A 230,686-nucleotide genomic window follows, 5' to 3' on the forward strand; every position below is an offset into this window, starting at 1 on the left:
CCAATAAAGTTAGTTTGTCTAGCATCTAAAAATAAAAATTGACGTTTCACGTTGTTTGTTTCGTTTAGTTTTCAAAGTTCAACATCGCGTTTCAGCGACTTTCATAATATATCATAGTATATTATTTTCGTCAACAAGTTTTTTTCGATAACTTGTATCTCTCATTTGCTGACTTTTCCTATTATATACACTTTCCTATTGCTATGCAAGTATTATTATAAAAAAATAAGAGGGGGAGAAATCCCCACTCTTACTCTTCAGAAGAATCCTCTTCATTAGATTCTTCTTCTTCATCTTTTTGCGCTTTTGCTACTGTCGCTACCTCTTGCTCATCTTCTAATCGAATTAGACGAACACCTTGTGTATTACGTCCCATTTGAGAGATTTGATCAACCGGCATACGAATAATAACGCCTGCTGCTGTAATTAACATAATGTCTTCTTCGCCTGTTACAGACTTAACCGCTACTAACTTACCGTTTTTATCTGTAATATTACAAGTCTTCAGACCTTTACCACCACGACTTTGCAGGCGGTATTCATCAATCGGTGTACGCTTTCCATAACCATTTTTCGTTACAATTAGAACATTTACATCCTCTTCGACAATTTCCATACCTACAACTTGATCTTCATCACCTAATGTAATTGCTTTTACACCAGCCGCATTACGTCCCATTGAACGCACATCTTGCTCATTGAAACGAATTAACATACCGTTACTTGTCCCAACGATAATATCCTTATCACCAGATGTTAAGCGTACAGAGATTAATTCATCCTCTTCACGAAGAGAAATTGCAATTAAACCATTTGTACGTATATTGGCAAATGATGAAAGTGGTGTTCTCTTAGAGATACCTTGTTTCGTTGTAAAGAATAAGAACTGGTCGTCACCAAATTCACGAATTGGAATAATAGCGTTGATCCACTCACCCTTATCTACCCCTAATAGATTAATAATCGGTATACCTTTTGCTGTACGACTATACTCTGGAATTTCATATCCTTTTGTACGGTATACTTTACCCTTGTTTGTGAAGAATAAAATATGATCATGAGTAGACGTTGTTAATAAATGTTCAACAAAGTCATCATCATTCGTACCCATTCCTTGTACACCACGTCCCCCACGGTTCTGTGTTTTGTACGTAGAAGCCGGTAACCTCTTAATATAACCATTATGAGTAAGTGTAATTGCGATATTTTGTTCTGGGATTAAATCTTCATCCTCTATAGCTTCCATACCGCCAATTGTAATTTCTGTTCTTCTCTTATCATTAAAACGCTCTTTTACTTCAGCTAATTCCTCGCGAATAATTTCAAGAACTTTTTCTTCGTCTGCTAAAATTGCTTTTAACTCTGCAATTATCTTCATTAAATCTTGATATTCTTGTTCGATTTTTTCGCGTTCTAATCCAGTTAAACGTTGCAAACGCATATCTAAAATCGCTTGCGCTTGTTTCTCACTTAAGCCGAAACGTTCCATTAAACCTTGTTTTGCAATATCAGCTGTTTTTGAACTACGGATTAAAGTAATAACTTCATCAAGATGATCTAAAGCAATTCGTAAACCTTCTAAAATATGAGCACGCGCTTCTGCTTTCTCTAATTCATAAGCAGTACGTCTACGAATCACTACCTTTTGATGCTCTAAATAATAATATAGATTTTGTTTTAAATTTAAGACTTGTGGCTCTCCATTTACAAGAGACAACATATTAATACCGAAGCTTGTTTGGAGTGCTGTATGTTTATATAGATTATTTAATAGTACATTGGCATTGGCATCACGACGTACTTCCATAACAATACGCATACCATTTCGATCTGATTCATCACGTAAATCTGTAATACCTTCAATTTTCTTATCACGAACTAGTTCTGCGATCTTTTCAATTAATCGCGCCTTATTAACTTGATAAGGTAGTTCTGTTACGATAATAGTTTGTTTACCATTTGCTTTCTCTTCAATTTCAACTTTAGCACGAAGTATAATAGAACCGCGACCTGTTTCGTAAGCTCTTCGAATTCCACTTCGCCCTAAGATTAAACCTGAAGTTGGGAAGTCTGGCCCAGGAATATATTCCATTAATTCCGCGATAGTGATATCAGGGTTATGACTTAATGCCAACACACCATCAATTACTTCTCCAAGTTGATGCGGTGGAATGTTTGTTGCCATACCAACCGCAATACCCGTCGTACCATTGACTAATAAGTTAGGGAAACGCGCTGGTAATACAACTGGCTCTCTTTCAGAACCATCGTAGTTATCTTGATAATCAATTGTATTCTTTGTAATATCGCGTATTAATTCCATAGAAATCTTAGACATTCTTGCTTCTGTATAACGCATTGCTGCCGCTGAATCTCCATCAACAGAACCGAAATTACCATGTCCATCAACAAGCATGTAACGTTGACTAAAATCTTGTGCCATACGTACCATTGTTTCATAAACAGCTGAATCACCGTGCGGGTGATACTTACCAATTACTTCGCCGACAATACGCGCCGACTTCTTATATGCTTTATCAGCTGTAATTCCTAAATCATTCATCGCATATAAAACCCTACGATGAACTGGCTTTAATCCATCACGAACATCTGGTAATGCACGAGACACGATAACACTCATTGCGTAATCTAAAAATGAGGTACGCATTTCATGACTAATATTAATTTCTCGAATTCGTGCTTGTTGTTGATTGTCTGACATCAACGAGCACCTCCTCTTACATTTCCGTTACACATACATTGATTTATATGTAGAAGACAGGAATACTTAGATTCCTGTCATTACTTACTTAAATATCAAGGTTTTTCACGTATTTTGCATTTTCTTGGATAAAGTTACGACGCGGCTCTACTTTATCACCCATCAAAATTTCAAATGTTTCATCCGCTTCAATTGCATCTTGAAGGGAAACTTGAAGTAATGAACGTACTTCTGGGTCCATTGTCGTCTCCCACAGCTGCGTTGGATTCATTTCCCCTAGACCTTTATAACGCTGAATCCCGGGCTTAGGTTGAGCTGGTAATTCAGCTAGTATTTTTTCAAGTTCTTTATTGTTATAAGCATATTGAATTTTTTTACCTTGTTGTACTTTAAACAACGGTGGCTGTGCGATATATATATATCCACACTCAATGATTTGACGCATATAACGATAGAAGAACGTTAATAATAGGGTACGAATATGTGCACCATCAACATCGGCATCTGTCATAATAATAACTTTATGATAGCGAGCTTTTTCAATAGCAAAATCCCCACCAATATTTGTACCGATTGCTGTAATAATTGTACGAACTTCATCATTTGATAAAATCTTATCTAAACGTGCCTTTTCAACGTTAATAATTTTACCCTTCAGTGGTAAAATCGCTTGAAAATGACGATCGCGTCCTTGTTTTGCAGATCCGCCCGCAGAGTCACCCTCCACGATATAAATTTCGCTAATTGCTGGATCTTTAGAAGAACAATCAGCTAGCTTCCCTGGTAAACTTGAAACTTCTAGAGCACTCTTTCGGCGCGTTAGTTCACGAGCCTTTTTAGCCGCTACACGTGCACGTGCTGCCATAGTCCCTTTATCTATAATTTTACGTGCAACATTGGGATTTTCTAGTAAGAACTTTTCAAACGCCTCTGAGAATACAGACTCTGTAATCGTTCTCGCTTCACTATTTCCAAGTTTCGTCTTTGTTTGTCCTTCAAATTGTGGATTTGGATGCTTAATTGACACGATTGCTGTTAAGCCTTCACGAACATCTTCACCAGTTAAATTACTATCCGCATCTTTTAAAATATTATTTTTACGACCATAATCGTTAATTACACGTGTTAGAGCAGTCTTAAAACCTACCTCATGTGTACCGCCTTCATACGTATGAATATTATTTGTAAATGAATAAATATGATTTGTGTAGCCTTCGTTATATTGAAGAGCAACCTCAACCTGAATCCCATCTTTTGAACCGTCAACATATACAGGTTCTTCATGAATCGGTTGTTTTGAACGATTTAAATGTTCAACATATGATTTAATTCCACCTTCATAATGGAATTCTTTCTTTTGCTTATGTTCACGCTTATCTTCAATTGTTAATTTAATATTACGATTTAAAAACGCCAACTCACGCATACGAGTCGCTAATGTATCAAATTCGTATTCTGTCGTCTCTGTAAAAATTTCTGAATCTGGCTTAAAGCGTGTGATCGTTCCTGTACGATCAGTTTCACCTATTACTTTTAAATCTGCAGCCGGGACCCCACGTTCATATTTTTGATAGTGTATTTTTCCATCTCGATGTACAAATACCTCTAATTCTGTTGATAAAGCATTTACAACAGATGCACCTACACCATGCAAACCACCAGAAACTTTATAACCACCACCGCCAAATTTACCACCGGCATGGAGTACCGTCATAATAACTTCTACAGCGGGACGTCCCATTTTTTCTTGTATACCAACAGGGATACCACGGCCATCATCTGTTACAACAATACTATTATCTTCTTCAATACTGACATTAATTTCATCACAATATCCTGCTAAAGCTTCATCAATACTGTTATCAACAATTTCCCATACGAGGTGATGAAGACCTTTTCCACTTGTAGAACCGATATACATACCAGGACGCTTTCGAACTGCCTCCAGTCCTTCTAACACCTGAATCTGACTTTCATCATATGCATTTTCCTGCATTTGCTTTTGTTCCATTGACACAAAGATCACCTACTTTTCCATTTAAACAGAAATTATTTTCTGTCTATTTCACAATCTACCGTGCCGTTCGTTACATGAATTGTTTTCGCTTCTTTCAATGTTTCGTGTTCAATTCCCTCGACACTCGTCGTTGTCACAAAGGTTTGTACTTTTCCTTGAATTGTATTTAGCAGATGCGATTGACGATAATCATCTAATTCTGATAACACATCATCTAGTAAAAGAATTGGATATTCCTTAACCTCTGAGTATATCAATTCAATTTCAGCCAATTTTAGGGATAGTGCGGTTGTTCGTTGTTGTCCTTGTGAACCAAAGACTTGAACATTTTTACTATTAACGAAGAATTGTAAATCATCACGATGAGGACCAAGTAAAGTTGTACCACGAAAAATTTCACGTTGTTTCACAGATTGAAAACTTTCATAGTATACTTCTTTTATTTTCGACAAATCCATTGATTCTGATACATCTACACTTGGTTTATAAACGATTTCTAACTCCTCTAATCCCCTGCTAATTCCGCGATGAATTGGAGCAGCCCATTCTTGTAGTAAATGCAAAAACTCAAAACGTTTTCGCAAAATTTTTGCACCATGCTCAATAAGTTGAAGTGTAAATACATCCAACATCGTTTCCTCGTTTTTACTATTCCCTTGCATCTTCTTAAGTAAATGATTTCGTTGCGTGAGTACCTTTTGATATTGACTTAATTCATACAAATAGACCGGAGCTATTTGTCCAAGTTCCATATCCAAAAAGCGTCTTCGTACTTGAGGGCTTCCTTTTACAAGATTTAAATCTTCTGGGGCAAACATAACAACATTCATTTCACCAATATACTGGCTCAATTTTTGTTGTTCTAACTGATTTAACTTTGCCTTTTTACCTTTTTTTGAAATATTTAATTCTAAGGATACTGAACTATTTCGCCTTTGTAATCTACCTTTTATATTACCATAATCCTCATCCCAACGAATGAGTTCACGATCGTTCGAAGTTCTATGAGATTTCGCCATCGCCAATACATAAATAGCTTCCATCAGATTCGTTTTCCCTTGCGCATTTTCACCAATAATTACATTGACTTTATCCTCAAAGGAAAGCTCTAAATGCTCATAATTGCGATAGTTTTTTAATTGTATTTCTGTAATAAACAAAGGGATCCCCCTTTATGCCTGAACTTGGAAAGTTCCGCTTCCCGGAATTTCAACAATATCATTTGCATATAACTTTCGGCCTCTTCTATTTTCAAGTTCTTGATTCACGTATACTTCATATTCTTGTAAGAACCATTTCACAGCGCCACCTGTATCAATTACATCAGCTAACTTTAAAAATTGTCCTAGTGTAATGTATTCTGTTGAAATCTTAATAAGTTTCATAAAATCGCTCACTTTCTGAAAGTGTTCATTCTTTCATTGTACTAAATAAACTAGCATTAGGAAAGTAATACCCCACAAATCAAATAAGGGTCACTAGTACCTTTACACTAGCAACCCTTAATCCTTACTTAGTAAGTACGGACTGGTAAAATTAATTGGATAATGGAATCATCATTTACTGTGCGAATTAAAAACGGTCTCATCGCTCCAGTAAAACTAACTTTAATTTCTGTACTATCTAAGGCCTTTAATGCGTCCATCATATATTTTGCACTAAAAGATATTTTTAATTCTTCTCCATCTACATTTTCACATTGAACCTCTTCTACTACTTTTCCGATTTCTGGTGCATTCGAAGAAATCTCTAACATCTGTTGTTCTAATGTCGATAATTTAACAACGTTGTTACGACCATCTCTTGCTAACAACGACGCACGATCAATCGCTTGTAAAAATTCTTTTGTATTTACAAATATATCAGTTTTACTTTCAGCTGGAATTAAACGCGTTGTATCTGGATAATTTCCTTCTAATAATCTTGAGAAGAATAATAAATGTTTTGTACGGAATAATACTTGATACTCCGTAATAACGATATCTACCATTTCTTCAGATTCATCTAGAATTTTACTTAATTCACTTAAGCTCTTACCAGGAATAACGACATTCGCTTGAAATTCATCGGCAATATTATACCCTTCGATTTTTGCTTTACGAAGTGCTAGTCTGTGACTATCTGTTGCAATACAAGTTAGCTCGCTGTTATATACCTTCCAGTTTACACCTGTCAAGATCGGTCTTGTTTCAGAACTTGAAACTGCAAATACTGTTTGACGAATCATGTGCTTTAGTAAATCTGTTGGAATCTTAAATACATGATGTTCTTCGATTTGTGGTAATAACGGATATTCAGCAGCATCTAAACCATTTAAGTTGAACTCTGATTTTCCAGATTTTATTTTTGTCATAAAATGATTTTCCACAGAAATTTCGACAGTTTCTTTAGGTAATTTTTTTACGATCTCACTAAAATATTTTGCTTGTAAAATAATACTTCCTGATTGTTCAATTTCCACAATTTCTTTTCCAGCATCTTCGACTGGGATAAATGATTCGATAGAGATGTCTGCATCACTACCTGTTAAAGTAACTCCTTCTTCAGTTGCTACAACTTTAATCCCTGTAAGAATTGGAATTGTTGTACGAGAAGAAACTGCCTTCATTACATCTTGTACACTTCTTACAAGATAGTCTTTTTGTATTGTAAAACGCATAACGAAAAACCTCCGGTAAGTATAAGATTTTATTTATTTAATAAAGATAAAAAAGTAGTAGTAATAGTAATAGGGCTTGTGGATATGTGGATAACCCTGTTTAAAGATGTAAAAACAGTCTATCTACATGTGGATAGACTGTGCGTAAAATAAGCTAAGTTATTCACACTATTCAGCTACTACTATTTTAAAATATCCTTAACTTCTTCAACGTGTTTTTGTAATTGAGTATCCGTTTTTAATAGCTTCGAAATTTTTTCGTGAGCATGGATTACTGTTGTATGATCGCGGCCACCAAATTCTTCACCTATTTTTGGCAAAGATGAGTCCGTAAGTTCACGTGATAAATACATCGCAATTTGGCGAGGGAATGCAACGGATTTTGTCCGTTTTTTTGCTTTGAAATCTTCTAATTTTACTTGATAGACGCCCCCAACAGCTTTTTGAATATCAGAAATAGAAATAATTCTAGGTATAGAGTTTGGAATAATATTTTTAAGCGCTTCAGCCGCTAAATCAGCATTCATATCTTTATTAATTAAAGATGAATAAGCTACAACTCGAATAAGTGCACCCTCTAGTTCACGAATATTTGAATCGATTTGATTTGCGATATAAAGCATAACTTCATTTGGTATATCAAGACCTTCTGCTTTTGCTTTTTTACGTAAAATTGCGATTCTAGTTTCTAAATCTGGTGGCGTAATGTCCGTAATTAACCCCCATTCAAAGCGAGAACGAAGGCGATCTTCTAAAGTTGGGATTTCTTTTGGTGGTCTATCGCTTGAAATCACAATTTGTTTACTTTCTTCATGTAACGCATTAAATGTATGGAAAAACTCTTCCTGTGTTTGTTCTTTTCCCGCAAGAAATTGAATATCATCTATCAATAAGACATCTACATTACGATATTTATTACGAAAATCGACAGCTTTATTATCACGAATTGAATTAATAAATTCATTTGTAAATTTTTCAGATGATAAATATACAACTTTTGCATTTGGGTTGTGTTCAATTACATAATGCCCAATTGCGTGCATTAAATGTGTTTTTCCAAGTCCAACGCCCCCGTAAATAAAGAGCGGATTATAGGCTTTAGCTGGTGCTTCAGCTACAGCTAAAGAAGCAGCATGTGCAAAACGATTACCAGAGCCAATAACAAATGTATCAAATGTATATTTTGGGTTTAACATACTCTGTGGTAAGTGATTAGACTCATCATGTGCGTGTTTTTGCTTAACAGAAGGGAGATCTATATCCTCTTCTGCCTGACTTTGGGGAATGATAAAACGAATAGCTAGTTTTGCCCCTGTTAAATCATAAAGTGTTTCGGAGATTAGTTCCGAATAGTGAGATTCTAGCCAGTCACGAGCGAATTCATTTGGAGCTGTAATAGTTAATACATCTTTTTTTAAGTTATGAGCAGTCGTTGATTTTAACCATGTTTCATAACTTGGCTTGCTTACCTTTTTTTCTAATTCTTTTAAGGCACTATTCCATAAATCAGAGATATTTTCCAAAGGTGTCCCTCCTTTACAAAGATGGTAAAAGAATAAGGTTGCGCAACAATTGTACAACCTGTAAATATTTCTAATGCATATTTATACGAAACGTATTTTAAAATATAAAAACGTCGTTAGTATCCGAGATAGAGTTTTCGACAAAATAACAAATGTGGACAACTATTTACCCACATGTGATTTAAACTATCCACATGTTATACACAAATTGTGGATAAAATAAAGATGTGGAAAACTTATTCAAAGTGAAAACACAACTATAATATCAAAAAAAAGCAGCTATAGCAATGAATTTAAGAAAGTTATCCACAAAATCAATACCTTGTGGAATAAACTTGTCCACAACACGATATACTGTGTAAAAACAAAAAAAGGGTTTGTGGATATAAAAAAGAGAAAAAATATTTATCCACAAGGAAATATAGGGACTGTGAAAAAGTATGTGAATAGGTTGAAAATGAATATTTGATGAAAATTTCGAGAACCATTGACATTTTCCTATTTGATTTACTATAATTTATTAGACTGTCTTTAACAGATATTCCTCAGGGAGGTGTCATATAATGAAAAGAACTTACCAACCAAATAAACGTAAGCGCAGCAAAGTACATGGTTTCCGCAGCCGTATGAGCACAGCAAACGGACGTAGAGTGCTTGCAGCTCGTCGTCGTAAAGGAAGAAAAGTATTATCTGCGTAGACCACTGAACGTTCAGTGGTCTTTTTTTCTAATAATAATGAGTTTCCGCTGATGAAATACAGGAGTGTCAAATGATATGAAGAAAAAAAATCGTATAAAAAAGAATGATGAATTCCAGGCTGTTTTCCAAAAAGGACAATCAAATGCCAATCGCCAGTTTGTTGTATACAAATTAGATAAAGAAAAACAGCCGCATTTTCGCATTGGTCTTTCTGTTAGTAAGAAAATAGGAAATGCAGTAGTGCGTAATCGAATTAAGCGTATGATTCGCCAATCGATTATAGAATTAAAAGATGAGATAGATTCTGGAAAAGATTTTGTTATAATAGCAAGGAAGCCTTGTGCAGAGATGACATATGAAGAGTTAAAGAAAAGCTTAATTCATGTCTTTAAACGCTCTGGTATGAAAAGAATAAAAAAGTAGCGTAAGGAAATGAATTACACTATATACATACCGAAACAAGGAGGAGCAGGCTTTGAAAAAGAAAATAGGTTTATTAGCCATGGTTATTATGTTAATGGCAATCGCTACCGGTTGTAGTGAAACAAATCAGCCGATTACACCGAAAAGCACTGGGATTTGGAATGAATATTTCGTATACCCGCTTTCTCAGTTAATCACGTATTTTGCAGAATTATTTGGTAGTAATTACGGTTTAGCAATCGTTGTTACAACTCTTATCATTCGTTTTGCATTATTACCATTAATGATTAAACAAACGAAGAGTACGAAAGCAATGCAGGCGTTACAACCAGAAATGGTGAAATTAAAAGAGAAATATAGTTCTAAAGATCAAGCAACACAGCAAAAACTACAACAAGAAATGATGCAGTTATATCAAAAGAATGGTGTAAACCCATTAGCAGGATGTTTACCAATATTTGTTCAGATGCCTATTTTATTCGCGTTTTATCATGCGATTATGAGAACAACAGCAATTAGTGAACATACATTTTTATGGTTCGATTTAGGACAGGCGGATCCGTTCTATATCCTTCCAATTGTTGCAGCTATTACGACGTTTATTCAGCAAAAGCTTGCAATGGCAGGAACGGCTGGACAAAATCCGCAAATGGCAATGATGATTTGGCTTATGCCAATTATGATTTTAGTCTTTGCAATTAACTTCCCAGCAGCACTATCATTGTACTGGGTAGTTGGTAATATCTTTGGTATCGCTCAAATGTATATGATCAAAGGGCCTGATATTAAGGCTAGTAAGGCAGGAGGATCAAGCAAGTGAGTATGATTACTGCTAAAGGACAAACAGTCGAGCTGGCAGTACAAGATGCTTTAAGACAATTAAATGCTTCGAAAGATCGAGTAGATATAAATATTATCGATGAGGGTAAGAGGGGGTTCCTAGGTTTATTTGGGAATCGCCCCGCTGTTGTAGAAGTTGTATTGAAAAAAGATCCAATCCAAGAATGTGAAGAATATTTAAAAAATGTTATTCAAAATATGGGTGTGGAAGTTGAGATTAGAAAAATTGTAAAAGGACGCGAAGTTGAATTTACAATTTCTGGTGAAAATATTGGTGTTTTAATTGGTAAAAGAGGGAATACATTGAATTCTTTACAGTATTTAACAAAACTTGTTGCGAACCGTAATACAAAGCAATATATTGGTATTACACTGGATGCTGAAAACTATCGTAGTAAAAGAAAAAATACGTTAGAATCTCTTTCCTATCGATTAGCAAAACAAGTAGTGAGTACGAAAAAAAGAGTTGTTCTAGAACCAATGCCTTCTTTCGAACGAAAAATTATTCACCAAGCATTATCTAATCATCAAAATATCATTACAACTTCTGAAGGAAAAGAACCACATCGGTATGTTGTAATATCTTCCAAGTGACCGGTTACTCAATTGAGTGCCGGTTTTTTTGAGGAGAAAATAAATGTGGATAACTAAAAAACACTAAACTTATCCACTGTGAATAAGTTTAGTGTTTTTTACATAAGGACATAATAAAATGAGTTATTATTCTTTTGTAGATAGGTTCGTTATGGTATCCTAATAATTTAGTGACGGAAAAAATTCATGTTGAAATAGAGATAAATAAGCAAGTGAGGTGAAAGGACATGGAATTTGATACAATTGCCGCAATTTCCACAGCACTTGGGGAAGGTGCAATTGCCATTGTTCGAGTAAGTGGGGATGATGCGATTGAGAAAGTCGATCGTATTTTTAAAGGGAAGGATTTAACACAGGTTTCTTCTCATACAATTCATTATGGTCATATTGTCGATTTAGATACAAATCAAGTTATTGAAGAAGTTATGGTGTCCATTATGCGTGCACCAAGGACTTTTACGCGTGAAAATATAGTAGAAATTAACTGTCATGGTGGACTTGTTTCGGTAAATAAAGTATTACAGCTTATTTTAGCGCAAGGAGTACGACTGGCAGAGCCTGGTGAATTTACAAAACGTGCTTTTTTAAATGGACGTATTGATTTGTCACAAGCAGAAGCTGTTATGGACTTAATCCGTGCGAAAACAGATCGTGCTATGAATGTAGCGATTAACCAAATGGAAGGACGATTATCTAAATTAATCGGCCACCTGCGTCAAGAAATATTAGAAACATTAGCTCATATTGAAGTGAATATAGATTACCCAGAATATGATGATGTAGAAGAGATGACGCATAATATTTTAATTGAGAAAGCTACACATGTCCGTGCTGAAATTGCAAAGATATTAGAAACATCGAAGCAAGGAAAGATTTTACGTGAAGGCATTTCTACCGCGATTATCGGTAGACCTAACGTTGGGAAATCATCGCTATTAAATAGTCTTGTTCAAGAGAAAAAGGCAATTGTAACTGATATTGCAGGAACAACTCGTGATGTTATTGAAGAGTACGTTAATGTGCGTGGTGTACCACTTAAACTTATAGATACAGCCGGAATTCGTGAAACGGAAGATATTGTTGAACGAATTGGTGTAGAGCGTTCGAAGGAAATGATGAGCCAAGCAGACTTAGTGTTAATTGTAGTGAACTATAGCGAGGCTTTAACAAATGAAGATGAGGATCTATTCCGTGCCGTACAAGGAAAAGATTTCATTGTCATTGTAAATAAGACAGATTTACCGCAAGGAATTGATATGGAACGTGTTACAGATTTAGCGGTAGGCAATCGTGTTATTACAACATCTTTAATTGAGGAGCAAGGAATAGATGAGCTTGAAAAGGCAATAGCTGATTTATTCTTTGAAGGAACAATTGATTCTGCGGATATGACATACGTGTCTAATGCGAGACATATCGGATTATTAACACAAGCAGGAAGAACAATTAACGATGCAATTGAAGCGATAGAAAATGGTGTTCCGATTGATATGGTTCAAATTGATTTAACAAGAGCTTGGGAAATACTTGGTGAAATTACTGGTGATACTGTCCATGAAAGTTTAATTGACCAATTGTTCTCTCAATTTTGTTTAGGAAAATAAAGTAAAACTTTAATCAGAGATGATTTAGTAAGATAGAGGTTATTAGGAGGAATAAACAATGGGATACAATGCCGGTTCATATGATGTCATAGTAATCGGTGCAGGTCATGCAGGATGTGAAGCTGGTCTTGCGGCAGCACGAATGGGCTCAAAAACATTAATGTTAACAATTAACCTAGATATGGTAGCGTTCATGCCATGTAACCCTTCTGTTGGTGGACCAGCAAAAGGGATTGTTGTTCGTGAAATTGATGCATTAGGCGGAGAAATGGGACGCAATATTGATAAAACACATATTCAAATGCGTATGTTAAATACGGGTAAAGGACCAGCTGTACGCGCGCTTCGTGCACAAGCTGATAAATTCTCTTACCAGCATGAATTAAAGAAAACAATTGAAGAAACACAAAACTTAACGTTGTTTCAAGGTCTGGTAGAGCGTTTAATAATTGAAGATGGTGTATGTAAAGGGGTAATTACGCAAGCTGGTGCTGAATATACAGCGAAAACAGTTGTAATTACAACGGGAACATTTTTACGCGGTGAGATTATTATGGGAGATTTAAAATATTCAAGTGGTCCGAATAATCAGCAACCATCTATTACATTATCTGAACACTTAGAGGAACTTGGTTTTGATCTTGTTAGATTTAAAACAGGTACACCTCCGCGTGTAAACAGTAATACGATTGATTATAGTAAAACAGAAATTCAACCAGGTGATGATAAGCCACGTGCTTTCTCTTTTGAAACGACAAAATTTATTATGGATCAAATTCCATGTTGGTTAACGTATACAAGTACAGAAACCCATCGTTTAATAGATGAAAACTTACATCGCTCAGCTATGTATTCTGGTATGATTAAAGGAACAGGGCCTAGATATTGCCCTTCAATTGAAGACAAGGTAGTAAGATTTAATGATAAACCACGTCATCAAATTTTCTTAGAGCCAGAAGGACGTAATACACAAGAAGTATATGTACAAGGCTTATCGACGAGCTTACCAGAAGATGTACAGCGTGCAATGCTTAGAACAATTCCTGGCCTGGAAAATGTTGAAATGATGCGTACGGGTTATGCAATTGAATATGATGCGATCGTACCAACTCAACTATGGCCAACACTTGAAACGAAAAAAATTAAAAATTTATATACAGCAGGACAAATTAACGGGACTTCTGGTTACGAAGAAGCAGCAGGACAAGGGCTTATGGCTGGGATTAATGCAGCGTGTCGTTCTTTAGGTAAAAAAGAAGTTATTTTAGGTCGTGCTGATGCTTATATTGGTGTCTTAATTGATGACCTTGTAACGAAAGGTACAAATGAACCATATCGTTTATTAACGTCTCGTGCAGAATATCGCCTATTATTACGCCATGATAATGCTGACCTTCGTTTAACTGAAGTTGGTCGTGAAATTGGCTTAATTAAAGAAGATCGCTATGAGCGATTTACAAATAAAAAGTTACAAATTGAACAGGAGAAGGAACGGTTAGAGAGTATTTTTATTAAACCGCGCCCTGAAGTTCAAGAATTAATTCGTAGTATTGGCGGAAGTGAATTGAAAGATGGAATACGTGCAAGTGACTTATTACGTCGTCCAGAGGTGACATATGAGCATATTCATCTTTTAGTACCAAGTGAAGTAGCATTAAGCGATGAAATTACGGAACAAGTTGAAATTCAGACCAAGTACGAAGGATACATTGAAAAATCTTTACAGCAAGTAGACCGTATGAAGAAAATGGAAAACAAAAAAATTCCTGTGGATATTGATTATGATGCGATTTCTAGCCTTGCCTCAGAAGCGAGACAGAAATTGAAAGATGTTCGTCCGCTTTCAATGGGGCAAGCTTCACGTATTTCTGGCGTAAATCCAGCTGATGTTTCCATTTTGCTTATTTACATTGAACAAGGAAAAATTGCACGAGTATCGAACCAATAACATAGTAAGGAGATATTGCTAGATGAACATAGAACAATTTCAATCTATGCTAGAAGAGAAGGGTATTTCCCTCTCTTCTAGACAGTTAGAGCAGTTCGGAATCTATTTTGAAACATTAGTAGAGTGGAATGAAAAAATGAACTTAACGGCTATTACGGAGAAAGAAGAAGTATACTTAAAACACTTTTTTGATTCTGTTACAGCGGCTTTTTATTATGATTTTTCGAAACCATTTTCTATTTGTGATGTTGGAGCAGGAGCTGGATTCCCAAGTATCCCTTTAAAAATCTGTTTCCCGCACTTAAAAGTAACAATTGTAGATTCATTACAAAAACGTATTAATTTCTTAAATCACTTAGCGCAAAAGTTAGAATTAAGTGATGTTGCATTTTGTCATGATCGTGCTGAAACATTTGGAAAAAAAGAAGGTGTACGTGAAGCATACGATATTGTAATGGCACGTGCAGTTGCACGTCTTTCTGTATTAAGTGAGCTATGTTTACCACTTGTAAAAGTAGGGGGAACATTCATTGCAATGAAAGGTGCAGCGGCGAACGAAGAAATCGAAAATGGCAAATATGCTTTAGAGGTACTTGGCGGAGAATTGAAAGAAATGTCTACGTTCCAATTACCGTTTGAAGAAAGCGAGCGTAATATTTTATTAATCGAGAAAAAGCGCAAGACACCAAAGAAATATCCACGCAAACCGGGAACGCCCAATAAATTACCTATTGAAAAATAAATCTTATTAGACGTAAGATTAAATTATATAAATGAAAACGTAAATGTTTCATAGGAAACATTTTATGTAGAACAGTCAATAGGCCTAAAAGGTGGTGGAATATGTATGAAAAATACGTTTTCTCGTTTATTTGGCTTTGGAGATAAAGAGAGCGAATTCGAATTACAAGACGAAAGCCATGAAGAAATAGCTAAAAAGGTATATGAAGAAATACAGGAAATTCCGATAGTAAACATTACCCCTAACCGTTATCAACCACGAACAGTTTTTGACGATGCACGTATTGAGGAGCTAGCATTAACGATTCGTACACATGGGCTTATCCAGCCGATTGTTGTGAGACAGTATGAGGATGATAAGTACGAGATTATTGCCGGGGAAAGGCGTTTCCGCGCAGCAACAAAGTTAGGGTGGGAAAAAGTTCCTGCAATAATAAAAAATTTAAATGATACTGAGACAGCTTCTGTAGCGTTAATTGAAAATTTGCAGCGTGAGGAATTAACAGCAATTGAGGAAGCTGTGGCATATCAAAAGCTGATTGAGTTACATAATTTAACACAAGAAGCATTGGCACAACGACTTGGAAAAGGACAATCGACAGTCGCAAATAAATTGCGATTATTAAAATTGCCTGAAGAAATCAAAAGTGCATTATTAGAAAAAAGTATTACAGAACGGCATGCTCGCGCCCTTATTCCTTTGAAAAATGAGGAATTACAACTGAAGGTTTTACAAGAGATTGTGGAGAAGCAATTGAATGTAAAGCAAACAGAAGAACGAATTGCAAAGTTACTAGAAGAAGTAAAACCAAAGCGCAAAGCGAAGCAAAAAGCAGTAAGTCGAGATGCGAGAATTGCTATGAACACAATTAGACAATCATTACAAATGGTTGCTAATAGTGGTTTGAATGTTAATTCTGCGGAAGAAGAGTTTGATGAATACTATCAAATTACGATTAAAATTCCGAAGAAAAAATAATTACGTGCTAGAGACCTTATCCTATTGGAGAGGTCTCTTTTACTATATTTTCTTGTTAAAGCAAGAAGGAGTTTAGAAATAAATTTTGAAGTTTAATAAGGACGTAAAAGAAAAACTTTTATTTCATGTTACAATAAACGTAATTGTTTCTAGAATAAGAAAGAAAGGTTGAAAGTAGGTGACATCATGGGAAAAATCATTGCTATTGCTAATCAAAAAGGCGGTGTTGGAAAAACAACAACATCCGTTAATTTAGGGGCTGGATTGGCACAAGTAGGAAAAAAAGTCCTTCTCGTAGATATTGATGCTCAAGGAAATGCAACGACTGGTGTAGGGATTGAAAAGTCTGAATTAGATCAATGTATTTATAATGTTCTTGTAGAAGATGCAGATGTTCAAGGTGCCATACGGAAAACCGCAACTGAAAACTTAGATGTTCTACCCGCTACAATTCAATTGGCTGGTGCTGAAATTGAATTGGTACCAACCATTTCCCGGGAAGTACGCTTGCAAAGAGCGTTACAGCCGATTCGTGATGAATATGAGTATATTATTATTGACTGTCCCCCATCCTTAGGGTTATTAACGATTAATGCATTAACAGCAGCAGATTCTGTTATTATTCCTGTACAGTGTGAATATTACGCGCTGGAAGGGTTAAGTCAGCTATTAAATACAGTTCGACTTGTGCAAAAGCATTTAAATAAAAATTTAGCAATTCAAGGTGTATTGTTAACGATGTTGGATGCTCGTACAAATTTAGGAATTCAAGTTATAGATGAAGTGAAAAAATACTTTAGAGATAAAGTATATCGTTCGATTATTCCTCGTAATGTTCGTTTAAGTGAGGCACCAAGTCATGGAAAACCAATTATGCAGTATGACGCTAAATCAAGAGGAGCAGAAGTATATTTAGATTTAGCAGAGGAAGTGATTGCAGGTGGCTAAGGGATTAGGAAGAGGAATCAACGTGTTTTTTCCAGATTTAGATGTGAAAGAAGAAGAAACGATTCAGGAGATTATAGTAACTGAATTAAGGCCGAATCCATATCAACCACGTAAACATTTCAATAAAGAAGCGATTCAGGAATTAGCGGCTTCTATTAAAGAGCACGGTATATTGCAACCGTTAATTGCTCGAAAGAGTATTAAAGGATATGAAATAGTTGCAGGTGAAAGAAGATATCGTGCTGCTAAAGAGGCCGGACTTGAGAAAGTGCCTGCTGTCGTAAGGCAATTAAATGAGCAGCAAATGATGGAATTTGCTTTGCTTGAAAACTTACAACGAGAAGATTTAAATCCTATGGAAGAGGCAATGGCATATCAGATGTTAATGAACGAGCTAAATGTAACACAAGAACAATTAGCAAAACGTCTTGGTAAAAGCAGGCCTTATATCGCAAATTATACTCGTTTGTTAAGCCTCCCTTCATTCGTTCAAGATATGATTGCAAACGGTCAACTTTCAATGGCTCATGGAAGAACCTTACTTACAATAAAAGATGAAGAACAGTTGAAATCTTTATTGAAGCGAATTGAAAAAGAAGGACTGAATGTTCGCCAATTGGAACAAATTGTCCAGGAAGTTAATCAACGTGTTTCACGTGAAACACAACAAGTGAAAAAAGAAAGAAATATATTTTTTGTAGAGCGTGAAACGTTTTTAAGAGAAAAGTTTGGTACGGATGTAAAAATTAAAGAAACGAAAAAAGAAAAAGGTAAAATCGAAATTGAATTTTTTAATAAAGAAGATTTAAATCGAATTTTAGAATTATTATCAAAGGGAAATTAAAAAGCAAACCATCTTATTGTTTATAGATGGTTTGCTTTTTTTAATGCAGATAATTTTTGATCGGTTTCTTTTATACTTTGTGCAATTACATCGGCCATCTTCATAACTAAACTTAGTCTTGTATTTTGAAGTACGAAAAACTCCATGAAACCATTTAAATTTACGATGCCATGAATATGCAAATCACCAATTTCAGGTAATTTCTTATTCATTGCAGCTCCAGGTTTACTGGGACCCTTTCCGGTAGTTATAGAACCGATACTTTGAGATTTTCCTAAACATGCATCAACAGCAATAATAAATGAAGTAGGGTTTTCTTTCTGTATATTCTGAATTTTTTCCTCTAGATTTAGTGCATGTATTGGTTCGTCTAGTGTGCCGAATACTTGAAGGTTTTTGATTTCAATTTGTTCTAGTTTAGTACCAACTAATGGACCAAGTGCATCACCGGTGGAACGGTCTGTTCCGATACAAACGAGAATGAGTGGCATATTAGTCTTAATGGGAATATGGGAAAGTAAGAAATTACTGATTGTCTCAGAGGCTTCTAAGTCATGATGCATAACATTTTGAGTTTCTTTTTCCAAAAAAGGTAAGCGAAAACTTCTAATATTCATGAAGCACCCATCCTTTTAATAAATTTTCACAATATGTTATATGGTGTGTGAAATGGAAAATTATAAGTGCATACTTTCTACAAACTGTGAATGAAAATGGAAATAATAGTACTAGTATATATATATTCGTTTCATTTTATACCTGAATGGAAGTTAACAAATGGAATTAAAGTCATAAATTTTTTTCAGAAATCAGAGAGAGTTCTGATACAATAATAAGGATAACTAAAAAGAAATTTTAGCTAGAGAGGTAGAGGGACATGGATTTAGCGTTGAAATGGTTTGAGTCCATTGATTGGACGAATATAGGTGTGAAGTCACTAAAAATAATCGTTATTTTAATACTTGGTGCAATCGTTGTGCGAGTTGCAAGGGCAATTGTACGAAATGCGTTTCGTATGGGAAGCCGTTCGCCGATTCAAATTTCAGAACGTCGTACAGTTACGGTAGCGAAGTTGCTTGAAAATATTGTGGCATACGTTGTTATGTTCATTATGTTAATTGCGATTTTAGGTGTGTTTGATATTAATGCGTCAGGTCTATTAGCCGGTGCTGGGGTAATTGGTTTAGCAGTCGGTTTTGGTGCACAAAGTTTAGTTAAAGATGTTATTACAGGATTATTTATTTTGTTAGAGGATCAATTTTCAGTAGGTGATTATGTAAGAATAGGTCAATTTGAAGGAACTGTTTTGGAAATTGGACTACGTACAACGAAGATGAAAAGCTGGACAGGTGAAATTCATATAATACCAAATGGTAGTATTGTACAAGTAACGAACTTTTCCGTTAGTAATAGTGTAGCATTTGTTGATGTATCTATTTCTTATGAAAGTGATATAGTACGAGCGGAGCAAGTTATTGAAGATTTATTAGTGGAACTACCAGAAAAATATGAGAAAATGGTAACAACACCTCAATTGCTAGGTGTTCAAACATTGGCAGCGTCTGAAGTTGTATTACGTGTTATTGCTGAAGTTGAGCCGATGCAGCATGCAGTTATTGCGAGGGCTCTTCGCAAAGAGATTAAAAATCGTCTTGATTTACATGGTATTGAAATTCCATACCCACGTATGGTTTTATATAGTCGCGAAGAATTAGTTAGTGAAAAAGCAATTTAATAGTGGGAGGGATTTAGAGAATGGAGCAAAAGCAATATAACTTGTACGATGTTGTGGAAATGAAGAAAGCCCATCCATGTGGTGAAAATCGCTGGAAGATTATTCGTATGGGAATGGATATCCGCGTTAAGTGCGAGGGGTGTGACCATTCGGTAATGATTCCTCGAAGAGAGTTTGATCGCAAGGTGAAAAAAATACTTGTGAAGCACGAAGAATAGTGAAAAAGCAACAGCTGCAGTAGACAGCCGTTGCTTTTTTTCATTTGGTGGAAACTTGTCATTTTTTTCGTTACTATCTATAATGATGAAAGATTGAGACATAGGAGTGAAAAATATGGGATTAACGGCTGGGATTGTTGGATTACCTAACGTAGGTAAGTCCACTTTATTTAATGCAATTACACAAGCAGGAGCAGAATCTGCGAACTATCCATTCTGTACAATCGATCCAAACGTAGGGATTGTAGAAGTACCAGATGAGCGTCTAAATAAATTAACGGAATTAGTAGAACCGAAAAAAACTGTTCCGACTGTATTTGAATTTACTGATATTGCAGGTATCGTAAAAGGTGCGAGTAAAGGTGAAGGGTTAGGAAATAAATTCTTATCTCACATTCGTCAAGTAGATGCAATTTGCCAAGTTGTTCGTTGTTTTGAAGATGAAAATATTACGCACGTTTCAGGAAAAGTAGATCCAATTGATGACATTGAAACAATTAACTTAGAACTAATCTTAGCGGATTTGGAATCTGTTGATAAGCGTATCGAACGAGTTGCGAAGTTAGCAAGACAAAAAGATAAAGAAGCTGTATATGAGCATGAAATTTTAGTTCGTTTAAAAGAAGCTTTTGAAGAGGGAAAACCAGCTCGTACTGTTGAATTTACAGAAGAGCAAATGAAGATTGTTAAAGGCCTTCATTTACTTACAACGAAAGAAATGCTATATGTAGCAAACGTAAGTGAAGATGATATTATGGATCCTTCTGACAATAAATATGTACAAATGGTAAAAGAATTTGCAGCAAATGAAAATTCTCAAGTAATCGTTGTATGTGCAAAAATCGAAGAAGAAATCGCTGAGCTAGACGAGGAAGAGAAAAAAGTATTCCTTGAAGAACTAGGCATTGAAGAATCTGGTTTAGATCAATTAATTCGTGCTGCATATGATTTATTAGGACTTGCTACTTACTTCACAGCTGGTGTGCAAGAAGTACGTGCATGGACGTTTAAACAAGGTATGAAAGCACCACAATGTGCTGGTGTAATTCATACAGACTTTGAGCGTGGATTTATTCGTGCGGAAACAGTTTCTTATGATGATTTAATGACAAACGGTTCTATGACAGCTGCAAAAGAAGCTGGAAAAGTACGTTTAGAAGGAAAAGAGTATATCGTAAAAGACGGAGATGTTATGCACTTCCGCTTTAACGTTTAATTTAATATTTCCTAGGAAAAATAAAGATATGAACTTGGCAAATATATTATATGTTTGCCAAGTTTTTTACGTATTGGTGAGTTGATTCATATAACTTACTATGATATAATCTAAACTCGTGAGTAATTACTATAAATTAATTGCTCCTTGCCCATTATGGGCCGTTTAGACCAAAAGGAGGTGAAAGTGTAATGAGAAAGTACGAAATTATGTACATCATTCGTCCTGGCGTTGAAGAAGAAGCTCAAAAAGCTTTAGTTGAACGTTTTGCAGGTGTTTTAACAAACAATGGTGCAGAAATCATTAACACGAAAGAGTGGGGTAAGCGTCGTTTAGCTTACGAAATCAACGACTTACGTGAAGGTTTCTACATGATCTTAAACGTGAACTCTAACTCAGAGGCGATTAACGAATTCGACCGTTTAGCTAAGATCAACGAAGATATCCTTCGTCATATCGTTGTTAAAGAAGAAGAAAAATAATTGATATATAAGGGAGAGTGGTTCGATTGATGAATCGTGTTATCCTCGTTGGTCGTTTAACTAAGGACCCTGACTTACGTTACACGCCCAATGGTGTTGCAGTAGCTACTTTTACGTTAGCTGTGAATCGCGCATTTGCGAATCAACAAGGTGAGCGTGAAGCTGACTTTATTAATTGTGTAATATGGCGTAAACAAGCAGAAAACGTGGCAAATTATTTGAAAAAAGGTAGCTTAGCAGGCGTAGACGGACGTCTTCAAACTCGTAATTACGATGGACAAGATGGTAAACGTGTATATGTAACAGAAGTTCTTGCGGAGAGCGTACAATTTTTAGAGCCGCGTAATGGCGGTGGGGAGCAACGTGGTTCATTCAATCAGCAACCATCAGGAGCTGGTTTCGGTAACCAAAGCTCTAACCCATTTGGTCAATCTAGTAATTCAGGTAACCAAGGTAATCAAGGTAATCAAGGTAATCAAGGTAATCAAGGTAACTCTGGATTTACGAAGAATGACGATCCATTTTCGAATGTTGGTCAACCGATTGACATTTCGGACGACGATTTACCATTTTAATGGTGTGAATCGGCTATTTTTAACAAAGAATGGAGGGAATAGACATGGCAGGACGCAAAGGTGGACGTGCGAAGCGTCGTAAGGTGTGTTTCTTCACATCTAACGGCATCACTCGCATTGACTATAAAGATGTTGATTTATTAAAACGTTTCGTTTCTGAGCGCGGTAAAATTTTACCTCGTCGTGTAACAGGAACAAGCGCGAAATACCAACGCAAACTTACAGTTGCAATTAAACGTGCTCGTCAAATGGCACTTTTACCATATGTTGGTGAATAATAGCGTATGAAATGCACAGTAGAGTCGGACTCTACTGTGCATTTTGCTATGCTTTTCTTTTTGAAAGAGAGGTTAAAATGTGAAACAAGCAAGGTTTATTACCGAAGGCGCAGCGTTATTGGCTGTATATGCAATGTTATTGCTCATATCTATGTATGTTCCGATTTTGGGTACAGTTGTAACATTTGTATTGCCGTTACCATTTATATTGTTAACGATAAAATATGGCGTACCTAATGCCTTTGTGATTTTTACAGCAGCATTTTTCATTGCTGTTATTGTGGGTCAACCGATAGGTCTAGTAAAGACAATTATTTTTGGGTGTACGGGTATTGTTTTAGGATACATGTATAAAAAACAAAGAAAGCCGTTGGAAATTTTGATAGCAGGGACACTTGCATACTTAATCGGTATTATGCTCATTTATGTTGTGAGTATAAAATTTTTCAACATAGATTTAATACAGAAAATGCAAAATATGTTTAGTGAAAGTGTAGTACAAAGTGAAAAGATAGCAAATGCTGCTGGTATGCAGGTTAGTAAGAAACAAAAAGATTTATTCGCACAAATGAATGATATATTACAAACGATACTCCCGAGTATACTTGTAATGGTTTCTGTGTGTCTTTCTTGGATTACGGTTATGATATCAGGTAGTGTTTTGAGAAAGTTAAAGCACGACGTTACACCTTGGCCTAAATTTAAAGACATACAATTGCCAAAGAGTATTGTCTGGTATTACGTCATATTTATTTTGTTAGCAACTTTTATCAAGGTAGAACCAACATCATATTTACATATGGTATTTTCTAACCTATATGTAATCTTTGCTTTGCTGCTCGTATTGCAAGGATTAACGTTTATCACCTTTTTAGCACACAGAAAAGGTTTTACGAGAGGTGTTCCTATTATTAGTTTTATTGTCTGCATGTTTATTCCGATGATGTTTCCTCTTGTGACAATCTTAGGTATAATTGATTTAGGGATTTCATTGCGTTCTAAAATAGGGGAATAAAATAATATTCCTTACACTATTTTAATTTGTTTAACTAACTGGAAAGTGAGTTAGTTTTACTTTATAGGAGTTGTATACATGCCTGAATTTTATAAGAAACAGTGGTTTTTATATCCTGTTTACGTATTGGCATTTTTTGTGTTGGTGCTAATTTCGATTCTCTGTTATTTTCACTTAATTATGGGGATAGCTGCCTTTTTTATTTTTAGCATCGTTTTCTTTTTAGTTATACGATTTGAACTTAACTTTCAAAGGAATTTTGAAAAGTATACGACAGATATGATTACTAGGGTAAAAAAAGTGAGTAACGAAGCATTCAACCAGATGCCAATCGGTATATTGTTATACAATAAGGAGTATGGGATTGATTGGGCAAATCCTTACTTGTCTTCATGTTTGGGGCAACACGCATTAGCTGGGTGGCATCTGTACGATGTATCAGAAACATTACTCCTTTTTATTAAAGGAGAGACTTCTGACGATATAGTATCTTTAAATAGTCGAAAGTTCCGTGTGTTTGTAAGGAAAGAAGAAAAACTAATTTATTTTTTTGATGTAACTGAGCAAACAGAGATTGAAAAAATGTATGAGGATCAGCGCACGGTTTTAGCTGTTATTTATTTAGATAATTATGATGAAGTTACACAAGGGTTAGATGATCAATTACGCACGAATATAACAAGTCTTGTGACGTCACGTCTAAATGAATGGGCCGTTAAGTATGGTGCATATTTGAAACGTGCATCTTCAGAAAGATTCTTCGTTGTACTAAATGAAAGTATTTTAGCACAAATGGAGAAAGGGAAATTTAGTATTTTGGATCAAGTGCGTGAAGAAACATCAAAAAGGAATATACCACTTACGCTAAGTGTTGGTGTTGGCTCGGGTGATTTACCTTTATCGGAGCTTGGAGCGATGGCTCAATCTGGTTTAGACCTTGCATTAGGACGAGGAGGAGACCAAGTAGCTATTAAACAAGCAACGGGTAAAGTTAAGTTTTACGGAGGTAAGACGAATCCGGTTGAAAAGCGTACTCGTGTACGTGCTAGGGTTATTTCGCATGCATTAAAGGATTTAGTATTAGAAAGCAGTAATGTCATTATAATGGGGCATAGAGCTCCTGATATGGATGCGATTGGTGCAGCGATTGGTATTTTAAAGGTAGCTCAATTAAATGAGCGCAAAGGATATATTGTATTAGATGAAAATGATTCTGATAAAGGAATCAAACGTTTGATGGATAAAGTGAAACAAAATGAAGAGTTATGGTCACATTTTATTACACCAGGGCAAGCGATGGAATTTGCAAACGATGATTCATTACTTGTTGTTGTTGACACGCATAAACCTTCAATGGTGATGGAGGAAAAACTGTTACACAAGATTGAAAATGTAGTAGTTATTGACCATCATCGCCGCGGGGAAGATTTCATTGAAGATCCATTACTTGTTTATATGGAGCCATACGCTTCTTCAACGGCAGAGCTTGTTACAGAATTACTTGAGTATCAACCGAAAAATTTAAAGATGACAATGTTAGAAGCAACGGCATTGTTAGCTGGTATTATTGTTGATACGAAAAGTTTTACATTCCGTACAGGCGCTCGTACATTTGATGCCGCTTCTTATTTACGCTCGCATGGCGCAGACACTGTACTTGTACAAGAACTTTTAAAAGAAGATATGGGTCAGTATTTACGAGTTGCAAAAGCCATTAAAAATGCGTACATTTATAAAAATGGAATTGCGATTGCTAAAGTTGATAGTGATGAATATTATGACCAAGTACTTATTGCACAATCAGCAGACACATTATTGACAATGACAGGTATCATTGCATCGTTTGTTATTGCAAAACGTGGAGAAAATTTCATTGGAATTAGTGGTAGATCTTTAGGTGAGTTGAATGTACAGCTAATTATGGAGAATTTAGGAGGTGGCGGGCACTTAACAAATGCAGCCACACAAATGAAAAATGTTACAGTAGATGAAGCGGAGGAGAAGCTTCGATTTGTTATTGATGACTATTTACAGGGAGGCACACAATCATGAAAGTAATTTTTCTAAAAGACGTAAAAGGTAAAGGTAAAAAAGGAGAAATAAAAAACGTACCAGACGGTTATGCAAATAATTTCTTACTAAAACAGGGGTTAGCTGCCGAAGCGACAAATAGCAGTATGAAAACTTTAGATGCTCAAAAGCGCAAAGAGGAAAAAGATGCAGCAGCAGAAGTTGAGAATGCAAAAGAGCTGAAAGAAACATTAGAGAAATTAACTGTAGAAGTAAAGGTGAAATCTGGAGAAGGTGGCCGCTTATTTGGCTCTATTACGAGTAAACAAATTGTAGATGTAATGCAAAAGTCACACAAGATTAAACTTGATAAACGTAAATTTGAAATGGATGATGCAATCCGTGCATTAGGTTATACAAACGTGACTGTGAAATTGCATCCGCAAGTAACAGCAACAGTAAAAGTTCATGTTAGTGAACAATAAAAATAAATTAAGCAAGGAGGATTGCGCATGAGTGATGTAATGGCTGATCGTACCCCTCCGCATAATATAGAAGCTGAGCAGGCAGTCTTAGGTGCCATATTAATTGATCAGGATGCGTTAACGTCAGCATCGGAACTACTGGTACCTGACTCATTTTATCGAACGAAACATCAAAAGATTTTTGAAGTCATGCTTGGGTTGTCTGATAAGGGAGAACCAATCGACTTAGTAATAATGACATCAGCGATGGCTGATCAAGGATTACTAGAAGAAGTTGGTGGGGTTTCTTATCTAGCAGAGTTGGCAGAAGTTGTTCCAACAGCTGCTAACGTAGAATATTATGCACGCATCATCGCTGAAAAGGCACTTTTACGTCGTTTAATTCGAACGGCGACTCATATTGTATCGGATGGATACGAGCGAGAAGATGATGTGGATGGCCTGTTAAATGAGGCTGAGAAAAAAATATTAGAAGTATCTCACCAAACAAATGCAAAAGCATTCCAAAACATTAAAGATGTTCTTGTAGATGCTTATGATAAAATTGAACTTTTGCATAATCAAAAGGGTGAAGTTACTGGGATACCAACTGGATTTACTGAATTAGATAAGATGACCGCAGGTTTTCAGCGAAATGATTTAATCATCGTGGCGGCGCGTCCATCGGTAGGGAAAACTGCATTTTCATTAAATATCGCACAAAACGTAGCGACGAAAACTGATGAAAATGTAGCGATTTTTAGTTTGGAGATGGGCTCTGATCAGCTTGTTATGCGTATGCTTTGCGCAGAAGGAAATATTGATGCGCAAAGACTTCGTACCGGTTCATTAACTTCTGATGATTGGGCGAAATTAACAATGGCGATGGGTAGCCTTTCTAATGCTGGTATATATATTGATGATACACCAGGGATTAAAGTAAATGAGATTAGAGCAAAATGTCGTAGATTAAAGCAAGAACAAGGTCTAGGGATGGTTTTGATTGACTATTTACAGCTTATTCAGGGAAGTGGGAAATCAGGAGAAAACCGTCAGCAGGAAGTATCTGAGATTTCTCGTACATTAAAAGGGATTGCACGTGAATTGCAAGTACCTGTTATCGCCTTGTCGCAGTTATCTCGTGGTGTAGAATCTCGTCAAGATAAACGTCCGATGATGTCTGACATTCGTGAATCAGGAAGTATCGAGCAGGATGCTGACATTGTAGCCTTCCTATATCGTGAAGATTACTATGATCGTGAAACAGAAAATAAAAATACAATTGAAATTATCATTGCAAAACAACGTAATGGTCCGGTAGGTTCAGTAGAGCTTGCGTTTGTTAAGGAATTTAATAAATTCGTCAACTTAGAACGCCGCTTTGAGGATGGACATGCACCGCACGCATAAAGGCAGTATAAAAAAGAAACGCATTTCTTATAATAAGATGTGTTTCTTTTTTTTTATATGAAAGATAGGGCTTTCATAAGGTGAATATGTAATTCTTACGAACGAAAACGTTTTTCCATAAAAAAATGTTCGCTTTTTGGTTGACTTCTCTTTCTGTTTTGGTACAATTATATTGTTTGAATAGATCGTTTGAAAATTGCGGAGGTGCTTTAATAATGTCTTCAGTAGTAGTTGTAGGAACACAATGGGGCGACGAAGGAAAAGGTAAAATCACTGATTTTCTTTCTGAGCATGCGGAAGTAGTTGCAAGATATCAAGGTGGAAATAACGCGGGACATACAATTGTTTTCGGCGGAGTTAAATATAAATTACACTTAATTCCATCTGGTATTTTCTATAAAGAGAAAATTTGTGTAATCGGAAACGGCTTAGTAGTAGATCCGAAAGCATTACTTGAAGAGTTAAAATACTTACACGATCGTGGTGTAAGTACTGATAATTTACGTGTAAGTAACCGTGCGCACGTTATTTTACCTTATCACTTAAAACAAGATGAGTTAGAAGAAGCGAGTAAAGGTGATAACAAGATCGGTACAACGAAAAAAGGTATCGGTCCTGCATATATGGATAAAGCTGCTCGTATTGGTATCCGTATGGCTGATCTTTTAGACCGTGAAGCATTTAAAGAGAAGCTTGAGCGCAATTTAGTGGAAAAAAATCGTTTATTTGAAAAAATGTACGATACAGAAGGTTTCAGCGTAGAAGAAATCTTTGAAGAGTACTTCGAATACGGACAACAAATCGCACAGTATGTATGCGATACATCTGTCGTATTAAATGATGCACTAGATAACAATCATCGTGTATTATTTGAAGGTGCACAAGGTGTTATGCTTGATATCGACCACGGTACGTATCCATTCGTTACATCTTCTAACCCAATTGCTGGTGGTGTAACAGTTGGAACTGGAGTTGGTCCTGCGAAAGTTACTCGCGTTGTAGGTGTATGTAAAGCATATACAAGCCGTGTAGGTGATGGTCCATTCCCTACGGAACTTAATGATGAAATCGGTCATCAAATTCGTGAAGTTGGTCGTGAATACGGAACAACAACTGGTCGTCCACGCCGTGTAGGTTGGTTCGATAGCGTTGTTGTAAGACATGCACGTCGTGTTAGTGGTTTAACAGACTTATCATTAAACTCTATCGATGTATTAACAGGTATCCCAACTCTTAAAATTTGTGTTGCTTACAAATACAATGGCGAAGTTATCGATGAAGTTCCAGCTAACTTAAACATTTTAGCGAAATGTGAGCCTGTATATGAAGAGCTTCCAGGTTGGACAGAAGATGTTACTGCTATGAAATCATTGGATGAACTTCCTGAAAATGCAAGAAAATACGTAGAGCGTGTTTCTGAATTAACAGGAATCCAATTATCTATGTTCTCGGTTGGACCAGATCGTAATCAAACAAATATCGTTCGTAATGTATACGAAGCTTAATTGATATAAAAAATTGATTTTTTTAAGAAAAAACTCATATTTTTATGAGTTTTTTCTTATTTTTTATAAAAAATAAGAAAAGGTATTGCAAAAATGAAAGATAACATGTTATGATATGTCTTGTCGTCACGAAAATATGACGTTGGTGAGTATGAGCCATTAGCTCAGTTGGTAGAGCATCTGACTTTTAATCAGAGGGTCGAAGGTTCGAATCCTTCATGGCTCACCATTTTATTTTTCGTGGCCCGTTGGTCAAGTGGTTAAGACACCGCCCTTTCACGGCGGTAACACGGGTTCGAATCCCGTACGGGTCATGTTTTTTTTATGTTCATTTTTGGTCCCGTGGTGTAGTGGTTAACATGCCTGCCTGTCACGCAGGAGATCGCCGGTTCGACCCCGGTCGGGACCGCCACTTTTGTTTATACCACCATTAGTGGTTTTATATATAGTTTTGGCTCGGTAGCTCAGTCGGTAGAGCAGAGGACTGAAAATCCTCGTGTCGGCGGTTCGATTCCGTCCCGAGCCACTCTCAGGATATTAAGTGGGCCCACTTAATATCCTTTTTATTTTGTCCAGTTTTACAAATGTGGGTAGTTATTTTACAATAGAATGAGGAGCCTCTAGCAGTTGAAGCTAGAGGTTTTTCTATAGATCGTATAGGATTCCGTGTAAAAGTGGATGATACATGAGTCTATGAGAATAGAGGAGAAATACTTAGACTAAGATTGCTGTCATATAGGAACATACTATAGAAACACCAATATGTTTGAGGATTATTGATCATATTTTTATAAGGAGGAAATAGACGATGATGGGAAAGAAAATTTTAGTAGTTGATGATGAAAAGCCAATTGCGGATATTTTGAAGTTCAACCTAGAAAAAGAAGGTTTTGAAATTGTAATGGCGCATGATGGTGATGAGGCAATTGAAAAAGCAAATGAAGAACAGCCAGATATGGTTTTATTAGATATTATGTTACCGGGAAAAGACGGTTTAGAGGTATGTCGTGAAATACGTAAAAACTCAGAAATGCCAATTATTATGCTTACAGCAAAAGACTCTGAAATTGATAAAGTATTAGGGCTTGAGCTTGGGGCAGATGATTATGTAACGAAGCCATTTAGTACGAGGGAGTTACTTGCTCGTGTGAAAGCGAATTTACGTCGCCATCAGCAGGGTGGTGCTGCAGAGAAAGAAGAAAATACCGAAATGGTTATTGGACCAATCGTTATCAATTCGAACGCTTATAGTGTAACAAAGCGTGAAGAAAGCATTGAGCTTACACATCGTGAATTTGAATTACTACATTATTTAGCGAAGCATTTAGGTCAAGTTATGACTCGTGAACATTTATTACAAACAGTTTGGGGTTATGATTATTTTGGAGATGTACGTACAGTAGATGTAACAGTACGTCGTTTACGCGAAAAAATTGAAGATAATCCAAGTCATCCTACTTTAATTGTAACTAGACGTGGGGTAGGGTATTACTTGCGTGACCCAGAACAGGAATAGTATATGAAGAAAGTTGGTTTTTTTCAATCTATTCATTTAAAATTTGTGCTCATATATATGCTGTTAATATTAATAGCAATGCAAGTAATTGGTGTATATTTCGTCAGGGAATTAGAAAAAAGCCTTGTAAAAGGCTTTCAAGATTCCTTAACGCAGCAAACAAATCTACTTTCTTATAACCTGAAGCAAGAGTTTGTAAAAGAACGTCCTAAAACAGAATCAGTAGATAAAGCTATTAATGATTCGATTCAAAAATTCGCATCAGATCGTAAGAAAGATATTCAAGAAGTAAGTGTAATTGATTCTACTAAAAAATTAATGGCAATTTCAGACGGGTCTAAGCAAAATAAGGTAGGAAGAACGTCAGCAGATACAGCTGTACAACGTGTAATGGTACAAAAGAAACCAGAGTCAAAGATTGAGAAAGATGGAAATACAGGTCATCGAGTTCAAGTTATGATTACCCCTATTCTAAAAGAGCCAGGCGGAGAGGTACTTGGTGTCATTCATATCGTTGCATCTATGGAAGATGTGTACAAACAAATGAAGGACATCAACCAAATTTTCGCAACGGGGACAGTAATTGCTTTATTAGTAACAGCTGTACTTGGAATTTTATTGGCTCAAACAATTACGAGACCAATTTCAGATATGCGAAGACAAGCAATTGAAATGGCGAAAGGAAATTATTCGCGAAAAGTAAAGGTGCATAGTCACGATGAGATTGGACAATTAGCATTATCTTTTAACAATTTATCTAAAAAATTACAACAAGCTCGTTCCTCCACAGAAAGTGAAAGACGAAAATTATCATCCGTTTTATCACATATGACAGATGGAGTAATTGCTACTGATCGAAAAGGGGATATCATTTTATTAAATGATCCTGCGGAAAAGATGTTAAATGTTTCGCGCGAAACGGCGCTAGATCAATCAGTGTTAGAAGTGCTAGGAATACAAGAAGAATTTACACTGGATCATTTATATGAAGAGCCTGATTCAGTTTTATTAGATTTTAGTACGAGAAATGAACCATATATTTTACGTGCTAGTTTCTCTGTTATTCAAAAAGAAACAGGGAAGGCAAATGGTTTAATTGCTGTATTATATGATGTAACAGAGCAGGAGCGGATAGAACAAGAGCGCCGTGAGTTTGTTGCGAACGTATCTCATGAGTTAAGAACGCCGTTAACAACGATGCGCAGTTACTTAGAAGCACTTACTGATGGAGCGTGGCAAGATCCCAATATTGCACCGCAATTTTTAACGGTTACACAAGAGGAAACGGAAAGAATGATCAGGCTTGTAAATGCATTGTTACAACTATCTAAACTAGATAGTACAGAACATCGCTTAATGAAGGAATGGGTCGACTTTACTGATTTCTTTAATAACGTTATCGATCGTTTTGAAATGTCTAAAGAGCAAAATGTAAGCTTCAAACGATCTTTCTCTAAAAAATCTCGATTTATTGATATGGATACAGACAAAATTACACAAGTTTTATATAACATTATTTCCAATGCACTAAAATATTCGCCAGAAGGTGGTACAGTAACATATCGCCTACGTGACCGCGGGGAGTTATTAGAGATTAGTGTGAGTGATCAAGGAATGGGAATTCCGAAAGAAAATGTAGATAAAATATTTGAACGTTTTTATCGTGTAGATAAAGCGCGTTCGAGACAAATGGGTGGTACAGGTCTTGGGTTAGCTATTGCGAAAGAAATGATTGAGGCACATGGCGGCTCGGTTTGGGCGAAAAGTGAGGAAGGAAAAGGGACAACTATTTATTTCACATTGCCAATGGCGACAGATGAAGAGGACGATTGGGAATGAGTATGGAAAACTTTAAAACGATAGTTCTAATTAATTTGGTTGTCATTAGTCTATTTCTTACTTTTAACTTGTGGACATATGTTCCTGATTCTACTTCTATGCAAAATACAAAGTTCGTTCAAGGTAACGAAGAGATAAATACGATAAAGATTTCGGAGGTTGTTCGCCCATCCTCTGTAGTTATTCATAAAGAGAAAAATCATTATGTAAGCGAAAAGAAGGAAAATGTGGATTCGATCTATAAAATTCTTGAAAACGGAGAATTACATAATTTCGAGGAAATAACGGGGACAGTCCCTAAAGGTGATTTTCTGTCTTATGTACACGGAGAAGAAAAAATTGAATTTGTTTTTCCTACAAATATCCCGTTAGATACGATTAAAAATATGTTTAATATTAAAAATAAAAACATAGAGAGTAACAGAAGTTTTAATCGTATTATAATTGATCCTTCTAGAAGTAAGGACCAAGAAATTAAAGTTAGCTTTGTTTCCTATGATACTCCTCATAAAATATATCAAGCAACATTGAGTGGTGCTTATATAAAGGATATTATAAATGCTCAAAATCAACTTATAACAGTAGCAAGACCATATTTTGAGTATCAAATAAATGATACAAAAAAACTTTTTTTACCAGAGGGGATTACGGAATTAAGTAAGGCAGAGTATATTACAGCTAAACTAGAAGTGGATCCATTTAAAAATGCTTTATTTAGTGATCCACGTTATTTAAGTCCTATTTCTGAGAAAACAAAGCAAACATTTACAGATGGTATCCGCTCTATGGAAATTGATAAATCGGATGCAATGTTGAAATATAAAAATTCCGCTGTACATGGTGATAAATCTACGGATAATGCGGTAATTTTACAAAAAAGTTTTGACTTTGTAAGTGGGCATAGTGGATCCTTGAAGTCCTATCGTTTTGATTATATTAATGGGAGGAAAACTTCATTCCGTTTATATGAGGATGGTTTGCCTGTATTTAGTGCAAATGGAATAGCGGAATTAAAACAAGTATGGGGTTCAGGTGAAATTATGCAGTATGAAAGACCCTTTTTTGAGTTCAGTATTACTTTGCCTAGTAAACAACAAACAACTTCTCTCGCATCAGGTCGTACAGTGATGACATCACTAGAGAATAATCCAGAAATTGATAAAAAATCAATTCAGGATGTTGGTATTGGTTATAAAATGTCATTGGAACCGTCCATCAGTGATGTGAGAATCGCTGTCTTACAGCCGATATGGTATGTAAAATGTGAAGAAGATGGTAAGCAACAAATATATGAATGGAGTGAGGGGGGACTAAATGGATTGGGATCGAATTAAAACCATATTTATTGTGACCTTTTTTGTTTTAGACCTCTTTCTTATCTTTCAGTTCATTCAAAAGCAAGATAGTAATCAATTAGAACTTGTGACGGAAACGAAAATCGATCAACAATTAAAAGCTGAAAAAATTACTATGGGAAATTTTCCTAAAGAGCCGAAAAAAGAGTCATTTATAATGGCGAAAAATAAGGGTTTCAAAGAAGAAGATGTGCAATCTTTAAAAAATCAGACAGCGCATGTGCAAGACGAATATCAAATAGAGGGTAAATTAAAAGAGCCTTTTTTAAATACAAAATCATTGTCAAAAGATAAGTATAATGAGTTTTTGAAAAATTATGTGCTGGATGGACAAAAATATGAGTTTGGCGCAATAAAGGACTCAAAAATTTACTTCTTTCAAAAGTATAAAGATAAACCAATCTTCTACAATAATCGTGCGATGATTGTTGTAGATTTAAATGAAAAAAATGAGCTTATTTCGTATACACAAACAATGTTAACGGATTTGAAGGAAATGGGCGAAAGCGAAAAGACGAAAGAACAAGAAATTATTACTGCTCAAACAGCTTTAGAAAATATATATTTGAAAAATAAAATTGCAGAAAATACGCACGTGAAAGAGGCGCAGATTGGATATGCGACTCTTGCTGAGTCTTCTTCTAATATACAAGTGCTTGCTCCAACATGGAACTTAAAGACAGAACAAAAAAAGGATTTTTTTGTGAATGCAATTGAAGGACAAGTTATGGAATTAGGGGAAACTCAAGTGCCGGAAGAACATAATGGAGTGAGAAAGAATGAGCATGCATTTTAGTGTACTTGCAAGTGGAAGTACAGGGAATATGCTATATGTAGGAACAGATGAAAAAAAACTGCTTGTCGATGCAGGTTTAAGTGGTAAAGCTACAGAGGCGTTATTTAAACAGGCTGAACTGAATATAAATGACATATCAGGTATTCTTGTAACACATGAGCATAGTGATCACATTAAAGGATTAGGTGTATTGGCGCGTAAATATGATTTACCTGTTTATGCGAACGAGAAAACATGGAATGCAATGGAACATTTAGTAGGCAATATCCCAACTGATCAAAAATTCATTTTCTCAGTAGGAGACGTGAAAACATTTGGGGATATTGAAGTTGAATCATTTGGTGTTTCTCATGATGCGGCGGAACCGATGTTTTACGCTTTTCATAACAATAATAGAAAGTTAGCTCTTATTACAGATACGGGCTACGTAAGTGATCGTATGAAAGGTGTTATTAAGGGAGCAAATGCTTTCGTGTTTGAAAGCAATCATGATGTGGAAATGCTTCGTATGGGACGCTATCCATGGAGTATTAAGCGACGTATTTTAAGCGACGTTGGCCACGTTTGTAATGAGGACGCTGCATTAGCGATGGCTGATGTTATTACAGATGAGACAAAACACATTTATTTAGCGCATTTAAGCCTAGATAATAACATGAAAGAATTAGCGCGTATGTCTGTATCACAAGTATTAGAAGAAAAAGGTTTTGGGGTTGGAGAATCCTTTGAAATACATGATACGGATCAAAAAATGCCTACGAAAATTCAATACGTATAATTCTTCATTTTAGTAAACAATAAAGGTGAATATAGTTGTTTTCAGGAAGATAGGTGAACAAATATGTCCTTTATTGATGAAGAAAAATATCGTATTAAACGTGCAGGGAAAAAGAAACATAAAGGTATTGTCATTTCTAGCATAGCAGGGACAATTGTAGGGGCTTCATTATTTGCATTTGGAGCTCCTTTATTTTCAAATCATGCAGGTAAGCTTCCGCAAGCTGAAGCAAGTGAAAAAAATATGGCTGAAGCTCAAAGTGGAAATGTTCCTGTTAAACAGATTAGCTTTGTAGACGCTGTTGATCGTGCTTCAGAGGCTGTTGTTGGTGTTATTAATATTCAACGAGACGATTTTTCAGAGGCTGATTCGGAAGCTGGTACAGGATCTGGTGTGATTTATAAGAAAACAGATGGAAATGCGTATATTGTAACGAATAACCACGTTGTTGCTGGGGCGAATCGTATTGAAGTGAGCTTAAGTGACGGTAAGAAAATTCCAGGTAAAGTATTAGGAACCGATGTAGTCACTGATTTAGCGGTACTTGAAATAGATGCGAAGTATGTGAAGAAAGTGATTGAAATTGGCGACTCTAATACCGTTCGTAGAGGAGAACCAGTTATTGCGATTGGAAATCCACTTGGGCTACAATTTTCCGGAACTGTCACACAAGGTATTATTTCGGCTAATGAGCGTATTGTTCCTGTAGATTTAAATCAAGATGGACATTACGATTGGCAAGTAGAAGTATTGCAAACAGATGCGGCAATTAATCCAGGTAATAGTGGTGGAGCGCTTGTAAATGTAGCGGGACAATTAATAGGTATTAACTCAATGAAAATTGCAGCAAAAGAAGTAGAAGGAATTGGACTAGCTATTCCAGTTACGAGAGCTGTTCCTATTATGAATGAACTAGAAAAGTACGGTAAAGTAAAAAGACCCTATGTTGGGATTGAACTAAGGTCATTAAACGAGATTCCGAGTTACTATTGGTCAAAAACGTTACGATTACCAGATAACGTAAAAGAAGGAGTCTGCATTTTAGATGTGAAAAGTCCTTCGCCAGGTACGGATGCGGGTCTTAGAGAACATGATGTTATTGTGGCGGTAGATGGAAAAGCGGTGCACGATATTATTGGGTTCCGCACGGCCTTATATAATAAAAAAATTAATGATAAAATGACTCTTACGTTTTATCGTGGTACAAAACGAGCGACAACAACGGTGAAATTAGGCATTCAAAAGTATTAAAAACAGGAGGGCCTACCTCCTGTTTTCTATTGTAGAAAAGTGAGGTGAAGAATATGAATTTACCTTGTTGTTTAGAACATGTTGAATTAGCATTAGATATCATTGTGGATGAGTGTGAAGTCGCACCGGTTATTAACAATGTGGATAACTCTAAAGAAGAGAAAAAAACATGTGAATTTTGTCAAAATGAGGCGACATATGTTGTATCGAACACAGATTCTCACACAATATGTGGGTAACATTTGTGGATATGTGGATAAGTCCTGTGGATAACGTGTTTGTAAGGTGGGGAATAAATGTGAATATCTCGATTATTTCAATTGGGAAATTAAAAGAAAAGTACTTAAAACAAGGTATAGCAGAATACTTAAAACGATTATCTTCGTACGCAAAAGTAGAAGTAATTGAATTGCCAGATGAAAAGGCACCAGAAAATTTAAGTGCAGCAGAAATGTTAATTGTAAAAGAAAAAGAAGGCATACGTATACTGGATAAAATTTCTGATGATACGCACGTCATTGCGTTAGCAATAGAAGGAAAGCAAAAATCATCAGAAGAATTTGCGGTAAGTATAGATCGCCTTGCTACATATGGAAAGAGCAAGATCACATTTGTAATTGGCGGATCACTGGGGCTTAGTTCTGAAGTAATGAAGCGTTCAAACGAATCTCTTTCTTTCTCAAAGATGACATTACCACATCAATTAATGCGATTAGTATTGCTTGAGCAAGTGTATAGAGCGTTTCGGATTAATCGTGGTGAACCTTATCATAAATAGTAATAGTACATTCAAACGGCTACATATGTGGCCGTTTTCTATATTTCACAATATGTAATAGGGTGAACCGTATGAAGTCAAAACAACTATTAAGTTTATATATAGAAAATTTTTTAGTGGATGAATTACAAAAATTAGGTTTCCGTTATGCAAAGAGTGTACCTAAATTTTCTCGTACACAAGGTGATTTTGAGCTAACTTTTAGTTTTTCACTCAGCAAATGGAACTCTGAAGATTATTGCGAGTTTTGGACTATGTGGGGTGTTACGTCAAAAAAGTATTCAAAATGGTATAAGGAGCAATGGGGTGATAAACCAGTCAATGATGCAATAGCCGGAGATGCAGAGTGGAATATTCCAGGATGGAAAGGAAAGGCACAGCACTGGAACCTCACGAATTCGGAATGTGATAGTGCGGAATTTAGTGTGTTTATAGGGAATGTAATGAATATTGGGATCCCCTATTATTCGCAAATTGATGATTGGAATACTGCGGCAGAGTATGCTACAAGAAGTCCGATTATTTTTTATGAAAAAGTATGTGATTTTTATATGATGTCAGGGCAAGAAGAGAAAGCGAAAGAAATCCTTGAGAGAGGTATTCAAGAGATTAAAGATAGGAAACATGATAGTTATATGCAACTTCCAGAAATTGAAAAGAGATTGAAGAAGTATTTTATACAGTAAACTCCTATTTCCTAAAATAAGTATGTTTCTATTTCTAAAAAAATATGCTGTAATATGAAGAGGAAAAAGTATAAGTAGTCAGAGAAGTGAGGAATTAAAGGTGAAGAAGTTTAAGAAGTTTTACTTGGAGATTACAAGCGTATGTAATCTTGCGTGCAGCTTTTGTCCGCCGACGGAAAGGCAGAAGCAATTCATTTCTGTGGAGGATTTTGCTAAAAGATTAGACCAAATTAAACCTCACACAGACTACATCTATTTGCACGTGAAGGGTGAGCCGTTGCTCCATCCGAAAATAGATCAACTATTAGATTTAAGCCATGAAAAAGGGTTTAAAGTTAATATTACAACGAACGGAACGTTAATTAATAAGAGAAGGCATAGACTGTTAAATAAGCCAGCTCTAAGACAAATGAATTTTTCACTGCACAGTTTTGATGGACATCCAGGTTCGCAAGATAAAGAGGGCTATGTAAGGAGTATACTTTCTTTCATTAGAGAGGCAACAAGTCAATCGGACTTAATCGTTTCACTAAGATTATGGAATTTAACTCAGGATAATAAAACAAATGCTGAAATCCAAAAAAATAGGGATTTATTATCTATAATTGAAAATGAGTTTGATCTATCTTATCAAATTGAAGAGAAGCTTACACCGGGAAAAGGTATAAAAATTGCGGAACGTGTCTTTATTAATCAAGACTATGAATTCCAGTGGCCGGCATTGCATGAAGAAGAGGATGATGGAAAAGGATTCTGTCATGGTCTTCGAAATCAGGCTGGAATCTTAGCGAACGGAACGGTTATTCCTTGTTGTCTAGATGGTGAGGGAATTATTAATCTTGGAAATATTAATAATGATTCATTCTCTAATATTATTGAAGGCGAAAGAGCGAACAATATTGTAGATGGATTTTCAAAAAGGGTTGCAGTAGAAGAACTGTGTAGAAAGTGCGGATACCGCAAAAGATTTGGAAAGTAAATATAGAATAAGCCCTCATAAAACGAGGGCTTATTTTTATTCTTGATAAGAACGCTCTAATTCATCAATTAAGGAACCGACGTAAGATACAGCTTTACGGATTGCATCTGGTTTTGACATGTCTACTCCAGCGTGTTTCATTAATTCGAGTGGTTTCATTGTACCGCCTGCACGGAGTACATCAAGCCATCGATCAACAGCAGGTTGTCCTTCTTCTTTAATCATTTGAGCTACAGCGGTAGAAGCAGTTAGTCCTGCAGAATATGTGTAAGAATATAAGCCCATATAATAGTGAGGTTGACGCATCCATGTTAAACCGGCGCCTTCATCAATTTCTACGGAATCTCCCCAGAATGTCGAAAGGACCTTCGTTTTTATTTCAGTTAAAGTTGTAGTTGTAGCTGTGAGTGCTTGCCCTTCTTCTGCTAGAGCGTATACTCTTCTTTGATATTCTCCCTCAAGTAGATGGGTAACGAAGTTGTGGTAATATGTGCCGAGTAGTTGCAGAATAACCCATCTGCGCATTCTCTTATCTTCAGTAGTCGCAAGTAAATGCTGGGCTAATAGTAATTCATTCATCGTTGATGGAGCTTCAACGAAGTACATAGATGGACGCACATTCATAATACGCTGATTTTTATTTGCTAAATAAAAATGACCAGCATGTCCAAATTCATGAGCTAATGTGAAACACCCGCGCATCGTACCCTGCCATGTAATTAAAATATAAGGGTGAGAACCGTATGGGCTAGAGCAGAAGGCACCTGTTGATTTTCCTACGTTATCTGCAAGGTCTACCCATCTTTCTTTGAAGCCCTTTTCGATAATGGAACTATATTCATTTCCTAATACTTTTAAAGAATCTTGAATGAGTTTGCCAGCTTCTTCGTAAGTGATTGTTGGATTAAATTCAGGATCTAACGGTGCATGTAAGTCACAGAAAAGCATTTGATCAAGCCCTAATACATTCTTTTTTAAATCTGCAAAACGGCGCATATGAGGCGCTAATTCGTTATAAATAATATCTAGTTGGTTGTTATACATTTCAAGTGGAACTTTTTGAGGCTCTAAAAGCATATGGGTAACGGACTCGTACTTGCGCAAACGAGAAAGCGCCACTTGTTTTTTTACCTCAGTAGCATATGTTGTTGCAACTGTATTTTTATATCGTTTCAATGTGGAAACAAATGATGAATATGCTTTTTTACGTATATATGCGCTTGGAGAAAATTCATATTTGCTTTCGAATAATGCAAACGATACAGGCAAATCATTTCCCTGTTCATCTTGTATAGAAGGGAAATCCATATCGGCTAATTTAGTCATGCCGTAAATTTTGTAGGGTGAACTATGAACTTCGCCGAGTGCAGCAAGAGCTTCTTCTGTTTCAGGAGAGAGTGTGTGCTGCCTCTTTTTGAGTATCTCTAGTAATGATTTACGGAAAGGTTCAAGTTTTATTTCCTCAGTTAAATATTTTTCAATTATTCCCTCCTCAAATGAGAGAATTTCGTTATGAATAAAGGATAGTGCGGTATGTACATTCGTTCCTAGAGCGGAAATTTTGGAAGAGTTCGCTTGAATAACTGAATCTGTACGATCAGCGGATTCTTTTAAATTTGCATATGCGCCGAGTTTTGTTAACTTCATTAAAAGCTCTTCTTCTAAAAGTAGGCAATTTAATAAGGTAGCGGGGCTAGTGTGTAATTGTCCTTTAAATGCATCAAGTTTTTTTATGTCGTCTGTTAATACACGTAATGCATTTCCCCACTCTTTGTCAGATTCATATAAATCAGAAAGATCCCATGTCAATTCAGTAGAGATTTCTGCGCGAATAAGGCGTTGCTCAATTACGTTTTTCATTTGTTATATCCCCCTTATTATAAGTATCTAAAAATATGATACTAGAAAATTCAGTAAAATGAAAATATTTTACATTTTTATACATGAAAAAGAAGGACAAGCATAAAAATGCTTGTCCTTCTAGTTAGATTTAAAAATTAATATACTTTATCACCGTTGAAAATAGAGTTTTTCACGACTACATAATCTACAGTACGTATTGAGTCTAACTTTGTTCCACCAGCGTAAGAGATAGAAGATTGAAGATCTTGTTCCATTTCGATTAAAGTGTCTTCTAAAGAACCTTTATGCTCAACGAACATTTTCTTACCTTCAACGTTTTTCTTCTCGCCTTTTTGGAATTCAGAAGCTGAACCGAAGTACTCTTTATAAAGTTTGCCATCTTTTTCGATTGTTTCCCCTGGAGACTCTTCATGACCAGCGAATAGAGAACCGACCATAACCATAGTTGCTCCAAATCGAATTGATTTAGCTACATCACCATGCGTACGAATACCACCGTCAGCGATAATTGGCTTACTTGCAGCTTTTGCACACCAACGAAGTGCAGCTAACTGCCAACCACCAGTTCCAAATCCTGTTTTAATTTTAGTAATACAAACTTTACCAGGCCCAATACCAACTTTTGTTGCATCAGCACCAGCGTTTTCTAATTCTCTTACCGCTTCTGGAGTTCCAACGTTTCCAGCGATAACGAAGCTTTCTGGTAAATGTTTTTTAATATGTTGAATCATGTTGATCACAGCATTAGAGTGACCATGTGCGATATCGATTGTAATGTATTCAGGTGAAAGTTGCTCAGCAGCTAATTGTTGTACGAATTCGTATTCGTCTTCGTCTTCTTTAACACCAACGCTGATTGAAGCAATTAATCCACGTGATTGCATATCTCTAATGAATGAGATTCGTTTCTCTGGTTGGAAACGATGCATGATATAGAAGTAATTATTTTCAGCTAAATAAGTTGCGATTCTTTCATCTATAATCGTTTGCATATTTGCAGGTACGACAGGTAATTTAAATTTATGTTTTCCTAAAGTGACAGTTGTATCACATTCAGATCGGCTGTTTACAATACATTTTGCAGGAATTAATTGAATGTCTTCATAGTCAAATACGTTTTCCATCATTTACACCCCTAAAATACGAATATTTTATTTTTATTGATTAAAAATGTTCGTCCATAGGATAATTTACATCATTTTTATTAAGAAGTCAAAGATTTTCTTAACATTTTTTTTGAAAGAAGCTAATATCTTTTAAAAATGATGTTAAAAACGAATTTAAATAGTTTTTATATGCATAACGTTCGTTTATAAAAAAGTAAGGAAAGTTTCGATAATTGCATAAAATTGTATGTGTGCTTCTTATTTTGGGTGAGGGGGCTGGGGAAATACTATGAAAAAGTTAATACTAATAATAGGAATAACTTTGTTGGTTGTTGCTGGATGCAGCAATAATGATGCATTTGATAAGGCGAAGAAGCAAGGAGATTTAGCACTGGAAAATAAAGAATACGAGAGAGCAGTCGCATCTTTTGAATTAGCATTAAAAGAAAATAAGGATGACCGAGAAGTAAGGCTGAAGATGAATCAAACGAATAAAATGATTGAAGTATTGCAGGAAAGTAATATAGACCGGGCAATTTCGTTATTAAGAGAAATTGAAAATGATTCTGCTAGTTCAGTTATATTAGCCAAACAAGCAAAAGAAAAACGAGAAGCTTTATCTAATCAAAAAGATGAGGAAGAAAAATATAAGCAAATGCTTGCTAAAGTAGAAGAGTTGAAAAACCAACAGAAGTTTGTGGATGTAAAAGAGCAACTGAACGTAATTATTAGGGAAACGAAAGGGAAAGAACAGTTTAAAATATATTATCAAAATGCGAATGAACAAATTACACAGATTGTGCCGAGGGAAGTAGAGGTAGATAAAACAAAAGATGAGAACAGCAAGGAAGAAAAAGTAATAGAAGAGAAGCCGAAGAAAGTGTTATTACCGGTCAGAAGGCAGAATATATTACTAAACTAAATAGTATTGAGGAGAATTTGAAAAAGCTCGATTACTTATATGAGAACGGAATTACAACTGAAATGAAAGAAGGGGAAGTTAAAAGATACGATGCATGGGATCAGGCTTTAAATGAGATTTATGGCGTTTTGAAAAAGCAACTTTCTACAAGTGAAATGAACACTTTGAGAGAGAAACAGCGTGAATGGATTACGTATCGAGACCGCAAGGCGGAAGAAGCTTGGAATGAATCTGGGCAGGGAACATTATCAGGGATAGCAACTATTTCATCGAATGCAAATAGTACGAGGGAAAGATGTTATCAGTTAGTTGAGCAATATATGGAATAATATTTTTAACAAGTTTTTAAAATAGAAGATCCTTTTGTTTAGTCAGGCGAATCACGAATGATTCGCCTTTTTATGTGAGCTTTCAAGTATAATGAATAAGGTCATAATAAGGTATATGATGATTCATTGATAGGAAAAGCGAAAAAAGAAAATAATACAGAATAAAAAGAGGTTAACATATGAGTAAAAAAAGTTTTGCTGATTATGCATTAAGTAAAGAAATTGTAAGAGCACTTACTGGTTTAGGATATGAACATCCAACGGAAGTGCAAGGAGAGGTTATTCCAGTTGCCTTGCAAAAGAAAGACCTTGTCGTGAAATCACAGACTGGAAGTGGAAAAACCGCTTCATTTGGCATACCACTTTGTGAAATGGTGGAGTGGGAAGAGAATAAGCCACAAGCTTTAGTTTTAACACCGACGAGAGAGCTTGCGGTGCAAGTAAAAGAAGATATTACGAATATAGGTCGTTTCAAAAGAATTAAGGCCGCTGCAGTTTATGGCAAATCTCCATTTGCACGTCAAAAATTAGAGTTAAAGCAAAAAACACATATTGTAGTTGGGACTCCTGGCCGTGTGTTAGATCATATTGAAAAAGGTACCCTTTCTTTAGAGTGTTTGAAGTATTTAGTTATTGATGAAGCGGATGAAATGCTGAATATGGGTTTTATCGATCAAGTAGAGGCAATTATTGACGAATTACCTAAAAAACGAATGACAATGCTATTTTCAGCAACACTTCCAAAAGATGTTGAAAAGTTATCTCGTACGTATATGGATTCGCCAACGCATATTGAAATTAAGGCTACCGGGATTACAACAGATAAGATTGAACATACACTTTTTGAGATGAGAGAAGAGGAGAAGCTTTCACTTCTTAAAGATGTAACAACGATTGAGAATCCAGATAGTTGTATTATTTTTTGCCGTACGCAAGAAAATGTAGATCACGTATTTCAACAGTTAAAGCGGGTTAACTATCCTTGTGACAAAATACATGGTGGTATGGTACAAGAAGATCGTTTTGAAGTTATGGACGATTTTAGAAAAGGAAAGTTCCGTTATTTAGTAGCGACAGACGTAGCTGCTAGAGGAATTGATATTGATAATATTACACATGTTATTAACTATGATATTCCATTAGAAAAAGAAAGTTATGTACATCGTACGGGAAGAACGGGACGAGCTGGTAATAACGGGAAAGCTATTACATTCATGACGCCGTATGAAAATAGATTTTTGGAAGAGATTGAGGAGTACATTGGCTTTGAAATTCCAAAGGCACTTGCACCTTCAAAAGAAGAAGTTATGAAAGGTAAAGCAGTATTTGAGGAAAAGATACATGCTAAACCAATTATAAAGAAAGATAAAAATGCAGGCCTAAACAAAGGAATTATGAAATTGTACTTTAATGGCGGGAAGAAAAAGAAAATTAGGGCGGTAGATTTCGTCGGTACAATTGCTAAAATTAAAGGTGTTACAGCAGAAGATATAGGTATTATTACAATACAAGACAATGTTTCTTACGTTGAAATATTAAATGGAAAAGGACCACTTGTTTTAAAAATTATGAAAAACACAACGATTAAAGGGAAACAATTAAAGGTTCATGAAGCAATTAAGTAAACAAAAAAACTATCCACCTCTAACAGGTGGATAGTTTTTTTGTTTAAGTTTCTTTGAGGTCATCAACTAGTTTCTCTGCTAAACGTCTATACATATTACTCATAGTCACGAAGGATGTTAGTAATAAAAACTTTTCTAGCTTTGGATCTTCTAAGGAAGAAACCTCGTTTACTTCCTTAACACGGTTATTCACGTCTTGCTTAAAGCTTTCCACATTGGTGTCAGTAAGAGAAAGGTAATCTTTATATAGAGTGTTTAATTCGAATGTATCATCGTTTATTAACGGTGCATTTATATTTTCTAAGGAGCTTTTTATATCATTAATGGAAAGAGCTCCTTTTAATTGATAAATTAAGCTGATTAAAATCATATGTTCTTTTGAATACTTTTTATTTTTGATAGGGATGAATAATTTCCCTTTTGCGTAATTGTTAATCATTGTTTTTGTTAATACTTTTTCATCATTAGTTCTCGTTGTATCCGCATAAGTATTCTCAAATAGTTGGACAACTTGGTCTACATATAAGTCGACATTTGGGATATCCTCAAGTTTAATACTTTTTTCTAAATGTAATGATTCAAGTAATTTATTTATATTTTCCACGTAGAACCCCTCACTTTTATAACTTAGTGGAACTTAATGTTTAGTATATCTTTAAATATGGTATTACGAAACAAATGAATTGTAAATGTTGACCCGCACGGAAAATGTGTATATAATTACATGTAGTTATGAAAACTACATGTAATTATATGAGGGGTGTTTATATGAATGTTTATGTAAGAGAACCAGTTAATGCATTTACTCACTTAGGAGGAGCTGTATTATCATTTATTGCATTATTAGCTATGCTTGTGAAAGTTTCTGTTAAGATGCCATCTGTTGCTGCAATTACAGCTGTTATTTTATTCGGTATCGGGATGATGGTCCTTTATATGGCATCAGCTGTGTATCATAGTGTCGTAGCTAGTGAACGTGTTATTTATTTCTTTAGGAAGCTAGATCATTCTATGATTTTCATATTAATTGCAGGTACATATGCACCCTTTTGTTTAATTACATTAAATTCGGCAAATGGTTTACTATTATTCTGTTTAGTTTATGCAACGGCAATTTGTGGTATTGTTTTTAAAATGTTTTGGTTTAATTGTCCAAGATGGTTATCGACAGCAATTTATCTTCTGATGGGTTGGCTAATTGTTCTATTCTTTGCACCGCTAGCTGATAATCTAAGTACGGGAGGTATTATTTTCTTAGTACTTGGAGGCATTTTTTATACAATTGGTGGGTTTATTTACGGTGCGAAGCCAAAATGGTTGGAGTTTAAATATATGGGACACCATGAAATTTTTCATGTTTTTGTATTGTTAGGTAGTCTTGCACATTTTCTAAGTGTATATTGTTACGTAATTTAATAAAAAAACGCCACGCGATGTCTGTTATGTGGCGTTTTTTTATTACCTGATTTGAATCGTGTATTGTACAAAAAATCATGGGATAAAATGTAAGTTTCTGTGTTCGCATAATAAACATATGATAAGAAATATGTGATATACTTTGAGAAGTTTATAATGAATGAAATATGGAGGACTATAATTATGGCAATACTTGTAACAGGTGGAGCAGGATATATTGGTAGTCATACATGCGTAGAATTACTAAAAAACGGTTACGAAATTATAGTAGTAGATAATCTTTCGAATAGCTCAGTAGAGTCTATAAATCGAGTGACAGAGATAACAGGAAAACAGTTTAAATTTTATAAAGAAGATATTTTAAATCGAGAAGCACTTGATACGATTTTTGAAGAAAATACAATTGAAGCTGTTATTCACTTTGCAGGCTTTAAGGCTGTAGGGGAATCAGTAGAAATTCCGTTAACGTATTATCATAACAACATTACAAGCACATTAGTGCTATGTGAAGTGATGCAGAAGCATGATGTGAAGAAGATGATCTTCAGTTCATCTGCAACAGTGTATGGTATCCCAGAAACATCACCAATTACGGAGGAGTTTCCATTAAGTGCAACGAATCCATATGGTCAAACGAAATTAATGATTGAACAAATTATGCGTGACGTAGCATTTGCGGATGCAGGATGGAGTATTGCATTACTTCGTTACTTCAACCCATTTGGTGCACATGAAAGTGGACGTATTGGAGAAGATCCAAACGGAATTCCAAATAACTTAATGCCATATGTAACACAAGTAGCAGTAGGGAAGTTAAAGGAATTAAGTGTATTTGGAAATGACTATCCAACAAAAGATGGCACGGGTGTCCGTGATTATATTCATGTTGTAGACTTAGCAAATGGCCATGTAAAGGCGCTTGAAAAGGTACTTGGCACTACTGGGATAGATGCATACAATCTCGGTACAGGTACTGGTTATAGTGTATTAGAAATGGTTGAAGCATTTGAAAAAGTTTCAGGCAAGGAAGTTCCTTATAAAATTACGGAACGTCGTCCTGGTGATGTGGCAGTATGTTTTGCAGATGCATCGAAAGCGAAGCGTGAATTAGGATGGGAAGCAAAACGCGGATTAGAAGAGATGTGTGCAGACTCTTGGAGATGGCAATCAAATAACAAAAATGGCTATCTAGAAGTTTAATAAACAGATAAAAAAATGACCTTTTGCGGGAGCAAAAGGTCATTTTTATTTATTTATTTCCATTAAGTTTATTAGCAAATTTAGTAAAGAAAGTTCGCCTTTTTATAGGAGTATTTGACTGACAAAACGTATAGTAATCAATATCTTTAATGTAAGTAAAGAGTCTAGAAATAGCATATAAGAATGTAATAGAAGATCCGAGTGCAAAACTAATACCGTAACCATTAAATCCAAATGGAAGTAGAAGAAGACTTAATAACAGGTTTGCAAAAAAGAACAGGGCTGATGTTCGAAATGCTCCTTTACGATCTTCAAAATATAAGAGTAGTAATGTGATAACAAGGACCATCCCGTTTGCATAAGCACCAATTATAGTCAGCTGCAAAATAGAGTATTCAAGTGTTACGTTCCCAGATTGTGAACTAAACATCCATATTATAAAAATAATAAGTAAAGAAAAAATACCTTGATTACGAAGTATTCGTTCCATTTCTTGCTTTAGGACAAAGTTCATTGATTCTTTTAATTGTAAAATTGTATTTAATGTCGCCCCATTGTTAACTGAACCGAAGAACTTCTTATACCGTTCATAAAACCTTGTTTCAATGGATACTACGAAGAAAATATAGGTTGGGATAATGCTTAAATAGGCCCAGAAAACAGATGTATCATAAATTTGATGATAAATAAACGTGTTTTCAATATTTCCTCGCCCTTCTCCGAACCAAATAACAAAGTTACATACCCAAATGCCAATATTGTAAAGTAAGCTTGACCAAAATAGTTCTGGATATTTATCTAAATAAGAAAGAAAGGTAAATTGTTCAGTAGCATCACTATTTGGAAACATTCGTACAATAACTATACTTAACCACACTAATGTAATGAAAGTCCCGATTGTAAAAGAAATTAAAAGTAATAGGGCCAATCCGTGTTCTATTCCAAGTGTTGGATGCCAGTAAGCAATAAGCGCAATTCCAGATAAGAAGAAAATGGAACCAATTAAAAATGCAAGAGCGATGGATTGATAATCTTTAGCTGCTGTTAAATAAATGGATTGAATCCAAATGATGTTTAAAGCTAAAAATAAAAATAGCATCACGATTTTATAATACAAGGCTAATGGTGTAAAAATTGCAAACAAAATCCATAAGATAATAGCTAAAAAAAGTGTGATTTTCGTCATTCCTAAAAAGGAAGAAAATACTTTATCAGCTTTTTGCTCGTATAAAAGGTCGGCCACATATCTAGTTACGATGAGCTGTAAGGCACCATATATGATTTGAGAAAAAATGAAGCAGTATGAAATTGAAATTGTAAAAAGGCGCTGTTCCTCAATTGAAATAGAATGGAACAAACTTAAAATGTATCGAATAGCTGTTACTGCTAAAATAACGACTAACCAAGGACCAGCTGTAACAAATAATGAAAATCCGTACGCTTTTATTCTGGAAGAATAGTAGTCTTCTTGGAATAATTTTTGTAAACGAAATCCTATCCCTGCCATGTTTTTTTACCTCTTTCTAAGTAAAGCTTACGATAACTATCAACGACACCTGATAATTGATAGTGCGCTTCAATACGATTGCGCCCGTTATCCCCAAATTTTTGAATGGATTCAGGGTGACGATAATACCACTCTAAATGAATGGCAACTTGTTCAGGAGATACAGGTGGTACAACAAATCCACATTGTCCGTAAGGATCTTCATCTTGTCCGTAAATTAATTCCTTACAAGAGCCGACATCTGTAACAACCCATGGTAATCCTGCTGCCATTCCTTCTAACATAGCTAATGGTTGCCCTTCAGATATACTTGTTAATACGAGAATATCTGTTTGTTTTAAGTAATCTTTAATATTTACTTTGCCGGTCATTATTACATGCTCTTCTAATCCTAATTGTTGAATTAAATCACGACATTCCTGAGCATATTCTGCTTCTTCTGTATCAGGACCTAGTAAGTAAAATATAAATGGAATATCTTTTTCTAATAATAATTTAGCTGCATAAATCATTGTTTTTACATCTTTAATTGGCACAACTCGTATAATAGCGGAAATGATGAGTTTATCCGAATTGTATTTTGGCTTACGTAACCCTTTATAGTCAGATAAAGTAACGCCATTTGGAACGATTTTTAGTTTATGGGCCGGAGCACCTAATTCTTTTTGATATGCACTATTTCGGCCGAACAACGTAATTACATCAGCGGCTTGTTCATATGCTTGATGAGACAAGTGATGAAAGAAAGAAACCCATCTTTTTTTATATTCAATTGGTATCCAAGTAGATTGTAGTATTTCTTCTTCACGCTCCCGAGAATAAATACCGTGTTCAGTTAGAATAAATGGTATATCGGACTTGGCACTAATTGCAGCACCAAGCAATCCACCATACCCTGTCGATACAGAATGAATAAGATCTAATTCAGGAAAATCAATTTGTAAAATTTGAATGATTGGTGTGAACATAGATCTCCACATCCAAAAGTAATTTAAGAAGGATCCACTACTTTCTTCATATAAATAGCTTTCTTTAACAATTGCATAAAACTCACGGCTTTCGAAGAAGGAATGGAGTGTTCCTAGCTTTTGTTTATTCCCTAATATTTGTAATGCTGTTGTATCGTTGGCTTGAAATGTAAACCATTTTTGAAGTGTCTGTACTTCTTGTTTAGTTAAATTAGTTTTTATATGTTTTGCTTCATTTTCTGATTGCAAAGGAATCAGAATGATGTTTTTTACATTGCTTGGAATTTCATATTGATATTCATCTTCTGTTTTTACTTGAGGGACTATCGCGAAAATCGTAAATTCATGTTCTTTAAACTGCTGGATAATCATTTGAACCCAGCTTGCTACCCCTCCGCTTACAAAGGGATAGCTGCCTTCAACGACCAAACCTATTCTCATCTGTTATGCTCCTTTAATTGGAATCGTAGCGCTGGCTTTCGTTAACGTAACGCTATAAATTTGGGAATCAAGCTTTTTAACTGTACCGTAAGAGAATGAGCCAGGTTGTATCTTCTTACCTTCTTCTACACGTATAATTGTTGAAGTATGGTTTGGCAACCCTTTATATGCAATGTGAACAGCATCATCTTCATAAGAAACATCTAGGTCACCAGTTTGATAAATTTTCATAGAAGCAGTTGCTTCACTTTGGGTCATACTTTTTATATAAGGATATCTTTCTCGTATTTCTTTAATTGTCTTTTTATAAGCTTTAAATAATTCTTCCCATGTTAAATTACCTGAGCGTTTTTCATCAAGGATATCATCTGGATGGACGAAATGTGAGATAACCCCTAAATTTGCGGTAACATCAGTTAAGATAAATTGCTCTTCATCTGTGATAGCATAGCCGCTTGTAATGCGCGGGAAGTGATAAATGTTTTTATTATGTTCATCTGGTCCAAATTCTTGAATTAAACTACCGTTACTTTTACTTCCCACATATAGAGAAGCAACTGTTTCCATAGTTGGAACTGCGTTGTTTAATGCACTTAATCCAGCTGTATTTATAATATTGGATGGTGGTACATAGGTTTTTAATTTTTCGTTTGGAAAGAAGTTATACACGAGTTTTTGCAGAGCATCTAAGGAGCTCTCCATATCCTCTTTTGAATTCCATGGAACATATTCAAGTGCTTTATCTACTGGATCTGGTGGTAATAATAAAGGTTGATGGTTATAGCCATGAATGCCTATTTCCCCGCCGTGACTTAGTAATTCTCTCCCAAATAATAAATAGGTATTTCTATTTTTACCTGTGAAATCTTCAAAGGGTGGCGTTACTTTATTTTGGTACGTCCCAATGGCAACACCCGTATATTTAATATCAAGATCTTCAGAGATATCCTTCATATTTTTCCACCAATGTTTTTTATAAAATTCTTCAACAGAAATTTTTTCTTTCGTTAAGTTTTTTAGTTCTCCACTTGGAATCGGAGATGGGAAGTCATCGATATACATAATCTCCGCTCCAAGTTGTGCTGAAGCGAAAGTCGGGAAAATAGTACCCAGTGATTGAACGAACATACCTCTACCTAATTTATCGTTCAATGCTGTTGTATTCCAATATAAGACTTTTCCTTCACCGTAGTCATTGGTCCAAAGGATGGGAGTATCTTCCGCTGTAATCCAAGTATTAGTTGTATTCCCATCTAGCGTAATATTCATTGAGCTATGAGTAAACAATGGAGAAGAACTTGAGAGATCTGGATAACCAGGGAATAAAACTTCTTCAAAGGTTAATCCTTTCGCATCTTTGAAACCTTCTTTTTGGGTAATACCAAATAATGTGTTCCAGGAAGGATCTGAATCAAGTCGGTTTGCGATAATAATTCTTCCGCCCATTTGTACAAAATTTTGAATATCAGCTTGTGGAAGTTGCTCCATTATTTCACCTGTAATAATAATCCCTGTATAGGGAGAGGGTGTAAGTCCCTTAATTTCATTAGCTGTAATATCTTTATAGTGTAGGTGTGCGTAATCCATTGCCTTCTTCGTATTAAATTCGACTTGTTGCCCTAATGTATTATACGTTTTTAAAACGTATAATTGCATTTTTTGTCCATTTTGAGCTACATCTTTTGCTTTGAGTATTTTAACAGTATCTGTTTCCTTAGTTTTAGGAACAGAAAACTTTTGATAAAAATTTTCTGTTCGATATATAAGGATGGATAAAATTAAGAGAAATAAAATGATACTAATAATCCCGATATATATATTAATCCCCTTTTTCAATGTGTGCGCCTCCAAACTGCCTCACAAATAATTGATATTTACGCGGTAGTATATGAACTCTTTTTGCATCCGTTAGATTATTGATTAAGTTATAGAGCTCGTCCCATAACTGTTGCTCATAATATATTTCAAGTAAACCAACGTAACCGTAATATGATTCAGGATAGAAATGAATAAGCTTTAAAAATTGCTCTTCAGACTTTGCATATTGTTTTGTGTGTAGAAACAGATTTCCAAGATGGAAAGGGTAAAGAGGTTCGTTAGGGAATAGTTCTACACCTTGTGTAATAAAATCCATAAATTTAGCGATTATTTTTTCTTTTTGCTGATTAGAAAGAAGACCACTGTTTATATATCTTAAATAGTTAGAAACCAATTCTTTTGCAATTTCATTTTGTGGATTTTGTAGAAATTGCTTATTTAAGTATTCGATTTGTTTTTCGTACCGTTCATTTAGTAAATTAATAGTAGTTGCTGCGTAATGCACAGTTTCAGGATCTTTATGGTGAATGGCTTCTTTCAATAAGCCTCCTTCATTAGCAATAGAGGAGGAGCTTAACTGTACAATGAGTTGTTTATGTAATTCAGGCTTATCTAGTTCTAATCCAGAAGAAAATGAAATTAAGTCCATATCTTGTTTTGCTGATTCCAAAATATCTTCGTAATTATCAACGTGAAAGGCAACATAATCAGAGTATTGCTGTAACCACTCGGTTTTGGAGCGTCTTATATTAAGTAATAACATGATTGCTGATACAATAAGTCCGATAAGTGGGAAAAGAAGAGATAGAATCAAGCAAAATTCAATAATTCCTTTTTTATCTTTAGTAATCAAACTTTTCGTAAATCGAAATAAAAGAAAAACCGAAATAACATAAATAAAATAAAGAAGGAGTAAAATCATTAGACTATCACTCCTTTAGAAGAAAGAGCGTTTTGTATACGAGTTTGAACTTGTATATAAAACTGTTCTTCAGTGCCAGGTAATAAAATCATGATTTTCTGCTCGGTCGTACTATAACCGAATATATCGATATCTCGCAAGTGGTCTTTTAAAATAGAATTTATCATTCCTAAAGAATCTTGTGGAGCATTGAACTCAAAATAGGAATATGGATAAGATAATGTTTCGTACCGTTTCTTTTCTATTTTTAGTAAATGTTCAAATTCATCTTCATAATAAATGCTTGTTTTAGGGAATGTGCGATCCTCTTGACTGGATAGCCAAAGATTAGAAGCGTTTTGTAAACGATCACCCATCCAGCGTAAATACCATGTGAAAAGTTCGAATTGCTCAGAAGTTACTTTTGAAAACTCGATTTCGTCTAATATAATGACGTATTGTACATCATCTTGGAATAGGACGGGACCAACTAAAAGTGGAGCGTCTTGAAAATCCTCATCTGTACGGAAAAAAGGTCGATTATGCGCTAGCGCATTTTTGATGACTAAGGAAGCGTTTTTAACGAAAATAGATTGGGATAATGTATTTTTACCAGTTTCAGCTCTTAATTTAATACGAAGCGATTGTTTATTGTTATCAACGTGATAGATACCAATTTTTTTTGCTCCAAAATACATTTTTAATACATTCATTCCTTCATCGAGTACAATTTCAGGATGTGTATGATTTAAAGCTTTAAACATATGATACATTTTAGATAAGTGGTTATTTGATTCAAGTACACGAGAACGTAGTGTAATACGTGTTTCATCCAATTGTTTCACGACATATTTTAATTCTTTATTTTCAGCTTTCAACTCATTATTTATCATATGTACATCTTCATAACGTTCTTTTTGTGCAGTGCTCATCAGTCCACAGCATAAACTAATAACAAGTAAGAAAATCCAACTTATCCAGTAATCTAATGAATAAAAGTACAACAATACATCATTTTCTTTATATATACCGCTTACAAAAATATAAATCATTGCTTCCAAAAAGGCGAAAATGGCAATAGATATGCCATATCGGCTAGAGATAATTAATGTAATAAATAAGAGTAAGAAGTATTCATACGTTGGTGTAAGAAAATCAGTTAGTATTGATAGAAAAAATAGTGCAATAAAGAGAATCGTAGGTTCAATCATCTTTTGGAATATATTAGATTGTCTATAGTGCATAAAAAAATCCCTTCTTTCGTTTGCAAATTTAATTTTGAGGAATAGTACACTGAAATAAAATACATAATTTAAAAGAATTATTTTAAGATATATAATATATAAAGCCCAAATCATTTTATCAACAGAGATGTAGTAAATTCAAGTGAAATAAATTCTAATTTTTGTTAATGTATTGCATTTATTGGAATTTTTATAAAAAATCGAGTTTGAAAAAATGTAGAATGTTATGGTATTACTATATTTGTATTAACATTTAAAACAATAGAAAATTACAGTTGTATAGGGGGTAATATTATTATGGAGTGGAAACGTTCCGTATGTTTTTTAGCTATATTTTCTTTTATTTTTTCCTCAAGTACATCCGCACAAGCAAATGTTGTGGAACCAGTTTTAAAAAATGTACGAAGTTATAAAATTTATTATGGTGAAGCAAATGAGCAAGTAATTGAGAGACTTTCAAAGTATGACATGGTTATTATAGAGCCATATGCATTTACGAAAGAACAGGTTCAGCAATTAAAAAAATCAGGAACGGTAGTTCTTGGCTATGTTAGTGTTTTAGAATTAGAATCGTGGCATAAATCGCAAGTAGTTGAATCAGACTATTATTATAGAGATGGTAAGAAAATGAAGATTGAGCAGTGGGATACATATATTATGAATTTAGCTGATGAACACTACCGTGGGATTGTTGTGAATAAGGTGAAACAGCAAGTCATTGGAAAAGGAATAGATGGTGTGTTTTTAGATACAGCTGGTGATATTGATGACTATTTTTATGATCAGCCGTCTACACAAGGGAAGTTTCGAGAAGCATATGTAAATTTATTAAAAGAAATTAAAAGTGTTGATTCCAACCTGCTTCTTATACAGAATTGGGGATTTGACACAATCAAAAATACATCCTTGAATTTTATACATGGTGTATTGTGGGAAGACTTCAATAAACAAGTTATTGCGAAAGATGAATGGAGTCAAAATTGGATGCGTTATTTTAAACAACAAAGCAATAAAATTGTAACGTTTACCGTGACCCCAGATAATGTATCTAAAAAATATAGTTCTACAAATGGATTTGTTCCTACAATAAATCCGAATGATATTTATGATAAATAGCAAGTGTTCAAAATGAGAAACTATCAAGATTGACTATCACGCTTTAGGTCAGTAATACGATTATCTTATAAAGATAAATGTATTACTGACCAGCCCCTTTCACATAATAGGGGAGATTTAATGAATTCGAACGAGTTGTTTATGGTATACTGTATTACCTTCTTGGCTTGTATATGGCGGGATACTTCGCCCAAAACAATTTGCAACAATATTGGAGTGGCCAGGATAAGAAATACGGATTTCATACAAATCAATAGAGTCATCTAAATCAGCATAAAAAACTGCTAAGTGGTTGCCTTGTAAAATATATGGGAATGCTACTTCCGTATTTTCACCAAGTAGTACAGGTAATTTTACAGGATTAGAATAGTTAGACCAATCCCAAACCTCTATAGTTACATGGTGTGTGTAATATGCATCTAAATTTACAATGTTTACTACTGCTGAAACAGTTGCAGGCTCTCTTGTTAATACACCTGTGGAGTGAAAAACAAAATGATTTGGATAATGAAGAGGCATAAATATCAAACCTTTCTAAATTAATATGAGTGTACGATATTCTATGCAAATAATTAATAGAATGAGATAGGGAAAATGTATCATTCTACTAATTTTTTATAGAAATTCAAAACGTAGTATTGAAAAGTATTCCAACACTTGTATCATTGTTAGAGTACGTTTATAATCAAGGAATCCTATTTCATGTTTTGATAGGGTTATTTATTATTGAAAGCGTTTTAAATTTGTTATTTTTTAAGGTAGGAAGTCTGACTTATTCAGATTAAAAATTATGTATGTAGTTTTAAATAGGAAGAAAAATAATAAAGTGAAACTTTAATCAGTGGGGGTTGTTCATCCCCACTGATTATTAGCCTTCACCAATCGGGCTTTTACGGGCAGCCCGACTCCCGCCTAACTTCTTTGCTCCAGCTGAATTTTGAGGTGGGAGTTTTACTGCTCGTTAATGCGGGATAAAGTATCACTTTATATTGTGGGGAGGTTAAAAGTGTGAAAGGGAAAGATTTTCACACGAATATATATGGGTTACGTAGGATTATTACTTTCAGGTGCAGCTTTATTTTTAAATAGTCTTGTCATATTAGGCAAAGTAGAGATGAAAAGTGCAGGTGTCTTTAATTTATTTGTGGGGGCATTACAAATTATCATTCCGTTCTATTTGATCATGATTTCTGATCAAAGTAATTGGACGGTATATTCATATGCGGCTACTTTTTTATTTGGTTTAACTTATTTATATGTAGGCGTTACTTTTATTAAAGGAATGGATAGTAGTGGACTAGGCTGGTTCTGTATTTGGGTAGCAATTATTGCTTTATTCTATATGATTGTTTCATTTGTTCAATTCCACGATGTTGTTAATGCGTTAACATGGTTTATGTGGGCATTACTTTGGTATTTATTCTTTGTATTAAATGCACAAAAAAAGAATATCAATCAATATCTTGGCAGAATTGCCTTTGTACAATCATGGGTAACATTGACGTTGCCTTCACTCTTTTATTTTATGGGAGTATGGGGCGAGGGATTCATATATGAACTATGGGTTTATGTATCAGTAATTTCTATTTTATATTGCTGCTATTGTATTTTTAAATATCGAGTACGTTAATGTATCGTGTGTAGAAAAAACATGGAATCGTTAAACTGATTCCATGTTTTTTTATTTTAGCGTTTATAATAATAGAGGTAGTATTTTACAATTTTTGAAAACGGGGATGATGAAGGTGAAAAAAGTATTGGTGCTAGGGGGAACAAGATTTTTTGGTAAACATTTAGTAGAAGTACTGTTGCAAGCTGGACATGATGTAACGATTGCGACGAGGGGAGTTACTGAAGATTCCTTTGGAGGTGCAGTAAAAAGACTGATTGTAGATAGAGAAGATGAGAGGCTACTAGAAGAGCGTTTTGAAGGTAAAAGTTATGATATCGTATACGATAATTTATGCTATAGCTCGAATGCAGCGAAGATAATATGTGAAGTGCTAAAAGGAAAAACGAAGAAATACATTATGACATCTTCAATGGCTGTCTATGAGCCTGCGCTAGGCCTGTTAGAAGAAAACTTCAATCCGTACGAGTATACAATTACGTATGGAGGTAGGAATGATTTCAATTATAGTGAAGGTAAGCGATTAGCCGAAGCAGTTTTATTTCAACATGCAACATTTCCAGTTGTCGCAGTGCGTTTTCCAGTTGTTATTGGAGAAAACGATTATACGAAAAGATTACAATTTTACGTTGAACATGTTGTGAAACAAGAGTCTATCGTTGTGGATCATGTAGATGGAGAGTTGTCATTTATACATGAAAAGGAAGCAGGACAGTTTTTAGCTTGGTGCGGGATGGAAAACATAGAAGGGCCAATTAATGCTTGTAGTAACGGGGTGGTTTCTACCAGAGAAGTTATTCGTTTCATAGAAGAGAATACCGGGAGAAAAGCGCTCATTCAAGAAGTAGGAGATAATATAGCTCCTTATAATGGAGTGATTAATTGTACGTTACATAATGGAAAGGCTCGTGAATTAGGATTCCCGTTCCGAGAGTTGAAATTAGAGACGGAAAAAGTTTTACGTTATTACATAAATACAATGAAATAATCATAAATCCCCCGGTGGCAATCCGGGGGATTCTGGAGGATTTCGACAATACTAATTTTACATTACCAAATTTACCTTATACGCACGACTAATGTGTTTGTGATTGAATTGCTTGTAAATACTTTTCATTTACCCGGTCCCAGTCCACCGTATGCCACCAGTTGGTAACAAATTCTGGACGCCGATTTTGATACTTTAAATAATAGGCGTGTTCCCATACATCGATGACGAGTAATGGAATTTTACCTTCTTGCAAAGGTGTATCTTGATTGGGTGTACTCATAACGGAAAGTTCCTCACCGTCCAGAACAAGCCATCCATAGCCACTTCCAAAACGACTAATAGCTGCTTTGGAAAGTTGATCTTTTAAGTTGTCAAAGGTATTGAAATAATAATCAATTACTTTTGCAACGTCTCCATTAGGCTCACCGCCACCTCGCGGGCTCATTAATTCCCAAAAAAGACTATGACAATAATGTCCACCACCGTTATTTCTGACAGCTGTAACAATTTCTTTTGGTAAAGTTTCTAAATTACATAGTAACTCTTCTAAAGATTTATTATGTAATTCCGTATAGTTTTCTAAAGTGGCATTCAAGTTATTTACGTATGTCGCATGGTGCTTTCCATGATGAATAGAAAGCGTGTTGCTATCGATATATGGCTCTAGTTCATCATAGTCATATGAAAGCTTTGGCAATTGAAATGAAGACATAACATTCCCTCCTTTCTTATTAAAAAGTTGGTCTAGGTAAAAAAAATTTACCTGAGTCAAAAATACACCTATTTTTTATACAAGTCAATAGTAATCTCTTTAATTTTCTGAAAAATATTACAATAAAAGTAACACTTCGACTTTCATTTGTGACTCTTATTCTTTTTGCTTATACTGTAAAGTAGTAACGTTTTGTTGAAATAGAAGGAGATTGTTTATGAGTAAAACGAAACAATTAATAGAGGAAGCGAGTCATTTTATTACGGTTTGCCATAAAGAGCTTAATAAAGAACAATTCATAGAAGAGAGAATAAAAGAAATTCAAGTTGAGATAGAGAAGACGGGGACGTATGAGCATACATTTGAAGAACTTGTTCATGGATCACGAATGGCATGGCGCAATAGTAATCGATGTATCGGAAGACTATTTTGGAGTAAGATGCACATATTAGATGCACGTGAGGTAAATGATGAGGAAGGTGTATACAATGCATTAATTCATCATATTAAATATGCAACGAACGATGGGAAAGTTAAACCGACAATTACAATTTTTAAGCAATATCAAGGTGAAGAAAATAATATACGAATTTATAATCACCAATTGATTCGGTATGCAGGATATAAAACAGAAATGGGAGTGATTGGTGACTCTCATTCCACTGCGTTTACAGATTTTTGTCAGGAACTTGGCTGGCAAGGAGAAGGTACGAATTTCGATGTATTGCCACTTGTGTTTTCTATAAACGGGAAGGCACCTATATATAAAGAAATTCCGAGAGAAGAAGTAAAAGAAGTGCCAATTGAACACCCAGAATACCCGATTTCGTCACTTGGAGCAAAATGGTATGGGGTTCCAATGATTTCAGATATGTGCTTAGAAATTGGCGGTATTTCTTATACGGCAGCCCCGTTCAATGGATGGTATATGGGAACGGAGATTGGGGCTCGTAACTTAGCGGATCATGATCGCTATAATTTACTTCCGGCTGTTGCGGAGATGATGAAGCTCGATACATCGAGAAATGGTACGTTATGGAAAGACAAGGCGCTAATTGAATTAAACGTGGCTGTTTTACATTCTTTTAAAAAACAAGGAGTTAGTATTGTGGATCACCATACAGCTGCACAACAATTTCAACAATTTGAGAAGCAGGAAGCGGCATGTGGACGGGTTGTAACAGGTAATTGGGTGTGGCTCATTCCACCGTTGTCGCCAGCCGCCACTCATATTTATCATAAACCGTATCCAAATGAAATTTTGAAGCCGAATTTCTTTCATAAATAATAGCTAGTATAGTTTTTTTCTGCAAAATATAATTTTTTTTAATTACTGTTACGTAGCAAATGGAAGCCTTTACTATCGGTTATTTTTGGAAAGGGCTTTTTGAACCAAGGAGTTCCTTATGTTATAATCAAATTTCTGTTTCGAAGACCTTATAGAAATATAAGGTCTTTTATTTTGCTTTTTTATGTAATAGGAATAGAAATTTTCTTTTAAATAAGGGATTTAGCATATTTTTAGGGACAACATAAGTGTGTGGAAAAAATTGATGAATTATTATGCTTATATAATCATTATGTTTTGGGTGTAAACGATAAAACATAATAAAGTTGTTTTTTTAGATTGCTGAGGAAGGAGGAAGTGTAAATGAGGATGAAGAGTCGAAAAACAGATTGGCCTGTATTTCTTATTAGTGGTGGCTCACTTTTATTATTTGTAATTGCAGTTATTTTAAATAAAAGTTACGTAGAGGGAGTCATTAATAGCAGTTTTGCAGCTTCAATTAAATATTTTGGTGCCTTTTGGCAGGTTTTATTAATTGGTACATTTGTTGTTGCAATGTGTATGGCGTTTTCGAAATATGGGAGAGTTAAACTTGGGGGGCTAGAAAAACCTGAGATTAGTACGACAAAATGGCTCGCTATTATTATGTCTACATTACTTGCCGGAGGTGGCGTTTTTTGGGCAGCCGCAGAGCCGATGTACCATTTGATGACGGTGCCACCAATACATGAAGGTATAACTGCTGGAACGAAAGAAGCGGTAATGCCGGCTTTAGCACAAAGTTATATGCACTGGGGTTTCCTGGCTTGGACAATTTTAGGTACAATTAGTGCGGTAGTTATGATGTACGGGCACTATCATAAAGATATGCCTTTAAAACCTCGAACGCTTTTATATCCTATTTTTGGAGAGAAATTGCGAAAGAGTTGGCTTGGAACAATGATCGATGTATTTTCCATTATTGCGGTAGCTGCAGGGACGATTGGTCCAATCGGATTTTTAGGCTTGCAAGCAAGTTATGGGTTACAAGCATTGTTTAACATTCCTGATGTGTTTACTACTCAATTAGCCATTATTGTTTGTGTAGTAGCTGTTTCTACTATATCTGCGGTAACGGGAATTGATAAAGGGATTCAAATTATAAGTAATTTAAATGTTAGGTTAGCAGTTTTATTAATGGTATTCGTATTACTGTTTGGACCAGGTGGATTTATTATTGATTCATTTGTTTCTTCGTTTGGATTTTATATAAATGAATTTATTCCAATGAGCACATATCGTGGTGATACAGGTTGGTTAGGGTCGTGGACAATCTTTTTCTGGGGATGGTTTATTGGATACGGACCGATGATGGCAATTTTAGTGAGCCGAATTTCAAGAGGAAGAACAATCCGAGAAATCATCGTTGCAATTGGAATTATTGCACCTATTATTACAACATTTTGGTTTACTATACTAGGGGGATCAGGTGTGTTTTATGAGTTAATGAATCCTGGTTCTATCTCGACCGCATTAAGTGAATCTGGTATGCCAGCGGCTATGATTGCAATTACGCAGCAGTTGCCACTATCTAATATTATTGGACCTGCATTTCTTTTATTAACAATTTTATTTGTAGTGACAACAGGAGATTCAATGGCTTATTCGATTTCAATGGCAGTGACTGGAGATGGAGATCCTAGAATTAGTTTGCGAGTTTTTTGGTCGCTTATTATGGGGGCAGTTGCGGCGATTCTTTTATATATGGGTGAGGGAAGTATTAACGCCTTACAATCCTTCATTGTAGTGACGGCTGTTCCGGTATCTATTCTGTTATTCCCAATGCTATGGCTAGCGCCTAAAGTCGCAGGGGAATTAGCGTTAAAACAAGGTATTGTAAAAGAAGAAGATAAAACTAGCTTCTTGTTCCAAAAAGCTAGTAAATCAAAATAAATAATTGTATTTATATAAGAAGAGGAAGCATTTCATTTGAGATGCTTCCTCTTTGCCATTTATCCAAATACTTTTCCTGAGGGGACAGTATTTGGATAAACATTTCGTACAGTTTCAATCTATTCTAATACTTTATCTTTCGTCTCTGGGACACATAATAGCATTGTAACTAAACCGATTGGATAGATAATGAAGATGAGAGATAATGCTCCCATTAAATTACCACCTGCAGCAAGTAAGCCGATAATAACAGGTCCAAATCCAGCTAACCCACGTCCTGTACCGAAAATAAAGTTCTCTGCTGTCGAGCGAGCTTCAGCAGGATAGTTTTCAGCTAAAATTGCTCCGAATCCCCCCATCATGCCATTGGCAAAGAATCCAAGCAATGCACTTCCCCATAACAATGATGTTGAGTCTGTGAATAAGAAGAAGTAAATGAGACAGTATATAGTACCACCGACATAATAGATTGTAAAAGTTTTACGGCGACCAATTTTATCGGCTAGAATACCAAAAGTCGCAATTCCAATTAGCATGCCGATCGTAGAGATGAACATCCAGCCGCTCGCTTTTGCTAATGTGTAGTTATATTTATTCGCTAAAATAGTTGGCATCCATGTGAAAATTCCATAATATCCGAAGTTCTGGATGAATGACATAATAATAAGACCAATTGTTGTTATCGTTACTTTTTTATTGGCAAATAACTTTCGAAGTGGGAACTTTTTCATTTGCTTTAGTTGTTCTGCCTCAGTAGTTGTTAAAATACCTTTAGCTTCTTTTTGTAATAATTCTTTTTTGTATCGTTGTTTTTGTTCCCATATTTTCGGTTCACTTAAACTTTTGCGGACGTAAACAGCTAGTAGAGCGGGAATGAGTCCAAATAAGAAAACAGCTCTCCATCCGAAATGCGGGACGATAAATGCCGGAAGAAGTGAAGCTACTAGTACGCCAAATTGCCATCCAAGTGCAACAACGGATGTCGCCTTAGCGCGCATTTCTTTAGACCATATTTCAGTTACGATGGCCATCCCAATCCCGAATTCACCACCAACTCCCATTCCAACTAAAAAGCGAAGAATTAATAATTGCCAATAATCTGTTGCGAAATAAATAAGTGCTGTTGCTAGTGAGAATAGTAAGATTGTGAAGGCCATCGTACGGATACGCCCAAATAAATCAGCAATAAATCCAAATAAATAAGACCCGATTAGCATTCCTATTGTGGTAGCTAATGTTAAGTTTCCACCTTCAACAGGGCTTAAATGAAATTCTTTTAAAATGTAGACGAGTACGAAAGATAAGAGCAACATGTCTAAACCTTCTGCTGCATATCCTAGCGCAGAACCAAACAATGTTTTATATCTTTTCTCTTTCGTCTCCTCTGTTGATGATTGTACATTAGTAGTGACGTTCATCATTACTCCTCCTTATTTTCTTCTACAGTCACTATGGAAGAATAACAAAAGGCCTTCTCACCTGATATGATGAGAAGGCCAAAAAAGCATACGTATCCCTAAAAAAGACCATACGTATAGTATATTCCGACTTCCTTCTCAACCTCACGGGGTTGGGTTAAAGGACTGTATTATATTACTTTATTTTTAGCACTCTTCTGTTAGATTGTCAAATAAAGAGGGGATAGTTATGTGTAAAATATTTCAAAAAACATTTCCTTCTCCTTGACGCACGCTTCATTATTTTCCCATAATAAAACTAACTAATATAAAAAGGAATGAATCACAGATGCTAAATTTAGTACTTATGATGATTGAACGCGTCGGACTTATTGTTATTTTAGGATTTTTACTCTCTCATATTAAAACGTTCCGGCGTCTTCTTCATAAGCAAGACGGATATGTAGACAAGTTTAAGCTTATTTGTATTTTTTCAGTGTTTACAATTGTAAGCAATTACACAGGGATTGAAATAGCAGGAAATACTATTATGAATGAAAATTGGTTACAAGGTGTTTCATCATCCAGCACAATTGCGAATACACGAATCATGGGTGTTGGAATTAGTGGATTGCTTGGCGGTCCTATCGTCGGGATTGGAGTAGGTTCTATTGCGGGTATTCATCGTTATATGCTTGGCGGGACGACGGCAGTAAGTTGTGCAATTTCATCAATTTTGGCTGGGATTATAACAGGTTATATTGGATACATTTTCAAAAAATATAACCGTACTATTACTCCTAAATTTTCTGCGATTTTAAGTGTTTTTATCGTTACTTTAGAAATGCTTATGATTCTATTAATTATAGAAGATGGACTTAGTGTTGTGAAAACAATTGCGCTACCGATGATTCTTGTAAATAGTTTTGGCAGTTTCATTTTACTTTCGATGATACTAGCTATTTTACGACAAGAAGAAAACGCAAAAGCTTTGCAAACGCATAAAGTATTACGAATTGCTGATAAGACGTTACCATATTTCCGCCAAGGGTTAACAGAAGAGTCTTGTAAACATGTGGCACAAATTATTCACCGCTTTACGGGAACAGATGCGGTATCCTTAACAGATACAGAGGAAATCTTAGCTCACGTTGGATTAGCATCAGATCATCATATTCCTTCACACAGTTTAATAACAGGTTTATCAAAAGAAGTATTAAAAACAGGGAAAATAATGAAGGCAAAATCACGTGAGATTATTAATTGTCAACATGAAGGGTGTCCATTACAAGCGGCAGTTGTTATTCCATTAACTTCACATGGAAATACGATAGGAACATTAAAACTTTATTTTAAAAACCCTAATCAATTAAGTCGTGTTGAAGAAGAGTTAGCGGAAGGGCTAGCGAAAATATTCTCCACACAGCTTGAGTTAGGTGAAGCTGAGTTACAAAGTAAGTTATTGCAAGATGCCGAAATAAAAGCGTTGCAAGCACAAATCAATCCGCATTTTTTATTTAATGCAATTAATACAGTATCAGCTTTATGCCGAACAGATGTAGAGAAAGCGAGAAAATTATTATTGCAGCTTAGCGTTTATTTTCGTTGTAATTTGCAAGGGGCACGACAATTACTTATTCCATTAGAACAAGAGTTGAATCATGTACATGCATATTTATCGTTAGAGCAAGCGAGATTTCCGAATAAGTATGAAGTGAAGATGTACATTGAAGAGGCACTAAAGGTGACTTTAGTTCCACCATTTGTGCTTCAGCTATTAGTTGAAAATGCATTGCGCCATGCTTTTCCGAAAAAGCAGCCAGTGTGCCAAGTCGAGGTACATGTGTTTGAAAAAGAAGGGATGGTTCACTTTGAAGTAAAGGATAATGGACAAGGGATTGAGAGTGAACGTCTAGAGCAATTAGGAAAAATGGTAGTTCCATCAAAGAAAGGGACGGGAACAGCCTTATATAATATTAATGAACGACTTATCGGGTTATTTGGGAAAGAGACAATGCTTCAAATTGAAAGTGAATTAGAGCAAGGGACAAAGATCCTCTTTGTGATTCCGAAAAAAGTAGAGGAGGAAAAACGGAGTGTTAAAAGTATTAGTAGTTGATGATGAAATGTTAGCACGGGATGAATTGAAATATTTATTAGAGAAAACAAAAGAAGTAGAGATAATTGGTGAGGCGGATTGTGTAGAGGATGCATTAGAAGAATTAATGAAAAACAAACCAGATATTGTTTTTCTAGATATTCAGTTATCTGATGATAATGGATTTGAAATCGCAAATATATTAAAGAAAATGAAAAACCCACCTTCAATTGTGTTTGCTACTGCCTATGATCAATATGCATTGCAAGCATTTGAAGTAGATGCGTTAGATTACATTTTAAAGCCATTTGATGAAGAACGTATCGTACAGACATTAAAGAAATATAAAAAACAAAAGCAAATAAAGTTAGAAACAAAGCAAGATGTAAAGAGTGTAGATGTAACGGCCGAGATGCATAAATTAGCATTACCAATTGAGGAATCAATTGTACTTGTTAACATTGAAGATATTATTTATGTAGGGCTTGTAGATGGGAAAGTAACTGTAAAAACAATGAAAGAAACATATGTAACACATGATACGCTTGTCATTTTGGAAAAGAAATTACCACAAACAATTTTTATGCGTGTTCATCGTAGTTTCGTTGCTAATATTAATCATATTTCTGAGATACAGCCGTGGTTTAATTCGACTTATAACTTAATTATGAAAGAGGGATCCAAAGTCCCGGTTAGCCGTACATATGCAAAAGAACTTAAAAAGCTGCTTCGTATTTAAGAAGCAGCTTTTTGTATTTCGTCTGCCCACTTTTGTAACTAATTTTGTATATTTGACGTTCTATTATGTAAACGCTTACAGTTTTGTTTTTATCTTATACAATAAAGGTACCAAATCGAAAGAGGTGGCCAAAATGAGTACGAAAAAAGTATATAGTTTCTTATCACAAGCATTCATATTTTCAGCTATTATGTTAGTTTCTAATATTATTGCAACGCATTTACCAATTCCGATGCCTTCATCGGTGATCGGATTAGTTATTTTATTTAGCCTATTATGTTTAAAAGTTATTAAATTGGAACAAGTTGAATCACTCGGAACGGCTTTAACAGGTATTATCGGATTCCTTTTCGTTCCATCAGGTATTTCGGTTATTAATTCTCTCGGTGTAATGGGACAATATTTTGTACAAATTTTAACTGTAATTGTTGTCGCAACGATTATTTTACTCGCTGTAACAGGATTATTTGCACAATTTATTTTAGGAAAAGACGATAAAGAAATAGAAGATACGAAAGAATTGAAAGTAGTAAATAAAGGACGCAAGCACGGAAAAGTTGCGTAACCAATTTAGTATATATTGTTAGGAGGGAATGAACATGGCAAGCACAATGACTCCATATTTCGGAATCGTCGTTTCATTAATCGCATACGGAATCGGAACATTATTATTTAAGCATTCAAAAGGATTCTTCTTATTCACACCATTATTCGTAGCGATGGTATTAGGGATTGTCTTTCTAAAAGTAGGTAACTTTACTTTTGAAGAATATAATACTGGCGGAAAAATGATTAGCTTCTTCTTAGAACCAGCAACAATCGCCTTTGCAATTCCATTATATAAACAAGTTGATAAGTTAAAAAAATATTGGTGGCAAATTTTATCGGCTATCGTGGTTGGATCTATTTGTTCAGTGGTTGTTGTGTTCATTGTCGCAAAAGCAATTGGTCTAGATACAGCTGTAATGAACTCAATGTTACCGCAGGCGGCAACAACAGCAATTGCATTACCAATCTCTGAAAGTATCGGTGGTATTCCAGCAATTACATCATTTGCAGTTATCTTTAATGCTGTTATCGTATACGCATTAGGAGCTTTATTCTTAAAAACATTTAGAGTTAAACATCCGATTGCTAAAGGTTTAGCGCTTGGAACAGCAGGATATGCGTTAGGGGTTGCAGTAGGTATCGAAATGGGTGAAGTAGAAGCAGCTATGGCCAGTATCGCTGTGACAGTGGTTGGTGTCGTAACAGTGGTGGTTATTCCAATGTTCATGCCGTTTATTGGATGATAAAACTTACTAAAAAAAATATAAAAGCAAGTTATTTGTAGGACGGATTTCTACTGATAGCTTGCTTTTTATGTTACAGTAGTGGTAAGACCTATTGAAGGATAAAAGTTTCCTTAAATCTTCATTAATACTACGTATAATGCGTTCTGAAATAGGTCATTGTATTGTAAAATAAGAAATAACATAATATATAGCACAATTAACGGGTGGTTAGGGTTGAATATAAATTGCTCGCAATGGCTTTAATATTAAAGGATAATTATAAGTAGAAAATAGAGAGAGATCTACTTGTTAACGTTTTACTTTATAGGACAGGAGAGAGTACTCGTCGATTATGCAAATAAAAAACCTGTTTCAAAGCAAAGGATTTCAGAGGTTAATCGTATTAGTATTACTTGCTCTCATATTGTATGGGATGCAAAGTATGTTAAATTTAATTTTAATTACGTTTATGTTGACGTATTTAATGGATCGATTCCAAAAGTTTATTTCTCGTAAATTAGATCATTTCATGCCAATTAATCGAAAAATTATTATAGCGCTTTTATATGTAATGTTAGTGGCGGGAATTGCCATTACGCTATTTAAATATTTACCGGTATTAACAATACAAATTTCACAATTGATTTATCAATTTAATGTATTTTTAAGAAATCCACCTGATAGTGAATTAATTAAGTATGCAGTTAATGCTGTTAATCATATGGAGCTTTCTAAATATGTGGGGCAAGGCGTAGACATTTTGTATAAATCTATTACGAATGTTGGGAAATTTGGCCTTCAAGTTTTACTTTCTGTAATTTTAAGTTTATTTTTCTTACTTGAAAAAGCACGTATCGTTGCTTTTACTTCGAAATTTAAAGAAAGCCGACTTGCAATTTTCTATAACGAAATAGAGTATTTCGGAAAGAAATTTGCACGTTCATTTGGAAAAGTAATCGAAGCACAATTTTTAATTGCAATTGTTAACTGTGTTTTATCTGTTATTGCATTATGGATATTAGGATTCCCGCAATTACTAGGTTTAGCGTTAATGATTTTCTTGCTTGGTTTAATTCCAGTGGCGGGTGTTATTATCTCGTTATTCCCACTCTGTATGATTGCTTACAATATTGGCGGTATTATGTATGTCGTTTATATTGTAGTTATCGTAACAGTAATTCATGCACTTGAGAGCTATGTATTAAATCCGAAGTTTATGTCTCAAAAAACAAACTTACCAATCTTCTACACATTTATGGTATTAATTTTCTCTGAGCATTTCTTAGGTGTGTGGGGACTTATTATCGGTATTCCAATCTTCATTTTCTTATTAGATGTCTTAGATGTGACAAGTGATGAAATGGAGAAGGACGTTGAAAAAAATAAATTGAAGTAAAGAAAAAGCATCGATGTTCGATGCTTTTTCTTTTATAACATGACGTTCCTTATGCCATACTGTAAGGAGAAGATAGAATAGGGGTGAAATAATGGCTGTAAATGAAAAGATAGAGTTAGCTACGTTTGCCGGAGGGTGTTTCTGGTGTATGGTTTCGCCATTTGAAGAGATGGAAGGGATTATACAGGTTGTTTCAGGCTATACAGGTGGCCATAAAGAGGATCCAACGTATAAAGAAGTGTGCTCGGAAACAACTGGGCATTATGAAGCAGTACAAATTACATTTGATGCAAATAAAATGCCATATGAAGAGTTATTAAATATATATTGGAGACAAATTGATCCGACTGATATAGGAGGACAATTTCACGATCGTGGACAGTCTTACGAAACGGTAATTTTTTATCATAATGAAGAACAACATAAAAAAGCAGAGGCTTCAAAAGAAGTGCTTGCAAAGAGTGGGCGCTTTTCAAAGCCAATTGCGACAAAACTATTACCAGCTTCTACATTTTATTCAGCTGAAGAATATCATCAAGGGTATCATAAGAAAAATACATTCCGCTACGAGTTATACCGTAAGGGCTCAGGACGAGATGCGTTTATTAAACAACATTGGCCAAAAGATAATACTCATTTAAAAGAAAAACTCAATGAGATGCAGTTTTATGTAACACAGGAAAATGGTACAGAACCACCATTTCGAAATGAGTATTGGAATCATAATGAAGAAGGTCTTTATGTAGATATCGTTTCAGGAGAACCGTTATTTACTTCTTTAGATAAGTTTGATAGTGGGTGTGGATGGCCGAGTTTTACGAAACCAGTTATGTCAGCTAGTGTGAAAGAAAAAATGGATGTTAGCCATAATATGACGCGTACGGAAGTGAGAAGTAAAGAAGGAGATTCACATCTTGGGCATGTATTTCCAGACGGCCCAGGACAAAACGGCCTTCGTTATTGTATTAATTCGGCAGCGCTACGCTTTATTCAAAAAGAAGATTTAGAAAAAGAAGGATATGGTGATTTCCTAATCTTGTTTGGGAATAAAAAATAACCTCGCAGTCAGCGAGGTTATTTTTTATTTTACTTTTTTCTTTTTAAATTTGCTTAATGCTTCATAAACGATTGGAACAATAAGAAGTGTTAATAACGTTGAGCTTGTTAATCCACCAATTACTGTTACGCCAAGTCCTTTAGAAATTAAGCCGCTACCTTCAAATCCTAATGCAAGCGGGATAAGAGCCCCGATTGTTGCAATTGCAGTCATTAAGATAGGACGTAAGCGCGTTGCACCAGCTTCTAATAATGCGTCACGTGTTGATAGGCCGTCGTTTTCTTTATGAATAACGCGGTCAATAAGCACGATTGCATTCGTTACAACGATACCAATTAACATAAGCGCACCAATCATTGCAGATACACTTAATGTTTCGCCAGAGATTAATAAGGCAACGAGTGCACCAATGATTGTGAATGGTAGCGAGAATAAAATTGCGAATGGTGCAAGGGCACCGCCAAATGTAACGACAAGAACGAAGTATACAATGGCAATTGCAGCTAGCATCGCTAAGCCAAGTTGCTTAAATGATTCTTGAATATCTTTTGTAACACCGCCCATAGAAACATCTACACCAGAAGGGAGATCCATTTTATCTACTTCTTTTTGAACAGCGGCAGATGCTTTTGAAACGTCATCAGATGCTAATTTTGCACTAACTTCCGCATAAACGCGGCCATCTCGGTGCGTTACTGTATTAGAAGTTTCACCTTCTTTTACAGTCATAACATCTTTTACAGCAACCTCATTACCAAGTGGTGTTGTAATTTTACGATTTGTTAAATCATCGATTGTTTCATAATTTTGTTTTTCAGCTTCGACATATACATTGATATCTTTACCGTCTTTTTTAATTGTTGTTAGAACAGGGCGATCATGTTGATTAGAAAGGCCCATTCCAATTTGAGCAGCAGTTAGCCCCATTTTACTTAACTTTTCTTGATCTGCGACTAAAGTATATTCTGCATATGTTTTTGCAACACTAGAGTCTATATCTTTTAAATCTTTATTTTTCTTCATGATATTTTGAATATCTTTCACGACAGGCTTAATTTCTTCAGAGCTATCTCCGTAAACGTATAGCTTAATTTCGTTACTACCGCCACTTGCTCCGAAATCTTGGTTTTTCCATTCGCCTTTTCCAGACATTTTTTGTAAATCTTTAACGACTTGTTCTTTCTCTTTTTCAAAGTTTTTCGTATCGTTATCATATTGAACGAAGAACATTGCTTGATTTGTTTGACCAGGGCTCATTGGGTTTTCGCCGCCTAATGAGAATTGGATCGTTTTGACGTCTTTTTTATCTTGGAAATGCTTTTCAGCCTTCGTTGCAATTTTTTCAACGTCTTCTAACGTTTGACCTGGCTCAGGTTTGTACGTTGCAATGATCATTTTTTCTTCTTCAGATGGTAAGAAGCTTACACCGATAATTGGCACAAGTGCAAGACTACCAACTAATAGAAGGACAGCGATACTTGATGTAATAATTTTATGATTTAAAGCCCATTCAAGTATACGTTTATAGCCGTTTGCTAATTTACTTGGCTTTTCTTCATGATGTACCTCTTTTTCTCTCATGCTCTCTTTCTTGAATAAGGAGTGAGCTAGCATTGGTACGATTGTAACAGCCACTAGTAACGATGCTAATAAAGCAAAGACGATAGTTAAGGCGAATGGTAAGAACATTTCACCAATCATACCTTTTACAAGTCCAAGCGGTAAGAATACAGCAATTGTTACAATGGTAGAAGACATGATCGGGATAAACATTTCTTTCGTAGCTTCACGAATTAAATCTTTCCCGCGTAGTTTTTCTTCTGATAACGACATACGTCGGTAAATATTTTCAATAACAACAATGGAGTCATCGACGACACGTCCGATAGCGACTGTCATTGCTCCAAGTGTCATAATGTTAAGCGTAATATCCATTTGTTTTATGACTAAAACTGCAATTAATAGAGAAAGTGGTATAGAAACGACAGAGATTAGCGTTGTTCGAATGTTTCGCAGGAACAACATAATAATAACAATCGCAAAGATAGCACCGAAAATAGCTTTGCTAAGCATTGTCTCAACTGATTTCTCAATCGGTGCACCTTGGTCGAATGTTGAGATGATCTCTAAGTCTTTATATTTTTTCTCAAGGTCTTTTACTTTATCTTTAACTGCATTTACAACATCAACTGTGTTTGCATCAGCAGCCTTCACAACTTGAATTCCGATTGCTTCTTTTCCATTTGTTCGAGAAATAGATTCTGCTTTTCCGACTTCTTTAATATCGGCAATTTCTTCTAATGCAACCGTTGGTATGCCGTTCATAGCGGCTGGATTCATTGGTGGTGTTTGTGTTCCAGCGCCAGCATTTTGATTACCTTGACCATTCGGTGATGAAGGGATAGCTGGAATTTTTAATTCTTTTAATGCTTTAATTGTTGTAATGTTACCATCTACAACCACTGATTTTTCCGTATCTTTAAATGTATATAAACCAAGAGGTAACGATACGTCCGAACCTTTAATCATATTTTTTACAGTATCTTCACTTAAACCTAATTCTTTCATCTTGTCTTTTTTGAAGACGAGCTGTACTTCGTCTACTTGTTGACCTGCGATTTGAACAGATGCGACACCATCAAGTCCTTTTAATCCAGGAACAACATTTTTTTCTACATTTTCTGTTAAGGCAGCTAAAGATTCATTTTTACTCGCTACGCTTAATGAAATAACAGGAAAGGCATTAAAGTTTACTCGTGAGACTTTCGGGTCTTTCACACCTTCGGGCAGTTTCACGTTTGCGAGGGCTTCTTTAATTTCCGTTTCGGCTTTTTCCATATTTTTATCAAAATTATATTCTACTTGAATAGAAGATGCATTTTGAAAAGATGATGAACTAACAACGTTTACACCGCTTAAATTTTGCAGTTGCTCTTCCATCGGTTTTGAAATTTTGTCAGCTACTTCTTCTGGCGTAGCACCAGGATAAACCGTCGTTACCGTTACAATAGGCGTTGTAATATCAGGAATTGTTTCTAATTTCATATTCATCCCAGAATAAATGCCTGCAATGGTAACAATAATCGTTAGTAGCCAAACCGCGAACTTATTTTTTAACGAGAAATTGATGAGTTTGTTCATGTTTGCGCTCCCTTTTTATTGTATTGACCAATCGGTCAGTCTAATACATAATATAACTGACCGATTGGTCAGTCGTCAATGAAAAGAGATGGTATAATAAAATCAAACTGTAAGTAGTCGGTTTCCTATTCTTTTTCTGATCATTGGCTTTTACTAACCGGATTTTATAGATGGAAAGGCTTCTATATAAACCATTTACTCCATTAAATTTTATATGGGGAGTTTTATTTTCAGTTAATGTGGAATAAAATCAAGTTTGAATTTACATAAGATGCGAGATTAAATTTAGGAGAGAGAATATGAAAGAAAAAGAGCGCTTAATTATAGAGATGGCTATGAGGTTATTTGCAACTAAGGGTGTAAATGCAACGTCAGTACAAGAAATCGTAACCGCATGTGGTATATCAAAAGGAGCTTTTTATTTATATTTCAAATCAAAAGATGAGTTATTATTGGCCACACTTCGATATTATTATGACAAGATTCAGAAGAAAATGCTGGATATTGAAAAAGAATCTTTATTACCACGTGAAAAATTTGAAAAACAATTATATTGTCAGTTTACTGATGTGCAAAAACATAAAGAATTTATTATTATGCATGCAAGAGAAAATGCAATTCCGTTTAATAAAGAAGTAGAAGAGTTTATGATGAGGATGAAATTAGAGTCTCATGCATTTTATCGGAATAGCTTACTGTCCATTTATGGTGACAAAGTCAGTCCATATTTATTAGATTTGGTAATTATGGTAGAAGGAATATGCCACGGTTATTTACAATTAATTATTTTAAATGCACCGGAAATTGACTTATCCTATGTTTCGACCTTTATTTTACAGAGGATAGATAATTTAGTAGAGGGGCTTCTAGAATCTTCGGAGGAACCTGTCCTACATGAAGAGAGACTGGGAGAATTTCTTTGTAGTTCCGAACTTATTAAGGAACAGGTGAAGGAACATTTTCTAAGTGAAATTATTGTATTTAAACGAACATTAGCTGATCAATTAGAAAACGATGAGTTACTTGTAACTTTAGATGTTTTAGAAGCAGAAATGAGATTGCAAAATCCAAGAATTCCAGTCATTAGAGGTATGCTTGCTAATTTAGCGGTATATCCTAGTTTAAATGAGTTTCGATTGAGGCTTACGGCATACTATAATATAAAAAATCCTTGCATATAGAACGCAAGGATTTTCTATTATACTTAAGAATTATTTTGTGACCATTCTTCAACATTCCAAGTTTTTGTGATCCAGCCTTCATAAAATTCTGGTTCGTGACATACAAGAAGGATTGTCCCTTTATATGCTTTCAGAGCTTTTTGAAGTTCTTCCTTTGCTGTAACATCAAGATGGTTTGTTGGCTCATCGAATAGGATCCAGTTACTTTCTTCACCCATTAGCTTACATAAACGAACTTTTGCTTGTTCGCCACCACTTAATTGATTTAGCGGACGAGAGATATGCTCATTTTTCAATCCACATTTCGCTAACATTGCACGAACCTGATGTTGGTCCATGCTAGGGAATGTGTTCCAAACGTCATCAATTGGTGTTATATTATCAGCTTTTACTTCTTGCTCGAAGTATGCAGGCTCTAAGAAGTCACCAAGACTTGTTTTACCGCTTAAAGGTTTAATTTTTCCTAAAATCGTTTTTAGTAATGTTGATTTACCAACACCATTACAACCAACGATGGCAATTTTTTCACCACGTTCAATTGTCATTGATAGCTTTGGTAGTAATGGATGTGTATATCCAATTTCTACATCTTCGCCTTCAAAGACGAAACGGCTACTTGCACGACACTCTTTAAATGAGAATTCTGGCTTAATTGCTGTTTCCGGGCGATCAATACGCTCCATGCGATCAAGTTGTTTTTGACGACTTTTTGCACGACCTGTCGTTGAATAACGAGCTTTGTTCTTTGCAATAAAGTCTTCCTGTTTTTTAATAAATTCTTTCTGTTTTTCATAAGCATTTATATGTTGATTTTTATTAATTTCGGCTAACTCTAGGAATTTTTCGTATGTCGCTGTATAGCGCGTCATTTTTGTAAATTCTAGATGGAAAATAACATCAACGCATTTATTCATAAATTCCGTATCATGAGAAATTAATAAGAATGCATGTGGATATTCTTTTAAATAATTCGTTAACCAATGAATATGTTCAACGTCTAAATAGTTAGTAGGCTCATCGAGTAATAACACTTCTGGTTGCTCAAGTAATAGCTTTGCAAGTAATACTTTTGTACGTTGTCCACCACTTAGTGCTGAAACATCACGATCTAAACCGATTGCATCAATTCCAAGACCTCTTGCTGCCTCTTCGATTTTCATATCTAGTAAATAGAAACCACCTGCTTCGAGAGCATCTTGGATTTCTGCCATCTGCTCAAGAAGGTCCTCTAATTCTTCCGGTGTTGCCGTTCCCATTTTTTCTGCAACTTCATTTAAAGCTTTTTCTTTTTCAAATAAAGGTAAAAACGCGTCAGCTAATACATCACGAATTGTGCGACCAGGTGTTAAAATTGTATGCTGGTCTAAGTAACTGTAATTTGTACCAGGTGTCCATTCTACACGGCCTTCATCATGGATAAGTTGACCAGTAATAATATTCATAAATGTTGATTTACCAACACCGTTTGCACCGACTAATCCGACATGTTCTCCTGCTAGTAAACGCATGGATACATCTTTAAATAATGTGCGATCGCCAAATGTATGGCCTAGTTTTTCTACTGTTAATAAGCTCATAGTATCCTCCGTCCAACTTGAAATAGTACCTTGAATCATGATACTAAATTATTGAGTATAATGCTATCCTTTCAAAATGTATCTTTTTTCAAGAATTATTTTGCGTTAATTTTTTTTGGAAATATAATAGTAAAAAAGTTACTTCTATTTACAGAAGTAACTTTTTTACTAAGCTTTTTGTTTTACTTTACTAACTTTTTTTTCTGCTACAATGAAATGTGGTCTACGCTTTGTTTCATAATAAATACGACCGATGTATTCACCGATAACCCCTAGGAAAATGAGTTGAATACCACCGATAAATAATATGGCAGAAATTAATGTAAAGTATCCTGGTACATCGACGCCGCTAACGGTAATTTGAATAAATGTAGTGATTACATATAAAACAGCTAAAAGCGTTGTTAATAATCCAAGGTATATAGATAATCGCAATGGTTTATTGTTAAACGAAATTACACCATCTATCCCGTAATTTAATAACTTAGAGAAAGTCCATTTACTTTCTCCGTCAGAACGTAATACATTTTCGTATTCAATAATTTGTTCTTTGAAACCAATCCAAGAAAATAAACCTTTTGAAAAACGATTGTATTCAGTTAGAGATAGTAGTGAATCGACTGCACTTCTACTTAAAAGTCTAAAATCACCGATGCCATCTACTAGCTCAATATCAACGAATTTATTCATGACTTTATAATATAAGCTAGAAACGAAAGAACGTACTGGTGAATCACCCGTTCTAGTTCGCTTTGCAATTACTTGATCATAGCCGTTATTATAGCCGTCTAACATATCTTTTATTAGTTCGGGTGGATGTTGTAAATCAGCATCCATAATAACCACAGCGTCGCCTGTAGCGTACTTTAGACCGGCAAGCATAGCAGCTTCTTTTCCAAAATTCCTACTAAATGATATATAATGCACACTTGAGTCTGAATCGGCTAGGTCACGTAGAATTTCTAGTGTATTATCTTTACTTCCATCATTGACGAAAACAAATTCATAATCAGTAGTTAGCTTATGAATTTCAAGAGAAGTCTCTGAATAGAAAGCTCTGAGTACCTTCTCCTCATTATAACAAGGTACTACTATTGAAAGGGTCATGTTAGGACCTCCTTAGGTGTAATTTTAAACTGGGCATGAAGTAAAAATTGAAGTAATTATCTTCAACTTTTACTTCAATTTATTTTAATAACTTTTTTTAAAGCGACTTTTAAATTTTTTATATCGATCCTTATCTCCAAGAACTAGAAGCGAGATACAAATGATAAATGAAATGATAGAAATAACGAGACCCATTTTGAAATAAGGTGTGACGTATTTCATTTCAACTACATGCTGCCCTTTTGAAATAGGAACACCAATAAAGGAAGAATTAGCCTTCGTAAACTCAGTTTCTTTACCGTCAACCTGTATTGACCATCCTTTACTATACGGTACAGATAAATATAGTAATCCATCTTTAGTAGAATTAATATTACCTTTTAAGTAGTTACCTTTATAGTAAATATTTTGTAGGCTATTTTCTTTTAAAGTATTCACTTTTTTCGGGACAGTTTTATAGTTGGTACTGTTGACTTGTAAGTCTTTCAACTCATATTGACCAGGAGTAGGGATCGAAATGATTAGCTCAGTTGGCTTCGCATCTTTTCCTAAATTGTAAACAAATCTTTCTAACGGGTAAGCATAAGCGCCATCTTCATTACCTTTTATCATAGATTTGTCATTCACAGTAACCCCAAATGATTCCTTATTTATATTTCTAATTTTAATTTCAACAAGGAGATCACCTAACATATCGGTATTATCAACAGGTACTATTATACGCCCATTTTCATGAACAGTGAGTATATCTTTCTCTTTATCTATATTTTCCCACTTAATTTTATTTGGATTAATCTTAATTTGTTTTGAATCTAGCTGTTTTGTATTAAATTGTTTTAACGGAAGACTTCCAACATTATCTACAACTACAGCATCTAATAAAAGTTGATCTCTCTCAGCAAAATTAAGTTTTGAAAATTCTTCATCACTTATTCCAGCTTCGTATACATAGCCTAATGGCAGTGCAAATTCGTTTTTATAAATGTTGTAAGGACCTACTTGTTGTAAATATTTATAACCATACGGAATATCAGTTTTATTAGCACCTTCACTTAATACATAATATTTTACCCCTAGCATGTTCTCAAGGAATAGTCGTTTATCTAACTGGAAGAACATAGATGGACTATCATATCCTTGGAAAACATTGTACTTATTTTTCATAAAGTCATGAACATCACGATTGACTAAGCTTTGATAAGTACTTGTACCATGATAACCTTGCAGCATCGGTGTATTCTTATAATTATTGTTTGGATTGATAATTCGATAAAAATCTTTATCTTGATTTTGTATATAATGAATTGCGTCAATTTCATCCTTATTATCGAGACCTGGACCATGTAATGATTCTTTTGTTGCGCCTGCTTGATTAAAGTGTTTACTAAGAGCTGTATCTGAATAGATGTAATTAATACATATTACATTGACCAGTACATTCAATATAATGAAAGATTGTAAGACTGCTTTTGATAAATAGCGCCATAGTAATATTGTAATAATAGATAAAACAGTAGTACCGATTAAAATTTTATCAATCGTTTCTAGTGGTTGTCCGTTTATATTTACTTTTCTATAGAATGCGTAAATAAATAGTGCTGTTGCTAGCAAAGGACCTATTAAAGAGTTGACCTTCTTTTTGTTAAGTAGCATCCAATCTAAAATGTAGGCGGCAGTTTGCGCAACTACAAATGCAAATAAGTAAAACCATCTGTATTGCATAGCGGAAAAGCCATTAAATACGGAATACGTATATGGAAGCATATATAGAACTAACATAAACCCAGTAAAGAGTAACTTATTTGTGACAAGTTTATTGCGTATTAGAAGCGCACTTGTAATAAGGAAGAGGATGAAAACTGGGAATGCGAGCTGATAATCCTCTGTATTATTAATGAAAAAGATACTTTCCATTAAGTTTTTATAAAACGTATCTTCAAAAAATAATGGAATAGTAAATTTTGTAGCTAGTCGATCTGAACTAAATACTCCATTTACAGATGGTATAAAGCAAACAGCGGCTAAACCTAGTGATAAAGAATATAGGAAAGCAATTCTAATATAATAAGTTATAAATGTTTTAATTGTTTTATTCTGCTGTGTAGCAAAATATTGGAAAAAGGCATAAATATAGATGAAAATACTAGTAATGAAAGCGAAATAGAAATTTGATGCAAGCATAAGTGCTGTTGCAAACAGGAATAATCCCTTTTTTCGCTCTAAAATATATTTATCTAATCCCCATATTACTAAAGGTAAAAACACTATAGCATCTGCCATGAAATCCCATAATAAAGAATGGCGAATAAAAGTCACACATCCTCCATATATAATGGCAGAAATGAAAGAAGAAAAAATAGTTTTATTATGATAACGTAAAGAACCATACATGAATAACATCGCTAATGTACTTTTTAAAATACTCATATATAGCTTCATCTCAAAGATTTGGTCAAAATTTAGTTTAGGAAGTAGAAGCGTAAGCCAGAAAAATGGTGCTGTACTATAGTAATAACTAAATTCCCCGAATAAATCTCCACCTAAGCCATAATCCCAAGACCAAAATAAATTCCCATCTTTAAATGCATGTTGTAAAAGGAATGTAAAGAAGCTGAATTGTGATAATGCATCTCCCGTACTAGAAAATACATTGTCTGATTTTAAGAAAAAGTAATGAAAAGCAAATGCACATATTATTAATAATGGAATGATAATAAGTGTGCTTTTAGTAAAAAATGTTCTTTTATTTACCTCTGAAGTCATTAAATGAATAAGCCTCCCCAATACAATTATTAAGATTTAATCCATATTCTCCATATTTAGATATTGTCTTATAATGAAGAAAAACTATGGATGAATCGACGATTTTTAACGGTAGTAATAAAGTTTTCTGTTGTGTAATTTATGGTGTAACGAGTTAATGTTTGTATAAAAGATTAACTGCGAATTGCTTTAATACTAGGTGTTGTACATCTAGGGCTGTTCGTTTCCAAGTATAATCATTCCAGAAAGGCAAGTCAATTTAAGATATAGATTGAAAACAGGGCTCATTCTAAGTGAAGAAGATAAAATAAAAACTTCAAATTAAATTTGAAGTTTTTATTTTTATTTATTTTCGAGCCAGCTTTTTATTTATAAATCCTAAAATCAATCCACGTATTTGTGGGTCAATGGCAAGACCGATAATACCGTACAATATACCAGTAAGTGTTAAAGCTATTAGTGGTGGTAAGTTAATTAATGCTGTGCGGTATATTGCGTAACTGATTATAAACGCTAGGCTATTAAATATTATTCCTTTGAATAGTAATGAAAAACCTTTACGAACGAATAAAGTAAATCCGATTAATAATGTAATCTCGGTAATGATCGCAGCTGCCGCAGCTCCCATCATTCCAAATTGGCTGCCTAATGCGATGTAACTTACGATAGCGACAGCTAATCCAATTCCCATCGTTGTCGCACGCTTCCACTGTTGACCAATAGTTGTTAAATTATCAGCAAGTGGATAGTTGATAGATTGTAAAATAACCATAAAGGCTAAGATTGCAAGAGCATCACTAGCTGGTGCGTATTCTCCCCCTAATAAAGTAACAATCCAAAAGCTTGGATCAGCGATAAATGGAATGGAGATCCCCATTCCTAAGAAGGACATCAGTTTTAATTCGAATTCAGACAGTTTTTTATGTTCATCGATATTCTTTTCATTTCCAAACGCAAACAATTTTGGATAGAAGGCTGCTGCAATGACACCAGGTATTTGATAAAGTACGGCAGGTATTTTATAGGCAGTTCCAAAGAATCCAACTTGCTCATGCGTTGAAACTTTTTCTAATATAATAGGACCTAACTGCGGTAAAAGCATAATGATAATGCCATTGATTGTGAAAATAAGCAGTTGATCTAAAATACCTTTGTCCCAACCCTTATGAATTGTTGTATAGCGGATGGTCATTATAAAGGCAATGACTCCTGTTACAAGGCTAGATATTCCGTACATGGCAGCGACCATCATAAGTGACCATTCAAATCCCATTCCTAGTAGAAGCGCAGCTGCTGCTGTTACACCTTGTAGTACAGAAATAATTGCTGTAAATTGCATACGTTCTGTTACTTGGAAATAAGCCATTCCAACCCCTTGTAAAGTTGCTCCAAACATGGTTGGCAGTACAACCCAATATACCATGGCACGTAAGTACGCATCGGTATAGAAGAACTGAGCGAAAATAGCGAAGAGCACAGAAATTACGATAGCTAATACTAAACGAATACGTAAATAACTACTTATTAATACGCTAATGTTAGCGCTGTCTCTTGTTCCTTCACGCATAAACGTATGTGTCAAACCTGCATCTGTGAAATAACAAATAACAGCGGAAACTGCTAATGCAATCGTAAACATCCCATAGTCACTTGGTGAAACATATCTTGCAAAGAGAATCGTTGCGATAGCTAGTACAAATCGAACGGTGATATTTCCTACAAAGAGGTAGGAGGCGTTTTTAAGAATTTTATTATTTTTCATGGAACAAAACCTTTCTATTCCTTAGGACGCACGTTGTCCTATTTGTAAATTTGATTTGTTTACGGAAAGAATGTTTAGAAGCTTATTTTTATTTAAGAAAACAGAAATTTGATTCGTACAAACCAAAGCATTGCGTATAATTTCTTGCTTCGTTTTCCATTTTTCGAATAAATTTTGCGACAATATTTATTTATATCGCTTTTGATTAGTTGAACTTGTGATTTATCTAATTTAGAGTTGCCCTTAATGTATATACAAGCGTTATTAATGACCGTATATGGGAATAGATAAGTTTCAAGAATTTCAAGAAGTTCTGTAGAATCATTCACGATTAAGTCTTTTGACTTATTATGAACCCAATCCTTCATTCGATTAAATACTTCTAATTCTTTTGCTGTCTTTAATTCATAATCTTTATACTTTGAAGAAAGATTTCCTTCTGATAAAATTCGATAATATGTCAAATATTCATCTACATAGCATACGTTTGTTACGCTCATTAATTTAAATAAAAACTCCAAGTCTTCTCCCCAGCTACATCCTGGTGTAAAACGGATATTATGATTCATTGCGATAGAGCGTTTGAAAACCCAAGTACTTGTTTGAGCAACAACTTGGTGTGTTAAGAATGCTTTTGCCATATCACCTTTAATAAAGTTTGTTGTATGATCAACCTTTTCACCTGTTTCTTCGTAGAAATTCATATAACCACAATAGCACGCGTCCATGTTGTTTTTATGCATACTCTCGATTTGTTTCTCAATTTTAGTTGGATGCCATAAGTCGTCACTATCAAGGAAAGCGATGTATTCTCCGCTAGCATTTTCAATCCCTGTATTACGAGCTACTGAAACACCTTGGTTTTTTTGGTGAACGTATTTTACTTGACCCGGATATTTTTCTGCAAGATTTTTTACGATAGAAGGTGATTGATCTTTACTTCCATCATCTACAATTACAATTTCAATGTTTTTATATGTTTGATTCAGTATTGACTGCATCGTTTCTTCAATATATTTTTCTGTGTTATACAGGGGTATGACAACAGAAACAAGTTGTTTTTGTTCCATCATAGAATTTTTATCTCCTCAAATTTTTTATGTCTTGCACCATATATACAAGCCTTTTGAAAGGAAGAAGATTACAAGAACATCTGTATCAGTTTAACGCATATAAACTTTGTAAATCAACTTTCTATTATTGTACTTTGTATAAAAAGTATTTATTATAGAATATATTGTCTTGTAAAAATATAGAAATATAATTTGAAAATTATGTATTTGAAGGGAGAAGATGAGATGTTAAGGCGATTTACTCGCAAATCTAATGTAATTCTTTTAGGGATTATTATGATAGTCGGTTTTGCGCTTCGTTTTGCAACTTTGCAAACACATGGTGCAGATTTGACTATAGCTAGCGATGATATAGGTTATCAAAAAACGGCAACCATTTTATTGGAAACAGGAATGTTAACATATCATGAGCCGGATAAACCAACTATTCATATTATGCCAGGTTTTCCAGCATTTTTAGCTACTGTATTTTACTTTTTTGGAAATGGTAATGAAGGCCTTTTTGTAGCTAAATTAATTATTATCCTATTAGGGGTACTTAGTATTTTACTAACTTATAAGATTGGTACTTATTTATTGAATCCCGCTGCAGGATTAATAGGTGCTTTCTTATTAGCTGTGTATCCTCCAGAGATTGTTATGGAAAATTTAACTTTAACAGAAGGACCGTTTTTATTCTTTTCATTGGGATTATTATATTTTAGCTTAAAATTAGCTGATACTCATAAAACGAAACATTTTCTACTTGTATTAATTTTCTACTTTTTAGCATTGTACTTACGCGTACAAGTTGCTTTATATCCAATACCATTATTTATATATCTCTTAATGAAGCGCTATCCATTCCGCGTTATGATGAAGCAAGCGATTATAAGTATAGGAATAGGACTTATCGTACTTGGACCATGGTGGGCCCGCAATTACATTCAATTTGATAAATTTATTCCACTAACTGCTGGGGCAGGGAATCCGTTATTACTTGGAACGTATCAAGGGAAAGGCTACCCAGAAGGTAAGGATATGGCAACACTTGAAATAGAATTACACGCAAAGTACCCTAACCTGGAAGCACATGAATTTATGGAATTAGAAGAAAAAATAGCGAAAGATAAAATGAAAGAATGGTGGAAAACAGATAAGACCTCCATGATAGAGAGTTATTTAATCTTGAAGCCAGAAATTATGTGGAAAAAACCGTATTATTCTATAGAGCATAATATTGAAGTATTCAATGTTTCTGCAAAGGATATGAATGAAATACATAATTTTATTAAGACGATGTTCTTAATATGTACAATACTTTCATTTATCTTCCTTTTAAAAAGGTGGAGAGAGACTACATTTTTATGGTCAATCCTTTTACTGCAAACAGCCTTAACATGCTTTTATGCTGCATATGAAAGATATGCATTACCATTAATCCCATTCTTATTTATTATAATTGGAGTAGGGACCGTGGCAACGGTTATGAAAATTAGTAAACTATTAATTAGAAACAAATAGTTTGAAATGAAAAGCCCCTTGATTCTTAGAAGAATTAAGGGGTTTTTTGTATATATTAGTATTTAAATAGAAAAAATTATTCGTTATCTGTTTCAGTTTGCGTTACGTTTAACTTTTGCTTTAATAATGCATAATCTTGCGTTAATGTTACAAGTTGATGGTGTAGCTTAGAAATTTTTCTTGTTAGGTCAAAAATTAAGATGAAACAGAATAATAATCCAAATAAGAATAAAATGGATGGTGGATATTCTACTTTTAATAGTTTTCCAATCCAATTTATAATTTTATCAGTAGAACTTAAAATAGCCATTGCAACACAAACAAAAATCCACAAAATAGCATATTTTGTTTCTAAAGTCCCGCGACGAATAGAATTAATAATTAAGAAGAATAATAACAAAATAAAGATGAATGAAAAGGTAATTATATGCATTCACTATCAACCTTTCACGATTTTTTGCATCAATATAGCAAGGCTTACTTTAACCATGTAATATGCAGATTTAAGAGGTGTGATGGAAGATTGTCCACCTTGTCGCTCTTGCATATTTACAGATATCTCATTAATGCGAAGTTTTTTCTTTTTTAAATGAATAAGGACTTCTGGCTCTGGATAATCTTTTGGATAATTGTGTGCAAAAATCTTAATTACTTCTCGATTGATAGCACGATATCCAGAAGTTGGATCCATAAATGTTTGTTTCGTTAACACTTTCAATAGGGCGGTAAAATAAAAAATACCGATTCTTCTTGAAATACTACCTTTATAAGCTGTTTTTTCTGTAAAGCGTGAACCTAGCACCATATCGCATTGGCCTTCAGCAATAGGCTGTATAATTTTGTATAAATCATCCGGATTATGTTGTCCATCAGCATCGAACTGAATTGCAATATCATATCCATTCTCATATGCGTATTTATAGCCAGTTTGTACAGCTGAACCGATGCCCAGATTATATGGTAAATTAATAAGATGAACAGGGAAACTTTTTACGATTTGAGCTGTTTTATCTTGTGAACCATCATTAATAACGCAAATGCTTAATCTTGTAAAATGTTGTTTTAGTTCTAATAATCTTGTTAATGTATCTGCAATTGCTTCTTCCTCATTATATGCTGGAATAATAATTAACGTTTTTGGTATTGAAATTGGTACCTCGATAGACATTATCGCACCACTCCTTACATATTTAACCACATTATGGTTATTTTCAAACAACTTTACTTAATATACCATTAATAGTATAAGGAAATAAAGGAAAAACTAATGGGTGACTTTAGGAGGGGGCCACTGAATATAAAGGCAAGAAATAGTATTTTTTATAATAAAAAATACATGCAAGGAAGAGCCCTTGCATGTATGATGAGAAGATTATGTTAAATATTCCAAGGCTTACTTAAAGTTAAAACTTCAGCCATCTCTTTACTTTTTAAACGTCCCTTTTTTCGATTTTCCGCGCGTTCTAAACCGGTTGTGTGTAACCAATGTTCTTCCTTAGTTTCAGGGAGTACTTGTGGTACGGACGAAGGCTTTCCATCTTTTATTGCCACAAATGTAATGAAGCAAGTAGCAGCAATTCTACGTTCGCCTGCTAATAAATTCTCTGCAATTACTTTTACGAAAACTTCCATTGAAGATTTCCCTGTATAACATACAAATGCTTCATAACAAACAGAATCTGCTTGGTGAATTGGAGTTAAAAAATCAACGGAATCGATAGATGCTGTTACGCAATGTTTGCGGCTATGTCTCGCAGCTGCAATTGAAGCAATACTATCAATTTCTGCTAATAATTTTCCCCCGAAAAGTGTTTGGTGATTATTTAAATCGTTCGGAAAAACACGTGTTGTTTTAATTGCTTTTGATTCTCGCATGAATTTCTTTTCCATATATTCAGCCCCTATAGTCTGTTTTCAATCAGAATGAAATGTGTAAGTGGAATACTCATATTAGATACTTAATGAAGTAAAGTGTATTCTAAAAGATGATTAGTTAAACTTCTGTATTTGTATTCATGTAACTGAAAGAAAATTTATTTTATCTAAAATGTAGTGTAAAAGAGGATTCGCTTACATTGCAAGTGAAAAGTAATGACCATGTATTTGTCATAGAAATTCCCTGTTAACCTTGTGCCTATTCATGATAGAATCGTTTTGTTATGAATGGAAATAGAGGTGCAATGGACATATGAATCATATAAGAACAAATTTTTCTTCTTTCTTTAGTAAAATAATGATTGGTACGATACTCGCATTTTTTGTTTATAGTTGTTGGTCGGCTTTTGAAACAAGTAAGCAATTTTTTGGAGGAAGTACAACAAGTATTACAATCGTATTAGTGATTTTTATTATTCTTATTTTGTTAATAGCATCGATTTTGCAATATCGTTTTACAGATAAGCAATTTCTTATTTTTCTTATAAGCATATCTATAGTTGCAAGACTGATTACAGTTCTATTTGTAGACAGTCCGATGATAGGTGATATGAAAGCTATGTATGAGTCTGCAAAGCAGATTGCAATTGGCAATAATATAGAAAATATAGCACAGTTACCTTTTATTATTTATGAATCGATCATCATTCGTATATTTGGTGATACGGTATTCGCTTTACAATTATTTAATATTTTATTTTGTACAGGAACTGCATTTTTCATTTATCGCATTGCGTCAATGGTCTTTGGAGAAGAGTGTGGTCGTATTGCATCAATGTTTTACGCTTTATATATTCCCAATATATTTATGAGTTCTGTATTAACGGCGGAATCACTCGCAATATTTTTATTTTATTGTGCTTGTTACATATTTTTATATAAGGGATTAGACCATCCTTATATGTGGGTAATTTCAGCCATTTTATTTGCGCTTAGCAATATGATTTTCCCGATGGGGTTATTTTTACCTATTTTTATAGCTGCATATGTGCTGTTAATTGAAGTGTTTCAATCAGGGGCGAAACAAAAATTACTATTAAAAATGATAGGACTCCTTATTGTATTTTATAGTACTCATTTTGGTGTGAGTTATGGTATCAAGATGATGGGAATGTCACAGTATACAATTTCTAATGAGACTTATGTTCAAACTGTTTTAATTGGAAAAAGTCAAAGTGAAGAAAAAATATTCAAAAATCAAAGTGTAAAAGAGCATATTGATCAAGAGTTGAAAGAAATTGAAGAAGAAAGATTTAAACCCTTAAAACCGGTTATTAACAAATTTTCAGATGAGGGAACAAACTCTATTCTATTTAAAAGTGAAAAGCTTATATATATAGTGGTGACATTGTTTATGGCCATAGCTTTATTACATTTTCTAATCAAGAAACAACAAAATGAAGGATATATGTTGTTTGTATTATTAATTACCGGATATGTGTCGTTAAGGCTCTTCCGAGTAGATATGGCATATTATAATATTAGTATGCCAGCTTTGTTTATTTTACAAAGCTTTGGCGTTTATATGAGTTATTTTTATTGCCAAAAAATATTTTTCAGAAAATAAAAGAATCCATTTTGGATTCTTTTTTTGTAGATGGATGATAAGGATGAATGCAAAGTGGAGATTCGTCTTATCGGTTTAGTTCTAGTTGTAAATTATCCGCTGTTAAGGCCATTGTTGAGGAATCGTCTTGAATACTCTTCATTACTTGTGAGATAGTCTCTAATTCATTTTCAATTTTTTTATTTTGTTCTTTAGAGTTAGACATATCTTTTACGATTTCTTGGAAATATTGATCTGTCGCATGCATACTATCTGTCCCTTCAGATACGAGAGAGCTTATTTGTTCCACGGAAGAAGAGACGTGTATAATTTGTTCATTAGTTTTTTCAACGAGTTTTGTAACGTTGGAAATTGATTCTTTCGTTTGCTCTGATAACTTTCGGATTTCTCCCGCTACGACTGAAAAACCTTTACCAAATTCGCCAGCACGTGCAGATTCAATAGCAGCATTTAATGCTAGTAAATTTGTTTGCTCGGCGATTGATTTTACAATATCAATGATTTCGTTAATTTTGTTAGAAATATCAAGAAGCTCATGAGTATCAGTAATGATAGTTTCCATATTCGTTTGGATGCTTTCCATTCGTTTGTTTTGCAGATTTAATTGTTCTTTTCCTTTATTGGCCTTTTCTTCTGATGTCGTAGCTAATGATGTACCTGTTTTTGCAATTCCTACGATACTTTCTGATTTAGATGTTAACTGTTGAATAGAAGAGCTTGTTTTTTCAGATACTGCTGCTAGTTCTGTTGCAATATGTGTAATCGTCATAGCTGTCAGTTCTTTTTCTTTTTCATGTTCCTTTTGGATTCTTTCATATTCGGATTCATAAGCTGCAATAACAAGTTCTTGTTCTAATGTGAATAATTTATTTATTACGTTTATAGAATAAGAAAAATCGTCTATCGTTGAAATTTTCGTTTGCAAAATCTTCATGACGGAGCGGAATAATTCTTGATACGCAGCAGTATACCATTTTCTATGTAAACCAATTTGTACGTGCCTTTTTGCAATTCTAACACGTTGTTCAATAAAATCTTCATTCATATTCCCGCTGAACAATTCTTTAATATGTGTCTTTAAAGTTTGTTTTAATTTTGGAATAGAGCTGTAGCGTTCAATAACAGCAATTAAATTAGGTTGTTTTGTGATGTTGGTGTAGAATTTTTCTGTTATCCAATCTATTTCCTCATAAATAAATGGCTGTAATACTTTAACAATTTGTAAATCTTCCTTTGAAATATGTAGCATATCCATTTGAGTTTTTAGTTCAGAATTAGCAGGCACGTTAAATATGATTTGTTGGCCTTTGCTTAATTCAACTATACTGGTGTTTGTTTTATTTTTTTTAAAAACCCCAAGCATCATTCTTCCCCCTGTTTATAAAACGTTTTCATTTTTTTATTCTAATGTAATTATATATTTTTATATACAATTACTCTATAGTATATGGAATTGTATATAAATTAAGAGAATTCTATGTAGAATTCTCTTAATGGCCTTTATTAATTTTTGCATGTGTTTTAAAGAAAACTGGGAAATGTACATTATATATTACGGTGACTACACGAATAACGAATGTTATTAATAAACAAACATAGAAAGCTAAGACGTGTGCCCCCATTGCATGTGTAATTAGGAAACTAACTGCTCCTAAAATAGAAGCAATTGCATATATTTCTTTTCGGAATACATACGGGATATCTTGAGCGCAAATGTCGCGTAAAATACCGCCCCCAATACCTGTAATAACTCCCATTGAAACGACTAAAAACGAGGCGTCAACGTGATGTGACATTGCTGCATTTGCACCAATAGCTGTAAATACACCTAAACCAACAGCATCAGAAAGCATAATAACGACTTGAAGTTTATTAATGCGCTCAAAAAACATACATGTGAATAATGCTGATAGTACACTTACGAAAAAGTAAATGGGTTTTACAAATGCGACAGGAGGCAGGTTACCAATCATAATATCACGAATAATACCGCCGCCGAGCGCAGTAGCTACAGCTAAACAAAGGACACCAAATAAATCTAGATCTTTTTTCAAACCAACTAATGTACCAGAAATGGCAGCGGCGATAATGCCAAGAAACGTAAATCTATCGATTAATAACATGGCTTTAATTCCTTCCTCTTAAAGATGTTCCAGAGAAAAAATATACACTAAAGTTTTGGAAATAACAATTACTTTTCGCTACATGTAGAAAAATGGATGGAATAGCTAAAGAAAGCGTTTGAAAATGCTTGATAAGTAGCGATAAAGTAAAGTGAAAAAGTGTGGGAAGATTCATTGCATAGTTTTTTTGATGTAGCTTAGTTAGAGGGATGGTACAATAGGAGAAGTCCGTTTTGTACATTTGTATAAAATGATAAAAAAATATTTATGTACGGTCGAAAATAAGTGTATATGTGTTAGATAGTTTTTATAGGGATAGGGAAGGATAGCTAAAAGACAATGTTTTCGGTTACTAATAATGCTGGATTTGACTAGTTTCGGCATGAAAAATAGTTCTCAATTTAAATATGAGTTATGTTATAATTGCTAGGTATGTTTAAACAGTAGAAAACTATGATTAAAAGATAATGTGAAGATTTTGTATGGAGGTCTTGGAATGTTAGCAAATCAAGCTAGGGTTAGATTTGAGCATTTTTTGCTCATTTTTATTATTTTACAGCCTGTTTTAGATTTATTAACGTCTCTTAGCATTGAGTTATTAAAAGTAAATGCGACAGTTGGAATTATGGTAAGATTCCTCATTATGGCAATGGGTGGTATTTATATTTTAATTCAGGCAAAAGAAAGAGAAAATAGGAAGTTTTTGATTTATCTTGTATTACTAGGAGCTATATTAGGAATAGGATTTATTAATAATAAGTTAATCAAGAGTCCTATTGTAATCGCAGAAGAAGTTAAATTCATTGGAAAAGCATTGTATATATATATTATGCTTGTTTCATACATTTTAGCTTTAAAATCACTGAAGAAGACAGTAAATATTAGCGATAAAGTTAGAAATAACATTGTGTATTCAACATTAATTATTAATGCTATTATGGTTATTTCTATTACAACTTCTACAGACTTTGGAAGTTATGAGTGGATGAAGGTTGGTTCCCGAGGATGGTTCTATGCAGGTAATGAACTAGGGTCAATCTTAGCTATTATTTTCCCTATTGTGGTATTATATTCTATTCAAAAAACAAAGAGCGTGAAGCACGTTTTATATTGGATTCCATCGCTTCTAATGATTTACTCTTTAATTCAAGTTGGTACGAAAGTAGGAATGGGCTCAATTGGTGCTACATTAGCGGCAGCAATCGGGATTATTGTACTACAATTATTATTTGATAGAAGAAATCCGAACAAAAAATCTCTTACACTTAATGCATTAATTGCGATTGTCCTATTAGCTGGTGTAGTTGGAACTTTTAAAATGACGCCATTAGCACAAAATATGGGCATTCATAATAACTATTTAGCAGAACAAAATGTAGCACAGCACGGTCAAAAAGAACAAGAAATTAAAGAAAAAGAAGAAAAACAACATAAAGTTGAGAAACCAGAAGAAAAGGCGAAGGTAGAAGCTGAAGTTAAGAAAGAGCTTGAGAAAGAGCAAAAGAAAGAGAATCAAGAGAATCTTATTTTCAGTGGACGTCAAGTATATGAAGAGAGACATAAGCAGTTCTTTAAAGAAGCGCCAACGTCACAAAAGTTATTAGGAATGGGTTATGCAGGTAACTATAAATATAATGAACAAAAGCAGCCAGATCCGAAGCTAATCGAAATGGACTTCCATGATTGGTTTTATGATTTCGGAATTATTGGTTTTGCGTTAATGATGATTCCATTTATTTATTACGGCGTAAGAATCCTACTAGCATTTGTTACAAGATTTAAGGAAATATTTAATGTGAAATATGGAATGATTACAGCAAGCTTAGTATTAGCATTAGGTATTGCATATATTGCAGGACATATTTTGACAGCACCAGGAGTAGGGATTTACTTTGTAGTGGTGTTAGCTTATCTAATCGTAGATTTAGAAATTGAATGATAAAAATAAAAGCTAACTTTTGTTAGCTTTTATTTTTTAGTACAGTAAAATAAAGATAGATGGAAATGTAGCGAGGATTTAAAGGAGGAAAAAATATGAGGATATTGCATATGAATGCAGGAGCAGAAGATGGTGGAGGAAAAACACATATTATTTCACTGCTCGATCAATTTCCGAATGGTGAAGTAGAATTAGCAGTATTTGAAGATGGAATTGTTGCGAAAGAAGCAAGAGAGCTAGGAATAAAAGTTCATGTGTTTTCACAAAAATCTCGCTATGATTTATCCATTTTAAAGAACATAAGTGAATTCATTAATAAAGAAAAATTTGATGTAGTTCATACACACGGTCCTAGGGCGAATTTCTTTGTTTCTCTAATGAAGAAGAAATTCGCGGCAAAATGGGTTACGACAATTCATAGTGATCCATTTCAAGACTTTACTAAACAAGGCTTAAAAGGCTGGATTTTTACTAAATTAAATTTGAAAGCTTTAAAAAATATAGATTTATTTTTTGTTGTAACGAATAGGTTGAAAAAAAGCTTAGCCGCATTAGGTATTTCAAATGAAAAGATGCATGTTATCTATAACGGGATTGAATATGATCAGGAAAAAGCAGATGGCTATAATAAAAAGGAAATGTTTAATATTGATGAAGATGTGTTTACGGCAATCCAAGTAGCGCGTTTGCATCCTGTTAAAGGACATGAAGTTTTATTCGATGCGTTACAACAAACAAAATTGGAGAAAATTAAAGTGTTATTAGTTGGTGACGGGCCGTTAGAAAGAGAACTAAAGGCGTTAGCTACTGAAAAAGGGATTAATGATAAAGTTGAATTTTTAGGGCATCGTCAAGATGTGAAACAATTATTTGCTTCATCACATGTCAATTTGTTAACTTCCCATAGCGAAGGATTTCCATTAGTTTTATTAGAAGCGGCAAATCAACGTGTACCATCAATTGTGACTAGAGCTGGAGAAATCGAACCATTAATTGCAGATGAAACTTATGGGTGGATTGTACCAACTGGTGATGGAAAAGCATTGGCAGCGGCATTAGAAGAGGCGTATGATAAGTGGAAAACTGGAGAGTTATCAGTAATGGGCAAGCACATTTATGAGCATGCTACTATGAACTTCTCACTTCAAAAGTTATATGAAGATACGAAAGAAACATATAAGCAATTAATAGCAAAAAACCTTTAATGATAGAGAGGATAGTTAAATATGGCAGTACAAACGGTTGATATTCTAGGTGTTCCTTTCTCTACAATGACAATGGATGAAACGGTCCAATATTTAAAGGAACAACTAGAATTGGAGCAAACTCATACTTTTCAGGTAGTAACAGCAAACCCTGAAATTGTTATGTGCGCAAAAAAGGATGAAAAATTCCATAAAACATTACTAAATACCGATTTAATTACACCTGATGGTATTGGGGTTGTAAAAGCAAGTGGTATGCTTGGTACACCTGTAAAAGAACGTGTAGCAGGTTTTGATTTAATGTGTAATTTATTTGCGAAGTTATCAGAAGAGAATAAACCAGTATCTGTTTTCTTATTAGGTGCAAAACCACATGTTGTACAAGCCGCGGCTGATCATTTAACGAAGACATATTCGGCTGCATCTATCGTGGGGATACAAGATGGATATTTTAAACAAGAAGAAGAAGAGAATATTGTTTCACGTATTCAAGAGGCAAAACCAGATCTATTACTTGTTGCACTTGGCTTTCCAAGACAAGAAAACTTTATCCAAAACAATAAGCATCGTTTAGAAACGAAAATGGCTGTTGGAGTAGGCGGTAGTTTAGATGTGTGGGCTGGAGAGGTAAAGCGTGCGCCAAAATGGATTCAATCTATTCATTTAGAGTGGTTTTACAGATTATGTAGTAATCCAACACGTTGGCGTCGTCAGTTAGTATTAGCTGAATTTTTAAAAGAAGTAATGCGTTCAAAAAAGTAGCGGAATATCGCTACTTTTTTTTATTTGTTTATTTTTGATAAACATTTTACTTTTGGGAATGATGAAGGAGAATTTTTTATAAGAAATTATTTTACTTATGCAATACACACATGTAAAATGATGTGTAAAGACACCTGTGTAAGGAGGACTTCTTGTGAGCAAGGTAAAAGAAATTTCGAAGCGAAAGCTACTGGGTATAGCAGGGCTTGGCTGGCTATTTGATGCAATGGATGTTGGAATGCTTTCATTTGTAATCGTAGCACTCCAAAAAGATTGGGGATTAAGTACTCAAGAAATGGGTTGGATAGGTAGCGTTAATTCAATTGGTATGGCAGTAGGAGCGCTCCTTTTTGGGATACTATCAGATAAAATAGGACGGAAATCAGTCTTTATTATTACATTATTACTATTTTCTATCGGTAGTGGTTTAACTGCTTTAACGACGACATTCGCGATGTTCCTCGTTTTACGCTTTTTAATTGGTATGGGACTTGGCGGGGAACTTCCAGTTGCATCTACTCTTGTATCAGAAAGTGTTGAAGCGCACGAACGTGGAAAAATAGTTGTACTATTAGAAAGCTTTTGGGCTGGTGGTTGGTTAATCGCAGCTCTTATCTCATATTTTGTTATTCCTAAATACGGTTGGGAAGTTGCTATGGTAATAAGTGCAGTTCCAGCGTTATATGCTTTATATTTAAGATGGAATTTACCCGATTCTCCAAGGTTTCAAAAGGTTGCAAAAAGGCCATCTGTTATTGAAAATATAAAATCGGTTTGGTCTGGAGAATATCGTAAAGCAACAATTATGTTATGGATTCTATGGTTTTGTGTGGTCTTTTCCTATTATGGAATGTTCCTTTGGTTACCTAGTGTAATGGTACTGAAAGGCTTTAGTTTAATAAAAAGTTTTCAGTACGTACTCATTATGACTTTAGCTCAACTTCCAGGATATTTCACAGCTGCATGGTTTATTGAACGTCTTGGTCGTAAATTTGTATTGGTTACGTATTTAATTGGTACAGCATGTAGTGCTTATGTGTTCGGAATTGCGGATTCATTAACAGCATTAATAGTGGCGGGTATGTTACTATCCTTCTTTAATTTAGGTGCTTGGGGTGCATTATACGCTTATACACCGGAACAGTATCCAACAACTATTCGCGGTACAGGTGCAGGAATGGCAGCTGCATTTGGGCGTATTGGTGGTATTCTTGGACCACTATTAGTAGGATATTTAGTTGCTTCACAAGCCTCACTATCGCTAATATTTACGATTTTCTGTGGATCAATTTTAATTGGGGCACTTGCTGTAGTTATACTTGGTCAAGAAACGAAACAGAGGGAATTAGTATAAAGAGAAACCTTAATCAGTGGTGTTTTGTCCATCAACCACTGATTATTAGCCCGCACCAATCGGGATAAAAGAAAAGGGGAACCAAAGTGGTTTCCTTTTTTCTGTTTTTTTAGATAAATAATGGTATAGTAAGAAAAAGGGAATGTTTCTTACTAAAGCGAATGTATACAACAAGACATATGGACAAAGGAATTAGGTGGCTGGATAAATGAAAATCTTACTTATCATGGAAGAAACAGAAGAGCGAAGAAAATTAGTTGAGAACTTTACTGAAAACATTCGAAATGTAGAATGTTTTGAAGCGAAAACTGGAACAGAATCTTTGCTAATAATGAAAAAACATACACCTGATTTTGTTTTTTTAAATTCGCAATTAATGGATGGTACTGGTTTTGAATATTCGAGTTTGTTACGAGAAGTGAATTCTTATACGAAATTTATTTTTATTGGTGAGGATATAGAAGAGGCAATTACAGCTTTTCGTTTCCAAGCGTTTTATTATTTATTACGACCATTTCGTGAAGAAGATTTACAATTCATTTTATATAAAATGGGAAAAGAACAAGGTGAGAAAGCAAAGAGTCATCTGCGTAAACTGCCGATAGAAGGCCATGAGGGGATTAGATATATTCTCCCGGAGGATATTGTATATATTAGTAAAAATAAGGAAAACAAAACAGTTTCAATTTATACAACGAATAATCAGTATATTTCAACATACACACTCCAGGAATTAGAAAATAAACTAAATGCATATGATTTTTTACGTGTACATAAAAGCTATTTAATTAATATGTCATATGTACAAGAACTTAAACCTTATTATAATGGCACGTATAATTTGCATTTAGACAGGTACGATGAGCAACCGATTCCAGTAAGCCGTAATTATGTAAAACGGCTTCGAAATAAAATTGAGCTATGACAAGTAATGAGAGAATTTTAACATAATAGCCTAGAAATCCTTCATGATAAGGAGGATTCAAATTAAATATTCAGAAAATTTAGTACAATCTCCTCTAAGAAGTAGTAATGGGGGGATTGTACGTGAAAACATTGAAATCAATTTTACTTTGGGGAGTTATTGCAGCGGTAGGAGCATCTGCTTTTGGTGTAATAGCTTTATCACAAGGTGAGACAATTAATGCTGTATGGCTATTAGTTGCTGCTGTATCAGTGTATGCGATTGCTTATCGCTTTTATAGTAGATTTATAGCAAGGAAAGTTTTTGGCCTAGATAATAATAGGCAAACGCCTGCTCATACGTTAAATGATGGGAAGGATTATGTTCCAACAAATAAATGGGTTTTATTCGGACATCATTTCGCTGCGATTGCAGGGGCGGGTCCTTTAGTAGGACCAATTTTGGCGGCGCAGATGGGGTATTTACCTGGAACTATTTGGATTATCGTTGGGGTAGTTATTGCCGGAGCTGTACAAGATTTTGTAATTTTATTTGCTTCAATGAGACGTAATGGTAAATCATTAGGAGAAATGATTAAAGATGAAATTGGTCCTGTTACAGGATTAATTGCGATGATTGGTATTTTAGGTATTATGATAATTTTATTAGCAGTATTAGCTTTAGTAGTTGTGAAGGCACTTGTTGGAAGCCCATGGGGAATGTTTACAATCGCAGCAACAATTCCAATTGCCATTTTAATGGGAGTTTACATGCGTTACATTAGACCAGGACGAGTAGGGGAAGGATCAGTAATCGGTATTGTTCTACTAGTCCTATCGCTTATTGGTGGACAGTATGTAGCAGAAAATCCAACGCTTGCAAGTATGTTTACTTTTAGTGGTGAAACAATTGCTATTATGCTTATCGTATATGGATTCATTGCATCGGCATTACCAGTTTGGATGCTCCTTGCACCACGTGATTATTTAAGTACATTTTTAAAAATAGGAACGATACTTGGATTAGCAATTGGTATTTTAATTGTAGCTCCAGATTTGAAGATGCCGGCAGTATCTAAGTTTATTGATGGAACAGGCCCTGTCTTCTCCGGGAATTTATTTCCGTTCTTATTTATTACAATAGCTTGCGGTGCTGTCTCTGGATTCCACGCTCTCGTTTCATCAGGTACGACGCCGAAAATGATTGAGCAAGAAGGTCATGCACAGCCAATTGGTTATGGGGCAATGTTAATGGAATCATTTGTAGCAGCGATGGCTATGATTGCAGCTTGTGTATTAACACCAGGAACTTATTTTGCAATTAATAGTCCAGCAGCACTGATCGGAACAGATGTATCACAAGCGGCCCAAGTTATTTCTTCGTGGGGATTTGCTATTACACCGAATGAATTAAAAGAACTTGCTGTTAACGTTGGAGAACAGACCATTTTATCACGTACAGGTGGCGCACCAACATTAGCAATTGGTATGGCACATATATTTTCACAAGTAATAGGTGGAACGGCGATGATGGCATTTTGGTACCATTTTGCCATTCTTTTTGAAGCACTATTTATTTTAACAACGATTGATGCTGGAACACGTGTAGGACGATTTATGATTCAAGATATTTTAGGGCATGTGTACAAGCCGTTTGCGAAAACAGATTCCACAATAGCGAATGTGGTTGCTACAACGTTATGTGTATTAGGCTGGGGGTACTTCTTATATCAAGGGGTGGTTGACCCTCTCGGTGGAATTAATACGCTATGGCCACTTTTCGGTATTGCAAATCAAATGTTAGCGGGGATTGCACTATTACTTGGAACGACAATTTTATTCAAAATGGGGAAAAAGGCATACGTTTGGGTAACGCTTATTCCGACTATAGGATTACTTATTGTAACGATGACAGCTGGTTATCAAAAGTTATTTCATGAAAATCCTAAAATAGGATTTCTATCACATGCGAAAGTATTTCAGGGAGCATTAGATGATGGTAAGATATTAGCTCCAGCTAAAAATGTTGCGCAAATGAAACAAATTATTTTTAATGACTATATTGATGCGGCACTTTGTGGAATTTTTATGATAGTTGTAATTGCTGTATTAATTTCTGCAATTCGAATTTGGATTCAAGTATTAAGAAATAAGCCAATGCCGTTAAAAGAGGCACCATATATTCCAAAAGATGAAAGTGAGTCGAGGAACTATGCTTAAAAATTTACGGAACGTATGGGGAAAGAGAAAGCAATTTATTAGTTTACTTGTCGGAGTTCCAAGTTATGAAACGTATGTAAATCACATGAAAATAAATCATCCAGAAGAGAAAATTTTATGCCAAAAGCAATTTTTTGCTGAGGCACAAGAAGCTAGATTTAATGCAAAAGGCGGAAAAATATCACGATGTTGTTAATGGAAGGGGCGAAATTTCGTCCCTTTTTATTTTGTTGTTCCACGTGGAACAACAAAATAAAAAAGTTTGGGAATTATAGGGATTTCGTAATACAATAACATATGGAAAGGGATAGATGGAAAAGAAAAAGTAGGGAGATTATTTTATGTTCAGAGATCTATTTGTAAATATGACAATTATTCTTTCCTTTATCTTTGTAGGTGGTCAGCTTTTAAGAGATAAGCCGTTAAAAGAGGGATTCGCTGTTTGGCAAAAATGTGTAGTAGGTATTTTTACTGGGATATTAGGTGTATTATTAATGCATTTTGGTGTACATATTGAAGATAGTCTGTTGGATTTACGTTACTTGGCAGTTATTTTGGCAGTTATAATTGGGGGGCCGATAGCCAGTAGTATAACAGTTGCTATCATTTTAATAACTCGGCTACTTTTTACTGATTACTCTTTAGCCTCTGAGTTGGCTTGCTATACCATCATAGTAACCGGAATTGGTATTGTCTTCATTTGGCGGATGAAAATTTCTATATTTACAAAGTGGATATGGCTTAATGTGTATAGCTTGTCTATTTTAATATTACCACTGTCTATTTTATTTAAGGATGTATCTGTAGTGGTATTATATTTAATTTGTTGTATTGTAGCGGCATACATCACATTTGTAAGTGCAAGTTACGTATTGCAATCCAATGAATTATTTCAAACGATGAAGCATTATGCAACGATAGATGCATTAACGAATCTAGGAAATGTAAGACAGTTTGATTTCGAGATGAATCGTCATATTGGTAGCAAGCATATGAAAAATGATTCACTTTGTTTATTACTTATAGATATTGATCACTTTAAGTATGTAAATGATACGTACGGTCATCCTGCTGGAGATGAAGTGTTAAAACAACTAGGGCGTATTTTGTTAGAAAATGCACCATTCCCAAATTTAGTCTTTCGAAAGGGTGGCGAAGAGTTTGCTCTGTTGTTACCGAAAAAAATGATAGCATTTGGAACCCGTATAGGGGAACAAATTCGACTAGCAGTTGAAAAGCATTCATTTCAACTGCAAAATGGGGAAAAAATTAAAATTACAGTTTCTGTTGGGCTTTCAGAATATAAAAAATCACCTGAGCAATTTATTCAATCAGCGGATGATGCGTTATATTATTCAAAAAGAAATGGTAGAAACAAGGTTAGTTCAGCATCATAGGAATTTGGGGAGTACTTTAAAACATTTCTGTAAAGTAATTAAAACCCACAGAACAATAAATGTTCTGTGGGTTTTAATCCATTTTTAAATTTATTAATAAAAAGCTTTATGTTAGACAAGTTCTTTCGGTGCAACGAATTTGCGGTATGCACCGTGATGTGTTGGTCCTACATATTCGTTAATCTTAAATGAATGACGAATTGCAGCTGTGATGAATTCTTTCGCAGTTTTTACTGCTTCTTTCACCGTTTTTCCTTTTGCAAGTTCTGCTGTAATTGCAGCAGAATATGTACAACCTGCACCGTGTGTATTTGTCGTATCAATCTTTTCTGATTCTAGAAGATCGAATGTTTCGCCGTCATATAACACATCAATAGCAGTTTCTGTACCTAGTTTGCTACCACCTTTAATCAGTACGTATTTAGCGCCTAAAGCATGGGTTTTTTTTGCAGCTTCTTTCATGTCCTCAAGAGAATTAATTTTCACACCACTTAATTGATATGCTTCAAATAAGTTAGGCGTTACGACTAATGCCTTTGGAACAAGAACGTCACGTAAGCAGTCATTTGTTTCAGGATGTAACGCTTCATCCGCTCCTTTACATACCATAACAGGATCAACTACTACATTTTCGAAATTGTGCTTTTCAATTGTTTCCGCAACCATTTCGATAATTTCTACTGATCCAAGCATACCCGTTTTTAAAGCATCTACGCCAACGCCTTCAATTGTCGTTTCTAATTGTGGTTTTAATGTAGAAGCTGGGATTGGGAATACGTTATGTGCCCAGCCGTTATGTGGATCCATCGTTACGATTGTCGTAAGGGATGTCATTCCGTATACACCAAGTTCTTGGAATGTTTTTAAATCTGCTTGTATACCAGCACCGCCACTTGTGTCAGAACCAGCGATAGTAAGTGCCTTATTTAATGTCATTATGAAAGCCCCCTCAAGTGATATAATGAAAACTATGTTTTCACCATTATATCAATGTTACGAATAAGTACAAAGTGAAAAGTAGATGATTTATGTTAAGTACTATTTAAAATCTTGTATGTAGGAGACGAATTATGTTTCAAGAGAATCGTACAAATGAATTAGTTATATTAAAAGAGATTGCAGAAACGTTGAATACCTCAAATGATACATATCACGTACTTCAAGCTGTGCTGGAAAAGCTGTTGAATGTAACTGGTTTAACGACAGGATGGATTTTCCTTGCGGATGAAAATGGTAGATATACAAAATTAATTGATTACCAATTACCAGAGGGATTGAAATTCGAAAATAAACGACCGATGTGTGAGGGGAATTGCTGGTGCTTACACCGCTTTGTGGAAGGAAAACTAGAGCGAGCAGTTAATATTATTGAATGTAAGAGAATTAATAATGCGATTGAATACAACTGGGGAGATACAGAAGGGATTGTACATCATGCGACAGTACCGCTAAAAGCGGGAGAAGATGAATTTGGCGTGTTAAATGTAGCTAGCCCAGGTAAAACGCATTTTTCGGAAGAAGAATTAGTACTATTACAATCAGTTGCCTTTCAAATTGGAACGGCATTAAAGCGTACAAAACTGTATGAAAATGAAAAGAGAAGAGCTCATTATTATGTAAAGTTAGAACGCTTTATTCAAGCTTTAAGGACAATTCATAAATTTAATGCATTACCAGAAGAGATTGTAATGCAAATAGGGAGCTTATTTCTATGGGAGCAAGTTGTATTCTTTATTAGAGAAGAAAATGAACTAGCTGTGAGAGCTTCTTATAAGAAAGGTGAACTACAAGATGATTTGAGGGCAGCAGCACAGGAAGCGTTGGAAAAAGAAGAATCTGTTTTGTTGAAGCGTCAGGTTGGTAATATAGAACATCCCAATAGGGCAGTTATCGCTATTCCGATACATATTCAAGATCATATATTTGGAGTATTAAGTGTAAGTTCTAATAATGGAGAATTTGATATAAATACGATAGATGTAGTACAAGCGTTAGCAAATCATATTTCATTAATGATAGAGAACTTAAGATTAAATGAAAAACGCCGCGAACTTGTACGAATGGAAGAGCGTAATCGTTTAGCTAGAGATTTACATGATTCTGTTTCACAAAAGTTGTTTTCATTAACGTTTATGACGAAAGGCGCTGAAGCTGTCTTAAAGGGTCAAAATGAAAAGGTAGATCAGTCTTTGTATGAGATGCGTGAATTAGCACAAGGTGCCTTAAAAGAAATGAGGACATTAATTTGGCAGCTCCGTCCGGCTGGATTAGAGAAAGGGTTAGTACTAGCTTTAAAGCAATATGGTGAAAGTTTAGGATTGAAAATTCGGGAACAAGTTACAGGTGTACGTGATTTGCCGCGTGTAGTAGAAGAAGCGCTATGGCGAATTGGACAAGAAGCTTTAAATAACGTAAGTAAGCATGCGAATGTAAGAGAAGCGACGATTTATTTCAAAGTGACGGAGAAAAATGTATCATTAGAAATAGTCGATCAAGGAAATGGGTTTGTAGAAAAGGATATAAAAGAGAAGAAATCACTCGGTATGACTACGATGCGTGAAAGAGTAGAATTAGTTGGTGGAACAATTAAAATTGTAAGTAGTAAGAAACGAACGAGTATAAAAGTAAATGTACCATTATGATGTGAAAATGAGGGAAGTTTGTGAAAATAAAAGTATTGTTAGTTGATGATCATACAGTTGTTTTAAAAGGATTAGCATTTTTTCTAAGCACACAGGAAGATTTTGAATTAGTTGGTGAAGCAAATAATGGGAAAGAGGCGCTAGTGAAAGTAGGCGAAACGAGTCCAGATGTCGTATTAATGGATTTATATATGCCTGAGATGGATGGAATTGAGGCAACAGCTTGTATTAAAAAAGAATATCCAAACGTGAAAGTAATTGTATTGACTAGTTTCTCTGATCAAGCTCATGTATTGCCGGCACTAAAAGCTGGGGCGAGCGGTTATATTTTAAAAGATATCGAACCAGATCAGCTTGTTGAAGCTATTCGAAGCGCGTATAAAGGTAATATTCAATTACATCCAGATATAGCAAATGCCCTTCTTTCTCAAACATTACCACAGGAAGAGAAAGAAGAAGAACCTTCCGTTCAAGTGGATGTATTAACAGCGAGAGAAAATGAAGTATTGCAGTTATTGGCGAAAGGGATGAGTAATAAAGAAATTGCTTCTGTTTTAGTTATTACAGAAAAAACGGTAAAAGCTCATATGAGTAGTATTTTGAGTAAGTTACATTTATCCGATCGCACACAAGCAGCATTATATGCAGTGAAAAATGGAATCGTATAAGACAAAAGTCGTAAGACCTAGTTCGCCTTTAGAAGGTGGACTTTTTTTATGGAAAAATACGTCTATGTGAGGACGTAATTGTTTTGATATAAAGATAAAATGTATTTGTAAGCAACAATAATTATAAGGGAGTACCCTTTTTCGTAAGTGATATATAACAACATAAGAGTGAGTAGTAGGAGGAAAAACAATGGCAACAGTTTTATTTGTAAAAGCAAACAACCGCCCAGCGGAACAAGCAGTTAGTGTGAAATTATACGAGGCATTTTTAGCAAACTATAAAGAAGCGCATCCAAATGATACAGTGGTAGAACTTGATTTATATAAAGAAGAATTACCATATGTAGGCGTAGATATGATTAATGGTACATTCAAAGCAGGTAGAGGATTTGATTTAACAGAAGAAGAAGCAAAAGTGGTAGCAGTTGCTGATAAGTATTTAAATCAATTCTTAGAAGCTGATAAAGTAGTTTTCGGTTTCCCATTATGGAACTTAACGATTCCGGCCGTATTACACACGTATATTGATTATTTAAACCGTGCTGGTAAAACGTTTAAATATACACCAGAAGGTCCAGTTGGGCTTATTGGAGATAAGAAGATTGCATTATTAAATGCACGCGGCGGCGTATATTCTGAAGGACCAGCAGCTGAAATGGAAATGGCTGTAAAATATGTAGCGAGCATGATGGGCTTCTTCGGTGCAACAAACATGGAAACGGTAGTTATTGAAGGACATAACCAATTCCCAGATAAAGCAGAAGAGATCATTGCAGCAGGTCTTGAAGAAGCGGCTAAAGTAGCAAGTAAATTTTAATTAAAAATATAATCGTCACTCGAAAAAACAGCATTAACTTTTATGTTAATGCTGTTTTTTATATTTTTAGCTCGTCAGCAAGTTTTTCTAATTGATTTCGATCTTGTATATAATATGTTCGGCCTTCTTTTTTTAAATAGTTTTGCTGGCAAAACTGGTTTAATACATATAAAAGATGGCGGTAACTGACGTTTAAGTATTCTGAGGCCTCAGTATGTTTTTCGGTATAGCAATTATTTTGTTCCGTTAATAGAATGAACGCAGCTAATCGGTTTTCAAATGGATAACTATAGTTTTTGGCGTAATTTTCTGTTCGGGTAATTGTTTTTTCTCCAATAAATTTGCATAGTTTCTGTAGAAAGGTAGCATCTTGCAATAAAAGATGCTGACAATCTTTAAGAGGAAGCGCTAAGCAAATACAATCTTCAATCACCTCAACCGCTTTTGTAACAGATTCTACGCCAATTAATCCTAATTCTCCAATGAATGAAGGTGCTTGAATAAAATTAATTAAAGAGACTTTCCCATTTTTATGGCTCATATATATTTTTGCTTTCCCGGAAATTAAGTAATAGAGATAAGGGAGGTCGACTCCCTCCTTACATATCATCTCTTTCTTTTGAAAAGAATGTAGTTCTACATATGGTAAGACATGAAAGGAAAAAAGAGTATGGAATTGATGAATTTGCATGTGTTGATAAATTTCTTTCTCATTTTTACTGATTTTCATATTTTCACCCCTGTTTGTAGTATGAGATATCTCCTATTATTTTTACAAGGAAGAATGATACGATTTATGTAAATTTGTTTTTGTAGAAAAGAGAGTGTGAGGGGTTTATGAAAAAATATAAAACATTGCTATTTGATGTAGATGATACATTGTTAGATTTTCAGAAGGCAGAGAAAGTGGCGTTACGTATGCTCTTTGAAGAGAAAGGGATTCCTTTAACTAGCGAGGTTGAAGCGCAGTATAAAAAAATTAATAAAAGCCTTTGGGATGCTTTTGAAGAAGGTGAAATAAATCGTGATGAAGTCGTAAATACACGATTTTCGATTTTGTTTAAAGAGTACGAGGAAGAAGTAGATGGGATATTATTCGAAAATAATTATCGCAGCTACTTAGAAGAAGGAAACCAACTAATCCAAGGTGCGTTTGAATTTATAAATCAAATTCAAAGTGAGTATGATTTATATATAGTGACAAACGGTATTTCTAAGACGCAAGATAAACGTTTGCGTAATGCAGGATTACATTCATTGTTTAAAGATATTTTTGTTTCTGAAGATACGGGATTCCAAAAGCCGATGAAAGAGTATTTTGAATATGTTTTTGAACGTATTCCTAACTTCGCTTCTGAAGAAGGACTCATTATTGGGGATTCGTTAAGTGCCGATATTAAAGGTGGATATGTAGCAGGAATTGATACTTGTTGGTTTAATCCAGAAAAGAAATCAAATGATAGCGAGATTGTGCCAACATATGAAGTGCATAGTTTTGAAGAGTTACACGCGCTATTAAAGCAGCACGTATAATAAGAATAGGCAGTGGAACTTTTGTCCCCACTGCCTATTTTTATTAATTTGTAGTTTCGTTATGTTTAGGAAGCGGAAATGCATTCCCAATCGCGGCTGCCCCGAGCATCGGTAATAATAAATTGAGCGGGAAAAACATGAGTAATAGTAATGTTATAGCTATTGGTTTTCTTAATGCATAGCTTGAAATAGCTGTCGTGACGATGGCTACAGAAGCTATTGGATCTATAGGGATAATAGAAGCTATAGCATATCCGATACTTGATCCAGCAAATATAATTGGGAAAATATGTCCGCCGCGCCAACCCGTATTTAAACAAACGGCAGTAATACATAATTTTAAAATTCCTGAAAGAAGTAGTACCCAGAAGGATAAATGGCTCCATTCAACGACTAAATCTTTTAATTGATGTTCCCCTGAGAATAACGTGTAAGGAAGAAAAGTTCCTGTAATTCCTAATAAAATACCGCCTATAATTCCAAGTGATACCTTGTATTCTTTGAAGGGGTGGATTAATTTCTCTAATGTGAATTCTAATTTGAAATAAAAGAAACCAACTATAGCACCAATGCTAGCAAGTGGTAGAAAGGCGATCCATTCATTAAGAGCAAGAGACCCTTCCCCAAAATCAACGATAAAGGATCCGCGATTATCGAGTTTACTAAGCAATAAATAAACGGAAAAACCAGCAAAAGTGGTAGCTAAATATACGATTGCTTTTTTTCCTTTCGAAAATTCATTAATTTGCTCACCCTCATTTTCATTCGGAGCTAAATAACCGAATAATGGTGCATTAAAAATAACACTTAAAGTGGCACCAATTCCAACCTCTGTTAGTTCATTCATTCCCTTTAAAGCAAATTTAAAGCGATCTCCTACCCATGTACAAAGTCCACCGATAATTCCAACAAGTGCAGCTTCTGGTCCTAAACTAGCTCCAAATATTAAAACGATAATCGCAGTTAAAGTAGCTTTATGTACAAAACGGTATTCAATTCTACCTGTTTTTTTATATTCAGCCATCACTTCCGGCATAAGACGTGGATATGTACCGAAGTATTTTTGTGTTAAACCAACGAGGATACCACCGATGATTGTTACACAAATGGTGTAATAAGGGGGAGAAGAGAAAACCGTAGGTAAGTATCCCCAAATAAAATGAATTCCGATATTTATCGTAACTAAAAATAACCAAACTGTAGCTCCTACTATAGAGCCTAGAAGAATGCCATATAGGACTAGTATATAGTTCATGTCCTTTTTATTTGTCATGTTATACCTCCGTTATGTGAGTTTTGATCTAGAGAAGATTAGATATGCTAGTATGAAATGAATTGAATATATATAGTATCTTTTTGAGAGGTGGGCTTATTCAATATATTGAGGTCTCGTGAGAATCTTGAACCTATACGCTTAAACTACTTATTTAATTCTATATATTGATCGAAGTTTTTAAAAGGTCTTTTTCAATTGAATATGGAATATATTTCTTTTATTGTTTGTATTAAATTCCTTACATTTAATTTAGAACATTCAGAAAAACTATTTGACATCAGGAAATTATTGCTATAAAATCAACGGTAATTGCATAGTCTTATCAAGAAAAGGTGGAGGGACAGGCCCGATGAAACCTTGGCAACAGCCGTATAACGGAATTGTGCCAAATCCTGCAGGTAATAATCCTGAGAGATAAGAAAGATCCTTTAGAGCGTGTTTTCAAACTGCTCCTTTCTTGTTTTCAGGAAAGGGGCAGTTTTTTATTTTGCATAAAGTGAAACTTTAATCAGTGGGGGTTTTGTCCCTCCCCCGCGGATTATTAGCCCACACCAATCAGGTAGTTATCTCCCGCCTAACTTCCTCGCATTCGCCGAATTTTGAGGTGGGAGTCTTACTGACCGCAAATAGCGGGATAAAAGAAAGGAGAATGAGAGATGGGAGAATCATGGGGGAAAGGAACGATTTGTGTGCAAGGCGGCTATACGCCAAAAAATGGTGAGCCGCGTGTTTTGCCGCTTTATCAAAGTACAACGTATAAATACGATACTTCAGATGATTTAGCAGCACTATTTAATTTAGAGGCAGAAGGATATATATATACGCGTATTGGAAATCCTACTCTAGCTGCATTTGAGCAGAAGTTATCAGATTTAGAAGGCGGTGTAGGGGCTGTTGCAACAGCTTCTGGGCAGGCAGCCATTATGCTTGCGGTTTTAAATATTTGCAGTAGTGGAGACCATTTACTTTGTTCTTCAACTGTTTACGGAGGAACGTTTAATTTATTTGGAGTGAGTTTGCGAAAGCTGGGCATAGATGTTACGTTCTTTAATCCTAATTTAACGGCAGATGAAATTGCGGCACTTGCTAATGATAAGACAAAACTCGTTTATGCAGAGTCGTTAGGAAATCCAGCAATGAACGTTTTGAATTTCAAAGAACTTTCAGCGGCAGCAAAAGAATTAGAAGTACCTTTTATCGTTGATAATACATTGGCGACGCCTTATTTATGCCAGGCGTTTGAACATGGGGCAAATATCATTGTCCATTCTACAACGAAATATATTGATGGCCATGCAAGTTCTCTAGGTGGGATTGTAATAGACGGAGGGAACTTCGATTGGACAAATGGAAAATACCCTGAGCTTGTCGAACCTGACCCGAGTTATCATGGCGTAAGCTATGTTCAAAATTTTGGAGCAGCAGCGTATATTGTGAAAGCACGCGTTCAGTTATTAAGAGACTACGGAAACTGTATGAGCCCATTCAATGCATATATTAGCAACATTGGCCTTGAAACATTGCATTTACGAATGGAGCGTCATAGTGAAAATGCTCTCGAAGTTGCTAAGTGGCTTGCTAATCATGATCGCATTGAATGGGTGAATTATCCTGGATTAGATAGTAATGAAAATTATTCGTTAGCACAAAAGTATTTGAAAAAAGGTGCTAGTGGAGTTTTAACATTTGGTATTAAGGGCGGATTAGAAGCAGCGAAAGAATTTATCGCAAATGTAAAGCTTGCAACTCTTGTAACGCATGTAGCTGATGCAAGAACTTGTGTAATACATCCTGCTAGTACGACGCACAGACAATTAAGCGCAGAAAATCAGCGTTTAGCTGGCGTTACATCTGATTTAATCCGTTTATCGGTCGGTATAGAAGATGTTTCTGATATTATTGCAGATTTAGAAGCGGCGCTAGTCGGAGGCAAACAACATGCCGATCATAATTGATAAAGATTTACCAGCTCGCAAAGTATTGCAGAAGGAAAATATTTTTGTAATGACGAAGGAGCGAGCAGTAACACAAGATATACGTGCTTTGAAAATTGCTATATTAAATTTAATGCCTACAAAACAAGAAACAGAGGCGCAATTACTTCGTTTAATTGGAAATACGCCGTTGCAATTAGATGTTCATTTACTTCATATGGAATCGCATCTGTCTCGCAATGTAGCGCAGGACCATTTAACGAGCTTCTATAAAACATTTCGTGATATTGAGGATGAAAAATTTGATGGACTCATTATTACAGGAGCACCAGTTGAAACTCTTTCTTTTGAAGAGGTAGATTATTGGGAAGAGCTTGGACGTATTATGGAGTATTCAAAAACGAATGTAACATCTACGCTTCATATTTGCTGGGGGGCACAAGCAGGTTTGTATTATCACTATGGTGTGCCGAAGTATCCTCTTGCGGAAAAAATGTTTGGTGTATTTGAACATGAGGTTCGCGAGCAACATGTGAAATTGTTACAAGGGTTTGATGAAGTGTTTTTTGCTCCGCATTCTCGTCATACAGAAGTAAGAGAGAGTGATATTGAAAAGGTGAAAGAATTAACGTTATTAGCCAATTCTGAAGAAGCAGGTGTTCATCTTGCTATTGGGCAAGATGGAAGGCAAGTTTTCGCACTCGGACATAGTGAATACAGTTGTGATACGTTAAAGCAAGAATACGAACGGGACTGCCAAAAAGGGTTAAATATTGATGTGCCAAAAAATTATTTTAAACATAATAATCCAAATGAGAGGCCACTTGTTAGGTGGAGGAGTCACGGGAATTTATTATTCTCTAATTGGTTGAATTATTACGTGTATCAAGAAACCCCTTATGTATTGTAAATGATTGTGTAACACGTGGTAGCGTTTTCCTTGTAAAGATTAACCTTTATTTTTCCGAATGTTCTAAATTCATTGTTTTTCAGATTTTTCGTCTATATAATTCATCTAAACACAATTTTTGAGGGGTGGACAGTATTATGAAAGAAATTCAAGTGGGGTTATTAGGTCTTGGGACAGTTGGTAGTGGTGTAGTTCGTATTATTACAGATCATCAAGAACGACTTATACACCAAGTAGGTTGTCCAGTGAAAGTAACGAAAGTATTGGTGCAAAACATTGAGAAAGAGAGAGAGGTCGACGTGCCTTCTACTCTATTAACACAAAATGTGAATGAAATTCTAGATAATCCAAATATTGATGTTGTCATCGAAGTGATGGGTGGCATTGATGATGCGAAAGCATATATTTTACAAGCTTTACAAAGTGGGAAGCACGTTGTGACTGCAAATAAAGATTTAATGGCGTTACACGGAGCGGAATTATTAGCGGTAGCAAAGGATAATAAGGCTGATCTATTTTATGAAGCAAGTGTAGCGGGAGGAATTCCGATTTTACGAAGCATCGTAGAAGGACTTTCTTCAGATCTTATTACGAAAGTAATGGGAATTGTAAATGGAACGACAAATTTTATTTTGACGAAAATGTCAGACGAAGGGAGAGCATATAACGACGTGTTAAAAGAAGCTCAGCAGCTTGGATTTGCAGAAGCAGATCCAACATCAGACGTAGAAGGTTTGGATGCAGCAAGAAAAATGACGATTTTGGCTACTCTCGGTTTCTCTACAAATGTAGAGCTTGGAGATGTGAAGGTAAAAGGGATTACTTCTATTACAGCAGAAGATATTGAATATAGTAAGAGCTTAGGCTATACAATTAAATTAATTGGCCTTGCAAAGCGAGATGGCGAGAAATTAGAGGTTACAGTTGAGCCAACTTTACTTCCAAATGCACACCCTCTTGCGGCAGTGCAAAATGAATATAATGCTGTGTATGTGTATGGTGAAGCGGTAGGAGAAACGATGTTTTATGGCCCGGGAGCAGGAAGCTTACCGACAGCGACAGCTGTTGTTTCTGATCTAGTTGCTGTAATGCAAAATATTAGGTTAGGTGTAACAGGAAATAGTGCTGTAGTTCCGCAATATCAAAAGGTACTAAAAGAGCCAGATGAAATTATTGTGAAAAAGTTTTTAAGACTTCATGTGAAAGACGAAATTGGTGTATTTGCAAAAATTACATCATTGTTCTCTGAGCGCGGTGTTAGTTTTGAAAAGATCATTCAAATGCCACTTGAAGAGAAAGGGAAAGCAGAAATAGTAATTGTAACGCATCGTGCTTCTCTTGCGGATTATGAGTACATTCTACATACATTGCAATCGTATGAAGAAATAGATTGTGTGAAAGCAAATTATCGAATTGAAGGAGATGCTAAGTAGTATCTCTTCTAATAAAACGAAAAAACCTATTAAGCGGCTTGCTTAATAGGTTTTTTTCTATTTAAAATCTGCGTACCAACTTGAATAAAAGCTTGAATAATCCAACCTGTTGTAAAGGATAAGATAATTGTTCCAAAATAGATTGGCCCATCTAATAAGAAGCTTAATGTTAAAAATAAAAAAGCTAATGAAATTTCTGTTCTTCTAAATGTCCATTTCTTTTTCTCAGCAACAGTTAAAACGAAAGCCTCTTGAGGTGCTGCGCAAAGGTTAGTAGAGACGTAAAGACCAATTCCGGCTCCGACGAATAGATTTCCGCAAACAAGTGTTATATATTTTGGAAGAGAGCGGATAGCATCCATAATAGTCGTAATAGAACCAACCCAATCAACAAAAAGAGAAATAAGAATCATTGTGACAATTGTGCCGATTGTAATTTGTTTTTTGTCCCAAAAGAGTACGATCAGGGTAAAAACAAAGTTAATCATGAAAATCCAAAAACCAATACTTATCCCAAAATTTTGATATAGTGCAATAAAGAAGGAATCATAAGGGCTAAGTCCAAAGGAAGTAATTGTCGTCATCATATTAATACCGATGGCGAGAATGAGTAAACCGCCAATGAAAAATATATATTCTAGTTTGAATCGAAGCATAGTTGTATATCCTTTCAAAATGTATTTGCTAAGAAAGGATATACTGTGGAAAGCTTACCAGGTCAAGCGAGAATTTTTGAGGGGAAGGGGAGAATGAGATGACTAATATAAGAAAGATTGCTGAACTTGCTGGGGTATCTGTTTCAACTGTTTCACGTGTACTCAATAATCATCCGTATGTGAATGAACAGAAACGAAAAGAGATTTTAGCGATTATTGAAGAATTAAATTATACGCAAAATGTGAATGCGATTCATTTAGTGAAAGGAAAAACGAATGTAATTGGCGTTTTATTGCCGCACGTAAATGATCAATATTACAGTGCCATTATTGGGGGGATATCAAAGGAAACCGCAAAGAACAATTATAATATGATGCTTTGCCAGACAAATTATAGCGAAGAAAAAGAGCTTGAAATTTTACATATGTTAAAAATGAAAAAGCTTGATGGAGTAATTATATGTTCACGGACAAATAGTAAGGAAAAGCTTGAAGAGTATACGAAGTTTGGTCCAATTGTGATGTGTGAAGAAATAGATTCGAAATTCATTTCGAGTGTACATATTGATTACTACAAAGTATTTTTGCGCGGGATGAAAAGCTTAATAGATGCTGGTCATACACGTATCGGATATTGCATTGGAAGAAGTAATAGTATTAATAGCCAGAGGCGAAAAAAAGCGTATGAGGATTCACTTCAACAGATTGTTGTAACACCGTTAGATGCCTGGAAGTTTAAGGGCTGTTTTACGGTGGAAGATGGGCGCAATGTAGTCAGGGAATGGGCTCGTATGTCTGTAAAACCGACGGCTTTTCTTGTATCTTGCAATCATATTGCTGCAGGAATGGTAACGGAGGCGAAAAAACAAGGAATTCGTATCCCAGAGGATATTACGATTATCGGATGTGATGATCAAGAGGTGGCAAATATATTAGGTATTACGACGATTTCGCATTCCAGTAAAAATGTTGGTGTAAAGGCATTTGAATTATTATATGAAAAGATTAATGATGAGGAAATAGATGTGAAACATGTAGAGTTATTACCAAATTTGGTAGATAGGGAAACGACATAATAGAGAAGGTGTGAAAATCGCTTTTCGAAAATTCGTTTGGTATAATTATGGACAATCTATAGGGGCTAAAAGGGGTTTTGATATGAGATCAAAATTAGTAAAAGTAATTCTACTCATTACAATTGCGTCTTTCTGTTTATTTGCATATGGTTTTGTTTCGGGTGTAAATGATGTATTAAATCCGAAAGCTTCAAAATTAATTACGAAGACTGACGTAGTGGAAAAAGAGAAAAAGAAAACAGGAACGTTACAAGTAGTTAGTTTAGGTGATTCGTTAACGCGCGGCGTTGGTGATAAAGAAGGAATTGGCTATATTGGACGAATGAAAGAGAATTTACAAAAAGATTATAAACAAAAAGTTGCACTAAGCAATTTGGCAGTTAGTGGTGCGAAAATGCCCGATTTGTTAAAACAAATTGAAAGCAGCGGAGCTCAATATTCAATTAAGCAAGCAGATGTAATTGTTTTAACAATTGGAGGAAATGATTTGTTCCCAGGATGGGAATCGCTCGGAAAGATAGATTTAGAGACGTATCGTCCTGATACGGAAACGTTTCAAAATGAAGCGAAGAAAATTATAGAAGAAATTCGTAAATTAAACACAGATAGCCCTATTTTTTGGTTAGGATTATACAATCCTTTTGAAGATGTAGAAGATTTGAGAGGTTCATCAAATATTGTTGTTGATTGGAACGCTTCTTTAGAGAAGTTAGCATTAAATGATAAAAACGTATATATTACACCGACATTTGATTTATTCCAAAATCGTGGGAAAGATTTATTATACTCAGATCATTTTCATCCGAATGAAGTAGGTTACACATATATGGCGGAGCGTTTAGTCCAAAATGTTGTAAGTAAATTAAAACTAGAGCAAGGAGGGGTAAAATGACGACGATACTTTCTGTACGAGACTTGAAGAAGGTAATTGGAAAGAAGACTCTTGTAGAGGACATTTCATTTGATGTAAAACAAGGAGAAGTGTTTGGCTTTTTAGGACCGAACGGAGCCGGGAAAACGACAACAATTCGAATGTTAGTCGGACTGATTAAAGCGACAGAAGGTACTATTTCTATCGGTGGTTATTCTATTAAGGAAAATTTCAGAGAAGCGATGCGTCAAATTGGAAGTATCGTTGAAAACCCAGAGCTTTATACATATTTAACGGGATGGGAAAACTTAAAGCAATTTGCGCGCATGCTTGGTGATATATCAGATGAACGTATTGTTGAAATTGCAAAAATGGTTCATTTAGATGAGCGTATTCACGATAAGGTAAAAACATATTCCCTTGGTATGAAGCAGCGCCTTGGAATTGCACAGGCGCTACTTGGAAACCCGAAATTGCTCATATTAGATGAACCGACGAATGGTTTAGATCCAGCTGGGATTAGAGAGCTTAGGGAATTTATACATAAGCTTGTAAAAGAAGAAAATATGAGTGTATTTATTTCGAGTCACTTATTAAGTGAAGTGCAACTGATATGCGACCGTGTTGCTATTATTCATAAAGGAAAAATGATAACAGTTGCACCTATTGAAGAGTTGATCAAAACAGCGAGTGATCGTGTGGAATGGGTCGTTACACCGGTTTCCAAAGCGAAAGACATGTTAGACGCTGCTGAAGAGATAGAGGAAGTTAGTGTAGAAGATGAGCGTTTATTATGTCGTATGGATGTTGCGTCTATTAATGTTTGGAATAAGCACTTTGTAGAAAACGGGATAGATGTACATAGCGTCAAAGAGCTTGTATTTACGCTAGAAGATTTATTTATTGAACTCACAAGGGGTGAGCAACATGCGTGAATTTGCGAATCTAGTTTTAAATGAATCAGAAAAGATTTATCGTAAGAAACGAATTGTTGTTGTCATGCTTATTTTAGCAATCTTGATTCCACTTTTTGTGTATGCTCAGTATCGTGAAATAGAAACGACGCAAAAAAGGCTTGGTACGACCGATTGGAAAGTATCATTACAGCAACAAATTGTTGATTCACAAAACCGCTTGAACAATTCTAGATTGCCAGAAGAATGGCGGGATTGGTTAAAAGTAAGAGTGGAACAACAACAATATTATTTAGATCATAATATTAATCCGACTGCGCCAGGAGCACCGACATTTGTGAGGGCGTTTATTGAACAAGGAATAACGTTATTTATTCCATTGCTCGTTATGATTGTCGCCATTGATATTGTTTCAGGAGAACGAAGCGATGGTACGATGAAAATGCTTCTGACGAGGCCAATTCGGCGCTGGAAAATACTCCTTAGTAAATATGTGACGATGTTATTTTTCATTTCGCTCATATTGCTTCTTGTCGGTTTGTTTGCTTATGCATTATCAGGGCTTGTATTTGGATACTCTGGATGGAATTTACCTGTGTTAACAGGATTCGTCATTGATAAGGAAACGTTAAATACAAACTTTGTACACCTTATTCCGCAGTGGCAATACATTTTAATGGCGTACGGACTAGCTTGGTTTGTTGCTATTGTGGTTGGAACTATATCATTTATGGTTTCTGTTTTAATTCGGAATACACCAGCTGGAATGGGCGTTATGTTAGCTGCGTTAATCGCAGGCGGCATTTTAAGTTCATTCGCAACGTCTTGGGAAGGGGCGAAATACATTTTTAGTGTCAACTTATCGCTAACGGATTATTTATCAGGAAAACTGCCTGCATTACAAGGATTATCGATGGGATTCTCTTTAATGAATTTAACGGTTTGGGCAGTAGTTTCCCTTATCATTTCATTTGTAGTATTTACAAGGCAGGATATGGTGAATTAATTGGATAGGAAGTGAAGGCATGGAAAACATTTTGCAGAATGATTGGGGACCATTACTTGGGCCAGAATTTGAGAAAGAATACTATCAAAATTTAGCTAACTTTTTAAAAGAAGAGTATGAGGAGCATGTGATTTATCCAAAGAAAGAAGATATTTTTAACGCTCTAGAGTATACAAGTTATGAAAATACAAAGGTTGTTATTTTAGGACAAGACCCATATCATGGACCGAATCAAGCACATGGTTTAAGCTTTTCGGTACAACCTGGTATTAAAACGCCGCCATCATTGCTAAATATGTACAAAGAACTTCGAGATGAATACGGTTATGAAATTCCGAATAATGGTTATTTAGTAAAATGGGCGGAGCAAGGGGTTTTACTATTAAATACTGTGTTAACGGTTCGTCAAGGTGAGGCGAATTCTCATAAAGGAAAAGGATGGGAGCATTTCACAGATCGCGTAATTGAGCTATTAAATGAACGTGAAAAGCCAGTTGTTTTCATATTATGGGGACGCCATGCTCAGGCGAAGAAAAAGTTAATTACGAATACGAATCATTATATTGTTGAGTCCGTACATCCAAGTCCATTATCAGCAAGACGTGGTTTCTTTGGAAGTAAGCCGTACTCTAAAGTAAATGAGATTTTATCTAACATGGATGAAAAAGAAATCGATTGGCAAATTCCGAATATATAAACGCAAAAAAGGTAGCTAACGATTGTTAACTACCTTTTTACTATTACTGTTCATTTTTTAGTTTTGCATCTAGTACAAAAGTACCAAATGGGATAACTGATGCAACAAGTGCACCAAGTGCCCATAAAATTGTTTTACGGTGTACGATTGTTACTTGAATTACCGCAAAGATGAATAGAATAAATAAAACGCCATGAGCCATGCCTGTAATTTTAACAGCTGTTGCAAACCCTGCAAAATATTTTAATGGCATTGCTACAAATAATAGTAATAGGAAAGAAATCCCCTCAATTAAGCCGATTGCTCTTAATCTTCCGATTGGTGTAGATAACATGAAGTAGCCTCCTTTAATGTATGCTTGTATATAGTAAATTTGTATTCTTTTTCAAAATGAAATAGTCTATTTTGTTTCATTATATACAAAAAGAAAGTTTACACTACGAGAATAGTGCAAAGTTCAAAATATAGTCACAAAAGCGTTGTAATTTAAATAAAAACCTATTTGAAGTGTTTGACTTCAAATAGGTTTTATGAATGAAAATATTAAACAAGCGCTTTGCTTTTTAGTACAAATTTCTCTACAACTTTAGCAACGCCATCGTTCATATTTGTATCTGTTACATAGTTTGCAATTTCTTTAATATCATCTGGTGCATTGCCCATCGCAACGCCAAGACCAGCAAATTCAATCATCGCTTGATCGTTATAGCTATCGCCCATTGCGATAACTTCTTCGCGCTTAATACCAAGTTTTTGGATTAATTGGTTTAAGCTCGTTCCTTTCGTAACACCATGTTCAGTAAATTCTAAGAAGAATGGTTTAGAGCGCATAACACTTAATTGACCTTCTAGTTGTTTTTGTAGTTTCTTTTCTACTTCAACAAGGCGTTCAGCTTCTTTATTCATTAATACTTTTACTACAGGCTCTTTAACAGCAGTTTTAAAATCATCTACTTCAATAATTGGCATACCAGTAATTTCGCCCTCAATTTTAGTATAAGGATTATTTTCTTCTGTTACGATATCATCGCCAATATAAGTATGAATCCATACGTCTTCAGTTTTACTAATTTCAAATAGGTTGTGAACGATTTCAGGAGATAGCGTACTACTGAAGATTTCTTCATTTGTTTTACAGTTAATAATTTTTGCGCCGTTAAAAGATAGAATGAAGCTACCGTATTCCTCTAAACGAAGTTCTTTTGCAACATTGCGCATACCAAACGTTGGGCGCCCAGAAGCAAGTACAACTTTAACTCCTTGCTCTTGTGCTGTCATTAAAGCCTCTTTCGTACGAGGTGAAATTGTATGGTCGTCGCGTAATAAAGTATCATCTAAATCTAAGACAATCATTTTATAAGTCATATAGAAAATTCCTTTCTTTGTTGAAATAGAAATAAATTTTTATGAAGATAGTGGGGAATATATAGTAAGACATCGAACTTCTTTGCATGAAACTAGGAGAAGTTCTGCATTGTTAGTATAAATTATCATGAGCGTGTTGCCCATGATAATTTATCCCGCTATTTGCGGACAGTAAGACTCCCAACTCAAAATTTAGCTGGAGCAACGAAGTTAGATGGGAGATCCACTGCCCGTAAATGCCCGATTGGTGCGGGCTAATAATCAGTGGGGATGAACAAAAACCCCACTGATTAAAGTTTCACTTTATCATTATCGTAACAACTCTAAAGATAGAGTGCAATAATGGAAGTTTTCCAATTTACGATGGTTGTTTTTCGTGCGAACGAGAAAATAATATTTCCAGCAAGATAGCCATTACAGATCCAAGGACAAGACCGTTACTTAAAAATGATGCTAAAAATGGTGGTAGCGTAGAAAACGCTCCTGCTGGAACGAACATAACGCCGACTCCTGTAAAGATTGAAAGACCTGCTACTTTAAATAATTGTTCTTTATTTTGTACAGTGTCATATTCGCGGAAAGCTAGACCAATCATGCTTGCAAATACAGGATAAATTGCAGCATACCCAACTGCAATGGGGATGGCTGCAAAGAATGAAGTAATCTTTGGGAATATACTAACAAGAATGATAAAGCTTGACCCTAACATAAATGGAAGGCGCTTATAAATATTTGTTGTTGCAATAAACCCTGCGGATCCAGAAATGGCAACAGGGCCAATGGCTGAAAATAGACCGCCTAGCAATTGATTTATTCCTGTTATAATGCCAGCTTGTTTGAAGCGATCTGGAGCATTTTCTTCATACTTAGAAACAACCTTTTGTACAACGCGAATACTTGCTAACATATTTGTTAGAAGTAGTAGTGTGACGAAAACTACCGTAATTGCCATGTTCCATTCAATGCGAGGCATTCCGAAAACAAACAGAGATGGAAGACGAATTATATCTGTCACAGGTGTTACTGGATTAGATAATCCGAAGCACGCAAATAATATCCAGCCGCAGACGATACTGAAAAGAACGGAATATTGTCCAATAATAGATAGCTTCATAATGAAAAAAGATAGTAAAATAACAATGAGTGAAAGAATAAATACCTTTGGCTGTACTTCTGTATGTTGTCCATCAAGGCCAAACATGCCTTTTAAGAAGGAGCCACTAAGTTGTGCGACCAAAAGGAATAAATACGTTCCAATTACTGTCGGTGTAAAGTAGCGAACTAGTTTATCGATAAGTCCAAAAACACTAAGAATAATACAAATAATTCCGCTTAGTAGGAAAGCGTACTGAAGGACCTTAAGTGTTTCATTGCTTGATCCAAATAATACGACGCCTAAACTTGCATATAGGGAGAAAATTCCCCACCAAAGGCCTGCGGGACCTTCTTGAATAGGAAGTTTATGACCGAATATAGCTTGCAGTAGGCCGGCAAAACCGAGAACAAATAATGTTCTTTGTACAAACGCGATAGCTTCAGTGCCATCAAGGCCGTAACTAGTTGCGACACTAATTGGTACAATAAGACTTCCAGCTAAAATAAATAGTGCCCATTGTAAGGCAGAAAGAAATAGCTTCATTATATCAACCTCTTTCATAGATTCCGTTTCTAGTATATACGTATTTCATTTCCTCTGGCAAAGATTGTAGATAGAGAAAAGAGTTGAAACATAATATGAATGCACGTAAGCAATTATGGATAGCAGTTATATGTATGACCTTTGTTGTAATTCTAGGAACGCTAGGATTTATGACAATTGAAGAGATTAGCCTGTTTCAAGCATTTTGGATGACGATGATTACTGTATTAACGGTTGGATATGGTGATGTAGTGCCTGTAACACAGGCAGGGAAATTTTTTGCGCTCCTTATTATACCTGTTGGCGTCGGTATCGTTACGTATGCAATGGGTGTAGTAGCAGCTATGATCATTGAGGGGAATTTATTTCATGCAGTGCGGAGGAAGAAGATGGATAAACAAATAGCACAGTTACAAAATCATATTATAGTATGTGGTTGCGGTAGAGTAGGGCTTCAAGTTGTACATGAATTACAGGAAAAGAAAATTCCATTTGTAGTTGTGGATAAAGATGAAAGTATATTGGAGCAGGAAAAACTTTTATATGTACATGGAGATGCAACTGAAGACCAAGTATTACATAATGCTGGAATTTTGAAGGCAGCGGGTCTAGTGGCTATAGTAGCAAACGATGCTGAAAATGTATTTATTACGTTAACCGCACGAGGACTGAACGATGCAATTAAAATTTTAGCAAGAGCTGAAAAGCCAGAAACAGAAGAGAAATTACGACGCGCTGGTGCAAATAAGGTTGTTAATCCATCTAGTATGGCGGGAATTCATATAGCGAAAGGTATTGCGAATCCGTTGACAGTTCATTATATTGATACAGTGTTGTATGGAATAGAGCAATCATTTGTAATTGAAGAGATTCAAGTTGGAAAAGGTTCTATCTTAGCCAGTAAATCGTTAATAGAGAGTAATGTGAGAAATCAATTTGATGTAACGATTTTGGCGATTTTAAGGGATGGGGATATTATCCATAATCCAACGGGGCAGGAAAAACTGCAAGAACATGATATGATAATAGTATTTGGTTCAGTGGAGAAACTGGGGCAATTTGAGAAAGAACTACAAAGTAAGAGGTGACAAGGAATGCAAGTATCTAGTGATAAGATTTTAAATAAAATGGCGAATGAAATTGCAAAGGCAAAAAGTAGTGAAGGACAACAATCAAAAGAACACTTATTAGTTGTACGTGCTTTATGTGATTTATTATTGGATGAACAAGTGGAGCCTTCTACGTATAGAGAACCACAAGTTCAAACACAAGTAATCGGGTCTCAGCCTATGACGACAGTTCAACCAGTTATGCCGGTTTCTGGAGAAAAAGTATATATAAAAGAAAAGGATGCAAACGGTAAATCTTTATTTGACTTTTAAAAGTAAAATCGTTTGGATTATATGTGAAGATTGCTTATGATAAAAATAAAAAGGGGAATTAAGATGAAAATTTTCTTTTTACTAGGTTGTATTGCAGCGGGGCTATCTGTTGCATTAGGGGCTTTTGGAGCACATGGTTTAGAAAATAAAATTTCTGCAAAAATGTTAGAAGTGTGGAAGACGGGCGTTACATATCAAATGTTTCATGCAGGTGGCTTATTCGTAGTTGCTCTATTAATGGACAAAATGCAATCATCACTTTTAAACACTGCAGGTTGGCTTATGGTAGCTGGGATTATTATGTTCTCAGGCAGTCTTTATGCATTAAGTACAACAGGTATTAAATTCTTTGGCCCAATTACACCCCTTGGTGGTGTAGCGTTTATTGTGGCGTGGATTTTAGTCGGAACTGCAGTTGTAAAAGGGTTATAAAAAACAAAAGCTGGCATTTGCCAGCTTTTTTTTATGGTCTTGGAGCATAAGTTGCTTGTTGACCAGGTAAATACGCAATTTCTCCTGGGAATTCTACATAATCTAAATAAATCATTAGTAGTAAAAAGCGTTTTCCAGATTTCGGCTCACTAATAACGATATGATCACGGCCGGCTGCCTCGATAATCCCTGTATAAGATTGTGTGCCAAGTGAGCTACCACGTTCATAAGTCATTACAACTGTAGCCTGCTTACCTTTGTTTAAACGAAGGATATTTTCAATATAAGATTGCTCTAGTGGTAACATACCTTGAGAAACTGCAAGTTGAGCCTGAGCAGCTTGTTGTTGCATCGCTTGCTGTTGTTGCTGTTGCTGCGCGGTCATTTGTTGCGGTTGCACATAAGTTCCAGATGGTTGATAAAAACCTGTTCCGTAGTACGGGTTTTGTTGCTGTGTCATTCAAAAATCCCTCCTCATTTTCATTCCTTAATATACGCTTGGACAATCCTCCCCGGATGGTTGGAAGAAGCAGTGCTTTTTAAAACGTCCAGAGTTTTGCTGGTTATACCAAGTTGGTGGGCAAGGACCTTCAGGTCTAAAAAACCATAAAGCGAAATTTGCAGGCCAAAAACGTTGCCCTTGAATTGTTCGACGGGCTAAGGCAATATCTTGTTCTCTTGCTCGTTGATAAAAATACCCTTTTTGAGTAGCTTCAAAACCACCAGGATTTTGATAAACCATCTGACGTAAGTTCCGTACTTTTTTAAAATCTAAACAATTTCCGCGGACACGATTTACACCGACATTTCCAACCATTAGCATGCCTTGTTGTCCTTCTCCTTCAGCTTCAGCACGCATGAGTCTAGCTAATAACTTTACATCTTCTTCTGTATGTGCGATAACACCCATTATGTGTCACCTCTCTTTTTGGAATACCCTTTGGAAAGAGGTTTTTCTTAGATGAAGTGTGGAACAATTACTAGTTCATACGTATGAGAAAAAGGACGCAGATATGACAACCAAACGAAGTTTTACATCTAGAGGGGAAAATAAAAAAAGCTAGCGTGAGCTAGCTTTTCATCATTAAAATACTTTAGACCATAAATTTGAGAAGAAATCGCCAATTGAACGCATTGTTAATACGAACCAATTTGCTTTTTCTACTTCTGCAGTCGTTTTTGCAGTAACTTTTATACTTTTATTTCCGTCTAAGAAACCATATTTATCAGATGGTTTCTTAGACGATTGAACCTACCTTTGCATCTTTCTTAATAGGAGCAACTAAATGCCCATCTTCAGCAAGTGATTTATCTGCTTCAGTAGAAATTTTGTAAGGTGATTTGCTACCTTTTGCAGTAACTACTGTCACTTCTTTTTCTGGTGCAACTGTTACGTAGTCTTCTTTTCCTTTTACTACAGAAATTTTGTTGTTTTTATCTATTTTTAATTTCTGTTTTTCGAAGTTATTAAATCCATACTCAATTAATGCGCGAGATTCTGTGAAACGTTCGTCCATTGATTTCGTTTTAATAATAACAGAAATAAGACGTAAATCACCGCGTTTTGCTGTAATGGTAAAACCATACCCAGCGGTATCAGAGCTTCCTGTTTTTAAACCATCTGCTCCTTCATAAGAGAAAGCAGCACCTGGTAACATCCAGTTCCAATTTTCCATACGAATTGGTTTTGGATGATTATCTGGGAAGTTTCTAAATCTTTGTTTTGTATCCTCTAGCATTTCTGGATACTTTGTAATAATTGTTTTTGAAAGAATACCCATATCGCGAGCTGACATGGAGTTTTCTCCATTCGGATCAGTTCCTTCAGGATGTTTTCCTTTTAAATCAGCGTTATTTAACCCCGTAGCGTTTACAAATTTATATTTCTTTAACCCTAGTTTTTTCGCATGTTCATTTGCGAGATTTAAGAAGTTCTTTTCACTGCCTGCAAGTAATTCTGCTAAAGCAATACTAGATCCATTTGCAGAGAAGATAACGATAGAATGGTATAATTCTCTTACAGTATATTGACGTCCTTTTTCGAACGGCACGTTAGAGAATTCATTATTACGTGAAACTTCATAAGCGTAATCAGAAATAGTTACTTTCGTATCCCAAGTGATTTTTCCTTCTTTAATTGCTTCTAATACGGCATAAATAACAATTAATTTTGACATACTAGCGATAGCTAGCAATTCATCTGGATTTTGTTCATGCAGTATTTTTCCTGTATCCGCATCAAATAGAAGTGCAGCAGCTGCCTCTATATGTATTTTTTCTTCCGCATGGGATGTTGTTACTCCTAAGGAAGAAAATGACAATAGAGACATTAGTAAAATAGACAAGATTTTCTTCATATACATTATCACCTTCGCATCGTTATTAGCATAAATTTGGATATAGAAAGGTTACAATTTTGTAAGGAAATCGAAAAGAATTTGTCGATTTTTGTTCAAATTTGCAGAGAAAAGAAGTTTTTTGAGGAGAAATATAGAGGGTAATAAAAAAAGGAACGAAATTCGTTCCTTTTTTACGATTTATATGTGTAAAAATTTCTCTACCTTTTCGTCTGGTAAAATGTTTCCAACGAAAAATGTTCCGAATTCACCATAACGAGCACTTACTTCATCGAAGCGCATTTCATATATAAGTTTCTTAAATTGAAGAACATCGTCAGCAAATAATGTTACGCCCCACTCAAAATCGTCAAATCCAACTGATCCTGAAATAACTTGGCGCACTTTACCTGCGTACTGGCGACCGATTTTGCTATGGCTGTACATAAGTTTCTTACGTTCATCCATAGGAAGCATATACCAGTTATCATTACCTTGGCGACGCTTATCCATTGGATAGAAGCAAATGTGATTTGCTTTCGGTAACTCAGGATATAAGCGAGCTAAGATTTGTGGGTTTTGGTATGGGTCTTCATCAGCTGGAAGATAGTTGCTTAGTTCAACAACAGATACGTAAGAATATGCAGGAACTAAATATTCAGCTAATGTTGTTTTATTTAATTCTGTTTCGATTTCATTTAACTCTTCCATTGTTGGACGTAAGATCATAAGCATAATATCTGCTTTTTGACCAACAACTGTATACATTGCATGACTGCCTTTTTTTGCAGTAGCTACTTCGTTCCATTTTTCAACGACATTTAAAAATTCAGACACTGCTTGTCCGCGTTCGTCACTAGATAATGTTTTCCATGCTGCCCAATCAATAGAACGTAAATCATGTAAACAATACCAGCCATCTAACGTTGTTGTTGCTTCACTCATTCTATTCACCTCAGTTAATGATATTTTACACGTTAACTATAGCATATATAGGATTAAAAACATCTACATAAAGTTTCGGCGCATAAAACTGTCACATTTATATTTACTGGAAAACGGGAGAAAATAAGGCTTAAGTAGGCATTATTTCTAGGCTGAATTTTATGAAAATATAATCATTTTTATTTTATCTATTTTTTGGGAGCTATAAGTTTAAAATATAGAGGAAAAGCAGTATTCTTAAAGATAGAGTTTTTTAACATATGTAGGAGGGTTTATTCGTGAGCAACTTATTTACAACAGTAAAAGAACAAGTTCAAGGAAAAGGCATTTCTATCGTACTTCCTGAAGGAACTGATGAAAGAATTTTAGGCGCTGCAGAGCGTTTAGCAAAAGAAGAGTTAGTAAAACCAATTTTAGTTGGTAATAAAGAAGAAATTAGCGCAAAAGCTGCTAGCATGAATTTAACATTAGCAGGCGTTGATATTTATGACCCAGCTACATACGAAGAAATGGATGCAATGGTAGCATCTTTCGTTGAACGCCGTAAAGGTAAAGCAACAGAAGAAGATGCTCGTAAAATTCTTAAAGATGAAAACTACTTCGGTACAATGCTTGTATACATGGGCAAAGCACAAGGTTTAGTAAGTGGTGCAGCTCACTCTACAGCTGATACAGTTCGTCCAGCACTTCAAATTATTAAAACAAAACCAGGCGTTACAAAAACTTCAGGCGTATTCATCATGGTACGTGAAGAAGAGAAGTATGTATTCGCTGATTGCGCAATTAACATTGCACCAAACAGCCAAGATTTAGCTGAAATTGGTATCGAAAGTGCGAAAACTGCTGAACTATTCGGCATTGACCCACGCGTTGCTATGTTAAGCTTCTCTACAAAAGGTTCTGCGAAATCTCCAGAAACAGAAAAAGTTGTAGAAGCAACTCGCATTGCAAAAGAAATGGCTCCTGAATTAACTTTAGATGGAGAATTCCAATTCGATGCTGCATTCGTACCATCTGTAGCTGAGAAGAAAGCTCCAGGTTCTACAATTAAAGGTGATGCTAACGTATTCGTATTCCCAAGCTTAGAAGCTGGTAATATCGGCTACAAAATCGCTCAACGCTTAGGTAACTTCGAAGCAGTAGGACCAATCTTACAAGGTTTAAATATGCCTGTAAATGATCTATCTCGTGGATGTAACGAAGAAGAAGTGTACAAGTTAGCTTTAATTACAGCAGCTCAAGCACTTTAATTCTATAACGAATTAATATGAAAAAAGACCATCCTATTTCTTTTGAAATGAGGGTGGTCTTTTTGGTTTCTATTTTTCTAAACCAAGTGCCTTATTATTACGGTCAATAATACGTTGTAAATTCGTCTCATATAAAGGAACTTCATCTACTGTCAGCTGAGATGGTGTTAACTTTGGAGTGAATTGTTGCAACGTTTTTAAAAGGCGCATCATTAAATCTCGCACTGTAATTGTTTCGCCAAGTAATTCAGATAGTGAAGCCATCGTACTCGGTACAATTTCAGGATACGTAAATCTTGTTTCTTCGCCTTGAATTGCTACGTTGTAAAAATCACGAACGAGTGCGGCACGCTCAGATCCGCTTCCTGTCGCACATAAGTAAATTTGTACAGCAACGCCTCCGCGAATACGACGCTGAGAAATACCAGCAAATTTTTGATCGCGAATGCTCAAATCGTAGCTACCAGGACAATAAGAACCAACAATTTCTTTTGCCTCGATAGTAACATCGTAATCTTTTAACATTTCCTTAATTAAATGCCACATCGTATCGTATCCAAGGTCGATATCGATACCCTTTTCTGTTTCTTGGAATAAAAGTGATACGTTTAAAACACCTTCATCAAGTACAACAGCAAGTCCACCAGAATTACGAACGATAACATTGAAGTCGTTTTCTTTTAAAAAGGAAATACCTTCTTCTAAATGTGGTAGACGTGAATCTTGAATGCCAAGAACAATTGTATTGTGATGAACCCAAGAACGCATTGTTGCAGCGGATTGGCCTTTTCCGATACTTGTGCATAACGTGTCATCCATTGCGAATGACTGAAGTGCATGAAATGTTGGGCCTAAACTAGACTGATCCACAATACGCCACTCTGGCTGAGATAAAATCGAACGGGAATTGCTCATATAACTAACCCCTTATTTTTAAAATGACAATCTCTATTATAGCAAAAAATGTAGAAAGGGGTTTTCCCATATATAAAGGGAAAGTTTAGAGGTGAAAGAATAAAAAGGATGCATTGCATGCATCCTTCTTATTCTGCAATTTTTTCTAAATTACCGTTTCGATCCATGCGGAAAGATGTTTGCGAGCGTTCCTCATCATCCATTACTGCTAATTTACGAGCACGGTTCATAATATTCATAAGCGTTTCGTAATCCTCTTGTACAGTATGAGATTGTTGTTCTAATTTTTCTAGTTTCTTTTCTAGCTCTTCATTTCGCAGAATTTGCGTTTTAATTTCTTGTTTCAATCTCGTATTCTCGTTTTCAAGAGCTGTTACTTTTATATTTGAAGATCCAACTGTTTGTAAAAAGTAAATAACATCTTGCATTGTTATTGAGCTTTTTGGAGCAGGGACAGTCGGCTCTTGATATGGAGTAGCTTCTGTATATTGAACAGCTGTTTCATACGGTACGTATTCTTCATAATCAGTTATCGCCGCCGCTGAAGCTGGTGGTGTGTAAAGCAAACGTTTTTTTGTCTGTTCACCGCCCGCAGCACGCATTTTATCTTTACGATGTTTTTTTGCTAGTTGAAGAGCTTGTTCATAGCTATAGCGAACAACAGCATTCCAGCGGAAACCACAAGCAGCAGATGTGCGATTTAACTGATCTCCTACTTCTTCAAAAGCATTTAATTGAGTACTTCCTTCTCGAACATGGCGAAGCACCGTTTCGGCAAGTAATAAATCGTCCTCGTCTGTCCAAGCATCTTGTCTTACTTTCATAGATTCAACTCCCTTTCTTTTTATGAACTTCCTATTTTTATAATGGGCAAAAAAATGAGCTTTTATACAAAGCTTTTAAAAATATGGTAGATTTCAATGAAGAGAAGAAATGTGGCTATGAATGATGAAAGCTTTTGAAGGAGAAAATATAAAAAATAGGTAGCTTTATATAGGAATAGAGCTACGCCCGGAGACTTGCAACAAGCTTCAAAGAGCGGTAAAATACCATTTAGTGTTTATTTTTAAATGTACTTGTGAAAAGTTTAAAATAGAGGAAGTGTTATATATAATGGGAAACGAATTTCGTGTGTGTGATGATTGTCAGGCAACGAACGTTAAAACGTTGATTCCGAAGTTAAAAAAAGTAGATTCATGTGCAACGATCGAGGTTGCATGTCAGTCTTACTGTGGCCCTGGTCGTAAAAAATCATTCGCGTTTGTAAATAATCGTCCAGTTGCGGCTCCAACAGAAGACGAATTAATTATAAAAATTGAAGCAAAGTTAAATAAGTAAGAAAAAGAAGAGTGAACAGATTACTCTTCTTTTTTTATGTCCATAAGATAGCGTTTTGTATGAATTCGTATTTCAAAATAATGGTTGACAGTCTTTTGACGTGGTAGGTAGAATAGAAAGTGTCTGATTATGAGAATCATTATCAAGAAAATATCGATTCATCTAATTTTTTTATTACTATTTGAGAATAAATTTCATTTTATTAAATATATGTTGTTGGTTAGGATGGTTGAGGGATGGAAGCGAGCGCAAGGAGTATAGAACAGCAAGATGTGAATGTTAAAGAGATTAAGAGCAGACCGCTCGTTGCCTCTATTATTTTAATAGCAGGCACAATTTTGTTAGCTTTAAGCATGGCAGTTTCTATTTCGTTTGGTGCTGCAGATATTAGTTTAAAGACCGTTTGGCAAGCTGTATTTCAGTTTGATGGGTCTATAACGCATCATAACGTAATTCAAGAACTTCGCATGCCTAGAGCAATAGGGGGCGTAGTTGCAGGTGCCTTTTTAGCAGTGTCAGGAGCAATTATGCAAGGGATGACACGGAATCCACTTGCATCACCATCATTAATGGGGATTACAGATGGTGCTGTATTCGGGATTGCAATTATGTATGCATTCTTCCCTAATTCACCTTATTTAATGTTTGTTATCGCATCTTTTATTGGAGCTGCGTTTGGAGCGAGCATTGTATATGGTATTGGGACTTCTTCACCAGGTGGATTAACGCCTGTGAAATTAGCTTTAGCTGGAGCTGCAATTAGTGCTTTATTAGGAGCAATTTCATCTGGAATCGCATTGTACTTCAATCTTGCCCAAGAGGTGAGTATGTGGAATGCAGGCGGCGTTGCCGGAGTGAAATGGCAAAGTATTAATATGTTAGTACCGATTGGTCTTGTTTGTCTCATTATAGCAATTATGATGTCGAGATATATTACCATTTTAAGCTTTGGTGAAGAGATCGCGATTGGGCTAGGTCAAAATACGACATTAATTAAATTCATTGGAACAGTACTTGTTCTTGTATTAACGGGTTCTGCGGTTTCTATGGCAGGATCAGTTGGATTTGTTGGTCTTGTAATTCCACATATGACTCGTTTCCTTGTAGGCTCAGATTATAGATGGGTTATTCCATGTTCTGCGGTCTTAGGTGGATTGTTAATTGAATGTGCAGATATGTTATCTCGCGTTATTAATCCGCCATTTGAAACGCCAATTGGAGCAATTACAGCGCTAATTGGAGTTCCATTCTTCCTCTACTTAGCACGTAACGAAGGGAGAGGAAAAATGTGAGGACGAGCGTCTTAACAAAAAAGAACGTTTCTATTTTAACGATTTTAGTAGGATTAATCGTTGCTGTATTTTTAGTAAGCTTAAATACAGGAACATTTAAAATACCTCCAATGGATGTATTAAAGTCATTGGTTGGATTAGGTGCAGAAGATCAATCTGTTATTTTATTTGAATTTCGTATGCCACGTATGGTTATTGCTATATTAGTCGGTTCTGCATTAGCTATGTCAGGTGCAATTTTGCAAGGGCTGTCACGAAATCCACTTGCTGATCCAGGTATTATCGGTATTAACGCCGGAGCGGGATTAACAGTTGTAGTATTCGTCTACTTTTTCTTTGGAAAAGTTGGAACTGGTACATTTTTATCTGTATTTATCCTTCCATTCTTCGCGCTAGTTGGTGCGATATTAGCAGCGGTTATTATTTATTTACTAGCATGGAAAGACGGTGTTTCATCCACTCGATTAATTCTTGTTGGTATCGCTGTTGCAGCCGGATTTGGTGCTGTTAGTTTAATTTTTTCTATGAAGATGACATCGAACGACTTCCGTTTTGCAACGATTTGGTTGGCAGGAAGTTTATGGGGAACAGATTGGAAGTTCGTACTAAGTGTACTCCCATGGATGGTTATTTTCTTACCACTGGCCATTAGTAAAGCGCACATATTAAATGTAATGAATTTAGGCGACTCTACAGCAGTTGGTCTTGGTGTAAACGTAGAAAAGGAAAGACGTAAATTATTATTTATTGCAGTTTGTTTAGCTGGTGCATCTGTCGCTGTTGCGGGCGGTATTGGTTTTATCGGTTTAATGGCTCCGCATTTAGCGAGAAGCCTCGTTGGTGGTAAACATCAAATTATGTTACCAACGGCTGCATTAATAGGAACGTTTTTACTTTTATTTGCAGATGTAATTTCAAGAAGTGTGTTACCAACTTCAGAAATACCGGTCGGTCTTGTTATTTCTGTAATTGGCGCACCATATTTCATATATTTACTTATGAGGACAAAATAAAGGGAGGCTTTTTGTATGGCAACTTTAGCAGTTGATGCGGTATCTGTTGGGTATAATGAAGGGTTAATTATAGATGGATTAACGGTTGAAATTCCGGAAGGACAAATTACAACGATTATTGGACCAAATGGTTGTGGGAAATCCACATTATTAAAAACGGCTTCTCGTATTTTGAAAGCAAAACGAGGTACTGTTTATCTTGATGGAAAAGCAATTGAGAAACAGCCAACGAAAGAAATCGCAAAGAAAATGGCGATTTTACCACAAACTGCAGAAGTGCCAACAGGCCTTACTGTGTTTGAACTTGTTTCATATGGACGTTTTCCTCATCAAAAAGGATTTGGAACATTGAAAGAAGAGGATTATCGCTACATTCATTGGGCACTTGAAGTGACGGGGATGACAGAATTTGCAAATCGTCCAGCAGAAGCTTTATCAGGTGGTCAACGTCAACGTGTATGGATTGCGATGGCTCTTGCACAAGGAACAGATTTACTCGTGTTAGATGAACCAACAACATACTTAGATATGGCTCATCAACTTGAGGTATTAAACTTACTGAAGAAGTTAAACAAAGAAGAAGGCAGAACGATTGTTATGGTTATTCACGATTTAAATCATGCTTCTCGTTTCTCTGATCATATGATTGCATTAAAAGCTGGGAAGTTAATGAAACAAGGAACGCCAGATGAAGTTATGACAAGTGAAACGCTTCGTGACGTATTTGAAATCGAAGCTCAAATCGTTCCATGTCCAGTAAACTGTAAACCAATTTGTTTAACATACGATTTAGCGATGATTAATAATCAATTGCGTAAAAAAGCATAATTAATAGAATTTCCCCCTCTTAAAGAGGTGAGAGGGGGAGTTCTAATGGACGTTGAGCTTCTTACCCACGGATGGGAAGTTGAACGCCCGTTAGAACGGGTTATAAACAACAATTAATAAAAATATATTAATTAAATGTTGTTTTCGTTTCTTATAGTTACATGCAAATTATAAGAGAAATACAGCTAGAAGGAGTCGGAATATGAAGAATTTTAAAATGGCACTATTAGCAATGGTACTAGTTGTTACTTCTGTACTATTTGCAGCTTGTTCTAACAAAGAAGAAGAAAAGAAAGCAGATGCGAAGACTGAAGAGCGCACTGTACAACACGCAAAAGGGGAAATTAAAATTCCTGCAAATCCAAAGAAAATTGCTGACCTTAGTGGTTCAACAGAAGAATTATTAATCTTTGGTATGAAACCAATTATTACTGCTAATACATCTCAAGAAAAAATTGATGCACATATTGCAAATAAATTAAAAGACGTTAAACCAGTTGGTTCTGCTTGGGGCGATAAAATTAACATCGAAGCAGTGGCTGCTGCAAAACCAGACTTAATTATTGTAAACAATCGTCAAGAAAAAATTTATGATCAATTATCTAAAATTGCACCAACAGTTATGTTAAAGACTCCATTAGACCAATGGCGTCCAAAATTCGAAGAAGTAGGTCAAATCTTAGGTAAAGAGAAAGAAACAAAAGAATGGTTCAAACAGTATGATGAAAAAGCAAGCAAATTACATGACAAAATCATCGCTAAAACTGGTGATGCAACATTCATGAAAATGGCTGCATATCCAAACGCATTCCGCGTATACGGTGACTACGGTTACGGTAGCGTAATCTTTAATGACTTAAAATTACCAGCAGTTAAAGGTACACCAACTGATAAACCGCTAGTACAAGTACAAAAAGAAGCTTTAATTGATTACAACCCAGATTACTTATTCGTATTTACAACGGGTGATGGTTCTCAGCGCTTAAAAGAATTCCAAGAAGAATCAATTTGGAAAAACATGAACGCTGTTAAAAACAACCACGTATTTACAATTAGCAATGAAGACCTAAATAAAGGATACTTCCCACTAGGTAAAGAAATGATCTTAGACGAAGTTGCTGAGTTTGTTTTAGGAAAATAATATATAAAGAAAAATCACTTTTACTTCGGTAAAAGTGATTTTTCTTTATATACAAGGAATTAATACAGTCTTTCATTTCTTTCTGTTTCCTATATCGTTTATAATATATAGTAAGAATGCAGTAAAGAAAGGGGGATGTCGGAAGGTGGTATATTTAAACGACAAACTCAGCGAAACAAAAGTGTTTAAAGACCCAGTACATAAATATGTGCACGTGCGTGATCGTGTTATTTGGGATTTAATCGGAACGAAAGAATTTCAACGCTTGCGCCGTATTAAGCAGCTTGGAACGACATTTTTTACATTTCACGGTGCAGAGCATAGTCGCTTTACTCATTCGTTAGGTGTATATGAAATTATTCGTCGTATGATTGATGATGTGTTTGATGGCAGACCAAATTGGAATGCTGAAGATAGATTATTATGTTTATGTGCGGCATTACTTCATGATGTCGGTCACGGCCCGTTTTCTCACTCGTTTGAAAAAGTATTTTCGTTAGATCATGAGAAATTTACGCAAAAGATTATCGTTGGCAGTACGGAAATTAACGATGTGTTAAGCCGTGTTGATAAGGAGTTTCCGCAAAAGGTAGCAGATGTAATTGCGAAAACATCTACTAATAAATTAGCGATTAGTATGATTTCAAGCCAAATTGATGCTGATCGTATGGATTATTTATTAAGAGATGCATATTTTACTGGCGTAAAGTATGGGAATTTTGATATGGAACGTATACTGCGTGTCATGCGCCCGTACGGTAATCAAGTTGTCATTAAAAATAGTGGTATGCATGCTGTAGAGCATTATATTATGAGCCGTTATCAAATGTATTGGCAAGTATATTTTCATCCGGTAACACGTAGTGCAGAAGTTATTTTAACGAAGATTTTACACCGAGCTAAATCATTGCATGAGAAGTATTATGCGTTTAAATATCATCCTGTTCATTTCTATTCTTTGTTTGAAGAAGAAGTGACAGTAGAGGATTATTTAAAGTTAGACGAGAACGTAATGTATTATTACTTCCAAGTATGGCAAGAGGAAGAAGATCCAATTTTAAGTGACTTATGCCGTCGTTTTATGAATCGAAATCTATTTAAATATGTAGAGTTTACAGATAAGCACGGTTTAGATAATTGGATGGAATTAAGTAGCTTATTTAAGAAGATTGGACTAGATCCAGAGTATTATTTAGTTGTTGATTCAACATCAGACTTACCGTATGACTTTTACCGTGCAGGAGAAGAAGAAGAGCGTCTTCCAATCTTACTCCTTATGCCGAATGGGGAACTTAGAGAGCTTTCGCGTGAATCGGATATTGTTGAGGCGATTACGGGTAAGAAGAGAACGGATCAAAAATTATTCTATCCGCATGATTTAATCTATGAAGATGGAAGAAAAGGAAAATATAAAGAGAGAATTATCGAGTTGTTAGAAGGAAAGAAATAAGAAGCAGCTAAGAGCTGCTTCTTATGAAAAAACTTGAAATTATTTGTCGCTTAAGCGTTTTCCGCCAACTGCATAATGGTTTTTAGACATTTCTTCGATGAAAACAACGATGTTTTCTTCAGGAGCACCAGTTGTTTCGCTTACTGCTGCGGTTACTTTCTCAGCAAGAGCTTTCTTTTGTTCTTCTGTGCGTCCTTCTAGCATTTTCACTGTTACGTATGGCATGTACAATCGCTCCTTTTATGTAAGTTACACTCTTATTATAGCGGATTATGAAGAAGAACAATCGGAAAAACAAATAATTTCTTTTTTTGACATATTGAAGAGGAGATGAGTTATGGATCAGTTATTTAGATACCCGTTGCAACAAATTCCATTGGTAGCAATGGCGATTATTATTGCGCTATCTGTGCATGAATTTGCACATGCGTATGTTGCATATAAATTTGGAGACGATACAGCGAAAAAACAAGGACGGTTAACGTTATCACCGATGGCTCATTTAGATCCTATCGGGATGATTGCTGTATTAATTCTTGGATTCGGTTGGGCAAGACCCGTGCCTGTTAACCCATATAACTTTAAAAGACCGCGTCTTGCAGGAATATTAGTTTCTATTGCGGGACCGATAAGTAATCTTATTTTAAGTGCAATTGGTTTAATTATTTGGTATAGCTTAATAACATTTGGTGTGTTAGATGCGATGCCACTTGCAGTAGCAGATACGCTGGATCAATTTTTCCAAATTTTTATTATGCTTAATATTGTTTTACTTGTATTTAACTTATTACCAATCCCGCCACTTGATGGGTATCGCGTTGTGGAAGATTTAGCACCAGCAAATATTCGTGCGAAAATGACACAGTATGAAAAGTATGGATCAATTGCGTTATTAATTCTTGTTATTACACCGCTTAGCAATTACACAATTCAACCTATTTTCAATGTTGTTATTCCATATGTATTAGTATTTTTACAAAATATCATTGCGCCTATTTTCAGGCTTTTTTAATCATTAAGTGAGGAGGAGTTTACATATGACAGAGAAAAAGAAAAAAATCGGTTTTAATATCGTGAAAAATGATTCAACAGATGGACATGGTGGTTTTGGCGTTGGGGCATTAAGTTTAGAAAATATTTCTCCTGTATTTGTTGATGTATTAGAGAAAACTGCGTTCGTTGATATCGGTGCGATGCATGCGCGTAGTACAGTAGAAAAAGGAATTAAGTTTTTAACAAATAAAGATGAAGTTCCAAACGGAAAACCGTTTTGGCTCGTTTGGGTAACAATTGAAAGAACACCAAACGGTGCTTATTACGCAGGTGCAACAGCCTGTGAAATGACAGTTGATCGTGAAATTCGCCGCGGATATAAATCACTTCCAGAGCATGTAAACAAAATGGATAAATCACTAAAGCGTCACATCATGATTGATCATATGGATGAATCATCTAAAAAAGTACTTGGTACATTCTTAAAAGAGCATAATGAAGCAATTTGGAACGAATCTAGTGAAGAATTGCGCCACGCATTATTAGGCGAATAAAAATAGCTGACGGATTTCCGTCAGCTATTTTTTTACCACGGGAGATATTTTTTCCACCAACCCGCCTTTTTCTTCTCTTCACTAACCTTTTCGAACTCTTCCTTATCATCAACGTGATCCATACAATACTCTGTTGGCTCTGTACCTTTTGCGAAATACATTTTCACAGAAATGGGACAGTTTTTTGTAGCAATCTTACCGTTTTCAGGATTAACATCGACTGCAACAACATCTGCTGGTTGTTTGAATTCTTGTTTAGGCTGTCCATCTAATCCTTTTTCCATTGTATCGGTCCATATTTTTTTTGCGTATCCTTGTTCTGCTACGTTTGAAATGGATTTAGGTTGATCGTATCCAATCCAAACCCCTGTTACGAGCTGCGGGGTAAATCCAATCATCCAACTATCAGTTTCTGTAGAACCAGACTTTCCAGCATATGTTCTTGATAATTTTGATAACATCGATTGACCGGTCACAGCGGCATAACTGCTTAGTTTTTTATTAAACATACCTGCCATCATTTCTTCCATCACAAAGGCTTTGCTTTTATCTAGAACTTGTTTACTTTCTAAATGAGCGTCGTATAGCATATTTCCTTCGTGATCAACGATGCGCCTTATAAAGATTGGTTTTACTTCTTTCCCGCCGTTTGCAAACATGCTATAAGCATTGACCATTTCAATTGGTTTTACAGGAGATGTGCCGAGAGCAAGAGACGGAACATCTTTTAATGCGCTAGTAATACCGAATTGCTTCGCTGTTTTTGTAAGAATGTCTTCGCCTAAAAATAGATTTGTCTTCACAGCATATACGTTATCAGAAACAGCGAGTGCTTGTGCCATTGTCACAAAGTCGTCTGCATAATAGTTTTTATAATTTTTCGGTTTATATTTGGAAACACCGTCACCTAAAGTGAATACAGTATATTCGCTTTTTAAGCGCGTAGCAGGGGTGAATCCTCGTTCTAAGGCTGCGTAATATAGGAATGGCTTAAATGTAGAGCCGGGCTGACGAGCGGCTTGTGTAGCTCTGTTAAATTGACTCGTATTATAATCAGTTCCACCAACAAGGGCAGCTACTTCACCCGTTTTTGGATTCATAGAGACGAGGGCAGTTTGGATGTTTGTTGTTTCAGGTATATGATTTTTTACAGCTTGCTCTGCTACAGATTGTAATTTAGGGTCTAGCGTTGTATAAATACGTAAGCCACCTCGCTGTAAGGCTTGCTCATCTAATCCGATATCACGAAGAAGAGAAGCTTGTACAGCATCTTGGAAATAAGGCGCGACCTCTGCCACTTTTTTCGTATCTAATGAGGCGAAAGTTAGCGGTTCCTTTTTTGCCGAGGTAGCTTGCTGTTTTGTAATATAACCTTGTTCTACCATTTCATCTAATATGAGAGATTGACGCCCTTTAGCACGCTTTTCTTTTAAAAAGGGAGAGTAGAAGCTAGGTCCTTTCGGAATGCCTGCGAGCATACTAGCTTCTGCTAATGTTAATTCTTTTGCAGTTTTATCGAAATAAAGGCGAGAAGCAGCTTCGATTCCGTAAGCACCATGCCCGTAATAAATTGTATTTAAATATCCTTCTAAAATATGATTTTTATTATAGTTCACTTCAAGGCGAACGGTATACATTGCCTCTAATAGTTTACGCTTCCACGTTTTATCATGATCTAAGTATAGGTTACGAGCATACTGTTGTGTAATAGTACTAGCACCTTGTACTTTTGCCATTGCTTTTAAATCGGCAACAATGGCACCAACAATGCGCTTTATATCAAATCCATGATGTTTGTAGAATCGTTGATCTTCAATAGATAGTGTTGCCTCTTTTACATAAGGAGAAATTTCATCAAGAGATACATTATAGCGCTTTTGTGTTTCGTTACTTTGTCCTATAACAGTGTCATCATTAGCGTAAAAGACACTCGTTTGCGGCACTGCAACAGGGGGAGGCCCCATAATTTTTGCAGCTATAATGATAATAAAAAAGGAAAAAACGAAAAAAAGAACACAAGAAAACATTACGGTGAAGAAAAGACGTTTATATTTTTTAAGTTTTGGATTCATAGTTTGATCCATCTTTTTCAGCCCCTCATTAATACAAGCATTATTGTATTAGTATTGAGGGTTTTCGTTTATTTTAAACAATGAAATTTTGAAAACAAAAAAGCCCCTTCAATTAAGAAAGGAGCTCAAAGGCACGTGCTGGCCAATCGGTAATGATGACATCTACACCATAGTCAATCATAGTTTGTAAATCTTTATATTCATTAATGGTGTAAGGACGAAAAACGTATCCTTGCCCCTGTGCTAATTGGACAAACTCTTTCGTTAATAATTGAAAGTTTGGATGTAATCCAGTCGCCTCGCGCCTTTTTGCTTCAGCAATAGGATCTGCAAGTGGTGTATCGTACAAAATCGCTCTTGGAATTTCTGGAGCAATTTCTGCTAATAATGAAACGGAATCGTGGTTAAATGATGAAAATGCAATTTGATTGGATAGATGATATTCACGAACAAGAGCAACAACTTTTTCTTCAATATTTGGATAATGAAGAACATCTGTTTTTAATTCAATGTTAAGTTGTAAATTTGTTGTAGAGAGCCAAATAAATACTTCTCGTAATGTTGGGATTTTCGCCTCATGGAAAGAAGGATCTTTATGGCTACCAGCATCTAAAGCTTGTAATTCCTCTACAGTTTTTTCAGAAACAAGTCCTATGCCATTTGTTGTACGATCGACGGTTTCGTCGTGAATTACGACAAGTTCACCATCTTTTGATAAATGGACATCAAGTTCAATTCCATGAGCACCAATGCGTTCGGCTTCTTGAAAGGCAATCATCGTATTCTCTGGATGTGTCCCTTTTACCCCGCGGTGAGCGAAAATAAGTGGTTTATTCATGTGAAAATCTCCTTATCATCTCTTTTTCTTCATTATGAAACTGCCTTGGAAAAAATACAATTGAATAGGACAAACATTTACAAAAGTCTAACAGTTGCATAAAAGTTAATGTTAACGTAAAATGTAACAATAAAGTGAAGGGAGGAATAAACATGTATAAAATCGATGAAGTAACAAAGCAAGTTGGTTTAACAAAGCGTACACTTCGTTATTATGAGGAAATTGGTTTAATTCATCCCCCAGAACGAAGTGAGGGGAACATTCGCCTGTATACAGACGAGGACATTGCGAGAATTAAAAGGATTGTGGAAGCGAAAGAAGTACTAGGAATTACGCTTCAAGAAATGCAACATTTCTTATCGTTAAAAGAAAGAATGGAACAAAGAAGAAATAGTGAGAATCCGCGTGACCGTGAAGTGATTCAAGAAATTAAAGAGATGCTTGAAAAACAAGTGCAAACGTTAGACGAAAAAATGGAGCAAATGCAGCGTGTTAAGGCAGAGTTAGAGGATAGTTTAAGCCGTGCAGTTACATTTTTAGAGAATACAAAAGGAGAGTAATCAAAATGGAGAGCAAACAAAAATTAGGGAGATTGATTACAGTGGTGGCTACCTTCCTTGCCTTTTCAGGTATAGGGGTAGTCGACCCAATTTTACCAAGTATTGCTGAACAAATTGGTGCTTCGCATTGGCAAGTCGAGATGTTATTTACAGCTTATATTTTAACGATGGCAATTATGATGTTACCAGCTGGAATATTTGCATCAAGATTTGGTGATAAACGAATGATGACAATCGGTCTTGCGATTGTAACTGTATTTGCATTTATATGTGGTATATCGCAAACGATTGCTCAATTATCTCTTTTCCGCGCGGGGTGGGGATTAGGAAATGCGATGTTCTTCGCAACGGCGATGACATTATTAATTGCATTAAGTAAAGAAGTTCATGAAGCAGTAGGATTATATGAAGCAGCTATCGGTTTAGGGATGGCAGGTGGCCCATTGTTAGGTGGTATATTAGGTGGACATTCTTGGCGTTACCCATTTTTTGCGACGAGTATTTTAATTTCTTTAGCATTTATTTTAGTTTTCTTTTTTGTAAAAGAACCGGAGCGAAAAGTGAAGCGTAAAGCAGCAGGCTTAGGTGAATTACTTAACCTGGTGAAGTATAAACCGTTTATGCAAGGTGCCATTTCTGGGATGTTATATTACTACGGATTTTTCGTCGTGTTAGCATATTCACCACTTATTATGCATTTATCTGCTATTCAATTAGGATTTGTATTTTGCGGATGGGGATTAGCATTAGCTTACGGATCAGCAATTTTAGCGCATAAGCTAGAAGGTAAATATGAACCGAAAACATTGTTAAAAGGTAGTTTACTCGTATTTGCGATTTTCTTAATTGCACTATTCTTCGTTAAAATTATTTGGTTACAAATCGTATTAATCGTTCTATCAGGATTAGCATCAGGCTTAAATAACGCGTTATTTACAAGTTATGTAATGGATATTTCACCTTATGAAAGATCTGTTACATCAGGTGTTTATAACTTCGTTCGTTGGTTAGGTGGCGCGATTGCTCCAATTTTATCAGGAGTCATAGGTCATACAGTTTCACCACAAAGTCCGTTTTTAGTCGGTGGAATTGTTGTGTTAGTTGGTTGCGTAATGATCTTAATTCCGATTCGTAAACCGGTAGAAATAGAGACAGAAGCCCTTTCTTAAGAAAGGGTTTTCTTTCCTATTACAGAGCAAACCCTTTTTACATATATGTTAGAACCCTCTGACTAAAATATATTTTCGGTATTTTTTTACTTTTAACTATACTTTTTGGATGTTTTGTTTTATTTTTGGTAGGGGACATTAATGATGTCCCCATTATAAATTTGCAGCGAAAGGCGTGATTGTACGATGGAACTATGGTTCACTGAAAAACAAACAAAGCATTTTGGAATTACGGCGCGTATTAACCGCACATTACATACGGAGCAAACAGAATTTCAAAAGCTTGATATGGTTGAAACGGAAGAGTTCGGAAACATGCTTATTTTAGACGGCATGGTTATGACGACAGAAAAGGACGAGTTCGTTTATCATGAAATGGTAGCGCACGTACCTTTATTTACACATCCAAACCCTGAGAACGTATTAGTTGTTGGTGGTGGCGATGGTGGTGTTATTCGTGAAGTGTTAAAACACCCAAGCGTGAAGAAAGCAACTCTTGTTGAAATCGATGGAAAAGTAATTGAGTACTCTAAGCAGTACTTACCATCAATTGCAGGTGCATTAGATGATGAGCGTGTAGAAGTAAAAGTAGGAGACGGTTTCCTACACATCGCAGAAAGCGAAAACGAATATGACGTAATTATGGTAGATTCTACTGAGCCAGTAGGTCCAGCAGTAAACTTATTTACAAAAGGCTTCTACGCTGGAATTTCAAAAGCGTTAAAAGAAGATGGTATTTTCGTTGCCCAAACGGACAACCCTTGGTTTACACCAGAACTAATTACAACTGTGTTTAAAGATGTAAAAGAGATTTTCCCAATTACTCGTCTATACACAGCAAACATTCCGACGTATCCAAGTGGACTTTGGACGTTCACAATCGGATCTAAAAAACATGATCCATTAGAAGTAAGTGAAGAGCGTTTCCATGAAATCGAAACGAAATATTACACAAAAGAATTACACAATGCAGCATTCGCATTACCGAAATTTGTTGGCGATTTAATTAAGTAAGAGCGTTAAATTGAAATAAATAAAGTGTAAGTAACTCATTTAAGGTGTTTGTCTAGAAGGCTTGAACATGCTAGTTACTTACACTGCTACAAATGAAGTAGTCTTCTTGTGATAACAAGAAGGCCCAGGTAAATCGAGAAAGAGGAGCAATGCGCTCCAAATTTGAGAAATAGTGAAAGGTTGGGATACCTTAAGTTCCACATAAGGAGGAAAAGAATATGCGTTTTGATGAAGCTTATTCAGGTAAAGTATTTATTAAAAGTCATCCAAGTTTTGAAGAGTCAGAGGCAGTTATTTACGGGATGCCTATGGATTGGACAGTAAGTTTCCGTCCAGGATCTCGCTTTGGCCCTGCACGTATTCGTGAAGTATCAATCGGTCTTGAAGAATATAGTCCGTATTTAGATCGTGAACTAGAAGAGGTAAAATATTTTGATGCGGGTGATATCCCATTACCATTTGGGAATCCACAGCGCAGCATAGACATGATTGAAGAATATGTAACAAAACTATTAGATGCCGGTAAGTTTCCACTAGGTCTCGGCGGAGAGCACTTAGTTTCTTGGCCAATTTTTAAGGCAATGGCAAAAAAATATCCGGATTTAGCAATCATCCATATGGATGCTCATACTGACTTACGTGAGTCATATGAGGGAGAGCCTTTATCTCACTCTACACCAATTCGTAAAGTGTGCGATTTAATTGGTCCGGAAAACGTATATTCTTTCGGTATTCGTTCTGGAATGAAGGAAGAATTCGAATGGGCAAAAGAAGTAGGTATGAATTTATATAAATTTGACGTATTAGAACCGTTAAAGGAAGTATTACCGAAACTTGCAGGACGCCCAGTCTATGTCACAATTGACATCGACGTATTAGACCCAGCTCACGCTCCTGGAACAGGAACATTAGAAGCTGGAGGTATCACATCTAAAGAACTATTAGAGTCCATCGTTGCAATTGCAAATTCAAATATAAAAGTAGTCGGAGCAGACTTAGTAGAAGTAGCTCCAGTCTACGATCATAGTGATCAAACACCAATCGCAGCAAGCAAATTCGTGCGGGAAATGCTGCTCGGTTGGGTGAAGTAAAAGCGGAGGCAGCTTGTTCAGAATTGCAGGTCATTGGAACGCTCGACCGAGAAGCGCTTTTGGCTTCGAACGAGAGTGTGAAATGGCCGGAGATTCTAGCTGCTGTAGCTGGATAAAATAAAAGCGGAAGCGGCTCGCTCAGAATGTGAGGGGGATGGAGCTTCAGACGTAGAGGCGTTTTTTGCCTCGAAGGAAGAAGTGAAGCCACCGAACATTTTAGCCGCTGTAGCTAGATAAAGTAAAAGTGAAGCCGACTCAAAAAGTGTTTTGAGCCGGCTTCTTTTATTAATAGGTAGGTTATTATTGTCTTATTTAGTAGTTAAGTCGATATCCTTTGTCGAAACGTCGATATATGCGGAGTTGTGTTCAATATAATTTCACTTATCGTCATGCGACATAAAAAAGAGCTATTCTCAAACGATGAGAATAGCTCCCTTTCTTTACGCAACTTTCTCTTCCGAAGTAATTCCGCGAATTTCATCAGCAGAACGGATTGGATATTTGCGGAACACAATGGAACCGACGTATCCAACAATAGTGGTAACGATTCCACATAATACGGCAGCAATCGTTACTTTTATTACATCATTAAATCCGAACAGTACGAGAAGTCCTGGAATTGGTGATGCTGTCCCTGGTGCATTATTAACGAGCTGGAATAGCGACGTAATAATACCGGCAAGCGCACCGCCAACAAAGTTTGTCATATAGATAGGAATTGGATTTGCTGAGACAACATCGGCCTGTGTTAACGGCTCGATTGCCACGGCGATTGTATCTTTCTTTGAACAGATTTTTAGTCGTTTAAAGAAAATGAAGTTCATTGGGGCAGAAGCTGCTACGGCAAGACTACCAATTGCCATTGGTAAACCAGTTAATCCAAGCATTGCAGTTAGTGCCATAGAACTTAATGGAGATGTAGAAATAACTGTTATTAATCCACCAAGCATAATACCCATAATGATAGGACTTTCTGTAGTTGCAACTGAAATCATAGAACCGATTTTACCGAGTGTTGCGTTAACGAGTGGATCCATAAGCATGGCCATTCCACGTGAAATTGGTGCGGCAATACATAGGATTGCTAAAAATTCTACACCAGCTGGTAATTTCTTTTCGAGAAATTTCACGACGAAAGCACAAACGTATCCAGCGAAAAATCCTGGTAAAATACCGAATCCGCTAGTAGCGATACCGATTAAAACAGCGTATACGGGTGAGACACCGATTGCCAATGCGACTAAAATTGCCGCTGCGACACCGCTCATACTACCAGAAGCTTCTCCTACTGATTGTAAAAAGTCATTATGAAACATTTCTCCACCAATATAACGGTGAAATGCTTCAATAAGAAAACTTGCGATTGCTGCATTAGCTAAAGCGCCCATTGCTTTCATTCCGTAAGGCGCACGGTAACTGAAAAGTGTAAATAGACAAAGTACAACAAGTAATAGTGCTAAACCTTGCAAGATAGCCATTTGAAAACTGTCTCCTTTGATTTTTGTAATAAAAATTTGTATCATTCAATAATAATATAAAAGTTTGTTAAACGGAAAAAATTTTTATTGGGAAATTGCTGTAAGGTGAAAAACTCTTACAATAATGTAAGGAAAGTGTAAGGCATTTCGATAGAGTATAGTATGCCTTTTTTCGTATAATACAGGTATAGACAGACAGTTAGTGAGAAAGAAGTGCAAACAGGAGGCGCATTTATGAAATTGGTAATTAAAGTTTTAGCTGTGTTCGCCATTATTTTAGGAGGGACAGCATATTATTTAAACACGAAAACAGAAGGTGTGCATGCTTTTGTAGACAACTTCTTTTCAAATAAAGAAATACAAGATTATTATGCTGTTATAGATAAAAGTGAAAAAAAAGACGATGAATATTTGTATACATTTAAAGGGTATACAGAAGATGGAAAGCTACAAGTTATTAAAAGAATGGTGAACCGTGAATTGCATACGGGTGCTTTTATAAAAATTTATGCAAAAGGTATGCAGGGAAAAGGATGGGCTGAAATCTCGAAAGAATCAATCCCGCAAAAAGCGTTGCAAAAAATAGAAAAACCATAAAAGGAGCGAATCGTTCGCTCCTTTTTTAGTGAGTTAAAATGGTGATAGCTGAACTTTCTTTATTAGAAATGATTTTTGCCCTTCCGCCAATTGGGAAAGTAAAAATAGGAGTTGTATGTCCGAAACTTGTATTTGCAATGATAGGTATATGTGTAAGTTCAGGCTTTGAAGCAATCATTTCTTGAATGTCTTCTATCGTACATTCTGCTCCTTTTTGCATTCGTCCTATAACAATGCCTTTTACATGTTCAAAGTCAGGTTGCTGCATAAGAGAATGTAAATATCGATCAAAAGTTTTTAGGGTAGATTTTCCTGTTAAACTATCCTCTTCAAGAAATAAAATTTTGCCCTGTAAGCTTGGCATATATGGTGTACCTTGCAGTAAATTAAATGTGCTCATATTGCCGCCGATAATATCCCCTGTAGCTTCTCCTTCTTGAATCGAAACATATCCTTCATTTTTAATAAATTCTCGATTTTCTTGATCCATATACCAAGAGTCATCGCTCCAAGTTTCAGCTGGTAGTATTTCAATAGGTTCATGAGAAGTTAAGCACTTTAAAAAGTAATCGGTCGTATAATCGAGCCCTTTCTCCATTCCAAATGAAGAGAAGTGAGGACCTGAATATGTAACTAAGCCTGTTTTAGCATAAATCGCGTTAGTTAAAGCGGTAATATCAGAATAACCGCAGAAAATTTTCGGATTTTCTCGAATTAAATCATAATCGAGATGTTTCAATAAACCGTTAGAGTTGTATCCGCCAAGTGTCGTCAAAATGGCTTTTACATTAGGATCTCTAAATGCTTCGTGGAGGTCTTGAACTCGTGAAGAAATAGAAGAGGAAGCGAATCGATCTATCTCATCAGCATATTTTGAGAATGTAACTTGAAAGCCTATGTCGGTTAATCTTTTTATAGCAAGGTCTCTGTTTTCATTTGAGACAATACTTAAACTACAAGATGGTGAAATAACCCTTATTTCATCACCTTTTTTAAATTTTGTTGGTAGCACCAAATTCACCCCTTAAAATGAAAGAATATTTAGATTTAAAAAATATTTTAACATATGAAATAAAGTGAAGGTGAATTATTTTTTGAAAAGGAGTTTTCCTGATTTTTCAGCAGACAGACAGAGTCTTTTTTTGATATGATAGGAAAAGTGATTTATTATAAGTAGTATTTAATATCTATAACATTTGAAGGGTGTGCAAGACGTGAAGAAACAACTTGCAGGCTTGCCGGTACACGTTCATTTCGTAACAGAAATCCGTGAAGGGGCGAGGAAGGAAACCGTTGCTTTTGAAGCAAATGGTCAATACTATGTAAAAGGTCAAGGTACATATATAACATTCCAAGAGCCGAACGAACAAGGCGAAGTGAAAACAATTATTAAAATTCAAGATGAACAAGTTCTCATTATGCGTTCAGGTGCTATTTCTATGCGTCAGACGCATGTGAAAGGTGAATGGACAACTGGTACGTATACGAGTGAACTTGGTACGTTTGCATTGCAAACGAAAACTGATAACGTTCTTTTTAAATGGTCGGATGAAAAGAAAAAAGGACAACTCTTCTTAACGTACGCATTGCTTCTAAGTGAACAAGAAGCTGGCAGATATACAATTACACTTAATTTGAAGGAGGCAAAATAATGAATTCTTTAGAACAAGTAAAAGGATTGATTAAAGAAGAAATTCAAGCTGCTGTATTAAAGGCAGAACTAGCGACAGAAGAACAAATTCCAAACGTTGTATTAGAATCTCCAAAAGATAAAACAAATGGTGACTTCTCTACAAATATGGCAATGCAACTTGCACGCGTTGCGAAAAAAGCACCTCGTATGATTGCAGAAGAATTAGTTGCAAACTTCGATAAAGCAAAAGCTTCTATTGAAAAAATTGAAATCGCTGGTCCTGGTTTCATTAACTTCTACATGGATAATAGCTACTTAACAGACTTAATCCCAACAATCGTCAACGCTGGTGAAGCATACGGTGAAACGAATACTGGTAAAGGTGAAAAAGTACAAATTGAGTTCGTATCTGCGAATCCAACAGGCGATCTTCACTTAGGACATGCACGTGGTGCGGCAGTAGGTGACACTTTATGTAACGTATTAGCAAAAGCAGGATATGATGTATCTCGTGAGTACTACATTAATGATGCTGGTAACCAAATTCATAACTTAGCTCTTTCTGTTGAAGCTCGTTACATGCAAGCTTTAGGTTTAGAGAAAGAAATGCCAGAAGACGGTTACCATGGTGCGGACATCATTGGAATCGGTAAACGTTTAGCTGAAGAGTTTGGCGATCGTTATGCAAAAGCTGATGCAGAAGAAAGCTATGAATTCTATCGTTCATACGGTTTAAAATATGAGTTAGCAAAACTTCAAAAAGACTTAGCAAGCTTCCGTGTTAACTTCGATGTGTGGTTCTCAGAAACATCATTATACAAAAACGGAAAAATTGATCAGGCTCTTGCTGTATTAAAAGAGCGTGACGAAATCTTTGAAGAAGGCGGAGCAACTTGGTTCCGTTCGATGACTTACGGTGACGACAAAAACCGTGTATTAATTAAAAATGACGGTTCTTACACATACTTAACGCCAGATATCGCTTATCACCGTGATAAATTAGAGCGTGGTTTCGATAAGCTAATCAACATTTGGGGTGCTGACCACCACGGTTACATTCCTCGTATGAAAGCTGCTATTCAAGCACTAGGTTACGATAAAGAAACACTTGAAGTAGAAATCATCCAAATGGTACAACTGTACCAAAATGGTGAAAAAATGAAAATGAGTAAGCGTACAGGTAAAGCAGTTACACTTCGTGAGCTTATGGAAGAAGTAGGCGTGGACGCAATGCGTTACTTCTTCGCAATGCGTAGCGGTGATTCTCATTTAGACTTCGATATGGACTTAGCTGTATCAAAATCTAATGAAAACCCAGTATACTATGCACAATATGCACATGCTCGTGTATGCAGTATCCTTCGTCAAGGTGAAGAGTTAGGATTAGCTACAGGCGGAGACGTGAATTACAAACTTGTTACTTCTGAGAAAGAAGTAGAGTTACTGAAAAAACTTGGTGAATTCCCAGCTGTAGTTGCGGATGCAGCGCAAAAGCGTCTGCCACACCGCATTACAAGCTATGCATTTGAATTAGCAGCAGCATTACACAGCTTCTACAATGCAGAAAAAGTATTAAACCAAGATAACTTAGAATTAAGTAAAGCTCGTTACGAATTAATGAAAGCAGTACGCACGACACTTCAAAATGCATTAGCAATCGTAGGAGTATCCGCACCAGAAAAAATGTAATAAAGAAAAGCGGAGCCGACTGTTTAGTCCCGAAGGCTAAGGCTCTTTCCCACAGAAGATGCATTTTATCTTCTCGTGGGGAAGGTTCTTAGACAGAAGGGGCTAGGAGGCAGAGCTGGACATAAAGAAAAGCGGAAGCGGCTCGCTTAGAATAGGAGGTGGATGGAGCTCCTGACAGAGAGGCGTACTTTGCCTCAGAGGAAGGCGCGAAGCCACCGAATATTCTAGCCGCTGGAGCTGGACAATAAAGAAAAGCAGAAGTTTATAAAAAGGCAATCACAATAACATGTGGTTGCCTTTTTTGATCTGTATTAAGCTGCTTTTTGACCTGTTTGAGTAACAGGTTTTTGAAGAGTGTTATAAACACCAGTTCCGATAACTTCTAATGCCATTTTCATACGTTCAGGCGAAATGTTTTCTAATACATTATCTTGAGGCGTGTGATATACCTTTTCGATATGATAGATTAATGGATTCCAACTATCGACGCCCATCCAAATAAATAGTGCAGAAGGAATACCCACTTCAGCAAATGGTACGTGATCACTAGAGCCAAATTTTCCTTGGAGAACGAGATCATTATTTAATTGTTTACCTGCTTGTAAGGCAGCATCTGTTACAAGGTTTGTTGAGCCATCAGGAGTCATTGCATATAAATTTTTTGCTTTATCATAATTTGTTGCAACCATGTCTGCGTTAAAGACACCTAAAATTCGATCACGTTCCTTTTGGGACAGACTATTAACATAATAATCAGAGCCAAGTAAGCCAGTTTCCTCAGAACCAAAAGCAATAAAACGAATTTCTTTATCAGTTTCTACATTTTGAAAAGCACGAGCCAGTTCTAATACTAATCCTGTACCAGAAGCATTATCATTTGCCCCAGGTGCTCCAACGACACTATCGTAGTGTGAACTTACAACGACGGCCTTTTCATTACCTGTACTATTTTTTGGTTTCTTTTTAGCGATGACATTTAAGGATGTCAAATTAGATTCATGTCTCGCTTTTAGGGAAAGAATTGTTGTCTCTTTTTTAGCGATTTCTTCTTTAAATGCATTTCCTTGAGCATAAGCAAGACCGAAGACAGGGATAGCCTGTTTTTTAGTTAAGCGAGGATTGAAAGTTTGTCCATAGTTCCCGCGTCCGCCAATTAAGCTGTATAACAGAACACCTTTTGCCCCTTTACTAACAGCATTTTCAACCTGTTTATTATAATCTGCTACTGTTGCACCTCTTTCGAATAAAACAATTTTTCCGTTTACCTCATTTGGAATATCGTCTAATTTTGTACCACCTTGAACAAAGATAAGCGGAGCTGTAACAGCTTCTGTAGAAATTAGTGCATTTGGAGCAGTACCAGCTTGCCAATTACGCTTTGTCCCTAATGGTGATTCGATAAATCCAACGTATTGATCCGGCACTTGAAAGGGCTGATACTCTACTTCATATCCCATTGATTTAAGCTTCATACCAACATAGCGAGAAGCCCATTCTTCTGATTTTGTACCACCTGGACGGGGACCAATTGTTTCGGATAAGAAACGGATATGCTCGATGGCGCTGTTTGCATCAACTTGTTTTGTAATAGGTGGAGTCTGTGTAATTTCTGACGTGGAATCAGCTTTTGCTTGTCCGATTGGAGCCAAGCTAACGGCGAGTGATACAGCAAGCAAGGAGCTTACTATTTTTTGTTTCAGTGATTTTCTCATTTTTTCCTCTCCCATTCTTCTATTCTCTCTGACTGACAAAAGAAGACGGATAACGACTATATCCCGCTATTTTTGGGCAGTAAAACCCCCATCTCAAAATTCAGCTGTAAAGCAAAGAAGTTAGATGGGAGTCGGGCTGCCCGTAAAAGCCCGATTGGTGTGGGCTAATAATCAATGAGAGATGGACAAAACCCTCACTGATTAAAGTTTCACTTTATCTTACCTTTATATATCTGAATTTTCAATAAATATATGTTGAGAAATAAAAAACGCTATATGCACATTTGCATATTTTCAGCGGATATATGTATGCTATCATTTTAAATGAAGGTTCGCTTTCTGTTCTGAAGGCTCCTACATTGCATGAATCTAGTGTACCCAAACTTTAGATTATGTAGGGAAAAGGGATCCGTTATAGGGTTTCTTTTCTTTTGTTTTGTTTCAATCACGTGATGGTAACTATGTTTCCGCATTTCATAATTGTCATCAGTGATATATGTAAGGCATCCATATGAAAATACGAGGCTGTTCAAGAGTTTTCCGTACTTTTGGACAGCCTCACCCTGTTAAAAAGACGATACTTTGTGTATCGTCTTTTTTGCACAAAAAAAACAGCCAATCAACTAATAAATTGATTGGCTGTAAAACATATTATTTATAATGTTTTTTACGTTTTGTGGCTAAAATACTTAACAATCCAGCTAGTAGAAGAACGATACCTGCTGCTTGTGTATGATCTTCTTTATGACCTGTATTTGGAAGTTTTTTATCTATATTTCGATCATCTTGCTGTTTGTTTGTCTGTGTTTCAGGATTTCCTTTTTCTAGTTCCTCGGAAGTTTCTTTTCCGTGAGTCTCAGGATTTTCCTTTTCTAGTTCTTCGGAAGTTTCTTTTCCATGAGTCTCAGGATTTTCTTTTTCTAGTTCTTCGGAAGTTTCTTTTCCTGGTTTCTCCTCTTTATTTGGAGGAGTAATTGGTTTATCATCTCCACCTGGTGAAGATTCGATCTTCTTATTTGAAACTGTAATTTGTAGTGGTGTAGCTTGAGCTTTTTCAATTGTAAAGCTTATCGGTGAAGCATCTAATTGATAGCCTTCAGGAGCCTTTGTTTCCACTAATTGATAATTACCAGGTTTCAAATCATTTACGATTAATTTACCGTGTTGGTCTGTTTTTAGGCCTTCTCGGATTATTTTTCCATCGTGGTCTAAGATATTGAAAATGGCACCTTCAAGTGTTCCACGGTGATCAATATCAACTTTAGTTAACTCAATTGAACCTGTTGTTAAGCTATTTAAAGCTTTAACAGAGGTAACCCCAGATTGTCCCTTCGTAATTGTGAAAGGAATTGGCTTAGCACTTAAATCATAGCCAGTAGGAGCTTTCGTTTCAACGAACTGATAGTCTCCTGGACGTAAATCAGAAACAGAAATTTTCCCATCTTTATTAGTAGTTAAATCAGTACGAACATCATTGCCGCTTTGATCAACGATTTTAAAGATAGCACCTTCAAGAGTAGAGCTGTCGATGTCGTCAAGCTTAGTTAATTCAACTGATCCCTTCGTTAAGCTATTAGTAGCAGTAACAGAAGCGTTAGCAGTTTGACTCTTTTCAACAGTAAACTTGATAGGGTTTTGATTTAAGTCGTAATGTTTCGGAGCTTTCGTTTCAATAAATTGATAGTCTCCTGGACGTAAATCAGAAACGCTAATTTTCCCATCTTTATTAGTAGTTAAATCAGTACGAACATCATTGCCGCTTTGATCAACGATTTTAAAGATAGCACCTTCAAGAGTAGAGCTGTCGATGTCGTCAAGCTTAGTTAATTCAACTGATCCCTTCGTTAAGCTATTCGTAGCGGTAACAGAAGCTTTAGCCGTTTGACTCTTTTCAACAGTAAACTTGATAGGGTTTTGATTTAAGTCGTAATGAGTAGGAGCCTTTGTTTCAACGAACTGATAGTCCCCAGGACGTAAATCAGAAACAGAAATCTTTCCATCTTTATTAGTAGTTAAATCAGTGCGAACATCATTACCGCTTTGATCAACGATTTTAAAGATAGCACCTTCAAGAGTAGAGCCGTCGATATCATCAAGCTTAGTTAATTCAATCGAACCTTTCGTTAAGCTATTTGTAGCGGTAACAGAAGCTTTAGCCGTTTGACTCTTTTCAACAGTAAACTTGATAGGGTTTTGATTTAAGTCGTAATGCAGAGGAGCTTTCGTTTCAACGAATTGATAGTCTCCTGGACGTAAATCAGAAACAGAGATTTTTCCATCTTTATCAGTAGTTAAATCAGAACGAACATCATTGCCGCTTTGATCAACGACTTTAAAGATAGCACCTTCAAGAGTAGAGCTGTCAACGTCGTCAAGCTTAATTAGTTCGACTGAACCTTTAGTTAAGCTATTAGTAGCAGTAACAGAAGCGTTAGCAGCTTGACTCTTTTCAACAGTAAACCTGATAGGATTTTGATTTAAGTCGTAATGCAGAGGAGCTTTCGTTTCAACGAACTGATAGTCTCCCGGACGTAAATCAGAAACAGAGATTTTTCCATTTTTATCAGTAGTTAAATCAGAACGGACGTCTTTTCCGTTCATATCAACGATTTTAAATACTGCACCTTTAAGAACAGAACCGTCAACGTCATCCACTTTGGAAAGTTCCACAGCGCCTTTTGTTAAGCTATTTGTAGCAGTAACGGAAGCGATTTTTTCTTGTCCTTTTTTAACTGTGAACTTAATAGGTGTTTCGTTTAAGTCATAGTGATTAGGAGCTTTTGTTTCGATAAACTCATAGTCTCCTGGTGGTAATTCATCCACAACTAAACGGCCGTTTTTATCAGTAGTTAAATCAGTACGGACGTCGTGTCCATCCTTATTAACAATTTTAAATACCGCACCTTCAAGTGTTGTGTTTTCTTCAACATCGTCAACTTTAATTAACTCCACACTACCTTTCGTTAAGCTGTTCGTAGCTGTAACGTAGACATGTTTTGTTTGACTTCTTTCAATTGTGAACTTAATCGGTTCTTCATTTAAGTCATAATGTTTCGGAGCTTTCGTTTCAATAAATTGATAGTCTCCAGGTTGTAAGTCTTTAGCGATGATTTTTCCATCTTTATTGGTAACTAAATTCGTACGAATGTCGTTACCGTTCATATCAGTAATTTTAAATACCGCACCTTCCAGCGTTTCTTTCGCATCTAAAGAGTCAACTTTCGTTAATTCCACGCCACCCTTTGTTAAGCCATTTTTAGCAGTAACAGAAACTTGAGTTGATTGGCTTTTCTCGATAGTGAAAGGAATCGGTGTTTTATTTAAATCATAATGTTTAGGAGCTGTCGTTTCTACGAATTGATAATCTCCCGGTCGTAAATTGGAAGCAGAAACTTTCCCGTGTTCATCAGTAGTTAAATTCGTGCGAACAACTTTACCTTTCGCATCAATGATGTTAAATACCGCATCAGAAAGTTTTGTATCTGGATTTATATCATCAACTTTAATTAACTCTACCGCACCTTCAGTTAAGCTGTTAGTAGCAGTAACTTGCAGCTGTTCTTTTTGGCTTTTCTTAACTGTAAATTTAATTGGTGTATCATTTAATTTATAGTGTTCAGGAGCTTTCGTTTCAATAAACTGGTAGTCTCCCGGACGTAAATCAGGAACAGCAACTTTACCATATGCATCTGTCGTAAGATCAGTGCGAACATCATTACCGTTCATATCAACAATTTTAAATACAGCACCTTTAAGGACAGTACCATCAATATCATCCACTTTAGAAAGCTCTACCGCACCTTTCGTTAAACTATTTTTAGCAGTAACAGAAATAGGTTCAGCTTGTCCTTTTTCGATAGTGAAAGGAATCGGTTCTTTATTTAAATCGTAGTGTTTCGGAGCCGTTGTCTCGATGAATTGATAATCACCAGGACGCAGGTCAGAAACACTAATTTTACCTTGTGAATTTGTAGTAAGATTCTCGTGAATTACAGTACCATTCATATCAACAATGTTAAATACTGCGCCTTCAAGAGTAGAGCCATCGATTTCATCCACTTTAGTAAGTTCAACGCCGCCTTTTGTTAAACTATTTTTCATAGTAACAGTAGCAATATCTTTCTGGCTTTTCTCAACTGTAACTACAATAGGCTTTTTGTCTAAATCATAATGTTTAGGAGCCGTTGTTTCGACAAATTGATACGTACCAGGACGTAAGTTTTCAACAACGATTTTTCCTTCACCGTTTGTTTTTAAATCTGTTTTAAGTACTTTGCCATTTTGATCTAGTAAATTAAATACAGCATCGGCAAGTTTTGTTTGATCGTTTAAATCATCAACTTTAATTAATTCGATACTACCTTGTTTTAAACTATTTTTAGCAGTTAAAGAAATAGCTTTTTTCTGTCCTTTTTCAATAGTGAAACCAATAGGCGTTTCATCTAAAACGTAATGCTTAGGAGCTTCTATTTCGATGAATTGGTAATCACCAGGACGTAGGTCGTTAATTTCGATCTTCCCTTTACCATTTGTAACAAGGTCTTTATGAATTACAGTACCATTCATATCAACAATGTTAAATACTGCACCTTCAAGGGTAGTGTCATCGATGTTATCTACTTTAGAAAGTTCCACTGCACCTTTTGTTAGAGCATTTTTAGCTGTAACATGAAGAATTTCAGTTTGGCTTTTCTTAATTGTAAATTCGATAGGTTTTTTATTTAAATCGTAATGTTCAGGAGCTATTGTTTCCACGAATTGATACGTACCAGGACGTAGATTTTCAACAACAATTTTTCCTTCATCATTTGTTTTTAAGCCTTCTTCAACTAGTTCTCCGTCTGCATCTAATAAATTAAATACAGCGTTAGCAAGTTTTGTATCGATATCAATATCGTCAATTTTAGTTAATTCAACGCTACCTTTTGTTAAAGTGTTTTTACCTGTAACAGTAATCTTTTTCGTTTGACTTCTTTCAATTGTAAATGGAATCGGTGTTTCGTCTAATACATAGTGATCAGGAGCCTTTGTTTCAATAAATTGATAGTCTCCTGGACGTAAATCAGAAACAGAAATTTCGCCATTGTCATCTGTAACAAGGTTTGTATGAACTTCCTTACCGTCCATATCAACGATTTTAAAGATTGCGCCTTTCAGCATCGTACGATCGATGTCATCGATTTTTGTTAATGTTACTGCACCTTTCTTTAAGCTGTTAGTAGCAGTAACAGTAATGTTTTCTTGTTGACTTTTTCCAATAGTGAACGGAATAGAATCGTTGCTTAACGTATAGTCTTTTGGAGCTCTTACTTCAATAAATTGATAATCTCCCGGACGTAAATCAGAAGCGGTAACTATACCGTTCTCATCAGTCGTTAAGCCTTTGCGAATTACCTTTTTAGTGTCATGAGCATCAACAATTATAAATTCCGCACCTTCAAGTGTAGTGCCATCAACGTCATCTACTTTTGTTAAAGTGACGCCACCTGTAAGTAAACTATTTTTTACAGTAACAGGGATAGGAAGATCTTCCTTGCTACCCTTTTTAATCGTGAACTTAATAGGTGTTTGATCTAATTTATAATGTGCAGGGGTTTCTGTTTCAATAAATTGATAATCCCCTGGTGCTAAATCAGGAATAACTAGTACTCCATAATCATCTGTTTTTAAATCTTTTGCAATTTCTGTACCGTTTGCGTCTTGTAATTTGAATACCGCACCGGCAAGAGCTATTTTGCTGTCCACATCATCTTCTTTAATTAGTTTAACTTTTCCTTTCGTTAAACTATTTTTAAATGTAAGTGGAAGAAGTTTTTGTTGTCCTTTTTCGATTGTAAATTCAATTGGTTCTACATTTACATCGTAATAAGTTGGAGCCTTTGTTTCGATAAGTTTATAGTTACCAGGACGTAAGTCATCTACAACTAGCATTCCTTTACTATTCGTAACAAGGTCCGCACGAACATCTTCATTAGTATCCATATTCACAATTTTAAATACTGCACCTTCAAGTGTTTCCTTTTCATCTGCAGCATTTACTTTTGTTAATTCAATACCGCCTTTTGTTAAGCTGTTAGTAGCTGTAACGTTAATAGCAGTTGCTTGGCTCTCCTTAATTGTAAATTCAATCGGTGTTTTATTTAAGTCATAATGCTCGGGAGCTTTCGTTTCGATAAATTTATAGTTACCTGGACGTAAACCAGTGGCAATAATTTTACCTTCTTGATTCGTAACTAATTCTGTATGGACATCTTCATTTTTGTCATTCACAATTTTGAATACGGCACCTGTAAGTGCAGTTCCATCAACATCATCGACTTTTGTTAGTTCAACATCACCTGGCAGTAGACCATTTTCAGCTGTAATAACAATCGGTGTTTTTTGGCCTTTCTCAATTGTAAATTCAATTGGTGTTGATCGCAGTTCATAATGTTCAGGAGCTTTCGTTTCAATAAATTTATATTTGCCTGGACGTAAGTCAGAAGCTTTGATAGTTCCTTTTGTATCGGTAGTTAAGTCTGTACGAACATCTTCGTTCTTTTCGTTCACGATTTTGAACATAGCTCCAGCAAGAGGAGTCTTTTTATCAAATTCGTCGACTTTTAATAACTCAACAGTACCTGTTGTTAAACTGTTTTTTGCAGTAATTGGAATAATACTTGTTTGACTTTTCTCGATTGTAAACGGAATTGGTTCTTTATTTAAGTCATAGGATTTAGGTGGTGTTGTTTCAATAAATTGATACTCACCAGGCTCTAAATCTTTAACGGTTAAAGTTCCATCTTTTTCTGTTTTTAAGTTTGTACGCACGTCTTCATTTTTGTTGTTTACAATTTTGAATACCGCACCTTCAAGAGTAGTGCCATCAACATCATCAACTTTTGTTAAAGTAACGTGACCTTTAATTAAAGTGTTTTTTGCTGTAACAGAAGCAGCTGTAGTTTGGCTTTTTTCTATTTCGAATAGGATAGGTGTTTTGTCTAATTCAAAGTGCTCAGGGGCTTTTGTTTCGACAAATTGGTATTTACCAGGACGTAAATCTTTTGCTTCGATTTGTCCATGTTCATTAGTTGTTAATTTCTCATATCCAGGAATATTTTTTCCATTGCGATCCTGAACAGTAAATTCTGCCCCTGCTAAAGTTTTATTATGTTTATCAACTTTTGTTAAAAGAGCAGATCCCTTAGTTAAACAATTTGTCGCAGTTCGGTTTACTACTGTTGTTTGATCTTCAGAGATAGTAAAGCGAATAAGTCTGCTATCTAGTTGATAATGCTCAGGAGCCTTCGTTTCTTGTAAGTAGTAAGTTCCTGGCTTTAGTTTATCTATAATAATTTGTCCGTTATTATTTGTTGTTAATTCTTTGTGTTCTGGAATTATTTTTTTGTCTTTATCAAGTAGTGTGAAAACGGCACCTTGCAGTGTTACGTTTTTATTCAGGTCATCAGACTTTGTTAAAACTACTTTCCCGACAAATTTCTTATTTGCAAGTGTATATGTTGTAGTCTCTTGTGAACCAAGTTCAACAATTTTCCCTTGTTTTAAATCCCAGCTAATTACATAGCCTTCAGGAGCTTTTGTTTCTTTTAATAAATATTTGTCGCGTTTTAAGTTATTAAACTTAGCGATACCGTCTTTGTCTGTTGTTATTTTACGGATAACAGTTTTCCCTGTACGATCGTATAAAGTAAATTCTGCTCCGGCCAATGGTGCGTTCTTATTGTCGTTATCTACCTTTATAATTTCAAGGTTTCCGCGGCCTTTAGTAGCAGACCCTCCGCCCGAACCGGAAGACATTCGTACTTCAATCGTTTCGGTAGTTTCTGTATTCTTTACAGTTAACTTATTGCCTGTGATTTTAGCTTTATTACTTACTTTTTCTCTATCGTCTGCATTAATAAATGAACGATATTCTAAAATATAAGCTCGATCAATTTTTTTCAAGAAGGCAATTTCGAAATGTTGCTTTCCAGTATTATTGTCTGTTGTGATCGTTAACTTATAATCTGTTCCTTGTTTTAATTCATTTGCTGTATCTTTTGTTAAATTTCCATATGGATCAACAGTTGTAGGATATAAGTGGAATGAATCTTCCACAAGTACTTGATTGTCTGTTGGATCGTCTGTTACAACTGCGTCTGCAATGGTTGATTGGCTTTCGTTAATTGCAATACTCCAATTAATATAGTTGTCGTCTTGCACAGCTTTTTTTGTAACGAAGCTGCCACCTTTATTTACTTGAGCATCACCTTTAAGATTGTTAACAATTTTAGAGCCATCTTTTAACTCCGCCTCGTTGTTGTAGGTACCTTGGATAAGCTCACCATCAAGGCTTGTTTTAAAGATAATATAATAAGGTGAATTAATTGATTGTTTGAAATGAACCTTTAGGGTGTTTTTATTTTTATCTGTAGGTTCTTCAAGTTCATATTTCTCAGTTGGTACAGCATTACCAGGTCTTGCATTATCAGGACTTCCATTTAAAATCATATCGCGCACTTCAATGGATCCTGGTACTAACTTTTGTTTATCTTTTATTTCGTCTATAACATAAGGGTCTTTAATCTCAACATTATTATAATTAAAGCCTATTATCCAAGTAATTTCTTTTGTTTGGGCGTTATAAGACCCGTATTTATATCCATTCGCCTTTGTGAAAGTATCAGGATCAAAATTTGCTTCATCTTTATTTGATTGTGGTTTGGAATCTGCATCTATCCAAGATATGTTACCTGTATTTTTAAAGGAAGTTTTACCACTTTCCAATTTTGTATAATCAAAGTCTGTCGTATATTTTACGACTAATGTCTTTGTCATATTAGACTGATATGTGCCTATAAGGGTAATTTTGAAACCTTTATCCGTCACATCTAAAACGTAGTCAGTCTCAGCTTGAAGAGTATAATCTCCGTCTTTAATTTCTAGTTTGTTATCTTTTAATTGCAATCCACCATGATCAAAGGCATCCGTAATGATCGCGTTGTTTAATGGATAGTTGTTATTATTTACTATAATTGTCCAAGTTGTTGTTTTGTCTTTATAGTTTGTTTCAGCTTTATTATTAGATTTAATAATATTTTGCTGCTTGAAGCCAGCTTCATTTTCTTTACTTGAGCCATTATCTGCTGTAACTGTATTTTTGACTTTTCCATCTTTTATGACGTTATCAGTTGGCTTTGTTTTATAAGTAATTACATAAGAACTGTTAATATCTTCATTAAACTGTAGGTCGAATCCATTTTTCTTTTTACTTACAGTGTAGTTAGTAACAGCTTCTCCTGTTACGAGCTTTCCTTTATCATCATAGGAAGCATTTTTCACGACAATAGAATTTTCATCTAGTACATGTGCATCGTCAAAAACATCTTTTAAAATCGCATCTGCTTTTTTGATACCTCTTTGATCACCATTGTAAGTAATTGTCCATTCAATCGTTTGCGTCTTTGGATCATATTTACTTGTTTTGTTTAAATGCGTACCACGAGAAACCGTTACAGTAGCACTTGTGTTTTGTTGCTTTTGATTATCACTCGTTATCGTAACTTTATTTTGGAATTTTGTTACATTTTCATCAGTGATTTTTGTGGCATATTCGATTTGGTATGCTTTACTGATGTTATCTTTAAAAGCAATCTCCAATTTTGAACTATCTGATGAAGTGATTTTATAATCTGCTGGATCAGCTTCTGCACCACGTGTTGCGTTCCCATTAACATCAACTTCTAAATAATAAACTTTAATAGAATCTTTATTTAAGCTTGTACCTTGTGGGATGTTATCTTTAAAAACAGCATTTTTAAGAGTATCTTTCGTTTTATTCATTTCTACTGTCCAATTAATTTCATTTGTATTAATTGGCCTATCAGGTAACCCCTTTTTATTCGTAGCTGTTTGTACATTAGGCTTAAAGTCAACTGTAATAGAAACATCTTTATCTTTAATTGGGAAAGGAATTTCTTGTGTTGTTGTACCTTTAATTTCAGCTTTATTAAATTCTGTCTTTAATTGTAGATTACCAACAACATCTGGATGTTCTTCAATATAATCGTTGAATGTCATCGTGACTTTTCCATCTTTTGTAACAGTAAAATTACCAATTGGATTGTTTTCACTATCGTATAAAGGACTGTTAATTGTATTGTAAATCTTAAAATGTTTAGGAAGATCAAAAATATAGTAATCTCCGTTTTTCACATTCATTGATTTTAAAAGTTCCCATGTAAACTCAATATTGGCAGGGGAATCTGTACTTGGACGGTTATCCTCTGTAAATGGTTTTCCGTCTTTGTCCGTCAACCTTACACCCGTTAAGATGTTTGTTGTTATTTGCTTTGGACCTGAATTTATATTCTCAGCAGGGTTGCTTGTTGCTTTTTGTTCTGGATTGTCAGTGGCTTGTTTTGCTACTGGGTTTTGCTCCGGATTGTCAGTAGCGGTTTTCGCTGCTAGGTTTTGCTCCGGATTGCCAGTAACAGGTTTAGCTGCTGGGTTTTGCTCCGGATTGTCAGTAACAGGTTTAGCTGCTGGATCTTGCTCTGGATTACTAGTAACAGGTTTAGCTGCTGGATCTTGCTCTAGATTACTAGTATCAAGTTTAGCTGCTGGATCTTGCTCTGGATTACTAGTAACAGGTTTAGCTACTGGATCTTGCACTTGTTTATTAGTATCCTGTTTGGCTTCATCTTCTTTAGAATCTTCTACTTGAACAGGAACTGATATAGGATGAACCATTGTTCCTAAAGGAAAAGTAATTTCAACTGATTTTTCTCCAGTTTTTAAAGTTGGATTAAACACAGTATCAAGTTTGATTTTTCCTTTAGCGCCTTTTAAATTTTCTACTTGATCATTAAACATTAGTTTTAATTTATTATCTTTAGCTGTTATAAAATATTGACCAATATTTTTTTGATCTGCTACTAAATCCCCTTGCAAATCTTTAGATACTTTTAATGCAAGTGGTATTTGAAGTACTGCTGTATCGTTTGCATGTACAACTTGTTGATCCTTTATTGACCAAGCGTATTCAACTTGAATGGTTGATCCTAATTGTATTAAGTTTTTAGGATTTAATGCTTCGTCAATAATATGATTCGTTGCATCTTTCATTTCAACAGTGTCAAATAATGAATTTCCCGTTAAGGATTCCGCTCTCACTTGATTGTATGGAAAACTAGCAAGCTGCGAAAATAGTACGAATACAATTAAACATAGATTGAAGAGTTTTTTCATTGTTCCTCCTTTATGAATCCTTTTATTGCATAAAAATGCTTTGTGAAGAGATTGTTCGTCATGGATCAATGTGCTTTACGTGATGCCTCCTTTACTACGTATACTCTTTAGGAAAGTGTCCATATTCGATGCTTTGTAACGTAAAACAAAATGTATATTCTAATAATATAGAGAATGAATATACAAATTTCGACAAAAAATGTCGAGTGAAATACTGATAAGGAATGATGTCAGACCTTTATAGGGTATGACTGTTTGAGTGGATCTTCATAAAATAGGTGTATGCAAAAAATATGCAGTGAGATGCGTACACTATTTTTTGATTCATGCTCTGCAATGTGCAAAGAATCGTTATAAAGGTAAGTTTTACGATATATGCTAACCAAAATAATGTATCCATTGTAAAAAATTCTTTCGTATTGAGGTAGTAATAAAATGTAGCTTGAATTTGGTCAGGATGAAGAAAATATGTACTGTCTAAAAGAGTATACAATTCGTAGATTAAAGCGAAGACAGCGTTTTATGATAAATAGAACGCATTCCTTTAATCGGTGCTATTAAATAAAAAAAAGAAGGTACTCCCTTGATCATCTTTTATGAGAGATAATCATCAATAACCTTCGTTAAAAATTATATACGTAAATGAAAAAGAGTTCAACCGTATTACTTCTTTTCAAAAGAGCATAAAAAAAGAACCGCTTCCTACTAAGAAGCGGTTCTTTTTTATATTTCTGTTAAAATAATCGGTTCACCGCGTGTTACGACAACTGTATGTTCACATTGTGCAACAAGGCTTTTGTCTGGTGTAACGAATGTCCAACCATCATCACCGCGCTCAATAATATGATCAGCTTTCATAGAAATAAATGGTTCTACAGCGATAACAAGGCCGTCTTTTAGAAGCGCATTATCCATTGGATCATAGTAGCTTAAAATGTGGTTTGGAGCTTCGTGTAAGCTAAGACCAATACCGTGACCAGTTAAGTTTTGGATTACATTATATCCATTTTTATGTGCAAAGTTAGAAACAGCACGACCAATTTGATTTTGTTTTGAGCCAGCTTTTACTTTTTTCATTGCTTCCCAAAATGAGTCTACTGCTGCTTGGCAAAGTTTTTCTTTTTCTTCATCGTCGCCAAGAACAAATGAGATACCTGTATCTGCATAATATCCGTCAAGTGCTGCTGATACGTCTACGTTTACTAAATCGCCTTCTTTTAATACGCGATCGCTTGGAATGCCGTGAGCAACTTCTTCGTTTACACTAATGCAAGTTACACCTGGGAATTTATATTCTTTTTCAGGCGCTGAAATAGCACCGTGCTCATCTAATACTTTTTTACCAATTAAATCAAGCTCTTTCGTTGTCATACCTGGCTTCGCTTGCTTTTTCATTTCTTCGCGTGCAAGTGCAACGATGCGGCCGATTTTTCGTAAACCTTCTAAATCTTGTTCATTACGAATAATCATGAAAACCACTGTCCTTCCTCGAATATATGTCTTATCCGATTGTATCATGTTTATTTTTGTACTGCTACTCGCGTGCGGTATGCGGGTTGATTCCTCTCATAAAGAATACATGACAATTGTCATATTGATGTCATGACGCATCATACTGTTTCCTAACTTTTCCAGAGCATACAATGTAAATATAAGAAACGGCGGGGGTGGAGAGATGGAAAAGATTATTGAAGTAAATGGTGTTTCTAAAACATTTAAACATAAAAAAGCAGTAAATAACGTTTCATTTCATGTAAATAAAGGGCAAATAGTAGCATTACTCGGTCCAAATGGTGCGGGGAAAACAACGACAATTTCAATGATGCTCGGATTAAAAGATCCGACAGAGGGGAATGTCTCTATATTTGGAAAGAGTCCGAAGCATAGAGATGTTCGTAATAGCCTTGGTGCGATGCTACAAGAAGTAAGTGTGATTGATAGTATCACGGTAGAAGAGGCAATTGAGTTATTCCGTAGTTATTATACGAATCCTGTAGAGAAAGAAATATTACTGCAGTTGTCAAACTTAGAACCAGAAAGAAAGCAAAGATGTGAGAAATTATCGGGCGGTCAAAAAAGAAGGTTAAATTTTGCGCTGGCACTTGCAGGGAATCCAGACTTGTTATTTTTAGATGAACCAACTGTAGGGATGGACATAACATCTCGAAAAACGTTTTGGGAAACGATTAGAAAATTAGCAAGTGAAGGGAAAACGATTATTTTAACAACACATTATTTAGAAGAAGCGGATGCGCTAGCAGATCGAATTTTATTATTTGCGAACGGAAAGATTATCGCAGATGGCACACCAGATGAGATGAAAGCGACGATTTCCCGAAAAACAATCTCGTTTTATTCGAAAGAGAAAATTCCTAAGAGTTTACTAAAGGAATTACCGCATGTAACAGAAGTACAGTCAAATGAAGGGCGCTTCACTTTAACGACGGAAGATACAGATGCCACTTTACAAGCAATTTATCAGAGGAATCTACCTGTAACAGACGTTTCAGTTGAACGTGGAAGCCTCGATGAAGCATTTGAACAGTTTGTTGCAAATCAGAAGGAGGGAATCGCATGAGAGCATTATGGATGCAATGTAAAATAGAGGTTTTACGTACGTTCCGCAATAAATTATTCATCTTTTTCTCATTATTAATGCCAGTTATGTTTTATTACATCTTTACAAATGTTATTCAAGTCCCGCAAAACGGAGATGCATGGAAAGCACATTATTTAATTTCAATGGCGACTTTCAGTATTGTAGGGACTGCCCTTTTTAGTTTCGGTGTGAGACTTTCTCAGGAAAAAGGGCAAGGATGGACACATTTGTTAAAAATTACACCGCTTCCAGAGGGCGCATATTTAGCAGCTAAAATTATTGCTCAAACAGTAGTGAATGCTTTTTCAATCTTAGTTATTTTTATGGCAGGAATATTAATTAATAATGTTGAGTTAACGATAGGCCAATGGATTGGTGCAGGATTATGGTTATTATTAGGCGTGACACCATTTTTAGCCCTTGGAACAGTAATAGGTTCAATTAAGAAGGCGGATGCAGCAGCTGGATTAGCGAATATTTTAAATATGAGTCTAGCAGTAATTGGCGGGTTATGGATGCCAATTGAAGTATTCCCAAAAGTATTAAGATCTATCGGTGAATGGACACCGACATATCATTTTGGTAGCGGTGCATGGGATATTGTAGCTGGAAAATCAATTGGATGGGAAAATATCGCAGTACTAGGAGGTTATTTCTTTATATTTGTTGTAGTATCAATATATATAAGAAAGAGACAGGAAGCGGTATAAATGATAGAGAAGAAGAGGTTTGAGTTTTTTCCGAAACATATGGGTTTCTTCCCATATATGTGGTTAGTGTATTTATTATTTCCAATTTATAATTTAACACAAGTATCGGGATGGAAGCTTGTAATAGGGATCGGTATGTTGATAGTTTTCATTATCACATACCGTCAACTTTATTTTGTTCAGAGGACGTTCGTGTTGTGGGCGTGTATTCAAATGATACTAACCTGTTTATTTGCCGTATTTTATAATCCTTTCATGATATTCTTTGGCTTTTTTACGGCAAGTGCGATGGGATTTGCGCCAAGTAAGAAGGCATTTCGTGTGTTGTTATGTTTATTAGTTGTAATGCTTGGGGCTTTTATATTTATAAATGTTAATCAACTAACAATCCCGAGTTTAGTGAATATCGTTCCGATGTTTATTTTAATGCTTCTTACGCCATTTGGAATGCGTAATTTTAATCAGAAAAAGATGTTAAAAAATCAACTAAATGAAGCAAACGAACAAATTAAAGACTTAGTAAAACGTGAGGAACGGCAGCGAATTGCAAGAGATCTTCATGACACGTTAGGACACACATTATCTCTTATTACTTTGAAAAGTCAGCTCGTGGAGAAGTTAATTGTGAAAAATCCAGATCGTGCAAGTATGGAAGCGAAGGAAATTACACAAACATCTCGCACCGCTTTAAAACAGCTGAGAGAATTAATTTCTGATATGCGTATGATTACAGTGGAAGAAGAACTTGAGCAAATAAAAGCGATTTTGCAAGCTGCCAATATTGAATTAGAAGTAAAGCAGGAGGCTAATTCTAGCTCGTTATCACCAATTGAACAAAATATTTTAGGTATGTGTTTACGTGAGGCTGTTACGAATGTCGTGAAGCATAGTAAGGCAAAGGCATGTACAGTTTCTATATTAGAATCACAAGGTGAGTTGATTTTGAAAGTAGAAGATAATGGCGTCGGTTTAGAGGAGCAAAATCATGATGGAAACGGTATTCGTGGTATGAAGGAGCGGATTTCCCTTATTGATGGAGTAGTTGAACTGGATACGATCAATCCAGGGACACTGTTAACGGTGAAAGTTCCAATTGTAATTAGAACAGGAAAAGATGAGGTGAGGGCATGATTCGAATTATTATTGCAGAAGATCAACGAATGCTTCGTGGTGCATTAGGAGCCCTGCTTGATCTGGAAGATGATATTGAAGTAGTTGGGCAAGCTGCGAATGGTGAAGAAGCGTTAAAATTAATCGAATCGTTAAAGCCAGATATAAGTATTATGGATATTGAAATGCCGATCCAAAGTGGTTTAGATGTTGCTGAAATTTTAAAGAAAGAACAATCATCTTGTAAAGTAATGATTTTAACAACATTTGCGCGTCCTGGTTATTTTGAAAGGGCAATGAAAACTGGTGTTCACGGGTATTTATTAAAGGATAGCCCGAGTGAAGATTTAGCTTCAGCAATTCGAAATGTTATGAAAGGGAAGCGAGAGATTTCGCAGGAGCTAATGTTTGGCTTATGGCAGGAACAAAATCCGCTATCAGATCGTGAAAAAGAAGTGCTGGTACTTGCGAAAGAAGGAAAGACTACAAATGAAATTGCTAAGATGCTCTATCTTTCGCCTGGTACAGTGCGTAATTATATTTCGGAAGTATTAGCAAAACTGGAAGCGAAAAATAGAATTGAGGCAATTACAATTGCGGAAGAAAAGGGATGGATATGAAAAGAAGTTTACCTACGAGTGGTAAACTTCTTTTTTCTTATAAACAAGTATTTCAATAGAAAGTTTCGTCGCAGTCGCATTGCTCAGAATTTGAAGTATATCGCGTAATTTAGATTTTACTTCATTTTTCGACAAAAAATTTGTTATAGTAAGATTAAGTTGTTGGTCTAAATTTTGGACAACTTTACCACTAACAGTTGTAATTACTCCATTTTTATCTACTTTTACAATAAGATCTTGGCCATATACTTTATAATTTTCGTAAGTTTGTGCAAGGCGAACTTCGGTTTGACTTTCTTTTGTTTCTTTATTTGTAGGTTGGGAATCTACATTCATTTCAGTTGTCACTCACTCTTGTTGAGCTTTAGCCTCATTTATCTCACCCTTTAAATACTTTTTCGCCATATTTTTTTCGTATTATTTTGAGGTTGTGTTAATTTTTTTATCGTTAAACTAGGCTGAGCAATTTCAACTTTTACTTCATTTTTGTCTAATTCTTGGGTGTAAACAGCTTCTGCTGATAAAGGATAAAGAAGACCGAATGTAACGAAAGCACGGGCAAATTTTCTATAATTTATCTATAAAATTACTAGTCTATTATATTATGTGAGATGGATTGTATGAAAAATTTGCCGAATTTTATATATATTATGCATTATTTCATATCAAAAATTGTCGAATTCACATTATTGTAGTGGTATGACAACTTAAAAAATTAGATTGTTATAATGGGATGGTGAGTAAGTATGCACGCAGAAAAATTAGGAAGCGAAATAAAGAAAATTAGGGTGATGAGAGGATTAACACAAAAACGGTTATCCGATAATATATGTCACCAATCGGAAGTGAGCCGAATTGAATCGGGCGCGGTATACCCAAGTATGGATATATTGCAAGGTATTGCGGCGAAATTACAAGTTCCCATTATTCATTTTTATGAGGTACTCATTTATTCTGATATTGAGAGGAATAAGCAGTTAAAAGATCAAATTATTATGCTTTGTAAGCAAAAGAAATATAAAGAAATTTATAATAGGGTATGGAATGAGTTGAAAAAGGAAGAATATCATCCCGAGCTTGAGCAATTTCTTCAATGGCAATACCATGTAGCTGCTTACATATTGAAAAAAATCGATTACGATTATTGTATTTTAGAATTAAAGAAATTGCTCAATCAACAATTGGTAGGAATAGATGTATATCAGAATCTTTATATTGAAAATGCAATTGCAAACATTTATGCTGAAAATGGCTATTTTAAGAAGAGTATTGAGTTATTTGAAAATATATTAAAACAATTAGAGGCATTGCATGATAATAAAGAGTTTGATGTGAAGGTGAGGCATAATCATGCAAAAGCATTATACTTAGATAATCAATATGAAGAAGCGCTTTGTCACGTAAATAAAGCCATTGAACTATCGTGCCAAATTAATAGTATGACATTGATTGGACAGTTATACTATCAAAAAGGTGAATGCCTAGAAAAGCTAGAGTGTGATAGAGCAGAAATTGAAGATGCTTATGAAAAAGCGTGCTTCTTTTTCGATATATTAGGAATCCATGCACTAAAAGAATCACTTATAAAAAAAATGAAGAAATAAAAAAGACCTAAAAAACAAATATGCATAATTGCATACGATATGGATAAATTTTCATGATATATTTAAAGAAAAAATGTGGGTGATGGAATATGAAAAAACTACTTATTGGTAGTCTATTAACGTTAGCGATGGCATGGGGTATTTCACTAGGAGATACAGCTTTAGAGAAAAGTCAAGTGATTTCTCATAATGATCAAGAGATACAATTAGCTTCAGATGTACCTTTTGAGTACTAAAAAACAACCGTCTTACTTAGACGGTTGTTTTTTTGTGGAGTAACATCCAAACATCTTTACTAGAAACAGGTTTGCTAAAGAGGAATCCTTGAATATGGTCACAGTTTTGTTCATGTAAAAACTTCCATTGTTCTTCTGTTTCTACACCTTCCGCAATAACCTCTAAATTTAATTCTTTTGATAGCGTAATAATGGAAGCGATAATCGCTTCTTCTAAAGGGCTATTTGTAATTCCACAAATAAATTCTCGAGCAATTTTTAATGTATTGATTGGATATTTCGTTAAATAAGCTAAAGAACTATAACCAGTTCCAAAGTCATCAATTGAAATTTGAATACCGAGATTTTGAAGTTCTTCTAGTTTAGCAACTACAGAATGATTTTGATTAATTGCGATACTTTCTGTAATCTCAATATCTAGCGCTTCCGGCTTTAGTTCTGTTTCTTCCAAGACTTTTGAAATAGTTGATATTAAATCTGCGTGATTAAATTGAACAACAGATAAATTTACACCAACCTTTAAGTGAGAAAATCCTTGGTTATGCCACTTCTTTGCTTCTAAGCAGGCGGTACGTAAAATCCAATTGCCAAGTTCAATAATAAATCCTGTTTCCTCTGCTAGAGGAATGAATTGGGCAGGCGATACAATTCCGAGTTTTGGATGTTTCCAGCGAATTAATGCCTCAAAACCGATAATTTGTTTTGTTTTTGTATTTACTTGTGGTTGATATTCAAGGAAAAATTCATTTTGTTGTAGAGCTTTTGAAAGTTCACCTTCTAGGAAGTGTATTTCATTTTGCGCAATACTCATTTCTTTTGAGAAGAAAATAAATCTGTTTTTCCCATTAGCCTTTGCTCGATACATAGCCATATCTGCATTTTTCATTAATTCTGTTACATCGGTTCCGTAGTCAGGGTACATCGCAATTCCGATACTCGGTGTAACAGAAAGTTCTTCACCTTTAATAAAGTAAGGCTTATTTAAAATAGTTAAAATTTGTTCAGCGATAAAAGAAGCACTTTTTTCAGAGTACATATCGGGTAATAGAATCGTAAATTCATCTCCGCCTTGGCGGGCAACGATATCTTTTGAACGTAAACATCCACGTAATCTTTTTGCTACTTCAATTAATAATAAATCTCCGACATCATGGCCGAGTCTATCATTAATTTTTTTAAATCGATCTAAGTCGAGGAACATAACCGCAACGTCATTAGTGTTGTTTTGAGCTAGATTTAAAATCGTTTTTAAATCTTTTTCGAATTTCCGTCGATTCGGTAGTCCTGTAAGTGCATCATGGAAAGCCATATGCTCTACTTGCTTTTGTTTTTCATATAAAGTTGTAATATCACGTGCTATACCAAACATCCCAACAACTTCTCTATTTATAAAAATAGGGATGAATGTAATGTGAAGGTGATAATAATATCCTTCTTTTTCTTTTGTACGAATTTCTAGAGTTTGTGGTCTACCTTCTTTTGTAATTTGTAAAGATTTCTTCAATAATTCATGATCTTGTGGATCAATGAAGTGTTGAAGAGAATAGCTTGTTACTTCACAATAATAGGCTGTAAATAAACTTTCACAAGCCTTATTAGATTGTTGGAAAATCCCATTCATATTTAAAGAAAAAACAGCATCAGGATGATCTTCGAATAAAGATTTATAACGTTGTTCACTTTTTGATAGGGCAGATACGCCTTCTTCAACTTCACCTTCTAGTTGTGTAGTCAACTGTTCATACGTATCGATTAATACTTGATTATCTTTCCACATGAAAAGTTGTCGTAGGAATAATAAGACTAGTGATAATACTAGACCGATTAGCATGAACTTATCATCCCAAGGCTGAATAACAGCAAAGGAAAAAGTAATGATTATACTAAAATAAGGTAATATAAAGCGTACATAATCGAATCGATAATATTTCGTTTTCGTTTCATGTTGCATTGGTTTATCCAAAATGTACAGTATGGACGATAAACCGATTAGTAAAATCGAAGCAGTATGTATTAAATAAGAGACTTCAGAAGAAGTTCCCATTCCCGCGTTTAATTGGAATAGATGTATATATCCGTACACAAGTATGATAGTAAAGCCAATAATTAATGAGATTCTACTAGAAGAATACCGTTCTCTTCTATATAGGCTAATCACGGCGTAAATTACTAATGATTGTGCAATAAAATACCCAATCAAAATCCACGCTTCCTTCGTTAACATACGAAAGCTTGAAATATCTAAAATAAAGGTTAAGGTAAAATAAATATTCATAATAACAATAAAGATGCTGTCGAATGAAAATTGAGCAAGGCCTCTAATAGAGTAATGTTTTATAAACTTTATAGCAAAGCCAGAAAAGAGCAAAATATATTGTATGATGAAAAAAGGCAATGCCTTATATGAGAATATGACTTGATCATATATAGAAAGTGAATGAAGAAATAAAGTTATCTCCATAGCTAATCCACATATACAAGTGCATAGTACTAGAACCCAAAATAGTTTGTCACCGTGCTTCATCTTCTTAATTGCTTTATATAGGCAATAGCAAGAAAAGAGTGTAGCAAAACAAAATAAGAAGAGAATGCCAATTTCTTTTATATTCAAGCTCTTAGGAATAAGGAATATCCAAAGAGAAAATATAATTATATACATCATGACAAATTGTACATATTTTTTTTGATTAATCATATAATGGCTCCGTTTCAATAAAGTTGAATCACAGGTGGAAAATGCTAATTTAAATAATAGCATATAAAACAGGAGCTTTTTTACTATAAGAAATACTTTTTGAAAAAAATAGCGCAACGTTACAATTTACCATTGTAACGTTGCGCCATTTTTTCTTTTTATCCCTCTTATAGAAGAGATTTCATCTATTAACTGAAGAAGTGCTAAATCCTTTTGTTTACTTTCAATCATAATATCGAAATCATGATCAATTTTTTTTGTAATGTGTAAAAAAGGTTTAATAAACTCTAAATCAATATAATTTGCGTGAGCTCTAAATTCTTTTTCGGATTTAGGAGAAGAAATATGAACTTTAGGAAGGACATTTGTATGTGACCAAGTTTTAAATATCATAGGAAGTAATTCTTCTAGCGGTTCATTACAAAGGTTCGCTATGTGATGATGATAATCGAACACGAAAGGTATTTTTTCTTTTTGACAAATAGCCAAAGTTTCAGAAGTTGTATACGTTTTATCGTCATTTTCAAGAGTCATTTGTCTTTTTATATGGTAAGGGAGTTTTTGTATGTTTTCATGAAAACGTTCGATTGCCTTCTCCTTATTTCCATACGCACCACCTACATGGATATTAATGTAGGAAGAATCTGCAATTCCCATAGCATTTAACACATTATAATGATAGGTCATATCTGTAATAGCATTAGTTGTAATATGTGGTTTGTCGCTTGTAAATAGTGTGAATTGGTTGGGATGAAAACTTACGCGTAAATTGTGTTCTTGAATTAATGCTCCTATTTTACGCCATAGTGGAGCAAATATTTGAATGTAATCAAATTCAACTTCAGGATGTGTTGCAAGCGGGACGATAGAAGATGATAAACGATATAATGGAATTTCGTGTGCAATATTGTAATGAAGGATGCGTATTGTATGTTCTAGATTTTGCAGTGTAACATTATATAATTTATCTTCGCGCTCTTGTTTTTTTAGCTTTTTCCAGCTTGTAAATGTCATTGTTTTGGCAGGCGAACAGTCCCATAATGCCGTAGCATGTGAGACATATCCAAATCGAATTATCATATGTGATGCACCTCCTTGGCCCTTGAAATTTCTCTATAAAAAGAACGCGAGTATCGTTCCTATCCATTCCTTTCCTCTATCGATAATGGAGAGAGGATTGACATCTTCGAAGGAAAGTAATAAGGAGCGTTCCAAGTCTTCCTCGAATTTACGTTTTACTTCTTGTATGAAATGTTTATCGTATAAAAGGCAATTGATTTCATGGTTAATATATATACTTCTCATATCGAAATTAGCAGTTCCGATATCACAAGTATGATCGTCTACTATAATAATTTTTGCGTGGAAAAATCCTTGCTGAAAAGCGTAAATATTACAACCAGCTTGTATTAACTTTCGGCAATATGGGAATTTTGCTTCTCGAACGAGAGCGTGATCAGCCTTTTGTGGAACGAGAATAGTTATTTGAACCCCACGTTTTCGCGCTTTTAATAATGCATTCATAATTTTTTTTCCAGGAATAAAATATGGTGTACCGATAAAGAGTTCTTTTTTCGCGCTTTCGATTAAATGTAAAAATGTATTTTGTAAATAGGCACCATCAGTAGGGATGAAACGATGTAGAATGGTCCCTGGTTGTTGCGTAGGAAAATAAAGAGATGAATCTAATAAATTTTGGTCTGTATCGTCGAGCCAATCATGTAAAAATTGTTTTTGTAAATCTTGTATCCCTTCTCCTGTAAGACGTAAATGATAATCTCGCCATAACCCTAACCTTTGATTATGCCCTAAATATTCCTCGCCAATGTTAAATCCACCAATATAACCAATTTTCCCGTCAATAACTGTAATTTTTCTATGGTTTCTTTGATTTGCAGAAAAGAAAGGAAAAGGAAATTTCACTTTATGACAAAATGAAAAAGAGACACCATGTTTTTGTAGGGAGTAAATCGCTTCTTTTGATAAATAATGACTTCCAAACCGGTCGAGTAAAAGTCTTACTTCAATTCCTTCTTGTGCTTTATCGATAAGTAACTTTAAAAACGTACGACTTATATCATCGTTTTTTACAATGAAAAATAAAACGTGCACATGGTGTTTAGCTTGTTTTATATCAGTAAAGAGAGCATCGTATAGATCATTTCCATATGTATAAAGGCGAAAATCACTTTGACGTAAAGGGAAAGAACGAGAACGTACACGCTTTAAATGAACAATTCTCCCATATGAAAGGTCGATTGTAATCCAGAGAGCGCTGCCTAATAACAAGAGAGATAAGAAAAACATAAGTAAATTCCCTCCTTCACGGTCTTTTCACCATCAATTTTTTACAAATCAAAATTTCACTGTATCCCGCTATTTGCGGGCAGTAAGACGCCCACCTAAAGCAAAGAAGTTGGTTGGGATTTGGGCTGCCCGTAAAAGCCCGATTGATGAGGGCTAATACTCAGTGGGGATGAATAGCCCTCCGCCGATTAAAGTTTCACTTTATAGTTTCACCGAAATAAACAGCTTTATTAAAAAATGTGTTGTTGTATAACAAAAAACTGTTGACTGAATGCTCACTCATTATATAATGGGAATAGGGGATATAATTCAGAAAATTATATATTTTCGAAGATTCTAAAAAAGAAAGAGAGCTTACAAAGAGAGGGGTAGCATAAAATGAATAGCTTACTAATCATTAATTGGCTGGCTGCCATTGCAGTTATTGCTTATGCGGGGTATTTGTTTGTATATCTTATACGAACAAGGATGGCCTACATACAATTAGGAAAAAAGATCGAATTTGACCGTCGTTTTAAAGAGCGTTGGGATCTTCTTAAGGTCAATGTTTTCGGTCAGAAAAAGCTGCTGAAAGATAAAAAGAGCGGCATCATTCACGTTATGTTCTTTTACGGATTTATTCTTGTCCAATTTGGAGCAATTGACTTCGTTTGGAAAGGACTTGCACCAGGATCGCATCTTCCACTTGGACCACTATACCCTGCATTTACATTCTTCCAGGAAATTGTCACACTCGTTATTTTAATTGCAGTCTTTTGGGCTTTTCATAGACGCTATGTTGAAAAGCTTGTTCGTTTGAAACGTAATTTCAAATCAGGTCTTGTTCTTATCTTTATTGGTGGCTTAATGATTTCTGTGCTACTTGGTAATGGGATGGGAATTATATGGCACGGCGAAGAGCTTTCGTGGAGTGAACCTATCGCTTCTGCAATCGCTTACGTTTTCTCAGGATTAAATGAAACCGTAGCCATTTCAGTGTTCTATTTCTCTTGGTGGGTGCATTTACTAATTTTGTTAACGTTTTTAGTTTATGTTCCACAATCAAAACATGCGCATTTAATTGCTGGACCAGTTAACGTATTTTTTGGTCGTCTTTCAAATCCAGGAAAACTTGAAAAAATCGATTTTGAAGATGAAACGCAAGAAACATTCGGTGTTGGTAAAATTGAAGACTTTAGACAAAATCAACTTATCGACTTATATTCCTGCGTCGAATGTGGTCGTTGTACAAATATGTGTCCGGCAACAGGAACAGGGAAAATGTTATCACCGATGGATTTAATTTTAAAACTTCGTGATCATTTAACTGATAAAGGAGCAGCGGTAACATCAAAAGCACCGTGGGTTCCAGTTGTTGCTTTTAATAATACACAAGGAAATCAGTTAGCGATGATGGCAGCTGGAAAAGGACAACAAGAATCAGCGGCTACAGCGCTAGCGTACGACCCAAGTTTAATCGGAGACGTTATTACAGAAGAAGAGATTTGGGCATGTACAACGTGTCGTAACTGTGAGGACCAGTGCCCAGTTATGAATGAGCATGTTGACAAAATTATTGATTTACGCCGCTATCTCGTTTTAACAGAAGGAAAAATGGACGCGGAAGCGCAACGTGCAATGACAAACATTGAGCGTCAAGGTAATCCGTGGGGACTGAACCGTAAAGAGCGTGAAACATGGCGCCAAGGTGACGATGAAGTAACAGTTCCAACTGTAAAGGAGAAATCAAAAGCTGGCGAAGAGTTTGAATACTTATTCTGGGTTGGATCAATGGGTTCGTATGACAATCGCAGTCAGAAGATTGCGATATCATTTGCGAAGCTAATGAACGAAGCAGGCATTTCATTCGCAATTCTTGGTAATAAGGAAAAGAACTCTGGTGATACACCGCGCCGCCTTGGAAATGAATTTGTATTCCAGGAAATGGCGACTAAAAATATTGAAGAATTTGAAAAAGCAGGAGTGAAGAAAATCGTTACGATTGACCCTCATGCTTATAACACTTTTAAAAATGAGTACCCGGACTTTGGCTTACAAGCAGAAGTCTATCATCATACAGAATTACTAGCCCAGTGGGTAAAGGAAGGTCGTTTAAAACCTGTCCATTCTATTGAAGAGACAGTTACGTACCATGATTCCTGTTACTTAGGAAGATACAACGAAGTATACGAAGCGCCGCGCGATATTCTAAAAGCAATTCCAGGTGTAAACCTTGTAGAAATGGCGCGTAACCGTGAAACGGGAATGTGCTGTGGTGCGGGTGGCGGCCTAATGTGGATGGAAGAAACGACAGGTTCTCGTATTAACGTTGCTCGTACAGAACAAGCGCTAGCTGTACAGCCGTCAATTATCGGTACAGGATGCCCGTATTGCTTAACGATGATTAGTGACGGTACGAAAGCGAAAGAAGTTGAAGAAACAGTTCAAACTTTGGACGTAACAGAGATTTTAGAACGCTCAGTTATCGGACAGAAGAAAGAAGCAATGTAGTTTGTAGGAATGCATTCAAATTTAGAAAGAGGTGCAATAATTGCACCTCTTCTAGGCGCAAGGATACCGAGCGAGCGCTCGGTGCTAAAAAAAGAAATGGGGGAAAGAAACATGAGTAAAACAGTTATTTTAAGTGCTGCAAGAACACCGGTTGGAAAATTTGGAGGAACTTTAAAAGACGTGAAAGCAACAGAACTTGGAGGAATCGCAATTAAGGCAGCGCTTGAAAGAGCGAATGTTTCCGCTAGTGATGTTGAAGAAGTTATATTCGGAACGGTTATCCAAGGAGGGCAAGGACAAATTCCATCACGCCAAGCAGCAAGAGCGGCCGGCATTCCTTGGGAAGTGCAGACAGAAACAATAAATAAAGTTTGTGCATCAGGGCTTCGCGCAGTTACGTTAGCAGATCAAATTATTCGTACTGGTGATCAATCACTGATTGTAGCTGGTGGAATGGAATCGATGAGTAACAGCCCTTACATTTTACGAGGGGCAAGATGGGGATACAGAATGGGTAACAACGAAGTTATCGATTTAAACGTTGCAGACGGTTTAACATGCGCATTTTCAGGTATACACATGGGTGTTTATGGCGGAGAAGTTGCGAAGGAAGATGGAATCTCTCGCGAAGCACAAGATGAATGGGCATATCGTAGCCATCAACGTGCGGTTTCGGCACATAAAGAAGGGCGTTTTGAAGAGGAGATTGTACCAGTAACAATTCAGCAAAGAAAAGGCGATCCTATCGTCGTGGCTAAGGATGAGGCACCACGCGCGGATACAACGATTGAAAAATTAGCGAAATTAAAGCCTGTATTTGATAAGACGTCAGCGGTGACAGCAGGTAATGCTCCGGGACTAAATGATGGCGGTGCTGCACTTGTATTAATGAGCGAGGACAGAGCGAAGCAAGAAGGAAGAAAACCATTAGCGACAATTTTGGCGCATACGGCGATTGCGGTAGAATCGAAGGATTTCCCAAGAACACCAGGTTATGCAATTAATGAATTGCTGAAAAAGACAGGTAAGACAATTGAAGAAATCGATTTATTTGAGATTAATGAAGCTTTTGCAGCGGTAGCAATTGCAAGTACAGAAATCGCAGGGATCGATCCGGAAAAATTGAATGTAAATGGCGGTGCTGTAGCAATGGGGCATCCAATTGGAGCGAGCGGAGCACGTATTATCGTTACACTTATCCATGCACTGAAGCAGCGCGGCGGCGGAATTGGAATTGCTTCTATTTGTAGCGGTGGCGGTCAAGGTGATGCAGTGATGATTGAAGTTCACTAATTAAGATTAGAAGATATATAGTTTATTAACAATTAAGGGGGAAGAAAAAATGAGTGTACAAAAGATTGTTGTAATTGGTGCAGGGCAAATGGGTTCAGGTATCGCACAAGTGTGTGCAATGGCAGGCTATGATGTGAAAGTGCAAGATTTAAAGCAAGAGCAATTAGATAGAGGGCTAGCTGTTATTTCGAAAAATTTAGCCCGCCAAGTAGAAAAAGGCCGTATGAAGGAAGAAGAGAAAGATGCGACTTTAAAGCGTCTTACATGGACGCTCGATTTAAATAGTGTCAAAGAAGCTGATCTTATTATTGAAGCAGCTGTTGAAAAAATGGATATTAAAAAGAAAATTTTTGCGAATTTAGATGAAATCGCTCCAGAACACGCAATTTTAGCGACGAATACGTCATCGTTACCAATTACGGAAATTGCAGCGGTAACGAAACGTCCTGAGAAAGTAATCGGCATGCACTTTATGAATCCGGTTCCAGTTATGAAACTCGTTGAAATTATTCGTGGTTTAGCTACAGATGATGCAGTGTACGAAACGATTGAGGATATTACGAAAAAAATCGGGAAAGTGCCAGTTGAAGTAAATGATTTCCCAGGGTTTGTATCGAACCGTATTTTATTACCGATGATTAACGAAGCGATTTATACGTTATACGAAGGAGTAGCGACGAAAGAAGCGATTGATGACGTAATGAAGCTCGGTATGAACCATCCGATGGGACCACTTACGTTAGCTGACTTTATCGGTTTAGATACGTGTTTATACATTATGGAAGTGTTGCATGAAGGATTAGGAGATAGTAAATACCGCCCATGTCCATTATTACGTAAGTATGTGAATGCAGGATGGTTGGGACGTAAAACGGGTCGTGGTTTCTACGTTTACGAATAAAGGCCTCCCTTTATTGAAGTAGTGGTCTTACCAGATTGTTAAAAAGATATATAGCAAACGGAGGCGAAGTACATGAATTTTCATTTTACTGAAGAGCAACAAATGATGAGGAAAATGGTTCGAGATTTTGCACAGAAGGAAATAGCTCCCTTTGTTCCTAGTATGGAACAAGGGGTGTTCCCGAAAGAGATTTTACAAAAGATGGGTGAGCTTGGACTAATGGGTATTCCAGCGCCTGCAAAATATGGCGGGGCAGAAATGGATTTTATTTCTTACATTCTAGCAATTGAGGAAATTTCAAAGGTAAGTGCAACGGTTGGTGTAATTTTAGCTGTACATACGTCAGTTGGAATGAATCCGATTTTATACTTTGGAACAGAAGAACAGAAGCAGAAATATGTTTCTAAATTGGCGACTGGTGAGTATTTAGGCGCATTTGCTCTAACAGAACCGAATGCAGGATCAGATGCAGGTAGTTTGAAATCAAGAGCTGTAAAGAAGGGCGATCACTACATCATTAATGGATCGAAAGTCTTTATTACAAATGGTGGTGAAGCAAGTACATATATCGTCTTCGCGTCTACAAATCCAGAGGCGGGGAAAAGTGGTATTTCAGCATTTATAGTAGAGAAAGATACACCAGGCTTAATCATTGGAAAAGATGAGCATAAGATGGGTCTTCTTGGTTCTCGTACAGTGCAACTTACGTTTGAAGATATGAAAGTGCCGGCCGAGAATTTACTTGGTGAAGAAGGACAAGGATTTAAGGTGGCAATGGCGAATTTAGATGTTGGGCGAATTGGAATCGGAGCGCAAGCATTAGGAATCGCGGAAGCGGCGCTTGCATGTGCGATTGATTATGCGAAAGAGCGTGAGCAATTCGGAAAGCCAATTGCGGCGCAGCAAGGACTCGGATTCAAACTTGCAGATATGGCAACAAGTGTAGAAGCATCGCGATTACTTGTATACAGAGCAGCATCGCTAAGAGCACAAGGATTACCATGCGGTAAAGAGGCTTCTATTGCGAAATTATTTGCTTCTAAGACGGCTGTTGAAGTTGCGATTGAAGCGGTGCAAGTATTTGGTGGTTATGGTTATACGAAAGATTATCCAGTCGAAAGATTTTTCCGTGATGCGAAGATCACGCAAATATATGAAGGAACGAGCGAAATACAAAAGCTTGTAATTAGTCGAGCTTTATAAAAAGGCAGAGGGGGAGATGGGAATGCATTTTAAATTATCAGAAGAACATGAAATGATAAGAAAAATGGTTCGGGATTTTGCAAGGAATGAAGTAGCACCGACAGCAGCTGAACGTGATGAGGAAGAAAGGTTTGATCGCGCTTTATTTGATCAAATGGCAGAGCTTGGTTTAACCGGTATTCCGTGGCCTGAAGAATACGGCGGAATTGGAAGCGATTACTTGGCGTATGTAATTGCCGTTGAAGAATTATCCCGCGTTTGTGCTTCTACAGGTGTAACGTTGTCTGCACATACTTCACTTGCTGGATGGCCAATTTTTAAATTTGGAACGGAAGAGCAAAAACAAAAGTTTTTGCGCCCAATGGCTGAAGGGAAGAAAATTGGTGCATATGGCTTAACAGAACCAAGCTCTGGATCAGATGCTGGTGGAATGAGGACGACTGCAAAACGAGATGGAGACCATTACATTTTAAATGGTTCGAAAATCTTTATTACAAATGGCGGTATTGCTGATATTTATGTTGTTTTTGCATTAACAGATCCTGATTCGAAGCAGCGCGGCACGAGTGCATTTATTGTGGAGAGTGATACGCTAGGATTTTCGGTTGGGAAGAAGGAAAGTAAGCTAGGGATTCGTTCTTCGCCAACAACTGAAATTATATTTGAAGACTGCCGTATTCCTGTAGAGAATTTACTAGGGGAAGAGGGCCAAGGATTTAAAGTTGCGATGCAGACATTAGATGGCGGCCGTAATGGTATTGCGGCACAAGCAGTCGGTATTGCACAATCCGCTTTAGATGCTTCTGTAGAATATGCAAGAGAACGTCATCAGTTTGGGAAGCCAATTGCAGCGCAACAAGGAATTGGCTTTAAACTTGCGGATATGGCAACGGATGTAGAGGCAGCGCGTCTTTTAACATATCAAGCGGCTTGGCTTGAATCTGAAGGGCTTCCGTATGGGAAAGAGTCAGCGATGTCAAAAGTATTTGCAGGTGATACAGCGATGAAGGTAACGACTGAAGCGGTACAAGTATTTGGTGGTTATGGTTATACGAAAGATTATCCAGTAGAGCGTTATATGCGCGATGCAAAGATTACACAAATATATGAGGGAACACAAGAGATTCAAAGGCTTGTAATTTCTCGTATGTTAACGAAGTAGGAACGAAAGCGTAGGTATTTTCCTACGCTTTTTACTTCCAAAAATAATAGAGAGAGGTGAAGGGATGGTTAAACATAATGTACATGCGTCAGTGAAAGATGAAAAATTAGTTGCGTTAAGACGTGAACAAATGATTAAAGGTGCGGTGCAGCTGTTTAAGCAAAAAGGATTCCCACGTACAACAACGAGAGAAATTGCGAAAGCGGCTGGATTTAGTATCGGAACACTTTATGAGTATATTCGCACAAAAGATGATGTATTATATTTAGTTTGTGATAGTATTTATGAACATGTAAAAGAGCGGTTAGAGGAAGTAGTGTGTACAGAGAAGGGAAGTATGGAAAGCTTAAAGATAGCGATAATGAATTATTTTAAAGTGATGGATGAATTGCAAGAAGAAGTATTAATTATGTATCAAGAGGTACGTTTTTTACCGAAAGAATCACTCCCATATGTATTAGAAAAAGAGTTTCAAATGGTCGGGATGTTTGAGGATATTTTAGAGCAGTGTACGGAAAATGGGACATTTACACTAAATAAAAAGGAAATACAGCTTCTTGCACATAATATTTTCATACAAGGACAAATGTGGGGATTTAGACGTTGGGCCCTGCAAAAACTGTATACTCTCGAAGAATATACAGAAATGCAAATTAGGTATGTACTGCAAGGAGCACATATGTCTCCGAAATAAAGAATGGACAAATTATAATTTTATTGCCCGTAAATAGCGGGATAAAAGTTTCCCGTTTTTTTTGTAGCATATTTGTGCGACTTTTGTTTATAATGAATAGTATGGATTTTTTTAAGCAGACCGTTATATATAAGCTTATATTTGAAGAAAGGAAGTGCCGCATAAGTGGGTTTTAAGCAATATTCACCAGAAGAGCTAAAAGAATGTTCAATGATTGAAGTTGTACATAGTGTTTTAGGGAATAAAAGACAAGCAACGACATTCAACGAGTTGGTTCAAGAAATCGCTCAAGTGCTGGGACTATCTCAAGGGCAAGTTAATACGAAACTCGCACAATTTTATACAGATTTAAACATCGATGGACGTTTCATTAATTTAGGAGAAAATCGTTGGGGGCTACGTAGCTGGTACCCATATGAGCAAATTGATGAAGAAATTCTGCCTCAGCCAAAACCGAAGAAGAAACGCAAAGTTGAAGAAGACGGTTTTGACGACTACATTGAAGAAGATGATGTAGAAGAAGAAGAAGCAGAAGAAGTAGAAGAAGATGTAGTAGATTTGGACAAAGTTCTTGAAGACGAAGACGCAGACGATGAAGATGATGATCTTGATGATTTAGAAGAAGATAATGAAGACTTCGCAGAAGAAGAACTTGAGTATGATGAAACTGAAGAAGAAGAAGAGGAAGAGCGGTAGTTCTTGACTTTTCATTATCGTCCATGTAGAATCATTTTTGGGCTCTTTAAAAAAAGACGATAATACTTTTAAAGTGTAAATATAAAAGAAAATTGCTCCCTACTTATTACTTTATGTGATGAGGGGAGCAATTTTCTTTTTTGTTTTTTGTTTAGAAAATAAAAAGAGCCTAACAATAAGATAGATACAGTGTTATCTACATACGTTGCGCTTTGCAACGGTGATTATATAACAACGAAGTAGAAGGGAGTATTTTCATGACTAAGTATATTTTTGTAACAGGCGGTGTAGTATCGTCTTTAGGTAAAGGTATTACAGCAGCATCTCTTGGAAGACTTTTAAAGAATCGTGGTTTAAACGTAACTATTCAAAAGTTTGATCCATACATTAACGTAGACCCAGGGACTATGAGCCCCTACCAACACGGTGAGGTATTCGTAACAGATGATGGTGCAGAAACGGACTTAGACCTAGGTCACTATGAGCGTTTTATCGACATCAACTTAAACAAATACAGCAACGTAACAACAGGTAAAATTTACTCTTCAGTTCTTCAAAAAGAGCGTCGTGGTGAATATTTAGGAGGAACAGTTCAAGTTATTCCTCACATTACTAACGAAATTAAAGAACGTGTATATCGTTCTGGTCGCGAAACAAATGCCGACGTTGTTATTACAGAAATCGGTGGAACTGTTGGTGATATCGAGTCTCTACCATTCTTAGAAGCAATTCGTCAAATTAAGAGCGACATCGGTCGTGACAATGTAATGTACATTCACTGTACGTTAATCCCGTACTTAAAAGCAGCGGGTGAAATGAAAACAAAACCAACGCAACATAGCGTTAAAGAGCTTCGCAGCTTAGGTATTCAACCAAATATTATCGTTGTTCGTACAGAACTACCTGTTTCTCAGGACATGAAAGACAAGCTTGCATTATTCTGTGACATCGATACAAAAGCAGTTATCGAAGCACGCGATGCAGATACTTTATATGCGGTTCCATTATCTCTTCAAGAACAAAACATGGACCAAATCGTTTGTGATCACTTGAAGTTAGACAATCCAGCTGCAGATATGACAGATTGGACTGCGCTAGTTAATAAAGTACGTAACCTTTCTAAGAAAACAAAAATCGCTCTTGTTGGTAAATACGTAGAGCTTCAAGATGCATACATTTCTGTTGTAGAAGCGCTTCGTCATGCAGGTTATTCATTCGACACAGATGTAGAAGTGAAATGGGTAAATGCTGAGCACGTAACAGCAGAGAACGTAAAAGAATTAGTTGGCGACACAGATGGTATCCTTGTACCAGGTGGCTTCGGCGATCGTGGTGTAGAAGGTAAAATCGTTGCAATTCAATATGCTCGTGAAAACAAAGTTCCATTCTTAGGAATTTGCCTAGGTATGCAACTTGCATCAATCGAATTTGCACGTAACGTATTAGGATTAGAAGGAGCTAACTCTTCTGAAATTAATCCTGACACACCTTATGCAATTATCGATTTATTACCAGAACAAAAAGATGTAGAAGATTTAGGTGGTACACTTCGTCTTGGTCTATATCCATGTAAGCTTGCTGAAGAAACAAATGCTTACAATGCTTACAATGAGCCGGTTGTATATGAGCGTCATCGTCATCGTTATGAGTTCAACAATCAATTCCGTCCAGATATGGAAAAAGCAGGATTTGTATTCTCTGGTACAAGCCCAGACGGTCGTCTAGTGGAAATTATTGAATTACAAGATCACCCTTGGTTCGTGGCAGCACAGTTCCATCCAGAACTTGTATCTCGTCCAAACCGTCCACAACCATTGTTCCATGACTTCGTAAGTGCTTCTATTACGAATAAAGAGAGCAAGTAATAAAAAAAGCGCCTGAAATAGGGCGCTTTTTTTAATATTCGTTTAACATTTCATCAATTGTAAATTTCAATCCGTGATAAGCAAATAAAGCTATAATTAAACTTGGGAACCCATAGCGGTTACCTTCATCATCTGGAATAAGACCTTTTAACAGCTTTGTATCAATATGTACATCTGTATATTGTTCCAGTGATTCAACACCTTCTTGAATAGCCGAGATTCCAACGATAGATTGGCCTTCTTCATGAAGTTTTTTCGCGGTTTTTATAATTTCTTCATCTGTCGAAAAACGACTAATAAGAAGTACGCGGTCCGCAGAAGTCACTGCCGCCGGTTCACCGTTTTCTATTAAACGTTTTGCTTGTTTCATTGGTTCGGCGCCAAATAATGCTTCTGAAACAATACCTTCCATTTCGTTTGTACCATGCAAGTAAATGAAGCCGTCGCCAACTAACGCCTGGGCAAGTAGACGAGCGCTATCTTCTATATTCAATTCCTCTTTTTGAGAAATTCGAGAGAAATATCCACTTAATTGAGTCGAGAAAATTTTTAACATGTTGTTGCTCCTTTCTTTCGTGTTAGCTGGTTCTCATTATAGCTTATTTTTTTTGGAAAGGGGAAATAGTAGGGTGGCATAACAAAATAGGAAACGGTAAAATAAGAAAGAATAGGAAGGGATTTGGCAAAGAGTAGCGAAAATAAACCGATAAGATATAAGAAGCTTTAAATCTTGTACTTACACAGAAAGGTTGGGAGTTATGGAAGGGAAAATTTTAATCGTTGATGATCAATATGGCATTCGTGTTTTATTGCATGAAGTGTTCCAAAAAGAAGGTTATCAGACGTTCCAAGCAGCGAATGGATTTCAAGCTTTAGATATCGTGAAAAAAGATAATCCGGATTTAGTAGTGTTAGATATGAAAATCCCAGGTATGGATGGTATAGAGATTTTAAAACATGTAAAAGAAATTGATGAGAGTATTAAAGTGATTTTAATGACTGCTTATGGAGAATTGGATATGATTCAAGAAGCGAAAGATTTAGGAGCTTTAATGCACTTTGCTAAACCGTTTGATATTGATGAGATTCGTCAAGCAGTGAGAGATCAGCTTGCTGTTGAGGCGTAAAAAATGAATTTTTTATAAAAAATATGGAAAAAAGCGTTTACATGGACTATTGAGCAGGTGAATACAGTTGAGTTTTTGAGTACAAGTTGTTATCCTATTGAGTGTAGAAAGAAGTCCGGTATGTAAATATACATATTTTACCTTATTCTGGTCATACTACCAGCGATAAGAATTTATCGGATACAAAAAACGTTTTTTAGGAGGATTCACCATGCCTTTAGTTTCTATGAAAGAAATGCTAAACACAGCACTAGAAGGAAAATACGCAGTTGGTCAATTCAACATGAACAACTTAGAGTGGACTCAAGCTATCTTAGCTGCTGCGGAAGAAGAAAAATCTCCTGTAATCTTAGGTGTATCTGAGGGTGCAGCTCGTCATATGACTGGTTTCAAAACAGTTGTAGCTATGGTTAAAGCTTTAATCGAAGAAATGAACATTTCTGTTCCTGTAGCGATTCACCTTGACCATGGTTCAAGCTTCGAAAAATGTAAAGAAGCAATTGATGCAGGTTTCACATCTGTAATGATCGACGCTTCTCACCACCCATTCGATGAAAACGTTGAAACTACTAAAAAAGTGGTAGAATACGCACACGCTCGTAACGTATCTGTTGAAGCTGAGCTTGGAACAGTTGGCGGACAAGAAGACGACATCATCGCTGAAGGCGTAATTTACGCTGATCCAGCAGAGTGTAAGCACCTTGTTGAAGCAACAGGTATCGATTGCCTAGCTCCAGCTTTAGGTTCTGTACACGGTCCTTACAAAGGTGAGCCTAACTTAGGATTCGCTGAAATGGAACAAGTTCGTGACTTCACTGGCGTACCTTTAGTATTACACGGTGGTACTGGTATCCCAACTGCTGATATCGTAAAAGCTATTTCTTTAGGTACTTCAAAAATTAACGTAAACACTGAGAACCAAATTGAGTTTACAAAAGCTGTTCGTGAAGCATTAAACAAAGACCAAGAAGTTTACGATCCTCGTAAATATATTGGACCTGGCCGCGACGCTATCAAAGCAACTGTTGCTGGTAAAATGCGTGAGTTCGGTTCTAACGGTAAAGCGTAAGAATAAAATTCCGTTTTGGAAACCGTCTAGTCTTTTAGACGGTTTCCTTTCGTTGTATAATGAAAGCGCGAACAAGTCTAAAGATTTTATAAAGTGAATTTTTGGTTTGCGAATATAGAAAATAATGTGCATAGTCCTATTAATAAATGTGGTAAGTATCTGAATTGAGTAATTTGATTCGATGAATAGTTAATCTTCATCTATTTGTATAGCAGGGGAGCTACAGGTGATGGTTTTCTACTTATTGAGTTTCAGGATGGAAAGAGTGATTGAGATTCTTAAGGGGGAATCTTCTACTTCTTATAAAGAAGTAGAAGATAAATACATTCACAAGAAGGGAGCTCAATATGGAAAAGTTGCTAATTGAAGGCGGAAGAGCTTTAAATGGAACGATTCGTGTGAGTGGTGCAAAGAACAGTGCTGTTGCACTAATTCCAGCGACAATTTTAGCAGATACTCCAGTAACTATTGGCGGTGTTCCTAATATTTCGGACGTGAAAATGTTAGGAGACTTACTAGAGGAAATTGGAGGGAAAGTAACTTATGGGCAGGAAGAAGAGATGGTAGTCGATCCTTCTAACATGGTTGCGATGCCTTTACCAAATGGAAAAGTGAAAAAATTGCGCGCCTCTTATTATTTAATGGGTGCAATGCTTGGCCGTTTTAAAAAAGCTGTTATTGGGCTTCCAGGTGGATGTCATTTAGGGCCACGACCGATTGATCAGCATATTAAAGGGTTTGAAGCGTTAGGGGCATATGTTACAAATGAACAAGGTGCCATTTATTTAAGAGCAGACGAACTACGTGGGGCACGTATTTATTTAGATGTTGTTAGTGTAGGAGCTACGATTAATATTATGCTAGCGGCTGTACGAGCGAAAGGTAGAACTGTTATTGAAAATGCAGCGAAAGAACCAGAGATTATTGATGTAGCTACATTGTTAACGAGTATGGGAGCACGTATTAAAGGTGCTGGTACAGACGTAATCCGAATTGATGGTGTGGATTCACTGCACGGTTGTCACCACACTATTATTCCAGACCGTATTGAAGCTGGTACGTATATGATTTTAGGAGCAGCATCAGGAGGAGAAGTAACAGTTGATAATGTTATTCCTCAGCATTTAGAATCCGTTACGGCGAAGCTAAGAGAAGCTGGTGTTCAAATTGAAACGAACGATGACCAAATTACAGTGAACGGCAATAGAAGGTTAAAAGTAGTTGATGTAAAAACGCTTGTATATCCAGGGTTTCCAACAGATTTACAACAGCCGTTTACAACGCTTTTAACAAAAGCGCATGGAACAGGAGTTGTAACTGATACAATTTACAGCGCACGTTTCAAGCATATTGATGAATTACGCCGTATGAACGCGCAAATTAAAGTAGAAGGCCGTTCAGCAATTGTGACTGGACCTGTTTTATTGCAAGGTGCGAAGGTGAAAGCGAGTGACCTACGAGCTGGTGCATCCCTTGTTATTGCGGGTTTAATGGCAGATGGCATTACAGAAGTAACGGGACTTGATCATATTGATCGAGGTTACGAAAATATAGTAGACAAGCTTAAAGGGCTTGGTGCAAACATTTGGCGAGAACAAATGACAAAGCAAGAAATTGAAGAAATGAAGAATGCATAAAGTGAAACTTTAATCAGTATGGGGTATCCCACGCTGATTATTAACCCTCACCAATCGGGATAAGGTGGTGATACTTCCGTTAATGGGGAGCGAAGAATCACTACTAACGGAAGTACACTTTATAGAAAAATAAGGTTCACAAAATACGGCAGAAATATAAAGATTTAAAGGAGAGGGATTATCGTGGAAAGAAGTTTATCTATGGAGTTAGTACGTGTAACAGAGGCTGCAGCATTATCATCAGCGCGTTGGATGGGGCGCGGAAAAAAAGATGAGGCAGATGGTGCAGCAACATCAGCTATGCGTGATGTATTTGATACAATTCCGATGAAAGGTACAGTTGTAATTGGCGAAGGTGAAATGGATGAAGCGCCAATGCTATATATCGGAGAGAAGTTGGGTACAGGATATGGACCACGCGTAGACGTTGCAGTTGATCCTTTAGAAGGGACAAATATCGTAGCAGCTGGCGGATGGAATGCGCTTGCTGTTATTGCAATTGCAGATCACGGCAATTTGTTACATGCTCCTGACATGTACATGGATAAAATAGCGGTTGGCCCAGAAGCAGTTGGTGCAGTTGATATTGACGCACCTATTATCGACAACTTACGTGCAGTGGCGAAAGCGAAAAATAAAGATATCGAAGATGTTGTAGCGACAGTTTTAAACCGTCCACGTCATCAAGCAATTATCGAAGAAATTCGTAAAGCTGGTGCTCGTATTAAATTAATTAACGATGGAGATGTAGCTGGAGCAATCAATACAGCATTTGACCGTACTGGTGTAGATATTCTATTCGGTTCTGGTGGAGCACCTGAAGGTGTATTAGCTGCGGTCGCATTAAAATGCTTAGGTGGAGAAATTCACGGGAAGCTCTTACCTCAAAACGAAGCTGAACTAGCTCGTTGTAAAAGAATGGGTATTGAAGATATCAATCGTATCCTTCGTATGGAAGACTTAGTAAAAGGTGACGATGCAATCTTTGCAGCAACAGGTGTAACAGACGGAGAACTATTACGAGGCGTTCAATTTAAAGGTAGCGTCGGAACAACACAATCCCTTGTTATGCGTGCAAAATCAGGCACAGTACGCTTCGTAGACGGACGTCATAGCTTAAATAAAAAACCGAATTTGGTTATTAAATAAAAAGTGCAAGCGGCTCGTTCAGAATCGCAGGGCATTGGAACTCTCGACCTTGAAGCGTTTTTTGCTTCGAGTGAGAGAGTGAAATGCCCGGAGATTCTAGCCGCTGGAACTGGATTAAATAAAAAGCGTAAGCAGCTCGTTCAGAATGGGAGGGGGATGGAGCTTCTGACGTAGAGGCGCTTTTTGCCTCGCAGGAAGAAGTGAAGCCACCGACCATTCTAGCTGCTGAAGCTGGATTAAATACAAGCAGAAATACCTTATCTATTCTGCCTTAAAATCAGGTGAGTAGAAAAAAGAAAGAAATATGAAAAGGCGAAGACAAATTTTCTTGTCTTCGCTTCTTGTATTTGTGTTTCAACGTATTGATTAAAACTAGATAAAAGGGTTACAATAGTGAATATTATCCTACTTGAACTTATTGCCTTTCATTATTATTTATTTGCCTTCCGTATTTTTCCCTTTACCCATGTGAAAAGAGAATAAAGTTAAAGTGTGGTGTCTGAATGAATTTGTCAATTGCAGCATTAGAAAACATGAAATTAAAAGAGTTATACGAGCTTGCGAAGGAATTTAAGATTTCGTATTACAGCAAGTTAACGAAAAAAGAGCTAATCTTCTCTATCTTAAAAGCTCGAGCAGAAAAAGAAGGTTTCTTTTTCATGGAAGGCGTATTAGAAATTATTCAATCAGAAGGATTTGGATTCTTACGTCCTATCAATTATTCTCCAAGCTCAGAAGATATTTATATCTCGGCTTCGCAAATTCGTCGTTTCGATTTACGTAATGGAGATAAGGTTTCTGGTAAAGTACGACCTCCGAAAGAAAATGAGCGCTATTTTGGATTGCTACAAGTTGAAGCTGTAAATGGAGATGATCCAGACTCAGCAAAAGAGCGTGTACATTTCCCTGCATTAACACCGTTATACCCAGATCGCCAAATGAAATTGGAGACGGAAACGAAAAAGTTACCGACACGCATCATGGATTTAATCGCACCAGTTGGATTTGGACAACGTGGTTTAATTGTTGCGCCTCCAAAGGCTGGTAAAACAAGTCTGTTAAAAGAAATTGCACACAGTGTCACAACAAATCATCCGGAAGCAGAATTAATTGTACTTTTAATTGATGAGCGTCCAGAGGAAGTAACAGATATTGAACGTTCTGTTAAAGGTGATGTTGTAAGTTCTACTTTTGATGAAGTGCCAGAGAATCATATTAAAGTAGCTGAGCTTGTATTAGAGCGTGCAATGCGTCTTGTAGAACATAAAAGGGACGTTGTTATTTTAATGGATAGTATTACCCGTTTAGCGCGTGCTTACAACCTTGTTATTCCGCCAAGTGGTAGAACCTTATCGGGTGGTATTGATCCTGCTGCTTTTCATAGACCGAAGCGTTTCTTTGGGGCTGCGCGTAATATCGAAGAGGGCGGTAGCCTAACGATTTTAGCAACAGCGCTTGTTGATACAGGGTCTCGTATGGATGATGTAATTTACGAGGAGTTTAAAGGAACTGGAAATATGGAACTTCACTTAGATCGCTCATTAGCTGAGCGCCGTATCTTCCCAGCGATTGATATTCGTCGCTCTGGTACGCGTAAAGAAGACCTATTAATTCCGAAAGAACATTTAGACAAGCTGTGGGGTATTCGTAAAACAATGCGTGATACACCAGACTTTGTTGAAGGCTTCTTACGTAAACTTCGTCAAACAAAGACAAATGAAGAATTTTTACAAAACATTGTTGCAGACTCAAAAAGGTATGTAACCACTAAGTAAAGGGAAAAGATGGGGACTCGCTTATTTCGTAGTAAGCGAGTTTTTTATGTTTTTAAGGGAATATTAGAGAGAGTAATATATGGAAAAAATTTGTTTTTTGAGATGGAAATCATATTTGGATTGAGAGCTTGAAGTGCCCTACGATTCTGGGCGAGCCGCTTGCGCTTTAAGGTGTATCTAGTTCCATCTCCAGCGGCTAGAATGGTCGGTGGCTTCGCGTCTTCCTACGAGGCAAAAAGCGCCTCTACGTCAGAAGCTCCATCCCCCTCTCATTCTGAACGAGCCGCTTGTGCTTTTAGGTATATCCATCTCCAGCGGCTAGAATCTCCGGCCATTTCGCTCTCTCACTCGAAGCAAAAAACGCTTCTTGGTCGAGAGCTTGAAGTGACCTGGATTCTGAACGAGCCGCTTGTGCTTTTAATTGATATCCAGCTCCAGCGGCTAGAATCTCCGGTCATTTCGCTCTCTCGCTCGAAGCAAAAAGCGCTTCTTGGTCGAGAGCTTGAAGTGACCTGGATTCTGAACGAGCCGCTTGTGCTTTTAATTTTTAAAAAGACAAAAACAGGTAGTTGCAAAATGGAGTTAGCCTTGTTATAATTTCATCATATGTGTTTCATCAATATAGTTGTGTAAGCAGCTGAAGATGAAAAACTCTGTTTCGAAAATGATTCAGGGCGGAAGGAGATGAAAAGAATGAAAGCAGGAATCCATCCAAATTACAATAAAGTTGTATTTATGGACACGAACACTGGCTTCAAATTCTTAAGCGGGTCTACAAAAGGCTCTAGCGAAACTGTTGAGTGGGAAGATGGTAACACTTATCCATTACTAAAAATTGAGATCAGTTCTGATTCTCACCCATTCTACACTGGACGTCAGAAGTTTGCTACTGCAGACGGACGTGTTGACCGCTTCAATAAGAAATACGGTATTAAGTAATAAAGAACATAAAACAGGCAAGTGTATGTATTCGCTTGTCTGTTTTTTTTGCGAAAATATTAAACCTTTGCCCTACTTTGGATTAGGAAAGTAGATGAAAGGAGAGCTCAATGTACTTAATGAATCAAAATGGTTGGATTGAAGTGATTTGCGGGAGTATGTTTTCTGGAAAATCAGAAGAGCTCATCCGCCGTATACGCCGTACACAATTTGCGAAACAACATGCAATTGTATTTAAACCATGTATTGATAATCGTTATAGTGAAGAAGATGTTGTATCACATAATGGATTAAAGGTTAAAGCAGTTCCTGTTTCAGCTTCAAAAGATATATTTAACCATGTAACAGAAGAAATGGATGTTATTGCAATCGATGAGGTACAATTTTTTGATGGGGACATTGTGGAAGTGGTGCAAGTATTGGCAAATCGTGGCTATCGTGTCATTGTAGCTGGATTAGACCAAGATTTCCGTGGTCTACCATTTGGACAAGTTCCTCAGCTGATGGCGATTGCTGAACATGTAACTAAATTGCAGGCAGTTTGTTCTGAATGTGGATCTCCTGCAAGTCGTACGCAACGTTTAATCGATGGAGAACCAGCGGCATTTGATGATCCAATTATTTTAGTTGGGGCTTCAGAATCGTATGAACCACGTTGTCGTCATTGTCATGCAGTACCTACAAAACAAAGATAAGTGAAACTCGCTATGTAGAGCGGGTTTTTTTCGAAAATAGATGAAGATTGGTGGCAAGCTCTTTGTGTCTAAGAACCGCCGCAACTCAAGGTGAAAAGCACCTTTTCTTTTGTGCGAGAGAACCTTAGCCAGTCAGAGCTGAGCGAGCCACCTGCGCTTTTAAATATTATCTAGCTCCAGCGGCAAGAATCTCCGGCCATTTCACTCTCTCGCTAGAAGCAAAAAGCGCTTCAAGGTCGAGAGGTCCAATGTCCTGCGATTCTGAACAAGCCGCTTACGCTTTTAAATATAATTTGCGTTTTTTTGATTAAGTACCATATACTATTTGTATTAGATACTAGGATGTAGAGGTGAATGGTGTGTTAGATCGTTTGCAAGCTGTAGAAAATCGTTATGAGAAGTTGAATGAATTGTTAAGTGACCCAGAGGTTATTAGCGATACAAATAAGCTTCGTGAGTATTCAAAAGAGCAATCTGATATTCAGGACACGGTAGAGGTGTACCGTGAGTATAAAGATGTTCGTGAGCAATTACGAGATGCAAAAGCAATGTTAGAAGATAAGTTAGACGCTGATATGCGTGATATGGTAAAAGAAGAGGTTTCTGAATTAGAAGGACAAGAGAAAACATTATCAGAACGTCTGAAAATTTTACTTGTTCCAAAAGACCCTAATGATGATAAAAACGTTATCGTTGAGGTTCGTGGCGCTGCTGGTGGTGACGAGGCAGCTTTATTTGCTGGTGATTTATATCGTATGTATAGCCGTTATGCTGAGGTGCAAGGTTGGAAAACTGAAATTATCGAAGCGAGCTATACAGAGTTAGGTGGATATAAAGAGATTATCTTTATGATTAATGGTAAAGGTGCTTTCGCGAAGCTGAAATTCGAGAATGGTGCTCACCGTGTACAACGTGTTCCTGAAACGGAATCTGGTGGACGTATTCATACATCTACAGCAACTGTAGCTGTACTACCAGAGGCAGAAGAAGTAGAAATTAATATTCATGAAAAAGATGTTCGTGTTGATACGTTTGCTTCTAGTGGTCCTGGTGGACAAAGCGTTAATACAACGATGTCAGCGGTACGTTTAACGCATTTACCGACTGGTGTAGTTGTATCTTGTCAGGATGAGAAATCACAAATTAAGAATAAAGAAAAAGCGATGAAAGTATTACGCGCACGTGTTTATGATAAATTTAGACAAGAAGCGCAAGCTGAGTATGATCAAAACCGTAAACAAGCTGTTGGTACGGGAGATCGTTCAGAGCGTATTCGTACGTATAACTTCCCGCAAAACCGTGTTACAGACCATCGAATCGGTTTAACGATTCAAAAGCTAGATCAAATCCTACAAGGTAAGTTAGATGATTTCATCAATGCCTTAGTGATGGAAGATCAGGCGCAAAAGATGGAGGCAGCTGAGTAATGCGTGTCTATGAAGCCCTGAAATGGGCTTCTTCTTTTTTACAGGAAAATGGACGAGATGAAAATGCGGGAGAAATTGTCCTTTGTCATGTATTAAAGACAAACAGAACCGGAATGCTCATGAATATGCGTGAAGAAATAACTGCGGAACAAGAGAAAAGTTTTGCAGAATTTATCCACAACCATGTAGAAGGTATTCCGATCCAATATATGCTCGGTTATGAAATGTTTTATGGCCGATCATTCTTTGTAAATGAAGAGGTATTGATACCAAGACCGGAAACAGAGGAACTTATAGTTGGAGTGCTAGAGAGAATTGAGCGCCATTTCGGTAATGAGGAGCTTCACATAGCGGATATTGGAACAGGTAGTGGAGCGATTTCTATTACGCTCGCTTTAGAAAATAAAAATCTTCATGTGTATACAGTAGATATCGCACAGGAGTCGATTGAAGTTGCAAAAGAAAATGCAAAAACTTTAGGGGCGGATGTAACTTTCTATCACGGCGATTTACTGTCTCCGTTTTATGAAACAGGTCAGAAGTTAGATGTTGTTGTTTCCAATCCTCCGTACATACCAGAGGAAGATTGGCGTGGTCTTTCTACTGTTGTGAAGGAGCATGAGCCGAAGCGTGCGCTTGTTGGTGGTGAAGATGGACTAGATTTCTATCGTCGTTTTATGGAAGAATTGCCGAATGTATTACAGAAAAAGGCGATTGTGGCGTTTGAAATTGGTGTAGGGCAAGGTGAAGATGTGAAAGCATTATTACAGCAAACTTTCCCGCGCGCTCAAGTCGAAGTTGTATTTGATATTAATGGAAAAGATCGCATGGTATTTGCAGAGATGGAGTAAGGTTAAAACCTTACTCTATTTTTTTTGAAAAAATTTATATAGATTTTGAATTTAATAGTTTAGAAAGAAGTAACTCTGTCCACACTGTTTCTAGAGGGGACGGTGGAGGAAATGAAAAAACAAGTTATTGCTTATCTTCTTCTATTATTAATTGGTGCACAGTTACTTGTGCAGTTTGGATATATGAAAGCTGATGCGAAAGGGCCTTCTGTTATTCCGAAAGAGGCCGTTCGATTACGAATTTTAGCAAATAGTGATTCAGATAAAGATCAGGCATTAAAACGTAAAGTACGTGATGAAGTGAAAGTGCAAATTGATGGATGGGTAGCGGATTTAACGTCATTTGAAGAAGCTCGAAAAGTAATTCAAAATCATATTCCTGAAATTGAAAAGACAGTGGCGAATACGCTGAAAAGAGAAGGAAGTAAAGAGGCGTTTCAAGTGAAATTCGGTAAGAATGTGAAGTTTCCTACAAAGGTATATGGGAATTTTATTTATCCGGCAGGAGAATATGAAGCGGTACTTATTACAATTGGAAAAGGTGAAGGTGCAAACTGGTGGTGTGTATTATTTCCACCGATGTGTTTCTTAGATTTTTCAAGTGGTACAGCTGTAAGGAAAGAAGAACATGTTGTGAAGGCTGAATCTCCTGAGGAGGGGGAAGTTAAGGAGCAAGATGAGGAAGTAGTGGATGTACCAGAGAAGAAAGAGGGTAAAGTGAAAGAAACGAAGGGTGTAAAGCAGGAAGTCGCAAAAAAAGTAACAGATTCTGAAAAGAAAGTAGTAAAACACGAAACACAAGTAGAAGAACAGCCTGTAAAAAAAGTAGAAACAAAAACTGTGGAAAAAGTGGAGAAACCTGTGGAGCAAAAACAAGAAAAGCAAAATGAGTATGTAACAGTAGAAGAGGAAGAGAAACCAGAGGTTAAATTATTTATCGTCGAAGCTTTTACATCTTTATTCTCTAAATAGTGCTATTAATAAATCCTTCCTCATATATATCAATGAGGAGGGATTTACTATGAAGAACGTGTATTTTGCTACGAAAGCAGATGTAGAAAGATTACATTCTTTTTTCGGACAAGCTAATAAAAAAGATGATAAAATAAATGAGTTGTACGCACAATTTATGATCTTGGAAGAGGCGGGAGAAATACGAGCGGTAATTGGATATGAACAAAGTGGAGAAAATGCACTTATCCGTTCTTGTTTATTCACACCTAATGTGGATAAACAGACTTTCTTATATTTTTTCGAGATGTTTTTGCAGTATATGAAAGAAAAAGATATTCGACAATTGTACTTACTCACAAATCATCCACAATCTGTGACCATCTTTCAGTTTTTTAACTTTGTCATTATAGAGAAAGAGGAAGTGCCAGAGGAAATTCGACAGTTAGAACACTTTTGTAAAAATATAAAAGAGCTAAATGCAATAATACTAAATTGTCAGCTATTCACAAAGTTATCCACGGATTAACAAGGTTTATCCACATTTTGTGGATAAACCTTGTTTGTCTTTTGGATAAATCTCATAGTAAACTAAAAATAGACAAGTATTTCATGGTAGAAAAGGACGTGGGAAAAAATGCATACAAATATGTGGGTTGTGGATAATGTTGTGGAAAGAAAAAAATATTATCCACAATTAAAAGAAGCAGCGAGATTATTAAGAGAAAATGAAGCGGTGGCCTTCCCAACGGAAACGGTTTATGGGTTAGGAGCAAACGCAATGGATGATGAAGCGATAGCGAAAATTTTTGAAGCGAAAGGGAGACCGAGCGATAATCCACTGATTGTCCACATAGGAACAAAATCTCAGTTAGATGGTATCGTAAAAGAAATTCCGCCGGTTGCAGAAAAGTTAATGGAGCATTTTTGGCCAGGACCATTAACAATCATTTTACCGAGAAAAAAAGGGATTTCAGAGAGGGTTACGGCAGGACTTAATACAGTCGGAGTGAGGATGCCGGATCATCCAGTAGCGCTCGCCCTTATTGAAGAGGCAAACGTGCCTGTTGCGGCACCGAGTGCGAATCGTTCAGGACGCCCAAGTCCAACGTTAGCTTCTCATGTGTATGAAGATTTAAATGGGAAAATTGCTGGTATTGTTGATGGCGGGGCGACAGGAGTAGGTGTTGAATCAACTGTAATTGATTGTACGAGCGAAGTTCCGACGATTTTACGTCCTGGTGGGATTACGCAGGAACAATTGGAAGCAGTAATAGGAAATGTTTCTTTAGATCCAGCTTTAAAGGATGAGAAAGAAAAACCGAAATCGCCTGGAATGAAATATACACATTATGCACCGAAAGCGCCACTTAGTATTGTTGAAGGATCCCGTGAGTTTATTCAACGTATTGTAGATGAGAAAAAGAAAGAAGGATTTAAAGTAGGTGTATTAACGACCGAAGAGTATCAACATGTGTATAGTGCAGATGTTGTATTGTCTTGTGGTGTGCGAAGCGATTTAGCCAGCGTTGCGACTAAGTTATATGATGTGCTTAGAACGTTTGATGCAAGTGAAGTAGATGTTATTTTTAGTGAATCATTCCCGAATGAAGGCATAGGAAATGCAATTATGAATCGTTTAACAAAAGCTGCGGGACATCATATTATCACTGAATGATAATGTACCTTTAGCAAACAGAATATTTTTCCTCGGATAAGCATATTGTGAAGTAGCACGTCCGAGGGGGGATATGAATGACACTTGAACAATTAATACCTTTAATAATTATGGCATTTGCCCTGGGGATGGATGCATTTTCAGTGAGCCTCGGTATGGGGATGGTAACATTAAAGTTAAGACAAATCCTTTATATAGGTATGACGATTGGGATATTTCATATTATTATGCCATTTATCGGAATGGTACTAGGACGTTTTCTATCAGAGAAGTATGGGGATGTCGCGAATTTTGCAGGAGCTATTTTATTAATTGGGCTAGGGTTCTATATTGTATATTCGTCTATTTTAGAAAGTGAAGAGACTAGAACTGCTCCAATTGGAATTAGTTTATTTGTATTTGCATTTGGTGTCAGTATAGATAGTTTTTCAGTAGGTCTTAGTCTTGGAATTTACGGAGCAGAGACAATTATTACGATATTATTGTTCGGACTAATAAGTATGTTACTGGCGTGGATGGGTTTATTGCTCGGTAGGCATGCCAAAAATATGCTTGGTACATATGGTGAAATAGTAGGTGGTATCATTCTGGTTGGATTTGGATTATATCTCCTTTTTCCTATATAATTTTATATAGGAGGGAATTATGAACAAGTTATTGGAATGGTATGTTAAGTTTTTAACCTTCTTTCCTAGATGGCTAAGAAGGCTAATAATCTGGGGTATTATTTTGCAAATTTCGATGTTAGGTTGGATTAAGTTAATTCGTGAATGGTGAGATCGTTCCTTTCTGTGCATAGTTTCGTTTGTACTATATTGATCACACTAAAAAATTACAAATATAGAAAGGATGAGATGGATGACGAGATTGAAGCAAGTTTTTGGTATTATTATTAGTTTTTTTGTTTTTTGGTTCAGTATGCTCGGTGTACAAATGTTTGCTGAGTTTTTAGATATTGAGTCATTGAAGTTTGTTGCAGGAAAATCGGAGGCGGCGCGTACTTTTTATTCTCCGTACCCGTTTTTAATTGTTTTCCTTATTACGTTACTTTCCTTATATTTCTTTGTAATAAAGCTTGGTAGATCTAAAAAAGAGAAATTCCCGGCATTAGAGGAGAAGAACGAAGAATTACGATAAAAAATCCCCCGCTTTCAGCGGGGGGTATGTTTGAGTGATGAAGCTGGAGCTTTTCGGTGGCATCCAGCTCCCCCTCCTAGGCCCTTGAGTCTAAGAACCTTCCCCACGAGAAGATAAAAAGCATCTTCTGTGAGGAAGAACCATTCTGAGCGAGCCGCCTCCACTTTTAAATCGGCCTCACTAATTCAAATTGTTCTCCTAGTTTTGCGTAGTTGTGTCCTGCTAGGCGGCTTATTGGTTTTAGTTCTTCGGCGTGAATTCGGCCGTTTTCGTATAAGTGTTCTGCAACGTGGAAGCGAACGACGCGGCCGATTAGTAGGTCACAAGCTGGCGAGTCGTCGGTTCCGCCGAGCGGTATAGCGCGTTCTAATATGCATTCCATTCGAATGTTTGCTTCTTTCACCCCTGGTACAGAAATGACCTCGCTGTCGATCGGTGTTAGTTTTGCTAATTCGATTTCACTTTCATCGGGTGGTAGGTTGGCAGCTGTTTCATTGATCGCTTCTACGTAAGACTCATCAGAAATATGTACGACAAATTCCCCTTTTTCGATTGCGTTTCGGGAAGTGTCTTTTGGTTTTCCTTCTTTTCGTTGTACTGAAACCGAGATAAGTGGTGGATTAGCAGCGACGATATTGAAATAACTATATGGCGCACCGTTCAATACACCATCTTTAGTTACAGAAGTAACGAATGCAACAGGACGTGGAATAATACTTCCTGTTAGTAATTTGTAATTATCTTTTTCGGTTTGTTCGTTTGGATTAATGGATAACATGTTGTAATCCCCTTTCTAAATATGAATACTTATTGTTCCTTTACAAGATATCAATGGGAATCTCCTGCTGAAAATAATATTTTTTTGATGATGTAAAAAAAAGAGATTACCTCGATTGTACTGAAGTAATCTCTTTTTTGGTAAATATCTTGAAATAGAGATAAATATTAAAGTAAAACGTAAGCACCAGGGCCAATTAAAGCTACACCAACAGCGACAGCGATTAACATTAAATTATACTCATATCCGTTTTGTGTTACCCAGTAACCATTTTTTCCGTGAACAGTGAAGATTGCCATTAACATTGTTCCAACGATAAATAATGAACCAACTGCAATGAAGATACCTGATGCAAATAAGAAACCACCTAGTAATTCAGTTGCGCCAGCCATAAATGCCATGAATACACCAGGGCGTAAACCGATTGATTCCATCCAGCCACCTGTTCCTTTTAAACCGTAACCGCCGAACCACCCAAATAATTTTTGAGCGCCATGACCCATGAATGTAATACCTATAATAAGACGAATAATAAGAAGACCGAAATCCATCATTTAAAAAAACCTCCTAAAAGTTATTAACTTACCTTATGTAAGTAATAATAAAATAGTTACTTACTTTAGTCAAGTGGATTTCGAAAAAAGTTTGAATTAAATTTTACAAATTAACAACAAAAAACAAAATGTAGTAAAGACCTCTAGACAAGTTGGGTAAAAAAAGAGAAAATATAAGTAGAAGTTAACTTCTCATTGTTATTCAGACAATCAGAATTGACTGGAATTTTGTGAGGCGCTACAATAAGAGTCTAGTAGTAATGGCATAATTTATTTCGAAAGCGTTTTTACAGTATAACATTCGAAGTATGAAGTCTTACGTGTATTTCGATCTTGAATAGAGATTGCCCTATAAACTTTTAGGTAAATTATAAGGAGGACTATCCTATGTTTAAAAAATTATTCGGTTTTGGTTCAAAAACAAATGAAGAAACAATCGTAGCTCCATTAACTGGAGCAGTGAAAAATATTGAAGAAGTACCAGATCCAGTATTCGCTGGTCGTATGATGGGTGACGGTGTTGCGATCGATCCTACTGAAGGTGTAGTTGTATCTCCAGTTGATGGTGAAATCGTACAATTATTCCACACGAAACATGCTATTGGAATTAAAGCGAAAAACGGTACAGAAATTTTAATCCACGTTGGATTAGAAACTGTAAAAATGGAAGGTGAAGGTTTCGAAGCTCACGTTTCTGAAGGACAAGCTGTAAAAGCTGGAGATAAATTAATCTCATTCGACTTAGAATTAATTCGTGAAAAAGCGAAAAGCACAATTACTCCAATCGTTATTACAAACACAGATGCAGCTGAGTCTATTAAGACAACTGTAGGTGTAACAGCTACAAAAGGTTCAACAGAAGTAATGAAAGTTACAATGAAATAATTATTGTATGAAAGGAATCTGTTTCGTATGAAATGGATTCCTTATTTCGTTTTGTAGTGTGTTCATTATGTATGGTGAAATACTTTGGGCACTTGGAAATAGGGTTTCACATATATGTGGATAAGGCGCATTTTTCTTAGAAAAAATATAAGAGAAATGCGCCTTTCGTATATTCACATTTCTTTTGTTCTATTCTAATGTACGCTATGATAAATGGTAGGAAACAGAAAAAAGGGGTGGGTTTAGATGAAACGGGTGTTATTTGTTTGCACTGGAAATACATGCCGTAGTCCGATGGCTGAGGCTTTGCTTCGCCATTATGGAGAAGGTAAATTTGAAGTGCAATCTGCTGGTGTTTTCGCCTATCCTGGAAGCGATGCGTCGGTACACGCAAAGGAAGCTTTAGCTGAAAAAGGAATTGTAATCGATCATGCCGCGCAGCAGGTAAACGATACTTTGGTTGATTGGGCGGATATTGTAGTAACAATGACGGAAAACCATAAGCAAATTGTACTTGGGCATTATCCGAGTGTTGAAAAGAAATTGGATACATTATATGGATTAACTGAGGGTATAAGTAAGGATATTTCAGATCCATTTGGCGGATCGCTTTCTATTTATAAAGAAACGTTAGAAGAGATGGAAAAACTTGTACAAACTTTACTGGAAAAACATTCAGAAGGTTGATGTTTCGTGTATAATACGATATTGGAGATCACTTTGTTGCATTAAGGTAGCGAGTGTGAAATGAAGATAATTGATTGAAACTTTGGAGGGGTAAAAATGAAAGTAGTAGTAGCATCTGATCACGGCGGTATAAATATCCGTAAAGAACTTGTAAGTTTATTAGAAGAGTTAAATATTGAATATATTGATTTAGGTTGTGAATGTGAAGCTGGTTCTGTTGATTACCCTGATTTTGCGTTTCCGGCAGCAGAAATGGTCGCGAATGGTGAAGTGGATCGTGGCATTTTAGTTTGCGGGACAGGCATTGGTATGTCAATCGCAGCAAACAAAGTAAATGGTATTCGTTGTGCATTAGTTCATGATACTTTCAGTGCGAAAGCAACGAGAGAGCATAATGACACTAACATGTTAGCAATGGGCGAGCGTGTAATTGGAGCTGGTCTAGCGCGTGATATCGCGAAAATTTGGCTAACAACTGACTATGAAGGTGGCCGTCACGAAAACCGCGTAGGAAAAATTAAAACGTACGAAACAAAGTAATAGATTCTAACTATAAGTAGTATGAAATATAATTTGGTGAACCAACCTGTGAAAGGAAGAGGCGTAATGACAGAGATCGTAAAGGTAAGAGAACAGCTGCAAATGTCGCTTTCTGATTTCCAAGAACAAGCCACGCTGCAAAGAGGCCAAATTTTTGTAGTGGGGTGTAGCACGAGCGAAGTGCTAGGTGAAAGAATTGGAACATCAGGAACGATGGAAGTGGCAGAGGCGATTTTTTCTGAATTAAAACAATTTCAAGAGAGAACAGGTATTGAATTGGCGTTTCAATGTTGTGAGCATTTAAATCGTGCTTTAGTAGTTGAGAGAGATGTAGCGATGAAATATCAATTTGAAATTGTAACAGTTACGCCTGTTAGATCAGCAGGTGGTGCATTAGCGACGTATGCGTATCACAATTTTAAAGATCCGGTAGTAATTGAGTTTATTAAAGCAGATGCAGGAATGGATATCGGTGATACATTTATCGGTATGCATTTAAAGCATGTAGCTGTACCGGTTCGTACAAGTGTGAAGGAAATAGGAAGTGCGCATGTAACGATGGCAAAAACACGTGGGAAACTAATAGGTGGAGCACGTGCCGTTTATGCGGCAAATGAAGAAGCTATTCCTTGCCGTTAAACATGAAAAATTATAAAGTCTTATAACAGCTTTATATCGAAAGGTAAAAGGTATGTGGTCTGACTTTATAATAGAAGAAAGAAAAGACCAATTTTGGTCTTTTTTTTTCTTTTATGATATAGAAAGTCATGTTAGAATGTAGTTGAAAACATGAAGGTTCGAAAGAATTACAACCTGAATTTTCGTTTTTTCTGAATAAATGAGAAAAAACTATTGGGAATTGATGTAATTCGTTCAGAAAAGGGGGATTTTGGTGGATCATTTAAAACGTCAAGATGAAAAGGTATTTGCTGCAATTGAGGCAGAACTAGGAAGACAGCGTTCAAAGATCGAGTTAATTGCTTCGGAAAACTTCGTAAGTGAAGCAGTAATGGAGGCGCAAGGTTCTGTTCTAACGAATAAGTATGCTGAAGGATATCCTGGAAAACGTTACTATGGTGGTTGTGAACACGTAGACGTAGTAGAAGATATCGCACGTGATCGCGCGAAAGAAATTTTTGGCGCAGAGCATGTAAATGTTCAACCACATTCTGGTGCACAAGCGAACATGGCAGTATACTTCACGATTTTAGAGCAAGGCGATACAGTACTTGGTATGAATTTATCTCATGGTGGTCACTTAACACACGGAAGCCCTGTTAACTTCAGTGGAGTACAATATAATTTCGTAGAATATGGCGTGGATGCTGAATCTAACCGTATTAATTACGATGATGTATTAGCAAAAGCGAAAGAACATAAACCAAAATTAATCGTTGCAGGTGCAAGTGCATATCCTCGTGTTATCGATTTCAAACGATTCCGTGAGATTGCAGATGAAGTGGGCGCATACTTTATGGTTGATATGGCACATATCGCTGGTCTAGTAGCTGCTGGTTTACATCCAAACCCAGTACCACATGCACATTTCGTTACAACGACAACACATAAAACATTACGTGGTCCACGTGGTGGTATGATTTTATGTGAAGAGCAATTTGCAAAACAAATTGATAAATCAATCTTCCCTGGTATTCAAGGTGGTCCACTTATGCACGTAATTGCTGCAAAAGCTGTTGCATTTGGTGAGACACTACAAGATGATTTTAAAACATATGCACAAAATATCATTAATAATGCGAATCGTTTAGCTGAAGGCCTTCAAAAGGAAGGACTTACACTTGTTTCTGGCGGAACAGACAATCATTTAATCTTAATTGATGTTCGTAACTTAGAAATTACAGGTAAAGTAGCAGAGCACGTATTAGATGAAGTTGGTATTACAGTGAACAAAAATACAATTCCATTTGAAACAGCAAGCCCATTTGTAACAAGCGGCGTACGTATCGGTACAGCAGCTGTAACATCTCGTGGTTTCGGTTTAGAAGAAATGGATGAAATTGCGGCACTTATTGCTTATACATTAAAAAATCATGAGAATGAAGTTGCATTAGAAGAAGCAAGTAAGCGTGTAGAAGCGTTAACGAGCAAATTCCCAATGTATACAAGTCTATAATAGATTGAAAAAGACTGCTGAAACGTAATTGTTTTGGCAGTCTTTTTTGTGGACATATATTATTTTTAAAGTATGTATACAAATGATGAATAAATTTTGGCGATATAATGAAGGATACAGCCCCCATAATTGGTAAAGATACTAGATAGATTCATTCTAATTCACGATTTTACCAAATTTGCCCTTGAATATTAGTAGCGTTTTCTTTACAATCGTAAATAGTGTAAAAAAGCGTGTAAACGCATGAATATCATCTAAAGGAGAGATTCACATGGGAAAACTGTATGTATTTGATCACCCGTTAATTCAACATAAGATTACATATATTCGCGATAAGAATACAGGTACGAAAGATTTTCGTGAATTAGTGGACGAAGTAGCAAGCTTAATGGCTTTCGAAATTACTCGCGACCTTCCACTTCAAGACATTGAAATTGAAACACCTGTAAGCAAAGCGACAACAAAAGTGATCGCTGGTAAAAAACTTGGTTTAATTCCGATTTTACGTGCAGGTTTAGGAATGGTTGATGGAATTCTGAAATTAATTCCAGCAGCAAAAGTAGGACACGTTGGTCTATACCGTGATCCTAAAACATTGCAACCGGTAGAATACTATGTGAAACTTCCAACGGATGTAGAAGAGCGTGACTTTATCGTACTAGATCCGATGCTAGCAACAGGTGGTTCTGCGGCTGAAGCAATTAATTCTCTGAAAAAGCGCGGTGCAAAGCAAATTAAATTAATGTGTATCGTAGCTGCTCCAGAAGGAGTAAAAGTAGTGCAGGAAGAGCATCCTGATGTTGATATTTATGTAGCGGCATTAGATGAGAAGTTAAATGACCATGGTTATGTAGTTCCAGGTCTTGGTGATGCTGGTGACCGTTTATTCGGAACGAAGTAAGACAACAGACGAGAGGGGGATTCCCCGCTCGTTTTTTTTTCGCCCTCAGCGCACGGGGGAGGGGGAGATAAATATACAGGGTATATACAACATAAGTTATATACACATCACATATAATATAGAAGTCTTACGTCTCGGGGACACTATATTATGGAAGGAAAGCGCTATATCTTAAAAATATAATAGTGACAAACTTGTGAACATTTTCTTCTATTATAAAGAGAAAACTGTTAGAAATTGCATATCTCTAACCAGTATTTAGAAGGGGAACGTTTTCATTTTTGGGAGGAAATGCCTAATACTCAAATTTTTTGATTTTTTACGATTTCTCGTTGACACTGTTAATACCCTATTGTATGCTAACAACGGGGATAGATGGTAGGGCTTTCAGTGACAAAAATGCATCTATTCCGTGACGAAAATGTAAACTTTTTATTTTGTATAGAATTTATGCAGAAAAATGAGTTATTATTAACACATCGTGAATGAGGGTTACATATTGGAGGGATGAATCCTTGCAAAAAAACGATCGCAGCCATATAAAAGCGTATGCTTTAATGTCAGGAATACTTGCTCAGTTAGTTGGTTCTATTCTTATTGGAATCTTTGGTGGGCAATGGATTGATAATAAGGTTGGAACGTTTCCGTTGTTTCTTATTATAGGGTTATTACTCGGGTTAGGAACAGGGGTATACGCAATGATTCGACTCATTCAACATTACTATTCGGGAGAGCAATGATGATAGACGTACATGGACTTGTCCAACGACAAAAGAAATATATGTACTACTTGCTTGCGCTTCTAGTGCTAGGATGGGGAATTACCTCTTACAAGGATGTATTTCTTGGGCTGATTATCGGAACGATTTTCAGTTTTCTTAGTTTGCGCATCATTGCACGTAGAACAGACAAGCTATTAGATCGCGTAACAAATGGAGAAAACGTGAAGTTTAAGGCGACAGCGGTAAGTACATATTCAAGATTCGCCACGATTGGGTTATTAATTTTATTTGCAGCCAAATATCAAGAGTTAATTGCGATGTGGGGCTTAGGTGTAGGATTGCTGACAGGATACCTTGTCATGATCATAGATTTTCTTTATTTAGAGTATACGAGCAGGGAAGAGAGGTGAATTACTAGTGGAACACGGTAAATTAGTTGAATTTCTAGGTTTAACGTTCGATTTGTCATCAGTTATGATGGTTACTGTAGCAGCAGTTATTGTTTTCTTAATCGCTGTTATCGGAACTCGCAGCTTAGCGCTTCGCCCAACCGGAATGCAAAACTTCATGGAATGGGTGTTTGACTTCGTGAAAGGGATTATCAATAGTACGATGGACTGGAAAACAGGTGGACGATTCTTAACGCTTGGCGTTACGCTTATCATGTTTATCATCGTATCGAACTTCCTTGGTTTACCATTCATGTATTCAACAGTTGAGGCTGGCGAACATATTGCATGGTGGAGATCACCAACGTCTGATCCAGCAGTTGCATTAACATTAGCCGTGATGGTAGTTACCCTCACCCATTACTATGGAATTAAGATGAAGGGTACGAAAGAATATGCTAAAGGTTATTTCCAACCTATGAAATTCTTATTCCCATTAAAGGTTATTGAGGAGTTTGCTAACACATTAACGTTAGGTCTTCGTTTATTTGGTAACATTTACGCAGGTGAAATCTTATTAGGATTACTTGCTAAGTTAGGTGGGGCATCATTCTTAGGAGCATTAGGTGCACTTGTACCGATGTTAGCATGGATGGGATTCAGCGTATTCGTTGGTTCAATCCAGTCATTTATTTTCGTAATGTTAACGATGGTTTATATGGCTCATAAAGTAAGCCATGACCATTAATATAATTTAAGTAAGAAAAAATTTATTTTTTTATAATACAAAGGAGGACAAATTAAATGAGTTTAGGTGTAATCGCAGCTGCAATTGCAATTGGTTTATCAGCATTAGGTGCAGGTATTGGTAACGGTCTTATCGTATCACGTACAATCGAAGGTGTTGCTCGTCAACCAGAATTAAAAGGCGCACTTCAAACAATTATGTTCATCGGGGTTGCATTAGTTGAGGCACTTCCAATTATCGGTGTAGTTATTGCTTTCATCGTAATGAACAAATAAGGGAGACTCCCCTTACATAGATGGCGAAGAGTGTTTTTCCGAACTTTCTTCGCCATTGCTTTATGAACTAAACGTATGTCTTTTTTTTTCATATGATCAATTTAGATATTTTGAAGGGAGTGAATCCTTGTGCCAACTTTATTATTAGGGGCTTCCATTCCATTTGGAACGATTGCTTATACATTGTTCATTTTCTTACTTCTATTAGTAATGCTACGCAAATTTGCGTGGGGTCCTTTAATGGGAATTATGAAAGAACGTGAAGAGCATGTTACTAATGAAATCGACGCTGCAGAAAGAAGTAACACTGAAGCGAAGAAGTTAGTAGAAGAACAACGTGAAATGTTAAAACAATCGCGTGTTGAAGCACAAGAGTTAATCGAAAGAGCGAAAAAACAAGCTGTAGATCAAAAAGATGTTATTGTTGCTGCTGCGAAAGAAGAAGCAGAATCAATTAAAACATCTGCTGTACAAGAAATTCAACGCGAAAAAGAGCAAGCGATTGCTGCTTTACAAGAACAAGTCGCTTCTTTATCTGTTCAAATTGCTTCTAAAGTAATTGAAAAAGAACTAAAAGAAGAAGATCAAGTGAAGTTAATTCGCGATTATATTAAAGAAGTAGGAGAAGCGCGATGAGCAATGGGATTGTAGCAAAACGTTATGCTGTCGCTCTTTTCAAAATTGCAAAAGAAAAACACGTATTAGAAATGTTTGAAGAGGAATTACGCCTTGTACAAAACGTTTATGTAAAGAACGGAGAACTACATAGCTTTTTAACGCAACCGAACATTTCAAAAGAGCAGAAGAAAACGTTTCTTGCAAACGTATTCGCATCTGTTTCTGAATCTATTTTAAATACGTTATATATTTTAATTGATAACAAGCGGATTGATATTCTACCTGAAATTGCAGATGAATATGTTGTTCTTGCTAATGAAGAACGTAACGTAGCGGATGCAACTGTATATTCTATTCGTCTTCTATCAGAAGACGAAAAACTTAACATTGCAGAAGCATTTGCAAAAAAAACAGGAAAAGATGCAATTCGCGTGAAAAATGTTGTAGATGAAGATTTACTAGGCGGCATTAAAGTACGTATTGGAAATCGCATTTACGACGGAAGCTTACAAGGAAAATTAGCACGTATTCAGCGTGAATTAATGAAGAATAGATAGGGGTGAAGCACATGAGCATCAGAGCTGAAGAAATTAGCGCACTGATAAAGCAACAAATCGAGAACTATCAGTCTGAAATCGAAGTTAGTGATGTTGGTACAGTTATCCAAGTTGGTGACGGTATTGCGCGTGCTCATGGTCTTGATAACGTTATGGCTGGTGAACTTGTAGAGTTCTCTAACGGCGTTATGGGACTAGCACAAAACTTAGAGGAAAACAACGTAGGTATCATTATCTTAGGACCTTACACAGAAATCCGTGAAGGTGACGAAGTTCGTCGTACTGGTCGCATCATGCAAGTACCAGTAGGAAAAGAACTAATCGGTCGTGTTGTAAACCCATTAGGTCAACCAGTTGATGGTTTAGGCCCAATCAATACAACAAACACTCGTCCAATCGAAAGTCCAGCACCAGGTGTAATGGATCGTAAATCTGTTCATGAGCCACTTCAAACAGGTATTAAAGCGATCGATGCTCTTGTACCAATTGGCCGTGGTCAACGTGAGTTAATCATCGGTGACCGTCAAACAGGTAAAACAGCAGTTGCACTTGATACAATCATTAACCAAAAAGATGAAGATATGGTTTGTATCTATGTAGCTATCGGACAAAAAGAATCAACTGTACGTAACGTAGTAGAAACACTACGTAAGCACGGTGCATTAGATTACACAATCGTTGTAACTGCATCAGCTTCTCAACCAGCTCCATTATTATACCTAGCTCCTTACGCTGGTGTAACAATGGGTGAAGAGTTCATGTACAATGGTAAACACGTATTAGTAGTATATGATGACTTATCAAAACAAGCAGCGGCTTACCGTGAGCTTTCATTACTATTACGTCGTCCTCCAGGTCGTGAAGCATATCCAGGGGATGTATTCTACTTACATTCTCGCTTATTAGAGCGTGCAGCAAAATTAAGTGATGCAAGAGGCGGCGGTTCTTTAACTGCACTACCTTTCATCGAAACACAAGCAGGGGACGTATCAGCTTACATCCCAACAAACGTAATTTCTATTACGGATGGACAAATCTTCTTACAATCTGACCTATTCTTCTCTGGCGTACGTCCAGCAATCGATGCGGGTACTTCTGTATCTCGTGTAGGTGGATCAGCTCAGATTAAAGCAATGAGTAAAGTATCAGGTACACTTCGTCTTGACCTTGCATCTTATCGTGAGTTAGAAGCGTTCGCTCAGTTCGGTTCTGACCTTGATAAAGCAACACAAGCGAAATTAAACCGTGGTGCTCGTACAGTTGAGGTATTAAAACAAGGATTACACAAACCGTTACGTGTAGAGAAACAAGTTATCATTCTTTACGCTTTAACACGTGGATTCCTAGATGATATCCCAGTAGTAGATATCACTCGTTTCGAAGAAGAATTCCATGCTTGGTTAGATTCAAATGCAACTGACTTATTAAGCGAAATTCGCACAACTAAGAAACTTGCGGATGACGACAAATTTGCAGCAGCAATTAACGGATTTAAAAAAGTATTCGTAGCTTCTGAATAATAAATAAAAGCGGAAGCGGCTCGTTCTGAATGTGAGGGGGATGGAGCTTCTGACGAAGAGGCGGTCTTTGCCTCATAGGAAGAAGTGAAGCCACCGAGCATTCAAGCCGCTGGAGCTAGATAAATAAAAAGTGAAGTCGACTGTGGCTTAGCTAGATCATATAAAAGGCATCTCAGCTTTTGAGATTGCTGACGGTTATGTAAAGGAAAAGAGTAGGTGCACCTATTCTTTTCCTTCAATCATGAGCAAGAATATCTTGCAACGTAGATTAGGAAGAGGATTCTTACTAATCGTGCCAACTTCCGGAAAAAAGGTGGTGAAAACCTGTGGCATCTTTACGCGATATAAAAGCGAAGATTAACTCGACAAAGAAAACGAGTCAAATTACGAAAGCGATGGAGATGGTATCTGCATCTAAGTTAAACCGTGCAGAACAAAATGCTAAATCTTTCGTTCCGTATATGGAAAAGATTCAAGAAGTAGTAGCGAGCATTGCGCAAGGAAGTAAAGGGATTAATCATCCAATGCTAAATGCGCGTCCTGTAAAGCGTACAGGGTACATCGTTATTACATCTGATCGCGGACTAGCAGGTGGTTATAACAGTAACGTATTACGTACAGTAAGTAACGTAATTCGTGAACGTCATAATATGGATTCAAACCAATATTCAATTATTGTGCTTGGACGACTAGGACGTGATTATTTAAAACGTCGCGGCTTTAACATCATTGATGAAGTAGTTGGATTATCTGACCACCCATCATTTACTGATATTAAAGATATTGCTTCTCGAGCAATTGCGATGTTCGCAGATGGTGCTTATGACGAGCTGTATATTTACTACAATCATTATGTAAGTAAAATTTCACAAGAAGTAACGGAAAATAAAATTTTACCGCTTACGGATGTGGCGTCTGATAAACCGACGACAGCTTATGAATTCGAACCTTCTGAAGAAGAAATTTTAAAAGTATTATTGCCACAATACGCAGAAAGCTTAGTGTACGGTGCATTACTAGACGGTAAAGCAAGTGAGCACGCGGCGCGTATGACAGCAATGAAGAGTGCTACAGACAACGCAATGGAAGTTATCGATTCACTTACACTTTCATTCAACCGTGCGCGTCAAGCAGCGATTACGCAAGAAATTACGGAAATCGTTGGTGGAGTAGCAGCGTTAGAATAGTATTAAAAAGCGTAGGCGGTTCGTTCAGAATGAGAGGGGGATGGAGCTTTTGACGTAGAGGCGATTTGTGCCTCGCAGGAAAAAGCGAAGCCACCGAACATTCTAACCGCTGGAGCTAGATTCAATAAAAAGCGTAAGCGGCTCGTCCAGAACAGGAGAGTCGCGTAAGCTATAAACTAATAAAAATTAAAAGCCGACTTCTCTTAGAAAGCTGGCTAATTAAAAGAAAGCTAGGAGGGAACCCGATGAATAAAGGGCGCGTTACGCAAATCATGGGTCCGGTTGTAGACGTTAAGTTTGATGGCGGAAAGCTACCAGAAATCTACAACGCCCTTACGGTAAAACAAAGCAACGAAAACGGAGCAAGCATTAACTTAACATTTGAAGTTGCACTTCATTTAGGTGATGACACAGTTCGTACAGTTGCAATGTCTTCCACAGATGGACTTGTTCGTGGCACAGAAGTAGAAGATACTGGTAAAGCAATCTCTGTACCAGTTGGTGATGCAACACTTGGTCGTGTATTTAACGTATTAGGTGATGCAATTGATTTAGATGGTGATGTTCCTGCGGATGTACGTCGTGATCCAATTCACCGTCAAGCGCCTGCATTCGAAGAGTTATCTACTAAAGTAGAAATTCTTGAAACTGGTATTAAAGTAGTAGACTTACTTGCTCCTTACATTAAGGGTGGTAAGATCGGTCTATTCGGTGGTGCCGGTGTAGGTAAAACAGTATTAATTCAGGAATTAATTAACAACATCGCACAAGAGCACGGTGGTATCTCTGTATTCGCTGGTGTAGGTGAGCGTACTCGTGAAGGTAACGACTTATACCACGAAATGAGCGATTCTGGCGTAATTAAGAAAACTGCGATGGTATTCGGACAAATGAATGAGCCACCTGGAGCACGTCAACGTGTTGCATTAACAGGCTTAACAATGGCTGAACATTTCCGTGATGAGCAAGGACAAGACGTACTATTGTTCATCGATAACATCTTCCGTTTCACGCAAGCGGGTTCTGAAGTATCTGCCCTTCTTGGTCGTATGCCATCTGCGGTAGGTTACCAGCCAACACTTGCAACAGAAATGGGTCAATTACAAGAGCGTATTACATCTACAAATAAAGGATCTATCACGTCTATCCAAGCGGTATACGTACCAGCCGATGACTATACGGATCCAGCACCAGCTACAACGTTCGCTCACTTAGATGCAACAACAAACTTAGAGCGTCGTTTAACACAAATGGGTATTTACCCAGCCGTAGATCCATTAGCATCTACATCTCGTGCGCTTTCTCCAGAAATCGTAGGAGAAGAGCATTATGGAGTAGCTCGTCAAGTACAGCAAACTTTACAGCGTTATAAAGAGCTTCAAGATATCATCGCTATCTTAGGTATGGATGAGTTATCTGAAGAAGATAAGTTAGTTGTACATCGTGCTCGTCGTATTCAATTCTTCTTATCACAAAACTTCCACGTAGCTGAACAGTTTACAGGTCAAAAAGGTTCTTACGTACCTGTAAAAAATACAGTTAGTGGTTTCAAAGAAATTCTAGAAGGAAAATATGATGACCTTCCAGAAGATGCGTTCCGTCTTGTTGGTAGCATTGAAGAAGTTATTGAAAACGCGAAGAAAATGATGGCGTAAGGCCTTAGGAGGGACGAATTATGAAGACATTTCCAGTCAGTATTGTAACTCCTGATGGACCGGTTTACGAAAAAGAAGTAGAAATGGTAAGCGTAAAAGCAGAGAGTGGGGAAATGGGGATCTTACCAGGTCACATTCCAACTGTTGCACCTCTAAAAATTAGTGCGGTTCGTCTGAAAAATGGTGGGCACACTGATTATGTAGCAGTAAGCGGTGGCTTTATCGAAGTTCGTCCAGATAAAGTAACTGTATTATCATCATCTGCTGAAGAAGCAAACCATATCGATATCCATCGTGCAAATGAATCGAAACGTCGCGCTGAGCAACGTATGCAAGATAAACAAGCGCATGTTGACTTTAGACGTGCAGAAATGGCCTTGCAGCGTGCTGTGAACCGTTTAAACGTTTCTGATATGAAGTAAAAAAATCCGTAAGGGCTCTTGCCTTTACGGATTTTTTGTTGTGGATATAAATAAAAAGAGGAAAAAAACGCCTCTCTTTAGGTAGGAGAGAGCATCTAGCCGTGCATAGAAGCGGTCAGAGCCTTTTTTTGCCCCATGCCAAGTGAAAATCAAGAAATAAAAAGAATTGCAGGTTCGTTTTTTGTTATATACAGGTACGTGGATTCCGATGTTGTTACTAGGTGTATTCGCGTTTTTTGGTGAGGAAGGGAATGTATCGTTAACAATTGCTTTCTTTGTACTATTAGCTATTTCGATTGTTGTAATGATTGTGATGTATTTTTCTTATGCGATGACGTATTATGTTATGGTTGAAAATCCAAATTATAGCGTTTCACAAGCAATGAGAGAAAGTAAGAACGTTATGAAGGGACATAAACTAGATTTATTTCTTTTATCATTTTAGCCAAGAAGACTCCTTCCTCAAGGAACGCGAAGTGAGTAGGTGGGAGATGAATTGGCTTCGGACAAGGGATGGCAGGAAGCCATCTTAATTGTTCGACATACATAAACTGTTACTTCACTACCTATCAAATGTACGTTTGTTGTATAATAGGCACATATCGAAATGGGGGTGAAACGAATGATAATCAATAAAGCATATAAATTTCGTATCTATCCAAATAAAGCACAAGCGACCCTAATCAATAAAACGATTGGCTGTTCTCGTTTTGTATTCAATCATTTCCTATCTCTATGGGATAATGCATACAAAGAAACAGGAAAAGGTTTGACATATGGTACATGCTCTGCCAAACTTCCTGCCATGAAGAAAGAGTTTGTTTGGCTAAAAGAAGTGGATAGTATTGCGATTCAGTCTTCTGTTCGCAACCTTGCGGATGCGTATACACGCTTTTTTAAAAAACAAAATAGTGCCCCGCGTTTCAAGTCTAAGAAAAACAACGTACAATCTTACACCACAAAACAAACAAATGAAAACATTTCCGTTATAGGAAACAAAATAAAATTACCAAAACTAGGTCTTGTTCGATTTGCCAAAAGTCGTGAAATAAAGGGACGTATTTTAAATGCTACGGTTAGACGGAACTCTTCTGGCAGATACTTTGTGTCATTGTTAGTTGAAACAGAAGTGCAAGAACTTCCGAAAACAAATTCTTACATTGGAATGGATGTGGGACTAAAAGATTTCGCCATTTTGTCAGATGGAACAACCTATAAAAATCCGAAGTTTTTTCGATCGTTAGAAGAGAAGTTGGCAAAAGCACAGCGTGTTCTTTCTAGAAGAATGAAAGGATCTTCTCGCTGGAATAAACAACGAGTAAAAGTAGCTAGAATTCATGAATACATAGCAAATGCTAGAAAAGATTACTTGGACAAAATCTCAACTGAAATCATCAAAAACCACGATGTTATCGGTATAGAAGATTTGCAAGTATCTAATATGTTAAAGAATCATAAGTTAGCAAAAGCGATTAGTGAGGTATCATGGTCACAGTTTCGAACCATGTTGGAATATAAAGCGGAATGGTACGGCAAACAAATCATTGTCGTATCGAAAACATTTGCTTCAAGCCAATTATGTTCTTGTTGTGGATATCAAAACAAAGACGTTAAAAATCTCAACCTACGTAAATGGGACTGCCCTTCTTGCCTTACACACCATGATAGGGATATTAACGCAAGTATCAATCTAAAGAATGAAGCGATAAGGCTTCTAACCGCAAGGACTGCGGAGATAGCCTAATAAATTAGAGTTCAATAGAACTCTTTACTTAGGAATCCCCCACTTCTAAACGAAGTGAAAGTGGGGGTAGTTCAAGGCTTAGCTTCATAGGATGGGCTATTTTAGCGATTCTTACTCTTGGAATAGGATTTCTTTGGCTTAGTCCATATGTAGGTACAACGACAGCACATTTTTATCGCTATATTGCAAAAGGTGAATTGCAGTAGGGACGTGCTATACTAATAGAATTATTACGTATAGGAGGTTAAGTATGATTAGTGATTTAAAAGGAGAAGCGCTAGATTCACTGGAAGGAAAATGGGGCTTAGCTGTTGGGGCAACATTATTTATTTCGATTCTTACTTCAGCTTTTAGTTTTAGTATTCAGTTCCTTCTCTCTCAGGTTTGGGAGTGGAAAGAAGTGAATAGCTCACTTTCAATAGATGTTATTACAATATTGCTGGTGGGGCCTTTAACGCTAGGGGGTTATTGTTTAGCACTACATATAATTCGTGAAAAAGAAGCGCGTATTGGGCATATATTTAGATGGTTTACAGAAGGAAGTAAGTTTATAAAGTCATTTTTATTATATATAGTAGTAAACATTTATATTTTCTTATGGTGTTTACTATTTATTATTCCAGGCATTATTAAATCATTTTCTTATGCGATGACGTATTTTATTATAAATGATCATCCTGAGTATTCAATAAATCAAGCTATTACAGAAAGTCGTCGTATGATGGCTGGACATAAGATGGAGTATTTCATTTTATGTTTAAGTTTTATTGGTTGGTTTATATTAAGTTGTATTACATTAGGGATTGGATTTTTATGGTTGATTCCGTATTTTTATACAACGACAGCAGCTTTTTACGAAGAGATTGCAGAAGAATATTACGAAAAAAGAATTCCGACACTTTAAAAAACACCCAGTGTGAACTATTGGTTCATACGGGGTGTTTTTTGTAGAAATTTTATAAACTGTTTACTTGTTAGAGGTTTACTGAAATAGTAACCTTGCATGTATTTACAGTTGTTTTTTTGCAGAAACTTAAGCTGTTTTTCTGTTTCAATTCCTTCAGCAACGACAGAGAGATTTAAAGTATTTGCAAGGGAAAGGATAGTGGAAACGATGGCTCTTTCTTCAGGCCGATGATCGGCTAGTTGTGTAAATTCTTTTGGTACTTTTAATGTATCGATAGGGAAAATTGATAAATAAGCAAGAGAAGAGTAGCCGGTACCGAAGTCATCAATGGACGTTTGAATACCATATTCTTTTAATTGCTTTAGTCTCGATAATGTTTCTTTTTCATCAATCATCGCAATTCGTTCTGTTAGTTCAAGTGTTACATCTTTCGGGTCAATCTTAACGTCCTTTAGTATTCGTGAAATATTTTCGATTAATTGATTTTGTTGAAATTCTTTCGCTGATAAATTGACACTCATTTTTAAGTTTGTGTATCCAAAACTTTGCCATATTTTTAGTTGAAGACAAGATTCTCGTAGCACCCAATGTCCAAGTGGGATGACCTGCGGAGTCTCTTCCACAATTGGAATGAACTCACATGGTGAAATGTCACCTAGGAGAGGGTGTTTCCAACGTATTAATGCTTCAGCACCGATAATTTTATTTGCTGTCGTATCAATTTGTGGTTGATAGACGAGATAAAATTCGTTGTTTACTAAAGCGAGTGGCAAATCTTTTTCGATTCGAGCTTTTCGTTCCATTTTTTTATATAGTTCTTTCGTGTAAAGAGAGCTCCGATTTTTCCCTTTATTTTTTGCTTCGTACATGGCCATATCAGCATGTTGTAAAATAGACAGCGGATCTTCACCTGCTTCAGGGTATATGGCAATTCCGATACTCGGTGAGATTCGTAAATGTTGATTTTCGATTTCGAATGGTTCGTTCATGGCTGCTACAATCATATCAGCTATCTTCTTTACATCTGTCCTTTTTTGATAATTTTCGATAAGGATTGTGAATTCATCCCCAGCTAACCGAGCAAGTTTCATATTATGTGTTGATATTCGCTCGAGCCTTTTTGCTACTGCAATTAATAGAAGATCTCCTACCCGGTGACCGAGGGTATCATTAATAACTTTAAAGCGGTCTAGGTCTAGAAACATAACAGCAAAAGGGCTTTTCGATATTTTTGCTCGTGCAATTGCTTTTTCTAAATACTGATGAAATGAACGGCGATTTGCAAGTTCCGTTAAAGTATCGTGATATGCTAGGAAATTGATTTGTTCTTGTTGCTGCTTGCTTTCTGTAATATCTTTAATCATTAAATAGGCCCCAGAAATATGTTCCTTTAAAAAGATGGGAACAGCTGTAACAAGCAAGTAGTAAATATCTCTATTTTTATGATATGCCCGTATTTCTAAAGAAATAGATTTCCCTTTTTTCACTTGATGAAAGGTATTAATGATTTCTTCCAAATCTTCTTCATACATAAGTGAATAGTATGGTTGGTTTAATAATTCATTCGTTTGATAACCGAGTAAAGTAGTTCCAGCGTTGTTCACATTGAGAAAATTACCGTACAAATCTAATGTGAAAATTGGATCTGGATGATGCTCGTATAAAGATTTAAACATTTGTTGGTTATGATATAACTCATTTTTTTGTTCTACTAAATCTTCTGTACGTAGTTCGATTTGTTTCTCGAGTTCTAAGCTGAATTGCATTTGGGCTAGCAATAATATTTTATTTTGTCTTCGAACTAACGTATGGCGTATGAGAACGAAGGCGAAAGTTACCATAAGTCCAATTACTACGATAGGTGCAAAAACATTTTCGACCAATATAAAAACGATAAGCATCACGACAGAAATATACGGTAATGATAATCGGATTGATTCACCAAATTGAGGCGTTAGTAATATTTGTTCTTGTTTTTCGGGCTCTTTTGTGTGAAGTATACAAGCGATTGCTACTAATACTAAGGTTACTTGATATAATGGAGCAACTGTGAACATAGAGTGCTCAGGCTGGAAGTATTTTATATAAGAATAAATAGCATCCGTAGTAGCATACAAAATTAAAGCACTGCCAAGAAGAGCGCCAACTTGTTTTGGTAGTAAGAATAATGGTCTGAATAAAAGATTGATTCCTATTAAAAGAAAGAGTAAATCAGCCATTGGATACGTGAGTTGAACAAACATGTCGATATATGATGTTGTAAAAATATGAATGGTTCTTTCAATAAGCAAATAGTAGCTTAAAGTAAATTGAGCCGTAACAATAATACAAATATCACATATCGTAAAAAGCTGTTCCAATAAGTCTCGGCCATAAATAATTTCATATAGAAAGGCAAATGCAAAGCTAACTAAAAATAATAAGTAAAAAAAGTCTGATGGATCAACGAATGTATAGTAGTCATGCAAAATTAAGCGTTGATAAGCAACTATTATATCACCGATGAAATAAGAGAAGGTTCCGATAGTTAATATTATCCAAAATAAACGTGCTAATCCTTGTTTTACATTTGAAAAGTAAAATATATAACTGCAAATTGTAATATCAATTAATATGGTACTTATTCCAGTCAAAATTTGAAATGGGAGTGCGTATTCATATAAAAAGGGCATTGATACGTAATGAATAGTTATATACAACAATGAAATGCTTATAAGAATACTTACATGTGTTTGTTTTTTCATTTATATCACCCACTGTATATACATAAGAACCACCTTTTTGTAGTTTATGTTTTTTATGATTGCTTGAAAACATATAGAATTTCTATATTTATTTTACACATTTATTATGAGTTGTAAAAATAGATTTGCTCAGCAAGTATTAATTGTTGTTTCTGTTCCCAATATATCGACATAGGAATTTGAAGTTTGCTATAATGAATTAAATAGTTGCATTATTTAGAAAAATTTAAAAATAATAAATGATGCAAGTAAGACATATTGTTTACTATGTGAACTTGTTCTTAATTCAGGGGGGAGGGTTTCACAATGGCAAGTGTATATGAAAATAGTTATATGATCGTTTTGATTTTCTTGCTATTAGGTATATTGCTGCCGGTAGTGGCTCTTACATTAGGGAAAATGCTGCGTCCAAACAAACCGAGTGCAGCGAAAGCGACGACGTATGAGAGTGGAATTGAGCCTTTTCATGATGCAAATATTCGGTTTCATGCTCGTTATTATATTTTCGCTTTATTATTCGTCATCTTTGATGTAGAAACTTTATTTTTATACCCATGGGCTGTTGCATATGACAAGCTTGGTTTATTTGCACTGATCGAAATGCTAATTTTCGTTGTGATGTTGCTAGTTGGATTAGCGTATGCTTGGAAAAAGAAGGTGTTACAATGGTTATAAATTTTGAGGAATTACACCCACAGGAGCGAGCGGAATTAGAAAGAAATATCTTTTTTTCTACATTGGAACAGTTGAAGGGATGGGCGCGGAGCAACTCTTTATGGCCGATGACATTTGGACTGGCATGCTGTGCGATTGAAATGATGGGAGTAGGTTCATCACATTACGATTTAGATCGATTTGGGTCATTTTTTCGGACTTCACCAAGACAATCGGACGTCATGATTGTGTCAGGAACGGTAACGAAGAAAATGGCACCTATTGTTCGGCGCCTATATGATCAAATGCCTGAACCGAAGTGGGTAATTGCGATGGGATCTTGTGCAACAGCCGGTGGTCCGTATGTGAATTCGTATGCTGTTGTGAAAGGTGTAGATCAAATTGTACCAGTTGATGTGTATATTCCTGGATGCCCTCCAAATCCTGCTGCTTTAATTTATGGAATTAATAAATTAAAAGAAAAAATTCGTTACGAGGCGAGGACCGGGAAGCAGGTGACGAATAAATGAGTGATCCAAATAAAGACTTAGAAAGTATGAAAAGAGAAGCAGCCCGTCATGCGAAAGAGGAAGCGCGAAAACGTCTTGCTGCGAAACATGAGGCGGAAATGTCTAAACTTGAAGGAGAACATCGAGAAAAAGAGAAAGCGCTACCAAAAGATAAGGGGATTAATGTAGAAGAAGCGAAACGTCTTGCCGCAGCAGCTGCAAAAGAGAAAGCAGCGGCACTAGCGAAGCAGAAGCAAGAAGAGTCAGAAGAAGCCACGGAAGAGGAAAAGGTTAAAGAGAAGGCAAAGGCTGCAGCAGCCGCAAAAGCAAAAGCAGCGGCATTAGCGAAACAAAAGCGAGAAGGATCAGAAGAAGTAACGGATGAAGAAAAAGCCAAAGCAAAGGCGAAAGCTGCAGCAGCCGCAAAAGCAAAAGCAGCGGCATTAGCGAAGCAGAAGCGAGAAGGAAACGAAGAAGTAACGGACGAAGAAAAAGCCAAAGCGAAGGCAAAGGCCGCAGCAGCTGCAAAAGCAAAAGCAGCGGCACTAGCGAAGCAAAAGCGAGAAGGAAACGAAGAAGTAACGGACGAAGAAAAAGCCAAAGCGAAGGTAAAAGCCGTAGCAGCTGCAAAAGCAAAAGCAGCGGCACTAGCGAAGCAAAAGCGAGAGGGATCAGAAGAGGTAACGGACGAAGAAAAAGCCAAAGCGAAAGCCGCAGCGGCTGCAAAAGCAAAAGCAAAAGCAAAAGCAGCGGTATTAGCGAAGCAGAAGCGAGAAGGATCAGAAGAAGTAACGGACGAAGAAAAAGCCAAAGCAAAGGCGAAAGCTGCAGCAGCCGCAAAAGCAAAAGCAGCGGTATTAGCAAAGCAGAAGCGAGAAGGATCAGAAGAAGTAACGGATGAAGAAAAAGTCAAAGCGAAGGCAAAGGCTGTAGCAGCTGCAAAAGCAAAAGCAGCAGCGTTAGCGAAGCAGAAAGCCTCACAAGGTGAGGGGGATTCTGGAGATGAGAAAGCAAAGGCAATTGCAGCCGCTGCTGCGGCAAGGGCAAAGGGATCTGTAAATAAGATAGAAGACGAGCTGCAGCAGGAAGAACCATCAGTTAACCAATCATATTTAAATCGCTATGTGGAGGTTGTTAAGGAGAGGGTAGGAGAATATGCATTAGTAGATTCCTATATTAATAAGCTTTCAAAAGATGTTCCAACGCTTGTGGCGGAGCCTTCGAAATATTATGAAGTGATGGAATTGCTAAGATTCCATGAAGGACTTGCTTTTGATTATATGTCAGAGCTACATGCGACAGATTTTGTGACACATATGGAAGTATACGTTCATTTATTTTCATATGGAAAGAAACAGTCAGTAGCAGTGAAGGTAAAGCTGGATAGGGAAGCGCCGCAAGTAAAATCGGTGACGCCGCTTTGGAAAGGGGCAGATTGGCCGGAGCGTGAAGCGTATGATTTGCTCGGTATTATATTTGAAGGTCATCCTAATTTATATCGCATTTTAATGCCGGATGATTGGGTGGGGTATCCGCTTAGGAAAGATTATGAACCGTATGATGTGGAGGTGTAGCTTGTGATCCGTACGGAAGAGATGCTCTTAAATGTAGGGCCGCAGCATCCGAGTACACATGGTGTGTTTCGGCTTGTAATTAAGATTGACGGGGAAATTATTAAAGAGGCTACACCGGTTATCGGATATTTGCATCGCGGAACAGAAAAGATTGCTGAGAGCTTGCAATATACACAAATTATCCCGTATACAGACCGAATGGACTATTTATCAGCAATGACGAATAATTACGTCCTTTGCCACGCTGTAGAGACGATGATGGATCTTGAGATTCCAGAGCGTGCTGAATATTTACGGGTGCTTGCGATGGAGCTTGGGAGGGTTGCGAGTCATCTCGTCTGGTGGGGAACGAACTTGCTTGATATAGGAGCGGTTAGTCCATTTTTATATGCCTTTCGTGAACGAGAGATGATTATAAATTTATTAAGTGAATTGTGCGGTGCAAGGCTTACTTTCAACTATATGAGAGTTGGCGGTGTGAAGTGGGATGCGCCAGACGGCTGGATTGAAAAGGTGAAAGAGTTTGTTCCGTATATGAGAGAGCAATTGGCAGGTTACCACGACCTCGTTAGCGGAAATGAAATTTTCTTAAATCGTGTGAAGGGCGTTGGCGTATATAACGCCGAAGAGGCGATCTCGTATTCTTTAAGCGGCGCAAATTTGCGGTGCACGGGAGTCCACTGGGATCTTCGCAAAGATGAGCCGTATTCTATTTATGATCGTTTTGACTTTGATGTTCCTGTTGGGAGCACGGGAGATGCTTGGGATCGTTACGTTTGCCGGATGGAGGAAATTGAGGAGTCATTGAAAATTATTGAGCAAGCAGCCGAGCAGTTCCCGAAAGACGGCGCTGTGCTGGCGAAAGTCCCGAAAATTATTAAAGCACCTAAGGGGGAAGCGTTCGTCCGTATAGAGTCACCACGCGGGGAGATTGGCTGTTATATTGCTAGTGATGGAAAGAAAGAGCCGTACCGTTTGAAATTTCGCAGACCGTCTTTTTATAATTTGCAAATCTTACCGAAATTATTGAAAGGTGAAAATATCGCCAATTTAATTACGATTTTAGGTGGGGTTGATATTGTACTTGGGGAGGTTGACGGCTAATGATTGAGACGCTCTTACAATCACCTTCAAGCTGGACGAATTTCTTCATTTTTTTCGGGTTAGCGGTGCTTCTATTATTTGCAGTCCTTGGCTTCGTTACATACGGTATTTTGGCAGAACGGAAAGTGATGGGATTTATGCAAGGACGGATTGGACCAAACCAAGTTGGGGGCCGGTTCGGTTTACTCCAAACGGTAGCTGATGTTTTGAAACTATTATTAAAAGAAGATAGCATTCCGAAAGCTGCTGATAAACCGTTGTTCATATTAGCACCTGTTATTGCATTCGCACCAGCATTTATGGTACTTGCGGTTATCCCGTTTACCGATAAATTTCAGTTCGCGGATATTGGCGTAGGGTTACTGTATTACATTGCTGTTTCTGGGATTACGACGATCGGAGTTGTAACTGGGGGATGGGCATCGAATAATAAGTATTCCCTTTTAGGAGGGATGCGTGCGGCGGCACAAATGATTTCTTATGAGATTCCACTTGTGATGAGTGTAATTGGTGTCGTTTTGTTAGCTGGTAGTCTTAACTTGAATGAAATTGTAGCGGCGCAGGAGAAGGTATGGTACATTTTCGCACAGCCAATCGGTTTCGTCATTTTCTTAATCGCGGCAGTTGCAGAGTTAAATAGGACGCCGTTTGATTTACCCGAAGCGGAGTCAGAACTTGTTTCAGGATACCATACGGAATACTCAGGGTTTCGCTGGGCGTTTTTCATGCTTTCAGAGTATGTGTATTTCTTCGGGATGTCATCTTTAATTACAGTACTCTTTTTAGGCGGATGGAATCCAGTTATGTTCCTTGGATTTATTCCAGGAGCCGTATGGTTTGCTTTAAAATTCAGCAGTGTGGTCTTTCTATTGATTTGGTTCCGTGTTACGTTCCCGCGCATAAGAGGTGACCAGTTAATGGAGTTTGGCTGGAAAGTATTATTACCAATCGCACTTGCAAATATTTTCTTAACGGCATTGATTAAGGAGCTATTCTTCTAATCTATAAAGGGGGTGCCAGCAAGAGATGAAAGGACTATTTAAAGGGTTAAAATATACGCTTAGTAATTTGAGTAAGAAAAAGGTGACGTATGATTATCCAAATCAACCGTTGCCATTACCAGACCGCTTTCGAGGTATTCAAAAGTTTTATCCAGAGAAATGTATTGTTTGTAATCAGTGTTCCAACATTTGTCCGACAGACTGCATTCAATTAACAGGGAAAAAACATCCTGATCCTACGAAAAAAGGGAAAATTATCGATACGTATGATATTAATTTTGAAATTTGTATTCTTTGCGATTTATGTACAGAAGTTTGCCCGACAGAGGCGATTGTAATGACAAATAACTTTGAACTCGCAGAGTATTCACGTGATGATTTATTTAAAAATTTACAGTGGCTTGACGAGAATGACGAGAACGTCAGGAAGGAGAATAAAGCATGAATGGCGAGTTTGTAGCTTTCTTTATATTATCCTTGTCTGCGATTATCGGCGGCGTTCTTATGCTGAATTTAACGAAAGTAATGCATATGATGCTTGCCCTTGTGCTTACGTTTCTTAGCATTGCGGGTTTGTACTTTCTCTTATCAGCCGAATTTATCGGAGTTGCACAAATTTTACTTTACTCTGGTGCGATCACTATTATTATGATTTTTGGCATTATGTTAACGAAACATAACGCGGAAAATGAATCGCGCCTTACTCTTCGAAAATGGATTATCTTCTTTGCGGTTGTAGCATTTGGAGCAGTTATGTATTTCGCTGTTAATAGTATCGATTTTTCAAATCAAAGCACACAAGGAAGTTTACCTCTCCATGAAAATAACACACTTCAAATCGGTACACTTCTCTATTCAAAATATATTATTCCATTCGAATTAACCTCAGTTATTTTACTTGTAGCACTTGTAGGAGCGATTATCCTTGCGAAGAAGGATGAGGGAGAGGAGGATTCCCATGAGTAGCGTTCCGGCTTCTGCGTATTTAACACTTGCGATTATTTTGTTTTGCATCGGCTTATTTGGAGCTTTAACAAAGCGAAATACAGTAATTGTACTAGTTTGTATCGAATTGATGCTAAATGCCGCCAATTTAAATTTAGTAGCGTTTAGTAAATTAGGCTTGTTTCCGAATTTAACAGGACAAATTTTTTCGCTGTTTACGATGTCTGTAGCGGCAGCGGAGGCAGCGGTAGGTCTTGCAATTTTGATTGCTTTGTACCGTAATCGCCCGACAGTTCATGTAGATGAGATGGATACGCTCAAAGGATAGCATTGTGACCGAAAAGGGGGAAGGAAACAATGATCGATTATGCATGGCTCATACCGCTTTTCCCGCTTGTTTCGTTTTTGTTACTTATTGTGTTCGGGAAGAAAATTAGAGAGGGAAGTAGTGTACTAGGTATTTTCTTTACCTTTCTCTCCTTTATATCCGCGGTAGTGGTACTAATAGAACGGTTTTCATCCGAGGCAGTGAAGCATAAGTGGGTATGGCTTAGGGTAGGAGATATAGATATATCATTTGGTTTTGAAGTTACCGCATTAGGGGCTTTAATGTTGTTTATCGTTACGCTTGTGAGTTTTCTTGTACATGTGTACTCAAAAGGTTATATGAAAGGTGACACCAGATTACCAACCTTTTATGCATATTTAGGGCTCTTTACCTTTGCGATGCTTGGGCTAGTTATATCGACGAATTTATTACAGCTTTATATATTTTGGGAGTTAGTCGGCCTTGGTTCGTTTTTACTTATCGGTTTTTATTTCTTTAAAGAAGAAGCGAAGGCTGCTGCGAAAAAGGCGTTTATTATGACACGCATTGGGGATGTTGGGCTATTTATTGGGATGATATTAATTTTTTGGCACGCAGGTAGTTTTGAATATGACGCGATTTTTAAAGCGATTCATACGGGCGACCTCTCTCCTTCTATGATTACAATAACGGCGATATTAATTTTTATCGGTGCGATGGGGAAATCGGGTCAGTTCCCGCTTCATACATGGTTGCCAGATGCAATGGAAGGACCGACGCCTGTTTCGGCACTTATTCACGCGGCAACGATGGTTGCAGCCGGCGTATATTTAGTAGCGACAATGTTCCCGCTATTTTCAGCAAGTGCGGTAGCGATGCAAACTGTGGCAATCGTTGGGGCTTTCACCGCAATCTTTGCGGCCTCTATTGGTCTAGTACAAACTGATATTAAGAGGGTTCTTGCTTACTCTACAGTTAGTCAGCTCGGGTATATGATGCTTGCGCTAGGCTCGGCGGGTTATGTAGCTGGTATCTTTCACTTAACGACACACGCCTTTTTTAAAGCATTATTGTTCCTGGCAGCAGGAAGCGTAATTCATGCAGTCCATACGCAAAACATTAATAAAATGGGCGGTTTACAGAAAAAGATGAAAGTAACCGGTGCACTATTTTTAATAGGCACACTTGCAATTAGTGGTGTTCCTCTGCTTTCCGGATTTTTTAGTAAAGATGAAATTTTAGCGGCGGCTTGGATGAATGGCAATTACTTTCTATTCGTTTTAGCAGTAATTGCGGCATTTCTAACAGCATTTTATATGTTCCGTCTATACTTTCTTGTTTTTACAGGGGAAACGAAGACGGAGGAAGAGGTGCATGAATCACCTCGCACAATGACGTATCCGATGATTGTCCTTGGTGTTCTTGCGGTAGTGGCAGGTTATATAAATACACCGTGGTTCGGAACGTTTCTTGGGGATTGGCTTACGAAAGATATAGGATTCCAGGTGAAGGAAGTGCATGGACCTGTTTGGATTATGGTTGTTGCGACGCTCGTTTCATTTGCGGGAATTGCCCTTGCATATTTCATATACGGCAAGAAATCTATCTCTAGAGATTGGGCCGGCGGAGAAGGGACGCCTCTTTATAACCTTTTGAAAGGAAAATATTATGTGGATGAACTATACAATGTGACGGTGCTTCCTATTACGAAAGGAATCGCTCATGTGCTTCGCTTATTTGAAGTATACGTTGTAGAAGGAATCGCAGTTTTAATTGCTGGACTTGTTAAAGGTATGAGTGGTCTAGGATCGCGGCTTCAAAACGGGAATGTACAAGTGTACGGAACTGTAACAGCAGTTTCGCTCGCAGTTCTCCTAATTATTTTGTTATATACGGGAGGGGATTTACGGTGAATGGATTGCTATTAACGTTCTTCATTTTTTCCCCGCTTTTAGGAATTCTCTTGCTTTTATTAACGCCGAAACGAGAATCGCGTACAGTGCAGGCGCTTGGTTTATTCGGAACGGCGCTTCCATTTGGAATTGCTATCGTTCTTGCTTGTACATACGCTTCAGGAAAGAGTTTATCGATATTTGATGAAAAAGTGAAATGGATTAAATTTGGGGATTTCACAGCAGTGGACAAAAGGTGGTTTTCAATTTATTACGAGCTCGGTATTGATGGCTTATCGCTTGTAATGATGGTGCTCACAGCCCTTCTAGCGATGCTTGCAGCTATTGCGGCATTTTCTATTAAAAGAAATTTGAAAGCATTCTACATGCTGTTACTCATGTTAGAAATAGGTATGCTCGGTGTCTTCGCTGCTCAAAATTTAATGTTGTTCTTCATGTTCTTTGAAATTACGTTGCCGCCAATGTTTTTATTAATTGGCAAGTGGGGGAAATTGTCGAGTGAAAAGGCTGCATATAGTTATTTAATATATAACGGTATTGGATCAGCTATTTTACTTATCGTTTTCTCGGTTTTATTTGCGAAAACAGGTACAACAAATATTGCGGAGCTTAAAGAAATATTAACGAGTGTAGGTGCTGGGGGAGGAATGGCCGTCTCAAGTAGCGTACAGTTCGGCTTGTTTCTTGCCATAATGATTGCTTTTGCGATTAAACTCCCTGTTTTCCCTTTGCATCGCTGGATGGTCAATGTACACATAGAAGCGCATCCTGCTGTAGTTATGCTTCACGCGGGGGTTTTGCTGAAGATTGGCGCGTACGGTATTGTTCGCTTCGGGAAAGGATTATTCCCAGAATATTTTCGTGATTTTGCAACGCTAATCGCGATTTTAGGGGTAATTAATTTATTGTATGGAGCCTTTCTAGCACTCATCCAAACGGACTTTAGAAAGGTACTTGCTTACTCTAGTATTTCGCATATGGGCATTGTATTAATGGGGCTTGCGGCGTTAAATGCACCAGGTACACAAGGGGCATTGTTCCAAGTTGTGTCTCACGGTTTAATTGCGGCCTTACTCTTCTTCTTACTTGGCATTATTGAAGAGCGTTTCGGGACTTCGGATATTACAGCACTTGGTGGACTTGCAAAAAGTGTTCCGGTGCTTAGCGGTTTCTTCCTAGCGGGCGGTATGGCATCGCTTGGAATGCCAGGGATGTCCGGATTTATTAGCGAATTCCTTGCCTTTCTCGGTTTATTCCAAGGGAAACCGGTTATCGCCGCCGCCGGTGTACTTGGAATTATTTTAACCGCTGTATACGTATTAAGAGCGACACTTCAAGTGACATTTGGTAAGAAAGAATGGGAAGCGAAATCTGATATACACGGATGGGAGTATGTTCCTGTTATAGTACTTATCGTTTGTATTATTGCAATTGGGGTAATGCCAGAACTACTAGGGGATCCACTTCAAACTACATTGAAAACATTGGGGGTGAAGTAGGATGGATATGAACACGTTACTTAGCTTATCATGGCATCTCATGGTACCAGAATTCATTATTCTCGGGGCAGCCATCCTTCTTTCCATATGTGATTTGTTTTTTAAGCTGAACCATAGGTACGTTGCGATTGGTGCAATTGCCGCTGCCTTGTTAGCGATAGTGTCATTAATGACGCTATATAGCGAACCGGCAGGAGATATTTTAAATGGATCGTTTGTACTAGATGGATTTTCAAAAGGATTTAAAACGTTGTTATTAGGCGGAGCAGCTCTCGTTTTATGTATGGCAATAAGCGATGACAAGAAGGAGCCTATTCAAGATAAAGGGGAATATTATTATTTGTTTTTAATGGCGCTTCTTGGAGCGATGTTCATGGCGTCTAGCGTTGATTTCATCACATTGTTCGTTGGTTTAGAGTTGCTTTCGCTTTCTTCCTATATTTTAGTAGGAATCCGAAAAAGAAACCGCGCATCGAATGAGGCTGCAATGAAATATGTCATTAACGGAGGAATTGGAACAGCAATTACACTCTTTGGAATGAGCTATTTATACGGTATTACAGGGTCGACCAACATAGTGGAAATGCAAAAGGCATTTACGCAAGGATTGGCCGGGGGCATTCAGTTATTGTTAGCCCTCGCATTTCTACTTTTGCTCGTTGGACTCTCATTCAAAATTGCAACAGTGCCATTTCATATGTGGGCACCAGATGTGTATGAGGGAGCGGCTACACCTGTCACTGCTTTTCTAGGAACGATTTCTAAAATTGCTGGTTTTCTACTCATTACGCGTTTGTTTCTTATGGTGTTTGCAGGTGTGGCAATCCAAGGAGACGCACAATCTTTATACGGGCGTATGAGTATATACATTACGGTACTAGCTAGTATTACGATGATTGTTGGGAACGTAGTAGCATTAAAGCAATACAACGTAAAACGTCTATTTGCCTATTCAGGTATCGCGCATGCTGGGTATTTGCTAGTCCCTCTTGTGGCGCTATCGCAGTTTACGATGGATAGTATGTGGTTTTATATGCTTGCATATATGCTTATGAATATAGGAGCATTTGCAATCATCCACGGATTAATCTTACAAAATGATAAGGAAAACATGACGATTTTTACAGGGTTATATAAGCGATCCCCCTTTACAGCTATAGTGATGACGGTCTTTATTTTATCGTTAGCTGGAATACCGGGGACAGCAGGTTTCATCGGAAAAATTAACATTTTTTTAGGGGCACTTCATGTTGAACCTGCTCATTATGTATTAGCTTCTATTATGATGGGGACGACGGTTATTTCATTCATATATTATTTCCGAATATTACAGCAAATGTTTTTCCGCAAGGGAGAGACAGAAGAAAAGCTCCGATTACCGTTAAATATAAAGATTGTCATGAGTCTTTGCGCAATTTCAATTGTAATACTAGGGATTATGCCGATGATTGGTTACAATTTCTTTTATGAACATTTTCCATTAATGAAGGATTTCTTCTTCTTGGGGAACGTGGTACAATAGTGGAAATAAAAGGTGTAGAGTCCGTACTCTACGCTTTTTATTTTGGAGTAACAGCAAATGAAAACGTCTATAGGTATATGTTTTCCGAGAGAACATTACGATGTAAGATGCTTATTTGCGTTTGAAAAGTGTGGCTCCTACTTATTTATGGTATCGTTTTTTACATTTTGCGTAAGTAGTAGCCAAGCAAAAAAGGGGTCGATTTTTTGGCACATCTTTTAGGGCAACAAGCACTGATTGCCATTGTTTCGCATTTATTGTTTATTATCATTACGTGGTGGGCCTTACAAGGTATTCACATTGAGCGCTTAATGAAGTCTGGGAAAGTGATGCAGACGAGAGTATTACTTATCCTAATTACAATTGCAATTGGGACATCTGTAAGTAACTTTTTCCTTGATTATTTAGGCTATTCAAAGAGTTTAACGTATTTAGTAAAGTAAGTGTATAGAACCTCATATCTCCGTTAACAATGGGGATAGGAGGGGATGAAATTGAAGTTTAAAGCCATTCTTATCGTTATCGTAAGTGTTGTTTTATTTTTGGTTGGATATAAAGAGATGAAACCTATAAGCGATGAACAGAAAATGGAGAGCATGATTGCAGCTTTAGAGAAGAACGATGCAAAAGTAGAGCGGTGGTCATGGTTAGCGCGAGAAACGAAAACAATTTCTAATATACATACGTTTCAAAAATTGTTAAACGATGTGAAGGAAGAGGCAAACATCGAAAGTTGGGAATTAGAACAATCTCCAGATGGATATAAGGCTACATCCTATAAAAAATCTTCTTCACATGAAGAACGAATAGTAGTAACTTGGAGTAAGGAAAATACTAAAGAAAACACTTTTATTATTTTTGAAGTGAGCGGGGCGAAATGGGACCCGAAGTACGTTCAGAACATGGATAAAATTTTTAGTGAAAAACCTATAATTTACACTTGTGTTCAAGGTGTACTGAATGATAAGATTGAAGGTGTTTTGCAAAATAAAACCAATCAGGTTTTGAAAGATCTTTCAGCAAGAGCGATCGAACAGATAGAAGAAAGAGCATTTGTATCAGTCTCCGCATATAATAAAAAGTGGAATGACGCTCTTTCAACAAATAGAGAGAAAATAAATGTGCAAATAGCAATACGTTCTACAAACAACAAAGATACAATTGTGGTTGGCACACCGATCATAACTTCTGAGTATTGAGTGAATAGATACTGAAAAAAGGACACGGAGGGGAATAATTTGGAAAAGATCATCGTCCGTGGCGGAAAGCGGTTAAGCGGCACAGTGCGTGTTGAGGGCGCAAAAAATGCTGTATTACCTATAATCGCTGCAGCCCTATTAGCGAGTGACGGAAAGAATGTACTATCTGAAGTACCAGTATTATCTGATGTATACACAATTAACGAGGTATTACGTCATTTAAATGCTGAAGTCGTATTTGAAAATAACCAAGTAACAATCGATTCTTCTAAAGAATTAAACATTGAAGCACCATTTGAGTATGTACGTAAGATGCGTGCATCTGTTCAAGTAATGGGACCATTATTAGCACGTAACGGTCGTGCTCGTATTGCACTTCCTGGTGGATGTGCAATTGGTTCACGTCCAATTGACCAACATTTAAAAGGCTTCGAAGCAATGGGAGCGAAAGTAAAAGTTGGTAACGGATTTGTTGAGGCACACGTAGAGGGCGAACTAAAAGGAGCTAAAATTTATTTAGACTTCCCAAGCGTAGGCGCGACAGAAAACATTATGTCTGCAGCTACATTAGCAAAAGGGACAACAGTCCTTGAAAACGCAGCGAAAGAGCCAGAAATCGTTGACTTAGCTAACTTCTTAAATGCAATGGGAGCGAAAGTACGCGGAGCTGGAACTGGAACGATTCGTATTGAAGGCGTTGAAAAATTATATGGTGCAAACCACCCTATTATTCCTGACCGTATTGAAGCAGGAACATTCATGGTTGCAGCGGCAATTACAGGTGGAGACATCTTAATTGAAAATGCTGTGCCTGAACATTTACGCTCAATTACAGCGAAAATGGAAGAAATGGGTGTTAAAATTATTGAGGAAAATGAAGGTGTACGTGTTATCGGCCCAGATAAGTTAAAAGCGGTTGATATTAAAACTATGCCTCATCCAGGTTTCCCAACAGACATGCAATCACAAATGATGGCATTATTACTACATGCTGATGGAACAAGTATGATTACAGAAACGGTATTCGAAAACCGCTTTATGCACGTTGAAGAATTCCGTCGTATGAATGCTGATATTAAAATCGAAGGTCGTTCTGTAATTATGAACGGTCCAAGTAGCTTGCAAGGAGCTGAAGTTGGCGCAACTGATTTACGTGCTGCAGCAGCATTAATCTTAGCTGGTTTAGTATCAGAAGGTTATACTCGTGTAACAGAGTTAAAACATCTTGACCGCGGTTATGTAGACTTCCATAAGAAATTAGCTGCATTAGGTGCAACTATTGAACGTGTAAACGAAAAAGTAGAAGAAGTGAAAGAACAAGAAGTTTCTGATCTTCACGCTTAATTGAAGTAGTCTCTATGTCTTTTGACATAGGGGCTATTTTTTTTGGGTTATTACTGTTATAGTCAATAAATTCTATACTTATGCACGTCTCAGTAAAAATATTTAGAAAATTTTTGTTTTATTCCACTATTTGCGGTCAGTAAAACCCCACTGATTATAGTTTCACTTTATAACGATACCCCCAAGTATGTTCTAAAAGATCCCGTATTTCCATAAGAATGAAAGGAATCC

209 protein-coding genes, 4 tRNA genes, 1 rRNA gene, 4 pseudogenes and 1 riboswitch (1 of these 219 running past the window's edge) are annotated in these 230,686 nt (G+C 36.3%); of the genes and pseudogenes, 158 read left to right on the forward strand and 60 right to left on the reverse strand.

From position 1 onward, the window contains the following. From I6L50_RS05030 to dnaA, 7 genes are all read right to left on the reverse strand, one after another. Positions 1-7, reverse strand: a 16S ribosomal RNA gene (locus I6L50_RS05030) (it extends 1,545 nt beyond the left edge of the window). Positions 8-250: 243 nt separating this feature from the next. Beyond that, complete coding sequence (gyrA, locus tag I6L50_RS05035) at positions 251-2,722, reverse strand: DNA gyrase subunit A (protein ID WP_002016488.1); 2,472 nt, start codon at positions 2,720-2,722, stop codon at positions 251-253. Between the two features lie 88 nt (positions 2,723-2,810). After that, a complete protein-coding gene (gyrB, locus tag I6L50_RS05040; protein WP_002034986.1) occupies positions 2,811-4,733 on the reverse strand; it encodes a DNA topoisomerase (ATP-hydrolyzing) subunit B in 1,923 nt (640 codons plus the stop codon). A gap of 38 nt (positions 4,734-4,771) precedes the next feature. Next, a complete protein-coding gene (recF, locus tag I6L50_RS05045) occupies positions 4,772-5,899 on the reverse strand; it encodes a DNA replication/repair protein RecF (RefSeq protein WP_002016486.1) in 1,128 nt (375 codons plus the stop codon). Between the two features lie 12 nt (positions 5,900-5,911). After that, entirely contained in the window at positions 5,912-6,124 is a 213-nt protein-coding gene (yaaA, locus tag I6L50_RS05050) for a S4 domain-containing protein YaaA (RefSeq protein ID WP_002016484.1), read from the reverse strand. 128 nt (positions 6,125-6,252) lie between these two features. Continuing rightward, positions 6,253-7,398, reverse strand: a complete 1,146-nt coding sequence (dnaN, locus tag I6L50_RS05055) for a DNA polymerase III subunit beta (protein ID WP_002034988.1) — start codon at positions 7,396-7,398, stop codon at positions 6,253-6,255. 182 nt (positions 7,399-7,580) lie between these two features. Beyond that, the gene (gene dnaA / locus I6L50_RS05060; protein ID WP_002016481.1) at positions 7,581-8,921 is read right to left on the reverse strand and encodes a chromosomal replication initiator protein DnaA; all 1,341 of its coding nucleotides are present in this window, start codon (positions 8,919-8,921) and stop codon (positions 7,581-7,583) included. A 563-nt stretch (positions 8,922-9,484) separates the two neighbouring features. Between dnaA and rpmH the strand changes: the two genes are divergently transcribed. The 10 genes from rpmH (at position 9,485) to spo0J (ending at position 18,541) form a co-directional block, all read left to right on the forward strand. Then, positions 9,485-9,619 carry a 50S ribosomal protein L34 gene (gene rpmH, locus I6L50_RS05065; protein ID WP_002068706.1) on the forward strand — a complete coding sequence of 45 codons (135 nt, stop codon included), beginning with the start codon at positions 9,485-9,487 and terminating at the stop codon, positions 9,617-9,619. A 76-nt stretch (positions 9,620-9,695) separates the two neighbouring features. Next, positions 9,696-10,043 carry a ribonuclease P protein component gene (gene rnpA, locus I6L50_RS05070; protein WP_002089963.1) on the forward strand — a complete coding sequence of 116 codons (348 nt, stop codon included), beginning with the start codon at positions 9,696-9,698 and terminating at the stop codon, positions 10,041-10,043. A gap of 52 nt (positions 10,044-10,095) precedes the next feature. Then, positions 10,096-10,863: a YidC family membrane integrase SpoIIIJ gene (gene spoIIIJ, locus I6L50_RS05075; protein ID WP_002016477.1), complete on the forward strand. Its 768-nt coding sequence runs from the start codon at positions 10,096-10,098 to the stop codon at positions 10,861-10,863. After that, a complete protein-coding gene (gene jag, locus I6L50_RS05080; protein WP_002166368.1) occupies positions 10,860-11,477 on the forward strand; it encodes an RNA-binding cell elongation regulator Jag/EloR in 618 nt (205 codons plus the stop codon). The genes spoIIIJ and jag overlap by 4 nt, the downstream gene beginning before the upstream one ends. Positions 11,478-11,704: 227 nt before the next feature. Beyond that, on the forward strand, positions 11,705-13,081 hold the full coding sequence (gene mnmE, locus I6L50_RS05085) for a tRNA uridine-5-carboxymethylaminomethyl(34) synthesis GTPase MnmE (RefSeq protein WP_002130195.1): 1,377 nt from the start codon (positions 11,705-11,707) through the stop codon (positions 13,079-13,081). Positions 13,082-13,139: 58 nt separating this feature from the next. Next, positions 13,140-15,029, forward strand: coding sequence for a tRNA uridine-5-carboxymethylaminomethyl(34) synthesis enzyme MnmG (gene mnmG / locus I6L50_RS05090; protein ID WP_219300709.1), 1,890 nt, complete (start codon positions 13,140-13,142; stop codon positions 15,027-15,029). 22 nt (positions 15,030-15,051) lie between these two features. Further along, positions 15,052-15,771, forward strand: coding sequence for a 16S rRNA (guanine(527)-N(7))-methyltransferase RsmG (gene rsmG, locus I6L50_RS05095; protein ID WP_002016472.1), 720 nt, complete (start codon positions 15,052-15,054; stop codon positions 15,769-15,771). Between the two features lie 105 nt (positions 15,772-15,876). Further along, positions 15,877-16,749 carry a nucleoid occlusion protein gene (gene noc / locus I6L50_RS05100; protein ID WP_002016471.1) on the forward strand — a complete coding sequence of 291 codons (873 nt, stop codon included), beginning with the start codon at positions 15,877-15,879 and terminating at the stop codon, positions 16,747-16,749. 186 nt (positions 16,750-16,935) lie between these two features. Continuing rightward, positions 16,936-17,697: a sporulation initiation inhibitor protein Soj gene (gene soj / locus I6L50_RS05105; RefSeq protein WP_002016469.1), complete on the forward strand. Its 762-nt coding sequence runs from the start codon at positions 16,936-16,938 to the stop codon at positions 17,695-17,697. Then, positions 17,690-18,541, forward strand: a complete 852-nt coding sequence (spo0J, locus tag I6L50_RS05110; RefSeq protein WP_219300711.1) for a stage 0 sporulation protein Spo0J — start codon at positions 17,690-17,692, stop codon at positions 18,539-18,541. The genes soj and spo0J overlap by 8 nt, the downstream gene beginning before the upstream one ends. 20 nt (positions 18,542-18,561) lie before the next feature. Here spo0J and yyaC read toward each other — a convergent pair whose 3' ends face one another. Continuing rightward, on the reverse strand, positions 18,562-19,158 hold the full coding sequence (gene yyaC, locus I6L50_RS05115; protein ID WP_219300713.1) for a spore protease YyaC: 597 nt from the start codon (positions 19,156-19,158) through the stop codon (positions 18,562-18,564). A gap of 260 nt (positions 19,159-19,418) precedes the next feature. On the opposite strand from yyaC, the gene I6L50_RS05120 reads away from it, so the two are divergent. The 25 genes from I6L50_RS05120 (at position 19,419) to I6L50_RS05240 (ending at position 39,427) form a co-directional block, all read left to right on the forward strand. Next, the gene (locus I6L50_RS05120; protein WP_002089952.1) at positions 19,419-20,276 is read left to right on the forward strand and encodes a mechanosensitive ion channel family protein; all 858 of its coding nucleotides are present in this window, start codon (positions 19,419-19,421) and stop codon (positions 20,274-20,276) included. A 20-nt stretch (positions 20,277-20,296) separates the two neighbouring features. Further along, complete coding sequence (locus I6L50_RS05125) at positions 20,297-20,494, forward strand: DUF951 domain-containing protein (protein WP_000436054.1); 198 nt, start codon at positions 20,297-20,299, stop codon at positions 20,492-20,494. A 115-nt stretch (positions 20,495-20,609) separates the two neighbouring features. Then, positions 20,610-21,710 (forward strand): redox-regulated ATPase YchF, encoded by a 1,101-nt coding sequence (ychF, locus tag I6L50_RS05130; RefSeq protein ID WP_002089951.1) that lies wholly within the window; start codon positions 20,610-20,612, stop codon positions 21,708-21,710. 191 nt (positions 21,711-21,901) lie between these two features. Beyond that, positions 21,902-22,192, forward strand: coding sequence for a 30S ribosomal protein S6 (rpsF, locus tag I6L50_RS05135; protein WP_001233782.1), 291 nt, complete (start codon positions 21,902-21,904; stop codon positions 22,190-22,192). A 26-nt stretch (positions 22,193-22,218) separates the two neighbouring features. Further along, positions 22,219-22,767: a single-stranded DNA-binding protein gene (ssb, locus tag I6L50_RS05140; RefSeq protein ID WP_000981962.1), complete on the forward strand. Its 549-nt coding sequence runs from the start codon at positions 22,219-22,221 to the stop codon at positions 22,765-22,767. Positions 22,768-22,811: 44 nt separating this feature from the next. Then, positions 22,812-23,045 carry a 30S ribosomal protein S18 gene (gene rpsR, locus I6L50_RS05145; protein ID WP_000918874.1) on the forward strand — a complete coding sequence of 78 codons (234 nt, stop codon included), beginning with the start codon at positions 22,812-22,814 and terminating at the stop codon, positions 23,043-23,045. Between the two features lie 79 nt (positions 23,046-23,124). Next, positions 23,125-24,060: a YybS family protein gene (locus tag I6L50_RS05150; protein ID WP_219300715.1), complete on the forward strand. Its 936-nt coding sequence runs from the start codon at positions 23,125-23,127 to the stop codon at positions 24,058-24,060. Between the two features lie 78 nt (positions 24,061-24,138). Then, on the forward strand, positions 24,139-26,112 hold the full coding sequence (locus I6L50_RS05155) for a DHH family phosphoesterase (RefSeq protein WP_219300717.1): 1,974 nt from the start codon (positions 24,139-24,141) through the stop codon (positions 26,110-26,112). Continuing rightward, positions 26,109-26,555 carry a 50S ribosomal protein L9 gene (gene rplI / locus I6L50_RS05160; protein WP_044438332.1) on the forward strand — a complete coding sequence of 149 codons (447 nt, stop codon included), beginning with the start codon at positions 26,109-26,111 and terminating at the stop codon, positions 26,553-26,555. Before I6L50_RS05155 ends, rplI begins: the two co-directional genes overlap by 4 nt. Before the next feature lie 27 nt (positions 26,556-26,582). Continuing rightward, positions 26,583-27,944: a replicative DNA helicase gene (gene dnaB / locus I6L50_RS05165; protein ID WP_002016457.1), complete on the forward strand. Its 1,362-nt coding sequence runs from the start codon at positions 26,583-26,585 to the stop codon at positions 27,942-27,944. Between the two features lie 215 nt (positions 27,945-28,159). After that, positions 28,160-29,449 (forward strand): adenylosuccinate synthase, encoded by a 1,290-nt coding sequence (locus I6L50_RS05170; protein WP_002138921.1) that lies wholly within the window; start codon positions 28,160-28,162, stop codon positions 29,447-29,449. Between the two features lie 153 nt (positions 29,450-29,602). Continuing rightward, positions 29,603-29,678: transfer RNA gene (locus tag I6L50_RS05175), tRNA-Lys, on the forward strand. A gap of 13 nt (positions 29,679-29,691) precedes the next feature. Next, positions 29,692-29,763, forward strand: a tRNA-Glu gene (locus I6L50_RS05180). Between the two features lie 22 nt (positions 29,764-29,785). Beyond that, a tRNA-Asp gene (locus tag I6L50_RS05185) sits at positions 29,786-29,861 on the forward strand. Positions 29,862-29,902: 41 nt separating this feature from the next. Then, a tRNA-Phe gene (locus I6L50_RS05190) sits at positions 29,903-29,975 on the forward strand. Between the two features lie 282 nt (positions 29,976-30,257). Next, entirely contained in the window at positions 30,258-30,965 is a 708-nt protein-coding gene (gene walR / locus I6L50_RS05195; protein WP_219300719.1) for a cell wall metabolism DNA-binding response regulator WalR, read from the forward strand. Positions 30,966-30,968: 3 nt separating this feature from the next. Beyond that, on the forward strand, positions 30,969-32,804 hold the full coding sequence (walK, locus tag I6L50_RS05200; RefSeq protein WP_002166370.1) for a cell wall metabolism sensor histidine kinase WalK: 1,836 nt from the start codon (positions 30,969-30,971) through the stop codon (positions 32,802-32,804). Then, positions 32,801-34,138 (forward strand): YycH family regulatory protein, encoded by a 1,338-nt coding sequence (locus tag I6L50_RS05205; RefSeq protein WP_219300721.1) that lies wholly within the window; start codon positions 32,801-32,803, stop codon positions 34,136-34,138. Before walK ends, I6L50_RS05205 begins: the two co-directional genes overlap by 4 nt. Continuing rightward, on the forward strand, positions 34,119-34,955 hold the full coding sequence (locus tag I6L50_RS05210; RefSeq protein ID WP_002166372.1) for a two-component system regulatory protein YycI: 837 nt from the start codon (positions 34,119-34,121) through the stop codon (positions 34,953-34,955). Before I6L50_RS05205 ends, I6L50_RS05210 begins: the two co-directional genes overlap by 20 nt. Beyond that, positions 34,939-35,733 (forward strand): MBL fold metallo-hydrolase, encoded by a 795-nt coding sequence (locus I6L50_RS05215; RefSeq protein ID WP_113936112.1) that lies wholly within the window; start codon positions 34,939-34,941, stop codon positions 35,731-35,733. Before I6L50_RS05210 ends, I6L50_RS05215 begins: the two co-directional genes overlap by 17 nt. 63 nt (positions 35,734-35,796) lie before the next feature. Beyond that, positions 35,797-36,984: a S1C family serine protease gene (locus tag I6L50_RS05220; protein ID WP_113936113.1), complete on the forward strand. Its 1,188-nt coding sequence runs from the start codon at positions 35,797-35,799 to the stop codon at positions 36,982-36,984. A 53-nt stretch (positions 36,985-37,037) separates the two neighbouring features. Next, positions 37,038-37,223: a CxxH/CxxC protein gene (locus I6L50_RS05225; RefSeq protein ID WP_002035001.1), complete on the forward strand. Its 186-nt coding sequence runs from the start codon at positions 37,038-37,040 to the stop codon at positions 37,221-37,223. 59 nt (positions 37,224-37,282) lie between these two features. Then, positions 37,283-37,762, forward strand: coding sequence for a 23S rRNA (pseudouridine(1915)-N(3))-methyltransferase RlmH (rlmH, locus tag I6L50_RS05230; RefSeq protein WP_002130178.1), 480 nt, complete (start codon positions 37,283-37,285; stop codon positions 37,760-37,762). Between the two features lie 71 nt (positions 37,763-37,833). Continuing rightward, positions 37,834-38,448 carry a DUF4304 domain-containing protein gene (locus I6L50_RS05235; protein ID WP_219300723.1) on the forward strand — a complete coding sequence of 205 codons (615 nt, stop codon included), beginning with the start codon at positions 37,834-37,836 and terminating at the stop codon, positions 38,446-38,448. Positions 38,449-38,548: 100 nt separating this feature from the next. Further along, a complete protein-coding gene (locus I6L50_RS05240) occupies positions 38,549-39,427 on the forward strand; it encodes a radical SAM/SPASM domain-containing protein (protein WP_002016446.1) in 879 nt (292 codons plus the stop codon). A gap of 36 nt (positions 39,428-39,463) precedes the next feature. Here I6L50_RS05240 and pepF read toward each other — a convergent pair whose 3' ends face one another. Beyond that, positions 39,464-41,287 (reverse strand): oligoendopeptidase F, encoded by a 1,824-nt coding sequence (pepF, locus tag I6L50_RS05245; protein WP_219300725.1) that lies wholly within the window; start codon positions 41,285-41,287, stop codon positions 39,464-39,466. A 137-nt stretch (positions 41,288-41,424) separates the two neighbouring features. After that, complete coding sequence (gene guaC, locus I6L50_RS05250) at positions 41,425-42,414, reverse strand: GMP reductase (RefSeq protein WP_219300727.1); 990 nt, start codon at positions 42,412-42,414, stop codon at positions 41,425-41,427. A 271-nt stretch (positions 42,415-42,685) separates the two neighbouring features. Between guaC and I6L50_RS05255 the strand changes: the two genes are divergently transcribed. The 3 genes from I6L50_RS05255 to I6L50_RS05260 all read left to right on the forward strand — a co-directional run bounded on the left by I6L50_RS05255 (position 42,686) and on the right by I6L50_RS05260 (position 45,272). Next, positions 42,686-43,318, forward strand: coding sequence for a hypothetical protein (locus I6L50_RS05255; protein ID WP_257475352.1), 633 nt, complete (start codon positions 42,686-42,688; stop codon positions 43,316-43,318). A 17-nt stretch (positions 43,319-43,335) separates the two neighbouring features. After that, complete coding sequence (locus I6L50_RS34705; RefSeq protein ID WP_257475353.1) at positions 43,336-43,647, forward strand: lysozyme inhibitor LprI family protein; 312 nt, start codon at positions 43,336-43,338, stop codon at positions 43,645-43,647. A gap of 179 nt (positions 43,648-43,826) precedes the next feature. Continuing rightward, positions 43,827-45,272, forward strand: a complete 1,446-nt coding sequence (locus I6L50_RS05260) for a DEAD/DEAH box helicase (RefSeq protein WP_219300729.1) — start codon at positions 43,827-43,829, stop codon at positions 45,270-45,272. Between the two features lie 43 nt (positions 45,273-45,315). On the opposite strand, the gene I6L50_RS05265 is transcribed toward I6L50_RS05260, so the two are convergent. Further along, positions 45,316-45,876, reverse strand: a complete 561-nt coding sequence (locus I6L50_RS05265) for a DUF1836 domain-containing protein (protein ID WP_002089923.1) — start codon at positions 45,874-45,876, stop codon at positions 45,316-45,318. Between the two features lie 164 nt (positions 45,877-46,040). Between I6L50_RS05265 and trhA the strand changes: the two genes are divergently transcribed. After that, positions 46,041-46,688, forward strand: coding sequence for a PAQR family membrane homeostasis protein TrhA (gene trhA, locus I6L50_RS05270; RefSeq protein ID WP_088033913.1), 648 nt, complete (start codon positions 46,041-46,043; stop codon positions 46,686-46,688). Between the two features lie 183 nt (positions 46,689-46,871). Beyond that, complete coding sequence (gene galE / locus I6L50_RS05275) at positions 46,872-47,888, forward strand: UDP-glucose 4-epimerase GalE (RefSeq protein ID WP_201032226.1); 1,017 nt, start codon at positions 46,872-46,874, stop codon at positions 47,886-47,888. A gap of 49 nt (positions 47,889-47,937) precedes the next feature. Here galE and pelG read toward each other — a convergent pair whose 3' ends face one another. The 5 genes from pelG to I6L50_RS05300 are packed head-to-tail and all read right to left on the reverse strand — an operon-like array spanning position 47,938 to position 54,767. After that, positions 47,938-49,395: an exopolysaccharide Pel transporter PelG gene (gene pelG / locus I6L50_RS05280; protein WP_219300731.1), complete on the reverse strand. Its 1,458-nt coding sequence runs from the start codon at positions 49,393-49,395 to the stop codon at positions 47,938-47,940. Next, positions 49,383-50,804: a GT4 family glycosyltransferase PelF gene (gene pelF, locus I6L50_RS05285; RefSeq protein ID WP_113936119.1), complete on the reverse strand. Its 1,422-nt coding sequence runs from the start codon at positions 50,802-50,804 to the stop codon at positions 49,383-49,385. The genes pelG and pelF overlap by 13 nt, the downstream gene beginning before the upstream one ends. Positions 50,805-50,807: 3 nt before the next feature. Beyond that, entirely contained in the window at positions 50,808-52,640 is a 1,833-nt protein-coding gene (locus I6L50_RS05290; protein WP_219300733.1) for a DUF2194 domain-containing protein, read from the reverse strand. Continuing rightward, positions 52,624-53,544, reverse strand: a complete 921-nt coding sequence (locus I6L50_RS05295) for a tetratricopeptide repeat protein (protein WP_219300735.1) — start codon at positions 53,542-53,544, stop codon at positions 52,624-52,626. The genes I6L50_RS05290 and I6L50_RS05295 overlap by 17 nt, the downstream gene beginning before the upstream one ends. Continuing rightward, entirely contained in the window at positions 53,544-54,767 is a 1,224-nt protein-coding gene (locus I6L50_RS05300) for a GAF domain-containing protein (protein WP_113936122.1), read from the reverse strand. Before I6L50_RS05300 ends, I6L50_RS05295 begins: the two co-directional genes overlap by 1 nt. Before the next feature lie 297 nt (positions 54,768-55,064). Between I6L50_RS05300 and I6L50_RS05305 the strand changes: the two genes are divergently transcribed. After that, positions 55,065-55,883 (forward strand): glycoside hydrolase family 191 protein, encoded by an 819-nt coding sequence (locus I6L50_RS05305; protein ID WP_016096433.1) that lies wholly within the window; start codon positions 55,065-55,067, stop codon positions 55,881-55,883. Positions 55,884-56,000: 117 nt separating this feature from the next. Here I6L50_RS05305 and I6L50_RS05310 read toward each other — a convergent pair whose 3' ends face one another. Continuing rightward, a complete protein-coding gene (locus I6L50_RS05310; protein ID WP_002143948.1) occupies positions 56,001-56,402 on the reverse strand; it encodes a hypothetical protein in 402 nt (133 codons plus the stop codon). Positions 56,403-56,922: 520 nt separating this feature from the next. Here I6L50_RS05310 and I6L50_RS05315 point away from each other — a divergent pair. Then, positions 56,923-57,513, forward strand: coding sequence for an AmiS/UreI family transporter (locus I6L50_RS05315; protein WP_002068662.1), 591 nt, complete (start codon positions 56,923-56,925; stop codon positions 57,511-57,513). Between the two features lie 43 nt (positions 57,514-57,556). Next, positions 57,557-58,501 carry an NAD-dependent epimerase/dehydratase family protein gene (locus I6L50_RS05320; protein WP_181777897.1) on the forward strand — a complete coding sequence of 315 codons (945 nt, stop codon included), beginning with the start codon at positions 57,557-57,559 and terminating at the stop codon, positions 58,499-58,501. Positions 58,502-58,589: 88 nt separating this feature from the next. Here the strand turns inward: I6L50_RS05320 and sodA are convergent, their stop codons facing one another. Continuing rightward, positions 58,590-59,216 carry a superoxide dismutase [Mn] gene (gene sodA, locus I6L50_RS05325; RefSeq protein ID WP_219300737.1) on the reverse strand — a complete coding sequence of 209 codons (627 nt, stop codon included), beginning with the start codon at positions 59,214-59,216 and terminating at the stop codon, positions 58,590-58,592. Between the two features lie 217 nt (positions 59,217-59,433). On the opposite strand from sodA, the gene I6L50_RS05330 reads away from it, so the two are divergent. Together I6L50_RS05330 and I6L50_RS05335 are read left to right on the forward strand one after the other, a co-directional pair. Then, a complete protein-coding gene (locus I6L50_RS05330) occupies positions 59,434-60,504 on the forward strand; it encodes a nitric oxide synthase oxygenase (RefSeq protein WP_219300739.1) in 1,071 nt (356 codons plus the stop codon). 363 nt (positions 60,505-60,867) lie between these two features. After that, positions 60,868-62,436 carry a BCCT family transporter gene (locus I6L50_RS05335; protein WP_219300741.1) on the forward strand — a complete coding sequence of 523 codons (1,569 nt, stop codon included), beginning with the start codon at positions 60,868-60,870 and terminating at the stop codon, positions 62,434-62,436. Positions 62,437-62,555: 119 nt separating this feature from the next. On the opposite strand, the gene I6L50_RS05340 is transcribed toward I6L50_RS05335, so the two are convergent. Next, positions 62,556-63,854 carry an MFS transporter gene (locus tag I6L50_RS05340; protein WP_219300743.1) on the reverse strand — a complete coding sequence of 433 codons (1,299 nt, stop codon included), beginning with the start codon at positions 63,852-63,854 and terminating at the stop codon, positions 62,556-62,558. A gap of 328 nt (positions 63,855-64,182) precedes the next feature. On the opposite strand from I6L50_RS05340, the gene lytS reads away from it, so the two are divergent. The 6 genes from lytS (at position 64,183) to msrB (ending at position 70,397) form a co-directional block, all read left to right on the forward strand. Next, entirely contained in the window at positions 64,183-65,952 is a 1,770-nt protein-coding gene (gene lytS, locus I6L50_RS05345) for a two-component system sensor histidine kinase LytS (RefSeq protein WP_002089899.1), read from the forward strand. Next, positions 65,930-66,670 (forward strand): LytR/AlgR family response regulator transcription factor, encoded by a 741-nt coding sequence (locus I6L50_RS05350; RefSeq protein WP_002130151.1) that lies wholly within the window; start codon positions 65,930-65,932, stop codon positions 66,668-66,670. Before lytS ends, I6L50_RS05350 begins: the two co-directional genes overlap by 23 nt. Positions 66,671-66,803: 133 nt before the next feature. Beyond that, positions 66,804-67,235 carry an antiholin-like murein hydrolase modulator LrgA gene (gene lrgA, locus I6L50_RS05355; RefSeq protein WP_000104908.1) on the forward strand — a complete coding sequence of 144 codons (432 nt, stop codon included), beginning with the start codon at positions 66,804-66,806 and terminating at the stop codon, positions 67,233-67,235. Positions 67,236-67,269: 34 nt separating this feature from the next. Beyond that, the gene (lrgB, locus tag I6L50_RS05360; RefSeq protein ID WP_219300745.1) at positions 67,270-67,962 is read left to right on the forward strand and encodes an antiholin-like protein LrgB; all 693 of its coding nucleotides are present in this window, start codon (positions 67,270-67,272) and stop codon (positions 67,960-67,962) included. 334 nt (positions 67,963-68,296) lie between these two features. After that, positions 68,297-69,340 carry an AI-2E family transporter gene (locus tag I6L50_RS05365; RefSeq protein WP_113936131.1) on the forward strand — a complete coding sequence of 348 codons (1,044 nt, stop codon included), beginning with the start codon at positions 68,297-68,299 and terminating at the stop codon, positions 69,338-69,340. Between the two features lie 91 nt (positions 69,341-69,431). Then, entirely contained in the window at positions 69,432-70,397 is a 966-nt protein-coding gene (gene msrB, locus I6L50_RS05370) for a peptide-methionine (R)-S-oxide reductase MsrB (RefSeq protein ID WP_113936132.1), read from the forward strand. Positions 70,398-70,421: 24 nt separating this feature from the next. On the opposite strand, the gene I6L50_RS05375 is transcribed toward msrB, so the two are convergent. Next, entirely contained in the window at positions 70,422-73,538 is a 3,117-nt protein-coding gene (locus I6L50_RS05375) for an efflux RND transporter permease subunit (RefSeq protein ID WP_219300747.1), read from the reverse strand. 299 nt (positions 73,539-73,837) lie between these two features. Between I6L50_RS05375 and I6L50_RS05380 the strand changes: the two genes are divergently transcribed. After that, complete coding sequence (locus I6L50_RS05380; RefSeq protein WP_016127608.1) at positions 73,838-74,719, forward strand: TetR/AcrR family transcriptional regulator; 882 nt, start codon at positions 73,838-73,840, stop codon at positions 74,717-74,719. A gap of 23 nt (positions 74,720-74,742) precedes the next feature. On the opposite strand, the gene I6L50_RS05385 is transcribed toward I6L50_RS05380, so the two are convergent. The 5 genes from I6L50_RS05385 to I6L50_RS05405 all read right to left on the reverse strand — a co-directional run bounded on the left by I6L50_RS05385 (position 74,743) and on the right by I6L50_RS05405 (position 83,001). Then, entirely contained in the window at positions 74,743-76,296 is a 1,554-nt protein-coding gene (locus tag I6L50_RS05385; protein ID WP_002089888.1) for an ABC-F family ATP-binding cassette domain-containing protein, read from the reverse strand. Positions 76,297-76,464: 168 nt separating this feature from the next. Further along, on the reverse strand, positions 76,465-77,403 hold the full coding sequence (locus I6L50_RS05390; RefSeq protein ID WP_000175832.1) for a glycosyltransferase family 2 protein: 939 nt from the start codon (positions 77,401-77,403) through the stop codon (positions 76,465-76,467). A gap of 84 nt (positions 77,404-77,487) precedes the next feature. Next, the gene (locus tag I6L50_RS05395; RefSeq protein ID WP_219300749.1) at positions 77,488-80,166 is read right to left on the reverse strand and encodes a YfhO family protein; all 2,679 of its coding nucleotides are present in this window, start codon (positions 80,164-80,166) and stop codon (positions 77,488-77,490) included. A 346-nt stretch (positions 80,167-80,512) separates the two neighbouring features. Continuing rightward, complete coding sequence (locus tag I6L50_RS05400; RefSeq protein WP_219300751.1) at positions 80,513-81,928, reverse strand: oligosaccharide flippase family protein; 1,416 nt, start codon at positions 81,926-81,928, stop codon at positions 80,513-80,515. A gap of 92 nt (positions 81,929-82,020) precedes the next feature. Continuing rightward, on the reverse strand, positions 82,021-83,001 hold the full coding sequence (locus I6L50_RS05405) for a glycosyltransferase family 2 protein (RefSeq protein WP_219300753.1): 981 nt from the start codon (positions 82,999-83,001) through the stop codon (positions 82,021-82,023). Between the two features lie 225 nt (positions 83,002-83,226). On the opposite strand from I6L50_RS05405, the gene I6L50_RS05410 reads away from it, so the two are divergent. Beyond that, the gene (locus tag I6L50_RS05410) at positions 83,227-84,504 is read left to right on the forward strand and encodes a glycosyltransferase family 39 protein (protein ID WP_219300755.1); all 1,278 of its coding nucleotides are present in this window, start codon (positions 83,227-83,229) and stop codon (positions 84,502-84,504) included. A 76-nt stretch (positions 84,505-84,580) separates the two neighbouring features. On the opposite strand, the gene I6L50_RS05415 is transcribed toward I6L50_RS05410, so the two are convergent. The 3 genes from I6L50_RS05415 to I6L50_RS05425 all read right to left on the reverse strand — a co-directional run bounded on the left by I6L50_RS05415 (position 84,581) and on the right by I6L50_RS05425 (position 86,394). Beyond that, positions 84,581-84,937 (reverse strand): DUF2304 domain-containing protein, encoded by a 357-nt coding sequence (locus tag I6L50_RS05415; RefSeq protein ID WP_070145695.1) that lies wholly within the window; start codon positions 84,935-84,937, stop codon positions 84,581-84,583. Between the two features lie 6 nt (positions 84,938-84,943). Further along, on the reverse strand, positions 84,944-85,672 hold the full coding sequence (locus tag I6L50_RS05420; protein ID WP_219300757.1) for a glycosyltransferase family 2 protein: 729 nt from the start codon (positions 85,670-85,672) through the stop codon (positions 84,944-84,946). A gap of 209 nt (positions 85,673-85,881) precedes the next feature. Beyond that, complete coding sequence (locus I6L50_RS05425; RefSeq protein WP_002144630.1) at positions 85,882-86,394, reverse strand: acyl-CoA thioesterase; 513 nt, start codon at positions 86,392-86,394, stop codon at positions 85,882-85,884. 298 nt (positions 86,395-86,692) lie between these two features. Between I6L50_RS05425 and I6L50_RS05430 the strand changes: the two genes are divergently transcribed. Continuing rightward, positions 86,693-88,006 carry an ArnT family glycosyltransferase gene (locus tag I6L50_RS05430; protein ID WP_219300759.1) on the forward strand — a complete coding sequence of 438 codons (1,314 nt, stop codon included), beginning with the start codon at positions 86,693-86,695 and terminating at the stop codon, positions 88,004-88,006. A 67-nt stretch (positions 88,007-88,073) separates the two neighbouring features. Here I6L50_RS05430 and I6L50_RS35800 read toward each other — a convergent pair whose 3' ends face one another. From I6L50_RS35800 to I6L50_RS05440, 3 genes and pseudogenes are all read right to left on the reverse strand, one after another. Then, on the reverse strand, positions 88,074-88,775 hold the full coding sequence (locus I6L50_RS35800) for a methyl-accepting chemotaxis protein (protein WP_002184479.1): 702 nt from the start codon (positions 88,773-88,775) through the stop codon (positions 88,074-88,076). A 99-nt stretch (positions 88,776-88,874) separates the two neighbouring features. Then, positions 88,875-89,372, reverse strand: a pseudogene (locus I6L50_RS35805) (protoglobin family protein); the annotation flags it as partial. Positions 89,373-89,496: 124 nt separating this feature from the next. Continuing rightward, positions 89,497-90,129 (reverse strand): trimeric intracellular cation channel family protein, encoded by a 633-nt coding sequence (locus tag I6L50_RS05440; protein ID WP_219300763.1) that lies wholly within the window; start codon positions 90,127-90,129, stop codon positions 89,497-89,499. Between the two features lie 496 nt (positions 90,130-90,625). Between I6L50_RS05440 and I6L50_RS05445 the strand changes: the two genes are divergently transcribed. From I6L50_RS05445 to I6L50_RS05480, 8 genes are all read left to right on the forward strand, one after another. Continuing rightward, on the forward strand, positions 90,626-92,068 hold the full coding sequence (locus I6L50_RS05445; RefSeq protein WP_219300765.1) for an O-antigen ligase family protein: 1,443 nt from the start codon (positions 90,626-90,628) through the stop codon (positions 92,066-92,068). A 95-nt stretch (positions 92,069-92,163) separates the two neighbouring features. Further along, the gene (locus I6L50_RS05450) at positions 92,164-93,273 is read left to right on the forward strand and encodes a glycosyltransferase (RefSeq protein WP_219300767.1); all 1,110 of its coding nucleotides are present in this window, start codon (positions 92,164-92,166) and stop codon (positions 93,271-93,273) included. 21 nt (positions 93,274-93,294) lie between these two features. Further along, a complete protein-coding gene (locus tag I6L50_RS05455) occupies positions 93,295-94,035 on the forward strand; it encodes a WecB/TagA/CpsF family glycosyltransferase (protein ID WP_088033866.1) in 741 nt (246 codons plus the stop codon). Positions 94,036-94,189: 154 nt separating this feature from the next. Next, positions 94,190-95,389, forward strand: coding sequence for an MFS transporter (locus I6L50_RS05460; protein WP_002138953.1), 1,200 nt, complete (start codon positions 94,190-94,192; stop codon positions 95,387-95,389). Between the two features lie 208 nt (positions 95,390-95,597). Next, positions 95,598-96,314 carry a LytR/AlgR family response regulator transcription factor gene (locus I6L50_RS05465; protein ID WP_219300769.1) on the forward strand — a complete coding sequence of 239 codons (717 nt, stop codon included), beginning with the start codon at positions 95,598-95,600 and terminating at the stop codon, positions 96,312-96,314. Positions 96,315-96,436: 122 nt separating this feature from the next. Continuing rightward, a complete protein-coding gene (gene cstA, locus I6L50_RS05470; RefSeq protein ID WP_113936145.1) occupies positions 96,437-98,512 on the forward strand; it encodes a carbon starvation protein CstA in 2,076 nt (691 codons plus the stop codon). Further along, positions 98,505-98,708 carry a YbdD/YjiX family protein gene (locus tag I6L50_RS05475; RefSeq protein WP_002130134.1) on the forward strand — a complete coding sequence of 68 codons (204 nt, stop codon included), beginning with the start codon at positions 98,505-98,507 and terminating at the stop codon, positions 98,706-98,708. Before cstA ends, I6L50_RS05475 begins: the two co-directional genes overlap by 8 nt. 145 nt (positions 98,709-98,853) lie before the next feature. Beyond that, entirely contained in the window at positions 98,854-99,909 is a 1,056-nt protein-coding gene (locus I6L50_RS05480) for a diguanylate cyclase (RefSeq protein WP_219300771.1), read from the forward strand. A 111-nt stretch (positions 99,910-100,020) separates the two neighbouring features. On the opposite strand, the gene pdxK is transcribed toward I6L50_RS05480, so the two are convergent. After that, positions 100,021-100,845 (reverse strand): pyridoxine/pyridoxal/pyridoxamine kinase, encoded by an 825-nt coding sequence (gene pdxK, locus I6L50_RS05485; protein WP_219300773.1) that lies wholly within the window; start codon positions 100,843-100,845, stop codon positions 100,021-100,023. A gap of 134 nt (positions 100,846-100,979) precedes the next feature. Here pdxK and I6L50_RS05490 point away from each other — a divergent pair, with 134 nt between their 5' ends. The 3 genes from I6L50_RS05490 to I6L50_RS05500 all read left to right on the forward strand — a co-directional run bounded on the left by I6L50_RS05490 (position 100,980) and on the right by I6L50_RS05500 (position 104,036). Further along, entirely contained in the window at positions 100,980-102,551 is a 1,572-nt protein-coding gene (locus I6L50_RS05490) for a GAF domain-containing sensor histidine kinase (RefSeq protein WP_219300775.1), read from the forward strand. A 20-nt stretch (positions 102,552-102,571) separates the two neighbouring features. After that, the gene (locus I6L50_RS05495; RefSeq protein ID WP_002016393.1) at positions 102,572-103,219 is read left to right on the forward strand and encodes a response regulator; all 648 of its coding nucleotides are present in this window, start codon (positions 102,572-102,574) and stop codon (positions 103,217-103,219) included. 190 nt (positions 103,220-103,409) lie between these two features. Beyond that, on the forward strand, positions 103,410-104,036 hold the full coding sequence (locus I6L50_RS05500) for an FMN-dependent NADH-azoreductase (RefSeq protein WP_002167303.1): 627 nt from the start codon (positions 103,410-103,412) through the stop codon (positions 104,034-104,036). A 58-nt stretch (positions 104,037-104,094) separates the two neighbouring features. On the opposite strand, the gene I6L50_RS05505 is transcribed toward I6L50_RS05500, so the two are convergent. After that, on the reverse strand, positions 104,095-104,766 hold the full coding sequence (locus I6L50_RS05505; protein ID WP_044438382.1) for a transcriptional regulator YeiL: 672 nt from the start codon (positions 104,764-104,766) through the stop codon (positions 104,095-104,097). A gap of 107 nt (positions 104,767-104,873) precedes the next feature. Here I6L50_RS05505 and I6L50_RS05510 point away from each other — a divergent pair, with 107 nt between their 5' ends. Further along, positions 104,874-105,569 carry a YjjG family noncanonical pyrimidine nucleotidase gene (locus I6L50_RS05510; protein ID WP_113936150.1) on the forward strand — a complete coding sequence of 232 codons (696 nt, stop codon included), beginning with the start codon at positions 104,874-104,876 and terminating at the stop codon, positions 105,567-105,569. A gap of 43 nt (positions 105,570-105,612) precedes the next feature. On the opposite strand, the gene I6L50_RS05515 is transcribed toward I6L50_RS05510, so the two are convergent. Further along, entirely contained in the window at positions 105,613-106,842 is a 1,230-nt protein-coding gene (locus tag I6L50_RS05515; protein ID WP_219300777.1) for a chloride channel protein, read from the reverse strand. A gap of 319 nt (positions 106,843-107,161) precedes the next feature. Further along, positions 107,162-107,266: riboswitch (SAM riboswitch) on the forward strand. Between the two features lie 235 nt (positions 107,267-107,501). Here I6L50_RS05515 and I6L50_RS05520 point away from each other — a divergent pair. The 3 genes from I6L50_RS05520 to I6L50_RS05530 all read left to right on the forward strand — a co-directional run bounded on the left by I6L50_RS05520 (position 107,502) and on the right by I6L50_RS05530 (position 111,122). After that, positions 107,502-108,800 (forward strand): bifunctional O-acetylhomoserine aminocarboxypropyltransferase/cysteine synthase, encoded by a 1,299-nt coding sequence (locus tag I6L50_RS05520; protein WP_002068601.1) that lies wholly within the window; start codon positions 107,502-107,504, stop codon positions 108,798-108,800. Further along, positions 108,784-109,689 carry a homoserine O-acetyltransferase MetA gene (gene metA / locus I6L50_RS05525; RefSeq protein WP_219300779.1) on the forward strand — a complete coding sequence of 302 codons (906 nt, stop codon included), beginning with the start codon at positions 108,784-108,786 and terminating at the stop codon, positions 109,687-109,689. The genes I6L50_RS05520 and metA overlap by 17 nt, the downstream gene beginning before the upstream one ends. A 137-nt stretch (positions 109,690-109,826) precedes the next feature. Further along, a complete protein-coding gene (locus I6L50_RS05530) occupies positions 109,827-111,122 on the forward strand; it encodes a homoserine dehydrogenase (protein WP_219300780.1) in 1,296 nt (431 codons plus the stop codon). Positions 111,123-111,151: 29 nt separating this feature from the next. Here the strand turns inward: I6L50_RS05530 and I6L50_RS05535 are convergent, their stop codons facing one another. Then, the gene (locus I6L50_RS05535) at positions 111,152-111,778 is read right to left on the reverse strand and encodes a YczE/YyaS/YitT family protein (RefSeq protein WP_219300782.1); all 627 of its coding nucleotides are present in this window, start codon (positions 111,776-111,778) and stop codon (positions 111,152-111,154) included. Between the two features lie 98 nt (positions 111,779-111,876). Here I6L50_RS05535 and I6L50_RS05540 point away from each other — a divergent pair, with 98 nt between their 5' ends. Genes I6L50_RS05540 through I6L50_RS05560 form a run of 5 tightly spaced genes read left to right on the forward strand, consistent with a single transcriptional unit; the run spans position 111,877 to position 116,342 of the window. After that, positions 111,877-112,854, forward strand: a complete 978-nt coding sequence (locus I6L50_RS05540; RefSeq protein WP_002068605.1) for a LacI family DNA-binding transcriptional regulator — start codon at positions 111,877-111,879, stop codon at positions 112,852-112,854. Between the two features lie 10 nt (positions 112,855-112,864). Further along, positions 112,865-113,746: an SGNH/GDSL hydrolase family protein gene (locus I6L50_RS05545; RefSeq protein ID WP_113936155.1), complete on the forward strand. Its 882-nt coding sequence runs from the start codon at positions 112,865-112,867 to the stop codon at positions 113,744-113,746. After that, a complete protein-coding gene (locus I6L50_RS05550) occupies positions 113,743-114,660 on the forward strand; it encodes an ABC transporter ATP-binding protein (RefSeq protein ID WP_219300784.1) in 918 nt (305 codons plus the stop codon). Before I6L50_RS05545 ends, I6L50_RS05550 begins: the two co-directional genes overlap by 4 nt. Next, on the forward strand, positions 114,653-115,645 hold the full coding sequence (locus tag I6L50_RS05555; RefSeq protein ID WP_002138969.1) for an ABC transporter permease: 993 nt from the start codon (positions 114,653-114,655) through the stop codon (positions 115,643-115,645). Before I6L50_RS05550 ends, I6L50_RS05555 begins: the two co-directional genes overlap by 8 nt. A 19-nt stretch (positions 115,646-115,664) precedes the next feature. Continuing rightward, positions 115,665-116,342, forward strand: a complete 678-nt coding sequence (locus I6L50_RS05560; RefSeq protein ID WP_219300786.1) for a uracil-DNA glycosylase — start codon at positions 115,665-115,667, stop codon at positions 116,340-116,342. 43 nt (positions 116,343-116,385) lie between these two features. Here I6L50_RS05560 and I6L50_RS05565 read toward each other — a convergent pair whose 3' ends face one another. The 3 genes from I6L50_RS05565 to I6L50_RS05575 form a co-directional block, all read right to left on the reverse strand. Continuing rightward, positions 116,386-116,676 (reverse strand): DUF3817 domain-containing protein, encoded by a 291-nt coding sequence (locus I6L50_RS05565; protein ID WP_002144657.1) that lies wholly within the window; start codon positions 116,674-116,676, stop codon positions 116,386-116,388. Between the two features lie 209 nt (positions 116,677-116,885). Further along, positions 116,886-117,707: a Cof-type HAD-IIB family hydrolase gene (locus I6L50_RS05570; RefSeq protein ID WP_002068608.1), complete on the reverse strand. Its 822-nt coding sequence runs from the start codon at positions 117,705-117,707 to the stop codon at positions 116,886-116,888. A 358-nt stretch (positions 117,708-118,065) separates the two neighbouring features. Continuing rightward, complete coding sequence (locus I6L50_RS05575) at positions 118,066-119,346, reverse strand: purine/pyrimidine permease (RefSeq protein WP_113936159.1); 1,281 nt, start codon at positions 119,344-119,346, stop codon at positions 118,066-118,068. Between the two features lie 95 nt (positions 119,347-119,441). On the opposite strand from I6L50_RS05575, the gene I6L50_RS05580 reads away from it, so the two are divergent. From I6L50_RS05580 to I6L50_RS05590, 3 genes are all read left to right on the forward strand, one after another. Next, positions 119,442-120,434: a potassium channel family protein gene (locus I6L50_RS05580; protein ID WP_219301289.1), complete on the forward strand. Its 993-nt coding sequence runs from the start codon at positions 119,442-119,444 to the stop codon at positions 120,432-120,434. Positions 120,435-120,440: 6 nt separating this feature from the next. Continuing rightward, positions 120,441-120,728 carry a YwdI family protein gene (locus I6L50_RS05585; RefSeq protein ID WP_002089830.1) on the forward strand — a complete coding sequence of 96 codons (288 nt, stop codon included), beginning with the start codon at positions 120,441-120,443 and terminating at the stop codon, positions 120,726-120,728. 63 nt (positions 120,729-120,791) lie between these two features. After that, entirely contained in the window at positions 120,792-121,160 is a 369-nt protein-coding gene (locus I6L50_RS05590) for a DUF423 domain-containing protein (protein WP_002089827.1), read from the forward strand. A 31-nt stretch (positions 121,161-121,191) separates the two neighbouring features. On the opposite strand, the gene gerQ is transcribed toward I6L50_RS05590, so the two are convergent. From gerQ to hemQ, 4 genes and pseudogenes are all read right to left on the reverse strand, one after another. Next, positions 121,192-121,620, reverse strand: coding sequence for a spore coat protein GerQ (gene gerQ / locus I6L50_RS05595; protein ID WP_002089825.1), 429 nt, complete (start codon positions 121,618-121,620; stop codon positions 121,192-121,194). A 27-nt stretch (positions 121,621-121,647) separates the two neighbouring features. Further along, entirely contained in the window at positions 121,648-122,070 is a 423-nt protein-coding gene (gene cwlJ / locus I6L50_RS05600; RefSeq protein WP_002089824.1) for a cell wall hydrolase CwlJ, read from the reverse strand. Between the two features lie 174 nt (positions 122,071-122,244). Continuing rightward, positions 122,245-123,517 (reverse strand): annotated as a pseudogene (locus I6L50_RS05605) (serine hydrolase). A gap of 180 nt (positions 123,518-123,697) precedes the next feature. Continuing rightward, positions 123,698-124,441 (reverse strand): hydrogen peroxide-dependent heme synthase, encoded by a 744-nt coding sequence (gene hemQ / locus I6L50_RS05610; RefSeq protein WP_002089820.1) that lies wholly within the window; start codon positions 124,439-124,441, stop codon positions 123,698-123,700. A 278-nt stretch (positions 124,442-124,719) separates the two neighbouring features. Between hemQ and pta the strand changes: the two genes are divergently transcribed. Continuing rightward, positions 124,720-125,691 carry a phosphate acetyltransferase gene (gene pta / locus I6L50_RS05615; RefSeq protein ID WP_219300788.1) on the forward strand — a complete coding sequence of 324 codons (972 nt, stop codon included), beginning with the start codon at positions 124,720-124,722 and terminating at the stop codon, positions 125,689-125,691. A 69-nt stretch (positions 125,692-125,760) separates the two neighbouring features. On the opposite strand, the gene lipL is transcribed toward pta, so the two are convergent. Together lipL and I6L50_RS05625 are read right to left on the reverse strand one after the other, a co-directional pair. Next, positions 125,761-126,606, reverse strand: a complete 846-nt coding sequence (gene lipL, locus I6L50_RS05620) for an octanoyl-[GcvH]:protein N-octanoyltransferase (RefSeq protein ID WP_002089815.1) — start codon at positions 126,604-126,606, stop codon at positions 125,761-125,763. Positions 126,607-126,734: 128 nt separating this feature from the next. Next, complete coding sequence (locus I6L50_RS05625) at positions 126,735-127,430, reverse strand: RsfA family transcriptional regulator (protein ID WP_002089813.1); 696 nt, start codon at positions 127,428-127,430, stop codon at positions 126,735-126,737. 289 nt (positions 127,431-127,719) lie between these two features. Between I6L50_RS05625 and I6L50_RS05630 the strand changes: the two genes are divergently transcribed. The 6 genes from I6L50_RS05630 (at position 127,720) to I6L50_RS05655 (ending at position 133,668) form a co-directional block, all read left to right on the forward strand. Continuing rightward, a complete protein-coding gene (locus tag I6L50_RS05630; RefSeq protein ID WP_002089811.1) occupies positions 127,720-127,944 on the forward strand; it encodes a YuzB family protein in 225 nt (74 codons plus the stop codon). 236 nt (positions 127,945-128,180) lie between these two features. Further along, positions 128,181-129,236 (forward strand): FecCD family ABC transporter permease, encoded by a 1,056-nt coding sequence (locus tag I6L50_RS05635; RefSeq protein WP_002089809.1) that lies wholly within the window; start codon positions 128,181-128,183, stop codon positions 129,234-129,236. After that, positions 129,233-130,249 carry a FecCD family ABC transporter permease gene (locus I6L50_RS05640; RefSeq protein WP_002089808.1) on the forward strand — a complete coding sequence of 339 codons (1,017 nt, stop codon included), beginning with the start codon at positions 129,233-129,235 and terminating at the stop codon, positions 130,247-130,249. Before I6L50_RS05635 ends, I6L50_RS05640 begins: the two co-directional genes overlap by 4 nt. Positions 130,250-130,264: 15 nt before the next feature. After that, on the forward strand, positions 130,265-131,077 hold the full coding sequence (locus tag I6L50_RS05645) for an ABC transporter ATP-binding protein (protein WP_113936166.1): 813 nt from the start codon (positions 130,265-130,267) through the stop codon (positions 131,075-131,077). A gap of 202 nt (positions 131,078-131,279) precedes the next feature. After that, positions 131,280-132,218: an ABC transporter substrate-binding protein gene (locus tag I6L50_RS05650; RefSeq protein WP_113936167.1), complete on the forward strand. Its 939-nt coding sequence runs from the start codon at positions 131,280-131,282 to the stop codon at positions 132,216-132,218. Between the two features lie 145 nt (positions 132,219-132,363). After that, positions 132,364-133,668: an HD domain-containing protein gene (locus I6L50_RS05655; protein ID WP_219300790.1), complete on the forward strand. Its 1,305-nt coding sequence runs from the start codon at positions 132,364-132,366 to the stop codon at positions 133,666-133,668. 39 nt (positions 133,669-133,707) lie between these two features. Here I6L50_RS05655 and I6L50_RS05660 read toward each other — a convergent pair whose 3' ends face one another. After that, on the reverse strand, positions 133,708-133,893 hold the full coding sequence (locus I6L50_RS05660) for a 2-hydroxymuconate tautomerase (RefSeq protein WP_001147171.1): 186 nt from the start codon (positions 133,891-133,893) through the stop codon (positions 133,708-133,710). Positions 133,894-134,005: 112 nt separating this feature from the next. Here I6L50_RS05660 and I6L50_RS05665 point away from each other — a divergent pair, with 112 nt between their 5' ends. Both I6L50_RS05665 and I6L50_RS05670 read left to right on the forward strand, forming a co-directional pair. Beyond that, positions 134,006-134,680, forward strand: coding sequence for a site-2 protease family protein (locus I6L50_RS05665; RefSeq protein WP_002016358.1), 675 nt, complete (start codon positions 134,006-134,008; stop codon positions 134,678-134,680). A 25-nt stretch (positions 134,681-134,705) separates the two neighbouring features. Continuing rightward, positions 134,706-135,215, forward strand: a complete 510-nt coding sequence (locus I6L50_RS05670) for a YwhD family protein (protein ID WP_002016357.1) — start codon at positions 134,706-134,708, stop codon at positions 135,213-135,215. Between the two features lie 32 nt (positions 135,216-135,247). Here I6L50_RS05670 and I6L50_RS05675 read toward each other — a convergent pair whose 3' ends face one another. Together I6L50_RS05675 and I6L50_RS05680 are read right to left on the reverse strand one after the other, a co-directional pair. Further along, positions 135,248-137,299, reverse strand: a complete 2,052-nt coding sequence (locus I6L50_RS05675; RefSeq protein WP_219300792.1) for a transglycosylase domain-containing protein — start codon at positions 137,297-137,299, stop codon at positions 135,248-135,250. Between the two features lie 100 nt (positions 137,300-137,399). Next, positions 137,400-138,125, reverse strand: a complete 726-nt coding sequence (locus I6L50_RS05680) for a glycerophosphodiester phosphodiesterase (RefSeq protein ID WP_219300794.1) — start codon at positions 138,123-138,125, stop codon at positions 137,400-137,402. 152 nt (positions 138,126-138,277) lie between these two features. On the opposite strand from I6L50_RS05680, the gene I6L50_RS05685 reads away from it, so the two are divergent. The 4 genes from I6L50_RS05685 (at position 138,278) to speB (ending at position 141,959) form a co-directional block, all read left to right on the forward strand. After that, complete coding sequence (locus I6L50_RS05685) at positions 138,278-138,685, forward strand: MerR family transcriptional regulator (RefSeq protein ID WP_002016353.1); 408 nt, start codon at positions 138,278-138,280, stop codon at positions 138,683-138,685. 5 nt (positions 138,686-138,690) lie between these two features. After that, positions 138,691-139,854: an MFS transporter gene (locus tag I6L50_RS05690; RefSeq protein ID WP_219300796.1), complete on the forward strand. Its 1,164-nt coding sequence runs from the start codon at positions 138,691-138,693 to the stop codon at positions 139,852-139,854. 186 nt (positions 139,855-140,040) lie between these two features. Further along, positions 140,041-140,868, forward strand: coding sequence for a polyamine aminopropyltransferase (speE, locus tag I6L50_RS05695; protein ID WP_000424693.1), 828 nt, complete (start codon positions 140,041-140,043; stop codon positions 140,866-140,868). A 218-nt stretch (positions 140,869-141,086) separates the two neighbouring features. Beyond that, complete coding sequence (gene speB / locus I6L50_RS05700) at positions 141,087-141,959, forward strand: agmatinase (RefSeq protein ID WP_002016350.1); 873 nt, start codon at positions 141,087-141,089, stop codon at positions 141,957-141,959. A gap of 440 nt (positions 141,960-142,399) precedes the next feature. Here the strand turns inward: speB and I6L50_RS05705 are convergent, their stop codons facing one another. After that, entirely contained in the window at positions 142,400-143,437 is a 1,038-nt protein-coding gene (locus I6L50_RS05705) for a PTS sugar transporter subunit IIC (protein WP_002068536.1), read from the reverse strand. A 234-nt stretch (positions 143,438-143,671) separates the two neighbouring features. Here I6L50_RS05705 and I6L50_RS05710 point away from each other — a divergent pair, with 234 nt between their 5' ends. Beyond that, complete coding sequence (locus I6L50_RS05710; RefSeq protein ID WP_002130097.1) at positions 143,672-144,034, forward strand: YxeA family protein; 363 nt, start codon at positions 143,672-143,674, stop codon at positions 144,032-144,034. A gap of 25 nt (positions 144,035-144,059) precedes the next feature. Here I6L50_RS05710 and I6L50_RS05715 read toward each other — a convergent pair whose 3' ends face one another. Then, entirely contained in the window at positions 144,060-145,046 is a 987-nt protein-coding gene (locus I6L50_RS05715; RefSeq protein ID WP_219300798.1) for a S66 family peptidase, read from the reverse strand. Positions 145,047-145,248: 202 nt separating this feature from the next. Between I6L50_RS05715 and I6L50_RS05720 the strand changes: the two genes are divergently transcribed. Together I6L50_RS05720 and argS are read left to right on the forward strand one after the other, a co-directional pair. Next, complete coding sequence (locus I6L50_RS05720) at positions 145,249-145,686, forward strand: YwiB family protein (RefSeq protein WP_002089794.1); 438 nt, start codon at positions 145,249-145,251, stop codon at positions 145,684-145,686. Next, on the forward strand, positions 145,686-147,356 hold the full coding sequence (gene argS, locus I6L50_RS05725) for an arginine--tRNA ligase (RefSeq protein WP_002016342.1): 1,671 nt from the start codon (positions 145,686-145,688) through the stop codon (positions 147,354-147,356). The genes I6L50_RS05720 and argS overlap by 1 nt, the downstream gene beginning before the upstream one ends. A 311-nt stretch (positions 147,357-147,667) precedes the next feature. Here the strand turns inward: argS and I6L50_RS05730 are convergent, their stop codons facing one another. The 3 genes from I6L50_RS05730 to map all read right to left on the reverse strand — a co-directional run bounded on the left by I6L50_RS05730 (position 147,668) and on the right by map (position 161,815). Next, complete coding sequence (locus tag I6L50_RS05730) at positions 147,668-149,068, reverse strand: M28 family metallopeptidase (protein ID WP_219300800.1); 1,401 nt, start codon at positions 149,066-149,068, stop codon at positions 147,668-147,670. Positions 149,069-149,719: 651 nt separating this feature from the next. After that, on the reverse strand, positions 149,720-160,297 hold the full coding sequence (locus I6L50_RS05735; RefSeq protein WP_219300803.1) for a SpaA isopeptide-forming pilin-related protein: 10,578 nt from the start codon (positions 160,295-160,297) through the stop codon (positions 149,720-149,722). 723 nt (positions 160,298-161,020) lie between these two features. Beyond that, a complete protein-coding gene (gene map, locus I6L50_RS05740; protein WP_061673820.1) occupies positions 161,021-161,815 on the reverse strand; it encodes a type I methionyl aminopeptidase in 795 nt (264 codons plus the stop codon). Positions 161,816-161,972: 157 nt separating this feature from the next. Between map and I6L50_RS05745 the strand changes: the two genes are divergently transcribed. From I6L50_RS05745 to I6L50_RS05760, 4 genes are read left to right on the forward strand one after another with little or no spacing between them, the layout of a single operon-like run. Beyond that, positions 161,973-162,875: an ABC transporter ATP-binding protein gene (locus I6L50_RS05745; protein ID WP_151304983.1), complete on the forward strand. Its 903-nt coding sequence runs from the start codon at positions 161,973-161,975 to the stop codon at positions 162,873-162,875. Next, positions 162,872-163,606 carry an ABC transporter permease gene (locus tag I6L50_RS05750; protein WP_113936175.1) on the forward strand — a complete coding sequence of 245 codons (735 nt, stop codon included), beginning with the start codon at positions 162,872-162,874 and terminating at the stop codon, positions 163,604-163,606. Before I6L50_RS05745 ends, I6L50_RS05750 begins: the two co-directional genes overlap by 4 nt. After that, complete coding sequence (locus I6L50_RS05755) at positions 163,607-164,737, forward strand: sensor histidine kinase (protein ID WP_113936176.1); 1,131 nt, start codon at positions 163,607-163,609, stop codon at positions 164,735-164,737. Continuing rightward, positions 164,734-165,336: a response regulator transcription factor gene (locus I6L50_RS05760; protein WP_219300806.1), complete on the forward strand. Its 603-nt coding sequence runs from the start codon at positions 164,734-164,736 to the stop codon at positions 165,334-165,336. Before I6L50_RS05755 ends, I6L50_RS05760 begins: the two co-directional genes overlap by 4 nt. A 12-nt stretch (positions 165,337-165,348) precedes the next feature. Here the strand turns inward: I6L50_RS05760 and I6L50_RS05765 are convergent, their stop codons facing one another. Then, the gene (locus I6L50_RS05765; protein WP_219300808.1) at positions 165,349-165,672 is read right to left on the reverse strand and encodes a bacillolysin; all 324 of its coding nucleotides are present in this window, start codon (positions 165,670-165,672) and stop codon (positions 165,349-165,351) included. Between the two features lie 410 nt (positions 165,673-166,082). Between I6L50_RS05765 and I6L50_RS05770 the strand changes: the two genes are divergently transcribed. Together I6L50_RS05770 and papR are read left to right on the forward strand one after the other, a co-directional pair. Then, a complete protein-coding gene (locus I6L50_RS05770; RefSeq protein ID WP_002016331.1) occupies positions 166,083-166,940 on the forward strand; it encodes a helix-turn-helix domain-containing protein in 858 nt (285 codons plus the stop codon). An 89-nt stretch (positions 166,941-167,029) separates the two neighbouring features. Further along, a complete protein-coding gene (gene papR, locus I6L50_RS05775; protein ID WP_002159754.1) occupies positions 167,030-167,176 on the forward strand; it encodes a quorum-sensing peptide PapR in 147 nt (48 codons plus the stop codon). 16 nt (positions 167,177-167,192) lie between these two features. Here the strand turns inward: papR and I6L50_RS05780 are convergent, their stop codons facing one another. The 3 genes from I6L50_RS05780 to cls form a co-directional block, all read right to left on the reverse strand. Further along, positions 167,193-169,871 carry a DUF4084 domain-containing protein gene (locus I6L50_RS05780; protein ID WP_219300810.1) on the reverse strand — a complete coding sequence of 893 codons (2,679 nt, stop codon included), beginning with the start codon at positions 169,869-169,871 and terminating at the stop codon, positions 167,193-167,195. A gap of 126 nt (positions 169,872-169,997) precedes the next feature. Then, complete coding sequence (uvsE, locus tag I6L50_RS05785; protein ID WP_107887149.1) at positions 169,998-170,951, reverse strand: UV DNA damage repair endonuclease UvsE; 954 nt, start codon at positions 170,949-170,951, stop codon at positions 169,998-170,000. A 33-nt stretch (positions 170,952-170,984) separates the two neighbouring features. Further along, a complete protein-coding gene (gene cls / locus I6L50_RS05790; protein ID WP_002034885.1) occupies positions 170,985-172,178 on the reverse strand; it encodes a cardiolipin synthase in 1,194 nt (397 codons plus the stop codon). 378 nt (positions 172,179-172,556) lie between these two features. Between cls and I6L50_RS05795 the strand changes: the two genes are divergently transcribed. The 8 genes from I6L50_RS05795 to pyrG all read left to right on the forward strand — a co-directional run bounded on the left by I6L50_RS05795 (position 172,557) and on the right by pyrG (position 182,482). Next, positions 172,557-174,668, forward strand: a complete 2,112-nt coding sequence (locus tag I6L50_RS05795) for a (Fe-S)-binding protein (RefSeq protein ID WP_219300812.1) — start codon at positions 172,557-172,559, stop codon at positions 174,666-174,668. A gap of 9 nt (positions 174,669-174,677) precedes the next feature. Further along, positions 174,678-175,961: an acetyl-CoA C-acetyltransferase gene (locus tag I6L50_RS05800; protein ID WP_219300814.1), complete on the forward strand. Its 1,284-nt coding sequence runs from the start codon at positions 174,678-174,680 to the stop codon at positions 175,959-175,961. Positions 175,962-176,010: 49 nt separating this feature from the next. After that, positions 176,011-176,862 (forward strand): 3-hydroxybutyryl-CoA dehydrogenase, encoded by an 852-nt coding sequence (locus I6L50_RS05805; protein WP_219300816.1) that lies wholly within the window; start codon positions 176,011-176,013, stop codon positions 176,860-176,862. Positions 176,863-176,934: 72 nt separating this feature from the next. Further along, positions 176,935-178,065: an acyl-CoA dehydrogenase gene (locus I6L50_RS05810; RefSeq protein WP_113936183.1), complete on the forward strand. Its 1,131-nt coding sequence runs from the start codon at positions 176,935-176,937 to the stop codon at positions 178,063-178,065. Between the two features lie 22 nt (positions 178,066-178,087). Next, entirely contained in the window at positions 178,088-179,227 is a 1,140-nt protein-coding gene (gene acdA / locus I6L50_RS05815) for an acyl-CoA dehydrogenase AcdA (protein ID WP_002016320.1), read from the forward strand. 64 nt (positions 179,228-179,291) lie between these two features. Beyond that, a complete protein-coding gene (locus I6L50_RS05820; protein WP_219300818.1) occupies positions 179,292-179,921 on the forward strand; it encodes a TetR/AcrR family transcriptional regulator in 630 nt (209 codons plus the stop codon). Between the two features lie 165 nt (positions 179,922-180,086). After that, a complete protein-coding gene (rpoE, locus tag I6L50_RS05825) occupies positions 180,087-180,617 on the forward strand; it encodes a DNA-directed RNA polymerase subunit delta (protein ID WP_002016316.1) in 531 nt (176 codons plus the stop codon). A 257-nt stretch (positions 180,618-180,874) separates the two neighbouring features. After that, positions 180,875-182,482: a CTP synthase gene (pyrG, locus tag I6L50_RS05830; RefSeq protein WP_002016314.1), complete on the forward strand. Its 1,608-nt coding sequence runs from the start codon at positions 180,875-180,877 to the stop codon at positions 182,480-182,482. A 31-nt stretch (positions 182,483-182,513) separates the two neighbouring features. On the opposite strand, the gene I6L50_RS05835 is transcribed toward pyrG, so the two are convergent. Beyond that, complete coding sequence (locus I6L50_RS05835; RefSeq protein ID WP_219300820.1) at positions 182,514-183,038, reverse strand: DUF2529 domain-containing protein; 525 nt, start codon at positions 183,036-183,038, stop codon at positions 182,514-182,516. A gap of 202 nt (positions 183,039-183,240) precedes the next feature. Here I6L50_RS05835 and spo0F point away from each other — a divergent pair, with 202 nt between their 5' ends. From spo0F to I6L50_RS05910, 16 genes are all read left to right on the forward strand, one after another. Then, entirely contained in the window at positions 183,241-183,609 is a 369-nt protein-coding gene (spo0F, locus tag I6L50_RS05840; RefSeq protein ID WP_000398592.1) for a sporulation initiation phosphotransferase Spo0F, read from the forward strand. A 211-nt stretch (positions 183,610-183,820) separates the two neighbouring features. Further along, entirely contained in the window at positions 183,821-184,678 is an 858-nt protein-coding gene (locus I6L50_RS05845) for a class II fructose-bisphosphate aldolase (RefSeq protein WP_002016312.1), read from the forward strand. 347 nt (positions 184,679-185,025) lie between these two features. Beyond that, positions 185,026-186,315, forward strand: coding sequence for a UDP-N-acetylglucosamine 1-carboxyvinyltransferase (murA, locus tag I6L50_RS05850; protein WP_002034893.1), 1,290 nt, complete (start codon positions 185,026-185,028; stop codon positions 186,313-186,315). A 183-nt stretch (positions 186,316-186,498) separates the two neighbouring features. Continuing rightward, positions 186,499-187,464, forward strand: coding sequence for a class II fructose-bisphosphatase (gene glpX / locus I6L50_RS05855; RefSeq protein ID WP_002016310.1), 966 nt, complete (start codon positions 186,499-186,501; stop codon positions 187,462-187,464). Positions 187,465-187,967: 503 nt separating this feature from the next. Then, a complete protein-coding gene (rho, locus tag I6L50_RS05860; protein ID WP_002016308.1) occupies positions 187,968-189,239 on the forward strand; it encodes a transcription termination factor Rho in 1,272 nt (423 codons plus the stop codon). A gap of 384 nt (positions 189,240-189,623) precedes the next feature. Beyond that, positions 189,624-189,836: a hypothetical protein gene (locus tag I6L50_RS05865; protein ID WP_219300821.1), complete on the forward strand. Its 213-nt coding sequence runs from the start codon at positions 189,624-189,626 to the stop codon at positions 189,834-189,836. Between the two features lie 96 nt (positions 189,837-189,932). Then, entirely contained in the window at positions 189,933-190,178 is a 246-nt protein-coding gene (locus tag I6L50_RS05870; protein ID WP_000643447.1) for a type B 50S ribosomal protein L31, read from the forward strand. Between the two features lie 110 nt (positions 190,179-190,288). Beyond that, complete coding sequence (locus tag I6L50_RS05875; protein ID WP_002016305.1) at positions 190,289-190,873, forward strand: thymidine kinase; 585 nt, start codon at positions 190,289-190,291, stop codon at positions 190,871-190,873. Between the two features lie 359 nt (positions 190,874-191,232). Beyond that, the gene (prfA, locus tag I6L50_RS05880; RefSeq protein WP_002139009.1) at positions 191,233-192,300 is read left to right on the forward strand and encodes a peptide chain release factor 1; all 1,068 of its coding nucleotides are present in this window, start codon (positions 191,233-191,235) and stop codon (positions 192,298-192,300) included. Then, positions 192,300-193,151, forward strand: a complete 852-nt coding sequence (prmC, locus tag I6L50_RS05885; protein WP_002143879.1) for a peptide chain release factor N(5)-glutamine methyltransferase — start codon at positions 192,300-192,302, stop codon at positions 193,149-193,151. The genes prfA and prmC overlap by 1 nt, the downstream gene beginning before the upstream one ends. Before the next feature lie 111 nt (positions 193,152-193,262). Continuing rightward, entirely contained in the window at positions 193,263-194,123 is an 861-nt protein-coding gene (spoIIR, locus tag I6L50_RS05890) for a stage II sporulation protein R (RefSeq protein WP_219300823.1), read from the forward strand. A 49-nt stretch (positions 194,124-194,172) separates the two neighbouring features. Beyond that, positions 194,173-194,631, forward strand: a complete 459-nt coding sequence (locus I6L50_RS05895; RefSeq protein WP_002016300.1) for a GNAT family N-acetyltransferase — start codon at positions 194,173-194,175, stop codon at positions 194,629-194,631. A 108-nt stretch (positions 194,632-194,739) separates the two neighbouring features. After that, the gene (locus tag I6L50_RS05900) at positions 194,740-195,780 is read left to right on the forward strand and encodes an L-threonylcarbamoyladenylate synthase (RefSeq protein ID WP_113936187.1); all 1,041 of its coding nucleotides are present in this window, start codon (positions 194,740-194,742) and stop codon (positions 195,778-195,780) included. A 77-nt stretch (positions 195,781-195,857) separates the two neighbouring features. Next, positions 195,858-196,406: a manganese efflux pump MntP gene (locus tag I6L50_RS05905; RefSeq protein WP_113936188.1), complete on the forward strand. Its 549-nt coding sequence runs from the start codon at positions 195,858-195,860 to the stop codon at positions 196,404-196,406. A gap of 19 nt (positions 196,407-196,425) precedes the next feature. Further along, positions 196,426-196,557: a hypothetical protein gene (locus I6L50_RS34710; RefSeq protein WP_001037634.1), complete on the forward strand. Its 132-nt coding sequence runs from the start codon at positions 196,426-196,428 to the stop codon at positions 196,555-196,557. Positions 196,558-196,638: 81 nt separating this feature from the next. Next, complete coding sequence (locus tag I6L50_RS05910) at positions 196,639-196,917, forward strand: DUF3935 domain-containing protein (RefSeq protein WP_002034899.1); 279 nt, start codon at positions 196,639-196,641, stop codon at positions 196,915-196,917. Positions 196,918-197,083: 166 nt separating this feature from the next. Here I6L50_RS05910 and I6L50_RS05915 read toward each other — a convergent pair whose 3' ends face one another. Further along, positions 197,084-197,695 (reverse strand): flavin reductase family protein, encoded by a 612-nt coding sequence (locus I6L50_RS05915; protein ID WP_219300825.1) that lies wholly within the window; start codon positions 197,693-197,695, stop codon positions 197,084-197,086. A 167-nt stretch (positions 197,696-197,862) separates the two neighbouring features. Next, the gene (locus I6L50_RS05920; protein ID WP_219300826.1) at positions 197,863-198,249 is read right to left on the reverse strand and encodes a DoxX family protein; all 387 of its coding nucleotides are present in this window, start codon (positions 198,247-198,249) and stop codon (positions 197,863-197,865) included. 387 nt (positions 198,250-198,636) lie between these two features. Between I6L50_RS05920 and I6L50_RS05925 the strand changes: the two genes are divergently transcribed. The 21 genes and pseudogenes from I6L50_RS05925 to I6L50_RS06025 all read left to right on the forward strand — a co-directional run bounded on the left by I6L50_RS05925 (position 198,637) and on the right by I6L50_RS06025 (position 214,137). Further along, positions 198,637-199,134 (forward strand): PTS sugar transporter subunit IIA, encoded by a 498-nt coding sequence (locus I6L50_RS05925; RefSeq protein ID WP_002016294.1) that lies wholly within the window; start codon positions 198,637-198,639, stop codon positions 199,132-199,134. A 246-nt stretch (positions 199,135-199,380) separates the two neighbouring features. Further along, a complete protein-coding gene (locus I6L50_RS05930) occupies positions 199,381-199,821 on the forward strand; it encodes a low molecular weight protein arginine phosphatase (RefSeq protein WP_113936191.1) in 441 nt (146 codons plus the stop codon). Positions 199,822-199,917: 96 nt separating this feature from the next. Continuing rightward, positions 199,918-200,361, forward strand: a complete 444-nt coding sequence (gene rpiB, locus I6L50_RS05935) for a ribose 5-phosphate isomerase B (protein ID WP_219300828.1) — start codon at positions 199,918-199,920, stop codon at positions 200,359-200,361. A 66-nt stretch (positions 200,362-200,427) separates the two neighbouring features. Continuing rightward, complete coding sequence (locus tag I6L50_RS05940; protein WP_002089746.1) at positions 200,428-201,000, forward strand: TIGR01440 family protein; 573 nt, start codon at positions 200,428-200,430, stop codon at positions 200,998-201,000. Positions 201,001-201,253: 253 nt separating this feature from the next. Next, on the forward strand, positions 201,254-202,495 hold the full coding sequence (glyA, locus tag I6L50_RS05945; protein WP_219300830.1) for a serine hydroxymethyltransferase: 1,242 nt from the start codon (positions 201,254-201,256) through the stop codon (positions 202,493-202,495). 271 nt (positions 202,496-202,766) lie between these two features. Continuing rightward, entirely contained in the window at positions 202,767-203,396 is a 630-nt protein-coding gene (gene upp, locus I6L50_RS05950; protein WP_002139017.1) for a uracil phosphoribosyltransferase, read from the forward strand. 375 nt (positions 203,397-203,771) lie between these two features. After that, positions 203,772-203,885: a DUF4024 domain-containing protein gene (locus I6L50_RS05955; protein WP_000232963.1), complete on the forward strand. Its 114-nt coding sequence runs from the start codon at positions 203,772-203,774 to the stop codon at positions 203,883-203,885. A gap of 26 nt (positions 203,886-203,911) precedes the next feature. Then, complete coding sequence (locus tag I6L50_RS05960) at positions 203,912-204,136, forward strand: AtpZ/AtpI family protein (RefSeq protein ID WP_002089742.1); 225 nt, start codon at positions 203,912-203,914, stop codon at positions 204,134-204,136. Next, on the forward strand, positions 204,136-204,528 hold the full coding sequence (locus tag I6L50_RS05965; RefSeq protein ID WP_002016288.1) for an ATP synthase subunit I: 393 nt from the start codon (positions 204,136-204,138) through the stop codon (positions 204,526-204,528). The genes I6L50_RS05960 and I6L50_RS05965 overlap by 1 nt, the downstream gene beginning before the upstream one ends. Positions 204,529-204,535: 7 nt before the next feature. Continuing rightward, positions 204,536-205,255, forward strand: coding sequence for a F0F1 ATP synthase subunit A (atpB, locus tag I6L50_RS05970; RefSeq protein ID WP_002089740.1), 720 nt, complete (start codon positions 204,536-204,538; stop codon positions 205,253-205,255). A gap of 56 nt (positions 205,256-205,311) precedes the next feature. Beyond that, complete coding sequence (atpE, locus tag I6L50_RS05975) at positions 205,312-205,530, forward strand: F0F1 ATP synthase subunit C (protein WP_000052064.1); 219 nt, start codon at positions 205,312-205,314, stop codon at positions 205,528-205,530. A gap of 129 nt (positions 205,531-205,659) precedes the next feature. Further along, positions 205,660-206,166: a F0F1 ATP synthase subunit B gene (gene atpF / locus I6L50_RS05980; protein ID WP_002113045.1), complete on the forward strand. Its 507-nt coding sequence runs from the start codon at positions 205,660-205,662 to the stop codon at positions 206,164-206,166. After that, positions 206,163-206,705 (forward strand): F0F1 ATP synthase subunit delta, encoded by a 543-nt coding sequence (gene atpH, locus I6L50_RS05985; RefSeq protein WP_002113044.1) that lies wholly within the window; start codon positions 206,163-206,165, stop codon positions 206,703-206,705. The genes atpF and atpH overlap by 4 nt, the downstream gene beginning before the upstream one ends. A gap of 11 nt (positions 206,706-206,716) precedes the next feature. Continuing rightward, positions 206,717-208,225, forward strand: a complete 1,509-nt coding sequence (gene atpA, locus I6L50_RS05990) for a F0F1 ATP synthase subunit alpha (RefSeq protein WP_113936192.1) — start codon at positions 206,717-206,719, stop codon at positions 208,223-208,225. Positions 208,226-208,551: 326 nt separating this feature from the next. Next, positions 208,552-209,412, forward strand: coding sequence for a F0F1 ATP synthase subunit gamma (gene atpG, locus I6L50_RS05995; RefSeq protein ID WP_002016283.1), 861 nt, complete (start codon positions 208,552-208,554; stop codon positions 209,410-209,412). A 245-nt stretch (positions 209,413-209,657) separates the two neighbouring features. Further along, positions 209,658-211,067, forward strand: coding sequence for a F0F1 ATP synthase subunit beta (gene atpD, locus I6L50_RS06000; RefSeq protein WP_002139020.1), 1,410 nt, complete (start codon positions 209,658-209,660; stop codon positions 211,065-211,067). A 20-nt stretch (positions 211,068-211,087) separates the two neighbouring features. After that, a complete protein-coding gene (gene atpC / locus I6L50_RS06005; protein ID WP_002016279.1) occupies positions 211,088-211,489 on the forward strand; it encodes a F0F1 ATP synthase subunit epsilon in 402 nt (133 codons plus the stop codon). A 181-nt stretch (positions 211,490-211,670) separates the two neighbouring features. Further along, positions 211,671-211,925: pseudogene (locus tag I6L50_RS06010) on the forward strand (DUF975 family protein); the annotation flags it as partial. Positions 211,926-212,111: 186 nt separating this feature from the next. Then, positions 212,112-213,233, forward strand: coding sequence for an IS200/IS605 family element RNA-guided endonuclease TnpB (gene tnpB / locus I6L50_RS06015; protein WP_219300831.1), 1,122 nt, complete (start codon positions 212,112-212,114; stop codon positions 213,231-213,233). A gap of 77 nt (positions 213,234-213,310) precedes the next feature. Continuing rightward, positions 213,311-213,439, forward strand: a pseudogene (locus I6L50_RS06020) (DUF975 family protein); the annotation flags it as partial. Between the two features lie 44 nt (positions 213,440-213,483). Then, positions 213,484-214,137, forward strand: a complete 654-nt coding sequence (locus I6L50_RS06025; RefSeq protein WP_219300833.1) for a DUF975 family protein — start codon at positions 213,484-213,486, stop codon at positions 214,135-214,137. 17 nt (positions 214,138-214,154) lie between these two features. Here the strand turns inward: I6L50_RS06025 and I6L50_RS06030 are convergent, their stop codons facing one another. Further along, complete coding sequence (locus I6L50_RS06030) at positions 214,155-216,884, reverse strand: putative bifunctional diguanylate cyclase/phosphodiesterase (protein WP_219300835.1); 2,730 nt, start codon at positions 216,882-216,884, stop codon at positions 214,155-214,157. Between the two features lie 306 nt (positions 216,885-217,190). Between I6L50_RS06030 and nuoA the strand changes: the two genes are divergently transcribed. The 14 genes from nuoA (at position 217,191) to murA (I6L50_RS06100) (ending at position 230,455) form a co-directional block, all read left to right on the forward strand. Then, entirely contained in the window at positions 217,191-217,559 is a 369-nt protein-coding gene (nuoA, locus tag I6L50_RS06035) for an NADH-quinone oxidoreductase subunit NuoA (protein WP_000179270.1), read from the forward strand. Further along, entirely contained in the window at positions 217,550-218,068 is a 519-nt protein-coding gene (gene nuoB, locus I6L50_RS06040) for an NADH-quinone oxidoreductase subunit NuoB (protein ID WP_002089729.1), read from the forward strand. Before nuoA ends, nuoB begins: the two co-directional genes overlap by 10 nt. Beyond that, complete coding sequence (locus tag I6L50_RS06045; protein WP_219300837.1) at positions 218,065-219,621, forward strand: NADH-quinone oxidoreductase subunit C; 1,557 nt, start codon at positions 218,065-218,067, stop codon at positions 219,619-219,621. The genes nuoB and I6L50_RS06045 overlap by 4 nt, the downstream gene beginning before the upstream one ends. A 3-nt stretch (positions 219,622-219,624) precedes the next feature. Next, positions 219,625-220,725 (forward strand): NADH-quinone oxidoreductase subunit NuoD, encoded by a 1,101-nt coding sequence (gene nuoD / locus I6L50_RS06050; RefSeq protein ID WP_219300839.1) that lies wholly within the window; start codon positions 219,625-219,627, stop codon positions 220,723-220,725. Then, positions 220,725-221,726, forward strand: coding sequence for an NADH-quinone oxidoreductase subunit NuoH (gene nuoH, locus I6L50_RS06055; RefSeq protein WP_002068471.1), 1,002 nt, complete (start codon positions 220,725-220,727; stop codon positions 221,724-221,726). The genes nuoD and nuoH overlap by 1 nt, the downstream gene beginning before the upstream one ends. A 25-nt stretch (positions 221,727-221,751) precedes the next feature. After that, positions 221,752-222,171: an NADH-quinone oxidoreductase subunit NuoI gene (gene nuoI, locus I6L50_RS06060; RefSeq protein ID WP_000677191.1), complete on the forward strand. Its 420-nt coding sequence runs from the start codon at positions 221,752-221,754 to the stop codon at positions 222,169-222,171. Then, positions 222,168-222,692 carry an NADH-quinone oxidoreductase subunit J gene (locus I6L50_RS06065; protein WP_001012819.1) on the forward strand — a complete coding sequence of 175 codons (525 nt, stop codon included), beginning with the start codon at positions 222,168-222,170 and terminating at the stop codon, positions 222,690-222,692. Before nuoI ends, I6L50_RS06065 begins: the two co-directional genes overlap by 4 nt. Then, positions 222,685-222,999 carry an NADH-quinone oxidoreductase subunit NuoK gene (gene nuoK / locus I6L50_RS06070; RefSeq protein WP_000100081.1) on the forward strand — a complete coding sequence of 105 codons (315 nt, stop codon included), beginning with the start codon at positions 222,685-222,687 and terminating at the stop codon, positions 222,997-222,999. The genes I6L50_RS06065 and nuoK overlap by 8 nt, the downstream gene beginning before the upstream one ends. 29 nt (positions 223,000-223,028) lie before the next feature. Then, the gene (gene nuoL / locus I6L50_RS06075) at positions 223,029-224,891 is read left to right on the forward strand and encodes an NADH-quinone oxidoreductase subunit L (RefSeq protein ID WP_219300841.1); all 1,863 of its coding nucleotides are present in this window, start codon (positions 223,029-223,031) and stop codon (positions 224,889-224,891) included. After that, positions 224,888-226,390, forward strand: a complete 1,503-nt coding sequence (locus I6L50_RS06080; protein ID WP_219300844.1) for an NADH-quinone oxidoreductase subunit M — start codon at positions 224,888-224,890, stop codon at positions 226,388-226,390. The genes nuoL and I6L50_RS06080 overlap by 4 nt, the downstream gene beginning before the upstream one ends. A gap of 7 nt (positions 226,391-226,397) precedes the next feature. Continuing rightward, on the forward strand, positions 226,398-227,912 hold the full coding sequence (gene nuoN / locus I6L50_RS06085; RefSeq protein ID WP_374108365.1) for an NADH-quinone oxidoreductase subunit NuoN: 1,515 nt from the start codon (positions 226,398-226,400) through the stop codon (positions 227,910-227,912). Between the two features lie 206 nt (positions 227,913-228,118). Continuing rightward, the gene (locus I6L50_RS06090; protein WP_219300848.1) at positions 228,119-228,355 is read left to right on the forward strand and encodes a DUF1146 family protein; all 237 of its coding nucleotides are present in this window, start codon (positions 228,119-228,121) and stop codon (positions 228,353-228,355) included. Between the two features lie 51 nt (positions 228,356-228,406). Beyond that, positions 228,407-229,111, forward strand: coding sequence for a YwmB family TATA-box binding protein (locus tag I6L50_RS06095; protein ID WP_002139032.1), 705 nt, complete (start codon positions 228,407-228,409; stop codon positions 229,109-229,111). 39 nt (positions 229,112-229,150) lie between these two features. Then, on the forward strand, positions 229,151-230,455 hold the full coding sequence (gene murA / locus I6L50_RS06100; protein WP_002068497.1) for a UDP-N-acetylglucosamine 1-carboxyvinyltransferase: 1,305 nt from the start codon (positions 229,151-229,153) through the stop codon (positions 230,453-230,455). The last annotated feature ends 231 nt before the right edge of the window (positions 230,456-230,686 follow it).

The sequence above is a fragment of the Bacillus sp. FDAARGOS_1420 genome (assembly GCF_019344915.1).
GTDB lineage: Bacteria > Bacillota > Bacilli > Bacillales > Bacillaceae_G > Bacillus_A > Bacillus_A mycoides.

Coding starts and splice junctions, on each gene's coding strand:
- I6L50_RS35800 (WP_002184479.1), bottom strand. CDS start 88,775: ATGACGATTACACATATTGCAACAGAACTAGCAGCAGTATCTGAAAAA.
- pyrG (WP_002016314.1), top strand. CDS start 180,875: ATGACTAAGTATATTTTTGTAACAGGCGGTGTAGTATCGTCTTTAGGT.
- I6L50_RS05510 (WP_113936150.1), top strand. CDS start 104,874: ATGAAAAAATATAAAACATTGCTATTTGATGTAGATGATACATTGTTA.
- I6L50_RS05440 (WP_219300763.1), bottom strand. CDS start 90,129: ATGTTATTAATCGATAGATTTACGTTTCTTGGCATTATCGCCGCTGCC.
- hemQ (WP_002089820.1), bottom strand. CDS start 124,441: ATGAGTGAAGCAACAACAACGTTAGATGGCTGGTATTGTTTACATGAT.
- pepF (WP_219300725.1), bottom strand. CDS start 41,287: ATGAAAAACGTAATTGAGCAACGCCTTATTCGCGCAGAAATCTCTACT.
- mnmE (WP_002130195.1), top strand. CDS start 11,705: ATGGAATTTGATACAATTGCCGCAATTTCCACAGCACTTGGGGAAGGT.
- I6L50_RS05220 (WP_113936113.1), top strand. CDS start 35,797: ATGTCCTTTATTGATGAAGAAAAATATCGTATTAAACGTGCAGGGAAA.
- I6L50_RS05455 (WP_088033866.1), top strand. CDS start 93,295: ATGGCAGTACAAACGGTTGATATTCTAGGTGTTCCTTTCTCTACAATG.
- I6L50_RS05955 (WP_000232963.1), top strand. CDS start 203,772: ATGGTAGGGCTTTCAGTGACAAAAATGCATCTATTCCGTGACGAAAAT.
- atpD (WP_002139020.1), top strand. CDS start 209,658: ATGAATAAAGGGCGCGTTACGCAAATCATGGGTCCGGTTGTAGACGTT.
- I6L50_RS05765 (WP_219300808.1), bottom strand. CDS start 165,672: ATGAATGTAGATTCCCAACCTACAAATAAAGAAACAAAAGAAAGTCAA.
- nuoK (WP_000100081.1), top strand. CDS start 222,685: ATGAGTAGCGTTCCGGCTTCTGCGTATTTAACACTTGCGATTATTTTG.
- spoIIR (WP_219300823.1), top strand. CDS start 193,263: ATGAAAAAACAAGTTATTGCTTATCTTCTTCTATTATTAATTGGTGCA.
- I6L50_RS05445 (WP_219300765.1), top strand. CDS start 90,626: ATGTTAGCAAATCAAGCTAGGGTTAGATTTGAGCATTTTTTGCTCATT.
- I6L50_RS05705 (WP_002068536.1), bottom strand. CDS start 143,437: ATGGCTATCTTGCAAGGTTTAGCACTATTACTTGTTGTACTTTGTCTA.
- I6L50_RS05475 (WP_002130134.1), top strand. CDS start 98,505: ATGCTTAAAAATTTACGGAACGTATGGGGAAAGAGAAAGCAATTTATT.
- I6L50_RS05385 (WP_002089888.1), bottom strand. CDS start 76,296: ATGAGCTTATTAACAGTAGAAAAACTAGGCCATACATTTGGCGATCGC.
- I6L50_RS05895 (WP_002016300.1), top strand. CDS start 194,173: ATGAAGAACGTGTATTTTGCTACGAAAGCAGATGTAGAAAGATTACAT.
- rho (WP_002016308.1), top strand. CDS start 187,968: ATGAATTTGTCAATTGCAGCATTAGAAAACATGAAATTAAAAGAGTTA.
- cls (WP_002034885.1), bottom strand. CDS start 172,178: ATGTTTTTCTTATCTCTCTTGTTATTAGGCAGCGCTCTCTGGATTACA.
- I6L50_RS05665 (WP_002016358.1), top strand. CDS start 134,006: ATGGATCAGTTATTTAGATACCCGTTGCAACAAATTCCATTGGTAGCA.
- I6L50_RS05635 (WP_002089809.1), top strand. CDS start 128,181: ATGGAAGCGAGCGCAAGGAGTATAGAACAGCAAGATGTGAATGTTAAA.
- I6L50_RS05320 (WP_181777897.1), top strand. CDS start 57,557: ATGTTTTTTTATTTTAGCGTTTATAATAATAGAGGTAGTATTTTACAA.
- lipL (WP_002089815.1), bottom strand. CDS start 126,606: ATGAGCAATTCCCGTTCGATTTTATCTCAGCCAGAGTGGCGTATTGTG.
- I6L50_RS05170 (WP_002138921.1), top strand. CDS start 28,160: ATGTCTTCAGTAGTAGTTGTAGGAACACAATGGGGCGACGAAGGAAAA.
- I6L50_RS05920 (WP_219300826.1), bottom strand. CDS start 198,249: ATGATGGATTTCGGTCTTCTTATTATTCGTCTTATTATAGGTATTACA.
- I6L50_RS05330 (WP_219300739.1), top strand. CDS start 59,434: ATGAGTAAAACGAAACAATTAATAGAGGAAGCGAGTCATTTTATTACG.
- I6L50_RS05875 (WP_002016305.1), top strand. CDS start 190,289: ATGTACTTAATGAATCAAAATGGTTGGATTGAAGTGATTTGCGGGAGT.
- galE (WP_201032226.1), top strand. CDS start 46,872: ATGGCAATACTTGTAACAGGTGGAGCAGGATATATTGGTAGTCATACA.
- I6L50_RS05315 (WP_002068662.1), top strand. CDS start 56,923: ATGGGTTACGTAGGATTATTACTTTCAGGTGCAGCTTTATTTTTAAAT.
- atpA (WP_113936192.1), top strand. CDS start 206,717: ATGAGCATCAGAGCTGAAGAAATTAGCGCACTGATAAAGCAACAAATC.
- noc (WP_002016471.1), top strand. CDS start 15,877: ATGAAAAATACGTTTTCTCGTTTATTTGGCTTTGGAGATAAAGAGAGC.
- I6L50_RS05820 (WP_219300818.1), top strand. CDS start 179,292: ATGGTTAAACATAATGTACATGCGTCAGTGAAAGATGAAAAATTAGTT.
- I6L50_RS05670 (WP_002016357.1), top strand. CDS start 134,706: ATGACAGAGAAAAAGAAAAAAATCGGTTTTAATATCGTGAAAAATGAT.
- I6L50_RS05760 (WP_219300806.1), top strand. CDS start 164,734: ATGATTCGAATTATTATTGCAGAAGATCAACGAATGCTTCGTGGTGCA.
- I6L50_RS05515 (WP_219300777.1), bottom strand. CDS start 106,842: ATGACAAATAAAAAGGACATGAACTATATACTAGTCCTATATGGCATT.
- I6L50_RS05490 (WP_219300775.1), top strand. CDS start 100,980: ATGTTTCAAGAGAATCGTACAAATGAATTAGTTATATTAAAAGAGATT.
- nuoI (WP_000677191.1), top strand. CDS start 221,752: ATGAAAGGACTATTTAAAGGGTTAAAATATACGCTTAGTAATTTGAGT.
- I6L50_RS05835 (WP_219300820.1), bottom strand. CDS start 183,038: ATGTTAAAAATTTTCTCGACTCAATTAAGTGGATATTTCTCTCGAATT.
- I6L50_RS05410 (WP_219300755.1), top strand. CDS start 83,227: ATGTTAAGGCGATTTACTCGCAAATCTAATGTAATTCTTTTAGGGATT.
- dnaB (WP_002016457.1), top strand. CDS start 26,583: ATGAGTGATGTAATGGCTGATCGTACCCCTCCGCATAATATAGAAGCT.
- acdA (WP_002016320.1), top strand. CDS start 178,088: ATGCATTTTAAATTATCAGAAGAACATGAAATGATAAGAAAAATGGTT.
- I6L50_RS05870 (WP_000643447.1), top strand. CDS start 189,933: ATGAAAGCAGGAATCCATCCAAATTACAATAAAGTTGTATTTATGGAC.
- I6L50_RS05400 (WP_219300751.1), bottom strand. CDS start 81,928: ATGAAAAATAATAAAATTCTTAAAAACGCCTCCTACCTCTTTGTAGGA.
- I6L50_RS05535 (WP_219300782.1), bottom strand. CDS start 111,778: ATGCTTCGATTCAAACTAGAATATATATTTTTCATTGGCGGTTTACTC.
- I6L50_RS05225 (WP_002035001.1), top strand. CDS start 37,038: ATGAATTTACCTTGTTGTTTAGAACATGTTGAATTAGCATTAGATATC.
- tnpB (WP_219300831.1), top strand. CDS start 212,112: ATGATAATCAATAAAGCATATAAATTTCGTATCTATCCAAATAAAGCA.
- I6L50_RS05805 (WP_219300816.1), top strand. CDS start 176,011: ATGAGTGTACAAAAGATTGTTGTAATTGGTGCAGGGCAAATGGGTTCA.
- rpsR (WP_000918874.1), top strand. CDS start 22,812: ATGGCAGGACGCAAAGGTGGACGTGCGAAGCGTCGTAAGGTGTGTTTC.
- dnaN (WP_002034988.1), bottom strand. CDS start 7,398: ATGCGTTTTACAATACAAAAAGACTATCTTGTAAGAAGTGTACAAGAT.
- I6L50_RS05520 (WP_002068601.1), top strand. CDS start 107,502: ATGGGAGAATCATGGGGGAAAGGAACGATTTGTGTGCAAGGCGGCTAT.
- I6L50_RS05425 (WP_002144630.1), bottom strand. CDS start 86,394: ATGGAAAAGAAATTCATGCGAGAATCAAAAGCAATTAAAACAACACGT.
- pelF (WP_113936119.1), bottom strand. CDS start 50,804: ATGAGAATAGGTTTGGTCGTTGAAGGCAGCTATCCCTTTGTAAGCGGA.
- lrgB (WP_219300745.1), top strand. CDS start 67,270: ATGGCAAGCACAATGACTCCATATTTCGGAATCGTCGTTTCATTAATC.
- I6L50_RS06025 (WP_219300833.1), top strand. CDS start 213,484: ATGATTAGTGATTTAAAAGGAGAAGCGCTAGATTCACTGGAAGGAAAA.
- rpiB (WP_219300828.1), top strand. CDS start 199,918: ATGAAAGTAGTAGTAGCATCTGATCACGGCGGTATAAATATCCGTAAA.
- I6L50_RS05590 (WP_002089827.1), top strand. CDS start 120,792: ATGAAAATTTTCTTTTTACTAGGTTGTATTGCAGCGGGGCTATCTGTT.
- I6L50_RS05415 (WP_070145695.1), bottom strand. CDS start 84,937: ATGCATATAATTACCTTTTCATTCATCTTTATTTTGTTATTATTCTTC.
- atpE (WP_000052064.1), top strand. CDS start 205,312: ATGAGTTTAGGTGTAATCGCAGCTGCAATTGCAATTGGTTTATCAGCA.
- I6L50_RS05750 (WP_113936175.1), top strand. CDS start 162,872: ATGAGAGCATTATGGATGCAATGTAAAATAGAGGTTTTACGTACGTTC.
- I6L50_RS05540 (WP_002068605.1), top strand. CDS start 111,877: ATGACTAATATAAGAAAGATTGCTGAACTTGCTGGGGTATCTGTTTCA.
- I6L50_RS05560 (WP_219300786.1), top strand. CDS start 115,665: ATGGAAAACATTTTGCAGAATGATTGGGGACCATTACTTGGGCCAGAA.
- I6L50_RS05575 (WP_113936159.1), bottom strand. CDS start 119,346: ATGAAGCTATTTCTTTCTGCCTTACAATGGGCACTATTTATTTTAGCT.
- nuoH (WP_002068471.1), top strand. CDS start 220,725: ATGATTGAGACGCTCTTACAATCACCTTCAAGCTGGACGAATTTCTTC.
- I6L50_RS06065 (WP_001012819.1), top strand. CDS start 222,168: ATGAATGGCGAGTTTGTAGCTTTCTTTATATTATCCTTGTCTGCGATT.
- I6L50_RS05340 (WP_219300743.1), bottom strand. CDS start 63,854: ATGAACGTCACTACTAATGTACAATCATCAACAGAGGAGACGAAAGAG.
- murA (WP_002034893.1), top strand. CDS start 185,026: ATGGAAAAGTTGCTAATTGAAGGCGGAAGAGCTTTAAATGGAACGATT.
- I6L50_RS05430 (WP_219300759.1), top strand. CDS start 86,693: ATGAATCATATAAGAACAAATTTTTCTTCTTTCTTTAGTAAAATAATG.
- gerQ (WP_002089825.1), bottom strand. CDS start 121,620: ATGACACAGCAACAAAACCCGTACTACGGAACAGGTTTTTATCAACCA.
- I6L50_RS05710 (WP_002130097.1), top strand. CDS start 143,672: ATGAAATTGGTAATTAAAGTTTTAGCTGTGTTCGCCATTATTTTAGGA.
- rpmH (WP_002068706.1), top strand. CDS start 9,485: ATGAAAAGAACTTACCAACCAAATAAACGTAAGCGCAGCAAAGTACAT.
- I6L50_RS05900 (WP_113936187.1), top strand. CDS start 194,740: ATGCATACAAATATGTGGGTTGTGGATAATGTTGTGGAAAGAAAAAAA.
- prmC (WP_002143879.1), top strand. CDS start 192,300: ATGCGTGTCTATGAAGCCCTGAAATGGGCTTCTTCTTTTTTACAGGAA.
- nuoN (WP_374108365.1), top strand. CDS start 226,398: ATGAACACGTTACTTAGCTTATCATGGCATCTCATGGTACCAGAATTC.
- gyrA (WP_002016488.1), bottom strand. CDS start 2,722: ATGTCAGACAATCAACAACAAGCACGAATTCGAGAAATTAATATTAGT.
- rnpA (WP_002089963.1), top strand. CDS start 9,696: ATGAAGAAAAAAAATCGTATAAAAAAGAATGATGAATTCCAGGCTGTT.
- I6L50_RS05380 (WP_016127608.1), top strand. CDS start 73,838: ATGAAAGAAAAAGAGCGCTTAATTATAGAGATGGCTATGAGGTTATTT.
- I6L50_RS05770 (WP_002016331.1), top strand. CDS start 166,083: ATGCACGCAGAAAAATTAGGAAGCGAAATAAAGAAAATTAGGGTGATG.
- I6L50_RS05570 (WP_002068608.1), bottom strand. CDS start 117,707: ATGACTTATAAAATGATTGTCTTAGATTTAGATGATACTTTATTACGC.
- I6L50_RS05480 (WP_219300771.1), top strand. CDS start 98,854: ATGTTCAGAGATCTATTTGTAAATATGACAATTATTCTTTCCTTTATC.
- I6L50_RS05155 (WP_219300717.1), top strand. CDS start 24,139: ATGCCTGAATTTTATAAGAAACAGTGGTTTTTATATCCTGTTTACGTA.
- rplI (WP_044438332.1), top strand. CDS start 26,109: ATGAAAGTAATTTTTCTAAAAGACGTAAAAGGTAAAGGTAAAAAAGGA.
- I6L50_RS05910 (WP_002034899.1), top strand. CDS start 196,639: ATGACGAGATTGAAGCAAGTTTTTGGTATTATTATTAGTTTTTTTGTT.
- I6L50_RS05405 (WP_219300753.1), bottom strand. CDS start 83,001: ATGATGGAACAAAAACAACTTGTTTCTGTTGTCATACCCCTGTATAAC.
- rsmG (WP_002016472.1), top strand. CDS start 15,052: ATGAACATAGAACAATTTCAATCTATGCTAGAAGAGAAGGGTATTTCC.
- soj (WP_002016469.1), top strand. CDS start 16,936: ATGGGAAAAATCATTGCTATTGCTAATCAAAAAGGCGGTGTTGGAAAA.
- I6L50_RS05580 (WP_219301289.1), top strand. CDS start 119,442: ATGAATGCACGTAAGCAATTATGGATAGCAGTTATATGTATGACCTTT.
- speB (WP_002016350.1), top strand. CDS start 141,087: ATGCGTTTTGATGAAGCTTATTCAGGTAAAGTATTTATTAAAAGTCAT.
- I6L50_RS05800 (WP_219300814.1), top strand. CDS start 174,678: ATGCATTCAAATTTAGAAAGAGGTGCAATAATTGCACCTCTTCTAGGC.
- I6L50_RS05630 (WP_002089811.1), top strand. CDS start 127,720: ATGGGAAACGAATTTCGTGTGTGTGATGATTGTCAGGCAACGAACGTT.
- I6L50_RS05505 (WP_044438382.1), bottom strand. CDS start 104,766: ATGAAAATCAGTAAAAATGAGAAAGAAATTTATCAACACATGCAAATT.
- argS (WP_002016342.1), top strand. CDS start 145,686: ATGAATTCTTTAGAACAAGTAAAAGGATTGATTAAAGAAGAAATTCAA.
- I6L50_RS05845 (WP_002016312.1), top strand. CDS start 183,821: ATGCCTTTAGTTTCTATGAAAGAAATGCTAAACACAGCACTAGAAGGA.
- guaC (WP_219300727.1), bottom strand. CDS start 42,414: ATGGAAAACGTATTTGACTATGAAGACATTCAATTAATTCCTGCAAAA.
- I6L50_RS05965 (WP_002016288.1), top strand. CDS start 204,136: ATGATAGACGTACATGGACTTGTCCAACGACAAAAGAAATATATGTAC.
- I6L50_RS05680 (WP_219300794.1), bottom strand. CDS start 138,125: ATGAATAAACCACTTATTTTCGCTCACCGCGGGGTAAAAGGGACACAT.
- nuoA (WP_000179270.1), top strand. CDS start 217,191: ATGGCAAGTGTATATGAAAATAGTTATATGATCGTTTTGATTTTCTTG.
- nuoB (WP_002089729.1), top strand. CDS start 217,550: ATGGTTATAAATTTTGAGGAATTACACCCACAGGAGCGAGCGGAATTA.
- I6L50_RS05660 (WP_001147171.1), bottom strand. CDS start 133,893: ATGCCATACGTAACAGTGAAAATGCTAGAAGGACGCACAGAAGAACAA.
- nuoL (WP_219300841.1), top strand. CDS start 223,029: ATGATCGATTATGCATGGCTCATACCGCTTTTCCCGCTTGTTTCGTTT.
- I6L50_RS05625 (WP_002089813.1), bottom strand. CDS start 127,430: ATGAAAGTAAGACAAGATGCTTGGACAGACGAGGACGATTTATTACTT.
- yaaA (WP_002016484.1), bottom strand. CDS start 6,124: ATGAAACTTATTAAGATTTCAACAGAATACATTACACTAGGACAATTT.
- I6L50_RS05305 (WP_016096433.1), top strand. CDS start 55,065: ATGGAGTGGAAACGTTCCGTATGTTTTTTAGCTATATTTTCTTTTATT.
- I6L50_RS05690 (WP_219300796.1), top strand. CDS start 138,691: ATGGAGAGCAAACAAAAATTAGGGAGATTGATTACAGTGGTGGCTACC.
- I6L50_RS05645 (WP_113936166.1), top strand. CDS start 130,265: ATGGCAACTTTAGCAGTTGATGCGGTATCTGTTGGGTATAATGAAGGG.
- I6L50_RS05915 (WP_219300825.1), bottom strand. CDS start 197,695: ATGTTATCCATTAATCCAAACGAACAAACCGAAAAAGATAATTACAAA.
- atpH (WP_002113044.1), top strand. CDS start 206,163: ATGAGCAATGGGATTGTAGCAAAACGTTATGCTGTCGCTCTTTTCAAA.
- I6L50_RS05300 (WP_113936122.1), bottom strand. CDS start 54,767: ATGCACTATAGACAATCTAATATATTCCAAAAGATGATTGAACCTACG.
- I6L50_RS05650 (WP_113936167.1), top strand. CDS start 131,280: ATGAAGAATTTTAAAATGGCACTATTAGCAATGGTACTAGTTGTTACT.
- I6L50_RS05550 (WP_219300784.1), top strand. CDS start 113,743: ATGACGACGATACTTTCTGTACGAGACTTGAAGAAGGTAATTGGAAAG.
- I6L50_RS05940 (WP_002089746.1), top strand. CDS start 200,428: ATGACAGAGATCGTAAAGGTAAGAGAACAGCTGCAAATGTCGCTTTCT.
- metA (WP_219300779.1), top strand. CDS start 108,784: ATGCCGATCATAATTGATAAAGATTTACCAGCTCGCAAAGTATTGCAG.
- mnmG (WP_219300709.1), top strand. CDS start 13,140: ATGGGATACAATGCCGGTTCATATGATGTCATAGTAATCGGTGCAGGT.
- pdxK (WP_219300773.1), bottom strand. CDS start 100,845: ATGACATTAAATAAGGCACTTACTATCGCTGGTTCTGACACAAGTGGC.
- upp (WP_002139017.1), top strand. CDS start 202,767: ATGGGAAAACTGTATGTATTTGATCACCCGTTAATTCAACATAAGATT.
- I6L50_RS05465 (WP_219300769.1), top strand. CDS start 95,598: ATGAAAATCTTACTTATCATGGAAGAAACAGAAGAGCGAAGAAAATTA.
- I6L50_RS05450 (WP_219300767.1), top strand. CDS start 92,164: ATGAGGATATTGCATATGAATGCAGGAGCAGAAGATGGTGGAGGAAAA.
- I6L50_RS05730 (WP_219300800.1), bottom strand. CDS start 149,068: ATGAGAAAATCACTGAAACAAAAAATAGTAAGCTCCTTGCTTGCTGTA.
- map (WP_061673820.1), bottom strand. CDS start 161,815: ATGATACAATCGGATAAGACATATATTCGAGGAAGGACAGTGGTTTTC.
- ychF (WP_002089951.1), top strand. CDS start 20,610: ATGGGATTAACGGCTGGGATTGTTGGATTACCTAACGTAGGTAAGTCC.
- I6L50_RS05735 (WP_219300803.1), bottom strand. CDS start 160,297: ATGAAAAAACTCTTCAATCTATGTTTAATTGTATTCGTACTATTTTCG.
- I6L50_RS05255 (WP_257475352.1), top strand. CDS start 42,686: ATGAAAAAGTTAATACTAATAATAGGAATAACTTTGTTGGTTGTTGCT.
- pelG (WP_219300731.1), bottom strand. CDS start 49,395: ATGGCAGGGATAGGATTTCGTTTACAAAAATTATTCCAAGAAGACTAC.
- I6L50_RS05365 (WP_113936131.1), top strand. CDS start 68,297: ATGCAAATAAAAAACCTGTTTCAAAGCAAAGGATTTCAGAGGTTAATC.
- I6L50_RS05810 (WP_113936183.1), top strand. CDS start 176,935: ATGAATTTTCATTTTACTGAAGAGCAACAAATGATGAGGAAAATGGTT.
- I6L50_RS34710 (WP_001037634.1), top strand. CDS start 196,426: ATGAACAAGTTATTGGAATGGTATGTTAAGTTTTTAACCTTCTTTCCT.
- I6L50_RS05120 (WP_002089952.1), top strand. CDS start 19,419: ATGGATTTAGCGTTGAAATGGTTTGAGTCCATTGATTGGACGAATATA.
- I6L50_RS05745 (WP_151304983.1), top strand. CDS start 161,973: ATGGAAAAGATTATTGAAGTAAATGGTGTTTCTAAAACATTTAAACAT.
- I6L50_RS05420 (WP_219300757.1), bottom strand. CDS start 85,672: ATGTCTATCGAGGTACCAATTTCAATACCAAAAACGTTAATTATTATT.
- I6L50_RS05905 (WP_113936188.1), top strand. CDS start 195,858: ATGACACTTGAACAATTAATACCTTTAATAATTATGGCATTTGCCCTG.
- I6L50_RS05675 (WP_219300792.1), bottom strand. CDS start 137,299: ATGGATCAAACTATGAATCCAAAACTTAAAAAATATAAACGTCTTTTC.
- msrB (WP_113936132.1), top strand. CDS start 69,432: ATGGCTGTAAATGAAAAGATAGAGTTAGCTACGTTTGCCGGAGGGTGT.
- I6L50_RS05585 (WP_002089830.1), top strand. CDS start 120,441: ATGCAAGTATCTAGTGATAAGATTTTAAATAAAATGGCGAATGAAATT.
- I6L50_RS05295 (WP_219300735.1), bottom strand. CDS start 53,544: ATGATTTTACTCCTTCTTTATTTTATTTATGTTATTTCGGTTTTTCTT.
- I6L50_RS06045 (WP_219300837.1), top strand. CDS start 218,065: ATGAGTGATCCAAATAAAGACTTAGAAAGTATGAAAAGAGAAGCAGCC.
- yyaC (WP_219300713.1), bottom strand. CDS start 19,158: ATGAATATTAGAAGTTTTCGCTTACCTTTTTTGGAAAAAGAAACTCAA.
- I6L50_RS05685 (WP_002016353.1), top strand. CDS start 138,278: ATGTATAAAATCGATGAAGTAACAAAGCAAGTTGGTTTAACAAAGCGT.
- rpsF (WP_001233782.1), top strand. CDS start 21,902: ATGAGAAAGTACGAAATTATGTACATCATTCGTCCTGGCGTTGAAGAA.
- lytS (WP_002089899.1), top strand. CDS start 64,183: ATGCTAAATTTAGTACTTATGATGATTGAACGCGTCGGACTTATTGTT.
- I6L50_RS05205 (WP_219300721.1), top strand. CDS start 32,801: ATGAGTATGGAAAACTTTAAAACGATAGTTCTAATTAATTTGGTTGTC.
- cwlJ (WP_002089824.1), bottom strand. CDS start 122,070: ATGGGTGTTATCGCACATACAGAAGAAGATGTAAAGTTATTAGCTAGA.
- I6L50_RS05390 (WP_000175832.1), bottom strand. CDS start 77,403: ATGACCCTTTCAATAGTAGTACCTTGTTATAATGAGGAGAAGGTACTC.
- I6L50_RS05395 (WP_219300749.1), bottom strand. CDS start 80,166: ATGACTTCAGAGGTAAATAAAAGAACATTTTTTACTAAAAGCACACTT.
- papR (WP_002159754.1), top strand. CDS start 167,030: ATGAAAAAACTACTTATTGGTAGTCTATTAACGTTAGCGATGGCATGG.
- gyrB (WP_002034986.1), bottom strand. CDS start 4,733: ATGGAACAAAAGCAAATGCAGGAAAATGCATATGATGAAAGTCAGATT.
- I6L50_RS05925 (WP_002016294.1), top strand. CDS start 198,637: ATGTTTAAAAAATTATTCGGTTTTGGTTCAAAAACAAATGAAGAAACA.
- I6L50_RS05755 (WP_113936176.1), top strand. CDS start 163,607: ATGATAGAGAAGAAGAGGTTTGAGTTTTTTCCGAAACATATGGGTTTC.
- I6L50_RS05310 (WP_002143948.1), bottom strand. CDS start 56,402: ATGCCTCTTCATTATCCAAATCATTTTGTTTTTCACTCCACAGGTGTA.
- walK (WP_002166370.1), top strand. CDS start 30,969: ATGAAGAAAGTTGGTTTTTTTCAATCTATTCATTTAAAATTTGTGCTC.
- I6L50_RS05215 (WP_113936112.1), top strand. CDS start 34,939: ATGAGCATGCATTTTAGTGTACTTGCAAGTGGAAGTACAGGGAATATG.
- I6L50_RS05530 (WP_219300780.1), top strand. CDS start 109,827: ATGAAAGAAATTCAAGTGGGGTTATTAGGTCTTGGGACAGTTGGTAGT.
- sodA (WP_219300737.1), bottom strand. CDS start 59,216: ATGTCTTCATTTCAATTGCCAAAGCTTTCATATGACTATGATGAACTA.
- speE (WP_000424693.1), top strand. CDS start 140,041: ATGGAACTATGGTTCACTGAAAAACAAACAAAGCATTTTGGAATTACG.
- I6L50_RS05210 (WP_002166372.1), top strand. CDS start 34,119: ATGGATTGGGATCGAATTAAAACCATATTTATTGTGACCTTTTTTGTT.
- I6L50_RS05235 (WP_219300723.1), top strand. CDS start 37,834: ATGAAGTCAAAACAACTATTAAGTTTATATATAGAAAATTTTTTAGTG.
- walR (WP_219300719.1), top strand. CDS start 30,258: ATGATGGGAAAGAAAATTTTAGTAGTTGATGATGAAAAGCCAATTGCG.
- I6L50_RS06030 (WP_219300835.1), bottom strand. CDS start 216,884: ATGAAAAAACAAACACATGTAAGTATTCTTATAAGCATTTCATTGTTG.
- I6L50_RS05500 (WP_002167303.1), top strand. CDS start 103,410: ATGGCAACAGTTTTATTTGTAAAAGCAAACAACCGCCCAGCGGAACAA.
- I6L50_RS05260 (WP_219300729.1), top strand. CDS start 43,827: ATGAGTAAAAAAAGTTTTGCTGATTATGCATTAAGTAAAGAAATTGTA.
- I6L50_RS05375 (WP_219300747.1), bottom strand. CDS start 73,538: ATGAACAAACTCATCAATTTCTCGTTAAAAAATAAGTTCGCGGTTTGG.
- I6L50_RS05555 (WP_002138969.1), top strand. CDS start 114,653: ATGCGTGAATTTGCGAATCTAGTTTTAAATGAATCAGAAAAGATTTAT.
- lrgA (WP_000104908.1), top strand. CDS start 66,804: ATGAGTACGAAAAAAGTATATAGTTTCTTATCACAAGCATTCATATTT.
- I6L50_RS05780 (WP_219300810.1), bottom strand. CDS start 169,871: ATGATTAATCAAAAAAAATATGTACAATTTGTCATGATGTATATAATT.
- I6L50_RS05930 (WP_113936191.1), top strand. CDS start 199,381: ATGAAACGGGTGTTATTTGTTTGCACTGGAAATACATGCCGTAGTCCG.
- uvsE (WP_107887149.1), bottom strand. CDS start 170,951: ATGATAATTCGATTTGGATATGTCTCACATGCTACGGCATTATGGGAC.
- trhA (WP_088033913.1), top strand. CDS start 46,041: ATGAATGTTTATGTAAGAGAACCAGTTAATGCATTTACTCACTTAGGA.
- I6L50_RS05125 (WP_000436054.1), top strand. CDS start 20,297: ATGGAGCAAAAGCAATATAACTTGTACGATGTTGTGGAAATGAAGAAA.
- I6L50_RS05795 (WP_219300812.1), top strand. CDS start 172,557: ATGAATAGCTTACTAATCATTAATTGGCTGGCTGCCATTGCAGTTATT.
- I6L50_RS05335 (WP_219300741.1), top strand. CDS start 60,868: ATGAGGATGAAGAGTCGAAAAACAGATTGGCCTGTATTTCTTATTAGT.
- atpC (WP_002016279.1), top strand. CDS start 211,088: ATGAAGACATTTCCAGTCAGTATTGTAACTCCTGATGGACCGGTTTAC.
- I6L50_RS05565 (WP_002144657.1), bottom strand. CDS start 116,676: ATGTTATCTACACCAATCGGAAGATTAAGAGCAATCGGCTTAATTGAG.
- spo0F (WP_000398592.1), top strand. CDS start 183,241: ATGGAAGGGAAAATTTTAATCGTTGATGATCAATATGGCATTCGTGTT.